217 protein-coding genes, 1 tRNA gene, 4 pseudogenes and 1 riboswitch (2 of these 223 cut by a window edge) are annotated in these 230686 nt (G+C 59.8%); of the genes and pseudogenes, 79 read left to right on the top strand and 143 right to left on the bottom strand.

The genetic code is table 11. The annotated features are described in order from the left end of the window. Positions 1-55: the start of a 30S ribosomal protein S16 gene (gene rpsP, locus AC097N_RS06340; protein WP_479580042.1), read on the bottom strand. It extends 197 nt beyond the left edge of the window; 55 of the gene's 252 nt are visible here — the first part of the coding sequence; it begins with the start codon at positions 53-55; its stop codon lies off the left edge, out of view. Positions 56-188: 133 nt separating this feature from the next. Here rpsP and AC097N_RS06335 point away from each other — a divergent pair, with 133 nt between their 5' ends. Further along, positions 189-713, top strand: a complete 525-nt coding sequence (locus AC097N_RS06335; RefSeq protein ID WP_479580041.1) for an N-acetyltransferase family protein — start codon at positions 189-191, stop codon at positions 711-713. Between the two features lie 9 nt (positions 714-722). Further along, positions 723-1169, top strand: coding sequence for a TM2 domain-containing protein (locus AC097N_RS06330; protein WP_479580040.1), 447 nt, complete (start codon positions 723-725; stop codon positions 1167-1169). Between the two features lie 53 nt (positions 1170-1222). On the opposite strand, the gene AC097N_RS06325 is transcribed toward AC097N_RS06330, so the two are convergent. From AC097N_RS06325 to AC097N_RS06295, 7 genes and pseudogenes are all read right to left on the bottom strand, one after another. Further along, positions 1223-2233: an inorganic phosphate transporter gene (locus tag AC097N_RS06325; RefSeq protein WP_479580039.1), complete on the bottom strand. Its 1011-nt coding sequence runs from the start codon at positions 2231-2233 to the stop codon at positions 1223-1225. A 20-nt stretch (positions 2234-2253) separates the two neighbouring features. Continuing rightward, positions 2254-2901, bottom strand: coding sequence for a DUF47 domain-containing protein (locus AC097N_RS06320; protein ID WP_479580038.1), 648 nt, complete (start codon positions 2899-2901; stop codon positions 2254-2256). 148 nt (positions 2902-3049) lie between these two features. Further along, positions 3050-3157: pseudogene (locus tag AC097N_RS06315) on the bottom strand (DMT family protein); the annotation flags it as partial. A 90-nt stretch (positions 3158-3247) separates the two neighbouring features. Then, the gene (locus AC097N_RS06310) at positions 3248-5845 is read right to left on the bottom strand and encodes a bifunctional aconitate hydratase 2/2-methylisocitrate dehydratase (protein ID WP_479580037.1); all 2598 of its coding nucleotides are present in this window, start codon (positions 5843-5845) and stop codon (positions 3248-3250) included. A gap of 64 nt (positions 5846-5909) precedes the next feature. Then, positions 5910-6443, bottom strand: coding sequence for a hypothetical protein (locus tag AC097N_RS06305; RefSeq protein ID WP_479580036.1), 534 nt, complete (start codon positions 6441-6443; stop codon positions 5910-5912). A 35-nt stretch (positions 6444-6478) separates the two neighbouring features. Beyond that, entirely contained in the window at positions 6479-7531 is a 1053-nt protein-coding gene (locus AC097N_RS06300) for an HpcH/HpaI aldolase/citrate lyase family protein (protein ID WP_479580100.1), read from the bottom strand. An 81-nt stretch (positions 7532-7612) separates the two neighbouring features. Beyond that, positions 7613-8599, bottom strand: coding sequence for a malate dehydrogenase (locus AC097N_RS06295; RefSeq protein ID WP_479580035.1), 987 nt, complete (start codon positions 8597-8599; stop codon positions 7613-7615). A gap of 180 nt (positions 8600-8779) precedes the next feature. Between AC097N_RS06295 and AC097N_RS06290 the strand changes: the two genes are divergently transcribed. From AC097N_RS06290 to accD, 17 genes are all read left to right on the top strand, one after another. After that, complete coding sequence (locus AC097N_RS06290; RefSeq protein WP_479580034.1) at positions 8780-9583, top strand: GntR family transcriptional regulator; 804 nt, start codon at positions 8780-8782, stop codon at positions 9581-9583. Between the two features lie 322 nt (positions 9584-9905). Beyond that, positions 9906-10352: a succinate dehydrogenase, cytochrome b556 subunit gene (sdhC, locus tag AC097N_RS06285; protein ID WP_479580033.1), complete on the top strand. Its 447-nt coding sequence runs from the start codon at positions 9906-9908 to the stop codon at positions 10350-10352. Positions 10353-10368: 16 nt separating this feature from the next. Beyond that, positions 10369-10734, top strand: a complete 366-nt coding sequence (gene sdhD, locus AC097N_RS06280) for a succinate dehydrogenase, hydrophobic membrane anchor protein (protein WP_479580032.1) — start codon at positions 10369-10371, stop codon at positions 10732-10734. A gap of 79 nt (positions 10735-10813) precedes the next feature. After that, complete coding sequence (gene sdhA, locus AC097N_RS06275; protein ID WP_479580031.1) at positions 10814-12610, top strand: succinate dehydrogenase flavoprotein subunit; 1797 nt, start codon at positions 10814-10816, stop codon at positions 12608-12610. Positions 12611-12642: 32 nt separating this feature from the next. Continuing rightward, positions 12643-13347: a succinate dehydrogenase iron-sulfur subunit gene (locus AC097N_RS06270; RefSeq protein ID WP_479580030.1), complete on the top strand. Its 705-nt coding sequence runs from the start codon at positions 12643-12645 to the stop codon at positions 13345-13347. 20 nt (positions 13348-13367) lie between these two features. Further along, on the top strand, positions 13368-13652 hold the full coding sequence (locus AC097N_RS06265; protein WP_479580029.1) for an FAD assembly factor SdhE: 285 nt from the start codon (positions 13368-13370) through the stop codon (positions 13650-13652). A 10-nt stretch (positions 13653-13662) separates the two neighbouring features. After that, complete coding sequence (gene gltA, locus AC097N_RS06260) at positions 13663-14973, top strand: citrate synthase (protein WP_479580028.1); 1311 nt, start codon at positions 13663-13665, stop codon at positions 14971-14973. A gap of 114 nt (positions 14974-15087) precedes the next feature. Next, positions 15088-16560: a 3-isopropylmalate dehydratase large subunit gene (gene leuC / locus AC097N_RS06255; protein WP_479580027.1), complete on the top strand. Its 1473-nt coding sequence runs from the start codon at positions 15088-15090 to the stop codon at positions 16558-16560. A 24-nt stretch (positions 16561-16584) separates the two neighbouring features. Continuing rightward, positions 16585-17235 (top strand): 3-isopropylmalate dehydratase small subunit, encoded by a 651-nt coding sequence (gene leuD, locus AC097N_RS06250; protein ID WP_479580026.1) that lies wholly within the window; start codon positions 16585-16587, stop codon positions 17233-17235. 33 nt (positions 17236-17268) lie between these two features. Then, positions 17269-18336, top strand: coding sequence for a 3-isopropylmalate dehydrogenase (leuB, locus tag AC097N_RS06245; RefSeq protein WP_479580025.1), 1068 nt, complete (start codon positions 17269-17271; stop codon positions 18334-18336). A 49-nt stretch (positions 18337-18385) separates the two neighbouring features. Beyond that, complete coding sequence (gene asd / locus AC097N_RS06240; RefSeq protein ID WP_479580099.1) at positions 18386-19516, top strand: aspartate-semialdehyde dehydrogenase; 1131 nt, start codon at positions 18386-18388, stop codon at positions 19514-19516. 246 nt (positions 19517-19762) lie between these two features. Continuing rightward, entirely contained in the window at positions 19763-22339 is a 2577-nt protein-coding gene (locus AC097N_RS06235; protein WP_479580024.1) for a motility hub landmark protein FimV, read from the top strand. A gap of 21 nt (positions 22340-22360) precedes the next feature. Next, positions 22361-23143 carry a tRNA pseudouridine(38-40) synthase TruA gene (gene truA / locus AC097N_RS06230; protein ID WP_479580023.1) on the top strand — a complete coding sequence of 261 codons (783 nt, stop codon included), beginning with the start codon at positions 22361-22363 and terminating at the stop codon, positions 23141-23143. After that, positions 23143-23877, top strand: coding sequence for a phosphoribosylanthranilate isomerase (locus AC097N_RS06225; RefSeq protein ID WP_479580022.1), 735 nt, complete (start codon positions 23143-23145; stop codon positions 23875-23877). The genes truA and AC097N_RS06225 overlap by 1 nt, the downstream gene beginning before the upstream one ends. Next, positions 23855-25162, top strand: coding sequence for a tryptophan synthase subunit beta (gene trpB, locus AC097N_RS06220; protein ID WP_479580021.1), 1308 nt, complete (start codon positions 23855-23857; stop codon positions 25160-25162). Before AC097N_RS06225 ends, trpB begins: the two co-directional genes overlap by 23 nt. After that, positions 25159-25980 carry a tryptophan synthase subunit alpha gene (gene trpA / locus AC097N_RS06215; RefSeq protein WP_479580020.1) on the top strand — a complete coding sequence of 274 codons (822 nt, stop codon included), beginning with the start codon at positions 25159-25161 and terminating at the stop codon, positions 25978-25980. Before trpB ends, trpA begins: the two co-directional genes overlap by 4 nt. Positions 25981-26006: 26 nt before the next feature. Then, on the top strand, positions 26007-26879 hold the full coding sequence (gene accD, locus AC097N_RS06210) for an acetyl-CoA carboxylase, carboxyltransferase subunit beta (RefSeq protein WP_479580019.1): 873 nt from the start codon (positions 26007-26009) through the stop codon (positions 26877-26879). 15 nt (positions 26880-26894) lie between these two features. Here the strand turns inward: accD and AC097N_RS06205 are convergent, their stop codons facing one another. Further along, positions 26895-27461: a YggT family protein gene (locus AC097N_RS06205; RefSeq protein WP_479580017.1), complete on the bottom strand. Its 567-nt coding sequence runs from the start codon at positions 27459-27461 to the stop codon at positions 26895-26897. Positions 27462-27581: 120 nt separating this feature from the next. On the opposite strand from AC097N_RS06205, the gene lysS reads away from it, so the two are divergent. Both lysS and AC097N_RS06195 read left to right on the top strand, forming a co-directional pair. Then, positions 27582-29135, top strand: a complete 1554-nt coding sequence (gene lysS / locus AC097N_RS06200; protein WP_479580013.1) for a lysine--tRNA ligase — start codon at positions 27582-27584, stop codon at positions 29133-29135. Between the two features lie 43 nt (positions 29136-29178). Continuing rightward, a complete protein-coding gene (locus AC097N_RS06195) occupies positions 29179-29724 on the top strand; it encodes a YgjP-like metallopeptidase domain-containing protein (RefSeq protein ID WP_479580010.1) in 546 nt (181 codons plus the stop codon). 6 nt (positions 29725-29730) lie between these two features. On the opposite strand, the gene AC097N_RS06190 is transcribed toward AC097N_RS06195, so the two are convergent. Next, the gene (locus AC097N_RS06190) at positions 29731-32007 is read right to left on the bottom strand and encodes a sensor domain-containing protein (protein ID WP_479580006.1); all 2277 of its coding nucleotides are present in this window, start codon (positions 32005-32007) and stop codon (positions 29731-29733) included. 165 nt (positions 32008-32172) lie between these two features. Between AC097N_RS06190 and AC097N_RS06185 the strand changes: the two are divergent. Next, positions 32173-33385, top strand: a pseudogene (locus AC097N_RS06185) (MFS transporter). A 30-nt stretch (positions 33386-33415) separates the two neighbouring features. Here AC097N_RS06185 and AC097N_RS06180 read toward each other — a convergent pair. The 3 genes from AC097N_RS06180 to AC097N_RS06170 are packed head-to-tail and all read right to left on the bottom strand — an operon-like array spanning position 33416 to position 35206. After that, the gene (locus tag AC097N_RS06180; RefSeq protein WP_479580002.1) at positions 33416-33628 is read right to left on the bottom strand and encodes a DUF3820 family protein; all 213 of its coding nucleotides are present in this window, start codon (positions 33626-33628) and stop codon (positions 33416-33418) included. A gap of 2 nt (positions 33629-33630) precedes the next feature. After that, on the bottom strand, positions 33631-33993 hold the full coding sequence (locus AC097N_RS06175; protein ID WP_479579998.1) for a translation initiation factor Sui1: 363 nt from the start codon (positions 33991-33993) through the stop codon (positions 33631-33633). A 31-nt stretch (positions 33994-34024) separates the two neighbouring features. After that, a complete protein-coding gene (locus AC097N_RS06170; protein ID WP_479579994.1) occupies positions 34025-35206 on the bottom strand; it encodes a multidrug effflux MFS transporter in 1182 nt (393 codons plus the stop codon). 111 nt (positions 35207-35317) lie between these two features. On the opposite strand from AC097N_RS06170, the gene AC097N_RS06165 reads away from it, so the two are divergent. Then, positions 35318-35545, top strand: a complete 228-nt coding sequence (locus tag AC097N_RS06165) for a hypothetical protein (protein WP_479579991.1) — start codon at positions 35318-35320, stop codon at positions 35543-35545. Positions 35546-35573: 28 nt separating this feature from the next. Here the strand turns inward: AC097N_RS06165 and nagZ are convergent, their stop codons facing one another. The 22 genes from nagZ to AC097N_RS06055 form a co-directional block, all read right to left on the bottom strand. Then, the gene (gene nagZ / locus AC097N_RS06160; protein ID WP_479579986.1) at positions 35574-36656 is read right to left on the bottom strand and encodes a beta-N-acetylhexosaminidase; all 1083 of its coding nucleotides are present in this window, start codon (positions 36654-36656) and stop codon (positions 35574-35576) included. A 66-nt stretch (positions 36657-36722) separates the two neighbouring features. Then, the gene (gene acpS, locus AC097N_RS06155; protein ID WP_479579982.1) at positions 36723-37130 is read right to left on the bottom strand and encodes a holo-ACP synthase; all 408 of its coding nucleotides are present in this window, start codon (positions 37128-37130) and stop codon (positions 36723-36725) included. Positions 37131-37148: 18 nt separating this feature from the next. After that, entirely contained in the window at positions 37149-37886 is a 738-nt protein-coding gene (locus tag AC097N_RS06150; protein WP_479579979.1) for a pyridoxine 5'-phosphate synthase, read from the bottom strand. Continuing rightward, positions 37883-38632, bottom strand: coding sequence for a DNA repair protein RecO (gene recO / locus AC097N_RS06145; protein ID WP_479579975.1), 750 nt, complete (start codon positions 38630-38632; stop codon positions 37883-37885). The genes AC097N_RS06150 and recO overlap by 4 nt, the downstream gene beginning before the upstream one ends. Before the next feature lie 20 nt (positions 38633-38652). Continuing rightward, the gene (gene era, locus AC097N_RS06140; RefSeq protein WP_479580098.1) at positions 38653-39597 is read right to left on the bottom strand and encodes a GTPase Era; all 945 of its coding nucleotides are present in this window, start codon (positions 39595-39597) and stop codon (positions 38653-38655) included. Positions 39598-39668: 71 nt separating this feature from the next. Further along, on the bottom strand, positions 39669-40352 hold the full coding sequence (gene rnc / locus AC097N_RS06135; protein ID WP_479579972.1) for a ribonuclease III: 684 nt from the start codon (positions 40350-40352) through the stop codon (positions 39669-39671). 43 nt (positions 40353-40395) lie between these two features. Then, a complete protein-coding gene (locus tag AC097N_RS06130) occupies positions 40396-40749 on the bottom strand; it encodes a DUF4845 domain-containing protein (protein WP_479579970.1) in 354 nt (117 codons plus the stop codon). 28 nt (positions 40750-40777) lie between these two features. Further along, entirely contained in the window at positions 40778-41743 is a 966-nt protein-coding gene (gene lepB / locus AC097N_RS06125) for a signal peptidase I (RefSeq protein ID WP_479579968.1), read from the bottom strand. Continuing rightward, positions 41743-43554 carry a translation elongation factor 4 gene (lepA, locus tag AC097N_RS06120; RefSeq protein WP_479579966.1) on the bottom strand — a complete coding sequence of 604 codons (1812 nt, stop codon included), beginning with the start codon at positions 43552-43554 and terminating at the stop codon, positions 41743-41745. Before lepA ends, lepB begins: the two co-directional genes overlap by 1 nt. A 505-nt stretch (positions 43555-44059) precedes the next feature. Further along, complete coding sequence (locus AC097N_RS06115) at positions 44060-45526, bottom strand: Do family serine endopeptidase (protein ID WP_479579964.1); 1467 nt, start codon at positions 45524-45526, stop codon at positions 44060-44062. Positions 45527-45576: 50 nt separating this feature from the next. After that, entirely contained in the window at positions 45577-46602 is a 1026-nt protein-coding gene (locus AC097N_RS06110; RefSeq protein WP_479579962.1) for a MucB/RseB C-terminal domain-containing protein, read from the bottom strand. Beyond that, positions 46602-47261, bottom strand: coding sequence for a sigma-E factor negative regulatory protein (locus tag AC097N_RS06105; RefSeq protein ID WP_479579960.1), 660 nt, complete (start codon positions 47259-47261; stop codon positions 46602-46604). The genes AC097N_RS06110 and AC097N_RS06105 overlap by 1 nt, the downstream gene beginning before the upstream one ends. A 19-nt stretch (positions 47262-47280) precedes the next feature. Next, positions 47281-47931, bottom strand: a complete 651-nt coding sequence (gene rpoE, locus AC097N_RS06100) for an RNA polymerase sigma factor RpoE (protein ID WP_479579957.1) — start codon at positions 47929-47931, stop codon at positions 47281-47283. Beyond that, positions 47928-48155 (bottom strand): hypothetical protein, encoded by a 228-nt coding sequence (locus AC097N_RS06095; RefSeq protein ID WP_479579955.1) that lies wholly within the window; start codon positions 48153-48155, stop codon positions 47928-47930. Before AC097N_RS06095 ends, rpoE begins: the two co-directional genes overlap by 4 nt. A 300-nt stretch (positions 48156-48455) precedes the next feature. Beyond that, positions 48456-49703: a beta-ketoacyl-ACP synthase II gene (fabF, locus tag AC097N_RS06090; RefSeq protein ID WP_479579952.1), complete on the bottom strand. Its 1248-nt coding sequence runs from the start codon at positions 49701-49703 to the stop codon at positions 48456-48458. 148 nt (positions 49704-49851) lie between these two features. Beyond that, positions 49852-50091, bottom strand: coding sequence for an acyl carrier protein (gene acpP, locus AC097N_RS06085; RefSeq protein WP_114973157.1), 240 nt, complete (start codon positions 50089-50091; stop codon positions 49852-49854). A gap of 112 nt (positions 50092-50203) precedes the next feature. Then, positions 50204-50950 carry a 3-oxoacyl-ACP reductase FabG gene (gene fabG / locus AC097N_RS06080; RefSeq protein ID WP_479579944.1) on the bottom strand — a complete coding sequence of 249 codons (747 nt, stop codon included), beginning with the start codon at positions 50948-50950 and terminating at the stop codon, positions 50204-50206. After that, entirely contained in the window at positions 50943-51908 is a 966-nt protein-coding gene (fabD, locus tag AC097N_RS06075; protein WP_479579941.1) for an ACP S-malonyltransferase, read from the bottom strand. The genes fabG and fabD overlap by 8 nt, the downstream gene beginning before the upstream one ends. A gap of 63 nt (positions 51909-51971) precedes the next feature. Further along, entirely contained in the window at positions 51972-52949 is a 978-nt protein-coding gene (locus AC097N_RS06070) for a beta-ketoacyl-ACP synthase III (protein WP_479579937.1), read from the bottom strand. Positions 52950-52952: 3 nt separating this feature from the next. Next, on the bottom strand, positions 52953-54002 hold the full coding sequence (gene plsX / locus AC097N_RS06065) for a phosphate acyltransferase PlsX (RefSeq protein ID WP_479579933.1): 1050 nt from the start codon (positions 54000-54002) through the stop codon (positions 52953-52955). 107 nt (positions 54003-54109) lie between these two features. Further along, positions 54110-54292 carry a 50S ribosomal protein L32 gene (gene rpmF / locus AC097N_RS06060; RefSeq protein ID WP_479579930.1) on the bottom strand — a complete coding sequence of 61 codons (183 nt, stop codon included), beginning with the start codon at positions 54290-54292 and terminating at the stop codon, positions 54110-54112. Between the two features lie 108 nt (positions 54293-54400). Further along, positions 54401-54949: a YceD family protein gene (locus tag AC097N_RS06055; RefSeq protein WP_479579926.1), complete on the bottom strand. Its 549-nt coding sequence runs from the start codon at positions 54947-54949 to the stop codon at positions 54401-54403. Positions 54950-54974: 25 nt separating this feature from the next. Between AC097N_RS06055 and AC097N_RS06050 the strand changes: the two genes are divergently transcribed. Together AC097N_RS06050 and AC097N_RS06045 are read left to right on the top strand one after the other, a co-directional pair. After that, positions 54975-55568, top strand: coding sequence for a Maf family nucleotide pyrophosphatase (locus AC097N_RS06050; RefSeq protein WP_479579923.1), 594 nt, complete (start codon positions 54975-54977; stop codon positions 55566-55568). Positions 55569-55570: 2 nt separating this feature from the next. Continuing rightward, positions 55571-56359 carry an SAM-dependent methyltransferase gene (locus tag AC097N_RS06045; protein WP_479579920.1) on the top strand — a complete coding sequence of 263 codons (789 nt, stop codon included), beginning with the start codon at positions 55571-55573 and terminating at the stop codon, positions 56357-56359. Between the two features lie 7 nt (positions 56360-56366). Here AC097N_RS06045 and AC097N_RS06040 read toward each other — a convergent pair whose 3' ends face one another. The 4 genes from AC097N_RS06040 to AC097N_RS06025 are packed head-to-tail and all read right to left on the bottom strand — an operon-like array spanning position 56367 to position 59489. Then, complete coding sequence (locus tag AC097N_RS06040; protein ID WP_479579917.1) at positions 56367-57425, bottom strand: S49 family peptidase; 1059 nt, start codon at positions 57423-57425, stop codon at positions 56367-56369. Then, on the bottom strand, positions 57426-57791 hold the full coding sequence (locus tag AC097N_RS06035) for a Rieske (2Fe-2S) protein (protein ID WP_479579913.1): 366 nt from the start codon (positions 57789-57791) through the stop codon (positions 57426-57428). A 17-nt stretch (positions 57792-57808) separates the two neighbouring features. Continuing rightward, positions 57809-58495, bottom strand: a complete 687-nt coding sequence (locus AC097N_RS06030) for an HAD family hydrolase (RefSeq protein WP_479579910.1) — start codon at positions 58493-58495, stop codon at positions 57809-57811. Then, positions 58473-59489: an RluA family pseudouridine synthase gene (locus AC097N_RS06025; protein ID WP_479579907.1), complete on the bottom strand. Its 1017-nt coding sequence runs from the start codon at positions 59487-59489 to the stop codon at positions 58473-58475. The genes AC097N_RS06030 and AC097N_RS06025 overlap by 23 nt, the downstream gene beginning before the upstream one ends. A gap of 520 nt (positions 59490-60009) precedes the next feature. On the opposite strand from AC097N_RS06025, the gene AC097N_RS06020 reads away from it, so the two are divergent. Next, entirely contained in the window at positions 60010-63069 is a 3060-nt protein-coding gene (locus AC097N_RS06020) for an Rne/Rng family ribonuclease (RefSeq protein WP_479579903.1), read from the top strand. A 77-nt stretch (positions 63070-63146) separates the two neighbouring features. Here the strand turns inward: AC097N_RS06020 and AC097N_RS06015 are convergent, their stop codons facing one another. From AC097N_RS06015 to hemC, 5 genes are read right to left on the bottom strand one after another with little or no spacing between them, the layout of a single operon-like run. Further along, positions 63147-64220 carry a GGDEF domain-containing protein gene (locus AC097N_RS06015; RefSeq protein WP_479579899.1) on the bottom strand — a complete coding sequence of 358 codons (1074 nt, stop codon included), beginning with the start codon at positions 64218-64220 and terminating at the stop codon, positions 63147-63149. A gap of 34 nt (positions 64221-64254) precedes the next feature. Then, entirely contained in the window at positions 64255-65532 is a 1278-nt protein-coding gene (locus AC097N_RS06010) for a heme biosynthesis HemY N-terminal domain-containing protein (RefSeq protein ID WP_479579895.1), read from the bottom strand. Positions 65533-65534: 2 nt separating this feature from the next. After that, a complete protein-coding gene (locus AC097N_RS06005; protein WP_479579891.1) occupies positions 65535-66629 on the bottom strand; it encodes a uroporphyrinogen-III C-methyltransferase in 1095 nt (364 codons plus the stop codon). Continuing rightward, positions 66626-67423 carry a uroporphyrinogen-III synthase gene (locus tag AC097N_RS06000; RefSeq protein WP_479579887.1) on the bottom strand — a complete coding sequence of 266 codons (798 nt, stop codon included), beginning with the start codon at positions 67421-67423 and terminating at the stop codon, positions 66626-66628. The genes AC097N_RS06005 and AC097N_RS06000 overlap by 4 nt, the downstream gene beginning before the upstream one ends. Positions 67424-67425: 2 nt before the next feature. Further along, on the bottom strand, positions 67426-68379 hold the full coding sequence (gene hemC / locus AC097N_RS05995; RefSeq protein WP_479579883.1) for a hydroxymethylbilane synthase: 954 nt from the start codon (positions 68377-68379) through the stop codon (positions 67426-67428). A gap of 101 nt (positions 68380-68480) precedes the next feature. Between hemC and ppc the strand changes: the two genes are divergently transcribed. After that, positions 68481-71351, top strand: a complete 2871-nt coding sequence (ppc, locus tag AC097N_RS05990; RefSeq protein WP_479579881.1) for a phosphoenolpyruvate carboxylase — start codon at positions 68481-68483, stop codon at positions 71349-71351. A gap of 9 nt (positions 71352-71360) precedes the next feature. Here the strand turns inward: ppc and speD are convergent, their stop codons facing one another. The 3 genes from speD to AC097N_RS05975 are packed head-to-tail and all read right to left on the bottom strand — an operon-like array spanning position 71361 to position 73553. Beyond that, entirely contained in the window at positions 71361-71759 is a 399-nt protein-coding gene (speD, locus tag AC097N_RS05985) for an adenosylmethionine decarboxylase (RefSeq protein ID WP_479579878.1), read from the bottom strand. Then, entirely contained in the window at positions 71756-72496 is a 741-nt protein-coding gene (locus AC097N_RS05980) for a LytR/AlgR family response regulator transcription factor (RefSeq protein ID WP_479579874.1), read from the bottom strand. Before AC097N_RS05980 ends, speD begins: the two co-directional genes overlap by 4 nt. Before the next feature lie 19 nt (positions 72497-72515). Beyond that, positions 72516-73553, bottom strand: coding sequence for a sensor histidine kinase (locus tag AC097N_RS05975; RefSeq protein ID WP_479579870.1), 1038 nt, complete (start codon positions 73551-73553; stop codon positions 72516-72518). A 124-nt stretch (positions 73554-73677) separates the two neighbouring features. Here AC097N_RS05975 and argH point away from each other — a divergent pair, with 124 nt between their 5' ends. From argH to AC097N_RS05955, 4 genes are all read left to right on the top strand, one after another. Then, complete coding sequence (gene argH, locus AC097N_RS05970; RefSeq protein ID WP_479579865.1) at positions 73678-75129, top strand: argininosuccinate lyase; 1452 nt, start codon at positions 73678-73680, stop codon at positions 75127-75129. Between the two features lie 149 nt (positions 75130-75278). Then, positions 75279-75992 (top strand): homing endonuclease associated repeat-containing protein, encoded by a 714-nt coding sequence (locus tag AC097N_RS05965; RefSeq protein ID WP_479579861.1) that lies wholly within the window; start codon positions 75279-75281, stop codon positions 75990-75992. 25 nt (positions 75993-76017) lie between these two features. Next, the gene (locus AC097N_RS05960) at positions 76018-76575 is read left to right on the top strand and encodes a DUF1697 domain-containing protein (RefSeq protein ID WP_479579859.1); all 558 of its coding nucleotides are present in this window, start codon (positions 76018-76020) and stop codon (positions 76573-76575) included. 109 nt (positions 76576-76684) lie between these two features. Next, positions 76685-78376 (top strand): rhomboid family intramembrane serine protease, encoded by a 1692-nt coding sequence (locus tag AC097N_RS05955; RefSeq protein ID WP_479579855.1) that lies wholly within the window; start codon positions 76685-76687, stop codon positions 78374-78376. Positions 78377-78438: 62 nt separating this feature from the next. On the opposite strand, the gene AC097N_RS05950 is transcribed toward AC097N_RS05955, so the two are convergent. Both AC097N_RS05950 and AC097N_RS05945 read right to left on the bottom strand, forming a co-directional pair. Next, positions 78439-78846, bottom strand: a complete 408-nt coding sequence (locus tag AC097N_RS05950) for a type II toxin-antitoxin system VapC family toxin (RefSeq protein ID WP_479579853.1) — start codon at positions 78844-78846, stop codon at positions 78439-78441. A gap of 5 nt (positions 78847-78851) precedes the next feature. Continuing rightward, positions 78852-79106 carry an antitoxin gene (locus AC097N_RS05945; protein WP_479579850.1) on the bottom strand — a complete coding sequence of 85 codons (255 nt, stop codon included), beginning with the start codon at positions 79104-79106 and terminating at the stop codon, positions 78852-78854. Between the two features lie 232 nt (positions 79107-79338). Here AC097N_RS05945 and aat point away from each other — a divergent pair, with 232 nt between their 5' ends. Next, positions 79339-80124, top strand: coding sequence for a leucyl/phenylalanyl-tRNA--protein transferase (aat, locus tag AC097N_RS05940; protein ID WP_479579847.1), 786 nt, complete (start codon positions 79339-79341; stop codon positions 80122-80124). A gap of 113 nt (positions 80125-80237) precedes the next feature. Beyond that, positions 80238-81893 carry a hypothetical protein gene (locus AC097N_RS05935; protein ID WP_479579844.1) on the top strand — a complete coding sequence of 552 codons (1656 nt, stop codon included), beginning with the start codon at positions 80238-80240 and terminating at the stop codon, positions 81891-81893. A 15-nt stretch (positions 81894-81908) separates the two neighbouring features. On the opposite strand, the gene thiC is transcribed toward AC097N_RS05935, so the two are convergent. From thiC to AC097N_RS05895, 8 genes are all read right to left on the bottom strand, one after another. After that, on the bottom strand, positions 81909-83786 hold the full coding sequence (thiC, locus tag AC097N_RS05930) for a phosphomethylpyrimidine synthase ThiC (protein WP_479579840.1): 1878 nt from the start codon (positions 83784-83786) through the stop codon (positions 81909-81911). 121 nt (positions 83787-83907) lie between these two features. Continuing rightward, a riboswitch (TPP riboswitch) is annotated at positions 83908-84010 on the bottom strand. Positions 84011-84045: 35 nt separating this feature from the next. Then, a complete protein-coding gene (locus AC097N_RS05925) occupies positions 84046-85239 on the bottom strand; it encodes a HupE/UreJ family protein (protein ID WP_479579837.1) in 1194 nt (397 codons plus the stop codon). Further along, complete coding sequence (locus AC097N_RS05920; RefSeq protein WP_479579833.1) at positions 85236-86411, bottom strand: hypothetical protein; 1176 nt, start codon at positions 86409-86411, stop codon at positions 85236-85238. Before AC097N_RS05920 ends, AC097N_RS05925 begins: the two co-directional genes overlap by 4 nt. Before the next feature lie 66 nt (positions 86412-86477). Beyond that, the gene (locus tag AC097N_RS05915; RefSeq protein WP_479579831.1) at positions 86478-86729 is read right to left on the bottom strand and encodes a hypothetical protein; all 252 of its coding nucleotides are present in this window, start codon (positions 86727-86729) and stop codon (positions 86478-86480) included. Positions 86730-86751: 22 nt separating this feature from the next. Continuing rightward, positions 86752-88335, bottom strand: a complete 1584-nt coding sequence (locus AC097N_RS05910) for a DUF4331 domain-containing protein (RefSeq protein WP_479579829.1) — start codon at positions 88333-88335, stop codon at positions 86752-86754. 73 nt (positions 88336-88408) lie between these two features. Continuing rightward, positions 88409-88954: a DUF3455 domain-containing protein gene (locus AC097N_RS05905; RefSeq protein WP_479579827.1), complete on the bottom strand. Its 546-nt coding sequence runs from the start codon at positions 88952-88954 to the stop codon at positions 88409-88411. 69 nt (positions 88955-89023) lie between these two features. Next, on the bottom strand, positions 89024-89395 hold the full coding sequence (locus AC097N_RS05900; RefSeq protein ID WP_479579824.1) for a c-type cytochrome: 372 nt from the start codon (positions 89393-89395) through the stop codon (positions 89024-89026). Next, positions 89395-89991, bottom strand: a complete 597-nt coding sequence (locus tag AC097N_RS05895; protein WP_479579822.1) for a ferritin-like domain-containing protein — start codon at positions 89989-89991, stop codon at positions 89395-89397. The genes AC097N_RS05900 and AC097N_RS05895 overlap by 1 nt, the downstream gene beginning before the upstream one ends. Positions 89992-90222: 231 nt before the next feature. Here AC097N_RS05895 and AC097N_RS05890 point away from each other — a divergent pair, with 231 nt between their 5' ends. From AC097N_RS05890 to AC097N_RS05880, 3 genes are all read left to right on the top strand, one after another. Then, on the top strand, positions 90223-90798 hold the full coding sequence (locus AC097N_RS05890; RefSeq protein WP_479579820.1) for an RNA polymerase sigma factor: 576 nt from the start codon (positions 90223-90225) through the stop codon (positions 90796-90798). Positions 90799-90807: 9 nt separating this feature from the next. After that, positions 90808-91602 (top strand): anti-sigma factor, encoded by a 795-nt coding sequence (locus tag AC097N_RS05885; RefSeq protein WP_479579818.1) that lies wholly within the window; start codon positions 90808-90810, stop codon positions 91600-91602. Between the two features lie 173 nt (positions 91603-91775). Further along, a complete protein-coding gene (locus AC097N_RS05880) occupies positions 91776-92489 on the top strand; it encodes a YebC/PmpR family DNA-binding transcriptional regulator (RefSeq protein ID WP_479579816.1) in 714 nt (237 codons plus the stop codon). A gap of 26 nt (positions 92490-92515) precedes the next feature. Here AC097N_RS05880 and AC097N_RS05875 read toward each other — a convergent pair whose 3' ends face one another. From AC097N_RS05875 to AC097N_RS05830, 10 genes are all read right to left on the bottom strand, one after another. After that, a complete protein-coding gene (locus tag AC097N_RS05875; protein WP_479579814.1) occupies positions 92516-93532 on the bottom strand; it encodes a class I SAM-dependent rRNA methyltransferase in 1017 nt (338 codons plus the stop codon). 73 nt (positions 93533-93605) lie between these two features. After that, on the bottom strand, positions 93606-93935 hold the full coding sequence (locus tag AC097N_RS05870) for an L-rhamnose mutarotase (protein WP_479579813.1): 330 nt from the start codon (positions 93933-93935) through the stop codon (positions 93606-93608). Further along, positions 93935-94711 carry an SDR family oxidoreductase gene (locus tag AC097N_RS05865; RefSeq protein ID WP_479579811.1) on the bottom strand — a complete coding sequence of 259 codons (777 nt, stop codon included), beginning with the start codon at positions 94709-94711 and terminating at the stop codon, positions 93935-93937. Before AC097N_RS05865 ends, AC097N_RS05870 begins: the two co-directional genes overlap by 1 nt. A 19-nt stretch (positions 94712-94730) precedes the next feature. Next, a complete protein-coding gene (locus AC097N_RS05860; RefSeq protein WP_479579810.1) occupies positions 94731-95618 on the bottom strand; it encodes an L-fucono-1,5-lactonase in 888 nt (295 codons plus the stop codon). A gap of 14 nt (positions 95619-95632) precedes the next feature. Next, positions 95633-97159, bottom strand: coding sequence for a UxaA family hydrolase (locus tag AC097N_RS05855; protein WP_479579808.1), 1527 nt, complete (start codon positions 97157-97159; stop codon positions 95633-95635). A gap of 3 nt (positions 97160-97162) precedes the next feature. After that, entirely contained in the window at positions 97163-98020 is an 858-nt protein-coding gene (locus AC097N_RS05850; protein ID WP_479579807.1) for a fumarylacetoacetate hydrolase family protein, read from the bottom strand. A 36-nt stretch (positions 98021-98056) separates the two neighbouring features. Then, positions 98057-99001, bottom strand: a complete 945-nt coding sequence (locus AC097N_RS05845) for a substrate-binding domain-containing protein (RefSeq protein WP_479579806.1) — start codon at positions 98999-99001, stop codon at positions 98057-98059. A gap of 92 nt (positions 99002-99093) precedes the next feature. Continuing rightward, a complete protein-coding gene (locus AC097N_RS05840; RefSeq protein WP_479579804.1) occupies positions 99094-100095 on the bottom strand; it encodes an ABC transporter permease in 1002 nt (333 codons plus the stop codon). A 25-nt stretch (positions 100096-100120) separates the two neighbouring features. Further along, positions 100121-101638: a sugar ABC transporter ATP-binding protein gene (locus tag AC097N_RS05835; RefSeq protein WP_479579803.1), complete on the bottom strand. Its 1518-nt coding sequence runs from the start codon at positions 101636-101638 to the stop codon at positions 100121-100123. Between the two features lie 28 nt (positions 101639-101666). Next, positions 101667-102428 carry an SDR family oxidoreductase gene (locus tag AC097N_RS05830; protein ID WP_479579802.1) on the bottom strand — a complete coding sequence of 254 codons (762 nt, stop codon included), beginning with the start codon at positions 102426-102428 and terminating at the stop codon, positions 101667-101669. A 151-nt stretch (positions 102429-102579) separates the two neighbouring features. On the opposite strand from AC097N_RS05830, the gene AC097N_RS05825 reads away from it, so the two are divergent. The 5 genes and pseudogenes from AC097N_RS05825 (at position 102580) to AC097N_RS05805 (ending at position 106376) form a co-directional block, all read left to right on the top strand. After that, on the top strand, positions 102580-103428 hold the full coding sequence (locus AC097N_RS05825; protein WP_479579801.1) for an IclR family transcriptional regulator: 849 nt from the start codon (positions 102580-102582) through the stop codon (positions 103426-103428). A gap of 188 nt (positions 103429-103616) precedes the next feature. After that, complete coding sequence (locus AC097N_RS05820; protein ID WP_479579799.1) at positions 103617-103901, top strand: hypothetical protein; 285 nt, start codon at positions 103617-103619, stop codon at positions 103899-103901. A gap of 197 nt (positions 103902-104098) precedes the next feature. Further along, positions 104099-104947, top strand: a pseudogene (locus AC097N_RS05815) (SdiA-regulated domain-containing protein); the annotation flags it as partial. A gap of 63 nt (positions 104948-105010) precedes the next feature. Then, positions 105011-105118, top strand: a pseudogene (locus AC097N_RS05810) (FxDxF family PEP-CTERM protein); the annotation flags it as partial. Between the two features lie 106 nt (positions 105119-105224). Further along, positions 105225-106376, top strand: a complete 1152-nt coding sequence (locus AC097N_RS05805) for an alpha-hydroxy acid oxidase (protein ID WP_479579797.1) — start codon at positions 105225-105227, stop codon at positions 106374-106376. 31 nt (positions 106377-106407) lie between these two features. On the opposite strand, the gene AC097N_RS05800 is transcribed toward AC097N_RS05805, so the two are convergent. Next, entirely contained in the window at positions 106408-109086 is a 2679-nt protein-coding gene (locus AC097N_RS05800) for a bifunctional acetate--CoA ligase family protein/GNAT family N-acetyltransferase (RefSeq protein ID WP_479579796.1), read from the bottom strand. A gap of 168 nt (positions 109087-109254) precedes the next feature. Here AC097N_RS05800 and dinB point away from each other — a divergent pair, with 168 nt between their 5' ends. From dinB to AC097N_RS05785, 3 genes are all read left to right on the top strand, one after another. Next, positions 109255-110487, top strand: coding sequence for a DNA polymerase IV (dinB, locus tag AC097N_RS05795; protein WP_479579795.1), 1233 nt, complete (start codon positions 109255-109257; stop codon positions 110485-110487). A 160-nt stretch (positions 110488-110647) separates the two neighbouring features. After that, positions 110648-112252, top strand: coding sequence for a methyl-accepting chemotaxis protein (locus AC097N_RS05790; RefSeq protein WP_479579794.1), 1605 nt, complete (start codon positions 110648-110650; stop codon positions 112250-112252). Positions 112253-112342: 90 nt separating this feature from the next. After that, complete coding sequence (locus tag AC097N_RS05785) at positions 112343-116611, top strand: bifunctional diguanylate cyclase/phosphodiesterase (protein WP_479579793.1); 4269 nt, start codon at positions 112343-112345, stop codon at positions 116609-116611. Positions 116612-116665: 54 nt separating this feature from the next. On the opposite strand, the gene queF is transcribed toward AC097N_RS05785, so the two are convergent. Genes queF through AC097N_RS05755 form a run of 6 tightly spaced genes read right to left on the bottom strand, consistent with a single transcriptional unit; the run spans position 116666 to position 121715 of the window. Continuing rightward, positions 116666-117544 (bottom strand): NADPH-dependent 7-cyano-7-deazaguanine reductase QueF, encoded by an 879-nt coding sequence (gene queF / locus AC097N_RS05780; protein ID WP_479579792.1) that lies wholly within the window; start codon positions 117542-117544, stop codon positions 116666-116668. Beyond that, positions 117541-118434 (bottom strand): alpha/beta fold hydrolase, encoded by an 894-nt coding sequence (locus tag AC097N_RS05775; protein WP_479579791.1) that lies wholly within the window; start codon positions 118432-118434, stop codon positions 117541-117543. Before AC097N_RS05775 ends, queF begins: the two co-directional genes overlap by 4 nt. A gap of 50 nt (positions 118435-118484) precedes the next feature. Next, positions 118485-119264, bottom strand: a complete 780-nt coding sequence (gene yaaA / locus AC097N_RS05770; protein ID WP_479579790.1) for a peroxide stress protein YaaA — start codon at positions 119262-119264, stop codon at positions 118485-118487. A 56-nt stretch (positions 119265-119320) separates the two neighbouring features. Next, entirely contained in the window at positions 119321-119911 is a 591-nt protein-coding gene (locus AC097N_RS05765; protein WP_479579789.1) for a DUF3501 family protein, read from the bottom strand. 8 nt (positions 119912-119919) lie between these two features. Next, positions 119920-121269: a heterodisulfide reductase-related iron-sulfur binding cluster gene (locus AC097N_RS05760; RefSeq protein WP_479579788.1), complete on the bottom strand. Its 1350-nt coding sequence runs from the start codon at positions 121267-121269 to the stop codon at positions 119920-119922. A 23-nt stretch (positions 121270-121292) separates the two neighbouring features. Then, positions 121293-121715 carry a rubrerythrin family protein gene (locus AC097N_RS05755; protein WP_479579787.1) on the bottom strand — a complete coding sequence of 141 codons (423 nt, stop codon included), beginning with the start codon at positions 121713-121715 and terminating at the stop codon, positions 121293-121295. Positions 121716-122063: 348 nt separating this feature from the next. Here AC097N_RS05755 and AC097N_RS05750 point away from each other — a divergent pair, with 348 nt between their 5' ends. Next, positions 122064-124967 carry a valine--tRNA ligase gene (locus AC097N_RS05750; protein ID WP_479579786.1) on the top strand — a complete coding sequence of 968 codons (2904 nt, stop codon included), beginning with the start codon at positions 122064-122066 and terminating at the stop codon, positions 124965-124967. A gap of 54 nt (positions 124968-125021) precedes the next feature. Here the strand turns inward: AC097N_RS05750 and AC097N_RS05745 are convergent, their stop codons facing one another. The 3 genes from AC097N_RS05745 to cysM form a co-directional block, all read right to left on the bottom strand. Next, positions 125022-125249 carry a sulfurtransferase TusA family protein gene (locus AC097N_RS05745; RefSeq protein WP_479579785.1) on the bottom strand — a complete coding sequence of 76 codons (228 nt, stop codon included), beginning with the start codon at positions 125247-125249 and terminating at the stop codon, positions 125022-125024. A gap of 46 nt (positions 125250-125295) precedes the next feature. Beyond that, positions 125296-125826, bottom strand: a complete 531-nt coding sequence (locus tag AC097N_RS05740; RefSeq protein WP_479579784.1) for an NUDIX hydrolase — start codon at positions 125824-125826, stop codon at positions 125296-125298. A 76-nt stretch (positions 125827-125902) separates the two neighbouring features. Then, a complete protein-coding gene (gene cysM, locus AC097N_RS05735) occupies positions 125903-126805 on the bottom strand; it encodes a cysteine synthase CysM (protein WP_479579783.1) in 903 nt (300 codons plus the stop codon). Between the two features lie 40 nt (positions 126806-126845). Here cysM and AC097N_RS05730 point away from each other — a divergent pair. Next, positions 126846-126930: transfer RNA gene (locus AC097N_RS05730), tRNA-Leu, on the top strand. A 1005-nt stretch (positions 126931-127935) separates the two neighbouring features. Here AC097N_RS05730 and AC097N_RS05725 read toward each other — a convergent pair. From AC097N_RS05725 to AC097N_RS05665, 13 genes are all read right to left on the bottom strand, one after another. Continuing rightward, positions 127936-130836, bottom strand: coding sequence for a DUF927 domain-containing protein (locus AC097N_RS05725; protein ID WP_479579782.1), 2901 nt, complete (start codon positions 130834-130836; stop codon positions 127936-127938). Beyond that, entirely contained in the window at positions 130833-131114 is a 282-nt protein-coding gene (locus AC097N_RS05720) for a hypothetical protein (RefSeq protein ID WP_479579781.1), read from the bottom strand. Before AC097N_RS05720 ends, AC097N_RS05725 begins: the two co-directional genes overlap by 4 nt. Next, positions 131089-131424: a hypothetical protein gene (locus AC097N_RS05715; protein WP_479579780.1), complete on the bottom strand. Its 336-nt coding sequence runs from the start codon at positions 131422-131424 to the stop codon at positions 131089-131091. Before AC097N_RS05715 ends, AC097N_RS05720 begins: the two co-directional genes overlap by 26 nt. Further along, complete coding sequence (locus AC097N_RS05710) at positions 131421-131645, bottom strand: helix-turn-helix transcriptional regulator (RefSeq protein ID WP_479579779.1); 225 nt, start codon at positions 131643-131645, stop codon at positions 131421-131423. Before AC097N_RS05710 ends, AC097N_RS05715 begins: the two co-directional genes overlap by 4 nt. A 76-nt stretch (positions 131646-131721) precedes the next feature. Then, positions 131722-132459: a hypothetical protein gene (locus tag AC097N_RS05705; RefSeq protein ID WP_479579778.1), complete on the bottom strand. Its 738-nt coding sequence runs from the start codon at positions 132457-132459 to the stop codon at positions 131722-131724. A gap of 109 nt (positions 132460-132568) precedes the next feature. Beyond that, a complete protein-coding gene (locus AC097N_RS05700) occupies positions 132569-132826 on the bottom strand; it encodes a hypothetical protein (protein WP_479579777.1) in 258 nt (85 codons plus the stop codon). Then, the gene (locus AC097N_RS05695; RefSeq protein WP_479579776.1) at positions 132819-133076 is read right to left on the bottom strand and encodes a hypothetical protein; all 258 of its coding nucleotides are present in this window, start codon (positions 133074-133076) and stop codon (positions 132819-132821) included. Before AC097N_RS05695 ends, AC097N_RS05700 begins: the two co-directional genes overlap by 8 nt. A 100-nt stretch (positions 133077-133176) precedes the next feature. After that, complete coding sequence (locus AC097N_RS05690) at positions 133177-133395, bottom strand: hypothetical protein (RefSeq protein WP_479579775.1); 219 nt, start codon at positions 133393-133395, stop codon at positions 133177-133179. A 431-nt stretch (positions 133396-133826) separates the two neighbouring features. After that, on the bottom strand, positions 133827-134123 hold the full coding sequence (locus AC097N_RS05685; protein ID WP_479579774.1) for a BrnA antitoxin family protein: 297 nt from the start codon (positions 134121-134123) through the stop codon (positions 133827-133829). Continuing rightward, positions 134107-134388: a BrnT family toxin gene (locus AC097N_RS05680; RefSeq protein ID WP_479579773.1), complete on the bottom strand. Its 282-nt coding sequence runs from the start codon at positions 134386-134388 to the stop codon at positions 134107-134109. The genes AC097N_RS05685 and AC097N_RS05680 overlap by 17 nt, the downstream gene beginning before the upstream one ends. A gap of 445 nt (positions 134389-134833) precedes the next feature. Continuing rightward, positions 134834-136039: a tyrosine-type recombinase/integrase gene (locus AC097N_RS05675; RefSeq protein ID WP_479579772.1), complete on the bottom strand. Its 1206-nt coding sequence runs from the start codon at positions 136037-136039 to the stop codon at positions 134834-134836. Between the two features lie 179 nt (positions 136040-136218). After that, positions 136219-136560 (bottom strand): c-type cytochrome, encoded by a 342-nt coding sequence (locus AC097N_RS05670; RefSeq protein WP_479579771.1) that lies wholly within the window; start codon positions 136558-136560, stop codon positions 136219-136221. 23 nt (positions 136561-136583) lie between these two features. After that, on the bottom strand, positions 136584-137858 hold the full coding sequence (locus tag AC097N_RS05665) for a PQQ-dependent sugar dehydrogenase (protein ID WP_479579770.1): 1275 nt from the start codon (positions 137856-137858) through the stop codon (positions 136584-136586). Positions 137859-138132: 274 nt separating this feature from the next. Here AC097N_RS05665 and AC097N_RS05660 point away from each other — a divergent pair, with 274 nt between their 5' ends. Beyond that, entirely contained in the window at positions 138133-140232 is a 2100-nt protein-coding gene (locus AC097N_RS05660) for a TonB-dependent receptor family protein (RefSeq protein WP_479579769.1), read from the top strand. Positions 140233-140234: 2 nt separating this feature from the next. On the opposite strand, the gene AC097N_RS05655 is transcribed toward AC097N_RS05660, so the two are convergent. From AC097N_RS05655 to chvE, 5 genes are all read right to left on the bottom strand, one after another. Next, the gene (locus AC097N_RS05655) at positions 140235-141404 is read right to left on the bottom strand and encodes a Gfo/Idh/MocA family protein (RefSeq protein ID WP_479579768.1); all 1170 of its coding nucleotides are present in this window, start codon (positions 141402-141404) and stop codon (positions 140235-140237) included. A gap of 22 nt (positions 141405-141426) precedes the next feature. Continuing rightward, positions 141427-142356 (bottom strand): dihydrodipicolinate synthase family protein, encoded by a 930-nt coding sequence (locus AC097N_RS05650; protein ID WP_479579767.1) that lies wholly within the window; start codon positions 142354-142356, stop codon positions 141427-141429. A gap of 12 nt (positions 142357-142368) precedes the next feature. Continuing rightward, a complete protein-coding gene (gene mmsB, locus AC097N_RS05645) occupies positions 142369-143562 on the bottom strand; it encodes a multiple monosaccharide ABC transporter permease (RefSeq protein ID WP_479579766.1) in 1194 nt (397 codons plus the stop codon). Position 143563: 1 nt separating this feature from the next. Further along, positions 143564-145123, bottom strand: a complete 1560-nt coding sequence (gene mmsA / locus AC097N_RS05640; RefSeq protein ID WP_479579765.1) for a multiple monosaccharide ABC transporter ATP-binding protein — start codon at positions 145121-145123, stop codon at positions 143564-143566. 73 nt (positions 145124-145196) lie between these two features. Beyond that, on the bottom strand, positions 145197-146273 hold the full coding sequence (chvE, locus tag AC097N_RS05635; RefSeq protein ID WP_479579764.1) for a multiple monosaccharide ABC transporter substrate-binding protein: 1077 nt from the start codon (positions 146271-146273) through the stop codon (positions 145197-145199). Positions 146274-146421: 148 nt separating this feature from the next. On the opposite strand from chvE, the gene AC097N_RS05630 reads away from it, so the two are divergent. Next, positions 146422-147399, top strand: coding sequence for a LysR substrate-binding domain-containing protein (locus tag AC097N_RS05630; RefSeq protein ID WP_479579763.1), 978 nt, complete (start codon positions 146422-146424; stop codon positions 147397-147399). A 9-nt stretch (positions 147400-147408) separates the two neighbouring features. Here the strand turns inward: AC097N_RS05630 and AC097N_RS05625 are convergent, their stop codons facing one another. Continuing rightward, positions 147409-148185, bottom strand: coding sequence for an SDR family NAD(P)-dependent oxidoreductase (locus AC097N_RS05625; protein ID WP_479579762.1), 777 nt, complete (start codon positions 148183-148185; stop codon positions 147409-147411). Positions 148186-148317: 132 nt separating this feature from the next. Here AC097N_RS05625 and AC097N_RS05620 point away from each other — a divergent pair, with 132 nt between their 5' ends. After that, on the top strand, positions 148318-150042 hold the full coding sequence (locus tag AC097N_RS05620) for an IlvD/Edd family dehydratase (RefSeq protein WP_479579761.1): 1725 nt from the start codon (positions 148318-148320) through the stop codon (positions 150040-150042). A 17-nt stretch (positions 150043-150059) separates the two neighbouring features. After that, a complete protein-coding gene (locus AC097N_RS05615) occupies positions 150060-150983 on the top strand; it encodes an SMP-30/gluconolactonase/LRE family protein (protein ID WP_479580097.1) in 924 nt (307 codons plus the stop codon). A gap of 48 nt (positions 150984-151031) precedes the next feature. Here AC097N_RS05615 and AC097N_RS05610 read toward each other — a convergent pair whose 3' ends face one another. From AC097N_RS05610 to AC097N_RS05555, 12 genes are all read right to left on the bottom strand, one after another. Beyond that, complete coding sequence (locus AC097N_RS05610; RefSeq protein WP_479579760.1) at positions 151032-151865, bottom strand: SDR family NAD(P)-dependent oxidoreductase; 834 nt, start codon at positions 151863-151865, stop codon at positions 151032-151034. 15 nt (positions 151866-151880) lie between these two features. Then, positions 151881-152789, bottom strand: coding sequence for an NAD-dependent epimerase/dehydratase family protein (locus AC097N_RS05605; RefSeq protein ID WP_479579759.1), 909 nt, complete (start codon positions 152787-152789; stop codon positions 151881-151883). Between the two features lie 19 nt (positions 152790-152808). Next, positions 152809-153219, bottom strand: coding sequence for a 5-carboxymethyl-2-hydroxymuconate Delta-isomerase (locus AC097N_RS05600; protein ID WP_479579758.1), 411 nt, complete (start codon positions 153217-153219; stop codon positions 152809-152811). 7 nt (positions 153220-153226) lie between these two features. Beyond that, the gene (locus tag AC097N_RS05595) at positions 153227-154417 is read right to left on the bottom strand and encodes an ABC transporter substrate-binding protein (RefSeq protein ID WP_479579757.1); all 1191 of its coding nucleotides are present in this window, start codon (positions 154415-154417) and stop codon (positions 153227-153229) included. 73 nt (positions 154418-154490) lie between these two features. Further along, complete coding sequence (locus AC097N_RS05590) at positions 154491-155195, bottom strand: ABC transporter ATP-binding protein (protein ID WP_479579756.1); 705 nt, start codon at positions 155193-155195, stop codon at positions 154491-154493. Continuing rightward, positions 155192-155911, bottom strand: a complete 720-nt coding sequence (locus AC097N_RS05585; protein WP_479579755.1) for an ABC transporter ATP-binding protein — start codon at positions 155909-155911, stop codon at positions 155192-155194. Before AC097N_RS05585 ends, AC097N_RS05590 begins: the two co-directional genes overlap by 4 nt. A gap of 13 nt (positions 155912-155924) precedes the next feature. Beyond that, positions 155925-156905, bottom strand: a complete 981-nt coding sequence (locus AC097N_RS05580) for a branched-chain amino acid ABC transporter permease (RefSeq protein ID WP_479579754.1) — start codon at positions 156903-156905, stop codon at positions 155925-155927. A 14-nt stretch (positions 156906-156919) separates the two neighbouring features. Beyond that, complete coding sequence (locus AC097N_RS05575) at positions 156920-157771, bottom strand: branched-chain amino acid ABC transporter permease (RefSeq protein ID WP_479579753.1); 852 nt, start codon at positions 157769-157771, stop codon at positions 156920-156922. Between the two features lie 31 nt (positions 157772-157802). Continuing rightward, positions 157803-158618, bottom strand: a complete 816-nt coding sequence (locus AC097N_RS05570; protein ID WP_479579752.1) for an SDR family NAD(P)-dependent oxidoreductase — start codon at positions 158616-158618, stop codon at positions 157803-157805. A gap of 105 nt (positions 158619-158723) precedes the next feature. After that, positions 158724-159866 (bottom strand): ABC transporter substrate-binding protein, encoded by a 1143-nt coding sequence (locus tag AC097N_RS05565; RefSeq protein ID WP_479579751.1) that lies wholly within the window; start codon positions 159864-159866, stop codon positions 158724-158726. A 155-nt stretch (positions 159867-160021) separates the two neighbouring features. Then, positions 160022-161761: an FAD-dependent oxidoreductase gene (locus tag AC097N_RS05560; protein WP_479579750.1), complete on the bottom strand. Its 1740-nt coding sequence runs from the start codon at positions 161759-161761 to the stop codon at positions 160022-160024. 1 nt (position 161762) lies between these two features. Next, positions 161763-162557 (bottom strand): shikimate dehydrogenase family protein, encoded by a 795-nt coding sequence (locus AC097N_RS05555; RefSeq protein ID WP_479579749.1) that lies wholly within the window; start codon positions 162555-162557, stop codon positions 161763-161765. A gap of 127 nt (positions 162558-162684) precedes the next feature. On the opposite strand from AC097N_RS05555, the gene AC097N_RS05550 reads away from it, so the two are divergent. The 7 genes from AC097N_RS05550 to AC097N_RS05520 are packed head-to-tail and all read left to right on the top strand — an operon-like array spanning position 162685 to position 170625. Continuing rightward, positions 162685-163722 (top strand): Gfo/Idh/MocA family protein, encoded by a 1038-nt coding sequence (locus tag AC097N_RS05550; RefSeq protein WP_479579748.1) that lies wholly within the window; start codon positions 162685-162687, stop codon positions 163720-163722. Between the two features lie 26 nt (positions 163723-163748). Beyond that, the gene (locus AC097N_RS05545; RefSeq protein ID WP_479579747.1) at positions 163749-164576 is read left to right on the top strand and encodes an IclR family transcriptional regulator; all 828 of its coding nucleotides are present in this window, start codon (positions 163749-163751) and stop codon (positions 164574-164576) included. Beyond that, entirely contained in the window at positions 164573-166396 is a 1824-nt protein-coding gene (locus tag AC097N_RS05540) for an FAD-dependent oxidoreductase (protein ID WP_479579746.1), read from the top strand. The genes AC097N_RS05545 and AC097N_RS05540 overlap by 4 nt, the downstream gene beginning before the upstream one ends. Beyond that, positions 166372-166998, top strand: a complete 627-nt coding sequence (locus tag AC097N_RS05535; RefSeq protein ID WP_479579745.1) for an NIPSNAP family protein — start codon at positions 166372-166374, stop codon at positions 166996-166998. Before AC097N_RS05540 ends, AC097N_RS05535 begins: the two co-directional genes overlap by 25 nt. A gap of 12 nt (positions 166999-167010) precedes the next feature. Next, entirely contained in the window at positions 167011-167838 is an 828-nt protein-coding gene (locus AC097N_RS05530; protein ID WP_479579744.1) for a sugar phosphate isomerase/epimerase family protein, read from the top strand. 29 nt (positions 167839-167867) lie between these two features. Then, a complete protein-coding gene (locus tag AC097N_RS05525) occupies positions 167868-169028 on the top strand; it encodes an acyl-CoA dehydrogenase family protein (RefSeq protein WP_479579743.1) in 1161 nt (386 codons plus the stop codon). Between the two features lie 28 nt (positions 169029-169056). Then, on the top strand, positions 169057-170625 hold the full coding sequence (locus AC097N_RS05520) for an acyl CoA:acetate/3-ketoacid CoA transferase (RefSeq protein WP_479580096.1): 1569 nt from the start codon (positions 169057-169059) through the stop codon (positions 170623-170625). A gap of 48 nt (positions 170626-170673) precedes the next feature. Here the strand turns inward: AC097N_RS05520 and AC097N_RS05515 are convergent, their stop codons facing one another. From AC097N_RS05515 to AC097N_RS05480, 8 genes are all read right to left on the bottom strand, one after another. Beyond that, positions 170674-172191 (bottom strand): cryptochrome/photolyase family protein, encoded by a 1518-nt coding sequence (locus tag AC097N_RS05515; RefSeq protein WP_479580095.1) that lies wholly within the window; start codon positions 172189-172191, stop codon positions 170674-170676. Between the two features lie 67 nt (positions 172192-172258). After that, positions 172259-172426 (bottom strand): DUF2256 domain-containing protein, encoded by a 168-nt coding sequence (locus AC097N_RS05510; protein ID WP_479579742.1) that lies wholly within the window; start codon positions 172424-172426, stop codon positions 172259-172261. A gap of 8 nt (positions 172427-172434) precedes the next feature. Further along, complete coding sequence (locus AC097N_RS05505; RefSeq protein ID WP_479579741.1) at positions 172435-173994, bottom strand: cryptochrome/deoxyribodipyrimidine photo-lyase family protein; 1560 nt, start codon at positions 173992-173994, stop codon at positions 172435-172437. An 11-nt stretch (positions 173995-174005) separates the two neighbouring features. After that, positions 174006-174263: a TIGR03643 family protein gene (locus tag AC097N_RS05500; protein WP_479579740.1), complete on the bottom strand. Its 258-nt coding sequence runs from the start codon at positions 174261-174263 to the stop codon at positions 174006-174008. Continuing rightward, positions 174256-174414, bottom strand: a complete 159-nt coding sequence (locus AC097N_RS05495; protein ID WP_479579739.1) for a hypothetical protein — start codon at positions 174412-174414, stop codon at positions 174256-174258. The genes AC097N_RS05500 and AC097N_RS05495 overlap by 8 nt, the downstream gene beginning before the upstream one ends. Positions 174415-174615: 201 nt before the next feature. Continuing rightward, positions 174616-174951 (bottom strand): NIPSNAP family protein, encoded by a 336-nt coding sequence (locus AC097N_RS05490; RefSeq protein ID WP_479579738.1) that lies wholly within the window; start codon positions 174949-174951, stop codon positions 174616-174618. Then, the gene (locus AC097N_RS05485) at positions 174948-176666 is read right to left on the bottom strand and encodes an FAD-dependent oxidoreductase (RefSeq protein WP_479579737.1); all 1719 of its coding nucleotides are present in this window, start codon (positions 176664-176666) and stop codon (positions 174948-174950) included. The genes AC097N_RS05490 and AC097N_RS05485 overlap by 4 nt, the downstream gene beginning before the upstream one ends. Positions 176667-176691: 25 nt before the next feature. Further along, entirely contained in the window at positions 176692-177507 is an 816-nt protein-coding gene (locus AC097N_RS05480; protein WP_479579736.1) for an SDR family NAD(P)-dependent oxidoreductase, read from the bottom strand. 107 nt (positions 177508-177614) lie between these two features. Here AC097N_RS05480 and AC097N_RS05475 point away from each other — a divergent pair, with 107 nt between their 5' ends. After that, on the top strand, positions 177615-178523 hold the full coding sequence (locus AC097N_RS05475; RefSeq protein WP_479579735.1) for a helix-turn-helix domain-containing protein: 909 nt from the start codon (positions 177615-177617) through the stop codon (positions 178521-178523). Positions 178524-178543: 20 nt separating this feature from the next. Here the strand turns inward: AC097N_RS05475 and AC097N_RS05470 are convergent, their stop codons facing one another. From AC097N_RS05470 to AC097N_RS05445, 6 genes are all read right to left on the bottom strand, one after another. After that, a complete protein-coding gene (locus AC097N_RS05470; RefSeq protein ID WP_479579734.1) occupies positions 178544-179842 on the bottom strand; it encodes a TRAP transporter large permease in 1299 nt (432 codons plus the stop codon). Positions 179843-179866: 24 nt separating this feature from the next. After that, positions 179867-180346, bottom strand: coding sequence for a TRAP transporter small permease (locus AC097N_RS05465; protein WP_479579733.1), 480 nt, complete (start codon positions 180344-180346; stop codon positions 179867-179869). Positions 180347-180348: 2 nt separating this feature from the next. Continuing rightward, on the bottom strand, positions 180349-181353 hold the full coding sequence (locus tag AC097N_RS05460) for a sialic acid TRAP transporter substrate-binding protein SiaP (RefSeq protein WP_479579732.1): 1005 nt from the start codon (positions 181351-181353) through the stop codon (positions 180349-180351). 21 nt (positions 181354-181374) lie between these two features. Beyond that, a complete protein-coding gene (locus AC097N_RS05455; protein WP_479579731.1) occupies positions 181375-182289 on the bottom strand; it encodes a dihydrodipicolinate synthase family protein in 915 nt (304 codons plus the stop codon). An 11-nt stretch (positions 182290-182300) separates the two neighbouring features. After that, positions 182301-183062: a GntR family transcriptional regulator gene (locus AC097N_RS05450; protein ID WP_479579730.1), complete on the bottom strand. Its 762-nt coding sequence runs from the start codon at positions 183060-183062 to the stop codon at positions 182301-182303. 89 nt (positions 183063-183151) lie between these two features. Beyond that, a complete protein-coding gene (locus AC097N_RS05445) occupies positions 183152-184117 on the bottom strand; it encodes an SDR family oxidoreductase (RefSeq protein ID WP_479579729.1) in 966 nt (321 codons plus the stop codon). 47 nt (positions 184118-184164) lie between these two features. Here AC097N_RS05445 and AC097N_RS05440 point away from each other — a divergent pair, with 47 nt between their 5' ends. The 3 genes from AC097N_RS05440 (at position 184165) to AC097N_RS05430 (ending at position 186713) form a co-directional block, all read left to right on the top strand. Next, entirely contained in the window at positions 184165-185229 is a 1065-nt protein-coding gene (locus AC097N_RS05440; RefSeq protein WP_479579728.1) for a CDP-6-deoxy-delta-3,4-glucoseen reductase, read from the top strand. Between the two features lie 228 nt (positions 185230-185457). Next, the gene (locus tag AC097N_RS05435) at positions 185458-186003 is read left to right on the top strand and encodes a phasin family protein (RefSeq protein ID WP_479579727.1); all 546 of its coding nucleotides are present in this window, start codon (positions 185458-185460) and stop codon (positions 186001-186003) included. 230 nt (positions 186004-186233) lie between these two features. Next, entirely contained in the window at positions 186234-186713 is a 480-nt protein-coding gene (locus AC097N_RS05430; RefSeq protein ID WP_479579726.1) for a phasin family protein, read from the top strand. 22 nt (positions 186714-186735) lie between these two features. On the opposite strand, the gene AC097N_RS05425 is transcribed toward AC097N_RS05430, so the two are convergent. Continuing rightward, the gene (locus tag AC097N_RS05425; RefSeq protein WP_479579725.1) at positions 186736-187977 is read right to left on the bottom strand and encodes a urate hydroxylase PuuD; all 1242 of its coding nucleotides are present in this window, start codon (positions 187975-187977) and stop codon (positions 186736-186738) included. A gap of 22 nt (positions 187978-187999) precedes the next feature. After that, entirely contained in the window at positions 188000-188815 is an 816-nt protein-coding gene (xdhC, locus tag AC097N_RS05420) for a xanthine dehydrogenase accessory protein XdhC (protein WP_479579724.1), read from the bottom strand. A gap of 138 nt (positions 188816-188953) precedes the next feature. Here xdhC and AC097N_RS05415 point away from each other — a divergent pair, with 138 nt between their 5' ends. After that, the gene (locus AC097N_RS05415) at positions 188954-189487 is read left to right on the top strand and encodes a hypothetical protein (protein WP_479579723.1); all 534 of its coding nucleotides are present in this window, start codon (positions 188954-188956) and stop codon (positions 189485-189487) included. A 16-nt stretch (positions 189488-189503) separates the two neighbouring features. On the opposite strand, the gene uraH is transcribed toward AC097N_RS05415, so the two are convergent. Beyond that, positions 189504-189857: a hydroxyisourate hydrolase gene (uraH, locus tag AC097N_RS05410; protein WP_479579722.1), complete on the bottom strand. Its 354-nt coding sequence runs from the start codon at positions 189855-189857 to the stop codon at positions 189504-189506. A 94-nt stretch (positions 189858-189951) separates the two neighbouring features. Between uraH and AC097N_RS05405 the strand changes: the two genes are divergently transcribed. The 10 genes from AC097N_RS05405 (at position 189952) to AC097N_RS05360 (ending at position 202377) form a co-directional block, all read left to right on the top strand. Further along, positions 189952-190575, top strand: coding sequence for a GntR family transcriptional regulator (locus AC097N_RS05405; protein WP_479579721.1), 624 nt, complete (start codon positions 189952-189954; stop codon positions 190573-190575). Next, positions 190572-191510, top strand: coding sequence for an allantoinase PuuE (gene puuE / locus AC097N_RS05400; protein ID WP_479579720.1), 939 nt, complete (start codon positions 190572-190574; stop codon positions 191508-191510). The genes AC097N_RS05405 and puuE overlap by 4 nt, the downstream gene beginning before the upstream one ends. 12 nt (positions 191511-191522) lie before the next feature. Next, entirely contained in the window at positions 191523-193307 is a 1785-nt protein-coding gene (gene uraD / locus AC097N_RS05395) for a 2-oxo-4-hydroxy-4-carboxy-5-ureidoimidazoline decarboxylase (protein ID WP_479579719.1), read from the top strand. A gap of 12 nt (positions 193308-193319) precedes the next feature. Beyond that, positions 193320-194570, top strand: a complete 1251-nt coding sequence (locus AC097N_RS05390) for a M20 family metallopeptidase (protein WP_479579718.1) — start codon at positions 193320-193322, stop codon at positions 194568-194570. 77 nt (positions 194571-194647) lie between these two features. Beyond that, entirely contained in the window at positions 194648-196963 is a 2316-nt protein-coding gene (locus AC097N_RS05385; protein WP_479579717.1) for an NADP-dependent malic enzyme, read from the top strand. 69 nt (positions 196964-197032) lie between these two features. Next, complete coding sequence (locus tag AC097N_RS05380) at positions 197033-198061, top strand: ABC transporter substrate-binding protein (protein ID WP_479579716.1); 1029 nt, start codon at positions 197033-197035, stop codon at positions 198059-198061. Between the two features lie 74 nt (positions 198062-198135). Then, positions 198136-198963: an ABC transporter ATP-binding protein gene (locus tag AC097N_RS05375; protein WP_479579715.1), complete on the top strand. Its 828-nt coding sequence runs from the start codon at positions 198136-198138 to the stop codon at positions 198961-198963. Positions 198964-199001: 38 nt separating this feature from the next. Then, on the top strand, positions 199002-199754 hold the full coding sequence (locus AC097N_RS05370; RefSeq protein ID WP_479580094.1) for an ABC transporter permease: 753 nt from the start codon (positions 199002-199004) through the stop codon (positions 199752-199754). A gap of 44 nt (positions 199755-199798) precedes the next feature. Beyond that, positions 199799-200629: an urease accessory protein UreD gene (locus AC097N_RS05365; RefSeq protein WP_479579714.1), complete on the top strand. Its 831-nt coding sequence runs from the start codon at positions 199799-199801 to the stop codon at positions 200627-200629. An 89-nt stretch (positions 200630-200718) separates the two neighbouring features. After that, positions 200719-202377 carry a response regulator gene (locus AC097N_RS05360; RefSeq protein WP_479579713.1) on the top strand — a complete coding sequence of 553 codons (1659 nt, stop codon included), beginning with the start codon at positions 200719-200721 and terminating at the stop codon, positions 202375-202377. Here AC097N_RS05360 and urtE read toward each other — a convergent pair. The 5 genes from urtE to urtA form a co-directional block, all read right to left on the bottom strand. Continuing rightward, on the bottom strand, positions 202363-203055 hold the full coding sequence (urtE, locus tag AC097N_RS05355; RefSeq protein ID WP_479579712.1) for an urea ABC transporter ATP-binding subunit UrtE: 693 nt from the start codon (positions 203053-203055) through the stop codon (positions 202363-202365). The two genes, AC097N_RS05360 and urtE, sit on opposite strands and share 15 nt — an antisense overlap. 9 nt (positions 203056-203064) lie before the next feature. Then, positions 203065-203940 (bottom strand): urea ABC transporter ATP-binding protein UrtD, encoded by an 876-nt coding sequence (gene urtD / locus AC097N_RS05350; protein WP_479579711.1) that lies wholly within the window; start codon positions 203938-203940, stop codon positions 203065-203067. After that, entirely contained in the window at positions 203937-205040 is a 1104-nt protein-coding gene (gene urtC / locus AC097N_RS05345; RefSeq protein ID WP_479579710.1) for an urea ABC transporter permease subunit UrtC, read from the bottom strand. The genes urtD and urtC overlap by 4 nt, the downstream gene beginning before the upstream one ends. Further along, on the bottom strand, positions 205037-206611 hold the full coding sequence (gene urtB / locus AC097N_RS05340; RefSeq protein WP_479580093.1) for an urea ABC transporter permease subunit UrtB: 1575 nt from the start codon (positions 206609-206611) through the stop codon (positions 205037-205039). The genes urtC and urtB overlap by 4 nt, the downstream gene beginning before the upstream one ends. Before the next feature lie 184 nt (positions 206612-206795). Then, positions 206796-208070 (bottom strand): urea ABC transporter substrate-binding protein, encoded by a 1275-nt coding sequence (urtA, locus tag AC097N_RS05335; protein WP_479579709.1) that lies wholly within the window; start codon positions 208068-208070, stop codon positions 206796-206798. Positions 208071-208264: 194 nt separating this feature from the next. Here urtA and AC097N_RS05330 point away from each other — a divergent pair, with 194 nt between their 5' ends. Next, positions 208265-208807, top strand: a complete 543-nt coding sequence (locus tag AC097N_RS05330; protein ID WP_479579708.1) for a flavin reductase family protein — start codon at positions 208265-208267, stop codon at positions 208805-208807. 36 nt (positions 208808-208843) lie between these two features. Here AC097N_RS05330 and AC097N_RS05325 read toward each other — a convergent pair whose 3' ends face one another. The 6 genes from AC097N_RS05325 to AC097N_RS05300 all read right to left on the bottom strand — a co-directional run bounded on the left by AC097N_RS05325 (position 208844) and on the right by AC097N_RS05300 (position 213166). Further along, the gene (locus AC097N_RS05325) at positions 208844-209164 is read right to left on the bottom strand and encodes a hypothetical protein (protein WP_479579707.1); all 321 of its coding nucleotides are present in this window, start codon (positions 209162-209164) and stop codon (positions 208844-208846) included. Between the two features lie 192 nt (positions 209165-209356). Further along, positions 209357-209695: a nucleotidyltransferase family protein gene (locus AC097N_RS05320; protein WP_479579706.1), complete on the bottom strand. Its 339-nt coding sequence runs from the start codon at positions 209693-209695 to the stop codon at positions 209357-209359. A 7-nt stretch (positions 209696-209702) separates the two neighbouring features. Continuing rightward, positions 209703-210131, bottom strand: coding sequence for an HI0074 family nucleotidyltransferase substrate-binding subunit (locus AC097N_RS05315; protein WP_479579705.1), 429 nt, complete (start codon positions 210129-210131; stop codon positions 209703-209705). 157 nt (positions 210132-210288) lie between these two features. After that, positions 210289-211086 (bottom strand): hypothetical protein, encoded by a 798-nt coding sequence (locus AC097N_RS05310; protein WP_479579704.1) that lies wholly within the window; start codon positions 211084-211086, stop codon positions 210289-210291. A gap of 14 nt (positions 211087-211100) precedes the next feature. Then, a complete protein-coding gene (locus AC097N_RS05305; protein ID WP_479579703.1) occupies positions 211101-212165 on the bottom strand; it encodes a Fic family protein in 1065 nt (354 codons plus the stop codon). A gap of 194 nt (positions 212166-212359) precedes the next feature. Further along, positions 212360-213166, bottom strand: a complete 807-nt coding sequence (locus tag AC097N_RS05300) for a DODA-type extradiol aromatic ring-opening family dioxygenase (RefSeq protein WP_479579702.1) — start codon at positions 213164-213166, stop codon at positions 212360-212362. Between the two features lie 118 nt (positions 213167-213284). Here AC097N_RS05300 and AC097N_RS05295 point away from each other — a divergent pair, with 118 nt between their 5' ends. Further along, on the top strand, positions 213285-214205 hold the full coding sequence (locus tag AC097N_RS05295) for a LysR family transcriptional regulator (protein ID WP_479579701.1): 921 nt from the start codon (positions 213285-213287) through the stop codon (positions 214203-214205). A 137-nt stretch (positions 214206-214342) separates the two neighbouring features. On the opposite strand, the gene AC097N_RS05290 is transcribed toward AC097N_RS05295, so the two are convergent. The 3 genes from AC097N_RS05290 to AC097N_RS05280 are packed head-to-tail and all read right to left on the bottom strand — an operon-like array spanning position 214343 to position 217156. Next, complete coding sequence (locus tag AC097N_RS05290; RefSeq protein ID WP_479579700.1) at positions 214343-215173, bottom strand: hypothetical protein; 831 nt, start codon at positions 215171-215173, stop codon at positions 214343-214345. Further along, positions 215067-216611 carry a C1 family peptidase gene (locus tag AC097N_RS05285; protein ID WP_479579699.1) on the bottom strand — a complete coding sequence of 515 codons (1545 nt, stop codon included), beginning with the start codon at positions 216609-216611 and terminating at the stop codon, positions 215067-215069. Before AC097N_RS05285 ends, AC097N_RS05290 begins: the two co-directional genes overlap by 107 nt. Next, on the bottom strand, positions 216551-217156 hold the full coding sequence (locus AC097N_RS05280; RefSeq protein WP_479579698.1) for a hypothetical protein: 606 nt from the start codon (positions 217154-217156) through the stop codon (positions 216551-216553). The genes AC097N_RS05285 and AC097N_RS05280 overlap by 61 nt, the downstream gene beginning before the upstream one ends. A gap of 327 nt (positions 217157-217483) precedes the next feature. Between AC097N_RS05280 and AC097N_RS05275 the strand changes: the two genes are divergently transcribed. The 4 genes from AC097N_RS05275 (at position 217484) to AC097N_RS05260 (ending at position 223271) form a co-directional block, all read left to right on the top strand. Continuing rightward, the gene (locus AC097N_RS05275) at positions 217484-217948 is read left to right on the top strand and encodes a hypothetical protein (RefSeq protein ID WP_479579697.1); all 465 of its coding nucleotides are present in this window, start codon (positions 217484-217486) and stop codon (positions 217946-217948) included. 81 nt (positions 217949-218029) lie between these two features. Continuing rightward, positions 218030-221224, top strand: a complete 3195-nt coding sequence (locus tag AC097N_RS05270; RefSeq protein ID WP_479579696.1) for a BTAD domain-containing putative transcriptional regulator — start codon at positions 218030-218032, stop codon at positions 221222-221224. A gap of 77 nt (positions 221225-221301) precedes the next feature. After that, positions 221302-222366: a tripartite tricarboxylate transporter substrate-binding protein gene (locus AC097N_RS05265; RefSeq protein ID WP_479579695.1), complete on the top strand. Its 1065-nt coding sequence runs from the start codon at positions 221302-221304 to the stop codon at positions 222364-222366. Beyond that, positions 222366-223271 carry a class I SAM-dependent methyltransferase gene (locus AC097N_RS05260; protein ID WP_479579694.1) on the top strand — a complete coding sequence of 302 codons (906 nt, stop codon included), beginning with the start codon at positions 222366-222368 and terminating at the stop codon, positions 223269-223271. The genes AC097N_RS05265 and AC097N_RS05260 overlap by 1 nt, the downstream gene beginning before the upstream one ends. Here the strand turns inward: AC097N_RS05260 and AC097N_RS05255 are convergent. Next, positions 223239-224324, bottom strand: coding sequence for a patatin-like phospholipase family protein (locus tag AC097N_RS05255; RefSeq protein ID WP_479579693.1), 1086 nt, complete (start codon positions 224322-224324; stop codon positions 223239-223241). The genes AC097N_RS05260 and AC097N_RS05255 overlap by 33 nt on opposite strands. Before the next feature lie 320 nt (positions 224325-224644). On the opposite strand from AC097N_RS05255, the gene AC097N_RS05250 reads away from it, so the two are divergent. Next, positions 224645-226519, top strand: coding sequence for a putative bifunctional diguanylate cyclase/phosphodiesterase (locus tag AC097N_RS05250; protein ID WP_479579692.1), 1875 nt, complete (start codon positions 224645-224647; stop codon positions 226517-226519). A 5-nt stretch (positions 226520-226524) separates the two neighbouring features. Here AC097N_RS05250 and AC097N_RS05245 read toward each other — a convergent pair whose 3' ends face one another. From AC097N_RS05245 to AC097N_RS05235, 3 genes are all read right to left on the bottom strand, one after another. After that, positions 226525-227997, bottom strand: coding sequence for an RNB domain-containing ribonuclease (locus AC097N_RS05245; RefSeq protein ID WP_479579691.1), 1473 nt, complete (start codon positions 227995-227997; stop codon positions 226525-226527). A gap of 258 nt (positions 227998-228255) precedes the next feature. Continuing rightward, positions 228256-230442, bottom strand: a complete 2187-nt coding sequence (locus AC097N_RS05240) for a GGDEF/EAL domain-containing response regulator (protein ID WP_479579690.1) — start codon at positions 230440-230442, stop codon at positions 228256-228258. An 11-nt stretch (positions 230443-230453) separates the two neighbouring features. Beyond that, positions 230454-230686 carry the final stretch of an HDOD domain-containing protein gene (locus AC097N_RS05235; RefSeq protein ID WP_479579689.1) on the bottom strand. It continues 1903 nt past the right edge of the window, so only the last 233 of its 2136 coding nucleotides appear in the window; its start codon lies off the right edge, out of view; it ends in the stop codon at positions 230454-230456.

The raw sequence follows: 230686 nt of genomic DNA, 5'->3' as shown, positions 1-230686 counted from the left end.
TATTGAAAAACGGGCGTGCTTTTGCACCGCCACGGGCGAGTCGAATGACGACCATGATTTATCCTTTGGGTGGCGGAGTTTTATTTCCACCAATTATTCTGCACTTAATCCAGCGTTTGAGACACGCGACATGGCCACCCGGCCAGCGACACACTGGATAGCCTTCTATTATAACGTTTCCTATATTTATGCCTATCATTCGCCCCAGCCTGCCCCAAGATATTCCCGCTATCACAGCCATTTATGCGCATCATGTGCTTCATGGCACCGGCACTTTCGAGATCGACCCCCCCTCTCAAAGTGACATGTCAAACCGCCGTGACGACGTCCTGTCCAAAGGACTGCCGTACCTGGTCGCCGTGGACGGCGAAACAGTTCTGGGCTTCGCCTATTGCAACTGGTTCAAACCCCGCCCGGCCTACCGATTCTCCGCCGAGGACTCTATTTATCTGGCGCCTGGGGCCCAAGGCAAGGGGCTTGGACGTGCATTACTGACCGAACTCATGGCGCAGGCAGAAAAAGCCGGTGTGAGGAAGCTGATTGCCGTGATTGGCGACTCTGCCAACACCGGCTCCATTGGCGTTCACGAATCCGTAGGGTTTACCTTGGTCGGCGTGCTCAGATCTTGCGGCTGGAAATTTGATCAATGGCGCGATGTGGTCATGATGGACAAAGCCCTGGGCTTGGGTGACACCACAGCCCCTCAACCATAATCAGGAGTCATGAAAAACAAAACATTTGCCGCTTGGCTGACTTTCATCGGCGGGCCATTGGGGCTGCACCGTTTTTATTTGCGGGGCATGGGTGACACCCTCGGCTGGCTGTTGCCACTGCCCACGGCCCTCGGGCTTTACGGCATCGAACGGGTCCAACTGAATGGTCTGGATGACCAGTGGAGCTGGTTGTTGATTCCCCTGCTGGGCTTCACCATGGCGGGTTGCGCTCTGACGGCCATCGTCTACGGGTTAATGACGCCAGAAAAATGGAATGCGCGTTTCAATCCATCCGCATCGCCCGATGCAACGCCTGGCCGCACCAACTGGTTCACCATCGGCGCGATTGCACTGGCTCTGCTGGTTGGCACCACGGTGCTGATGAGCAGCATTGTGTTCAGCTTTCAACGCTACTTTGAGTACCAAGTTGAAGAAGCCCGCAAGATTTCACAATAAAAAAGCCTGCAGCCCTTGCTGAATGGGCGCAGGCAGCTCTATTTTTTATAGCATCAGAAAAGCTGGAGGCTGACCCAGTAGGCGATGGCCGCCACAAAGGCACTGGCGGGAATGGTAAATATCCAGGCCCAGATGATGTTGCCAGCAACCCCCCAACGCACAGCACTGGCCCGCTGAACCGAGCCCACGCCCACGATTGCCCCGGTGATGGTATGGGTCGTTGAGACAGGCACGCCCAAGGCGGTGGCAGTGAACAAAGTGATCGCGCCGCCAGTCTCCGCACAAAAACCGCCAACCGGCTTGAGTTTGGTGATTTTCTGGCCCATGGTTCTGACGATGCGCCAACCGCCGAACATCGTACCGGCACCAATCGCCACGTAACAACTAATGACCGCCCACAGAGGGGGCGCCGCATCGGCAGCGCTGGCATAACCGGTCGCGATCAACAGCATCCAGATGATGCCGATGGTTTTTTGCGCATCATTGCCCCCATGCCCCAGGCTGTAGGCGCCTGCGGAAACCAGTTGAAGACGGCGAAACCATTTGTCAACTTTCAGTGGGCGGGTGCGGCGAAAGACCCAGGCTACCAACACCATCATCATGGAGCCCAACAAAAAACCCAACAAGGGTGAAATGAAGATGAAGGCCACCGTTTTCAGGATACCCGCCGAAATCAGGACACCCGCGCCAGCCTTGGCAATCACCGCCCCCACAATGCCGCCAATCAAGGCATGCGATGAACTGCTCGGAATGCCGTAGTACCAGGTGATGAAATTCCAGGTGATAGCACCCAGCAAGGCACCAAACACCACATGGGTGTCAACGACCCCGGGTTGCACAATGCCTTTGCCCACCGTGGCAGCCACACTGTAGTGAAAGATGAAAATAGCTACGACGTTAAAGAAGGCGGCAAACAACACAGCCTGACCGGGCTTTAAAACGCCGGTTGACACCACCGTCGCAATCGAATTCGCAGCATCATGAAACCCGTTCATGAAGTCAAACAGGATGGCGAGCACCACCAGCAACACCACCACCCACAGGGCTGTTTGTACGCTTTGCATTATTCAGAGTCTCCCGAAAATCAGGAGTTTTCGAGGATGATGCCCTCGATCAGGTTGGCCACGTCCTCGCACTTGTCTGTGATGGTTTCGAGCAACTCATAAATGGCCTTGAGCTTGATGACTTCTCGCACATCGGGCTCTTCGCGAAACAACTTGCTCATGGCGCCACGCATCACGCGGTCAGCGTCACTCTCCAGCCGATCGATTTCCTCACAGGTCTTGAGAGCGGCCTCGGCCGTGCTGGGATCGGCAATCTTGTCCAGAAGCTTGACCGCATCGCGCAAGCGTTCACAGCACTTCACACTCAAGTCCGTGAGGCGGACGATGTCTTCTGTCATGTGGCGCACGTCGTACAGCGCCATGGTCTCCGCCGAATCCTGAATCAGATCGGCCACATCGTCCATGGTGTTGATCAAGCCGTGGATTTGCTCCCGGTCAATGGGCGTGATGAAGGTCTTGTGAATGGCTTTGTTGACCTCGTGCGTCACGCGGTCCGCGGCGCGTTCGGCATTGTCCACGTCCTGGTTGTATTTTTCCCGCAATTGCACATCGCTGTAATTGGCAACGAGTTTGGAAAACGCGTGGGCTGCTTCAACAATACGCTCGGCGTGCTGGTTGAACATTTCAAAAAAATTGCCTTCGCGCGGCAACAACTTGCCAAAGAACATGGCGGACTCCTACGGGTGGGGGAACAAGTCAAGTATTTGACGAATTTGTGACTGCGCAAAGTTTAACCGCCTCTACCACGACTAAAAAACCGACGATTCAGGCGCTGCGGAATATAAAGTACACCGCACCCACCATGCAAAGGGCGGCTCACAGGTAGTCAAGCTTCAGTGGATCATTCATGTAGCCGACGGCGAAGGGAACGAAAACCGAGAGCGTGATCACCTCTTGCATGATCTTGAGCTGACCGGCGCTGAAGCCCGCCGGAAATGAAAACGCCCTGCAACACAGGGCTGCAGGGCGCCAGGAAAAGGCGCAACCCGAAGGCCGGCCTACCCGTCAGTCCAATCAGGCGGCAACACCGTCCGTCACCGTCGCGGCCGCATCGGTGTAGTCCTGGACCTTGTCAAAGTTCAGATACTGGTACACCTTGTCGCTGGCTGCAGTCAGAACGACCATGTCGGCCATGTACTCTTCCTTGGTAGGGATGCGTCCCAGTTTGGAGCAGATGGCGGCGAGTTCGGCGCTGCCCAGGTACACATTGCTGTTCTTGCCCAGACGGTTGGGAAAGTTACGTGTAGACGTAGAGAACACAGTCGCGCCCTCCTTCACTTGCGCCTGGTTACCCATGCACAAGCTGCAACCCGGCATTTCCATGCGCGCACCGGCAGAACCCAGCACACCGTAATGGCCTTCGTCAGACAGTTGTTTGGCATCCATTTTGGTGGGTGGAGCCATCCACAGTTTGACGGGAATATCACGCTTGTTTTCCAAGAGTTTGGAAGCCGCGCGGAAGTGACCGATGTTGGTCATGCACGAACCGATGAAAACTTCATCAATCTTCGAGCCCGCCACTTCAGCCAGTGTCTTCACATCATCCGGATCGTTCGGGCAGGCCACGATAGGCTCATGGATGTCGGCCAGGTCGATCTCAATGACCGCTGCGTATTCGGCATCGGCATCGCCCTTGAGCAACTGCGGATCGGCCAACCAGGCTTCCATGGCGGCAATACGGCGCTTGATGGTACGAACATCAGAGTAACCCTCGGCAATCATCCACTTCAACATGGTGATGTTGCTGGTGATGTACTCAATGATCGGCTCTTTGTTCAAGTGCACGGTGCAACCACCGGCGCTGCGCTCGGCGGAGGCGTCGCTCAACTCAAACGCTTGCTCAACCTTGAGGTCTGGCAAGCCTTCAATCTCCAGAATACGACCTGAAAAGATGTTCTTCTTACCCTGCTTGGCCACGGTCAACAGACCGGCCTTGATGGCATACAACGGAATGGCATTGACCAGGTCACGCAAGGTGATACCGGACTGCATCTTGCCTTTGAAACGCACCAACACGCTCTCAGGCATGTCCAGCGGCATCACACCGGTCGCGGCACCAAAAGCCACCAGGCCGGAACCGGCGGGGAAGCTGATACCGATCGGGAAACGGGTGTGGCTGTCGCCGCCCGTCCCCACGGTGTCGGGCAACAACATGCGGTTGAGCCAGCTGTGGATGATGCCGTCACCCGGACGCAATGGAACACCGCCACGGGTGCTCATGAAATCGGGCAACTCGTGGTGCATTTTCACGTCCACGGGCTTGGGGTAGGCCGCGGTGTGGCAAAACGATTGCATCACCAGGTCAGCGCTGAAGCCCAGGCAGGCCAGGTCTTTCAGCTCGTCGCGGGTCATCGGGCCGGTGGTGTCTTGCGAACCCACGCTGGTCATCTTGGGCTCGCAATACGTACTGGGGCGAACACCCTGGCCTTCTGGCAAGCCACATGCACGGCCCACCATTTTTTGCGCCAGTGTGAAACCTTTGTGGGTGTCAGCCGGGTTGTGCGGCAAACGGAACAAGGTGCTAACGGGTAAACCCAGCGCCTCGCGCGCCTTGGCGGTCAGACCACGGCCAATGATCAGCGGAATACGGCCCCCGGCGCGCACTTCGTCAAACAGCACGTCGCTCTTGACCTTGAACTCGGCAATGACCTTGCCGTCTTTGAGCGCCTGACCGTCATAAGGACGCAGCTCCACCACGTCGCCCATGTTCATCTGGTCCACGTCCAGTTCGATGGGCAATGCACCGGAGTCTTCCATGGTGTTGTAGAAAATCGGGGCAATCTTGCTGCCCAGACAGACACCACCAAAACGCTTGTTCGGCACGAAAGGAATGTCCTCACCGGTGAACCACAGCACCGAGTTGGTGGCGGACTTGCGAGATGAACCCGTGCCCACCACGTCACCCACGTAGGCGACCAAATTGCCCTTGGCCTTGAGTTCATCAAAGAATTTGACCGGACCACGCTTGCCGTCTTCTTCAGGAACGATGCCAGGGCGCGCATTTTTGTGCATGGCCAGCGCGTGCATTGGAATGTCGGGACGACTGAAGGCGTCAGGCGCCGGGGAGAGGTCATCGGTGTTGATCTCACCCGCGACTTTGAACACCGTCAGCTTGATGCTTTGGGCCACTTCAGGGCGCGAGGTAAACCACTCGGCGTCGGCCCAGCTTTGCAACACAGCCTTGGCTTGCAGATTGCCTTTGTCAGCCTTTTCCTTGACGTCATGGAATTGGTCAAACATCAACAGGGTTTTCTTGAGGCCGTTGGCGGCTTCCTGGGCAACGGCGGCGTCGTCCAGCAAATCAACCATCGGGCTGATGTTGTAGCCACCGAGCATGGTGCCCAGCAATTCAGTGGCTTTTTGGCGGGAAATCAAGGCGCATTTTTCAGTGCCATGCGCCACGGCGGCCAGGTAGCTGGCTTTTACTTTGGCAGCGTCATCCACACCGGCGGGCACGCGGTGCGTGATGAGGTCGACCAGGGTGGCTTCTTCACCTTGGGGAGGGTTCTTGAGCAACTCGATGACTTCACCCGTCTGCTTGGCAGACAAAGGCAACGGGGGAATGCCGAGGGCGGCGCGTTCAGCGACGTGGGCACGGTAGGCTTGCAACATGATTTACTCCTTTTAACAAACGAAATAAGGCTCCAGCCCTTACAGGACGGGCGGAAGCAGCTCTTTATTTAATAGCAATGGCGGCTGGCGCATCCAGCACGCTGGGCGGCGGGTTCTTGATGAGGTGCTCCGCCATGACCACCTGGTCGGGGCTCATGCAGACATCAGCCAGCCGCTGGCCCAGCTTCTGGTTCATCAACATGGACTTGTTGGCCAACTGCAGCCACACGGCACCCGCCTTCTGGTCTTCCAGGCGAATGGCCCCCGTGGTGGTTTCCACCGGGAACATGCGGAACTTCAGGTTCTTGATCTGCACGTTGAAATAACCGGGTGCCTTGTCGTCGGCCGTCAGAGTCACAAAAGCGCCCAGCTCGCAAGGCAATTTTCCTTGGTACACGCGCTCGGCAATGGCCAACTCAGCGGGGGTCAGGGCGGCTTCAGCGGCCATGATGCCCGACGCCATTTGGGTGGCCATGGTTTTAGCTTCAAGCCTGCTGGGGCTCACCACCTTGGTTTTTTTGCCCGCCTTTTCTGACGCATTGGCCAGTACGGCGATCGGCAGGGCGAGCAGCAGGAGGGAAGCTAGTAATTTTTTCATGATCAGCAATCTCAGTTGATGGCACACGGCCGATGTCAGGCCGAAAAATAGCTGAGCGCTTCATCAGGAATCGCTCTTCCCGTCTGATTCGCCCGCTCCAGAATTTGCCAGAAGAAGCGGTAGCTCGCCCGGTCATGCAATTTTCCGCCAAAAGAGATGGGCGCCCAGTCTGCAGCACCCGCCGCCGCCAAAATTTGGGCAGCCAATTCAATCTCATGGGCCGGCGGCGCGAACGCCTCCAAAATGGGTCGGATCTGATCCGGGTGAATGCTCCACATGCGGGTGTAGCCCAAAGCCCGCGAAGCCCGTTGGGCCGCAGCCAGCACGGCGCCCCTGTCCTTGAACTCGGTCACCACACAATGGGCGGGCACCTTGCCATGGGCATGGCAGGCCGATGCAATTTCAAGCTTGGCCCGCACCACCAAGGGATGGGAAAACTGGTCCAGGGAGTCCGTCGCCGCGCCTGAATGAAGGGCCATGGCGCTGGAAGGAATGGCCCCGCCGTGACTGGACACAAAGTCCATCAAGCCAAAGCTGATGGACTGGACACGCGGGTGCGCTGCAATGTCAAAAGCACGGTGAACGGCACCGGGGGATTCGATCAAGACATGCAGGGGCAAAGCGTCTTGTCGGCCCGATCGGGCTGCAACCTGGTCGATCAGTTTGACGGCCTGTTCGACGTCAGCCACGGTTTCCACCTTGGGAATCATCAGGTGACACAAAGCGGCTGCCGCACCACCCACGATGATGTCCACGTCTTGCTCAAACGCAGGATGATCAACCGGATGCACCCGAACCGCCACGCGTGGCGCCAGAGAGAATGCTATATTTTTAGTAGCTGCTTGCGCTTGATTGGCGAGGGCTACAACCATATTTGCCTGGTCTTTTTCACTCCCCACCGACGCACCGTCCTCGCAGTCGAGTGTCACGTCAAAAACGCAGGCACCAAACTCTTGTGTCATTTCAGCCTGCAGAGCCAGGCTTTTGCGCATGCGCATCTCGACGCCACTGTAGTGGTCACACACCGGCAAGGGTGCTGCGACCTTGGCGCCGAGAAGCACATCACGCGGATGCCGACGTGTCCCCATGAGGGTCACAGGCACCGGGCCGTCCCCCGCAAGGGGTTTGGCACCCAGTGATGACCCGTCGGCTCTCATTCGCGCTACGCCTTACAGCAGGTGAGCGACGCCAGCTTGCTCTTCCTGGAGCTCTTTCAATGTCTTGTTGATGCATTCCTGGCTGAACGCGTCCACCGGCAAGTCCTGAACCACGGTGTACTCGCCACCTTCGCAGGTCACGGCGAAACCGAACATGGTGTCTTTGGGGATGCCGTACTGGCCATCGGATGGAATACCCATCGTGACCCACTTGCCATTGGTGCCCAAGGCCCAATCGCGCATGTGGTCAATGGCGGCATTCGCTGCGGACGCTGCCGACGACACGCCGCGCGCTGCAATGATGGCCGCGCCACGCTTGCCAACGGTGGGCAGGAAGGTGTTGGCATTCCAGTCCTGGTCGTTGATCATGTCCTTGACGCTGGCACCGTTGATGGTGGCAAAACGGTAGTCAGCGTACATGGTCGGCGAGTGGTTGCCCCACACGGTCAATTTCTCGATATCGGCCACAGCCTTGCCGGTCTTGGCAGCGATCTGGCTCAAGGCGCGGTTGTGGTCCAGGCGCAGCATGGCGGTGAAGTTCTTGCGTGGCAGGTCTGGCGCGCTCTTCATAGCGATGTAGGCGTTGGTGTTGGCAGGGTTGCCGACCACCAGGACCTTGACATTGCGGCTGGCGACAGCGTTGAGTGCCTTGCCCTGGGCCGTGAAGATTTCAGCATTGACCGCGAGCAACTCGGCGCGCTCCATGCCAGGACCGCGAGGACGTGAACCAATCAGCAAGGCGTAGTCAACATCCTTGAACGCGGTCATGGGGTCGCCATGGGCTTCCATACCGACCAACAAGGGGAACGCACAGTCTTGCAACTCCATCATCACACCCTGCAGCGCTTGCTGGGGCTTCTCCATGGGAACCTCCAACAATTGCAGGATCACGGGCTGGTCTTTGCCCAGCATTTCGCCGGAGGCGATGCGGAACAGGATTGCGTAACCAATTTGACCTGCTGCGCCAGTGACGGCAACGCGGACGGGTTTTTTGCTCATGGTGAGAACTCCAGAAGTGTTGTAAAACGGGTGCTGGTGGTTGCTCAAACGGGTCGCCTGAGCCCCACATAAATGCGCCGCAAGTTTACTCTGGAAAACCCTGAGCCGTCAACTTGTCTTATGTCTTATATAAGAGATATGATTGGCATCGCCTCAACCCTTGCGTGAGGCTGACGATCCATGTCCCAAACACCTACCCCTTTTGCTGACAACACACCTTCGGCTACGCCCGGCGCGTCGCTTGCCGGCGCACCTGCAACCCCAGCGTTCAGCCCGCTTTACCAGCAAATCAAGAGCTTGATTCTGAACAGCCTGCGCCTGGGCGAATGGAAACCCGGCGAAGCCATCCCCAGCGAGATGGACCTTGCCACACGCTTCCGTGTCAGCCAGGGCACGGTACGCAAGGCGATCGATGAACTCGCACTCGAGAACCTGCTGGTCCGCCGACAAGGTAAAGGCACTTTTGTCGCCACCCACGCCGAGCAGCATGTGCAGTTTCGTTTCCTGAAGCTGGTCCCAGACAACGGACCACCCGGCAGCGAAGGGCCGGCCGAACGCGAGATTGTGGAGTGCCGCCGCACCCGTGCCAGCGCAGACGTGGCCCGGGCGCTGGCCCTGCGCACAGGCGACGCGGTCTTGCAGGCGCGCCGAGTCCTGAGTTTTGCAGGAACCCCCACAATTCTGGAAGACATCTGGTTACCAGCGGCTCCGTTCAAAGGCCTGACCGCTGAACGACTGACCAACTACCACGGCCCCATGTACGCCCTCTTCGAGACCGAATTCAACATGCGCATGGTTCGGGCTGAAGAAAAAATACGCGCAGAACCCGCAACTGACGGGCGGGAGTTGCTATTAAAAGTAGAGCAAGGAACCCCCTTATTGAGCGTGGAGCGGATCTCCTTCACTTATAAGGATGTGCCCATGGAACTGCGTCGCGGCTACTACCGAACGGACACCCATCACTACCACAACACCTTGAGTTGATCATGATCTGGCGCCACTCCGGCTATCTGCTCTTGATTTCCGGCGACCAACCTGAAGACGATGCTTCCGCCTTCGAATGTACCGAGTCGCGAACGGACAAGTAACAACAAGGCCCATTTGGAAAGCCTGTAATGCCCGCGTCAGACTACGGCCGCCAACACACTTCAATCGAACCACTACGGAAATTAAATGTCATTTTTTTGACTAAAACGCGCAGCCTTTTCCCGGCCAAGCCCGGATTGATGCTGCATTGCAATAGAATTTCAGGGTAACCAGTTTTAGCAAGTTACCACGCAGTTACTTAAAACTTAGAAAGCACAGCATGTCTGAATCAGCGACCACCGCGGCGAAAAAGCGGCCCGAATTCCGCAACATCAACGCCTTCACCGACCTCCCCAGCTACCGCTTGCCTCTCGCAGGCATTGTGTCCATTTTGCACCGCGTCAGTGGCGCCATCATGTTCCTGTTGATGCCTTTCATCATCTGGATGTTTGACACCTCAATCTCTTCCGAAATTTCGTTCGCCAAATTCACATCCGCGTTCAACGTCGGCATGTTGGGCTTGCCAGGCTTCATCTGGAAGTTGGTGGCACTGGCGCTGATCTGGGCCTACCTGCACCACTTCATCGCAGGCCTGCGCCATCTTTGGATGGACACACACCATGATGCGGTAAGCAAGGAATTTGGGAAATCGTCAGCGGCCTTCACATTGGCATCGAGCGTCGGCCTCACCGTGATCCTTGGCGCCAAGCTGTTTGGCCTTTACTAATTCGAAAGAGCACATCATGTCTGTAAATTACGGTTCCAAACGTATCGTTGTCGGCGCTCACTACGGCTTGCGCGACTGGCTAGCCCAACGCGTGACGGCGGCCCTGATGGCCCTCTTCACCGTGCTGTTGCTGGCTCAAGTCATCTTCAGTAAAGGCCCTATCGGCTACGACCAGTGGGCAGGCATCTTCTCCGCCCAGTGGATGAAGGTCTTGACGTTCACCGTCATCATCGCCCTGCTCTACCACGTGTGGGTTGGCATGCGCGACATCTGGATGGACTACATCAAGCCCGTCGGGCTGCGTCTGGCCTTGCAAGTATTCACCATGGTCTGGCTGATCGCCTGCGCTGGCTGGGGCATTCAAGTCCTCTGGCGCGTTTAAGACGTTTCTTCAAAACGCTTTCCTGCCAGCTTCGGCCTCTCTCCCATTGAGCCACGATTACCGAGATTCAATAAAAATCATGACCGCTACTTCCAAACTCCCCAAGCGCAAATTTGACGTCGTCATCGTTGGTGCCGGCGGCTCCGGCATGCGCGCTTCGCTGCAATTGGCCCGCGCCGGCCTGAACGTTGCCGTTCTCTCCAAAGTGTTCCCAACACGTTCACACACCGTCGCCGCACAAGGCGGCATTGGCGCCTCATTGGGCAACATGTCCGAGGACAACTGGCACTACCACTTTTATGACACCGTCAAGGGCTCTGACTGGCTCGGTGATCAGGACGCCATTGAATTCATGTGCCGCGAAGCCCCCAAGGTCGTGTATGACCTGGAGCACATGGGCATGCCTTTTGACCGCAACCCGGACGGCACAATTTACCAGCGTCCGTTTGGCGGCCACACCGCCAACTACGGCGAAAAACCTGTGCAACGCGCTTGCGCTGCCGCTGACCGTACCGGCCATGCCATGCTGCACACCCTGTATCAGCAAAACGTCAAGGAAAAAACGAGCTTTTTCGTGGAGTGGCTGGCCATGGACCTGATCCGCGACGAGGCGGGTGATGTCGTCGGCGTGACCGCGCTGGAAATGGAAACCGGTGACGTGCATATTTTTGAAGCCAAGACCACCCTGCTGGCCACGGGCGGTGCCGGACGCATTTTTGCCGCCTCGACCAACGCCTTCATCAATACCGGCGACGGACTGGGCATGGCAGCGCGGGCTGGCATTCCTCTTGAAGATATGGAGTTCTGGCAGTTCCACCCCACCGGCGTGCACGGTGCTGGCGTGTTGCTGACAGAGGGTTGCCGCGGTGAAGGCGCCATTTTGCGCAACAGCAACGGTGAGCGCTTCATGGAGCGTTACGCCCCGGCCTACAAAGACTTGGCCCCGCGTGACTATGTCTCTCGCTGTATGGACCAGGAAATCAAGGAAGGCCGCGGCTGTGGTCCCAACAAGGACTACATCAACCTCGACATGACCCACCTGGGTGCCGAGACCATCATGAAGCGCCTGCCGTCGGTGTTCGAAATTGGCCATAACTTTGCCAACGTCGACATCACCAAAGAGTCGATCCCCGTGGTCCCCACCATCCACTACCAGATGGGCGGCATTCCAACCAACATCCACGGCCAGGTCGTGACACAAAACGCAGACAACAAGAGCGAAGTTGTCAATGGCTTGTATGCTGTCGGCGAATGCTCCTGCGTCAGCGTGCACGGCGCCAACCGCCTGGGCACCAACTCCTTGTTGGACTTGTTGGTATTTGGCCGCGCTGCGGGCAACCACATTGTTGAATTTAACAAAGCCAACAAGACCCACAAAGAGCTGCCAGCCAATGCGGCTGACGCCACACTCGCCCGCATCGCCCGCCTGGACAACGCCACTGGGGGCGAATACGCGCAAGATGTGGCCGATGACATTCGCTCCACCATGCAACAACACGCCGGCGTGTTCCGCACCCAGGCCAGCATGGACGAAGGCGTCGTCAAGGTCGCAGCCCTGCGTGAACGAGTGGCTACCATCGGACTCAAGGACAAATCAAAAATTTTCAACACCGCGCGCATTGAAGCGCTTGAAGTTGAAAACCTGATTGAGGCGGCACAAGCCACCATCGTATCTGCAGCGGCTCGCCGTGAAAGTCGTGGCGCTCATTCTGTCAACGACTATGGCGACAGCGCAGCCCATCCCAATGGTCGCAACGATACCGATTGGCACAAGCACACCCTGTGGCACAGCGCGAACAACTCGCTGACCTACAAGCCCGTGCAAATGAAGCCACTGACGGTCGACTCCATACCACTCACCGTGCGCAGCTTCTAAGACCAAGCCCCAAAGATCAGCGAGAACACACCATGTCCAAACGTACATTCCAGATTTACCGCTACGACCCGGATACCGACGCCAAGCCCTACATGCAAACCATCGAGGTAGAACTTGATGGCAGCGAACGCATGCTGCTGGATGCGCTGATGAAGCTCAAGGCACAGGACCCCACGATCACATTTCGGCGTTCGTGCCGCGAAGGTGTGTGCGGCTCTGACGCCATGAACATCAACGGCAAGAACGGCCTGGCCTGCCTGACCAACATGCTGACACTGCCGGGCACCATTGTCCTGAAGCCCCTGCCCGGCCTGCCGGTCGTGCGCGACCTGATCGTCGACATGACACAGTTCTTCAAACAGTACAACTCGATCAAGCCCTATTTGATCAACGACAACGTACCGCCTGAAAAAGAGCGACTGCAAAGCCCGGAAGAGCGTGATGAGCTCAATGGTCTTTACGAATGCATCTTGTGCGCCAGTTGCTCCACGTCTTGCCCCAGCTTCTGGTGGAACCCCGACAAGTTTGTCGGTCCCGCAGGTTTGCTTCAGGCCTACCGTTTCATCGCCGACAGCCGCGACGAAGCCACTGGCGAGCGCCTGGACAACCTGGAAGACCCTTACCGCCTGTTCCGCTGCCACACCATCATGAATTGCGTCGACGTTTGCCCCAAGGGACTCAACCCGACCAAGGCCATCGGCAAGATCAAGGAAATGATGGTTCTGCGCACGGTTTAACCGGCGAGAAATGCTTTGCCATGAACCCTTCTGAAGAGTTAATCGATGAAAGAGCCCTCAGCAAACTGATATGGCGTTGTCGCCGCGGTTTGCTGGAGAACGATATTTTTATCGAACGCTTCTTCAAACGCTTCGGTGCCACATTGACCGTCAAGCAGGCGCAAGGTATGGGCGTTTTAATGGATTTGAGTGACAACGATCTGCTGGATCTGCATCTGGCACGCAAATCGCTTGCTCAAGTTGACCCCGCTCTTGTTCGAGACGATGTCTCCGAAGTATTAAGTATGTTGAGAGAAACCCGTTGAAAGGTCGAAAATGAAGTTAGCTGACAACAAAGCCACCCTGTCGTTCAGTAACGGCAGCCCCAGTGTCGATTTGCCCGTTTACAACGGCAGTGTCGGCCCGGACGTCATTGACATCCGCAAGCTGTACGCACAAACGGGCATGTTTACCTATGATCCGGGCTTTTTGTCCACCGCGTCGTGCCAGTCCGCCATCACCTACATCGATGGCGACAAAGGCGAGTTGCTGTACCGTGGTTATCCCATTGAGCAGTTGGCCACCAGCTGCGACTTCATGGAAACCTGCCACTTGCTGCTGTACGGCAATCTGCCTGACGTGGCGGCCAAATCAGCCTTTACCAAACGCGTGACCAACCACACCATGGTCAATGAGCAGATGCAGTTTTTCCTGCGTGGTTTCCGTCGCGATGCACATCCCATGGCCATCATGACCGGCTTGGTGGGTGCCTTGTCCGCCTTCTACCATGACAGCACCGACATCAACAATCCGGAGCACCGTGAGATCTCGGCCATCCGCCTGATTGCCAAGATGCCAACCCTGGTTGCCATGGCTTACAAGTACAGCGCTGGCCAGCCTTACATGTACCCCAAGAACAACCTGAGCTACGCAGGCAACTTCCTGCACATGATGTTCGCCACACCTTGCGAGGAGTATGTGGTCAACCCCGTGATCGAACGCGCCCTCGACCGCATCTTCGTGTTGCATGCTGACCACGAACAAAACGCGTCCACATCAACCGTTCGACTGTGCGGCAGCTCCGGCACCAATCCGTTTGCAGCCATCGCAGCTGGCGTTGCCTGCCTGTGGGGTCCCGCGCACGGTGGTGCCAACGAAGCCTGCCTGAACATGCTTGAAGACATCCAGAAAATGGGTGGCATCTCCAAGGTGGGCCAGTTCATGGAGCAGGTCAAGGACAAAAACTCCGGCGTCAAGCTCATGGGCTTTGGTCACCGTGTGTACAAGAACTACGATCCGCGTGCCAAGCTCATGCAGGAAACCTGCAAAGAAGTTTTGGCTTCGCTAGGCCTGGAAAACGATCCCCTGTTCAAGTTGGCCATGGCGCTGGAAAAAATTGCCCTGGAAGACGAATACTTCGTGTCCCGCAAGCTCTACCCCAACGTGGACTTCTACTCCGGCATCGTGCAGCGCGCCATCGGCATACCGGTCGGTTTGTTCACCGCGGTCTTCGCGTTGGCACGTACCGTGGGCTGGATTGCTCAACTGAACGAGATGATTGGCGACCCCGAATACAAAATTGGACGCCCACGCCAGCTGTTCACTGGGTCTGTGCGTCGCGACGTACTGCCTATTAACCAGCGTTAATAGCAAGTCCATTCGAAAAGCCCGCCGGATGGCAACACCGGCGGGCTTTTTCTTGTCTGGACGGCGCGGCGTTCACCACGCCGCATAAAATCGGGGATTGCCAAGGAAAAATTTATGGTCAGCACCAACATCGAGACGCACGGTCGTACGCTGTACGACAAACTCTGGGACGAGCACGTTGTTCATACCGAGGAGGACGGCACGGCCATCCTTTACATCGACCGCCATCTGGTTCATGAAGTAACCAGCCCCCAGGCATTTGAGGGCTTGCGTCAGGCGGGCCGCAAGGTTTGGCGTGTCAGTTCGATTGTTGCCACGGCAGACCACAACACACCCACGACAGGCTGGGAGCGTGGCTATGACGGGATCACCGACCCAACCAGCAAAGAACAGATCATGACGCTGGACACGAACATGCAGGAATTTGGGTCGGCAGCCTACTTCCCGTTCCTTTCCAAGCGCCAGGGCATTGTCCACGTCATCGGACCTGAGAATGGTGCCACCCTGCCCGGCATGACCGTGGTATGCGGCGACTCCCACACATCCACCCACGGTGCTTTTGGCGCCTTGGCGCATGGCATTGGCACCAGTGAAGTCGAACACGTGATGGCCACGCAAACCCTGCTGGCCAAAAAAGCCAAAAACATGCTGGTACGGGTGGATGGCACGCTCCCGCGCGGGTGCAGTGGCAAAGACATCGTCCTGGCCATCATCGGAAGAATCGGCACAGCAGGCGGCACGGGTTACACCATCGAGTTCGGTGGTTCAGCCATTCGTGCGCTGAGCATGGAAGGTCGCATGACCGTGTGCAACATGGCGATCGAAGCAGGCGCCCGCGCTGGCTTGGTCGCCGTGGACGAAAAAACCATTGACTACGTCAAAGGTCGTCCGTTGGCGCCCGGGCACAGCGCTGCCAATGAATCCGCGGCAGCCGTCGAATGGGATCAGGCCGTTGCGTACTGGAAAACACTTCATTCGGACGCCAATGCCAAGTTTGACACGGTGGTGGAACTGGATGCCAGCCAGATCATTCCGCAAGTGACCTGGGGCACATCGCCCGAGATGGTACTGGGCATTGACAGCCGCGTGCCTGACCCCGACAAGGAAAAAGATGCCAACAAGCGTGGCGCCATTGAGCGGGCGCTGGTCTACATGGGCCTGGAGCCCGGCAAGGCACTGGACGACCTTTATGTGGACAAGGTGTTCATCGGTTCCTGTACCAACAGCCGCATTGAAGACATGCGTGAAGCAGCTGCGTTGGTCAAGAAGCTCGGTCAAAAAGTCGCGAAAAACATCAAGCTGGCCATGGTCGTGCCAGGCTCAGGCTTGGTCAAAGAGCAGGCAGAGCGCGAAGGCCTGCACGAGATCTTCATCGCCGCCGGCTTTGAATGGCGCGAACCTGGGTGTTCCATGTGCCTGGCCATGAACGCCGACCGACTGGAACCTGGTGAACGCTGTGCCTCCACTAGCAACCGCAATTTTGAAGGTCGCCAGGGTGCCGGTGGGCGCACCCACTTGGTGAGCCCCGCCATGGCGGCGGCGGCGGCCATCCACGGCCACTTTGTCGACGTCCGAAAATTCGTCTGAGTTGGCCCTTACGACAAGATCATCATGCAAAAATTTACATTGCTCAAAGGCTTGGTAGCCCCTATGGACCGGGAAAACGTCGACACCGACGCGATCATTCCCAAACAGTTCCTCAAGTCCATTCGCAAGACTGGATTTGGTCAAAACCTGTTCGACGAGTGGCGGTATCTGGACGCGGGGTTTCCGGGTCAAGACCCCACCAGTCGCAAACCCAATCCGGACTTTGTGCTGAACCAGGCCCGGTATGAGGGCGCATCCATTCTCCTGGCCCGTAAAAACTTCGGTTGTGGTTCCTCGCGTGAACATGCACCGTGGGCGCTCGACCAATACGGTTTTCGAGCGATCATTGCCCCCAGTTACGCTGATATTTTCTTCAACAACAGCTTCAAAAACGGTTTGCTCCCGATTGTGCTGAGTGAAGCTCAGGTTAGCCAACTGTTTGATGAAGCCGCAGCCTTCCCCGGTTACGCGCTGACGATCGACCTTGAACGACAACTGGTCATCAAACCGGGCGGCGAAGAGCTGCCATTCGAAGTGCAGGCATTTCGCAAATACTGTTTGCTCAACGGATTTGATGACATTGGGTTGACCTTGCGCCAAGCCGACAAGATCAAAGCCTTTGAAGCCGAGCGTTTGGCACAAAAACCATGGCTAGCCCGCACCCTGATTGCGTAGATAGCTACAAATTTAATAGCGAACAACCTCATCATGAAAATTGCAGTTTTGCCAGGCGATGGCATTGGTACCGAAATCGTGGCACAAGCCGTCCAAGTCTTGAACTCCCTCGACCTGAAGTTCGAGATGGAAACGGCGCTGGTAGGTGGTGCGGCTTATGAGGCGTACGGGCATCCCCTGCCTGAAGCCACCCTCAAACTGGCCAAGGAAGCGGATGCCATTCTGTTTGGTGCCGTGGGCGACTGGAAATACGACAAGCTCGACCGTCCGCTTCGCCCCGAACAGGCGATTCTGGGCCTGCGCAAGAACCTCGGTTTGTTTGCCAATTTCCGTCCGGCCATCTGCTACGAGCAGCTGGTTGACGCCTCCAGCCTGAAACCCGAGCTAATCGCCGGTCTCGATATCCTGATCATTCGCGAACTGACAGGTGACATCTACTTTGGCCAACCCCGTGGCCGGCGTATTGCCACCGACGGTCATTTCCCTGGTGCCGAGGAAGCGTTCGACACCATGCGCTACTCGCGTCCCGAAATCGAGCGTATTGCCCACGTGGCGTTCCAGGCCGCCCGCAAACGCAGCAAGCGTGTGACCAGCGTCGACAAGGCCAACGTGCTGGAAACCTTCCAATTCTGGAAGGACGTGGTCACCGAGGTCGGCAAGGAATACCCGGATGTTGAGCTCGACCACATGTACGTGGACAACGCAGCCATGCAACTGGTGCGCGCGCCCAAAAAGTTCGACGTGGTCGTGACCGGCAATATGTTCGGCGACATTCTGAGCGACGAGGCTGCCATGCTCACCGGCTCTATCGGCATGCTGCCCTCGGCCTCCTTAAACGCCAGCAACCAAGGCCTGTACGAACCCAGCCACGGCAGCGCGCCTGATATTGCGGGCAAAGGCATCGCCAACCCCCTGGCAACCATTCTGAGTGCAGCCATGATGCTGCGCTTCAGCCTGAACCAGGAAGCAGCCGCCCAGCGCATTGAGGCAGCGGTGAAATCAGTGCTGGCACAAGGCCTGCGTACAGCAGATATTTATAGCGAAGGTACCACCCGCGTCACCACCATGGAAATGGGCGCTGCAGTGGTCAAGGCCTTGTAAGCGCCATCTGAAACAGTATTTCAAAATCCAAGAGGACATCACAATGAAAATCGGCAATCTGGTAGGTTTGGTAGGCTGGCGCGGCATGGTGGGTTCGGTCTTGATGGACCGCATGCAGACCGAGGGCGATTTTGACTTGATCGAACCGGTTTTTTTCTCCACATCCAATGCGGGAGGTAAAGCGCCCGTCCAGGCCAAAAACGAAACTACGCTGAAAGATGCTTTTGACATCAATGCGCTAAAAAAATGCGACATCATCATCAGCGCGCAAGGGGGTGACTACACGAGTGAAGTGTTCCCGAAACTGCGCGCCGCCGGCTGGAATGGTCACTGGATTGATGCCGCCTCGACTCTGCGCATGGAAGAGAATGCCGTGATTGTTCTGGACCCGGTCAATCTTTCCGTCATCAAGGATGCCCTGGCCAAAGGCGGCAACAACTGGGTAGGCGGCAACTGTACGGTGAGTTGCATGTTGATGGGTGTTGGCGCCTTGTACAAGGCCGGGCTCGTGGAGTGGATGAGCACCCAAACCTACCAGGCTGCGTCCGGTGGCGGCGCACAGCACATGCGCGAACTACTGACGCAATACGGCACGCTGAACGCGGAAGTGAAGTCCATGCTGGACGATCCCAAAAGTGCCATACTGGAAATCGACCGCAAGGTCATCGCCAAACAACGCGCCCTGACCGCGGCCGAAACCGCCAACTTTGGCGTGCCATTGGGCGGCTCTCTGATTCCCTGGATTGACAAAGACCTGGGCAATGGGATGAGCAAGGAAGAGTGGAAAGGCATGGCCGAGACCAACAAGATTCTCGGCCAGGGTGAGGGTTTTGGCTCTCCTGCAATTCCCGTCGACGGTTTTTGTGTGCGCGTGGGCGCCATGCGTTGCCACAGCCAGGCGTTGACCTTCAAACTCAACAAAGACGTGCCCCTGGCCGATATTGAAGCCATGATCGCTGCTGACAATGAATGGGTCAAAGTCGTCCCCAACAACCGTGAAGCAACGATTCGTGATCTCACCCCTGTGGCAGTCACCGGCACGATGTCCATCCCGGTGGGTCGTATTCGCAAGTTGGCGATGGGGTCAGACTATGTTGGTGCGTTCACCATCGGCGACCAACTTCTGTGGGGTGCTGCTGAACCCCTGCGACGCATGCTGCGCATTCTGATCGCATCCTGATTCGTTTCTGAGCCTTTTGCCACGGCCCGTCATGCCTTGTTTCACAAGCATGACGGGCCGTTGTCGCGTGGCAACATAGAATTGTGCCCAAATGATGCCCAGCCAAGCTGACAAAGTTAAAAGCTTTGTCAGCTTGTCAGCCTAAGGCATTGATGTTAAGGTACTTTTTCAAGTTTCAAGCACCGAGGCACATGTGCGCATAATGAGACATATTTTTCCAGCCGCCCGAACACCGGAGTCCACAAATTGATTGCTAAGTCACATCGCTGGCAAAAAACCGCATTGGCAGTCGCTGCAGCGACCCTGCTCGGCCTATGGGGGTCGAACGCGGCGGCGCTGTCGCTTGGTCGCCTCACGGTACTGTCTGCTCTGGGTGAGCCTTTGCGCGCGGAAATCGATGTGCCGGACATCAACAGTGACGAAGCGGCCTCCTTGAAGGCGACAGTCGGTTCTCCGGAATCCTTCCGGGCGGCCGGGCTCGATTACAACCCGGCCATGTCGGGGCTGCAGGCAACACTGCAAAGGCGCGCTGACGGCCGCGCCTATATAAGATTGAGCAGCGACCGGGCCATCAATGACCCGTTTGTGGACATGATTCTGGAGGCCAGTTGGGCATCGGGTCGCATTGTTCGCGACTACACCATGCTGTTTGACCCGCCCAGTCTGAAACAGGCGGCACCTGCAGCACCAACGCAGGCACAAGTGCCATCACAAGCCCCAACGGCCAGCCCTGCTGCACCGAGGTCGGTTGCGGCACAACCATCAGTCCCCGCGACCACATCACCCCCTGAAAGAAGGAAACCCGCGCCGCCACCGCCTGCAACACCTGCAGCGGTGAAGGTTCCAGACCCGACGTCAGGGCAAGTTACCGTGAGATCAGGGGATACGGCCAGCAAAATCGCAGCAGCCACCAAGCCCGGCAATATTTCGCTCGACCAGATGCTGGTGGCTTTGTTGCGCGCCAATCCCGACGCCTTCCTGAATGGCAATGTCAATCGCGTCAAGGCCGGGGCCATATTGAATGTGCCGTCGACTGACCAAGCCGGGGCAACGCCGGCTGGCGAAGCCAGCCAGATCATCGTGGCCCAAAGCAAAGACTTCAATGACTTCCGCCGCAAACTCGCGAGCAACGCACCCAGCACGCCTGTAGCCGCGGCAGACCGACAAGCCAGCGGATCCCTGCAGACTAAGGTTGAAGACAAAAAACCCGCTACGGCCGCGCCCGACAAACTAACCCTGTCCAAAGGCACGACCCAAGGCAAAACGGCCGAGGACCAGCTTGCCCAGGACCGCAGCGCCAAAGAGTCGACAGCACGTGCCGCCGAAATAGCCAAGAACATCAGCGACCTGAGCAAGCTCGGAGCCGCTTCCAGCGCGGTAGCCGCCAGCCTGCCCAAGGCCGCTGTAACGGTTATTGCCGCCGCCTCGGCTCCTGCAACGATGGTCCCGGTGATTGCTGATGCTGCACCGGCACAGCCTGCCAGTGCAGCCGCGCCTGCCCCCATCGAGTCGCCCGCGGTAGCCGCTGCATCGGTGGCATCGGCGCCGAAGCGCGTCGCACCTGTTGTCGCTCCGCAAGCTGAACCCAGCTTGATCGACGGCCTGATCGAAGACCCTTTGGTGCCTGCTGGTGCGGCAGGATTGATTGCACTGCTGGCGGGGTTTGGGATATACCGGTACCGCCAACGCAAAAAGGAAAATTCACAAGTTGACAGCTCCTTTCTTGAAAGTCGGCTGCAACCTGAGTCTTTTTTTGGTGCCAGTGGAGGGCAAAGTGTTGATACCAGCGACGGTTCTACCAGCAGTTCTTCCCTGGCCTACACACCGAGCCAGCTTGATGCGGTCGATGACGTTGACCCGGTCGCAGAGGCCGATGTCTATTTGGCTTATGGTCGCGACCTGCAGGCCGAGGAAATTCTCAAAGCCGCATTGCGCACCAGCCCAGGACGTTTGGCCATCCATCAAAAACTGCTTGAGATTTTTGCCAAGCGCCGGGATGCCAAAGCCTTTGAGAGTACGGCGGCTGAAGTATTCAAATTTACCAGCGGTGAAGGCTCCGACTGGGAACGTGTCTGTGAACTCGGCCTGAGCATCGACCCCGACAACACCTTATACCAACCCGGTGGACAGCCCGGCAACAGCGGTGAAACGCCGTCACAACCGGCCGCGCTTGACTTCACAAGCCAGGCAGACGTCTCTGGCACGCCCACGGTCATTCAAGCCACCGAACCGCAGCTTGCAGGATCGATTGATCTCGATCTGGATCTGGATTTCTCTCTTGACGACGTGCCCGCCACTTCAATCAGCGAGACGACGACCAGTTACGAGCAGGCCACGCCGCCAGCAAACAGCCTGGAATTCGAGATGCCGACCCAAGAGATAGGACCGTTTGGCACCCTGCAAGCAGAAACCAAAACCGAAGAAGTCGCACCGTCGCTGCCCGATCTCGATTTGGACATGGACGACCTGCCTGCGATATCGGGCGACCTCGAAGAATTCAAGGTGCAGGCGGCTAACAGCTTTGGCGCCACGGCGCCAGCACCGTTGCCCGGCCTGGAACCAGACGAGGCTCCCACGACCGATTTGGGCATGTTGGAATTCGACCTTGGCGACCTGTCGCTGGAACTCGAAGACAAACCGGAAACCGACCGCGTGACCGAGCCCGGTTTGATAGAAGATCCACTGGCGACCAAGCTGGCCCTGGCCGAAGAATTCAGTGCCATTGGTGACGACGACGGCGCGCGCGCCTTGATCGAAGAGGTGATCTCGGAGGCCTCCGGCGAGATGAAAGCCAAGGCACAACGAGCCCTGAGCAAGCTATGACGTCGACGTCCTGAATTCGCCGTGAGGTTGGCACTTGGCATCAGTTACAACGGACAAGCCTACCAGGGCTGGCAAAGCCAGCTTTCCGGCCTGACTGTTCAGGACAAACTCGAAGCGGCATTGGGTAAATTCACGCTGCACCGGGTGTCCACCTTGTGCGCCGGGCGTACCGATGCAGGCGTTCATGGCTTGATGCAAGTGGTCCATTTTGATACCCCGCTTGAACGTGCCGCATCATCATGGGTACGGGGTACCAATGCTTTTTTACCACGGGATATTGCCGTGGAATGGGCACATGCGGTGCCCGATGCGTTTCATTGCCGGGCCAGCGCACTGTCTCGCCGGTATGCCTATATATTGGTTGAGTCGGCCGTGAGACCCAGTGTGGACGATGGCCGTGTTGGCTGGGTATACCGCCCCCTGGATCTGGATTTGATGCTGCAAGCTGCGTCGCATCTGATTGGTGAACATGACTTCACCTCATTTCGGGCTTCGGCTTGTCAGGCCTTGTCACCCGTCAAGACACTGGAGCGCATCGAAGTCAGCCGCCGTGGTGCCTATTGGCGGTTTGAGTTTGAAGCCAGCGCTTTTTTGCACCACATGATTCGCAACATCATGGGCTGCCTGATCGTCGTGGGTCAAGGCAAAAAGCCGCCGGATTGGGTGCGGGAGGTGATGCTGGAACGTGACCGTGATGCCGCAGCGCCTACTTTTTCGCCCGATGGACTGTATTTTCTTGGACCCCGCTATGCCGCCCACTGGGGCCTGCCCGACCGCACACCCGCTTTTGATGGACTGCCATGATGTCTGAAACCCATTTTGCCCAACGAACCCGGATCAAGATTTGCGGCCTGACGCGGGAGTCCGACGTCGACGCCGCCGTGGCCGCTGGTGCGGACGCTATTGGTTTTGTGCTGTATGCCCAAAGCCCGCGCTACGTCTCGCCTCAGCGGGCTGCCGAATTGGCACGCCGACTGCCGCCCTTTGTGACACCGGTCTTGTTGTTTGTCAATGACAGTGCTACGAATATCATAGCTGCCTGCGCTCATATTCAGGGGGCTAGCGTTCAGTTTCATGGTGATGAAAGTCCCGTGGAGTGCCTGGCAGCCACGCACCAGGGCGCCAGGCCTTACCTGCGGGCCGCGCGCATTCCGCTGGGAAATGCGGGTGGACAGTTCGATCTCGTAAAATATGCCCAAGATTATTCACAAGCCCAGGCCATCCTGCTCGACGCCCACGTCGACGGGTATGGTGGCGGTGGGCAAACATTCAATTGGTCACTTCTGCCTCAAAACGTCAACGCTCACCTCGTCTTGAGTGGTGGGCTGAATGCTGCAAACGTGGCCGACGGCATCTTGCAGGTACGGCCACGGTGTCAATCACTGGCCGTTGATGTGAGCTCGGGGGTGGAGATGTCCGGACCAGGCAACAAAGGCATCAAGGACCCCGAAAAAATCAATCAGTTTGTCGCCGCTGTTCGAGCCGCAGACAGGCAACTTGTAGAGATCAACAAACATGTTCCAGTATCAACAACCTGACGCCCGTGGTCATTTCGGCATTTATGGCGGCAGCTTTGTCTCCGAAACACTGACGCACGCCATCAACGAACTCAAGGATGCTTACGCCAAGTACCAGTTTGATCCAGCCTTTGTCGCTGAATTCAACTACGAACTGGCGCACTTCGTTGGCCGACCGTCTCCCATTTACCATGCCGACCGCATGAGCCGTGAACAGGGCGGTGCACAGATTTTCCTCAAACGCGAGGATTTGAACCACACCGGCGCGCACAAGATCAACAACACCATTGGCCAGGCCATGTTGGCCAAACGCATGGGCAAACCCCGCGTGATTGCCGAAACCGGAGCGGGCCAGCACGGTGTCGCCACCGCCACCATCTGCGCCCGCTACGGCCTGGAATGTGTGGTGTACATGGGCAGCGAAGACGTCAAGCGCCAAAGCCCCAACGTCTACCGCATGAAGCTGCTCGGTGCCACGGTCGTGCCCGTCGAGAGCGGCAGCAAAACGCTCAAAGACGCATTGAACGAAGCCATGCGCGACTGGGTCGCCAACGTTGACAACACGTTCTACATCATCGGCACCGTGGCCGGTCCGCACCCCTACCCCATGATGGTGCGTGACTTCCAGAGCGTGATCGGAACCGAATGCCTCGTTCAAATGCCCGAGATGCTCGCGCGGCAAGGCTGTAAAACCTCACAACCTGACGCGGTTGTGGCCTGTGTCGGTGGCGGCAGCAACGCCATGGGCATCTTCCACCCCTACATCCAGCATGAGAACACGCGTCTGATTGGCGTGGAAGCGGCGGGTGAAGGCATGGACACCCACCGCCACTCCGCGTCCTTGCAACTGGGCAGTCCGGGTGTGTTGCACGGCAATCGCACTTATGTGCTGCAGGACGACAACGGTCAGGTCACCGAGACACACAGCATCAGCGCCGGACTGGACTACCCGGGCGTAGGCCCCGAGCATGCCTTCCTCAAAGACATTGGCCGTGCCGAATACGTGGGCATCACCGACAAGGAGGCACTGGAAGCCTTCCACTACTTGTGCCGCACCGAAGGCATCATTCCGGCGCTCGAATCAAGCCATGCCGTGGCCCATGCCATGAAGCTGGCCAAAACCATGCGCCCGGACCAGTCTATTTTGGTGAACCTGTCAGGCCGCGGCGACAAGGACATTGGCACGGTGGCGGACCTGAGCAACGCCGATTTTTACTGCCGCCCCAGTTGCAAGGGGCAGTCCGTCAAAGGGGGCGAAACCGCCGCCTTGAACACAACACCGCACATCATAAAGGTCGTGAAATGAGCCGCATCGAAAGCACTTTCGCCAACCTGAAGTCACAAGGTCGCAAGGCCCTCATTCCTTATGTGACCGCGGGTTTCCCCTTCGCAGATGTCACACCTGAATTGATGCACGCCATGGTGGCAGGCGGCGCCGATGTGATCGAACTGGGCGTCCCCTTCTCGGACCCCAGTGCGGACGGCCCCGTTATTCAGAAGGCCGGTGACAAAGCGCTTGCCCAGGGCATTGGTACGGTCCAGGTGCTGGACATGGTGCGTGCATTTCGGGCACAAAACTCAAGCACACCCGTGGTGCTGATGGGTTATGCCAACCCGGTGGAACGCTACAACCAGAAACATGACCGTCACGACGGCAAAAGCGCCTTTGTGGTGGATGCCGCAGCCGCTGGCGTGGACGGCGTGCTGATCGTCGACTACCCACCCGAAGAGTGCGAGGACTTTGCCGCCGAACTCAGAAGCCATGGCCTGGACCTGATCTTTTTGCTGGCCCCAACCAGCACCGACGAACGCATGCAGCAAGTGGCCCGGGTGGCCAGTGGCTATGTGTATTACGTCTCGCTCAAGGGCGTCACTGGCTCGGGGGCACTGGACACCGGCGCGGTGCAAGCCATGCTGCCGCGCATTCACCAGCATGTGAGTGTGCCGGTGGGCGTCGGCTTCGGCATCCGTGACGCGGCCACAGCGCGTGTTATTGGCCAGGTGGCCGATGCAGTGGTGATTGGCAGCAAGATCATTCAGCTGATTGATGAACAACCCCGAGAACAAGTTGCCCCGGTGGCCCAGAATTTTCTGCGCGAAATCCGCACGGCACTGGATTCATAATTCATATTCACTAGCGGAGTACGCCCATGAGCTGGCTTGAAAAACTATTACCCCCCAAGATCCAACACACTGACCCGGCTGACCGGCGCAGTGTGCCGGAAGGTCTCTGGATCAAATGCCCGAGTTGCGAGACCGTGCTCTACAAGACCGACCTGGAACAAAACCAGAACGTTTGCCCGACCTGCAGTCACCACCACCGCATCGGTGCCCGCGCGCGGCTTAACGTGTTTCTGGACAACGAAGGCCGGTTCGAGATCGGGCAGGAAGTGTTGCCCGTGGATGCGCTCAAGTTCAAGGACAGCCGCAAGTACCCCGAGCGTCTGAAAGAAGCGCTGGAAAACACCGGAGAAACCGATGCCCTGGTGGTCATGGGCGGCGCAGTGCATGGCATCAGCGTCGTGGTGGCCTGCTTTGAATTTGAATTCATGGGCGGCAGCATGGGCTCGGTGGTGGGTGAGCGTTTTGTCCGCGGCGTGCATGCGGCCATCGAACAAAAAGTACCGTTTATCTGCTTCACCTCGACCGGTGGCGCCCGCATGCAGGAGGGTCTTTTGAGCCTGATGCAGATGGCCAAAACCAATGCTTCGCTCACACGACTGGCGAAAAAGGGCCTGCCCTACATCAGCGTCCTGACCGACCCCACCATGGGCGGCGTCAGTGCCGGGTTTGCGTTTCTGGGCGATGTGGTGATTGCCGAGCCCAAAGCGTTGATTGGCTTTGCCGGCCCCCGCGTCATTGAATCCACGGTGCGGGTGACGCTGCCTGAAGGTTTTCAGCGTGCCGAATTTTTACAGACCAAAGGGGCGATCGACTTCATTAGCGACCGCCGCGAACTGCGCAAAACGGTGGCCAACACCTTGGCCATGCTGCAACGCCAGCCCGCTGACGCGGTCATCTGACCGGTTGCAGCCGGGTCAGGCTGACAGCAGCGTCAATCCCTGCAGGTGGCCCAGCACGATGGACACCACCTGCAGCAACACCAACAACACCAGAGGCGACAGGTCAATGCCACCCACCAGCGGCAGCAAACGGCGGATGGGCGTGAGGGGTGGTGCACACAGCCGCTCAATCACATCCGACATCGGTGAACGGTTCGGCACCCAGGACAACACGGCGTAAACGATGACCAGGCCAGTCATGCCGGAAATCGCCAGTCGCACCAGGCCAAAGGCCGCCAGAATAGGCACGGCGAACAGGCCCTCGCCCGCCCCGGCCAGCAACCACAACAGCATAAACTGCCCCAGTTCCAGCACGTAGGCCGCCACCAGGCTGGCCAGGTCCCAGCGCCCCACCGCAGGCACGACCCGCCGCAAGGGCAACACGAGCCAATCCGTCAATGCGAACACAAAGCGCCCCAGTGGATTGCCCGAACGCGCTGACATGGGAATGCGTTGGTACTGCATGTAGAGGCGCAGCAAACAGGCTCCGCCCAGCACACCGGCAACAACCTCAAGCAACAGGAAAATGATTTGGTAAAGCATAGGTTTCGGGTGTAAATCTCAACGCATCATAGCGACCGGTCTACGGCCATTTAAAATCACTGTTTTCGGCCAGAAAAGGCCGCTCAATGATTCCCCCGCTTCCCTTACTATCGCGCCCTCATGTCTGACCAAAACACCCCCCAAGCTCCCCAGGACGAAAACCAGCTGATTCTTGAGCGCCGCGAAAAACTCAAGGCCATCCGCCAGAACCAGGCCGAGGGCAAAGGCATTGCGTTCCCCAACGATTTCAAACCCTCAGACCACGCCGCCGAACTGTTTGCAGCCCACGCGGGCCAGACGCCTGAAGGCCTGCTGGAGCAAGGCGCTGTGGCCAAAGTCGCCGGCCGCATGATGCTCAAACGTGTCATGGGCAAGGCCAGCTTTGCCACGCTGCAAGACAGCACCGGGCGCATCCAGATCTACATCAAGGGTGAAGACGTTGGCGCCGAGCTGTACGCCAGCTTCAAACATTGGGACCTGGGTGACATCGTCGCCGCCGAAGGCAAGGTCTTCAAAACCAAAACCGGCGAACTCTCCATCCATGCCACCAGCGTGCGCCTGCTGACCAAGAGCCTGCGCCCCATGCCCGACAAGTTCCACGGCATGAACGACCAGGAGGTCAAGTACCGCCAGCGGTATGTCGATCTGATGACTGACGAAAATGCCCGCAAGCGCTTTACCGCCCGCTCCAAAGCGGTCAGCGGCATTCGCGAATTCATGGTGGCGCACAACTTTCTGGAAGTCGAAACGCCCATGCTGCACCCCATCCCCGGTGGTGCCAACGCCAAGCCGTTTACCACGCACCACAACGCGCTGGACCAGCAGATGTTCCTGCGCATTGCGCCAGAGTTGTACCTGAAGCGCCTGATCGTGGGTGGGTTTGACCGCGTATTTGAGATCAACCGCAGCTTCCGCAACGAAGGCATCTCGGTGCGCCACAACCCCGAGTTCACCATGATGGAGTTCTACGCAGCGTACTGGGATTACCAGGACCTGATGACCTTCACCGAGGCCCTGATTCGTGACGCGGCCCAAAAAGCCGTCGGCACCCTGGAACTGACCTACGGTGGCAAGGCGGTGGACCTGACCCAGCCGTTCGAGCGCCTGACGATTCATGAAGCCATCTGCAAGTACACCGAAGCCGCTGAAGCGCTGGAGGACGGCAGCGGGTTGAAAGTGGACAACGCCGCCTGGCTCATCAACGCCCTGCGCAAACTCGGCCTGTCGGAAGGTAAAAACAAGCTCTCCACCCGCTCGCTGGCCAGCTTGCAGGTGATGTATTTTGAAGAAACCGTGGAAGAAAAGCTGTGGCAACCCACCTTCATCTGCGAGCATCCGGTGGAGATTTCCCCGCTGGCGCGCGCCAGCGACCACAAGCCCGGCGTGACCGAGCGCTTTGAGCTCTACATCACCGGCCGCGAGTTCGGCAATGGATTCTCTGAGCTGAACGATGCCGAAGAACAGGCCGCCCGCTTCCACGCCCAGGTGGCCGCCAAGGACGACGGCGACGACGAAGCCATGTACTACGACCACGACTTCATCCGCGCGCTGGAATACGGCATGCCCCCCACCGGTGGCTGCGGCGTCGGCCTGGACCGGTTGATGATGTTGTTGACCGACAGCAGCAGCATCCGTGACGTGATCCTGTTCCCGGCCCTGCGCCGGGAATCTTAAGGAAAATAGGGCTGCAGCCCCCGTGTACCGTGCGCGAGCAGCTATGAATTCAGTAGCAACAAAAACACTGAAGTACTTGCAGGGCTATTCCCCTGACACGCTCGCGCAGGTTGAAAAACTGGTGGCTGACAAGCGCTTGGGCGAGTGGCTGCAGAATAAGTACCCCAGCGGCCACGGGGTGCGCACCGACAAGGCTTTGTACGACTATGTGCAGGACCTCAAGCAGGCCTACCTGCGCGGTGCGGAGCCTTTGTCGAAGGTGGCTTTTGACAGCAAACTGCACGTGGTGCAGCACGCGCTGGGCACCCACACCACGATCTCGCGGGTGCAGGGCAACAAGCTCAAATCAAAACGTGAAATCCGCATCGCCACCTTGTTCAAGGAGGCGCCCGCCGAGTTCCTGAAAATGATCACGGTGCACGAACTGGCCCATATGAAGGAGCGGGCCCACGACAAGGCCTTCTACAAGCTCTGCACCTACATGGAACCCAGCTACCACCAGCTGGAGTTCGAGGTGCGCATGTACCTGACGCATCTGGAGGTGTCTGGCACGCGGCTGTGGGGGTTGGCCGCGCTAGATGCGGCCTGAGGACGCCTAAAACCGGACCAGGTTGCCGCCATCGATCTTGGCTTTGTACATCGCGGTATCGGCCCATTTGAGGATGTCGTCCTGACTTCCCTGCTCACTGTTGAAGACCACCACGCCCACACTGGCACTGCAAAGATGCCGGATCTGGTACTCCGAGAGATGCACATCGGTGACCGTCAGCGCATAAAACTCGGACAGGGTGGCCCGGATGATTTCTGCAATGACGGCGGCCTGCGCAGTGGACTCCGCCTTGTCCACATTCAACTCATTGAGCATCACCACAAACTCGTCGCCGCCAAGGCGTGCCACGGTGTCCATTTCCCGCACACAGTTTTTCAGGCGAACTGCAGCCTCGATCAGGAGTAAATCACCGACGCCATGGCCATGGGTGTCGTTCAAGGCCTTGAAGTTATCGAGGTCCAGGAACAGCAGGGCGCCATGGCAGCCGCTTCGTTTGTTGGCAGCCAGGGTCTGCTTCAGACGGTCATTGAGGAGACGACGGTTGGGAAGCCGGGTCAGCGGGTCATAAAAGGCGAGCTGGCGAACCTGGTCTTCCATCGCCTTGCGCTCGGTGATGTCATGAATCGACACATGCAGGGCCGGCCCGCCGTCATAAACAATGGACGTGCCCTGCACCTGCACGTCAATGGCGCTGCCGTCCAGCCGGAGGAAACGCGACTCCACGATCGGAGGAATGGCGATGTTCTCGATCAGGCTCTTCATCCGCGACACCTGTCCTTCCAGGAAGTCAGGGTGAATCAGCTCGTGGGTCATTTTGCCGATCAGGTCCTGCGCGTCCCTGGCGCCAAACAATTTGACCGCGGCGGGGTTGACATACAGGATGTGCCCCACGCGGTGCACGATGATGGCCTCGGGTGACCACTCGATCATGGCCCGGTAGCGCTCTTCGCTCTCCCGCATGGCCAACTCGGCCCGCTTGCGCTGCGTGATGTCCCGCGCCAGACCAATGAAGCGGGGGGTTTCGCCCTCCGGCCCCGCCTTGCGGGCCACTGAAAAGTCAAAATAAATGGCACCGGAGGGCAACGCCAACGAAAACTCCATGCCACGCGCATGCCCACTGACATCGGCCTGCTGAAGGGCCGCCATCACAACCGCCGAGGCCTCGGCAGGCCATACGTCGGAGACCAGCGCGCCAAGCAGGCATTGGGGTGCGAGCGCCAAAGCACTGACCCGCGGCGCATGGTACTTGTGGCAGCGCCCCTCCAGGTCAAACTCGAATAAATAGTCAGGAACGGCATCCAGTGTGGCCTGCAACTCGGCCTGGCTCTGGCTGAGTGCGGCCTCGGTTTGCTTGCGCGCCGTGATGTCCTGGGCAATGCCCACCGCTCGGACCGGTGTGCCATCGGCACCACACTCCAGCTCAGCCCGCATGCGAACCCACCGAGTGGCATGGCCCACCTGGATACGGTGCTCCTGGTCAAAAACACCGCTTTCGAGAGCACTCCGCCAGGCAGCCATGACCGCGTCCAGATCTTGCGCATGCGTGCGCGCGAGGTAGGCGGCCCGGTTGGCAGCGCTCCCCTCAGGCAACGCGAAGATGCGGCAGGTCTCGACCGACAGGCGGGCCGAGTCGGTGGTAATGTCATAAAACCAACTGCCGACATGGCCCACCGCCTGCGCCTGATGTAACTCTTCCTTGCGCGCTTCCAGATCCAGGGTGCGTTGGACGAGATCCTGGCCAATGGCGCTCAATTCCCGAAGCCGACTTTTATAGGCCCGCACCAAAATGGCGATCAGCATAGCGGACAGGACGTAGACGATGGTTTGATCGATGCCGTGCATCGCAGACGGCGTGAACACGGGATCGGGCAAAAAACCATGGGTCTTGGCATACATCATGCCAAAAGTCAGTGCCACCGTCAGTCCGGCCACCCTGGCAGCCGCACGTGGACTGATCAGCCACCCGATCATCAGAATGATCAACGGGTAGGCAATGATCACCGGCGCATGAACCCCATCGGTGAACAAGGCGATGCCGGTCACCACGGTCCAAATGCCGTAGGCCATCACGATGATGGTGGTTTGCGTCTTGCCACGCGACAGAAAATACCACCCGACCACCGCCACCAGCGACACCATCACCGGGCCGATGGCACGCGAGGTTTGCTGTGGCGCCACGAAAAACAAACCGATCAGGGAGGCCAATGCCCCCACCAGCAAGGCTGCAATGGTGGCCTTCAGAAATGCCAGCGACGGTGCCCATGACGCCGGGTTGTCAATCTCGTCCGTGGTTTGCGCAAGAATTTCGTAATCGTTTTTCAAATGCAATCCCTTGCCCCTGCCGATGGCCCTGCCACCCGCAGTCGCGGTTGTTATTTCGCCCTGATATTACTCTGGCGACCGGATGATTTTTTGCCACAGCCACAGCTACCGCCCACGGGCCATGCACCAGCAAAAAATGCCGCCCCCCGTTGCTAAGATGACCCCATGCCCCACACCCGTCTTTCAGCCCTGTTCTCCCAACGCCAATTCGTCAAATTCCTGCTGGCCCGCCTGGCCGGGGTGACCGCCAACCAGATGCTCATGGTGGCGGTCGCGTGGCACATGTACGACATCACCTCCAGCGCTTGGGACCTGGGGCTGGTGGGCCTGTTCCAGTTCGTGCCTGCGCTCTTGATGACGCTCCCTGCGGGCCACGCCGCCGACCGCCTGCACCGGGGGCGCATCTTCGCGGCCTGCATGTTTTTGCAGGCCGGCGTCGCGGTGCTGCTGGTGGCCGCTACCCAGGGGCACTTTGCCACCCGCGAATTGATTTTGGGTGTGTCGGTGTTGCTGGGCCTGGCGCGGGCCTTCCAGATGCCGGCGCAACAGGCGCTGACGCCCCTGCTGGTGCCGCAAGACCTGCTGCAGCGGGCCATCGCGCTGAGCTCCAGCGGCATGCAGGCCGCCATCATCTGCGGACCTGCGCTGGGGGGGGGTGCTTTACACCACCGGGGCCACCACGGTGTATGTCACGTGCATGGTTTTATTGATGCTGGCAGGCGCACTCACCCTGTCCGTGCGCTACCCGCATCGCCCCTCCACGCTCGCAGCGACCTGGAGCACAGTATTTGCCGGGGTGGCTTTTGTCTGGCATCGCAAGGTGTTGCTGGGCGCGACCTCGCTGGACCTGTTTGCGGTGTTGCTGGGTGGCGCCACCGCGTTGCTGCCGATTTATGCGCGCGACATCCTGCACACCGGGCCTGTGGGGCTGGGGCTGCTGCGGGCGGCACCCGCCATCGGGGCGCTGGTCATGTCACTGGTCCTCATGCGCTGGCCGCTGAAACGCCAGGTCGGCCACCGCCTGTTGGCGGCCGTGGCAATGTTCGGACTGGCCACGGTGGTGTTTGGCCTGTCCACGCATTTCGGCCTCTCGCTGCTGGCCCTGGTGATCACGGGCGCAACGGACACCGTCAGCGTGGTGACACGCCTGACGCTGGTGCAGCTGGAAACACCGGACGAGATGCGGGGCCGGGTGTCGGCCGTAAACTCCATTTTTATCGGCGCCTCGAACCAGTTGGGTGAGTTTGAGTCCGGCGCCACCGCCGCCCTGTTTGGCCCGGTGGCGTCCGTGGTGGCCGGAGGCATCGGCACGATGCTGGTGGCCGCCGCCTGGCTGCGCCTGTTTCCCGCTCTGGCGCGACGTGACCGCCTGGTTTGAACGCATGAGGCGGTGCGCCCGGCCTGCGCCTCAACGCTGGCGCAGCGGTTTGAGCAGATCCGACAGGCCGTTGTGGTCAATTTCGTGCATCAGCGCCAGCAAGCGCCCAATCTCGCCCTTGGGAACGCCGCCGCGCACAAACCACAGCAAGTAATCGGCCGGCAGGTCGGCAATGAGACGCCCCTTGTATTTGCCAAAAGGCATGGTGCGCGTCACCAGCAGTTGCAAGTCTTCGGGGTTCACGGCTAGCCGCCCGCCCGCTTGACGGTGAAGCCCTGGGCTTTGAGCACTTCGATGACCCGGTCGCAGTGGTCGCCTTGCACTTCAATCACACCGTCCTTGACAGTACCGCCCGAGCCGCAAGCCGTTTTGAGTTGCTTGCCCAGGACTGCCAGCGCCAGCGCATCCAGCGGTACGCCACGCACCAGGGTCACGCCCTTGCCCGCGCGGCCTTTGGTTTCACGCGAGACGCGTACGATGCCGTCACCTGTCGGGCGCGCCGCCAGTGCCGCACAGCGGCAATCGGCCTTGGCCTGGCGGCAATGGGGGCACATGCGCCCGCTGTCGGTGGAGTAAACCAAGCCACCGCTGGTTGATCTGGATTTCATGGAGAACCTGTATGTGCGAAGTCGGGCGTGATTATCGGGATTTTGCCGCCCGGATGGCTACCACCCACAACACGATGCCGATCAGCACCGCCACGGCATGGCCCATGGCCAGCTTGTGGGCGCTGTCAAACAACAGCGGTGACACCAGGCCCGACACCAGGGCAAACAAAAACATCTGGATGAAGCCCTGCATGGAGGCGGCCAGGCCGCTCATGTCAGGGAACAGGTTCAGGGTGCGCACCGACATGCCGGGCATGGCCAGCGCCAGGCCAAAGGTGTAGATGAAGATGGGGGCCACGGCATACGGCACCTTTGCCACAAAGTAACCGGTGTAGCCCACGGAGAGCGCGACCGCCGCCACCATGATGGCAAAGCCCGCCGCAATCAAGCGCCCCGGCGCCACCTGGGCCCCCAGGCGGCTGGCAGCCGCCGAGCCCAGCACCATGCCGCCAATCATGGGAATGAAAAGCCAGGCAAACGCAGTTTCCGGCTGGTGCAGGATGCCCATCACAAACGCCGCTGCCGACCCGATGTACAAGGCCACACCGGCAAAGATAAAGGCAATGCTCAAGGACATAAGGACAAACTGCGGATGGCTGACGCAACGCAGGTAATTGCGGGCGATGGGAGCGAGCGCAAAGGGGGCGCGCTTGTTCGTGGGCAATGTTTCAGGCAGATAGCGGTAGCAAATGACCAGCATCAGCACACCAAATCCGCCCAAAAACACAAACACCGACCGCCAGCCCAGCATGGTCTCCAGCCAGCCGCCCACCACCGGCGCAATGGCAGGGGCCAGGCCAAACACCATCATCATGATGGCCGTGGCGCGCTGCGCATCGTGCCCCTTGAAATGGTCTTGCACCACGGCACGGCCGACCACGCCGCCCGCCCCCGCGGCCAGGCCCTGGAGTGCCCGCAAAAAAATCAGGACACCGGCACTGGGGGCAAAGGCGGCTGCAAACGACGTCACCGAGAACAGGACCAGCGACACCAGCAACACCGAACGCCGGCCAAACGAATCCGACAACGTTCCATAAAACAGCATCATGCTGGCCATGCACAACAGGTAAACACTGAGGGTTTGCTGCACCACCACGGGGGACACGCCAAACGAACTGGCAATGGCGGGAAACGAGGGCAAATAGGTATCAATGCCCAGCGGTCCGACCATGGACAACATGGCCAGCACCACGATCAAAAATGAGTCACGCATTGCAAATTTTCCGGAAATTGATTGAATGCTATAAAAAGAATAGCTGCTTGCGCAGGATAGACGGGGGCTGTATGCCAAAATGGCTTATAGATTTATTTCAGGAGTTCCGCCATGTCACGTCACAGCCTGTGGGCCACCAAAGTGGCCGCCCTGATTCAAGGTGGCAACAGCGAGGCGGCCCTGGCCCAGATCAAGGTTGCCCCCACCGTCAAAGACCTCAAAGACCTGCGCACACTGCTGTCGGCGGGCAAGTTGCTGGCCAAGCACCCCAACATCGACGCAGCCACCAGCGACATGATCGTAGCCCTGTCGTCGCCCCGCTTGCATCGCTCGCCCTAACGCGACCGGACCGCCACCCAGTCACCGCTCAAGGCAGCAGCCCCATGGCGTGCATGTACGCGGGCTGGACCATCAGGTCATCCCATGGTGTGGCAGGTGTGCGGGGCAACAGCGCCAGGCGACGGTCTTCGCTGGCGTCCAGCGGCTCCCAGTCACCTTTGACTTGGGCTTCTGTCAGGCCGTTGATCAATTCGTCCACCGCCGCCCCACCGTCCAGGGACTGGTTGCACAGCAGCACCATGTCGCAACCGGCATTCAGCGCCGCCACGGCAGCTTGGGTGTAACTCACCTCCTGGCCATCCAGCAGGCGGGCACCGGCCATGGACAGGTCATCACTGAAGATGGCGCCGGTGAAGCCCAGATCACCGCGCAAGATGTAGTTGAGCCATTTGTCTGAAAAGCCGGCCGGGCGGGCATCCACCTTGGGGTAAATCACGTGCGCCGGCATGACGCTGGAGAGCGTGCTGTTGAGCCACTCGTAGGGGGCGGCGTCGTCGGCCAGAATGGCTTTGAGGCTGCGCTTGTCCACGGGAATCTCGGTGTGCGAATCGGCCTTGACGAAGCCGTGACCGGGAAAATGTTTGCCGCAATTGGCCATGCCGCTTTGCAGCAAGCCTTGCATCAGGCTCTTGGCCAGCAAACTGACCACCCGCGGGTCACGCGCAAAAGCCCGGTCACCAATGACACCACTCTCGCCAAAGTCCAGGTCCAGCACCGGCGTGAAGCTGAAGTCCACCCCGCAGGCGCGCAACTCGGCCCCCAGCACGTAGCCGCACGCCGTGGCCGCGTTGGTGGCCTTCATGGCACCCGCGCCCTCGCCCGCCTTGCCGTCCTGGAGCCACATCTCGCCCAGGGCGCGCATGGGCGGCAGGTGGGTAAAACCATCGGTCTTGAAGCGCTGCACGCGACCGCCTTCGTGGTCCACGCAAATCAGCAGGTCGCGCCGGATTTTCTTGATATCGGCGCACAGCTTGCCCAGTTGCGCCCGGTCTTCCCAGTTGCGCGCGAACAAAATGAGGCCACCCACCAGCGGGTGTTTGAGGCGCTGGCGGTCCACCTTGGTCAGGCTCAGGCCGGCGATGTCGATGATGAGGGGGGCATGCTGGATCATGAAGGTACTTTCAAAGAATTCTTTTTGCTATCGATTCAGTAGCTGCTTGCGCATATTTTACGTGGGCTACAGGCCTTTTTTATCCAAAACCTCAACCACACAGAAGCTTGCGGCGTAGTCGGTTTCGTCGGTCACGGTGATGTGGGCGCTCAAGGACCGGGCGTCAAACCAGTCTTTGAGGGCGCCATGCAGCACGATGGTGGGCTTGCCGCTGGGCAGCTTGCCGATCTCGCACGCGCGCCAGGTCATGGGCATGGTCATGCCCAAGCCAATCGCCTTGCTGAAGGCCTCCTTGGCACTGAAGCGGGTAGCCAGGTATTGGATGCCGCGCTCGGGCCAACGGGCACCACGGGCTTTCCAGGTGTCGAACTCCGCGTCGCTCAGGATCTTGCGTGCGAAGCGATCACCATGACGCGCAACGCTGGCGCGGATGCGGCGCACATCACAAATGTCGGTGCCAATACCGTAAATCACACCCAGAGGCCCAGCGGTTCAGTCGGAGAGGCAGGCCAGATAGGCGAGCACGGTGGCGCCGTAGCCCATCTCCAGCGCGTCGGCAATCAGGGCGTGGCCGATGGACACTTCGCTCACACCCGGCACTTGGCCCACAAAGGCGGCCAGGTTGTCGCGGTTCAGGTCGTGGCCGGCGTTGACCCCCAGACCGGTATCCAGCGCCGCCTGGGCCGCTTGGGCAAAGCGCTCGAGTTGGGCCGCCTGCGCTGGCGCTCCCCAGGCGGCCGCATAGGGCTCGGTGTACAGTTCCACGCGGTCGGCGCCCACGGCTTTGGCCACCGCCATCACCTCAGGATCAGCGTCCATGAACAGGCTGACGCGCACGCCCAGACTCTGGGCCTCGGCAATAAGGGGACGCAGTCGGTCGGCATCGTGCACCAGGTTCCAGCCGTGGTCGCTGGTGAATTGCCCTTCAGAGTCGGGCACAAAGGTGCACTGATGCGGGCGGAAATTGCGCACAAAGTCCATCAGGTTCTGAAACGGATTGCCTTCGATGTTGAACTCGCGGTCCGGCCAGGCTTGCATCAATGCAGCCAGGTCGCCCACGTCACTGGCGCGAATATGGCGCTCGTCGGGGCGTGGATGCACGGTGATGCCGTTGGCCCCGGCCTCCAGGCACAAGGTCGCCGCCCGCGTCACGCTGGGAATGCCCAGATGACGGGTGTTGCGCACCAGCGCCACTTTGTTCAGGTTGACGGAAAGCAAGGTCTTGTTCATAAGGATTGCAGGTCGATCATCATTTGCCGCGTACGCAGGGTACGCACGCCGCAATGGTAATTCAGCAGCGTGCGAAGCTGGGGTTTGAGCTCGGCCATCACCTCCGAGCAGGCCCGCAAGGTGGCAGTAAATGGTGCACCATCACGCAAAGAGCGTTGCAGACCGATCCATTGCGCACCGCTCAGGCTGGCCCGGTCCGCGGCATTGGTCTGGCGCAGACCACCTTCCGGCACCAGGCTGTAGCGGGCTTCCCGGTCCAGCTCCGCCATGGTCATGGTCTGGGCGTCTAACATGGGCAGCAGGCCAATCTCGCGCAAGAGCAGCAACTCAAAGGCCCGCAGGGCAGACTGCAGGGCCTCGCCATGTTCGGAGGCAATCACCTGCACCACGTTGGCGTACACATCGAACAGACCGGGGTGCGGATCATCCCGTGCCAGCAGGTTCAGAAGCAATTCGTTGAGGTAGTAGCCCGACATCAGGGCGTCACCCGTGGGCATCACATGGCCCCCCATCCACTCCGCCGCTTTGAGGGCGCGAATTTCGGCGTCGCCGCCAAACGACACATGCAGAGGCTGCAAGGGCAGCAGGATCGGGCGAAAACTGGAACTGGGACGCTTCACGCCCTTGGCCACCAGCGCAATGCGGCCGTAGTGGCGGGTGAAGACTTCCAGAATCAGGCTCGACTCGCTCCAGTCGTAGCGGTGAAGAACGTAAGCAGGTTCGTCAGAAATGCGCTTGGTGGCCACGCGAGATCAGGCCAACAATTTCACTGGTAGCCGAAGGAGCGGACGCGTGCTTCGTCATCAGCCCAGCCAGAGCGCACCTTCACCCACATCTCGATGAATACCTTGCAGTCCAGCGCTTTTTCCAACTCGACGCGGGTCTCCATGCCGATGCGCTTGATACGCTCGCCCTTGTCGCCAATCACCATCGCCTTGTGCGTATCGCGCTCCACCACGATGGTCGCGGCAATGCGCAGCAAGCGCTTTTGCTTGCCACGGCCGGCTTCTTCCTCGAACTTGTCGATGACAACCGTCGAGGTGTAGGGCAACTCGTCGCCCGTCAGGCGAAACAGCTTTTCGCGTACGGTCTCGCTGGCCAAAAACTTTTCGCTGCGGTCCGTCAACTCGTCCTCGGCGTACCACCAAGCTTGCTCGGGCAGGTATTTTTCGCAAATGCCCAGCATGCGCTCAATGTCCTTGGCGTTCTTGGCCGACATCGGCACGAACTCGGCAAAGGAGTGGCGTTGTTGCATTTCCTGCAGCCACGGCGCAATGTCGGCACGGCGCGTGACCTGGTCCAGCTTGTTGGCCACCAGCAAGGTAGGAATGTCTTTGCTGAGCAGCGCCAAAACTTTGGCGTCGGCCTGGTTGAACATGCCGGCTTCGACCACAAACAAGATCAAGTCCACATCGCCCACGGCGCCCTGCACCGTTTTATTGAGTGAGCGGTTCAGCGCGTTGTTGTGTCGTGTCTGGAAACCCGGCGTGTCGACGAACACAAACTGGGTGAGGCCCTGGCTGTGGATACCGGTGATGCGGTGGCGCGTGGTTTGCGCCTTGCGTGAGGTGATGCTGACTTTTTGACCGACCAGCGCGTTCATCAGGGTGGACTTGCCCACATTGGGCTTGCCCACGATGGCGATCAGGCCGCAACGCTGACCTTCAACCGGCGCACTTGCAGGCGCGGCCGTGCGCATGCCTTTGAGCATGCTTTCAAGATCATTTTGGCCTTCAGGCGCCGTGGAATCTGCGGGAGTAGCTATTATTTTAGGAGCAGTCATTACTTGGCCTTTGCCTTGAGGGTTTGCAGCATCGCGGCAGCTGCGGCCTGTTCTCCGGCACGGCGCGAACCGCCAATGCCGCGTTCTGAAAAATTGAGCTCGATGATTTCACATTCAACATCAAACGTCTGTTTATGGGCAGCCCCCAGCGTTGCCACCACCCGGTACAAGGGTAATTTCATTTTGCGCCCCTGGAGCCACTCCTGCAACTCGGTTTTGGGGTCTTTGCCGATGGCTTCCATCTCGGCATTGATCTCCACCGCCTTGAACAGACGATGCACCAGGTTTTGCGCGGCGATGAAGCCGGCATCCAGATAAACAGCCCCAATCACCGCTTCCAGCGCATCGGCGAGTATCGACGGCCGCTTCTGCCCACCCGAGCGGGACTCCCCCTCGCCCAGGCGAATCACATCAGGCAAGCCGAGTTCAACGGACAACTGGTGCAAGGTATCCTGCTTGACCAGATTGGCCCGCACGCGGGACAAGTCACCCTCGGGCAGTGCGCTCAGACGGGAATACAACAGGTCCGAAACCGCCAGGTTCAGGACGGAGTCACCCAAAAACTCCAGCCGTTCGTTGTGATCCAGCGAAAAACTGCGGTGTGTGACGGCCTGGGTTAAAAGAGCGGGTTTCGAAAATTCATGCTGCAGACGTCGCTGCAACGCTATCAAGCCATCATTCACGCGTGGGGTTCTCTCATATCTCTTGAATCTCGGTCCAGACGCATTATTTCGAACGTCCCTTGTATTTGAGGGTCAGGTAGGCCGGACCCGTCAGGTGAATCTCGCGCTCGTAGGCAAAGCTAACGACGATCTTGTCGCCCTCTTTGGTCACTTCAAGGTCTTTGCCCGAGATCGAATTGATCGCGTCGATCTGCGCGGCCTTGTCAAAAATGCTGCGCACCTCGGCAACGGAGTTGCCTTCGCGTGCCTTGTTCACCGCCTTGTCAACCGCCTGGTACTCGATGGCTGTGGGCACGATCTGTGCCGCAATGACACCGAGCACGGCCAGCAGACCACCAAAAAACAGCAACCCGAAAAATGACATGCCGCGCTGCCGGGACTTGAGCTGAACCTTCATCTTTTTTCCTTCGGAGGTCAAAGCCATATCAATTGAACGAGCCGATGCGCTTGAGACTGCTGAAATTCATCCAGACAAAGAACGCCTTGCCCACAATGTTTTTGTCAGGCACAAAACCCCAGTAACGAGAATCCAGGGAGTTGTCGCGGTTATCCCCCATCATGAAATAGTGGCCTTCCGGCACTTTGCACACCACGCCTTCGACGCTGTAAGTGCAGTTTTGCTTGAATGCAAACTCGTCAGTGCCCGGCACGAACGCAGGACGGTCATCGTCATTGAGCAACTTGTGCTTGTGCGTACCCAGCGATTCTTCATATTGCTTGAAGTAGCGCATCACGTCTTCGTCAAAGAACTCCGGCAATACGACCGTGTTAACTGCCTTGCCGTTGATGGTCAAACGCTTGTTCAGGTAGGCCACTTCGTCACCTGGCACACCCACCACCCGCTTGATGTAATCCAGGCTAGGCTTGGGGGGATAGCGAAACACCATCACGTCACCACGCTCGGGCTTGCTGCCCTCGGTGACTTTGGTATTGATCACCGGCAGACGAATGCCGTAGTGAAACTTGTTCACCAGGATCAGATCCCCAACCAGCAACGTCGGGATCATTGAGCCCGAGGGTATCTTGAACGGTTCAAACAGGAAGGAACGCAAAAAAAACACGGCAATGATGACTGGGAACAAGCCCGCAGTCCAATCCAGCCACCAAGGCTGTGCCAGGATGCGACCCCGGGCTTCAGACACGTTCACATCGACCTGGCTGATACCTTGCCGGGCCAGTTCTTCGCGACGCTGAACCGACTCGGCCTCAAGCCGTGCGGCTGCTTTTTGGCGCTGTGGGAGAAAATAAAAACGCTCTGCCAACCAGTAAAGGCCGGTCACCACGGTGGCCAAAAACAGCAGCAGCGCGAAGTTGCCTTCGACCATGCCGAAATACCAGGCACCGGCATAACCAACGAACGCGACCAGAATGAGGGAGGTCAGGAATTGCATCAACCGTCCACCTGCAAAATTGCCAGGAATGCTTCCTGCGGCACTTCAACCGAGCCAATTTGTTTCATTCGTTTTTTGCCTTCTTTTTGCCTGTCAAGGAGCTTGCGTTTACGCGAAATATCGCCGCCGTAACACTTGGCGATCACGTTCTTGCGCAGCGCTTTAATTGTCTCACGCGCAATGATGTTGGCTCCAATGGCCGCCTGGATCGCCACGTCGAACATCTGCCTCGAAATAACTTCGCGCATCTTGGCCACCACGGCCCGGCCGCGGTATTGCGACTGCGAACGGTGCACGATGATGGACAGGGCATCCACCTTCTCTCCATTGAGCAAGATGTCCACCTTCACCACATCGGCGGCCCGATACTCCTTGAACTCATAGTCCATGGAGGCATACCCGCGTGACACGGATTTGAGCTTGTCAAAAAAGTCCAGCACAATCTCGGCCAGCGGCATCTCGTACGTGAGCATCACCTGGCGACCGTGGTAGGCCATGTTCATCTGAACGCCACGCTTCTGGTTGGCCAGTGTCATCACCGCGCCCACATACTCCTGCGGCATGTACAGGTGCACGGTGACAATCGGCTCACGGACCTCGTCCAAACGGCCCTGGTCGGGCATCTTGGAGGGGTTTTCAACCATCTTCACCGTGCCGTCGACCGCCACCACCTGGTACACCACGCTGGGGGCGGTGGTAATCAGGTCCTGGTCGAACTCACGTTCCAACCGCTCCTGCACGATCTCCATGTGCAGAAGGCCTAAAAAACCGCAGCGAAAACCAAAGCCCAGCGCTTGCGAAACCTCTGGCTCATAGTGCAAGGAAGCGTCGTTCAGCTTGAGTTTTTCAAGACTGTCACGCAACCCTTCATATTGATTGGCCTCGGTTGGATACAGGCCGGCAAACACCTGCGGCTGTATTTCCTTGAATCCTGGCAATGCTTCGGTCGCAGTTAACGCCGCACCACCCGTACCGGGCTTGATCAGCGTGATGGTGTCACCCACCTTGGCCGCCTGCAGTTCGCGAATACCCGCAATGATGTAGCCCACTTCACCGGCTTCCAGCGAATCACGCGACTCATTGGCGGGCGTGAAGACTCCGAGGTTGTCAGCGTTGTAGGTTGTGCCCGTGGCCATCATCTTGATACGCTCACCCTTGCCCAGGCGACCATCGACCACACGCACCAGCATCACGACACCGACATAACTGTCAAACCAGCTGTCGATGATCATGGCGCGCAGCGGCCCGTTGGGGTTGCCCTTAGGGGCCGGAATCCGAGCCACGACGGCCTCCAGAATCTCGTCGATGCCCAGACCAGTTTTCGCGGAACACGGAATCGCATCCGCGGCATCAATACCGATCACATCTTCAATTTCAGCTTTGGCATTGTCAGGATCGGCATTGGGCAAATCCATCTTGTTGAGCACCGGCACCACCTCTACGCCCAACTCAAGAGCCGTGTAGCAATTGGCCACCGTTTGAGCCTCAACCCCCTGGCTTGCATCCACCACCAGTAACGCGCCTTCGCACGCAGAAAGCGATCGACTCACCTCATACGAGAAGTCCACGTGCCCCGGCGTGTCGATCAAATTCAGGTTGTAAACCTGGCCGTCAAGTGCTTTGTATTTGAGTGCGGCCGTCTGGGCCTTGATGGTTATCCCACGCTCTTTTTCGATGTCCATCGAGTCAAGCACTTGCGCTTCCATCTCCCGCGCCTGCAAGCCACCGCAACGCTGGATCAAACGATCCGCAAGAGTGGATTTGCCATGATCAATGTGCGCAATGATCGAAAAATTTCTGATGTGATTCATCAACGGGAACACTTAAGTGATTGAATTAAAACGAGGGAACAAGAAAAAAGGGCGCGTCAAATTCTGACGCGCCCTGAACCAACAATCATTGGCAACTGCGAAGGTTGGAACTTCATTGTAGGCAAAAAGCCCAAAACGTACAGCCCAACAAACAGTCACCATGAGTCGTTGCGGTGCAGCAACAAGAACTTTATACACAACTTATTCACAATTTTATGGATCAACATCTGGACAACTTGTGGGTGAACTGTGGACCGCCTGTGGGGTTTTCCAATTCATCCCGTATCGTGGACTGCAACACTTTCTATATGCCGCGAATCGCTGCTGATCAGAGCCCATTCTAACCAAAACAGCAATTACGAATATTTAAAGTTAGTAGTCACAAACATCTATTCAAAATAAAGCAAGTTCAAAAAATATTTCTGGACCTGCTTATTCGATGGATTTCGATCCAAAAGACCTTAAACCTGAGTCTGCTTAAGGGCCTTTTGATGGGTAAAAGCGTCTATTTGAGCGGCCTGATCAGCGCATATTGCGCCCATTCACCCCGGCGAAACAGAATGTTGACAGGCTTGTTCTTGTCAATTTTTGCCAAGGCAGCCTCAAACGCGCGAACGTTGGCCACCTCCACATTGGCGATCTGGATGATCACGTCGCCCTCCTGGATACCCGCACGCGCGGCAGCGTCAGTGGCGGCGTCCACTTTCACACCCCCTTTGATCTTGAGTTCTTTCTTTTGCGTTTCGGTCAACTCGCTGACGGCCAACCCAAGCACCTGTCCCACCGCGGAGGCTTTGGGCTTCTCTTCTTTGTCCGATGCCTTTTTAACTGGCTTGTCCGCCTCGATTTCCGCAATCGTGACCATCAACTCCTTGAAAGCCCCGCGACGATATACGGTCAACGCGCTACGGGTGCCCGGCTTGGTTCCACCGACCATGCGTGGCAGGTCACTGGACTTTTCCACCACTCTGCCCTCGAACTTGGTGATGATGTCACCCGCTTCCACGCCAGCCTTTTCTGCAGGTGACCCAGACTCAATGCCACGCACCAGCGCGCCCATGGGTTTACCCAAGCCAATAGATTCAGCAATATCTTTGGTGACTTGGTCGATTTGAACCCCGATGCGTCCCCGCGTGACGCGCCCGGACACACGCAACTGTTCACTGACACGAACCGCCTCGTCCATCGGAATCGCAAATGAAATACCCATGGAACCACCAGAGCGTGAATAAATCTGGCTGTTGATGCCCACCACTTCCCCACGCATATTGATCAAGGGCCCACCTGAGTTCCCCGGATTGATAGCCACGTCCGTCTGGATGAAGGGAAGGTAATCGCCCGTATCACGCTGCTTGGCACTCACGATGCCCGCAGTCACTGTGTTGTCGAGTCCAAATGGGGAACCAATAGCCATGACCCATTCACCCACCTTCAGACGACTGACGTCACCCACCTTCACAGCAGGCAAACCAGTCGCCTCAATTTTGACAACCGCCACGTCGCTGCGTTTGTCAGCCCCGATGATTTTCGCCTTGAACTCTCGCTTGTCGGTCAGCGTCACCACCACTTCGTCAGCACCTTCAACCACATGGGCGTTGGTCATGATCAACCCATCCGCCGAGAGAATGAATCCCGAACCCACACCCCGGGGCTGCTCGTCGTCTTGAGGCTGCGGTCGGTTCTGACGCGGCGCCTGGCGCGGAATATTGGGCATCGGCAAACCAAACCGCTTGAAAAACTCAAGCATTTCTTCTTCGCCAGGGCCGCTCGCACCGTTCTTTGCGGTCACTTTCTCAAGCGTGCGGATGTTAACCACAGAGGGCCCCACCTGGTCCACCAAGTCTGTAAAGTCTGGCAACGTGCGCACTTGCGCCATGGCAGGAGACACCGGCACCAGGGCAACCAAGGTTGCCACTGCCAATGTGCCCGTCAGGACAAAAGAATGCAACTTCTTCCAATCGACTTGAATCATCATCGACCTTTCTTTGAAAAACAAATTGAGATGCGTTGAAACATGGGGCTTTATTTTCTCCGCTCAAGCCCCTGGGCAAATACCTGCAGCGTCTGTGCCGGCACCTCACCAACAGCCGTAAGCCACCAGTCGCCAATTCGCCGTGTGAGTGTGTGCGTTGCGCCAAAGGCCAAGCTCCCCGGCTTGCCATGCCGCCCCGCATCAAAAGCTTCAACGAAAAGCGATACCGATGCCAAACCATCCGAAAACACCCACTGCAAGGTGTTCTCGTGGTTCGGCGCCGTGGCGACGCCCACCAGCCGCTTGTAGAAACTCATGGGTTTGAATCCCGGAACATCAGTCTTCAAAACCCAGCCCTCGACCGCCGCAGTTGTCTTCACCATCTCCGGTCGTGCAACTTGGTAACCTTCGGTGTTACCCATCATCTGGTTCAGTTTGGGCATACTGACCGGAGCATCCAGTTGCAACTCGAAAAATGCGGCCTGTTCTAGTACCAAGCCATTGCCGTCAAGTGTCTGCAACTTCACCACCAGTCCACTTTTTTTCTCGGTCCAGACCCGGTATCCAAAACGCAAGCTATCCTCCGCGCGCAGTTGAACCACATCGGCGTCATAACCGGCAACACGCTCACTCCCTGTTACCTTGACCTGGTAGAACTGACCGATAGACGCATCAATAGATTGAAACAAATTGGGAAACAAGCCCAATGACTCACGCTTCTCCACCACGGCCACATGGCTCTCGGGCAGAAAAGTAACAACTTGGTCATTGCGTCGAAATGTAGACCTTGGCGTACCGGTCAGTGACTCGACACGCTCCATCTGCTGATCACCATCACAAACGTGCCAAATACGGGCACTGGACATGCTTCCACCCACAGAGACCACAAAAGTGCCAATGTAAGCACGTTTGCGGGAAGCTTCATGCATACGCATTAGCCAATCAATGACACTGCGTTCGCTCACACGGCTGTCAACGATGGCTGGAGGGGCCGCAGGTGGTCTTGATTGAGCAACTCCCATGGCACTGGCGGCAATCAACAGCGCTGCCACAGCACGTTTCTTGAACGTATGCATCAACGCACATCTCCCTCAAATGTGGCATTGCGAAGAAAACCTGCCGGCATTTGAAGCGCGGATGTGCCACCGAACTGCTTGTGCGCCGCCAGCAAGGCATCGAGTTGCGGGTCACGAATCATGACTTGTGCCTGATCGCTGGGCGCAATGGGCAAAGGCAGCGTTGTCACATCCACTGCTGCGACCGGGCTGGCCGTCAATGCATTCATGCCAGCAAGTTGGGGCATCTGTAAGCCAGCGCCACCTATTGCCTGCCAGGCAATCATTGACACGGCAGCTACAGATGCCACGCCCGCCAGCAGTTTCCAACGAAACAGGCCATCGTTAGCGCTTTCCTGCATCGCTGTGACCCAACTGGATTTTTCATCCCGAACTGCATGCACAGCGGGCAACCCTGATAATTGTTGGTCAAGTCGTAGCGGTGCCTCTTGTTTTAACGAAACCCGCAACCGGGCCATGAACTCCGAGTCGACCCGAACAGTCATTGACTCACCCGCACGCATGACATCTCCTACGAGATGGTAGGTTTGCCACGCCAAGCGCGCTTCTTCAGACGCTCCGACATAGTCGACAGTATTGGCAAATTCGTCTCCCCGCAATTGCCCATCGGCGAGTGCCGAGACAAGCTCAGGATCAATTACAGCTTCTTGCGTCTTCATTTCCTAGTTTCACCAAGTACTACCAGCGCTTGCCAGTCTGCTTTTCCAACATGGGCTTCACTTTGGCAGATATCGCCTCCCTAGCCCGAAATATCCGGGAACGCACCGTTCCAATAGGACAACTCATAAACGCAGCGATGTCTTCATAGCTCAAACCCTCGATCTCCCGCAACGTCAAGGCCTGTCGCAAATCCTCAGGCAACGCTTCCAGTGCTGCATTCACGGTCATGGCAACCTCTTTGGCCGCCAGTACCGTTTCAGGCGTTTCGCTCATGGTTGGTTCACTTCCAGCCCAAGAAGTTTCATCACTGCCATCATCTGATTTAAAGGCGTTTTCCGAAATGGTGGGATCGCGTTTGAGTTCAAGCAAAAACTTCTTGGCCGTGTTGATGGCGATACGGTACAGCCAGGTGTAAAACTGGGCATCTCCGCGAAACTGGTGAAGCGCCCGATAGGCCCGGATGAATGTTTCCTGGGCTATATCTTCCACCAGATCCACGTCACGCACCATGCGGCCGATCAGCCGCTGTATCCGTCGCTGATATTTAATGACGAGTAATTCAAACGCGTGTTGATCTCCCGACACAGCGCGCTCCACCAGCATCGTGTCGCTGGTATCAGCCACCGCTGACTCTGGTGACAACGGCGTTCCAGTTGGCCCCTCGCTCATGCTTTGTCGGCCAAAGAAGCTTGCTGAACGCCAAATTGGACGCGCGGAGAGTCGGGCTGACTTGGCTGAGAGAACACCGCACGGCGCAGATCACGCCAAAGCACATCCCGTGCATGGCGTTCCGGTACAAGCCACACCTTTGCACCATCGTCAGCCTGGATACAAAGCAACAAGCAAAACTGTACATCCAGATGAACGGTTACAGCACCATTGACCGCACCCATTGAGGTAGTCCAAGCCCAAGTTAGCCCACTCCATCGCAGTACTCCCGAAGGCGTTCGCCACCATACGACAGCGGCATACAGGCATGCGCTCGACAAAACCAAGACGAACAACACTTGCATCCAGACCGGCGGACTGCCTTGAAATATCCAAAGCCCACCAGCCACCGAGCCGCACAAAAGGGCAGAAACAATCAGCGCCACCTGAAATGACGAACGCCCCACCGGGTAACTGACCGCTGGGGCGCTATGCATACTGGAATAACTCAGTTTTCGAGTGTCTGATGGAAGGACGAGGAATACCTATGGCGCACGCTTGAAAACTAGCGAACCATTGGTGCCACCAAACCCAAAATTATTTTTCAAAGCTACGTCTATTTTCATATCGCGCGCCGTATTGGCACAATAGTCCAGATCGCATTCTGGATCCTGGTTGAAAATATTGATGGTGGGTGGGCTCTTTTGGTGATGGAGTGCAAGCACAGTAAATACCGACTCGATACCCCCAGCACCGCCCAATAAGTGACCGGTCATGGATTTGGTCGAATTCACCACTGTCTTCTTCGCGTGATCACCCAATGCCGCCTTGATCGCATTGGTTTCATTCAAATCACCCAAAGGCGTTGATGTGCCATGTGCATTCAAATAATCAATTTGATCGGCATTGACACCGGCGTTGCGCATAGCGCTCAGCATGGCACGGCGAGGCCCGTCCATATTGGGAGCGGTCATATGACCTGCATCCCCGCTCATACCAAAACCGGCCAACTCAGCATAAATGGTTGCGCCACGGGCTTTGGCATGCTCGTATTCTTCCAGCACCATGGCCCCAGCCCCCTCGCCGAGCACGAATCCATCACGATCCTTGTCCCAAGGACGAGAGGCCGTTTGCGGATCATCATTACGGGTGCTCAATGCGCGCATCGCCGCGAAGCCCCCCACACCAAGGGGCGAAACGGTTGCTTCTGAACCGCCAGCCACCATGACATCGGCATCACCATATTCGATCATGCGCCCTGCTTCACCGATGCAATGCAAGCCAGTGGTGCAAGCCGTCACGATCGCTATGTTGGGCCCTTTGAACCCAAAACGGATCGAGACGTGACCGGCAATCATATTGACAATTGTCGACGGCACAAAAAATGGGGAAATCCGGCGGGCACCCCGTTGCATATATTCAGTGTGAACGTTCTCGATCATTGGCAATCCACCAATACCCGAGCCCATCACGCAACCGATACGAGTCGCCAAATCGTCATCCAAGGCATCGCCTGTGGGTAGATTGGCATCAGCAACGGCCTGGCTGGCAGCTGCGATGCCGTAATGGATAAAGGAGTCCATCGTCCGCGCCTCTTTGGCACTGATGTATGACTCCAGATCGAAATTCTTGACTTCACCCGCAATTTTGCAGGCAAAACTTGAGGCATCAAATTTGGTAATTTGAGCAATGCCAGACTGGCCAGCAAGCAGATTGGTCCATGCGTCAGCAACCGTATTGCCCACGGGACTGATACAACCCAAACCAGTTACAACAACACGACGACGGGACATAGGAATTTGCAGTCAGTAGTTCGTCTTAAAAAGCCACTTCAGAGTGACATGAAGCCCGGTTTGCGGACTGGGCCGAGACATTGTGTATGCCAGCACAGCCCGCATCACAGCAAATGCATCGGCACCTGCGCGCCGAGCAAAGCCAACGTTACGCTTTTTTGTGTGTATTGGCGTAGTCGATAGCGTTTTGCACTGTCGTGATTTTTTCTGCGTCTTCGTCTGGAATCTCAATGCCAAACTCATCTTCGAGAGCCATGACCAGTTCCACTGTATCGAGAGAGTCAGCGCCCAGATCGGCCACGAAGGCTTTTTCGCTGGTAACTTGTGACTCTTCCACACCGAGTTGTTCGGCAATAATTTTTTTAACGCGTGCTTCGATATCGCTCATGGGTTCCCTCAGAGGGTTGTGAATGAATCCGCAATTTTAGCCGGGGTTCGGAGCTATTCCCCAATCCGGCTGCCGAGCGGACCAATCGGCTTGATTTAATGCTTCGACAAGCTTACATGAACATGCCGCCGTTGACGTGCAACTCCTGTCCCGTCACATAGGCGGCCTGCGGTGAGGCCAGATAAGACACGGCATGAGCGATGTCTGAAGGACTACCAAGATGACCCAAGGGAATTTGGGTCAACAAGGCCTTGTGCTGTTCTTCCGGCAAGTTTGCGGTCATATCGGTGTCAATAAAACCCGGTGCGACGCAGTTGACCGTGATATTTCGCGATCCCAACTCACGTGCGAGTGCACGGGTCATGCCTGCCACGCCCGCCTTGGCCGCAGCATAGTTGGCCTGCCCTGCATTGCCTGAGGCGCCGACAACAGACGTGATACTGATGATGCGCCCATACCGTTGTTTCATCATGGTGCGCATTACCGCACGACTCATGCGAAATACAGCTTTGAGGTTTGTGTCCAGCACGGCATCCCACTCGTCATCCTTCATGCGCATGGCGAGGTTGTCCCTCGTAATGCCTGCATTGTTCACCAACACCTGCAACCCCCCATGCTCTTTGACAATGTCGCCAATCAGCGCTTCTGCTGATGAAGCATCATTGACGTTCAACATCTTGCCCGCGCAGCCAGGATAGACCGACAAGGTTTGTCCAATTTTTTCTGCCCCGTCCAAGGAAGTTGCAGTGCCAATCACCTTCAATCCTTGCTTGGCCAAAGCCAGCGCAATGGCTGCGCCAATGCCACGGGATGCACCCGTGACCAACGCAACCTGACCTTCAAACTTCACTTCACTCATCTTTGGCACCCAAAAGGACGGTTTTTACATCGGCCAGACTGCTTGGATCAAACAGTGCCGTGCCACTTAATTCCGGATCAATGCGCTTCACCATACCGGCCAAGACTTTGCCGGGGCCGCATTCGACCACGGCCGTGATTCCCCTTACCTTGATAGCCTTCACGCATTCCACCCAGCGAACAGGCCCGAATGCCTGACGGTAAAGTGCATCGCGAATACGATCGGCATCGACTTCGACCGTAACATCAATGTTGTTGATCAACACGATTTGAGGAGATGAAAAAGAAACCACCTCCAACTGCTCGCGCAACTTGTCGGCTGCCGGCTTCATCAAAATTGAATGAAATGGCGCAGAGACCGGAAGAGGCAAGGCCCGTTTGGCGCCGTTGGCTTTGAGTACTTCGCAGGCCTTCTCAACAGCCGCTTTACTCCCGGCAATGACCGTTTGTCCAGGATCATTGAAATTGACAGCTTCCACGACCTCAAGAGAGTCCGGACCAAAACCTGCGGTGACTTCAGCGCATCCGGCAATCACGCGAGAAGCTTCCATACCAAGGATTGCGGCCATGGCCCCGACCCCCACGGGCACAGCATCCTGCATGGCCTTGGCCCTGAAGCGAACCAAAGGGGTTGCTTGGGCAAGGGTCAAGACACCCGCGGCCACCATGGCGGAGTATTCACCCAGAGAATGCCCGGCGACCGCCGCTGGCGCGATACCCGTTTCAGCCATCCAGACACGGTACGCTGCAACGGCGGCGACCAGCATCACCGGTTGGGTATTGGTTGTCAATGACAGCGCCTCCTTGGGCCCTTCCTTGATGAGTTGACCCAAATCCTCGCCCAATGCATCTGAAGCTTCTTTGAGGGTTTCAAGCACGACAGGGTGATCACCCCAGGCATCGAGCATCCCAACAGACTGGGAGCCTTGCCCAGGAAAAACAAAAGCGAAAGGTTTCATGCTGATAGCGTCAGAGTTATGGTTTAAATATGGCTACAGCGCAAGCTGAGCAACTACTTAAAGCTACAGTTCCAGTAGCACCGCGCCCCAGGTGAAGCCACCACCCACACCTTCTAGCATGAGCACCTCCCCGGGTTTGACTTTGCCACTGCGGACAGCACTGTCCAGCGCCAAAGGAATCGAGGCAGCCGATGTGTTGCCATGCTGATCCACGGTCACAATGACCTTGTCCATTGACATCTTCAGCTTCTTGGCCGTGCTCTGCATGATCCGGATATTGGCTTGGTGAGGAATCAACCAGTCAATGTCAGAAGCGGTCTTTCCCGCTTTGGTCAGCGTTGCCCGAGCCGCGCCGTCGAGCAAACCCACAGCAAGCTTGAACACCGCTTGCCCATCCATTTTCAACAATGGATCACCCAACACATGCCCACCCGAGACATGGCCGGGAACGCACAGGATTCCGACATGTTTGCCATCCGCATGAATATCGCAGGCCAGAATTCCGGGCTTTTCAGACGCCTCCAGAACGACCGCCCCAGCGCCATCTCCAAACAGAACGCAGGTGGTTCTGTCCGTGAAATCAAGAATGCGTGAAAAAACTTCCGCACCAATCACCAGAGCCTTGCTGGCAACACCGGTCTTGATCATCGCATCAGCAACCGTCAATGCGTAAACAAAACCACTGCAAACGGCTTGCACATCAAAAGCGGCACAGCCATTGGCACCCAGTTTGTTCTGCAAAATGCACGCCGTCGACGGGAACACCATATCAGGCGTGGAAGTGGCAACAATGATCAGATCAATATCAGAAGCTTGGAGCCCAGCTGCCTGCAATGCATTTTTCGCAGCCTCAAGCCCCAGATCACTGCTGCAAACTTCAGCAGCAGCAAAGTGGCGAGCCCGGATTCCGGTACGTTCGACAATCCACTCATCAGAAGTCTCAACCCCTTTGGCGGCGAGTTCGGCAGCCAGATCAGCATTTGTCAGTCGACGGGGTGGAAGATAGCTACCGGTACCCGTGATTCGAGAATAAAGTTTCATTAATCAGGCAAGTGCGACCGCGTCAGGCTGGACGAATGAACCGCCAGCGACCAACAGTGGCGCAGCATGAGCAATTCGAACTTGAACGCGGTCTAGCAAGTTATTTCTGGCAGCATCATACGCCCGCGCCAGGGCGTACTCAAACGCCAACTCATCGGCGGATCCATGGCTCTTGAAAACCAGACCGCGCAAACCCAACAGTGCACCACCGTTGTAGCGACGGTGATCCATCCGATTTTTGAGCGCCGATATGATGGGATAAGCAGCAATTGCTGCCAATTTCGTGAAGATATTGCGCGAAAACTCAACCTTCAGGAAGTTGACAATCATCGTCGCCAAACCCTCGCTGGCCTTCAGGGCCACATTGCCAACAAATCCATCACACACCACGATGTCCGCAGTGCCCTTGAAAATATCGTTTCCTTCGACATTTCCGTAAAAATTCAAATCACCCGCTTTAGAGGCAGATCGGAGCAATTCACCTGCTTTTTTAATAACCTCATTACCCTTTATTGCTTCTTCACCAATATTGAGCAAACCCACTGTTGGATTGTCATTGCCATTGAGCACCGACACCAAAGCCGAACCCATGACCGCAAATTGCAACAAATGCTCGGCAGTGCAGTCAACATTGGCCCCCATATCCAACACCGTGGTAGCCTGACCTTTGGCATTGGGAATCTGACCGGCTATCGCAGGCCGGTCGATTCCATCAAGGGTTTTGAGCAGATAGCGCGATATGGCCATCAATGCGGCTGTGTTGCCGGCTGAAACGGCAGCCTGAGCAGAACCATCCTTGACCTGCTGAATGGCTACGCGCATTGAAGAATCCTTTTTGCGCCTAAGGGCCACCTCCAGCGGGTCATCCATACCCACCACTTCACTGGCCACAATCGCAGTGGCACGAGGATGGGAAAACGCACTCAGGCTTTCGGGCAAACCCACCATCAGCAATTGCGCGCCAGGATGCCGATCCAGAAAATTTCGACAGGCAGGCAAAGTGACGATCGGACCATGATCACCCCCCATGCAGTCAACAGCGATTGTGATCATGAAAAACCAGTGAACTCAGACAAAATGCAAGCAAAAACCAGACGCACAAAAACAAAAGCCCGACGCTACGGACATGGTAGCTTCGGGCCTTGGCCTAAACGAAACGATCAGGCTTCAGATTTATTCTTCAACACTTGGCGACCACGGTAAAAACCGTTGGGACTGATGTGGTGACGCAAATGAGTCTCACCCGTGGTGGACTCAACCGCGATACCGGGCACCACCAAAGCGTTGTGCGAACGGTGCATACCGCGCTTGGAAGGTGATTTCTTGTTTTGTTGGACAGCCATGATCTGCTCCTTGACGTGTATGTCGCGAAGACCGCAACATCTTGGGTTAGTGGAACGCGCAGAGTTCAATCCACGCGAAGCCTATGATTATAGCGCACCTCAACAAGGCTAGCTGGATTTTCCGCCCTGCAGCTTGGAAAGAACCGCAAAAGGGTTGCGCTTCTCTGCTGAAGCCTTCTCAAAACCGGCATCCGCCACTGCAAGCTTGATGCTGCCCGGGCACTCTTCATGCCGTGGAACGACGGGCAACTCCATCAGCACCTCGTCTTCGATCAAAGCGGAAAGGTTGAAATCCCGACTTAACACCAAGACATCTTCCTCGGACTCGTCATCCTGTGCCTCTGCCGCCTCTTCACTGGCCACAAAACGAAATGACCGATGCACATGCACAGCCACATCAACAGGGCCTAGACAACGTTGACACGTCAACGGCAAACTCACCTCGGTATCCAGATGCAACCAAACCTGCTCCGCGCCGGCCTCGTCGGCTCGAAACTCGCCGCGAACCGACCAATCAAGAACTCGCTCAGCTCCAAGCCCTTGGGTTTCCTGCATCAAGCGCTCATATTTAGATAGCAAATCGCCACCGGAAAGTTCACTTGATGACTGCGCGAACGCCTTGACGTCCATGTGGGTGGGGGGAGACTCTTGTTTCATGCACGCAGTGTAAGAGAATCACGGCATGTCTGAATCTACCAACCGAATTCTCATCCTGGGCTCTACCTCCCCCTACCGCCGCGAACTCCTCACGAGATTGCGAATTCCATTTCAGGTTATTTCGCCGGCCGTGGACGAAACACCTCAAGCCAACGAGACCCCCATGCAGCTGGCTTGTCGACTTGCGATGGCCAAAGCACGTGCCGTGGCCTCGCAGTTTCCAGCCGCCGTGGTCATTGGCTCCGACCAGGTTGCAGACCTGGATGGCCAAGCCCTTGGCAAACCAGGCGACCACGCCCGCGCCGTGCTGCAGTTGCAGCAAATGCGTGGAAAAACGGTTGTCTTCCAAACAGCCGTCGCCGTGGTGTGCCAGGAAAGCCGGTTTGCGCAAATGGACCTGGCGCAAGTCAAAGTGAAATTCCGCGATCTTTCTGACGATGAAATTCACCATTACCTGCTGGCGGAGACGCCATATGACTGTGCTGGCAGCGCCAAAAGCGAAGGCTTGGGTATCGTTTTGCTGGAGTCTATTGACAACGACGACCCGACCGCCTTGGTGGGTCTGCCATTGATTCGCACCTTTCGCATGATCCAGGCCGCGGGCATTCAGGTGTTATGAATATGACTCACACCACCACACCCACAGCGCAAGATGTCACCGGCAGGCTCTATCTGGTGCCTGCCCCACTGGACTTTGGCTGCGACGGCGACGTCAATCTGCAAAACACCATGCCGTGGGGCACGCTAACAGTCGCCGCACAACTGCAATACTGGGTGTGCGAAAACGCCAAATCGGCTCGCGCCTATTTGAAACGCGTGAATGAGCTCATTCCGCTGAGCAGTCCGGTGCAGGCCCTGCACATTCAGGAATTGCCGCGTGAAGTACATAAAAAAGGGGATCACACCGGCAACTTCGACGCACGCCACCTGCTGGACGCCGCGTTGCAAGGACATGACATCGGTTTGGTCAGTGAAGCCGGTATGCCGGCTGTAGCGGACCCCGGATCCTCGGTGGTCCGGGCGGCGCATGACCTGGGCATTGAAGTCATCCCGTTGACAGGCCCCGTCTCGCTCTTGCTGGCGCTCGCTGCCAGCGGGCTGAATGGACAAAATTTTGCCTTTGTCGGCTACTTGCCACAAGACCCGACAGAGCGCAGCCAGCGGATCAGGGACTTGGAATCCCTGGCATTGAAGACAGGACAAACACAACTCTTCATAGAGACACCCTACCGCAATGCGGCCATGATGCAATCGCTACTGAAAATAATGCAGCCGAACACCAGGCTGGCTGTCTGCAGTGGACTGACACTCACCCGCGGAGTGTGTCGGAGCGAAACCATCAAAGCCTGGCGACAAAAGGCGTCAACACTGGACAATTCGACCCCGGCCGTGTTTGCCCTGGGCCGATAACGAATACTTACCGCAGTGCCGGGATCGCCTTCATGGCATGGATGGCGCCTTCGCCAATGGAGGCGCCAAAACGCTTGACCAGTCGCTCGGCCACGTTTTCGCGGCGGGTGTAGTCAATGATGTCTTCCGCCTTGACCACTTCACGGGCCACGTAGTCCAAATTACCCAGTTGATCCGCCAGACCCAGCTCAATAGCCTGCTGACCACTCCAGAAGAGACCACTGAAAGTTTCAGGCGTTTCTTTCAAACGCGCTCCACGCCCCGCTTTGACCGCGTCGATAAACTGCTTGTGGATTTGGTCCAGCATGGTTTGTGCAAAAGCACGCTGTTTTTCGGTCTGTGGACTGAATGGGTCGAGAAACCCCTTGTTTTCACCTGCTGTCATCAGACGGCGTTCAACGCCCAGCTTCTCCATCAAGCCGGTGAAACCAAAGCCATCCATCAGCACCCCGATGCTGCCCACAATGCTGGCTTTGTCGACGAATATCTTGTCCGCAGCGACCGCGATGTAGTACGCCGCCGACGCACATGACTCCTCAACGACCGCATAAACCGGTTTTTTATATTTGAGTTTGAGCCGCGTGATTTCATCGTTGATGATGCCTGCCTGCACTGGACTGCCACCGGGCGAATTGATCAGGAGCACCACCGCCTGTGAGCCTGCGTCCTCAAAGGCGCCGCGCATGGCTGCCACGATCAGTTCGGCGCTTGCGTCAGCGCCTGACGCAATTTCGCCCTTGATCTCTACAACAGCCGTGTGGGGCAGCAAGCCATCTTTGGGCACGCCGTTATGGCTGACTCCAAACCAAACCATGAAGATAAAGAACGCCAACCAGGCGAGCCGGACGAAGTTTCGCCAGCGACGTGCCGTCCGTTGTTCATTCAGGGCCGCAAAAGCCAGTTTTTCAAGCGTGGCACGCTCCCAACCAGCACCATCAAAAGACCCATGGCTTGCTTCACTATTTATAGCACCCTCCGCACGTTCGACGGGGGCCTTGGCCTGATTTGGCATAAAAACCGGATCAGGGGAATTGTCCGATGATTCGGACTTAAAAGGTTCGGTCATTTAAAACTCTACGGGTTTCAGGTTGAAGGCAGTATGCCAGTGCACGACGCCATCCATTTCGGAAAGGCCTATCTTGACCAGACCACCCCGGCACGGGCCGCCACGGCAAGCACCGGTTTGTGGGTGATAGATGGCGCCATGGGTGGCACACATCAACCAATGGCCGGTGCTGTCGAAAAACCGGTTGGGCTGGTAATCCATTTCCATGGGCACATGCGCGCAACGATTCAGGTACGCATGAACCTGCCCCTGGTAGCGAACCGCAAATGCCGTACAGGTTTGCCCGCCATACATCACGTCAAACGGAACTGCGTCGCCGCTGTTAACCAATTCAACCGAGTTGCAAAGTGGAATCATCTGGGTCATGGCCGGGTTGCAATGACTCAAGCGTGCACGCGAAGCCAGTCATCCAACTCGCGAACCGAATGCGCGACAAAGCGGGGATTGAGCGCCTGAAATGCGCCAGGATCGTGGGCACCATAGCTCACACCGACGCTCGAACAGCCCGCGTTGAGGGCCATTTGCAGGTCGTGCGTGGTGTCCCCGATCATCAAGGTGCGCTCAGGCTCGGCACCAAATTCGCGCATAAGTTCATGCAGCATGCGCGGGTGGGGCTTGCCCGCTGTTTCATCAGCCGTACGGGAACCATCAAAAAGGCCTTGCAACTCGACCGCCTCCAAAGCCTCATCCAGGCCATGGCGGCTCTTGCCGGTCGCCACAGTCACGCAGTGCTGGCGGGATTTCAAATCAACCAGCATATCCAGGACACCGTCAAACAAGCTGATGTCGTTCTGGTGAATCGTGTAATGGTGGCGGTAGCGGGCACCCAACTCGGGGTAACGATCTTCCGGCACGTCGGGGGCCGCATGGGCCAAGGCCTGCATCAGACTCATTCCAATCACGTAAGACGCGTCTTGGTCGCTTGGAACCGCCCCGCCCACATCGCGCACGGCATGTTGAATGCAGCGGGTGATGATGGCCGTGGAGTCAAACAGGGTTCCATCCCAGTCGAACGCGATCAGATCAAACTGCCGGGGCATGGATGCATCAAGTTGGCGTGGGAGCAGCATGTTTGGCAAACACCTCAAGTTCAGCAGGTAAATGGGCTTGCAACTCCACGCGCTCGCCTGTGGCGGGGTGGTTGAATTGCAGGCACCAGGCATGAAGAAACATTCTTTTCAGGGACGGCAGTTTTCCGGGGCGAAGCAGCGTCTTGTTCAGGTCAAAGTCGCCATATTTATCGTCCCCCACGATCGGAAAACCCTCGCTGGCCAGATGGACCCTGATTTGGTGGGTACGGCCAGTCTTGATGGTCACTTCCAGCAAGGTGTAGGCGGCGGCGGTTGATTCGCGGACCTTGACCAGGGTCACGGAAGGCATGCCGTCGGGATCCTCCCGAGACACGACCTTGACACGCCGCTCACCATCAGGTAACAAATACTTGTGCAACGGCTTGTCCAGTACTTTCTTGTTGGCAGGCCAACGGCCCGCCACCAGCGCCAGATAGGTTTTGCCCGTTTCGCGCTCTCGAAACTGGTCCTGCAGGTTCGTCAACGCGCTTCTTTTCTTGGCAATCAGCAAGATGCCGCTGGTTTCACGGTCGAGCCGGTGCACCAGTTCCAGAAATTTCGCTTGTGGCCTGGCCATGCGCAATTGCTCAATCACCCCAAAACTCACGCCCGAGCCGCCATGAACCGCCACACCGGAGGGCTTGTCAATGGCAATAAGGTGATCATCCTCGAACAAAATGACAAAGTCTCGCGCCGGGGCGCTTCGCATGCTGACCGCCATCGCCTCGGCTTTTTCAGCCACGCGCTCTGATATGCGTACCGGAGGCAAGCGCACTTGGTCACCCGCTTCGACCCGCGAATCGGCAGACGCCCGGCCTTTGTTCACCCGCACTTCGCCACTGCGGATGATGCGGTAGACGTGGGTTTTGGGCACCCCTTTGAGATGACGCATCAGGAAATTGTCCAGGCGCTGACCCGCAGAGTCTTCGTCAACGAGGACCGTTTTAACTTGAGGTACCGGTGGGGCTGGATTGACCCCTATAATGTGTTTCACTAGCGATGGGCTGTAAGTGGTTGATTTAACTGACAGTTAAATCGTAATTAGGGTTGAGTTTAGTTCACCCGCCATGACCAGCGTCGCCAGTAGGTCGATGCCGCCGGGCGCAATGTTCGCAAACCACAAGCCAGATGCTTGGGTGGCCTGCAAAACGAACGGTCAAGGCGACGCGTTGAAATACTGATACGGAATACCCAAAGTTCGCAGGCAGCCAGTCTGTGAACGGAATGAAGCGAGATGTTTGTGTTGATGAGTCTGATTCAAATATGCCAACGGTGCGTTTTCGCACCGTGTTTTGGCATGGATTGGCCATCAGCCTCCGCACGACGGGCGCAACCAGCTATTAGTTTTATAGCACTCCCACAACCCAACATCCTCGCTCCCCTCCACGCGCCTACGCCAAGACTTATCGTTTAAGTTCTGGTTCTCCGGCAATTCCTCCTCAATTCAAAGCGTCAGTTCTGGCATCAAAAGCTCGTCAAGAGCATGTTGGTTATTGAATTGAAGGATGCTACCCATGAAACGGATGCTGATTAACGCCACGCAGGCTGAAGAACGCCGCCTGGCCATTGTTGATGGACAAAAACTCCTCGACTACGAAATTGAAATTGAAGGGCGCGAGCAGCGCAAAGGCAACATCTACAAGGCTGTTGTGACACGGGTCGAGCCCTCGCTCGAAGCCTGTTTTGTGGACTACGGTGAAGACCGCCACGGCTTCTTGCCATTCAAGGAAATATCCCGCCAGTACTTCCAACAAGGTGTGGCCGTCGGCCAGGCCCGCATTCAGGATGCCATTCGGGAAGGCCAGGAACTGCTGGTTCAAGTTGAAAAAGAAGAGCGCGGCAACAAGGGCGCGGCCCTGACCACCTTCGTATCACTTGCTGGCCGTTACGTGGTGCTGATGCCCAACAACCCACGCGGCGGCGGTGTTTCGCGTCGTATTGAAGGCGAAGACCGGGCAGAACTCAAAGAAGCGCTGGACCAGCTCGAATACCCCAATGGCATGAGCATCATTGCCCGCACTGCCGGCATTGGCCGTAGCGCGCCTGAACTTCAGTGGGACTTGAACTACCTGCTCAAGCTCTGGACCGCAATTGACGGTGCGGCCAAAGGTGGCAAAGGCGCTTACCTGATTTATCAGGAATCGTCTTTGGTGATTCGTGCGATTCGCGATTACTTCAACAACGACATTGGCGACATCCTGATCGACACCGACGACGTGTATGAGCAGGCGCAGCAGTTCATGGCCCACGTCATGCCCGAACACGCCGCCCGCGTGAAGCGTTACCGTGACGACGCCCCACTGTTCAGCCGCTTCCAGATTGAGCACCAGATCGAGTCGGCCTACGCCCGTACCGTGCAGTTGCCCAGTGGCGGTGCGATCGTGATTGACCACACTGAAGCGCTGGTGTCGGTCGACGTGAACTCGGCCCGCGCCATCAAAGGCGGCGACATTGAGGAAACCGCGACCCGCACCAACCTGGAAGCTGCTGACGAAGTGGCGCGCCAGATGCGCCTGCGCGACTTGGGTGGCCTGATCGTGATCGACTTTATCGACATGGAAGAAAGCCGCAACCGCCGCGACGTCGAAAACCGCCTGCGTGATGCGCTGCGGCAAGACCGCGCTCGCGTGCAGTTCGGCACCATCAGCAAATTTGGTCTGATGGAAATGAGCCGCCAGCGCCTGCGCCCTGCCCTGTCTGAAGGCGCCTCCATTCCCTGCCCGCGCTGCGGCGGTTCGGGTCACATCCGTGACACCGAGTCCAGCGCCCTGCAAATTCTGCGCATCATCCAGGAAGAGTCCCTCAAAGACAACACCGCCTCGGTGCTGTGCCAGGTTCCGGTCGAAGTGGCGTCCTTCCTGCTGAACGAAAAACGTACGGAAATTGCCAAGATTGAGCTCAAGCAGCGCATCAACGTGCTGATGGTGCCAAACAAGACACTGGAAACGCCCAATTACAAGCTTGAGCGTCTGAAACACGACGACCCACGCTTGGACAATATTGAAGCCAGTTACAAGATGGCGGAGGAGATGGAAGACCCAACCTCGGTCACCCGTCGCTCGCAGGAGCCCACCAACAAGCAGACACCCATCATCAAGGGCGTGCTGCCGGATGCCCCTGCTCCTGCTGCTATTCCCAAGCCCGAGCAGATCAAGCCCACCGCGGCGGCAGCGCCGCGTCCCGTCGTCCAGGCCGTACCTGCGCCGGTCGCCCCTGCCGCCCAAGAGAAGGGCTTCTTCGGCTGGGTGAAAAAGCTGTTTGGCCCCGCGTCTGAGGCTGCACCAGCGGTCCCCGTCAAACCGGTGCCAGAAGTTGCCAAGGAAGACAAACGCGAGGGTCGTGGTGGCCGTGACGGAGCACGTCGCAACGAACCCCGTGGCGAAGCCCGCCCCGAAGGTCGCGACGATAGCCGTGGTGGACGTGGTGGGCGTGGCGACGGTCGCGGCGAAAGCCGTGGCGGTCGTGGCGGCCGAGGTGGTCGTGGCGACCGCCCCGCCCAAGGTCAGCGCGAACGATTCGATGCCGAAGGAAAACCGCTGATGGCAGAAGCCGGAGCCGGTTTGGCACCAGCTTCAGCCGACGGACAGGACGCACCGCGCAACGAGCAACGCCCAGAACGTGCGCCACGCAATCCAGAGCGTAGCGAAGGTCGCAACCGGGGTGAACGTGGAGAACGCAGCCGTGCAGAGCGCCCTGAAAACGGCGACCGAGCCGCTCCAGGCGAGCGCGGTGAGCCGCGCGCTGAAGGCCGAAACGAGCGTCGTCCTGAGCGCAATCGCCGTCCAGATGAAAATGTGCACGCCGACCAAGTGACAGGAAACACCTCAGCAACCCATGCTGACCTGCCAACAACGCCGGTTGACCGCACGTCACAGGAAGCGGTCCATGGCGCCGAGCAGGGCGCTGCAACGGGTGATGCCGCTGTCCGCACCGAAGGCTCGGAACCACGTGAAAAACGGTCTCGTGACCGTTATGGCCGTGACCGTGCACCCCGCGGTGAGCGCACCGAGCAAGGTGACCGGCAGGAACGCCCCGCGCGTGACAGTCAGGCTTTGCCTGTAGCGCAACAAGAAGATGCTGCTGCCGAGCCACGCAAGTCGTACTTCACGGCCAGCGCGGACACGCAGGCACCTGCACCGATACCCGCAGTAGCCGCGGTTGCGCCGGCTCCAACGGAAGCGCCAGTGACCGTTGTGGCCCCTGTAACCCAGGCCGCTCCAGTGCTGACAGCACCGGTTGTACCTGCACCGGTTGCCGTTGCGCCAAAGCCCGTGCAAGCGCCGGTCGCAGCTTCTGCCGCGCCAACATCGGGCATGCCCAAACTGCAGCCGTTTACTCTGCCTTTGGATGAACTGGCACAAGTGGCCCAGAGTTCAGGCCTGAGCTGGGTGAACTCCAACTCGGAAAAAATCGCCGCAGTTCAGGCCGCCATCGCGGCCGAACCCAAGGCGGTCCGCGTTCCTCGCGAGCGCCCGGCAGCAGTCAAGGTGGACGCCAGCCCGTTGGTCATGGTCGAGACGAAACGTGATTTGCGCAACGTAACACTGCCTTTTGAGGAAAAAGAGGCTCAGTAAGTCAGACAGATGCCCAATCAATTGGGCATGCATAAAAAAGGGCACCCAGGTGCCCTTTTTTTCGACCGTCAATGCGCTCAAAAAAGATCAACACCACCCACTTTGGGTACATCGCCAAAAAAGCCCCTGCGCACCAGTCCCAAATGACTGCACACCTTGTTGTGACCACTTCTCTGTGCAAAATCAACCGCCCGCTCCGTCTTCTCAAGCGCACTACTGGGAGAATCGTCCGCCATCACACTGGTGAAACCGCAACTCACCGTGACCTTGCCGACTTGGGGAAAATTGAATTTTTCAACATTGGCGCGAAACCGCTCGAAAGCGGCCAAGACCAGGGCCTCATCAGGGCAATGCATCAGGACCCCAAAGTACTCGCCACCAAACCGGTAGATCCGGTCGTAAGTACGAAACGTGTTGTTCATCACGCGAGCAACCAGCAACAGCACTTCTTCCGCGATCAAGTGCCCGTGCTGATCGTTGATCAGCCCAAAGTTGTCAATGGTTGCCGAACCCAGCCAGTAATTGGCGGGCACACGGTGGCGACGCTCCTGCTCAAGCCCTTTAGGCATACCTGTCGTCTTGGGCTCACCTGTCACGCCGTCAAGCTCTTCCAGAACGGCGCTATAAAAGGCATCATCCAATGATTTGCGATTGAGCAAGCCTGTGAGCGCATCGCGGTCGCTGTATTCCAGCAGGGAATACATGTTGCGGTAGATGCGGCGCAATTGCTCGATGATCAACAGTTCGTCAACGCTTAACACGCCTTCCGAATGCACCTCGATCACGCCTTCATCGTCTTTACGCGAATCCGAAAACAAAGGCAGCATGTTGATCCGTGGACCATCGGGTCCGGCCCACGCGATTTCGACGATGTCACGGCGCTGCAAACACTTCAGACGGTCGGAGGCATCCTCCATCCGGGGCAACGTCTGAAAGTCCACACGCATGGGATCGATCAATTTTCCGCCTCCTTTTGAATCGAGGCGGGCCACTTCCAGCCACCGTTGCTCGCCCTCCTCACTCATGACGCGCGCAATCACGATACGCTGAACGGGAAGAAGGTCAATCAACGCCTTGGACAGCGTTAACTCCAGCAAATCCCGATCGCGGTGATCGGTCAGTTTCAGGATATGTTCGATCAAGGTACTCATAGTGGCACCATAATAGTTTCGAAACCCGAACGTGTCACGCCTTGGCGGCGTTTTTCCAGGCTTGAATCGAGGCGCCTGCGTCACCGCGCTGCTCGGCCAACTCGGCCAGTGCGTTCCAGGCATTGCGCTCCAGCCCTGTGTTCTGCAACCTGGGCAAGGCCTGTTTAAGCAACTGTTGTGCCTTGCCCCAGAGCTGAAGACGCATGCAGGTGATACCGGCAAGGTATTGCATGGGCGCATCACCCGGGTTGGCCAGTTGGGCGTTCTCGATACGGGTCAACCAAGCGGCTTCCGGTGCACCGGAAGCCAGCGCAAAACCACTCTCCAGCGCCTGGATGAGGTCAATGCGTTGACTTTCGGTCAAAGCACCGGGTTGGGTCACCATGCGCTCCCAGACCGGCAGCAACCAGTTCCGAGCCACCTCGACACTGCCTCCGAGCGTCATCAAACGCTGAGCCGCTTCAATCGCAACCTCGGGCATCAGGCGTTCAGCCGCATCAAGTTGATTCCACACGTTTTGCGACTGATCGGGGTCATGGGCCGTCAGGACCAGCTCCAGCGCCAGTCCGCGCAACAGCCCCTGGGCAGCCACCTCTGAAAAAGCACGATGCTTCGCAAGCAAGCGCGCCGTCTCCATGGCCAGCCGCGTCTGGCGGGCCATGCGTGAAGCCTTCAGGCGCAGGCGCAAGGCGATGGTTCTGCGGGAAGCGCCTTGCGCAAGTTCATCCAGCCATTGAAGCGAGGCTTGCGCATCCCGATCCTCGATCGCCCAGCGGGCGGCGCGCAACTGAACACCTTCTCGGGTACCTTGGGCATCCCGCCGGGAAGCGTGTTCGAGCGCCTGACGAAAATGATCTTCGCGGGCACTTTTGTCCTGGAGTGCCTGTGCGCTTTCAGCGGCCAGCAAATGGGCTAATGAACGCAAATGTCCGGAATAGGCCAAGGTCTCGCCACTGCGCGTCAAGGCCGTCTCGCGGGCCAAAACCACCTCGGCCGCTTTTCTTGCGCGAATAAACCGACCGGCCACCAAATGCGACAAGGCATCGAGCAAGGCCACATGCATGGCTCGTTCCTGATGCTGAATGCGCCAGGACCGCGCATGACCGGGAATGGCAAAAAGTGCGGCCAGGGCGCGCAGGGCTACATGCAGCGTCAGGAACAAGAGCGCCAGCAACAACAGGACCAGATTGAGAGACAAGTCCACCCGGTGCGGGGGCCAGAACACGGTGATCGTGCCCTGGTTGTTACCTGCAAACAGGGCAATGGCCACCGCCATGCCGAACAGGCCCAGAAACCACAAAGCGGCCCGCATGACTAGCGTCCCGCCGCAGCTGTGGTGAGCGCCGCCAGCGTTTCGTCCACGCGGGGCAACTGAAGCGTCTTCAGCTGCGATTGCACTTGCTCCAGCAAGACGGCCATCGCCTGCGTTTTGCGCGAAGCCGGATCGAAATACTTGCTCAACGAAAGCGAGGCAGCCACCAGATCCGCACGCGACGACTCCAGCTGTCGTGCCAGCAAGCCCAGGCGGGCATTGAGGAGCTTGAGTTTCAGATTTTCCCGCAGGAAGAACGACTGCTCTGGTGACAGCAGCGCCGCTTCCGGCTGCGCAATGCGACTGACCCGCACCAGACCGCGTGCTTCGTCACGAACCACTTGCAGACCACGTTGCCACCAGGTAGGCATGGACGCCGCGTTGGGGCGCTTCAAGGCATCGATGGTACTGGCCGCCGCAACGTCATTCGCTACAGAAAGCTCATCAGCGAGACGAACCAACTCATCAAGCTTGACCAGCAGGCCGGGCGTGTCACTGACCGTGGCCGTCTTGATGCGGTCAATGTCGCGCGCTATGGCACGCTGCAGCGGTGTCAGACGGGGTTGGGCCGCGCGGATCACGCGTTGATCGGCGCTTTGAAGTGCGGCCAGCAAGGGCTCCACACTGCCGGTCAGTTGCGCCTGCTGCTGTGCCAGACGGATGGCTGATTCGATGTCTACCACCAGATTTTCATCGCGTGAACGGGACAGGCTTTGCATCAGCTCTTCCAGCTGTGTGCGCTGCAGGGACACCTCGCTCAAACGGGCTTCAAAAACGGCGACGCGGGCCGCGGTCTCACGGGCTAACTCCTGAGACTCTTTGGCCATCGTGCGCGCTTCCACCGACTTGGCCGTGGCATCACCACTCTGGCGCGCGAGTTGCTCCTGAATGGTCGACAGTTTTTGCCAAAGCAGGCCGCTGGCCAGCAGGGCGGCCACTGACGCCACACCCAAGCCCCAAAACAGCCCTCGGCGCGCGACCGCAGGAGCGGCTGGCTCGACAGGCCTGACGCCCACAGGCTCAGCCTTCTTGGGCTCTGGCAAGGAAACACCTGCGCCAGTGGCAGCGGGCAGGTCAGTGCTGGGGTCGGAGTTCATCCCAGTGATTCTATCGAGGCCAGTACATCGGGCAGCGTCGGACGTGACTCACAAACAACACCAAAACCGGCTTTCTCCGCGGCCAGCGCAATGCGTGGGTGGGTGGCCACCGCGCGCGCCAGGTACCACTTCTGCGCGGGCAACAGGGTGGTGAGGTTGGCCACAGCCTCCGTGCTGCTGAACAGCCAGACCGAGCCGTCAACGGCCGCGCGCCGCGCCAGCTCCCGTGACGCCTGGCCGAGCTCTGGTGCGCGACGCTGATACGCCATGACGAAGTCAGCCTGCGCTCCGGCCTGGCGAACGCGGTTGGCAAACCACTCCCGCCCCGAACCGTGGCCCGCGCCGGTCATCCCGGCACTGTCGCCGCCGCGCACAATCAGCACGCGGTCGCCCGGCTTGACCTGGTCACCGACCACCCGCCACAGCGCTTCAGAATCGAACTGTCCGGCATCCTGTGCCGGTACATCCAGGCGGTCGGGCGAAACACCCGCACGCAGCAAGGCCTTGGCGGTTCCTGGTCCGGTCGCCCATGCTCTATTTTTGATAGCATTATCCGCACGGTAATCGGGGGCTACAGCCGGTTTTGATTCAAAAAAATAATCGACAGCATTACCACTGACAAACATGACCCCGGCATAGGCGTCAATATGCTGCCAAGCCTGATCCATGTCTGCCGGGCTGGCGGCCGGCCCGACCTCGATCAAGGGCAAGGCCACGGCATCGTGGCCCAGGCTGACGAGGTCATTCACCCAGCGTTGAGCCTCGCGCTCGGGGCGGGTGACGATGACCCGCATGGTCAGGTGTTGCCTTGAGGCTCACCCGGCGGCGCGAGGGAACCGCCTTTGGCAACCACACCGGCACGGAGATCGGTCGCGACCAGAGTTCCAAGCGCGGTGGCGCTGGCGATATCGGTCACCGGCGCAGTCATCCGGACGCAGACGAATTCCAGCACTCCGTCAGGATCGCCCCAAGCGGCGTCAATGGTCAGCAAGTCGCCTGAGAGCGTGGCAAAAGCGGCCAGGGGCATGGAACAGCTGCCCCCCATCGCCCGACTCACGGCCCGCTCAGCCGCAACAGCCAGCCAGCTGGTGGCATGCGCCAGGGGTGCGAGTGCATCGATCACATCCTGGCGGGCGCTGCGAACTTCAATACCGAGCGCGCCTTGTCCGGCAGCAGGCAGCATGACGCTGGGTTCAAACGTGTCACGAATGCGCTCGCCCAGACCCAGACGCTTCAAACCGGCTGCGGCCAGCACAATGGCGTCATACAGCCCGTCGTCGAGTTTGCGCAAACGCGTGTCCAGGTTGCCACGCAGGGGGTCAATTTTGAGATCAGGTCGCAAGGCACGCAACAGGGCCATGCGGCGCAGGCTTGATGTGCCCACCACGGCACCTTGCGGCAGACTGGCCAGATTCGCGTAGCGGTTGGAGACAAACGCGTCGCGCGGGTCCTCGCGTTCCATCACACAGGCCAGACAGAAACCTTCAGGCAGTTCCATCGGCACGTCCTTGAGCGAGTGCACGGCCAGGTCCGCACGGCCTTCTTCGAGCGCAACTTCCAGTTCCTTCACAAAAAGACCCTTGCCACCGACCTTGCTCAACGAGCGGTCCAGAATCTGGTCGCCCTTGGTGGTCATGCCCAGCAGACTGACCTGGTGTCCGCGCTGCTCCAGCAGAGCCTTGACGTGCTCGGCCTGCCACAGGGCCAGGCGACTCTCTCGGGTTGCTATTGTGATTGTCAAATTGCTCATGCGCAGGCGCTCAAATACGTAACCGGTTAGTAATCTTGGAGGACGGAGAATGCTAGCATGGCTGGGGCCGCCGCCTTAAGCCACCCTCCATCCAAACCACCATGATCACCCCTCCAAAATCCGAGTCCGCCAAACGCACCAAAGACAACGAACGCCCGCTGGTAGAAGACATCCGTCTTCTGGGGCGCATTCTGGGTGATGTCATCCGCGAGCAGGAGGGCGTTGCCGCTTACGAATTGATCGAACAGATCCGCAAGCTGTCGGTCGCCTTTCGCCGTGATGCCGACCATGAGGCCGACAAAGCGCTCAAAAAGCTGCTCAAGGGATTGACGGGGGAGCAGACCGTCAGCGTGATTCGTGCCTTCACCTATTTCAGTCACCTGGCCAATCTGGCCGAAGACCGCCACCACATTCGCCGTCGCGCCATTCACGAGCGCGCGGGTGACACCCAGGAAGGCAGCATTGAGGTGGCCTTGTCGCGCTTGCGCTGGGCCGGCATTTCGCCCAAGACCATTTCAGACACGCTAGCCACCAGTTTTGTCTCCCCGGTACTCACAGCCCACCCGACCGAAGTACAACGCAAGAGCATTCTGGACGCCGAGCGCGACATTGCCCAACTGCTCACCGTGCGTGACGACATCAAGGTGAAGGCAGCTTCCGTCAACGCCAACAAAGACGCGCTGACTCCGCGCGAACTGGCCGCCAACGAAGAACAAATGCGCGCGCGTGTGCTGCAACTCTGGCAGACCCGCCTCTTGCGCTTCACCAAACTCACGGTGGCCGACGAGGTCGAGAACGCGCTGAGTTACTACGAATCAACCTTCCTGCGCGAAATTCCCAAGCTCTATGCCGACCTGGAGCGCGAACTGGGCCAGCACCCGGTGCACAGCTTTTTGCGCATGGGCCAGTGGATTGGTGGCGACCGTGACGGCAACCCCAACGTCAACGCCCAGACGCTGACCCACGCCCTGCGCCGCCAGGCCGACGTGGCACTGCGCCACTACCTGACCGAGGTGCACTACCTGGGCGGAGAGCTGTCACTCTCTGCGATGCTGGTGGAATTTTTGCCCGAGATGCAGGCCCTGGCCGCGCGCTCACCAGACACCAACGAGCATCGCAAGGACGAGCCCTACCGGCGCGCCCTGATTGGGATGTACGCCCGACTTGCGGCCGCCCTCCACGACTTGACCGGCGGCGAAGCCGCGCGTCATGCCGTAGTGCCCCAAAACGCCTACAAAAGTGCAGCAGAGTTTCTGGCTGATTTGCGCGTCATTGAGGCCTCCCTGCTGGCCCATCACGGCGCTGCATTGGTCGCGCAACGCCTGCATCCGCTGATTCGGGCGGTGGAAGTGTTTGGCTTTCACCTGGCCACGGTAGACCTGCGCCAAAGCTCGGACAAGCATGAAGCCGTGGTGGCCGAGTTGCTGTCGGTGGCGCGCATTACATCAGGCTATGAACAGCTTGATGAACTGGCCAAGCGCGAGTTGCTGATGAAGCTGCTCAATGACGCACGCCCCCTGCGCGTGATGGGTACGGTGTACTCGGATCACGCGCAAAGTGAAATCGCCATTTTCGAGGCCGCCAAAGACATGCGTGAGCGCTTTGGTGCCGAGGCCATTCGCCACTACATCATCAGCCACACGGAAACCGTGAGCGACTTGCTGGAAGTGCTGCTGCTACAAAAAGAAGTGGGCCTGATGCGCGGCACCCTGGATACGCAGGCCGTGTGCGACCTGATTGTGGTGCCGCTGTTCGAGACCATTGAAGACCTGCGCAACGCGGCGCCCATTATGGGAGACTTTTACGCCCTGCCCGGCATCAAGGAACTGGTCACACGCAGCACCAATCACCAGTACAGCGAACAAGACATCATGCTGGGCTACTCGGACAGCAACAAGGACGGCGGCATTTTCACCAGCAACTGGGAGTTGTACCGCGCCGAGATTGCGCTGGTGGCGTTGTTTGACCAGCTCGCACTGGACACCAAAGGCACGCGCGCCATCCAGTTGCGCATGTTCCATGGCCGGGGCGGCACGGTGGGACGCGGCGGCGGCCCCAGCTACCAGGCCATCCTGGCGCAACCCCCGGGCACGGTGCGCGGGCAGATTCGCCTGACCGAGCAAGGTGAGGTCATTGGCTCCAAATACGCCAACCCGGAGATTGGCCGGCGCAACCTCGAAACCCTGGTGGCCGCCACACTGGAAGCCACCTTGTTGCAGCCCACCAAATCAGCCACCAAACCCTTCCTGGCCGCGGCAGCCGAACTGTCCCAAAGCAGCATGGCGGCTTACCGCAAGCTGGTGTACGAGACCCCGGGCTTCACCGAGTACTTTTTTGACTCGACGCCCATCCGTGAAATTGCCGAACTCAACATTGGCTCCCGCCCGGCCTCCCGCAAGGCATCACAAAAGATTGAAGACTTGCGCGCCATTCCCTGGGGCTTCAGCTGGGGTCAATGCCGTTTGACCTTGCCAGGCTGGTACGGTTTTGGCTCTGCAGTAGCGCAGTTCCTGAGCCAGGATGAGACCGGCTCGAACAAAGTGGCCGGCAAAGACGCCCACAAGCAAAAACTGGCCATGCTGCAACAGATGTACAAGCAGTGGCCGTTCTTCAAAACGCTGCTCTCCAACATGGACATGGTGATGGCCAAGAGCGATCTGGCGCTGGCGTCCCGCTACGCCGAGCTGGTGAGTGATGCCCGCCTGCGCAAGAAAATCTTCACGGCCATCGAGGCCGAATGGCACCGCACCGCAGACGCCCTGGGCATGATCACCGGGGACAAACAGCGCCTGGCCAACAACGCAGCCTTGCAGCGCTCTATCCGCCACCGCTTTCCGTACATCGACCCCCTGCACCACCTGCAGGTGGAGCTGGTCCGCCGTTACCGGGCGGGCAAGGCTGATGAGCGCGTGCAGCGTGGCATTCACATCTCGATCAACGGAATTGCGGCCGGTCTGCGCAACACGGGTTAACGCGTCAGGTCAAGTGACACCCCGCCGGTGCGGGTTCAACGTCATTCGCGCTGGCTTGAACGCGGCCTGAAGGGCCGGAACCGCCTGGTGCGGGTTGCAGTTGCCACACATGAAAATATCGATGGCCGCGTAGCCGCGTTCCGGCCAGGTGTGGATAGAGATATGCGACTCTGCCAGCAGCAACACACCGGAGACCCCCCCGGACGACGAAAACCGGTGAAAGCTGGTGTTCAGCACCGTCGCCCGCGCGTCCTGCGCAGCCTGTGTCAAGGCCCGCTCGATGGCCAGCGGATCGTCCAGCAACTCACAGTCCCACAAATCCACCAGCAGGTGGATACCGGCAAAACGCACGCCCTCCTGCTCGGTGAAATAGTCGTTGGCCAGCAGCGCCGTGTCATCTGTCGTCATGCGGCCACCAGCTCTCGGACCGCAGCCAGCTGCCGACGCGAGACAAACAGCAGCTCCTCCACCCCGTCCAGCCGCACCGCCCAGCCCTCGCCCTCCTCCGGGTCGCGGTGCTTCTCCAGGGCCCGCACGGCACGCCGGGCAATCAGTGCATTGCGGTGAATGCGCATGAAACGGGCCGGGTATTTGTCCTCCAGCTCGTTCAGGGAGCCTTCCAAAATATAGCTTTTGGCCCGGGTACGCACGGTGATGTACTTGAGTTCGGCCTTGAGGTAAACCACCTGGGCCAGGGGCACCCGTTCGGTCCGGCCCCGATCCTGAATAATCAAGACCTCTTCAGGTAAATCGGGCTCTAGCGCACGGTTTACCTGCAGGAGGCGCTCTACTTTTTGTAGCGCGGCTTGCAAGCGTTCCAACCGGACGGGCTTGGTCAAATAGTCCACGGCTTCCAGCTCAAATGCTTGCACGGCGTGCTCGGCATGGGCGGTGACAAACACCACCGCTGGCGGATTGGGCAAGGTTTGCAGAGTGCGGGCCAGCGCCAAACCATCCGCACCCGGCATATGGATGTCGACCAGCGCCACATCCACCGTTTGGCGTTGCAGCCACTCGATGGCCTGGGTGGCATTGGCGGCCTCGGCCTCGACACGAGCCGTGGGTGCCGTGCAATCGCCCAGCAAGGTACGCAGGCGCATGCGGGCCAGCGCTTCATCGTCCACGATCAGTACGCTCAAACCCATGCGGTCTCCTTTGTCATGCTCATGCCGGCACCTCAATGCGCACATGAAAAATTCCGTCTTTGCAGGCGTACTGGAACTGCCCTTGTACGTCATGCAGCAGGTTCAAGCGGTCACGCACGTTGGCCAGGGCCAGGCCGTGCCCCGGCTCGCCCTGCCCCGCAGGCACCGTGTTGGTGACCTTGATGACCACCACCGAGCCACGGCGCTGGGTGGAAATCTTGATCTGTGCGCCTTCGGCACTGGGCTCCACACCGTGCTTGACGGCGTTTTCCACCAGCGGCTGCAGCAACAACGGGGGCAATTTGGCCTCTGAGGCGCGGGGGTCCAGCACCCATTCCACCTGAATCCGCTCACCAAACCGCACCTGCTCAATGGCCAGATAGCGCTGTGCCAGCATGATTTCATCCGCCAGCGTGACGAATTCGCCTTGCTCCATGAGGGCATGGCGAAACAGGTCACTCAAGTCTTCCAGCAAGGCCTCGGCCTTGGCGGGCTCGGCGCGCACCAGGGCAATCGCGCTGTTGAGCGTGTTGAACAAAAAATGCGGCCGAATGCGCGCCTGCAGCTCACTCAAGCGCGCGGCGGTCGCCGCTGGCGTGGTGCCCCTGGCCCGTAACACCAGGGCGGCCACCAGGGCAGCCGACAACAAAGCCCCGCCAAACGCACATGCGAACCAGGGCGCCGTCTCCAGCAAACCGACCATGTACAAAACCCCACAGCCATAGAGGCCTGCGACTGCCCCCAGCGCCATACCCGCGACCTGTTGGGCCGTCGAATTCAGGCGCGCCAGTGCCTTCTTGAGGCTGCAGGCCGAAATCAGCCACACCAGCGTGGCCGGCAAGGCGCCCCCGGTCAGGACCGACAGGCGGGTGAGCCAGTCAAAGAAAGTGCCAGCCCCAAACATCGCCCCCACGGCCACCACCGACTCGACAAACAGCACCGCCCGCAGCACCACCCCCACATGGCAGGCGTCGAAGACGAGCACCCGCGTCGGCGCGGCTGCCGCAGGCTCGGGCGCCAGTTCCTGGAAGGCCGATAAAATTTGGGTGTCTTTCATTAATTCAATAAGAGGTTCACAGTCGACCGAAGCCCGGTCCCTGCCCGATTATTGATGATCTTGTTGCCGCCCCTCCAACCCTAACTCCCGCTCCGGCACGCCACGTGTGCGGACATCCATTGACATGTCACAAAACCAATTCGACAAGAAATCAGAAGCCTGGTCCGCCCTCTTCTCGGAGCCCATGAGCGATCTGGTCAAACGCTACACCTCCAGCGTGTTTTTTGACAAACGCCTGTGGCAGGCTGACATCGCCGGCTCATTGGCCCACGCCGAGATGCTGTCGGCACAAAGCATCATCACGGCAGAAGACCACAGCGCCATTCAAAGCGGCATGGCGACGATCACCGCCGAGATCGAATCCGGCGCGTTTGAGTGGAAGCTCGATCTGGAAGACGTGCACCTGAACATCGAGGCGCGCCTGACCCAGCTGGTGGGCATTGCCGGCAAACGCCTGCACACCGGCCGCTCGCGCAACGACCAGGTTGCCACCGACGTGCGGCTATGGCTGCGCGGCGAGATCGACCTGATTGGCGGCCTGCTGACCGACCTGCAAAAAGCGCTGATCGAGGTGGCCGAGAAAAATGTGGACGTCATTCTGCCCGGCTTCACGCACCTGCAAGTGGCACAACCCATCAGCTTTGGCCACCACATGCTGGCCTATGTCGAGATGTTCAGCCGCGATGCCGAGCGCATGAACGATGTGCGCCGCCGCACCAACCGCCTGCCGCTGGGCGCCGCCGCGCTGGCGGGCACCAGCTACCCGCTGGACCGCGAACGCGTGGCCACCACCCTGGGCATGGTTGATGAAAAAGGCCTGCCGCAGGTCTGCCAGAACAGCCTGGACGCCGTGAGCGACCGTGACTTTGCCATTGAATTCACCGCCGCCGCCTCCCTGTGCATGGTGCATATCAGCCGCTTCAGCGAAGAACTGATTTTGTGGATGAGCCAGAACTTCGGCTTCATCCAGATTGCCGACCGTTTCACCACCGGCAGTTCCATCATGCCGCAGAAGAAAAACCCCGATGTGCCCGAGCTGGCACGCGGCAAGACCGGCCGCGTGGTCGGCCACCTGATGGGCCTGATCACCCTGATGAAGGGCCAGCCGCTGGCCTACAACAAGGACAACCAGGAAGACAAGGAGCCGCTGTTTGACACCGTGGACACGCTGAAAGACACTCTGCGCATCTTTGCCGAGATGGTCGGCGGACAGCTCAACGCCGCCACCGGCGTCAAGGAAGGCGGTATCACCGTCAAGCCCGAAGCCATGGAGCGCGCCGCCCTCAAAGGCTACGCCACAGCGACTGATCTGGCCGACTACCTGGTCAAAAAAGGCCTGCCCTTCCGCGATGCGCACGAGACCGTGGCGCACGCCGTGAAAGCCGCCATCTCGCATCAGGTGGATTTGTCGGAGCTGCCACTGGCGGTGCTGCAAGAATTCAACCCCTCCATCGAGAAAGATGTGTACGAGGTGCTGTCCTTGCGCGGCTCGCTCAATGCGCGGGACATTCTGGGTGGCACGGCACCGAATCAGGTGCGGCTGCAGATTGCACGGCATTTGAAGCGGCTGGGCTGAAGGGCTTCTATTTCCTGCATGGCGGCCGGTTTGAATTGCTCTTAATTAAATAGCTGGATGTGCAGTTGATACGGGGGCTACAGGCCAGAATGGCTAGTAAACCACCGCAAACCATACAGTCAACATTTCGTTGGTCAGGCCGGGTCAACATGAAGTTTGAATTAGAAGAAACCCTCCGAGGCGCGCCCGACGAAGATCTGTTGGAAGACATGCGTCGTAGCGCCAAAACGCTTGGCAAAGAGACGATCACAATGGCCGAATACGAAGAGAGAGGAAGAGCCTATCCGAGCACTATTCAGCGGAGATTTGGATCGTGGCCTAAGGCGTTGAAACTGGCGAACCTGCAACCGAGCAGATCAAAAATTGGAATTACCGAAGATGAACTCTTCGAAAACATCAAGTCACTTTGGATCGCATTGGGACGACAACCCAGATACGACGAGGTTAAAGCGCCTGGCTCCCGGTTCTCCGCTGGAACATATGAAAACCGATTTGGTTCATGGTCAAAAGCACTTGGCAAGTTTGTAACTTGGGTAAATACAGACGTCCCAGAACAAACTCAACAAGAGCAAGGTACAGCAAGTTCGCCCGTAGAAAATACCGCGACAAAGCGCCGAACTCGGCGAGAAATAACAGACCGTCAAAGGTTCCGAATCTTTGTCAGGGATGGCTTTCGGTGCAAGGCTTGCGGTGCTAGTCCATTAGTGAAGCCTGGTGTTGAACTGCACGTTGATCATATTTTGCCTTGGTCAAAAGGCGGAGAAACAACCGATGACAACCTCGAAGCCAAATGCAAACAGTGCAACCTTGGCAAGGGAAACGCATTTGATGTCCAACAATTCACTCACAGGACTGACCGATAGATATTAAGTTCAGACTCCAGTTCCGATGAACATAACAACCTACGTCGCACTGTTGCGCGGCATCAATGTCTCGGGGAAGAACCCCATCCGCATGTCTGCCTTGCGAGACAGCGTTTCAGGCCTGGGCTTTCGGGACGTTCAAACCTATTTGCAAAGCGGGAATATCGTTTTCCGTACTGATCAGAGCGATGTGGCCACGCTGACCACCAAAATCAAAACAAGCATCACGCAAGATTTCGGACACGATGTTTCGGTTCTGGTGTTCTCGGCAAAAGACCTGGCGCTCATCGCCAACTCGAATCCCTTGTGGCCGAAGTCCGGCGGTGAAGAGACGCTGTTTCATAGCACCCTCCTGTTTGAACCGGTCTCACAGGCGGCCTTCAAGGCGCTCAAGCTGCCTGCGGCCGAGGGTAAGCGTGCGGTCCTCGTGGAAAATACCGTCCTGTTGCACTGTCCGCACGGCTATGGCAAGACAAAATTGAACAACGGCTTTTTCGAGCGGGCACTCGGCGTCCCTGCCACCACCAGAAACTGGCGCACGGTGCTCGCGCTACAAGCGCTTTGCACAACACCGTTCGCATAGGCAATCAATCCGGTCGCTGTAAATCAAGTAGCAAACTGCGCGGAACAAGCGGGAGCCACATTCCAAAAAATCCAAAGTCAGTAAAAAATTTATACAGGGGAATAGAAAAATGAACGATTTCATGCCGACTCAGCACGTGGTTGAGTCATTTCAGCCGACGCAGAAAAGTCCATGGTTCAGGGCAAGAATATGGCTTTGGGTCTTGGCTTTGGTCATTGTCGTTTTCGTGGCGATCACCAGCGATACGCTGGGCAGCCGAGGATGGTTGGTCATAGGCCTCGCGCTCGCAGGAGCCCTGGACTACGCATTTCGCCGCCAACTCAAGCGTGACCGCTCCCCGGTGCTGCTGAGCTCGCAGGGCATCGAATCCTTTAACTTCTGGGGCAAACAGAAAAGCTACCACTGGAGGGATGTGGCTAATGCCTGGGTGGAGCCTATCGGAAATGGCAACGCGCTCCATCTGGGATTGCTTGCTGGCAAGAACTCCACTGCTGGCTCCTGGCTCAGTCGTCGCCGCGGACCCTTCATTCCGCTGGTGCGCTATTCAGCGCCCGAACAAGAGCGACTTCTTGAAATGGTGGTTCAACATTTGCGCAAGACCCACACGGGCGTCATCGTGACGAATACATTGACCCAAGAGCGGGAATTCAGGGAAAAACTCGTTGCCCTGGCGCCACGAACTTGGGTAACTTATGCCCTGGTAGGTACCAATGTGGCGTTATGGCTGCTCATGGTGATCCAGGGTGCCGATATCACCACACCTTCAGCCGCATTGCTGCTTCATTGGGGCGGCAACGCGGCGTCCGAAGTGCAAAGGGATCAATGGTGGCGCATGGTCTCTGCGACCTTTCTGCACAGTGGCCTCATGCACTTGGCCATGAACATGCTTGGCTTGTGGAGTATTGGGCAAACGGTGGAGCGCATCTACGGACATCGACCCTATCTAATGATCTACCTGGGGTCAGCCATCGCTGGAAGCGCATTGAGTCTGCATTTTTCCGCGCAGAAAGCTGTCTCCGTGGGCGCCTCCGGCGCAGTGTTCGGAATTGCCGGGGCATTGCTGATTGCGGTTTATCAGCACCGTGACACCTTACCCAAAGTTTTCGGCAAGCAAAACCTCACTGGCATGGGATTCTTTGTCTTCTATTCGCTGGCGCAAGGCTTCACCCACACTGGAATTGACAACGGTGCCCATATTGGAGGACTGCTTGCAGGCTGCGTAATGGCTTACATCTTGCCGAAACGTTTTGATATACAGCACTATGCCGCAACTATCAAGCGACGCAGTGTTGTAGCCCTGGCCGCGGCGATAGGCCTGTCAGCCACCATCGCGCTGTCTGCTCCTCCGGCCCATATCGACATGCAACGCCTCTTTGCTGGTGCCGTGGCATTTGACAGAGGCGTCAAGCGCTTTGAGGAGGCCTCCAAACTCATGCAACAGTTTCAGGAACAAGTCAAAAGCGGTCGCATGACGGAACTGGACCTTGACTCAAAAACCCGCACCGTATTGGCTCCTGCCTACCGCAAGGTATTGGCGGACCTCTCCCATGCATGGTTTTCCGCTGAGGATCCCCGCAATGAATTCCTCCAGGAACTCAGGCGTCTGACAGAGTTTCTTATTGAAGCGCTGGCCATGGAGTCAGTGGTGCAGGAGGGCACATCCAAAATTTCACCGGCCGACCCAGCTCGCGCAGAAATATTGAATGCAGAGACACTGAAATCAGCTGAACGTTTGAACGCACTCGGGGAGAAACTCAACAAGGCAACCCAAAATTCAAAAAATAGCTCCCCAGGAAAATAAGACCCGGATTTCAATCACGATCTATCCCTTTCATGCGTCAAAAATAATTTTGCGACGCTTCATCATCCCGCGTTTTCCACCCAATTCTCCAGCGTTAACCCTGCCACACGCTCAAATTCACGGGTGTTGTTGGTCACCAGTGTGCAGTTATCGGCCAGCGCATGACAGGCGATCCAAAGGTCATTGGCGCCGATGGGCGTGCCAGCCGCGCGCAGTTGCGTGAACTGCACCGCGTAATGTTCACAAACAGCTCGATTAACACCGTAATGCACCGGCACCACTCGGGTGAGCGCGTCTAAACGGCGCAGCACGTCCGGTTTGCGGGTACTGCGCTCGGCGCCCATGAGCAACTCGGAAAAGGTAAAAAACGACATACACAACTCGGCGCTACTACCTAGCGCATTCACGCGGTCGGCAACGGCGGGCGGCTTGTTCTTGATCAGATAAATCAGGATATTGGTGTCGAGCATGTATTTCACAGCGACTCCCGGTCCTGCATGAGTGGTGGCTCGTTTTTTCCGGCATCCAGCAAAGCCACGAACTCATCATCAAATGCGCTTAGCGCATCCAGCAAGGCAGCGCCTCGCTCAGTGGGTACGGGATGAAGTACCAAGTCGCCATCCGAATTGCGAAAAATCTCAACCCGACTGGTGTCAAACCTGAACTCCAGGGGAATGCGGACAGCCTGACTGTTGCCATTCATAAACACACGACTGATTGCAGTTTGCATAAAAACCTCTTGTACACACTTTTATGTGTGTATTTTGCATCACTGATGAGTTGCTTGTCAAAACATTCATTACTCAAAGCATCAGACTTCTGTTGACCTGATTCGCTACCCCACACCCAAAAAACGGACTGCGGCTATGAAAATCCATGTAAATCAATCACCACATGATAGATTTGCAATGATTTTTGCCAGAAAAACGCCAGGGAAACGCGAATCAAACCAACACACCGACATGCCCACTCCACAACCGCCCTTGCCCTGGCTTGAGCCCCATCAGACCTTCCCTCCGGTCTGTCTGGCCTGGGGGCAGGACACACCCGCCCCCGGCTTGCTGGCCGCGGGCGGGGTGTTGAATGTGGACACCTTGCGCCAGGCCTACCGCCACGGCATTTTCCCGTGGTTCAGCGAAGGGCAACCCACGCTGTGGTGGAGCCCTGACCCGCGCATGGTGCTGGATGTGGCCACATTCCGGCTGCATCCCTCTCTGAAGAAAACACTCAAAAAATTCCGGCAATCTGCGCAATGCGAAATCCGGATCGACTCCTGCTTCAAGGAAGTCATCACAGCGTGCTCCAGCAGTCCGCGTGAGGGGCAAGGTGGCACATGGATCGTGCCGGACATGATTGACGCCTATGTGAAGCTCCACCAAAGCGGCTTTGCGCACAGCATCGAAACCTGGGTGAATGGGGAGTTGGTGGGCGGCCTGTATTGCGTGGCGCTGGGCAAGGCCGTGTTTGGCGAATCCATGTTCAGCCGGGCCACCGATGCCTCCAAAATCGCGCTGGCGGCACTGGTGTGTTTTTGTCGCCACCATGGCATTGCGCAGATTGACTGCCAACAAAAAACACAGCATTTGGCCTCCATGGGCGCGCGAGAAATGCCCCGTGCGCTGTTTTTAACCCGGGTTGCCGCAGGCTTGGATCACGCAGCGCCACCCTGGCTATTTGAGGCACGCTTCTGGGACGAGTTGATACCGGCGACGTCCGCGTCCATACCCACGCCGAACACTATTATTTAGATAGCTAACTATCTATGTTCTATGTGGGCTAGAGGCCTATTTCATCAACTATTTCTCAATATTTTCAGGACTCCCGTACACTCTCGCCACTTTGTGCTGAGAGGCTAGTTTTGATGTCCATTGAGTCCACTCCCCCCTGCGTGCGGCAGTTTCGTCAAGTCTTGTTATGGCCCTTGCGCCTGATGCCCGTGCGGGGGTCCGAGGGTAAACACGCCAAGCCGTGGCAGATGCTGGCGGACATGGGCGATACCTCCCCCTGGCGTGAGGTGGTGGACGAGTACACCGGCGACACCGGTCGTTTTCATGAGCGCCATTACAACGAGTTTGTGACCTTCCTGCCCTATGTGCAGCGGTTTTTATACGGCGAAGGGCGCAGCCCCAAAGGCAGCGGTGCAGCCGCAGGCTCACCCATGCGGGTCTTTCGTCGCAGTGATGTGAGCGCGGTGCGTGCGGTACTGCGCCCGGGCGAGCCCCCCATCACGCTCGACATCGTCCATGTGGACCTTTACTTCTTCCTTGACCTGGACCTGGTGCTGCTCAACGTCGAAGTCAGCGCCAACGACCTGACCTTGCCTCAGGCGCAAGAGCTGTTGTACCGCTTTGGCCGGGGCTACCCCGCCAGCTGGGACGCTGACGGTAACGCCCAGCACTGCCTGTTCAGCGCCGAGTGGCTGGGCGCCGGGGGCCAGGTTTTGGCCCGCTCTGACGCCAACCAGCGCGACCTCTTCATGGCCCACGTCAGCCGCCACCGTGCGCCGCGCATTGCCGCGCATTGGGCGTGGCTGCTCGAACCCCTGGTGAGCGACCACTCCGACCAGCCAGGAAAACTGCGCTACCGCCAGATTGAGTACTACCGAATGCCACAACTGGCTTTTCTGGCCCTGGACAAGCCGCAAGCGCTGAGCCGCCATGATTTCATTCGCCTCGGGCTGGTCACGGGGCCGGCCATGTCCAGCAATGACACTGGCCTGCCCTATGCCGACACCCACCTCGCAGATTTCGAAAAACGCTTTTGTTATGACCGTTTTTGGGCCGCAGGCGGCACGGCGCCCCACACGCGGTATTTATGCAGCGGACACTCGCTGCTGGTGGTGGGCGATGCGAACAGTCCGTTTTTTGTGTGCAGGGACCGGGGCGTGCTGGCCCAGTTCCGGCATCAGCACTTCTTGCTGTTCCTGATTGCACATTTCCAAAAAGCGGCGTTGCTGATGTTTTCGGACCGGCTGGCCGAAGCCCTGAAAAACCTTGACATTGCCGACGCTGCCAGCGTGCGCCGCTTCAAACGAACCATACGCGACAGCTTTGCCGGCTTTTTGCGCTTCACCCACCGTTACTGGTTCCATGAGGTGTCTGAACAGGCGCAGGTACGCGCCCTGTTTCGCATATGCGCCAACCACCTTGAAATCGATGTGCTGTACACCGAGGTCAAACAACGCATTGCCGAAATGAACCAGTATCTGGAAGCCGACAGTCTGCGCCGCCAGGCCAACACCGTGGTGCGGCTCACCGTGGTCACCATCTTTGGCCTGATCGGCACGGTCACCACGGGCTTTCTGGGCATGAACTTGCTGGCCGAGGCCGAGGCGCCCGCGAGCCGCAAGCTGCTTATTTTTGCCATCGTCTTTGTACTGACCACAGCGCTGACGGTCTATACGATGGCCAAATCAAAACGCTTGTCGGATTTTCTGGATGTACTCTCCGACGAACACGTCAGTGTCTGGCAAAAATGCAAGGCACTGGCGCTCGTATGGCGCCGCGAGGGGGACTGAGGTGCCCCCAGCTGATCACTGCGCCTTGTTGATGGGAATGTAAATCTCCCCGCCTGCTTTTTTGAACTCTTCCGACATGGTTTCCATACCCGACTGCAGCGCCTGCTCGTCGCTCACGCCCTTGATCTTGGCGTAGTCGCGCACCTCTTGCGAGATCTTCATGGAGCAGAACTTGGGACCGCACATGGAGCAGAAATGCGCCACCTTGGAGGAGTCCTTCGGCAAGGTTTCGTCGTGGAAGTTGCGCGCCGTGTCGGGGTCGAGTGACAGGTTGAACTGGTCCATCCAGCGGAACTCGAAGCGCGCCTTGGACAGCGCGTCATCGCGCGCCCGCACGCCGGGGTGGCCCTTGGCCACATCGGCCACGTGAGCGGCAATCTTGTAGGTGATGATGCCCACTTTGACGTCGTCGCGATCCGGCAATCCCAGGTGTTCCTTCGGCGTAACGTAGCACAGCATGGCGGTGCCAAACCAACCAATCATGGCGGCACCAATGCCGCTGGTGATGTGGTCGTAGCCGGGCGCGATGTCGGTGGTCAGCGGTCCGAGGGTGTAGAACGGCGCTTCGTGGCAGTGCTTGAGCTGCTCGGTCATGTTGGCCTGCACCATGTGCATGGGCACGTGGCCGGGGCCTTCGATCATCACCTGCACGTCTTGCTGCCAGGCTTGCTGGGTGAGTTCACCCAGGGTTCGCAACTCGGCAAACTGGGCTTCGTCGTTGGCATCTGCACCCGAGCCGGGGCGCAGGCCGTCGCCCAGCGAGTAACTCACGTCATAAGCCTTCAGGATTTCGGTCATTTCATCAAAGTGGGTGTAGATGAAATTCTCTTTGTGGTGCGCAATACACCACTTGGCCATGATCGAGCCGCCGCGCGACACAATGCCGGTCATGCGGTTGGCGGTGAGGTGGATGAAGGCTAGGCGCACGCCCGCGTGAACCGTGAAATAGTCCACGCCCTGCTCGGCTTGCTCGATTAGCGTGTCGCGGAAGATTTCCCAGGTCAGGTCTTCGGCGACGCCGCCCACTTTTTCCAGCGCCTGGTAAATCGGCACGGTGCCAATGGGCACCGGCGAGTTGCGCAGAATCCAGTCGCGCGTGGTGTGGATGTTGCGGCCAGTGGACAAGTCCATCACGGTATCGGCGCCCCAGCGCATGGACCACACCAGTTTTTCGACCTCTTCTTCAATGCTCGACGTGACAGCCGAGTTGCCGATGTTGGCGTTGATCTTGACCAGGAAGTTACGGCCAATCGCCATCGGCTCCACTTCGGGGTGGTTGATGTTGGCGGGGATGATGGCGCGGCCCCGGGCCACTTCATCGCGCACAAACTCGGGCGTCATGATTTTCGGGATGCTGGCGCCAAAGCTGTTGCCTGCCAGGCGTTTTTCACGCTCGGCGTTGCCCAGGTACTGCTCCATCCATGCGAGTTTCTGGTTCTCGCGAATGGCCACGTATTCCATCTCGAGGGTGATGATGCCGCGGCGGGCATAGTGCATTTGCGAGACGTTGGCCCCAGCTTTGGCACGGCGTGGCGTGCGCTGCAGGCCAGCCGCCTGGGCGCGCAGGGAAGCCAGCGTCTCGGTCTCGCCGTTTTTCAGGCCATCATCCAGCGCAAAAGGCGTGCGACCGGTGTAGGACTCGGTGTCACCACGCGCCTCAACCCAGCTGCTGCGCACGGAAGGCAGGCCCTGGCGCACGTCGATGGTGGCGTTGGGGTCGGTGTAGGGACCGGAGGTGTCGTACACGACCACAGCCTCGCCATTGCTTTGCATGATTTCACGCATCGGCACTTGGATATCGGCTTGCGAGCCGGGCACGTAAATCTTGCGTGAAGCCGGTAAAGGCTCACGCGTGAGGCTCATCAACTGGCTGAATTTGTCGGGTGCATTCATCGCTTTGTCTCCTGATGGTGTGGCTGATTGCACCGGGGAACAATCAGCCAATCACGCGAACAGGGAGGACTGCACAAGACCCGGAGAAAACATACCCGGCATGAGGCGGGTAATGGGGCAATGACACTGCAGTCTGGCTCTTCTTACGCCGGTATGAACCGGATCAAGTTCGCGGGTTTGGTTGACCATCTCAGCGCATCCATAGCGCACCCCGGGCAGGGAGCAGTGTAAGCGATGTGATTGCTCTGTCAGCCCCCTCTCAGCTCACCCGCTGCCAAAACCACCAGGCTGCCAGCAACATCAGCAGCACCGAGCCGCCGCGCACGACCACACGGGTGTACCAAATCTTGTCCACCAGCGCTTGCGAGAGCAGCACCCAAAGACCCACGGCCAGCAATTGCCCCGCCTCAATGCCTATATTGAAACCCGCCAATGCCCAAGGCAACAAACCATCAGGTGCAGCCGCCTCCAGCAGCAAGCCGGCAAATCCGAATCCGTGCACCAGTCCGAATGCAAGGGCCAGTACATCGGTGCGCAGCCAGGGCACCGGGCGCAAATTCAGCAAGGCGGTGACCGCAATGGACAAGGCAATCACAGGCTCAACCCACGCGGGGGACGCTTGCGTCCAGCCCAGCGTGGCCAGCATCAACGTGATGGAATGGCCGATCGTGAAGGCGGTTACGGTCCGCAACAACGACACCCAGACACCGCTGCTGGCCGATCGTCCAAGCCGCAGGCGCAAGGGCAGTACCAGTGCGAGTAGAAAGGCAAGATGGTCATACCCTTCCAGCAAATGGTGCGTGCCCATGGCCGCGTAGTCCCGCAGGGCCGCCCACCGGTTCGATGATGGCGGGAGCACGGCGCTGACCGCGCCACTGCGCCCTGGTGTCAACACCAGACTGGCGGCGTCTTGTGGCCTGGCCGTGGTCAAGAGGTCTTTACCCGCAAGGCGACCGGCCACCAGCAAGCGGTGGGTGGCGTCCTGCTCCCTGAACAAGGTGTATCGGAAGGCGAGTGGGGTCATTGCGGCGCATTGGGTTTGCGCAGCCAGTCGCAGGTAAGCCCCGTCACCGCGACGCTCGGCACCATGGAACGTCCAATCCAAGTGGCAGGCTGTCGTCGCAGCCTTGCCGCTTGCCGATGGCTCCACAGGCAGGGCAAGTTGGGCCGACTCATTCAAAAGCGACAACACCTGCGGCATGACCGCCCGGGCTTCACCCCAGGTCACCCGTCCGTCAGCGTTGGCATCCAGGGGCAGCACTTGGTCCAGGTCTTTGATGGCAACGGCCAGCGTGAATCGATAGGCGCTTGTCGCCGGTTCAGCCACACTGGCAGGCGGTGCACTGTCGTTCACTTGCTGAACATCCAGGTAGGCGTCGCTGCCCTTGTGGGCCTGCGCCGTGCCTGCACTGAAAAAGACAACGGACATGAGGAAGATCAGGGCACGCATCATTTCGTCACCTTGTTGTCTTTGGAGGCCGGACTTTGCAGCACGGCAGTCAAGCGCAGGTCGTTCAATCCGACGACCTGAATCGCAGCGGTGATCTCCGCCAGTGCCACCGCATCGCTGGCCAGGCGGGCACTCTGGATCGCTACCCACCAGTCCAGCGGCTCACGCTGCAACCGCAGGTTGCTGCGCGCCAGAACCAGCGCACGGTTTGGGTTGTCATCCAGCCAAAGGGCCGTCAGGGCGAGTTCACGACCGTGCAACGCAGGATCGTCGCCCCGGCGAATGAGCTCCGCGGTTCGATCCTGTAACGCCGTGCGTGCGGCAATCCACTGCACGTCACCCAACCGGCGCCAGGCGGTGGCCCGGCGCAGCAGCACCGCGTCCGTTTCAGGCAATTTGGACAAGACCTGAAGCGCCTGGGTAGGCTGCCCGGTACGAAGCAACAAGTCGCTGTAGGCAATGGCGGTGTACAAGTCTGCTTGCAGCTTGAGACTTTTTTGGTAGGCCTGCACCGCGAGGCCATCATGCCCGGCCCGCTCTTGGCTTTCGGCCAACAACGACAAAAACCAGCTGCGCTGCTCTGCCGTCAGGGGCTGGGAGAGCAGGTTATGCAGTCCTTGCAAGGCCAGTTGATGTTCACCCAACAAAGATTGGGTTTCCAGGCGACAGGCGCTGGCATACAAGCCCTGCCCGGCACGCGCTACGGCGACGCAGGCCTCCAGGGCCGGTGTATAGCGGGCCGACAGGCGCTCCAGCGCGGCCAGGTTGAGCCAGCCCTGGGCATGGCCGGGCGCACGCGACAACGCGGCAACAAGAATTTGTCGGGCGGCATCAAACTCGTGCCGACCTTGCTGGACCGTGGCCTGCAAGACGGCCAACTCCGTCTGGGCCGTGGCCTGATCCCACCAGGGGGCCAAAACCGCCTGAGCCCGGCCCCAATAGCGGGTTTCCCCCGTCTGACGGGCCATGGCAATGTCCTGGTGTGCCGCCAGCGCCGCCGCAGCAGGGTCGGCCGTCTTGCGGCTTACCGGGATACGGGCAGGTCGGCTACGTGTGATGGCAGGCAGTACGTCCAGCACATCCTCATCGCGCGCGGGCTCCATGGCGGTCACCGACCATGCGCTGCAATGCAGAAGGAACAGTGCGGCTGCCAGACATTTTGAAATATTTTGCATTTTTTCTCCCGGTGAAACAGCCCGGTCGCCAGTGCTTTACTGATGGCCGGGCCGCACCCAAGGTCTTCAGTCAACAACGACAGCGATCGGATCATCGGCATCGTTTTCTGCCAGCGTCAGCAAATTGACATCGATCTGGTCACCGTTTTCAGACGTGCCTGCAATCAGTTTGCTGATATAGCTGGTCACCGCCGTCACGTTTTGGACCACGCCCGGGATCACAGCATCAGCAGCGCTACCGCCACCGCCCCCACAACCCGCCAGAAGCACCGTGCTGCCCACGGCAGCAAGCACCATTTTCGAAATGCACTTGTTCATGATTTCTCCTTTGGGACGTGGATCAGGAACCCGCGTTGGGCGTGTTCAGGTACGGGAAGGTCGACATGAAAGGCACGGTGGCCTGGTCGACGGCATCATGGATGTTGGCGGAGCTGGCGCCCAAGGGCACGCTCGACGGCTTGCAGGCAGACGTCACGCCAGCTACACCGGGCACGCTATTGAGCTTGAGGGCATCGTTATCGCCATTGATCACACACAAACCGCCCACCATGGCCACCAGTGCGATGTCCACCACGTCATCTTTGGGTCGGCGACCGTTGGGAAAGCCGGCATTGTCGGTACCGCCCGCCAGGGCATTGCCCGCCACACCCAAACGGTTCTGACCCGCAAACGGCACCGGTACCACCGCCGTGTTCAGACGCAGCATTTCAGAGGGCTTGGGATTGACCGCGGGTTTGTTGACACCCGTGATCCCCGTCAGGAACGTGGTCGCCAGGTCCGTGCGCGGCAGGTTGGTCGGGGCCACTGTGGCGCCCAAAACAACGCCCAGCAAAGCGGGCAACGTCGGGTTGGTGACATAGGTCAGAAACTGGGCGTCATCCTTCGGGCTCGATGCATTGAATTTGTCTTTGTCAGGCAGGCCTATGACCACCTCATTGACCAGCGGGTTGCCCAGGCGTGACACCTGCGCCCAGGCCCCACCAGCTTTCTCGGCCTTGTCGTTACCCGCGGTCGGGCTGCCGTTGAGCAGACGACCCTGGCGCAGGCTGGCCGTCGTCCAACCACCGATCACGGGCTCGCCAGAGGCGATCAGGCAGTCTTTGTGAACCTCAAGGGCCAGCGTCGTGATATTGGTCTTTTGGACCGCATGCTTGCCGCCCATGCCAGCCGCATCCTTGTTGGCTGGATCGAGTAAGACCGCAGCCGGTGCATTCACCAAATCAAAAATGGCGCCCAGGTTGACGGCAAAGCCTTCCTGGCGTTGACCCACAAAAACCTTACCCTGGTCTTTGCCAGCCGGGCAGCCGGGGATGGTGACGGTATGAATATGTTGGCCGGCGTAGGTAGCGTAATCGGCAATCGTTTTCATGCCGATGTTGTCCACCGGCTTCTCGAAGGTGGCTCCACCACCCGTTTTGGTCACGGCACTGCTCGTGCCTTTGCGGCGGTCACCACGCACCATGTTGACGGTGTAGGTTTCATTCACGTTCAAATTGGCGTCGTTCAGGGCGCTGACAGCGCCCACCTGAATCAAGGGAATCGGGACACTGGCCGACCCGATGGTCAACGGAATCGACTTGAGTGCATTCTTGAAGCGAAACTGGAAGGTCAGGTCCTCCTTGGCGTCGCCGTTGTTGTCGATGTGAATCTCGTACAGGGCGTTGGGGTCCATCGAGAAGTAGTTGGGACCGCCGTAGGCCGCCTGCAGAGGCTGGTAGTTGGCAAGCAGCGTCACGTAGTCGGAACGACCACCCGTGCCGTTGGACGCAATGCCTTCGTAGCTGCGAAACATATAAAAATCGGTACCGTCAACTTTGGGGCTGGTCGTGATGAAAGGTGCCTCGCGGTGGCTTGACGCCATGGCGCTGCCTGTTGCGACGACCAAAAGGCAAGCCTTGGCCAATTGAGTAAATTTCCTGTTCATGATGCATCTCCGGGTTGGGTTACAGCGAGTGCTGTATGACTGATACGCGGTCAGTTTTGAAATGGATTCAAAATCACACCGCGCGCCAGAAGATGTAGTCAGCCGTGTACTTCACGATCTGTTTCTGATCCAGTGTGGCCGCGCCACACATTGCAGCGGGCGCCACACCGCCTTGCGTGTTCACGCGCTGGATGTAACTCACACCCTGCATCGCGCCCATGCCCATCGCCGGGTTGGCCTTGACCAACTGCAAAGGAATGTTGCCAGCGCCCGCCGGGGCCACAGCCACCTGAGCGCCTGTGACCTTGGAGCCGTCCATGCTTTCCCAAGTCGCAGGGGGACCGTAATACTTGCCCACGCCTTTGCCGTTGCGGTCTTTCAGACCGGCATCGGGCCCGACAAACACCCATTCAAACTGGCCCGCCATGTCTTTTTTGACCCGGCATTGGTAAGTGATATCGCCCGCCGCCATGGTCTCCATCGCCACCACGTGGCCCATGGGAACCTTGACAGCATCCGGCAGCGCAGCTTGAGAAAAAGGCGTCATCATGGAGCCCTTGGTTGCGCAGGCAGACAGAGCGGCGACGGTGACAAGCGCCAAAGTGCTACGAATTTTCATGATCAAGTACTCCTGGATAAACAATAAAAAAAGAAATAAAACGCAAAGTGCGACAAGGCATGAATCCTTTTATTTCGCACCATCCTTCACCGACAGTGACGCCAGATAGGCCACCACATCCAACCGGTCGACCGGCAGTTCGACCCGGTAGCCCATGCCCTGGCCAGGCACCACCGCTTCGGGGTCTTCCAGCCAGGCAAGCAACTTTTCCTGACGCCACACATGGGTGGCTGAAGCCAGTGCGCCGGAGTAGTCGAAACCGGATGCCTTGCCGGCGACCCGCCCGAACACCGTCCCCAATGCCGGGCCGACCCGGTGGCTCTCCAGGCTATGGCAGGCCACGCAGCGCGACTCGAAAATGGCCTGGCCATTGGCCACAGAACCGGTCTGTGCACCCGCGGACATGGCCAACACGAGCAGCAGACCACCCACGGCTCTCATCAGGCACCAAACGACAGTGCGTTGGCAGGCAAGGGGCGGCCCAGCGCATTGATCAAAACGGTGAAGTGCATGGTTTCGTCAGCCGCCAGACGACCTGCGACCTTGGCCAGGTCTTTGTTGCCAAACGCGGGAATGACGCCCAGGTACGCATTGATGGCGCCCAGCTCCAGACGAGCGGCCAAGTCCAGCACATCGCCCTGGTTGCGCAGGGTGTCGGCCTTCAAGGCTTTGGCGTACTCGTCGAGCTTCTTTTCCATCACGGGTGTGCCGCCCAGCTTCTGGATGGTGGCGATCAATGCGTCACGGTGGGCCTTGTGGTCGGCCTGAAAACGCACCGCCACATCCAGCACCCCCTTTTGCAGCAGGCCGCTGCCAGCACCCAGTTGGTAAGCGTTGATGGCTTCATGCTCCAGACCCAATGCCACGTTCAAAATACTCACATCTTTGGACATGTCTCCGCCCATGCCTTGCGCCAGAGCACTTTTGCCAGCCAGCAACGCCACCGCTACGGCAGACAGCGTGCCCGTGCGGCCCATGAAAACACGGCGTGATGAAGCGATGGTGGGCGTGGAGATGATTTGAACAACAGATTTCATGATGATTTCCTTGAAGGTGGTTAACGACTTGAAGCCGTAATCAGAAGAAAAATTCGTCCGACGTTTTGAATACGCAACCAGGGCTGCAACTGGATTCAACTTGACCCTCAAACTTAGTCAGGTACTCAGGGAAAAATCCACTTCGCTTCTCACCGCGTATTCACAGCATCCCAACCCTCCGGCTGTTGTCCCCCAAAAATGATGCTTTTCCTGTTCGCAGACAATATCGTCATGAACTCAGAAACCCCTGACACCGAGCTGATCCTGTTGCTGGATCGCGTGGCCCTGCATGACCCCGCGGCACTCAAAGCCTTGTATGACCGCTGCTCATCCAAACTTTTTGGTCTAGCCATTCGCGTGGTCACCAACCGCGAATGGGCGGAAGACGTGTTGCAGGAAGCTTTTCTCAACATCTGGCGTGCCGCCGGTGACTACCGCGCGTCGCTGAGCCCTCCCATGGCCTGGATGGGCCTGATCGTGCGCAGCCGCGGGCTGGACTTTTTACGCCGCCGCGCCGCAGAACGCACCCACGTCACCCAGGAAATAGACGAAGTTCTGGCCGACACCCTGGAAGGCGACTCGCCTTGCCCCATGGACACCGCCCAGGCCAGCGAGCAGGCGTGGGCTCTGCACCAGTGTTTAGGCCAGCTTGAAAACCGCCAGCGTGAGGTGGTGAGCCTGGCTTATGTGCGCGACCTCAGCCACAGCGAGCTGGCGCAGCAACTCAAGCTACCGCTGGGCACCGTCAAAACGTGGATCCGGCGCGGGCTGGACCAGCTGCGCATGTGCATGGCGCGATTTGCGTAGGCCTGACCCATGAACCTGATCAACAACCCCGACCTGCTCGACCACCTGGCCAGCAGCTATGCCCTGGGCACCTTACGCGGTGGTGCACGCCGCCGTTTCGAAACCCTGGCACGTGAACAGGCGCCGGTGCGGGCAGCCGCCCTCATCTGGCAAACGCGCATGGCCAGCATGAACGAGCTGCAGCCCCAGTCAGCGCCCGCCCCGGCCGTGTGGACCCGCATTGACAATTTGCTTCAAGGTGAACTGGAGGCCCAAACCACGCAGGCCACGCGGCAGGCCGCAGTACTGGCGGCCACCACCAAAACGGGCCTGGGTAGTTGGCTACGCAGCCTCTCCCTGTGGCGCGGAGCCACCGCTGCTGGCGCCCTGGCCACCGTGGTGGCGGTCGTCACGGGCCTGAACCTGCGCACGCAACTGGGAGGCGAAATTGCGCAATTGCAAGCCAAGCTGCTGACCACACCGCAAATTGAATACGTGGCCGTGCTGGCGGACGACAAATCTGCCGCCTCCATGCTGGTCACGTTTGACGCCAAAAGCAAAAAGCTGACCCTGCAGCGCGTCGGCGGTTTCCAGGAAGCCGGGGACCGGTCATTGCAACTATGGGCCTTGCCTCCCGCCGGAGGACCCCGCTCGCTGGGCGTGCTCGGCAGCGACAAACTGTTGCGCCTGACGGCTGCGGAAAGCGATGTGCGTGAAATCCCCACCCTCGCCATCAGCCTGGAGCCCAAAGGCGGCGTCCCGAGCGCGGGCGGCCCCACCGGGCCTGTGCTCTTCAAGGGCGCGTTGATCCAGAAAATGCTGTGATGGAAGGCTGACCTGCAACAAACACGCCTGCCGCGCGAGTACAGGAGGCGTGTGGGTGTATAACCTAGGCCCCTCAGGTCGCAGGCCGCGTTGTCTTCAATGCCGCTTTTGACTCCACCACACCAATCATATGCAGGCGCCACGGGGCGCTACAACATCAAGGAAATTCAGACATGGGCGCGCAATGGAAAGCTAAAGGCAAGGAACTGGCAGCCAATGCCAAGGGCAAACTCTTTGGACGATTGGCCAAAGACATCATGATCGCGGCCCGCAGTGGGGCCGACCCGGCCTCCAATTCGCGCCTGCGCCTGGTGGTTGAGCAGGCCCGCAAGGTCTCCATGCCCAAGGAAACGCTGGACCGTGCCATCAAAAAGGGCGCCGGTCTGACCGGGGAATCCGTCAATTTCGAACACGTGATTTACGAAGGCTTTGCGCCGCACCGTGTGCCTTTGATGGTCGAATGCCTGACCGACAACGTGAACCGCACGGCGCCTGAGATGCGTGTGTTGTTCCGCAAGGGCCAACTCGGCACCTCAGGCTCCGTGTCATGGGACTTCAACCATGTGGGCATGATCGAAGCAGAGCCAGCTGCGGCTGGCGCTGACGCGGAACTGGCGGCTATCGAGGCCGGCGCACAAGACTTTGAACCCGGGGAAGAAGAAGGCACGACCACGTTTCTGACTGACCCGACCGATCTCGACCTGGTGAGCCGCGCGCTGCCCGCCCAAGGCTTCACCGTCCTGTCTGCGAAGCTGGGCTACAAAGCGAAGAACCCGGTGGACCCGGCAAACCTGACACCCGAACAACTGGAAGAAGTGGAAGCTTTCCTCGCGGCCATCGACGGCAACGATGACGTGCAAAACGTATTTGCAGGACTGGCGGGCTAAACCGCCTGTCCACACACGCAGACGGATCAGAACTGCAGGATCAGCGTCTTCAACGGTGGTTGTCCGTCGGTCGAGGGGAAGTCTGCGCCCGGTGCCAGTAGCTGGCAGTCGCGCACAGGCCGCCCCAGCTTGTCAGCGCAGCGCAGCACCTGCTCGCGCCAGTCGGCCATGGCAACCTTGGCCAGGTTGTTGCAGCAGATCAAGACACCCTCGTCGGCCGTCGCGAGAATCGCGGGTTTGAGCAAACTCTGGTAGTCACGCAGCAAATCAACCGTACCGAACGCGCTTTTCGCCCAGGCAGGGGGATCAAGAAACACCAGGTCAAACTGGCGCTGCTGCAGCCGCGGATAGTTCGGAAGTTGGTGGCCGCGACGGCCACCAACCGGCAGGCCGGCCAGTTGGCGGATGGCCGGAAAATAATCAGACTGAATAAACTGCATGACAGGCAGCGTCGGGTTCAGCGCCCCGTTTTCGCGACCTACCGCCAGATTGCCCTCGGCAAAATCCAGATTAACGACCTCGCTTGCGCCACCAGCCGCCGCACTCAAACCGACGCCACAGGTATAGGCAAAGAGATTGAGTACCGACTTCCCGGCACTGTGTTGCTTGACCCAGCCGCGAGCGTTGCGCAAATCGAGAAAAAGCAGCGGGTCTTGTCCTGCATGGCGGCCACGTATGCGGTAGTTAAGCCCCCATTCATGGCCCATCAAATCGGCCAGAGCAGCTGGTTCGGCCTGGTAGACCGGATCGCTTCGATCAACCCGAGAGTTGCCCCGCGAACGGTCGTTGTAGACGAGAAGCAGATCTACATCAAGGGTACGGCCACACTGATCCGCCAATGGCTGCAACTGGTCGGGGGGCAGGCTCTGATGAAAACTCTGCACCAGCAACTGCGGGCCATAACGATCAATGGTCAAGCCCCCTGCACCTTCCTGGCTACCCTGGAACAGGCGATAGCAGTCGGTGCCTTGCTGATGCAAGTCGGACAGCAATGTCCGGCGGTTTTCAAGGGCGGCGCTCAGCGCATGGTCGAAAGAAGTCATGCGCAATGGCTCGTGAAAGGGAAGGCGCGAAGTCTACCAAGGAAACGCAGGCGTCATCCGGCGCTCATCAAGCCTACAGCCTGAAAATGCGCTGCATCGGCATCCATTTTTCGCCAGCAGGTGTCCAGGGCGTAGGGACTTGATAGGTCCACATCAAGGTCTCCCAGCGCACGATGGCCGGACTGGAGCGGGTGGCCTGCGCCATCGCAGTCGCGTCATAGATGGCATCGTCCACATCCATCACCATGAACATCCGCGTGCCCAGGCGGTAGATTTCCATGCCCAGAACACCATTTGACTTGAGGTGCTCGCGCACCTCCGGCCAAATGCTCTCATGCGCTTTTTCATACTCGGCAATGCGCTGGGCATCGTCCACCAAATCCAGTGCGAGTGCGTAACGCATCAGGACAATGCCCGGTCGAGGTGGGTATAGCCACCGTCCACAAACACCCATTGGCCCGTGGTGTGTGACGACGCATCGGATAGCAGAAACACGCACATGCGCGCTATTTCATCTGATGTGGTCATGCGATGGCCCAAAGGGATTTTGGCCGTAATGGCTTTGAGCTTTTCATCGGCGTTGTCAAAGCTGTTGATCCAGCGCTCATACAGCGGCGTCATGACTTCAGCCGGAATCACGGCGTTCACGCGAACACCGTCATTGAGCAAGGCCGCAGCCCACTCCCGGGTCAGAGACAACTGTGCGCCTTTGGAGGCGCAGTAGCCGCTGGTATTGCCCTGCCCGGTGAGGGCGGTCTTGGAAGAAACGTTCACGATCGCCCCTTGGCTCGCTTTGAGATGAGGCACGCAGTAATGGGCCATCACATAGTAGTGAATGAGGTTGCGCTCCAGTGATCCCACGAACGCGTCGCGTCCTGCGTCCAGGCCAACGTTGTCGTTGATGCCTGCGTTGTTCACGAGCCCGTCAATGCGTCCAAACTGATCCATGACTTGCTGCACGGCCACGCCGCACGCCGCCTCATCTGACAATTCGACCTGAACAAAAAGATGCTGTGCAGTCGCGGCTTTGAGTTGCCCGGCAAACTCGGCCGTCATCGCACTTTTGCCGAAAATCACAGGGATCGCACCCTCCTTCGCAAGCGACAGGGAAATGGCGGCCCCGATGCCGCTGGCGCCCCCGGTCACGATGACGACTTTGTCCTTGAGATGCAAATCCATAAAAATTCCTGGTTGGCGTTCAATCGGCCGTGAGCGAAGGGCTCAGGCCATAACAGCGGATGGCATTGCCACTCCAAAAGGCGGACTGCTCCGCCAGCGTCAATGTGGCCTTGGCCCAGGTTTGCGCCAACTCATGCACGGCACCGTAAGTTGCAGCGATTTGACACACCGGCCAGTCTGAGCCAAACATCAAGCGGTCTGGCCCAAATACCGACAACGCATAGTCGAAACAGCCCCATATATTGACTTCATCGGCCGGTGCCAGACCCTGACCTGAAAACCATTGGGTCTCGGTCACCAACCCTGACAGCTTGCACATGACATGGGGCAAGCGGGCAAACCGGCTCATATTGTGGCGCCACTGGAAGGCCACATCGCTGTCCCTCGCCCAGTCTCGAAGTGATGGCTTGCCTGCATGGTCCAGCACCAGCCAATGGGCCGAGTGCCGGGCACACAAATCAATGACCAACGGGAGTTGGTGGTCAAACACCAGCACGTCATAGACCAAACCACGTTTTTGCAAAGCCGCCAATCCCATGTGAACTTCTGGTGCAGCCACCCAGGCAGCCACATCAGGCTCGTCTTGCAAAATATGCCGAAAACCCTTGAGCGTGGCGTCAGTACACCAGGCGTCAAGCTGGCTTTCCAACTCCGGGGAAAGCAGATTGGCCCAGCCGACGACACCCAACACGTGGGGATGTTGCTGCGCAACCAGGAGCAAAAAATCAGTCTCCTGCGCCACACAGCGCGCCTGAACAGCCACCACGCCGTGCACCCCTGCCTCACGCAGTGCATCTTCGCAGTCAACCGGCATGCAGTCGCGCTGCAAAGCAGGCATGCCGTCCGTGATCCAGGGGAACGCTTCGGGACGGTACTGCCAGTAATGCTGATGGGTGTCGATCTTCATGGCGCCATGGCAAGCTACATCACCGCACCGACGGACCAGGGCACAAATTCATTTTGGCCATAGCCGTGAAGCTCACTCTTGCTTTTCCGGCCCGAGGCGGTGGCCAGCACCTGGTCAAAAATACGCTGTCCCATCTCGGCAATCGAACACGTGCCATCAATGATCTCGCCGCAATTGATGTCCATGTCCTCCTCCTGGCGTTGCCACAACGCACTGTTGGTGGCCAGCTTGAGTGATGGCGATGGTGCGCACCCATAGGCGCTGCCGCGTCCGGTCGTGAAACAGATCACATTGGCACCACCGGCCACCTGACCGGTGGCACTGACCGGGTCATAACCCGGGGTATCCATGAAGGTCAAGCCATGGGCCGTCACCTGCTCGGCGTATTCATACACCGCTTCGAGGTTCGTGCTACCGCCTTTGGCCACCGCCCCCAGCGACTTCTCCAAAATGGTCGTCAGCCCACCGGCCTTGTTGCCAGGCGACGGGTTGTTGTTCATTTCGCCATCGTTGATCTGGGTGTAGTGTTCCCACCACTTGATTCGGGCAATGAGTTTTTCACCGACCTCGCGGCTCACCGCACGCCGAGTCAGCAAGTGTTCCGCGCCATAGATCTCCGATGTCTCGCTCAGAATGGCCGTGCCACCGTGGGCCACGAGCAAGTCAACCGCAACGCCCAGCGCCGGGTTGGCACTGATGCCGGAGTACCCGTCCGAGCCACCGCATTGCAGGCCAATGGTGATGTGGGCCGCGCTGCAGGGCACACGTGTCACCGCATTGGCACCTGGGAGCATGGCCCTGATGTGCGCAACGCCTTGTTCAACCGCCTTGCGTGTACCGCCAGCGTCCTGAATATTGAACACGCGCAGGTTTTCACCAGAACTCAGACCTCCGCTGGCCAACAGGGCGCTAATCTGGTTCGCCTCACAGCCCAGCCCAACGACCAGGATGGCCGCGAAGTTGGGATGCGCCGCGTAGCCAGCCAGGGTGCGCTGCAGGATCTGCATGCCCAGGCCGTGACTGTCCATGCCGCATCCGGCGCCATGCGTGAGTGCGACCACGCCATCCACATTGGGAAAGTCAGCCAGCGCGTCAGGGTGGTTTTCCCGGGAAAACTTGTCGGCCATGGCGCGTGCTGCAGTGGCAGAGCAGTTGACACTGGTGAGAATACCGATGTAGTTGCGTGTTGCCACCCGGCCGTCCGGGCGCTTGATGCCCATGAAGGTGGCCTCAACCCGGGCGGCGGCTGGCTTGGCATCTGAGCCGAAGGCATAGTCGCGCGAAAAATCTCCTTTGTCTGGCCCCATGTCCAGGTTATGGGTGTGAACATGTTCACCGGCGGCAATCGGCTTGCTCGCGAACCCGATGATCTGGTTGTAGCGCCGCACCGGCTCGCCCGCAGCCATGTCGCGTGTAGCAACCTTGTGCCCGGCAGGAATCAGGCCCCGGACCTTGACTCCCTCAATCAGGGCGCCGCCCAGCAACTGGGCACGGGCGATCAACACATCGTCGCTAGGATGAAGGCGGATGAAGGGCGTCATGGTTTACCTGGCCGCTATGCAGGTTTGCGTCTGCGTTCCAAGCCCCTCAATACCCAGATGCATTTTTTGCCCGGCACGCAGGTACACCGACGGCTTTTGCCCCATGCCAACACCGGGGGGGGTGCCGGTGGAGATCACATCGCCGGGTTGCAGGCTCATGAAACGGCTCAGGTAGCTGACCAAAAACGCCACCTTGTAGACCATCGTGGCGGTGCTGCCGTTTTGAAAACGCTTGCCATCCACCTCCAACCACATCTTCAGGGCCTGCGGGTCGGGCACTTCATCGGCGGTCACCAGCCAGGGGCCTGTCGGACCGAAGGTGTCGCAACCTTTGCCTTTGTCCCAGGTGCCGCTGCGGTCCAACTGGTATTCACGCTCGGACACGTCATTGACAACACAGTAACCCGCCACGTGCGAAAGCGCATCGGCTTCTTCAATGTAACGCCCGCCCTGGCCAATGACCACGCCCAGCTCCACTTCCCAATCGGTCTTGACCGAACCACGGGGAATTTCCACGTTGTCATCCGGGCCGACGATGGCGCTCGTCCACTTGTTAAACACCACCGGTTCCGGCGGCACCTGCATGCCACTCTCTGCCGCGTGGTCCGAGTAATTCAGGCCAATGCAAATGAACTTGCCCACGCTGCCAACGCAGGGGCCAAGACGCAAATCCTGCTGAGGCACGCCAGCCACCAGAGGCAGGCTGCTCACATCCAGGCCACGCAACGTTGCCAGGCTTGCGGGCAGCAAGGCTGCGCCAGCCACATCGGAAATCACGCCCGACAAATCCCGCACCCGACCTTGGGCATCCAGCACCCCGGGTTTCTCCTGACCTGGCAATCCATAACGTAAAAGTTTCACAGTCTTTTCCTCAAAATTAAAAAAAAAAGGGGCACATCAATCGTAAAGAACCGCCGCGATCTTGGCGTCCTTCATGTTGGACTTGTCATAGTAGTAAAAGCCGGTGTCAATGATCTTGGGCAGCTTCTCGCCCTTGAGCGCTTTCACCGCGGCTTCCACGGTTTTGTAGCCGATGCCCACCGGGTTTTGGGTGATGGCGCCTGCGATGGTGCCATCGTTGATCATGTCCTTCTGGGCCTTGCCGGAGTCAAAACCAATGATGATGACACCGGTCTTTTTGGCTTCCTTCAACCCCTTGCCCGCCCCAATGGCCGACCCTTCGTTGGTGCCAAAGATACCTTTGAGCTTGGGGTGGGCTTGCATGAGGGTCTTGGCAATCTCAGCCGACTTCAGGTGGTCACCGCCGCCGTACTGCACATCAACCACCTTGATCTTGGGGTGCTTGGCCTTCATCTGGTTCAAAAACCCATCACGCCGGTCGGTGCCGGTAGTACTGGTCTGGTCGTGTCCGATGACGGCCACTTCGCCCTCACCGCCCATTTTTTCGGCCATCTTGTCGGCGGCCAGGGCGGCAGCCGCCTTGCTATCGGTCTGCGCGGTGGTCAGGACAATATCGCTGTCTACCCCGGAGTCAAAAGCGATCACGGGAATCTTCGCTGCCTGGGCCTTTTTGAGCAATGGAATGGCCGCCTTGCTGTCCAATGCGGCCAGGCCAATGGCCGCTGGCTTTTTGGCCATGGCGGCAGACAGCATGTCAATCTGCTTGTCCACCTGCTGCTCGGTCTCGGGGCCATCAAACGTGACCTTCACTTTGTAATCTTTGCCAGCCTGTTCAGCCCCCTGCTTCACGGCTTGCCAGAACTGGTGCTGAAAGCCTTTGGAGATCAAGGGGATGTAGATCTCTTGTGCCGAAGCGATGCTGGAAAAACCTGTCAGGGCGAGGCTGGCGGTGAGCACCAGTAGTTTTCTTTTTGCGTTCATGGATTTGTCTCCTGTTGAAAATGAGTCGTCGTCAATGCGACATCAGGCAATACGTCAGTGCAAGTCGTTGGCTTGTGGGTCAGGCAGTCTCCTTACTTGTTTCGGCGCCGCAGGTTGTCGGTGTAGACAGCCAGAATAATGATCAACCCGGTGAGCACCATCTGCCATTCCTGGGCGACCGACATGATGCGCAGGCCGTTGATCAACACACTCATGATGAAAGCCCCAATGATGGTGCCCATGATCGTGCCCACGCCTCCGCTGAGCGAGGTGCCGCCAATGACCACTGCCGCAATGGCGTCCAGCTCGTAACCCTGCCCCAAAGCAGGCTGGGCCGAGTTCAGCCGCGAGGCAATCAACAAGCCCGCAATGCCGCAAATGCCACCGCTGAACGAATAGATGATGACTTTCCAGCGGTCTACATTCACACCCGACAGGCGCACGGCTTCTTCATTGCTGCCCAGGGCAAAGGTGTATCGGCCCAGCGCCGTTTTATTCAGGATCACGGCGCACACCACCGCCACCAGAAACATGATGAGGACGCCGTTGGGAATCGGCAAGGCAGGGATGAGATCACCCATGACGGAGCCCAGCGCAATCTGGTCGAACCCCTCAATGTCGTTGAAGTAGATGGGCCGGGTGCTGGTGATGATGAGCGACAGGCCTTTGAGCAGCATCATCATGCCCAGCGTCGCAATGAAGGGCGGCACCTTGAGCTTGGTGATCGCCAGGCCGGACAGGCACCCCGTCAACGCCCCCATGGCCAGGGCACACAAAATCCCCAAAGGCAGCGGCATGCCCATTTTTACCAAAAACACGCCTGCCATCACCGCGCAAAACGTCATCAGCACGCCCACCGACAAATCAATCCCCGAGGTAATGATGATGAAGGTGCTGGCAATGGCCAGCACGCCAATCACCGTGGTGGACTGCAGGATGCCGATGATGTTGTCCTGCGTCATGAAGGCGTCCGGCTTGAGTGCCGTGAAGATCATGATCAAGACAATCAGGCTGGCGAATGCCAGCAGCTTTTGCCTGGCCTGCCCGCCGGTCAGACGCGCCAGCCAGGACGGGGAAGAAGTGGATTGGGACATGGGGATACCTTGGTTTTTTTGGAATTCAGCACGCCACCGGGGCGGGCTCGCCTTCGCGACGGGTGGCAAGCGCCATCAGGCTTTCCTGCGTGGCGCGGTCACCCCGCACTTCACCCGTGATGCGGCCTTCGCACATCACCAGAATGCGGTGGCTCAGTAACAACACCTCGGGCAGCTCGGACGAAATCACCACAATCGCACGGCCCTGTGCGGCCAGGTCATTGAGCAGCTTGTAAATCTCGCTCTTGGCGCCCACATCGATGCCCCGCGTGGGTTCGTCAAAAATCAACACTTCGCAGTCTTGCACCAGCCATTTGGCGATCACCACCTTTTGCTGGTTGCCCCCTGACAGCAGCCGCGCCGTCTGCGTGAGCGATGGAGTTTTGATGCGCAGTTTGTCCACCATCTGCCGCGACACCTCGCGGATGGCGGCCTGATTCAGGAAGACACCCCACTTCAGCCAACGCTTGAGGCTGGGCAAGGTGATGTTGGACGCCACATCCATGCCCGTGGCAAGGCCAAAATGCTTGCGGTCTTCCGACAAATAGCCAATGCCCGCTTGGACGGCGTCCTGTGGGGAGGTAAGCCGGATGGTCTTGCCGCGCACACGCACCTCACCGGACTCGATCGGGTCAGCGCCGAAGACGGCGCGTGCCACCTCCGTACGCCCCGCGCCCATCAAGCCGGCAAAGCCAACGATCTCGCCACTGCGCACGGTGAAGCTCACGTCCCGAATGGTTCGGCCGCGGTTCAAGCCACGCACATCCAGCAGCACCTCGTTGGCAGCGGTGTCGGGAATTCTTTTTTCAGTCGGATCCAGATTGCGCCCCACCATCATGGCAATCACCCGCTGCATGGGGGTGTTGGCCGGCACGGTATCAATCGTACTGCCGTCGCGCATGATGGTGATCCGGTCAGCGATGCGCTGAATCTCGTCCATCTTGTGGGAGATGTAAACGATACCTACTCCTTCGCTTTTGAGCTGGCGGATGATGCGAAACAACTCGTCAATCTCGGCATTGTTCAGCGCAGCCGTCGGCTCATCCATGATCAACACGCGCGACTTGAAGGACAAGGCCTTGGCAATTTCAACCATCTGCTGGCGCGCCACCGTCAGCGCGCCAATGGCCGTGGCGGGGTCCAGCACCAGGTTCATGCGGTCAAACAACACCTGCGTGTCCCGGTTGAGGCGATCTTCATCCAGAAATAGGCCCCAACGGTCCCGCGGTTCGCGGCCCAGGAAAATATTTTGCGCAGCGGTCAGGTGATTCATCAGGTTGAGTTCCTGATGGATGATGCCAATGGCCAGGCTTTGGGCATGGGCCGGGCTGTCAATCTCCACCACCTGGCCATCCAGCTTGACCTCGCCTTCGTCCTTGCGGTAGACCCCCGCCAGAATTTTCATCAACGTGGACTTGCCTGCCCCGTTCTCCCCCATCAGGGCGTGTACCTCGCCCGCGCGCAGGTCAAAGCGCACCTTGTCCAGCGCACGCACGCCGGGAAACGACTTGCTGAGGTTGTGGATGGAAACGAGTGATGCCACGGTCATGCCCTGAGTAAAAGCTGTCGACTCAAATGGTGACGCCACCGTCCACCAGCAGCGTCTGGCCGGTGACGAAGCGGGACTCATCGCTGGCCAGAAACACCACCATGGGCGTGATGTCATCCACCACCGCCAGGCGCCCCATGGGCTGGCGGGCGATGAAGTCTTTTTCGGCCTGTACCGGATTCGGGTCGCTGATAATCCGCCCGCGCAGGGACGGCGTGTCCACGGTCCCCGGACACAAGGCATTGGCTCGCAAGCCAGCCTTGACGTAGTCCGCCGCCAAGGATTTGGTCAGGCCGATGACTGCCGCCTTGGTCGCCCCATAGGCGCAGCGGTTGGCAAACCCCTTGATGCTCGACGCCATGGACGCCATGTTGATCACGGACACCGACGCGCCCTGTGTCTGCGCTTTCGCCAGCATGGCGGGCAGAAAGGCGCGCGTCATGCGGAACATGCTTTTCACATTCAACTCAAAGCTGTTGTCCCAATCGGCCTCGCTGCCATCCAGCACACTGCCACTGGACACCATGCCCGCGCAGTTGAACAACACATCCAACGCGGGCAAACTCGCGGCGAGTTGCTGCACTGCCGCGTCATCACGCACATCCAGCAACGCCACTTGAATGCTTGAAGACTCTGCAGCCAGAGTGTCCAGGAGCGACTGCTGAATGTCCGTGGCAATGACGCGGGCGCCTTCTGCGGCGCAGGCCAATGCGCTGGCGCGGCCAATGCCCTGGCCCGCCGCGGTGATGAGCATTGTTTTACCTTCCAGACGACCTTGACGCATGTTCTGCACTCCCATCAATTAATTCACAAATGAATAAGTTATTCATATATGGTTTAAATATACGAGTGTTTGTACAATGTGAACCTAGTGCTTTCCCTAGGATGAGACCGCTCTGTTATAAAAAGCTCAACCCCTGCCCACGACCCGCCCCATGCAAGACACAGCTCCCAAACCCCGCGGCCGTCGCCCCAAAAGCAGCGACACCCCCGACGCATTGACCGCCACCGACGACCGTTACCGCGCACCCGCGCTGGACAAGGGTCTGGACATCCTGGAACTGCTGGCCGCCCAGCCACAAGGACTCACCCGCGCGGAGATCGTGAAAGAAATGGACCGCAGCGCCAATGAGATCTACCGCATGCTCGAGCGCCTGGTCGCACGGCAATACGTGATGCGCAATGCCTCGGGCGACCGCTACGCGCTGAGCCTGAAGCTGTTTGCCCTGGCGCACATGCACCCGCCCTTGAGCCGCCTGATCAACCAGGCCCTGCCCATCATGGATGACTTCGCGCGCAAAGCCGAACAAGCCTGCCACATGGGGGTTTATGACCGTGGCAATGTCCTGATCAGCGCCCAGGTCAACGCCCCGCGCGGATGGAGCTTTTCATTGCAGCGCGGTGCCCGCGTGGGGCTGCTGGACACCGCCTCCGGCCATGTCTTGCTCGCGTTTTGTGATGAAGGAAGCCTGCAACGCATGCGTGCAGAACACATACCGCTCGATGGCGAGGTGCCCATCACCGAAGACGCCCTGGCCCAGACGCTGGCCGACATCCGCACCCGCGGCTACCTGGAGCGCGACAGCGCGCAGACGTTTGGCGTGGTAGACATCTCCTTCCCGATTTTGGGGCCCGACGACACCGCGTTGGCGGTCCTCACGTGTCCGTATATGCGGCGCATCGACCGGCACGCTGTACCTGAATTGGGCCGTGTGCGCGATTTTCTGCAACACGCAGCACAAGCGCTGTCGCTCACGCAAGGCACGCAGCGCCATCGCACCTGAGTCGCGCTGCTTCAATCAACTGAGTAATGAGTAGCGTGAGGCACGCTCCTGCTGCGTGAAATTGCTACTTATTTAATAGCTACTACCGCACGCTCAACAAGGGCTACAGGCCAAAAACACCTAAAAATGTTCAGCGAGAAACCGTTGGTCAGCCATACAGAACCAAACCTGCAGCAGGTTCAACCACGATGACAAACACCCCAGCCTACGCCCTCTTCGCCACGCCCATCGGTCATTGCGGCATCGCCTGGGGCGAACGCGGGGTGACCGGCGTACAGCTGCCCGAGCAGAACGAGGCGGCTACACGTGAGCGCATGGCGCGCAGGTTTCCACGGTGTAGCGAAAGCATTGCGCCATTCCCGGTGCAAAACGCCATCCGCGCGGTTGTGGCTTTGCTGAGTGGTGCGCCCACGGACGCGCGGGCGGATTCTCGGCCAATGGCGGCGTTTCGACCAAGCTGCGTTTGCTGCTGATTGAACGCGCACACTTTAACGGACCGGGGCTGTTTGATGATATTGACAGCTGAGACGGTGTCACTTAAATAGCGCGGACTCGCTCCTGCATGTCACGGTGCTGACACAGGAGGCCACTATCGTTGTCGCAGCCACGGGGCCTGACCCAGTCGTCCCTCTGCTTTCAACGTCGGCCTCAACACAGAAAATTTCTCATCGTGAAAATCAAACATCTCATTCTCGCCGTCGCTGCAACCTGCTGCGTCTCCGCGCAAGCGGCCTCCCCCTTCAGCCTGAGCAACTATTCAGTTGCGGCCACTTACTCGCTCGACCTACTCGGCGGCACCACAGGCGGAATTTCAGGCCTGGAAGCCTCGGCGGTGACCTACGCCAAAGATCGCATGGACCCGCTTACCGGAAAGCTCGGAACGCTGTTCTTTGTGGGCGATGAAGGCACGGGCGTAGTGGAGATTTCACGTACTGGTCAGACACTTGGCACCATGAGCTTCAACTGGGCCAGCACCGGCAGTACCAAACACGACACAGAAGGATTGACCTACCTCGGCGGTGGTGTGCTGGTTGTTGGTGAAGAGCGGTTGCAAGATGCCTACAGCTTCAACTATGTGGCCGGTGGCACGGCCAACCTGGCAAACAAGGCCGTGTCAATCAGCAATACCAATGTCGGTAACAGCGGCATGGAAGGCATCAGCTATGACCCACGCAATGGCGGCAGCTTCGTGACCGTCAAGCAAGAAAATCCGCAAAACATCCTGGCTGGTACGCTCAGCTTCGCCGCCGGAACGAGCGGCGTGGCTACCATGGCGGCCTTGTTCGACCCCAATGTGAAATTGGGCCTGACCACTCTCTCTGACGTGCAGACCCTGTCGCCGGTTGACGCCTTGTCGGGAACGTCCGCCGCGGACAATTTGCTGGTGTTGAGCCTGGGCTCACGCCAACTGCTGGAAGTCGATCGCCTTGGCAACATCAAGAGCAGCTTTGACCTGGCCAGCGTCATGCCTGCCAACGGCATCGAAGGCGTGACCATCGACGAAAAAGGCACCATCTACATCGTCGCCGAGCAATACCAGCCCGCAAATGGCACGGTTGATGTCACGGCCCGCTCACAGCTCATTGTCCTGACTGCGCCCGTGCCGGAACCAGAAACCTACGCCATGCTGTTGGCCGGTCTTGGCCTGGTGGGCGCCATCGCACGTCGACGCAAAGCACAACAAACCTGAACGCCTAAGCCCCATACCCGCAATTAATTTCAACGGCTCACCACCAGATTTCAAACTGCGCACGCCAGGCTGCCCGTAACATGCAGGCTCCAACAAGGAGACCTGCGTGCCTGTAATCACCAACATTGAAGACCTGCGCGTTCTGGCGCAAAAGCGTGTGCCCCGCATGTTCTACGACTACGCCGATTCCGGCTCGTGGACCGAAGGCACCTACCGCGCCAACGCCGAGGATTTCCAGAAAATCAAGCTGCGCCAGCGCGTGGCGGTGAACATGGACAATCGCAGCACAGCCACCCAAATGGTGGGCATTGACGTGAAAATGCCCCTGGCCATTGCCCCGGTCGGCCTGACCGGCATGCAGCATGCCGATGGCGAAATCCACGCGGCCAGGGCGGCTGAAAAATTCGGCATTCCCTTCACCCTGTCCACCATGAGCATCTGCTCGATTGAGGACATCGCCGCCAACACCAGCGCGCCGTTCTGGTTCCAGCTCTACATGATGCGCGACCGCGAGGCCATGGCCGCCATGATCGAACGGGCCCGCGTGGCGCGCTGCAGTGCACTGGTGCTCACGCTCGACTTGCAGGTGATTGGCCAGCGCCACAAGGACCTGAAAAACGGCCTGACGGCCCCGCCCAAACCCACCCTCGCCAACATCATCAACCTGATGACCAAACCACGCTGGTGCCTGGGCATGCTGGGCACACGCCGGCACACCTTTGGCAACCTGGTCGGGCATGTCAAGGAGGTCAGCGACATGAACTCACTTGCAGCCTGGACCAACGAACAGTTCGATCCCCGCCTCACCTGGCCCGACGTGGAATGGGTCAAGCAACAATGGGGGGGCAAGTTGATCCTCAAGGGTATTCAGGACGTGGAAGACGCGAAGCTGGCCGTGGCCAGCGGCGCGGATGCCATCGTCGTCAGCAACCACGGCGGGCGCCAGCTTGACGGGGCACAAAGCAGCATCGGGGCCTTGCCCGCTATTGTGGACGCCGTCGGCGGCCAGATTGAAATCCACATGGACGGCGGCATCCGCAGCGGGCAGGATGTTCTCAAGGCCCGCGCCCTGGGCGCCACCGGCTGCTACATTGGCCGCGCCATGATCTACGGCCTGGGCGCCATGGGCGAGGCAGGCGTGACCAAAGCACTGCAGATCATCCACAAGGAGCTGGACATCACCATGGCTTTTTGCGGCCACACCAACATCAACACCGTGGACAAAAGCATTTTGCTGCCGGGCACCTACCCGGTGTGAGCAGGGCCGGTGTCCGCGGCTGCCGGGCCCCTTACAGCAGCTGCGTGCACAGCTTGAAGTCAGCGTCTTCCGCGAACGACTTGACCGTAAAGCCCAGGCCGCGCATCAGCTTGAGCATGTTGGGGTTGTTGGCCAGTACCAGGCCCTCAATCTCGGTCAGGCCTTTCTCGCGGGCAAAGTCCATGATGGACAACATCAGGCGCGAGCCCAGGCCCTGGCCCCCAAAGTCGTCCGCCACCACCAGAGAGAACTCGCAGCTGGTGCGGTCCGGGTTGGTGATGTAGCGCGACACACCCACCACGCGCGCCACCTCGGTGGTGTTACCGTCAGCACCCACACATTTTTCACGGACGATAGCCACCAGGGCCATCTCGCGGTCATAGTCAATCAGTGTGAAGCGCGACAGCATGGTGGCGGGCAACTCCTGCATGCTGGAGACGAAACGGAAGTAGCGGCTCTCGGTCGAGAGCTGACGCACAAACTCCTGCAGCATGCTGGCGTCATCCGGGTGGATGGGACGCACCGTGTATTCGCCACCACCCCGCAAGGGCCACTGCTGTTCATGCTGCGAGGGATAGGGCAGGATGGCCAGGTGGTTGTAATTGCGCGCTGAAGGCGGTGCGTTTTCAACCACGATGCGCGCATCCACGGCCAGCGCACCTGACTCGTCCACGATGATGGGGTTGATGTCCATCTCGCGCAACTGGGGCAGCTCGCACACCATCTCGGACACCCGCAGCAGCACCTGCTCCAGCGAGGCCATGTCCACCGGCGCCGCGCCGCGCCACGCACCCAGCGTTTCGGCCACGCGGGAGCGCTCAATCAGGCGCCGCGCCAGAAACTGGTTCAAGGGCGGCAACTCCATGGCACGGTCGTTGATGAGTTCAATCATCGTGCCACCCGCACCAAAAGCAATGACGGGCCCGAACGGGTCATCGGTCACCAGGCCGATGTAGATTTCGCGTCCGCGCTTCTGGCTCGACATGTTCTGGACGGTCACGCCATTGATGCGCGCGCCGGGCTGCAGCCTGGCCACCGCCTGCATCATGTCCAGGTAGGTATCACGCACGCCCACGGCATTGAGAATGTTCAGCGCCACGCCCTGCACGTCAGACTTGTGGCTGATGTCGGGCGAGTCAATCTTGAGCGCCACCGGAAACCCGAGCTGGGTCGCAATCATGATGGCTTCATTCACGTTGCGCGCCAGGATGGTCTTGGTCACGGGAATGTGAAACGCGGCCAGCAGCGCTTTGGACTCCATCTCGGTCAGCACCTTGCGGCGCTCGGCCAGCACGCTCTCAATCAGCATGCGTGCCCCTTCCACGTCGGGCTTGGCCAGGTCCGACAACGGCGGGGGCGTTTGCTGCAGCAACTGCTGGTTTTGGTAGAAGGAGGCAATGTTGCCAAACGCACCCACGGCCGCCTCGGGCGTGCGAAAGGTGGGAATGGCGGCCTCGTTCAACAGCAGCCGCGCCTCGCCCACCGTGGCATCACCCATCAGGCAGGTCAGCAAGGGCTTGCCCAGCTGCTTGTTGCACGCCACCAGCGCGGCAGCAATGGTGGCACTGTCCACCCCGATCTTGGGGGAGTGAATGACCAACACGCCATCGACCTGGCGCGCCTTGCCGGCGGCTTCCACGGCTGCCTTGAAGTGCTCGGGACCCGCGTCTTCGGACACATCAATCAAATCCACCAGCGAGGCCAAAGGCGGCAACAGGGGTTTGAGTGCCTTCATCTGATCGGGATCCAGGCACGCCAGCTGCAAATTGATTTCACTCACCCAGTCCGCCGCCAGCACACCCGGGCCACCGCCGTTGGTCACAATCGCCAGGCGGCGCCCCACCGGCCGGTAGCGCGAGGCCAGGCATTTGGCCGCTGAGAACAGTTGCACAAACGAGCGCACCCGCACCGCACCGGCGCGGCGCAAGGCGGCGTCAAACACATCGTCGCTGCCGACAATGGCACCGGAATGCGTCAGCGCCGCCCGGTTGCCTGCTGTTTTGCGCCCGGCCTTGAGCACCACCACCGGCTTGGCGTTGGCCGCGGCGCGCAGCGCGCTCATGAAACGGCGCGCGCTGCTGATGCCTTCCAGATACACCACGATGCTGTGGGTTTGCGCGTCCGACGCCAGAAAATCCAGCACCTGGGCCATGTCCACTGCGGTATTGGGGCCCAGCGACACGACAGTCGAAAAGCCCACACCATTCTTTTGTGCCCAATCCAGAATGGACGCGGTCAGCGCGCCCGACTGGGAGACCAATGCCAGCGGACCCGGTGCACACATGGTGCCTGCCACACTGGCGTTGAGCTGCAAAAAAGGGCGCTGAAAGCCCAGGCAATTGGGGCCCAGCAGATGAATGCCATCGCGCCGCGCAATCTTGTGCAACTCGGCCGCGTGGCTGGCATCGATGCCGCTGGAAATCACCAGCGCCGCCCGGCACTTGATGCGCCCCGCAATCTCCAGTGCGGTGGCCACTTCGGCCGCCGGTACCGCGATGATGGCGAGGTCGGCCTGCGCCTGGGCCAGGTCGGCCAGCGTGCCCATGGTGTGGATGTCCAGAAAAGCCAGGGTGCCGGCAAAACGCTGCTCCACCAGGGAGCGGTGCAAGGCCTGGGCCTGCGGTGTCTGCGTGGCCGGGTCGTCCGCCTTGCCCGCGAACACCACGATCGACTGGGGTGAAAACAAGGGCGTCAGAAAGTGCTTGTCCATGGGGCATCCAATGGGAAAAATGTTGCTGCAAAGCAGCATAACCAGTTTGAGTCGGTCGAGGCTTGACCTGGATCATGACGGGTTCGGGCTATCCTTGCCTCATGCAAACAAAATTCGTTGGCTGAATGCCGCCAACCCGCCGATGACGTGAAACCCCAGCCCCCCGGCATGCTACGTCGCATTGCCCATCTGGACATGGACGCGTTTTATGCGTCGGTTGAACTGCTGCGCTACCCGCAACTCAAGGGCTTGCCGGTCGTGATTGGCGGCGGACGGCGCGCGCAGGACGAAACCTTGCGCCAGACCTATGAAGGCCATACGCTGGCCGACATTGCCGTGGACGACTTTCCCAGGCTCAAGGACTACACCGGCCGCGGCGTCATCACCACCGCCACCTACGCCGCGCGCCAGTTTGGCGTCGGCTCGGCACTGGGCCTGATGAAGGCCGCCAAGCTCTGCCCGCAGGCCATCCTGCTGCCGGTGGATTTCAATGAATACCGCAAATACTCGCGCGCCTTCAAGGCCATCATCACCGACATTGCCCCCCTCATGGAAGACCGCGGTGTGGACGAGGTCTACATCGACTTCACCGATGTGCCCGGCGGCCAGCGCGAGGGCGGGCGGGTGCTGGCGCGCCTCATCCAGAAAACAATTTTTCAGGAGACCGGACTCACCTGCTCGGTGGGTGTGGCCCCCAACAAGCTGCTGGCCAAGATGGCCAGCGAATTCAACAAGCCCAACGGCATCTCCATCGTCCATGAAGACGATGTCGAAAGCCGGATCTGGCCCCTGGCCTGCCGCAAAATCAATGGCATTGGCCCCAAGGCCGACGAGAAGCTCAAACAACTGGGCATTGAGACCATCGGGCAACTGGCGCAACGAGACCAGCAATGGCTGATCGACCACTTTGGCCAGAAAACCGGCACCTGGATGTTCGAGGCCGCGCGGGGCCGCGATACCCGGCCCATCGTGCTGGAGAGCGAGCCCGTGTCCATGAGCCGTGAAACCACGTTCGACCGCGACCTGCATGCGGTGCGTGACAAAGCCGAGTTGGGCGCCATCTTCACCCGCTTGTGCGAGCAGGTGGCCGACGACCTGCAGCGCAAAGGCTATGTGGGCAAGACCATTGGCATCAAGCTGCGTTTTGACGACTTCAAAAGCGCCACCCGGGACCTGACCCTGGACACCCACACAGCGGATGCCCCCACCATCCGCCGCACCGCCGGGCTGTGCCTCAAACGCGTGCCGCTGAACAAGCGCCTGCGTTTGCTGGGTGTGCGCGTGGGCTCGCTCGTGAAAGCCGACACTCTGGTCAATTTAGAAACAAATCAGCCTCTAGCCCAGGAACTACCTGCACAAGTAGCTACTAATTCAATAGCAATCACCCGACAGCTTTTTTAGCCAATCCCGTTGAGAAGCACATGCGGCGGCTCGCACATTAGCCAAAGTTGGGGGAGGTAACAGATTCAAATGGAACGCCCACGGTCCACATCAATCCTTCACTTGCCTCAGGCTTTGCCGATAACAAGCTCATCACCACTGAGCCAACTGTTGAAAAAAAATGCAAACAAGCACCTTGATGCGCCACTTCACCATCCGGTTTCGCATGCTGGGCGCCATTGTTGTGGTCGTTCTGGCCCTCGGGACCATCGGCGTCATCGGCGTACTCGCCCAGCTGTATGCGAACAACATCACCACCCGGCTGGTGACGCAGGACATGGCCTCCATGGCAGAGCTCGGGCGGTTGCAGCAGGCCATGGCCAGCCTGCGCGCCAATGAGAAGGACATGGTCATCCAGTACGAGAACAGCGTGGAGGCATCCGCCTTCAAGGAGGCCTGGACCCAGTCCTATCTGCGCGTGGACACCGCCGCCAAAGCGCTCGCGCCTCTCTTGCCGCTGGACACCCAGCGGGCGCAGCTCGCCACCGCCCTCACTGACCTGCACGAATTCCGCCGCCAGTTCAGCCCCATGGCCACCAAGCTGGAAACCATGGCCTTCCCCTCTGCGCAGGTTGCGGCGGCCACCATCGGGCGCATCGAACCCCTCTTCCAGCGTGCCAACGAAGGGGTGAAAGCACTCGACAAAGACCTGCAGGCCGTCATCCTGGACAACAAGGACAAACTTCAGGTGACCGTCAAACAGGTCATCTGGCTCATCGTGGGCGCCACGTTGCTGCTGCTGGCAGTCATCGTGCCCCTGACGCTGCTGAACATGAGCTCCATCTGCCAGCCCATCACCCGGGCCGAGCAAATCGCCAAGGCCATTGCCCAGGGCGATTTGACCGACCAGAACATTGACGCCAGCGGCAATGATGAAACCGCCCGGCTTCTGCGCTCACTGGCCGACATGCAACATGCCTTGGGGCACCTGGTCGGCCAGGTGCGCACGTCGACCGACAGCATGTCAACCGCCAGCGCCGAAATTGCCTCCGGCAACCAGGACTTGAGCGTTCGCACCGAACAAACCGCCAGCAATTTGCAGCGGGCGGCCTCCAGCATGGACGAACTGACCAACACCGTGCGCCAAACCGCCGAGGCCTCGCACCAGGCCAATCAACTGGCATCCTCCGCTGGCGAGGTCGCTGCCCGCGGCGGCGCGGTGGTCTCGCAAGTGGTGCACACCATGAGCGACATCAACGCCAGCTCCAAAAAGATCAGCGACATCATCAGCGTAATCGATGGCATTGCGTTTCAAACCAATATCCTGGCCCTGAACGCCGCCGTCGAGGCCGCCCGGGCCGGTGAGCAGGGTCGCGGCTTTGCCGTGGTGGCCAGTGAGGTCCGCAGCCTGGCGGGCCGTTCGGCCGAAGCCGCCAAGGAAATCAAACATCTCATTGGCGACAGCGTCGCACGGATCGAGGCGGGCTCACGCCTGGTCACCGATGCCGGTCAGACCATGGCCGAAATTGTGTCCTCGGTGCAGCGGGTGTCGGACATCATTGGTGAAATCACCTCGGCCACCGCCGACCAGAGCCACGGTATCGGTGAGGTCAACCGTTCCGTGGTCGAGCTCGACCAGATGACCCAGCAAAACGCGGCCCTGGTCGAACAATCCGCCGCAGCGGCGGAAAGCCTGCGCGAGCAGGCGGAGCGGCTTGCCCAGCTGGTGGGCACCTTCAAACTCAATGCGTCGGGCGCTGACGGCCCACGCGCTTTGTCATTTTGACAACGCGAAACCAGGCACCTCTGTGCACTCCGTTGTTGCGTTACGGGAAGTCCATTAGACTGCACCTAAACCGACCAGAGTGACCCGCTCATGCCCCAGCAGATGCCCCCAGCACCCGCAGCCTCTACACCATTGGCCCTGACCTCGTCGTCTGAACGGCATATGGTGCAGCGTCAGCTGTTCTGGCTGGCCTCGGGATTCATCATTGTCTCCGGCTGCCTGGTGCTTTTGGCACTGTCCTACATGCGCACGCAGGCGATTCGGGCCGGCGAGCGCCTGACCGAATCGTTTGCCCACGTGATCGAAGAGCAAACCACCCGCACCTTCCAGGCCGTCGATCAACGATTGCAAATGACGGCCAGCAGCCTGGCACAGCTGGAAACAGTGGGCGGGCTCAACCAGCAATCGGCCCGAACACTATTGGCCGAACAACTCAAGGAGTTGCCTTTTGCCCGCTCCATCTGGGTGATGGACAAACAAGGCATCGTCCAGTACGACTCGGACACAGGGAATATCGGCATCAGTCTTGCCAATCACTCATACTTCCAGAAATACCTGACCCAACCCAAAACCGGTTTTTATGTGGGTGAACCGGTACTCAGCCGTTCCTCGGGCACCTGGTTCATCAGTGCGTCCCGGCCCCTGTACTCACCTGACGGCACCTTCGCCGGGGTGATTGTTGCCGCCCTGGAGCCCCCGTATTTCGACCAACTGTGGCGCGCAATTGACTTGGGACCGGGTGGCTCGATTGCCCTCTTCAGCCGCGACGGTGTCTTGATGATGCGAAGCCCTTTTGACCCGGCCATCATCGGGAAAAGCTTCCAGCAGCGCCCCATCTTCAAGGACTATGTCCCTAAAAACCCCATCGGCAACTACCTGGACGCCAGCGCCATCGACGGGACCATGCGTCAACTCTCCTACCGGGTCCTGCCCAATCAACCGGACCTGTTGGTGCTGGTGGGTCAGTCCTACGAACTCGTGCTGGCGCCCTGGCGCAGCATGGCCATGCTGGCCTTGTTCATCTGGCTGGTGGCCGCGGCGGCCATCACCGGGTTGTGTATTCTGCTGGGTCAAACATGGCAGAAAAGAATTCGGGCTGAAGAGCAATCCAGGCAGCTGGCCCAGCGCCTGACCCTGGCCACCGACTCGGCGCATATCTCCGTCTGGGAATGGGACCACAAAGCAGACCACTGGGAAGCCACTCCCACCTATTTCAGAATGCTGGGCCAAGAACCCGAAGAAGGATTTGTCAGCAACGCAGTTTGGATCGGACGCATTCATCCGGACGACCGGACCACGATATCCGAGGCCACCCAGAAGGCGCTGGACGGCCATGATGTGGCGTACACCTACGAGGCGCGCCTGCGCCATGTCGATGGCTCCTTTCGCTGGGTCCATGTGGTGGGGCGGGTCATTGCCCATGACGCACAGGGCAAGGCGGCCCGGTCGCTGGGCGTCACCACAGACATCACTGAACGCAAGCAAGCTGAAGAAGCCCTGCGCATCAGCGAGGCTCGTTATCGCGAACTCTTTGAGAGCAACCCTCACCCGATGTGGGTGTATGACCTGGAAACTTTGGGCTTTCTTGCAGTCAATGACTCGGCGATCCAACAATACGGCTACAGCCGGGAAGAATTCCTGGCCATGTCCATCCGGGACATTCGGCCGCCCGAAGATGTTTCAGCCCTGGTGGAGAACGTCCGCAGTGCCCGCGCCGGTCTGAGTCAGGCCGAGTTGTGGCGCCATCGCCGCAAGGACGGCAGCATCATCCTGGTTGAAATCACGGCGCACTCGCTGGTATTTGGCAACCGGGTCTCCAGACTGGTTTTTTCGCATGACGTGACCGAACGCCACCACGCGCTGGAAAAACTGCGCCTGAGCGAAGAGAACCTGTCCATCACCTTGCAATCGATTGGCGACGCGGTGATCGCCACGGACGCGGCGGGTTTGATCACCCGCATGAACCCCACGGCAGAACGTCTCACGGGTTGGCCCCTGGCCGATGCGGCCGGGCTGCCTTTGAACAAGGTGTTTCACATCATCAACGCCCAGACCCGCGCGCTGGCGGTCAACCCTGTCGAACTCGTGATGGCGCGCGGCGACGTGGTGGGCCTGGCCAACCACACCGCCCTGCTCGCCCGGGACGGCAGTGAATACCAGATCTTTGACAGCGCCGCGCCCATCCGCAGCCCGGCTGGCGAAATCGTCGGGGTGGTGCTGGTGTTCAGTGACGTGACCGAGGCCTACCAAGTGCGGGAAGACCTTGCCAGAACCGCTGAGTTGCTGGAGCGTACCGGCGAACTGGCCCATGTGGGGGGCTGGGAGTTGGACCTGCGAACCCAGCACTTCAGCATGTCCAGGGAAGCGCTGCGCATCAATGACATTGACCCCTCGGAGACGCCCGTTTTCAAGGAAGGGTTCAGCCTGTATGAAGACGACGTCCGCCCTGTCATCCAGGCCGCCGTTCAGAAGGCGATCAACGACGGAACTTCGTTTGATCTGGAACTGCCGCGGGTCACCGCCAAGGGGCGTTCTATCTGGGTCCGCACGCAAGGCAGGGCCGTATTTGAAGACGGCAAGGCCATCAAGCTGCAGGGCGCCTTTCAGGACATCACTGCGCGCAAGCTGGCCGAACAGCAGTTGGCCGTCAGCCAGGAGGCCCTGCGCGAGTCGGCCTTGCACACACAAACCATTCTCGACAACCTGATGGACGGTGTGATCACCATCGACACGCGCGGACGGATGGAAACCTTCAACAAGGCGGCCAGCCACATTTTTGGTTATGAAGTGGACGAGGTGATCGGACACAACGTGTCGATGTTGATGCCCGAGCCGCGTCGCAGCCAGCACGACGGTTTTTTGATGACCTTCCAGACCACGGGACAGGAACGCGCGATCGGCAAACTGCTCGAACTGGAAGGCCAGCGCAAGGACGGCAGCCTGTTCCACATGAGCCTGCAGGTGACGCAAATGTCAAATGCCGGCACCACCACGTTCATCGGCATCGTGCGGGACATCACCCAGAACCGCAAGGACGTGGAGGAAATCCGCCGCCTCGCCTTTTACGATCCCCTCACCGGCCTGCCCAACCGGCGCCTGCTGATGGACCGGCTCAAGCAGGCGATGATCACCTCGGCGCGCACCGTCCAGCATGGCGCCCTGATGTTTCTGGACCTGGACCACTTCAAACAGCTCAACGACACGCTCGGCCACGATGTGGGGGACGTGCTGCTGCAGCAGGTGAGCGTGCGGCTGCAGACCTGCGTGCGCGAGGGCGACAGCGTGGCCCGCCTGGGCGGAGACGAATTTGTGATCCTGCTGGAGGCACTGAGCCCGATGGACCGTGAAGCGGCGACGCAGGCCGAGGTCATTGCCTCCAAGGTGCTGGACGCATTCGGGCATTCGTTCAGCCTGCGCGGTCACGCCTACGACAGCACGCCCAGCATTGGCATTGTGGTGTTCATGGGGGAGCACGATGCCATTGACAACCTGCTGAAAAAGGCCGACGTGGCCATGTACCAGGCCAAGGCGGCCGGACGCAATGCCGCGCGCTTTTTCGACCCTGCCATGCAGGCCGTGGTGGCGGCTCATGATGCGTTGGAGAAAGACCTGCGCCATGCCCTGGCCGCGCAGGAATTCATCTTGCACTACCAGATCCAGGTCGACAAAGCAGGGAACCCCATTGGTGCCGAGGCGCTGGTGCGCTGGCGTCACCCCCGGCGCGGCATGGTCACGCCCGCCCAATTCATTCCCATGGCGGAAGAAACCGGCATGATCCTGCCGCTGGGCCAGTGGGTGCTGGAGACCGCTTGCGAGCAGCTCGTCCACTGGGCCGAGCAACTGGCCACCGCGCACTGGACCATGGCCGTGAATGTGAGCGCCTTCCAGTTTACCCAGGATGACTATGTGGCCACCGTGGCGGCGTCGCTGGAAAAAACCGGCGCCAACGCGCTGCTTCTCAAGCTGGAACTCACCGAGAGCATGCTGGTGAACGACGTGGAAGACGTCATTGCCAAGATGAATGCCATCAAGGCCTTTGGCGTGGGCTTCTCGCTGGATGACTTTGGCACGGGATATTCATCGCTGTCGCACCTCAAGCGGCTCTCGCTGGACCAGCTCAAGATCGACCAGACTTTTGTGCGCGACATCCTGACCGACAGCAGCGATGCCGTCATTGCCCGCACCATCGTGGCGCTGGGCCACAGCCTGGGCCTGAAGGTGATTGCCGAGGGCGTGGAAACTGCCGCCCAACGCGACTTTCTGGCCAGCATGGGCTGCGACGCCTTCCAGGGCTACTACTTCGGGCGCCCGGTGCCGGCCAGGGAGTTGAGCCGGTTTGAGAGCAATTACCCCTTCTAGCCCAGGTCGAACCTGCGCAGTCAGCTACAAAATATATAGCAGGCTGCCCCGCTTCTATTGGCGTGCCGTGCGCGTGTTGCCGGGCAGCGCCTGCGGATAGCTGGTGCGAAACGGGTTGATGTCCAGCCCGCCGCGGCGGGTGTAGCGGGCATAGACACTGAGCTTCAGCGGCTTGCAACGGGTCCAGATGTCCATGAAGATGCGCTCCACACACTGCTCGTGAAACTCGTTGTGGTTGCGAAAACTCACGATGTACTGCAGCAGGCCTTCCTGGTTGATGGCCGCGCCGGTGTAACTGATCTGCACGCTGCCCCAATCGGGCTGCCCGGTCACCAGGCAGTTGCTCTTGAGCAGGTTGCTCACCAACACCTCGGTCACCGGCCCCTCCCCTGTGGCCACCTGCAGCAACTCAGGCGCGGGTGTGTAGCGGGTGCACTCCACTTCCAGCCGGTCCAGGCTCAGGCCGTCGAGTTCATAGACAGGCTCACGGTCAAACAACTCGGGCAGCAAGATTCTCACCCCGATGGATGACAGCGCGGCTTTGTCGCTTGCCACGGCGCCTGCGCTGACCGACGTATCCCGCCACGCGGCCTCGCTCAGGTCGGCCCGCAGCACCGCCTTCACCGCGTCCACATCGGCAAAGCGGGTGTTGTTGAAGCTGTTGAGGTAGAGCTTGAAGGACTTGCTCTCAATGATGTTGAGGGTGTCAGACGGCACGGTGAAATGCGCCAGCGCCACCTGCGGCTTGCCGCGCAGATTGAGCCAGCTCAGCTCGAACGCGGTCCACATGTCGGCGCCAAAAAAAGGCGCGGACGCCCCGATACCGATCTCGGCCCGTTTGCCCGCGCGGGCGATGGGAAACAGCAACGCGCTGTCGTACTGGTCGATGTAGGCACTGGACTTGCCCAGCTGGGAATTCTCTAATGTGTTCATGCAGCTCTCAAATGGGGAATCAGGTGATCCAGAATGTGGTCGACCACAGCGGGCGGCAGGTCATGGCCCATGCCGTCAATGGCCACCAGCCGGGCGCCCGGAATGCGCCGGGCCGTGTCTTCACCACAGGCAAAAGGCACCAGCGGATCGGCCTTGCCGTGGATGACCAGGGTGGGCGTGCGCACCTGGGCCAATTGGGCGGCACGGGTCATGTCGGCCATGACGGCCATCATTTGACGCAGCGTGCCTACGGGATAAAACCCCCGCGTCACGCCCTGATGAATGCGCTCACGCACCTCGGACTCCGGCGTCGGGAAGGCCGGGCTGCCAATGACCTTGAACAGCCTGACATAGTGGTCCGCCACGGCCTGCGTGCTTTTGCCAGCCGGGCGCTTGAGCAAGGCGCGCACCACCTCGGGCCGCGGCGGCGGCAGGCCCCGGGCGCCGCTGGTGCTCATGATGCTGGTCAGGCTGAGCACCCGGGCCGGGGCCATCAGGGCCAGGCGCTGCGCAATCATGCCGCCCATGCTCACGCCCACCACATGGGCTTTTTCAATACCCAGGCCGTCAAGCACGCCCAGGGAGTCAGCAGCCATGTCGGTCAGGCTGTAGGACGCGGTCGGGGTCAGGCCGAGCTTGTACTTGATGCTCTGCCAGATCAGGTTGGGCGAGCCCAGGGCTTCAAACCGGTGGCTCAAGCCCACGTCCCGGTTGTCGTGGCAAATCACCCGGTAGCCCGCCTTCACCAACGCGTTGATGAAGGCGGGTGGCCAGGCCACGAGTTGCATGCCCAGCCCCATGATCAACAGGACCACCGGGCGGTTCTCGCCCGGGGCGCCAGCGCCCGTGTCTTCGACCTCGATTTCAATGTTGTTTGCTCTTATTTTCATAGCTAATCCCGAAGGTAGAACAAGGGCTACAGCCTGGTTTTATATAAATTTCAAACCATTTGGCGGCGCCGAAACACCAGCCGTTCGGGCGTGGATACCGCCACCTCAAACGCGTAACCTTCGGTATCAAAGCCCTGCAGCTGCTGGGGCGTGACCAGCCGGTGTGTGGCGGCATAACGCGCCATCAAACCCCGGGCCCGCTTGGCCATGAAGCTGATGATCTTGTACTGGCCACCATCCCGCTCTTCTTCAAACACACATTCCACCACGCGGGCCTTCAGGGCCTTGAGGTCCACCGCCTTGAAGTACTCCTGCGAAGCCAGGTTCACCACCACGGGCGACACGTCGCGCTGCAGACGCCCGTTCAGGTAGGCGGACAACTGCGAACCCCAAAACTTGTACAAATTGCTGCCCTGCGGGTTGGCCAGGCGGGTGCCCATCTCCAGCCGGTAGGGTTGCATGTAGTCCAGCGGGCGCAGCACGCCGTACAGGCCACTCAGAATGCACACATGGTCTTGCGCCCAGGCCAGGTCATCGGCACCCAGGGTTTTGGCGTCCAGCCCCTCATACACATCGCCATTGAAGGCCAGCACCGCCTGTTTCGCATTTTTGGCGGTGAATTTGGGTCGCCACGCCTGGTAGCGCGCCACGTTCAGGCCCGACAGGGTGTCGCTCAGGCTCATCAGCTGGGCAATTTGCTGCGGCGACTGCACTTTGAGCAGTTCGATCAACTCGGCCGATTGCTTCACAAACAGGGGCTGCGTGTGGGGTACGTCACCGGCCGGGGTCTCAAAGTCCAGCGATTTGGCCGGGGAAAGAAGAAATAGCATGATAAAAAAGGCTTCCTGACGAAGCCCTGATTATCGTGACAGCGCCACGACCCTGCCTAACGAAGGTCACCTGCCAGCGAGGCCAGCGTTTCCGGCGCGATGCCGACATGCGCCGGGTAGTGCGTGTGGTCACACCCCAGCTTGACCCCGGCCCCGGCCTTGACCGCCGCCACCATGGGCGGCGTCAACTCAAAGCGCACAAAATGCACGGCCGAGGTTTTCTCCTCGTTCTCGCGGTCCATGTCTTCGTCGGCAATCGCGTAGACCCGGGCCTGCCCTTCCACCTCGACAAACAGGCGGTCCTCCACCCCGATCAGGCGGGCCAGCTCGCGCTTGCGCTCGTTCACGTCGGGGTACTCGATCATCATGGTGGCTTTCCAGTTGCTGCCGTCGGGCGCCAGCGGCGCGTAGGCGTCGATCTCCTGCAGGATGCCCTCTTCTTCAAACACTTTCTCGATGCGCAGCATCTCCTGGATCTGGTAGCGAACCGTGGTCTCCGACTCAAACTGCAGGTTGATGTGCTCACCCAGCCGCACGCTGCGCAGCTTGCGGTGCGCCATGATAGCGGGCTTGTGGGCCTTGCGGTACCTGGCGTAGGCCTCAAGCGTCATGAGGCTCTCGGGGGTGATGTGGCCCGTCAATTGCATGGTTTTTCTCACTTCAATCCGTAGGCTTTGGCGACCAGGCTCAGCGGGTGCAGCAAGGCCGGGGCGCCCAGCCCGTTCACCTCAAAGCCTTGGGCAATGTGGTTCCCACCCAGCGGGCAGTCGGAACTGATGAAGTCGGGCTTGCTGCCGTCCTTCATGTGGGCCATGGCCTTGAACAGGGGCTTGCCGATCTTCATGGCCTGCGGGTGCGTGGCCTTTTTCACACCAAAGGTGCCGGCATGGCCGGAGCAACGCTCGTGGGTGTTGACCGTGGTGCCCGGAATCATCTTGAGCATCTCTTCGGTCTTCTTGCCGATGTTCTGCACCCGGCCATGGCAGGGCATCTGGTAACTCACGTTGCCCAGCGGCACCGGGAACTCGGTCTTGAGCAAGCCATCGCGCTTGCGCTGCATCAGGTACTCAAACGGGTCCCACATCGCCTCCTTGACCCGCTGCACCTCGGCGTCCTGCGGGTACATCAGCGGGATTTCCTGCTTGAACATCAGCGCGCAACTCGGTACCGCGGCCAGAATGGCAAAACCGTCCTTGGCGTAGCGGGCCAGCACCGGGATGTTGGCCTCCTTGCTGGCGTTGAGCGATTCCAGGTCACCCAGCTCCAGCTTGGGCATGCCGCAGCATTTTTCTTTTTCAACCACCACGTAGGGCACGTCGTTGTGGTCCAGTATCTTCAACAAATCCAGCCCAATGCCGGGCTCGTTGTAGTTGATGTAGCAGGTGGCAAAGATCGCCACCTTGCCAGGCGTCTTGGCGCCATCGGTCACCGTGGTGGCCTGGGCCGGCGGCGGGTTGGAGCGGAACTTGCGGGTGGCCAGCGACGGCAACCAGGCGTCCTTGTCCACCCCCAGCGTGGACTCCATGACGCTGCGAGCCACCTTGGTTTTGTTCACGGCATTGACCACCTGCACCACGATGGGAATGCCCGCCAGCGACCCGTGCACGTCCGTCGAGGCCAGCAACTTTTCACCCAGGCCGACGTCGCCCTTTTTGAACTTGATGGCCTTGGCCCGCAGCATGGTGTGCGGAAAGTCCAGGTTGAACGCGTGCGGCGGCACATACGGGCATTTGGTCATGTAGCACAGGTCACACAGGTAACACTGGTCGACGACCTTCCCGTAGTCTTTTTTATCAACGCCATCGACTTCCTGCGTCGTGCTCCCGTCCACCAGGTCAAACAGCGTGGGGAAGGCACCGCACAGGCTCACACAGCGGCGGCAACCGTGGCAAATATCAAAGATGCGCTCCAATTCATGGACGGTGGCTTCTTCGTTGTAGTAGTCAGGCCCCTTCCAGTCGACGGGATGGCGGGTGGGCGCTGACAGGTTGCCTTCGGTTGCCATGGGGTATCTCCTGGTTTCAGGCCTCAATCCACCAGTTCGGCCAGTGCTTTCGTGTAGCGGTTGGCATGTGAACGCTCGGCCTTGGCCAGGGTCTCAAACCAGTCAGCTACTTCGTCATGCCCTTCGTCACGGGCCGTCCTGGCCATGCCGGGGTACATGTCGGTGTACTCGTGGGTCTCGCCCGCCACGGCAGAGGCCAGGTTGTCACGGGTGGCACCAAACGGCATGCCGGTGGCGGGGTCACCGCACTGCTCCAGCCATTCCAGGTGGCCGTGCGCGTGGCCGGTCTCCCCTTCCGCTGTCGAGCGGAACAGGGCAGCCACGTCGGGTTGCCCTTCCACGTCGGCCTTGTTCGCAAAATACAAGTAACGGCGGTTGGCCTGTGACTCGCCTGCGAAGGCGGCTTTCAGGTTGTCTTCTGTCTTCGAACCTTTGAGTGCTGCCATGGAAATCTCCTCATAGTTAAAAAGAAAACGCGCTCGCTTTGGACAAAAAGTGGGACACCGCTTTGCCAAAGACCCGTTCAGGTTAGACCCGATCAACGACGGCGTCTAATTGGCTGCGTCAATGCCATCCATTACCTTTCGCTATAAAAAACCACATTTGATAAAAATCAATACGGCTCTTGATGGGAATGCCATGGACGGCAATGCCCCGCCTGCGGCCGCTGGGCCCGCGTCGAATAAAATGGCGTTCTCCTCGCTTTACCTCCACAGCGGCATCTCCTTATCAGGATGCCTCTTTTGCTTCCCGCGGGCCCTATCGGCCGCTGGGGCGCCCTAGCCAAAGACACCATGACCGACGCACTGCAACAACCCGGCCTGAACAGCCTGTCCAAATCCTTTGAGCCTGCCGCCATCGAAGCCCAGTGGGGACCGGAGTGGGAACGCCGCAACTACGCGCACGCCGGCCACCGTGGCACGGGGGTGCCCCAAGACGGCGCCGAGTCGTTCGCCATCCAGCTGCCGCCGCCCAACGTCACCGGCACGCTGCACATGGGGCACGCCTTCAACCAGACCATCATGGACTCGCTCACCCGCTACCACCGCATGCGCGGCGACAACACGGTGTGGATTCCGGGCACCGACCACGCCGGCATTGCCACCCAAATCGTGGTGGAGCGCCAGTTGCAGGAGCAAAAGATCAGCCGCCACGACGTGGGCCGCAAGAACTTTGTGAGCAAGGTGTGGGAGTGGAAAGAAAAGAGCGGCAACACCATCACCACCCAGATGCGCCGCATGGGCGACAGTGTGGACTGGAGCCGCGAGTACTTCACCATGGACCCGAAACTGTCCAAAACCGTGACCGAAACCTTTGTGCAACTCTACGAGCAGGGACTGATCTACCGTGGCAAACGCCTGGTGAACTGGGACCCGATTTTGCAAAGCGCGGTGAGCGACCTGGAAGTGGAAAGCGAAGAGGAAGACGGCTCGCTGTGGCACATCCTGTATCCGTTTGCCGACGGCCCACAGCTGGTCAACGGCGAAATGGCGCCCGGTCTGGTGGTGGCCACCACCCGGCCTGAAACCTTGCTGGGTGACGTAGCCGCCATGGTGCACCCCGAAGACGAGCGTTACCAGCACCTGATTGGCAAACAGGTCACCCTGCCCCTGTGCGACCGCACCATTCCCATCATTGCCGACGACTACGTCGACAAAGCCTTCGGCACCGGCGTGGTGAAAGTCACGCCCGCGCATGACCAGAACGACTACGCAGTCGGCCAGCGCCACAAGCTGCCCATGATTTGCGTGCTGACGCTGGACGCCAAAATCAACGACCAGGCTCCCCTCGCCTACCAGGGACTGGACCGCTTTGTGGCCCGTAAAAAAGTGGTGGCTGACCTGCAAGCGTTGGAGTTGCTGGTTGAGATCAAGAAACACAAACTCATGGTGCCGCGCTGCGCCCGCACCGGTCAGGTGATCGAGCCCATGCTGACCGACCAGTGGTTTGTGGCCATGAGCAAGGTCAGCCCACAAGACCCGACCGGCAAATCCATCGCCCAAAAAGCCATTGACGCGGTGCAAAGCGGCGACGTGAAGTTTGTGCCCGAGAACTGGGTCAACACCTACAACCAGTGGATGAACAACATTCAGGACTGGTGTATTTCCCGCCAACTCTGGTGGGGCCACCAGATTCCGGCGTGGTACGACGAAGACGGCAAGGTCTATGTCGCACGCAACGAGGCCGAGGCACAAGCCCAGGCCCCCGGCAAAACCCTCAAGCGCGACGAAGACGTGCTGGACACCTGGTACTCCTCGGCGCTGGTGCCCTTCAGCACCATGGGCTGGCCCGAGAAAACGCAAGACTTCGACCTGTACCTGCCCTCCTCCGTGCTGGTCACCGGCTACGACATCATCTTCTTCTGGGTCGCCCGGATGATCATGATGACGACCCACTTCACCGGCCAGGTACCGTTCAAGCACGTCTACATCCACGGCCTGGTGCGCGATGCCCAAGGCAAGAAGATGAGCAAGTCCGAGGGCAATGTGCTTGACCCTGTGGATTTGATCGACGGCATTGCCCTGCCCGAGTTGCTGGTCAAGCGTTCCGAAGGCCTGCGCAAGCCCGAAACGGCCCCCCAAGTGCGCAAAAACACCGAGAAGGAATTCCCCACCGGCATTCCCGCCTTTGGCGCCGATGCACTGCGTTTCACCTTTGCGTCACTGGCCTCGCTGGGCCGCAGCATCAACTTTGATTCCAAGCGCTGCGAGGGCTACCGCAACTTCTGCAACAAGCTCTGGAACGCCAGCCGCTTTGTGCTGATGAACTGCGAAGGCCAGGACTGCGGCCTGAACGAACACACCCAAGAAGAATGCGCTGTGGGCGGCCCGGCAGCGGGCTACCTGGAGTTCAGCGCATCTGACCGCTGGATTGTCTCGCTGCTGCAACGCACCGAAGCGGACGTCGCCAAGGGCTTTGAAGAGTACCGCCTGGACAATGTGGCCAGCACCCTCTATGACTTCGTCTGGAACGAGTTCTGCGACTGGTACCTGGAGATCGCCAAGGTTCAAATCCAGACCGGCACCGATGCCCAAAAGCGCGCCACCCGCCGCACGCTGATTCGCACACTCGAGACCATCTTGCGCCTGGCCCACCCCGTCATCCCCTTCGTGACCGAAGAACTGTGGCAAAAAGTGGCCCCGGTAGCCGGGCGTGCAGGTGAATCCGTGTCGATTGCAGCTTACCCGGTGAGCCAGCCTGAGCGCATTGACGAGGCGGCTATCGCCTATGTCGGCAAACTCAAGCTGCTGGTGGACGCCTGCCGCAACCTACGTGGCGAGATGAACGTGTCGCCGTCAACCCGCCTCCCCCTGTTTGTGATCGCCACCCAGGCGGATGAAGCGGCCTTTTTGAAGCAATCCGCTGCCGTGCTGCAAGCCCTGGCCAAACTCAACGAAGTGCGCGTGTTTGACGACGAGGCCGCCTGGGCCGCCGCCGCTCAAGCCGCCCCTGTGGCGGTGGTGGGCGACGCGCGCATCTGCCTGCACATGGAAATTGACGTGGGTGCCGAGAAGATTCGTCTGGGCAAAGAACTGGCGCGCCTGGAAGGCGAGATCACCAAAACAGAAGGCAAGCTGAGTAACGAGGCCTTTGTGGCCCGGGCCCCTGCCGCCGTGATTGAGCTGGAGCGCAAACGCATGGCTGACTTTGGCGCCACGGTGGCCAAGCTCAAAGACCAGCTAGCCCGACTGGGCTGACGCGCAAGTCAAACAGGCCGGGGGCGGGCCGCTGCACCCGGCCTGCTGGCGGTTTTACCGCCGGCGCATGACGTGAATGAAGTCGCTGCCCAGCGTTTGCTGGTCCAGCAATTCATTGCCCGTCTGCTTGGCAAACGCCTGAAAGTCGCGCACGGAACCGGCATCGGTGGACACCACGCGCAGCGTCTGACCGCTGACCATGTGGGTCAGCGCCTTTTTGGCTTTCAGAATCGGCAGCGGGCAGTTCAGACCGCGGGTATCGATCTCTTTGTCAATTTGCATCAAAATTTTCCTGGAGTTGCACCGATTTTAGTGACCTGGGCCGCGCTCAGGCCCGCTTGGGAAACTCAATGAACTGCGGCTCGTACCCACGGGTGCGAAGCCAGTCGGCCAGCGCATAACCGGTACCCGCCGGCCAGCATTTGACCTCGTCAAATTCAAACAGCCGGTAGTCCACCAGTTCCGGCGACAACTTGACCTCCCCGTGGCATACCGCGTGGTAGGCAATGATGATCTGGTTCATGCGCTGAAAATCGTACACACCAATCAGGTTCAACTCACTTGTCTCCAGGCTGGTTTCCTCCTTAATCTCGCGCGCAATGCCGCCCTGGGGTGTTTCGCCCGCCTCCATGAACCCGGTAATCAGCGCAAACATCTTGCCCGACCAGGCTACGTTTTGCGCCAGCAGGATCCGGCCTTCGTACTCAATCACCGCCGCCAGAACGGGCGTGGGATTGTTCCAATGCGTGTAATCACAGGCCGGACAACGCAGGCGCTCTTTGTCACCCCCGTCTTCGGCCTGCGTGATGAGGGCCAGCGGTGTGGCACATTGCGGACAAAACTTGAAAACAGGATTCATGGGACACCTTTTTGCTATTAAATGAATAGCTACTTGCGCACGTTCTATATGGGCTAGAGGCTATTTTTATCAAAAATCAAGCCGAAAACACACCAGTGGAGAGATAACGGTCCCCCCGGTCGCACACGATGAACACAATGGTGGCATGGGTTTCGCTCTTTGCAATATCTTGCGCGACCGCGCAGGCACCAGCGGCCGAAATACCGGCAAAAATACCTTCTTCCCGCGCCAACCGGCGGCACATGTCTTCGGCTCTTTCCTGGCTGACGTACACCAGCTCATCGACATGGGCCGGATCGTAAATCTTGGGCAAATACTCTTGGGGCCACTTGCGGATACCGGGAATACGTGAACCTTCATTGGGCTGCACGCCAATGATCTTGATGGCCGGGTTCTTCTCCTTCAGAAACCGGGACACCCCGGTGATGGTGCCCGTGGTGCCCATGGCGCTCACAAAATGGGTGATCTGCCCTTCGGTGTCGGCCCAGATTTCGGGACCGGTGGTCTCGTAGTGGATGCGCGGGTTGTCCGCATTGGCAAACTGGTCCAGCACCAGCCCTTTGCCTTCGCGCTGCATTTGCTCCGCCAAATCGCGTGAATACTCCATGCCGCCGCTCTTGGGCGTGAGAATCAATTCCGCACCGAAGGCCTTCATGGTCTGAACACGCTCAATCGACAAGTCCTCCGGCATGATCAAAATCATGCGGTAACCCTTGATGGCCGCCGCCATGGCCAGGGCAATACCGGTGTTGCCCGAGGTGGCCTCGATCAACGTGTCGCCGGGTTTGATCTGGCCGCGTTCCTGTGCCCGCTGGATCATGGACAGCGCCGGGCGGTCTTTGACCGACCCGGCCGGGTTGTTGCCCTCCAATTTGCCCAAAATCACGTTGCCGCGGGTGGAATTCTCCTCTGCGCCGATGCGTTGAAGCATCACCAAAGGTGTTTTCCCGATCGAATCTTCAATTGTTTTGTATTTCATAGCCCACACTGTGCCATAATTCTCGGCTGTGCAAGGCGTCGCCCGGGTGGTGGAATTGGTAGACGCACGGGACTCAAAATCCCGCGCCGAAAGGCGTGCCGGTTCGATTCCGGCCCCGGGCACCAAAGATAAAGCCGCATTGCTGCAAAGCAGTGCGGCATTTTTCTTTCCCCCTCTGAAAACATACTTTGCGTCGTGCAATAGAGTGCGCCGAAGTGTGGCATGTTCCGGGGATACATGGGGGCACATTTGGGGGCATGAAATCGAAAAATGGGGGCACAAGGCTCCACCGGGGGCAAATATTGGGTTTGCTCTTGGTATGCCCCCAGATTCGCCAGTGAAACCCGAATGAACCCGGTCATGACACCACACATCCCCTTGCCGCGCCCTAACCCCCAGGGGGTAGTTTCTGTTTCCCATAAAAGCACACATGGAAGATCGGTTTCCGGCGCGGGGAATGCCAGACTTTTGACCCGCCCCCACCCAGTCGATACGCATCAAAGTCCATAGGCCGCGCCTATCAAAGAACCCACGATCACGGCTTAACCTTCACCGTTCACCTTTTCCAAACGCTGGGGGCTGGCGTTTTCTCGTGGTTCAAATGGCCCGTACCATCGAAAGCCGTGGGAGTACCTTGAAGGGGGGTGGGGGCCAGTCCAAGGCAGACAGGCATTCACCCGCTCAACTCGATCAACACAACCACCAACAAAACAACCCCCCTTAGGCGCACCATGAAACAGTGAATTCTCGCGCTCATTTTGACCCGTAAGGACAAAGGCTGCGGGAGTACCTTTGAGGGGGGAACCAGTGAAAACAATCAGGGCCGCAGTGTTGGCCACGGCCCACCAGTTCAGCAACCTAGTCGCCGGGCAGGCAAGCGGGCATTGATGTGTCGAGGTGCCGTGTTTTTGACTGAGGACAGTGAGGACACTGGGGACACGTTGATTTCATTGGGGTTTTTTGTCCCCAGTCTGTCCTCAGTGGCTGGCATGAGTGAGGACAAATCTTTCCGGGTTAGGCCGGGGACGTGCGGCCTTGCTTTGCCATGGTGTCCGGTGCCGTAAATGCGGGGTTTTGCAGCGCGGGTAAAGCTCTTGCGCCCCACCGCCCACCGGCGGCCCGGCAAGGGCTCACAAATCAATATCAAATATCTGGGCGGTGACGTGATAACAGGTCGCCTTACCAATGCCAGGCAGGCGCGGCCTACAGTCGAACGGGCGGCCACTGTCAGGGGTTAGACAGCCGTGCTCCAGTAACACCCGGCACACAGCCTGATAGTCGAAGCCTTGACAGACTTCAGCCCTGAACGTTTCAGCCAGGATGAAGTAATCAAAGCTGACGCCTTCACCCAGAGCCGCTGGCATCCGTTCTCCGTACTCTCGCTGGTGTGCTGAATCCGTCTTTATGGGTTCACCGTCAGAGTTCAACATGCGCCGCACGCCTGCCCGTTGCAAGGTCTTGGGGGCGTGGTCATCCGCACTTCGGTGCCACATCGCAAAGCGGCCCTCCCCGTGGGTTTCCAGAAAGCGCCGCACCGCCCGCAGCATAGCCACCACTTCGCCGTTGCCGTTGCCGCCACGGGCCGCCAGCCAGGCATTGAAACAAGCAGCGGCCGCCCGCTCACTCTCACCCGCTGGCCAGCCGGTCAGGCCCGCCGCCGTGGCCAGCTCACCGGCTGCACCCACCAGGGCAAAGCGAGCGCCTACCCGTTCAACTTGCCCGCTTGAATCCTTGGGGATCAACTGCACCGCCAGGGCGTTAGAGCTGGCGCGAATGCTGGCCTTGAGCGTGCCCGCGTTGGTGGTCAACCATTCCAGCCAGGCGCGGCCCGGGGCGCCGTAAACAGTTTGGGCATGGCCCGTGATGTGTTTGGCAAACGCAGCGCCACCGTCGAGGCCGTGCAAATTTTCAAAAGCCCCCATGCCTGCGCCCGCATCGGCCGGAATGTCGGCCATGCGCACCTCTTGCCCGGTGCGGGTGCGCTTTTGTCCTTCGGCCATGTGATCTGCCAGGCCCAGCTCGCCCGCACTCAGGAACAACAAGCGCCAGACTTGCCGCGGGCGCGGTGTGCCGCCTCGGGTGGCGCGGGCTTTGCCTTGTTCGTTGGCCAGCATGTAGGCACATTCGCCGGCCGTCTTGGGGTCGATTTGTGCCAGTTCATCCAGGATCAGCAGGCAGTCGCTGTGCTGGGCCGCCGTGGCTTCCAGGGCGTTGTCGGTGCTTCGCCACCGCTGCAGGTAGCTGGCACCGCCCCACACGCTGGCCGCCAGCTTCAAGGCCGTGGTCTTGCCGCTGGATGAATCGCCCCGGTAGTGAAAGCCGCCCGACTCCATGCCCATCGGGCGCAACAAGGGTCCAGCGAAGGCACAGGCCACCGCAAAGGCCATGCGTGAATTGCCAATGCACAAGGCCCCCACACGGTCGCGCCATTGCTCAGGGGTTCCCTTGATGCGAAATGTGTTTTCCATGGCGTTGTCACTCTGAAAAACAATGCGTTCGGCATCGTCGCCAATGGTTTCACGCGGCAAAACAAATGCCGTGTTGTGCCAGCCCACGCGGTCGGTGCAGCTGGCGAACTCATCGGGGTCCCGGGTCTGGATGTACTGGGTCAGCAGGTTGCGGGCGCGGGGTGTGGTGGAGATGCGCAGGCCCATGTTCAACAGCGTGGCGCGGTACTCGCCACCATCGGCCGACAACATGCGGGCAGGCATGGGCCAGTGCTTTTTATTGCCTAACGGATCGGCAAAGGCTACGTAATAACCCCAGCCGCCGCCGTCCTGGTCACGCGTCCGGGCTTCCACATCCAGACGGCTGCAAATCCATTCAGGGGGTTTGCGTTTACCGTCTTGGTCCGCACCCGTGAACCAAACGCCGGAATCGTCAACGGCAAAGGGGTCGTAAGCGCGGTCACTGTCCGCACCATCGGACCCGCTGGGCTTGCGCCGCTTGTTCTGGCTGGTCTTGCCTGCCTTGTCGGTCTGTGCCGCGTGGGCGGCCGTTTGGCTGGCCTGGTGCGCCTCAATGGCGGCCTCTACGAGGCTGCGCACCGCGTCAAGGCCTTGTGCCTGGTGCAGGTCGTTGAAGTCGCTGCAACCGTCGGGCAGGCCCACCGGGAACACGGCCAGGCCCTGCACCGCACGGGCGGCCGCTGTGGCTTTGTCGCGGCCGGGGTTGTTGCCTTTGGCTGCAAACGTCTGCACGTCATCATCACCACACAGCACCAGTAAAGCGGCTGGGTATTGGGCGTGCAGCGCTTTGGCCACGTGTACCAGGTTGCCCGCGTCAAAGGCACACGCCACCGGGCGATGCGTGGCCTCATGCAGGCTTGCGCAAGTGGCGTAACCCTCACCGATCAGCAGCACCGCAGGCCCGACGGCATCGCTGCCAACATCGCCCAACACATGCCATAGGCCCGACTTGCGCCCACCCTTCAGAAATAGTTTGTCGGTGCCCCCATGGGTGGGCTTTTCGGGGGCGATGCGTTGACGATTCCACAGCACGCCCGCAGCGTCACGCATGGGCACCAGCAACCCACCGTCAGCACCAAAGCGCAGGCCGTGGGACTGCACACCCTTTCGGGTCAGGTAGGCGCTGGCGCCGGTGTCGCTGGCCAAAGACCACAGCAAGGCCGCTTCACTGGCGGCACGGGCGTGGGCGGCCTGTTGCTGGTCACGTGCAGTCTGTTCGCGTGCAACCCGTTCACGGGCAAGGCGGGCCGTTGTCTCCGGGTCTGGTGCAGTGGCCACCTGGTCAGACTTGGGCAAGGTGAAGCCGTTTTCTTTTGCCAGGTGAAGCAAGGTACCAATGCCCACACCGCCACCGGCTTTGATGCTTTGCCAGGTGCTGCGCGTGGCCTTGAGGTCGTAGCCTTCAGCCGTTGCGCTCCACTCGGTGAACAGGTCGCAACCGGTACTGTCGGGAAACTCCGACTTGATCGCCATGCCCACGCGAGCCCATTCATCACGGGACAGGTTGGCGGGGACATATTGCAGGGCCGAACGGATCAGATCTTGAGTGATGGTGGTTTTCATTGATTGGCGAACAAATCGGGCTGGGTTGTTGGGCGGTATGTCAGTGCGTACGTGCGCACGTCTCGCGTTCGGTTGCCACCGGCACACGTCACGCTGCGCCAGGCCTTGCGCAGTCCATAGCCCATGCGGGGCATGTCTGAAAGCACCTTTGAAATACATCCCACATCACACGCCGAGTCGATCTCTTTTGCGGTGGTGTCGGGGTGTTGTTCCAGATAGCCAGCAACGCGGGCAGCTTGGGCCGGGCGGTTGTCAGTTTGTGGCGTGTTGGTGCCCATTGCGGCCGCCTTGCAAACTACCAGGACGCACAGCACCGGCCAGAGCGGGCAAAGGGGGCACAAAGCCAGCTTGCAAAACATCAGGCCGCCCGTGTTCTGACACCGCCAACAGTTCGCCCGTGTCGGGGTCAAGCACGGACAGTACACCGGGCCATTCAAAACGCACCAGCACCGATGCAGCGCCCTTGCCCATGCGCTTTTGAAACACCGGGTTTTTGATGTTCAGGGCTGTGAAGGTTGCCGCTTTTCGTAGGCGAAGCGCGGCCGCCTTCACTGCTTGCTCCTGCACGTATTGCACGCCGTGATTCATGATTGAGCCCCTGCTTTGATGCGCTCTTGAATCCAATCATCGATGGAAGACGAGTTCCAACAGACCGCTCTGCGGGATAACTTCAGGGGGCGGGGAAATGCGGGCGGGGTACGGCCCATCATCTCGTAAATGCTAGATTTTTGAAGTCCTACTCTTGCGACTACAGCGGGCAAGCGCAAAAGAGATTCAGGGGCGGGCGTTATTGGATTTACTTGGTTCATGTTGGGTCCTTAGTGGTTGAACATGACCGATTGAATCCATCGATGCGTGTTGGGTGAACGTCGCCCAACAGTTAATTTATGTGTTGCTTTTCATTCCCTTTAAAAGTTTCAACCGATTTCCGAGATAGACCTGTACTTCGTGAGAACTTATTTCACCGTCGCGCTGATTTGAAAAATTAGTCGCAACAGTGCGCACAGATAGGTTTGGTTTTTTGGAAATCTTGTCGGCGTAATAGCTCCACGCGGCACGCTTCCAGGAACGTGCCGTTTTGGCTTTTTTTTCCAAGGAATTAAATTGCGAAGGTGTGAACCCAATAAAAATACGCTGCCACGCCCTGAAAAATCTAGTAAACCAATACAAACGCCGCCATATTTCATGCGTGTTACAGGTTTCGTTTTGTGCCTCAAGTTGCAGTAGTTCACCTTCGTAGGTGGCAAGTTGCGCAGTGATGAGCAATGCCGTCTTGCGGTGATCAACAGGACTCATATCTGCCCAGGAGTCATAACCTTTAGCAAGGGCCAATTTTGTCCAAAATTCAAACTTGCTTGCTTCAAAATCACACATTTCATACTGTAGCCAAACACCCGACAAATTGCCGCCACTGATTAATGCGCGGGTGCCCGGGTCATATCGTCCATCAGGGTGGAAGCCTGCCACAGCCGTTAAAACATCGTTGTCGTTGAGTGGCGAACTATTTGATTGGTTTGCCCATTCGTGAAGGCTTTTTAGTTGCTTGAGCGCTAGATTTACTGGCTCTATATGTTCCGCTGATTTACAGATCAGGTGAAGCGTTTTAATCTTCGAATCGGTCACAGAACACCCCTTCAGGTGTGGCCTTCATTGGGTGCCACGCCAGGCCGGTGAAGGTGTCCGACTTTTCCCGCTTGCGGATCAGGCACGGGGTAGGCGTGGCAAAACTTTCTCAAGCGTTCAACGACGCTTGATCTTTTGATCTGATGTAAGGATTGAAGCAATTCTGCATTTCACTCACCTTCATGGATGCCATCTTTATCAGCGTCTGAAGTTCCGTGATGCCTTCATCGTCTTGAATTTTTTCAGCAATCAGTTCAGCGGCATGAAGTAGAGAGTGGGCCTCCCAATAAAAACCGTTGGCATCGTGCGCAACCTGCTGCAATGTGTCTGGTCGCGAGGCGTCGAGGGCGGGGGCTGGCTTACGCATGCGCCACCTCAATTGAGGAGGCGTGTTCGGCTTTGCTGCCCAAGCTTTCAAACAGCCGATACATATTTTCCGCGTCGACGCTCAGAATTTCTTGCACCCCGTTGAGCAGTGCCAGCGGCACATCACTGTCGGTGCTGCATGGCAATGACTCGATAGCCAGGCGCGTTAGTTCTTTCATCATCATCAGACGCTCAGCCTGTCGGTTTACTTTGTCTGCAATGTGGGTCAGGGTTAAAGTGCTGGTAGTCATGTTGCAAGGATCCTTTGCGGTGTGGTCAGGCGGGGCTAGTGGTTGTAACACTGGCCCCGCCGCCTTTTTGCCCTGGTAAACGCGCCAGGGCTTCGCGGGGTCATTCGCTGGTGCTGGCCTTGCCGGTCGAAAGATACTTGCTGTGCAACGCTGCAAGGTCTTGCATAGCCCCAAGGTACGCGTCAACCCACAACGGGATGGGCGTGCGCTCCGTCATCCAGTTCGAGGGCGTGGACTTATTCACCCCTGTCTTTCGGCAAAAGTCTGATTGCTTCCAATGCAATGCGTCGAGGGCGGTTGAGAACTGTTCGGGGGTCATTGATACACCTCATTTTTGAATGAGTTTATTGTGGCACAAATTCTACTTATTCGTACAATTATGATTAAAACATACGATCTAGTTAACATAACGCCCGTCGTATAAAGTAGATGAAATGAATAACTTTGTACGAATTAGCGGATATATTCAATGAATTCAACGAGTTACGCACCTTGTCAACACTGCCTATTTTTTGGGCATCCATACGTAACCCGGTTTCTTCCTATCGTCTGAAAAGTTATCCACAGTGCGCCCACGGTTTGCCACCGCACAAGGGCGTGCCCACGGTTTGCAGTCGCCTGAGCTGGTGCCCGCCAATCACAACAGCGCAAGGCCGGTGAAGGAACCGACTTTTCCCCCTTGCGGATCAGGCGCAGGGTAGGCATGGCAAAGCGCTTATGTGGCTGGCTCTGTCAGTTCACAGCGCAACTTCATGCGTGGCTTTGAACCCAGCTTTTCAAGGCCTCATTGATGCGGGTTTGCCAGCCATCCCCAGATGCTTTGAATTTATCCACCACGTCCACGTCAAGGCGCAGCGTGATTTGCGTCTTGGTGCCACTGCCCAGCGGGCGGCCACGGCGTACCAGTGGCTTGGCCTGCGCCCATTCAGCATCCGTGAGCGGCATGGCGTCCGGGTCGGACATTGCGGCGGCCGTGATAGCGGCATCCTCGGCAGGCGTTGGCATGGTGAGCACACGCCCACTGCGGGTTTTAATCGTTGTTTGCATATCGTTTCACCTCTCGACTGTTGGCTTTTCTCAGACTGATGATGCGGCGCTCGGTTGGTTGCTCTGGCGGCCGGTCAACAAACACCACGCAAAACAACCTGTCATTGACTGGAACCAGCCCAACCATGCGGGCCTCGTCATAGTCGCGGCGCTTGTCCGGCCACACCAAAGCAGCATCCCATTCAAAGCCAGCGGCATCCAGCAATGAAAAGCCATGCTTTGCCAGATTCAAGGCGTCTTTGGTCGGGTCAAACGTCACATTCATATTTTATTGTAGTTACGATTAATAGGAATGCAATGATTATTTGTAGTTGCATTATTTCAGCGACTGAAAAGTTATCCGCAGTGCCCCGCCGGGAGGATGGCTCCAAGGGGAAGCCCCTTCGCGCCGCTTTCCGGCAAAGTGCAAGGCAAACCGCGAGGGTTCACAGCGGGCCGGGGCTGCATCGAACAAAGGGCGAAGAACTGGATATAGGAGATTGAATAATTTTCATCATATAAAAGTGTCCTCACTTTGTTCTCAGTTTGCCCTCACTTTGTCCTCAGTCCCCAATCGGCTTGAAACCCGCATGGTTGCTTGGTTTCGCTGGTTTGTCCTCAGTGTCTCAGTGTTTTTGAGAATCAGCAGGTGGCGGCAATCGAAAAAATCGTGAAAAAGCCGCCCGGCACGTGATGCGGGGCGGCTTTTCTGGTGCTGTCAGGTGGGCGATTCAAGCGGCCCGCTTGGGCATCTTCACCACGTTGCCAGCCTTGCGGCCGTCCAGGTAGTCGCCCCACCACTGCATCAAGCGCTCGCGGTCTTCGAGGTAGGCCGAACGGTGGTAAGCGGCCCGGACCTCGTTCGCTTCCTTGTGTGCCAATTGCCGCTCGATCACGTCAGGATTCCACCCGCATTCGTTGGCCACCGTGGAAAACAGCGCCCGAAAACCGTGGGCGGTTGCCGTGTTTTTGTAGCCCATGCGGGCCAGGGCTGAATTGAAGGTGTTTTCGCTCAGGGGCTTGCTGGGGTAGTACGGGCTGGGGAACACCAACTCACGCCCGCCGCTCAGGGTCTGCATGGTGCGCAACACCGCCACGGCCTGACTGGACAGGGGCACGCGGTGTTCAGTACGCATCTTCATGCGTTCGGCCGGGATGATCCACAGCGCCGCGTCCAGGTCGAACTCTGACCACAGGGCCCCGCGTGTTTCGCCAGGGCGGGTGGCGGTCAGGATCAGCAGGCGCATGGCGTGCACGGTGTGGGGGTCGCCGTCATAGGCGGCCAGCTTTGGCAAGAACTCGGGCAGCTCTTTGTCTGACATCGCGGCGCGGTGCTTCACCTCGCGGGGCTTGAGGATTTCAGAGGGCACCAGATCAAGCATGGGGTTTGAGTCGATCCGCTCGTGGATCATGGCCCACCGGTAAACGGCCTTCACCCGCTGCAGCACCCTGCCCGCCTGGTCACTTGCGCCGCGTGCCTCGATCTTCTTGACCGCCGCCATGATTTCGCCAGGCTTGATGGAGGCCAGCGGTCGGGAGCCCAAGGGTTTGAAAATGTCTGCAACAAGGGATGCACGGATGCGGCCCGCCGTTTCATCATCCCAGCGGCTCGCCTGGTGCGCCATCCAGTCGCACGCCACGGCCTCCAAGGTGTTGACGGCTTCGTGTGCGGTCTTGGCTTTATCGGCCCGGCGCAGTTCGCCCGGGTCGCCGCCATCGGCCAGCACCTTGCGGGCCTCGTTGGTCAGGTCACGGGCTTGCTTGAGGCCCACGGCTGGGTAAACGCCAAAGGCCAGCCGCTTTTCTTTGCCGCCAAAGCGGTATTTGAGGCGCCAGTAGCGCCCGCCCGCCTTGGTCAGCTCCAGATAAAGCCCGTTGCCGTCGAAGTGTTTGCCGGGCTCGGTCAGGTTGCGCAACTGGGCGTCTGTCAATTTCATGGGGGTATCCTTCGCAGTCTGGGGGCACAAATGGGGGCACATTTCTCCATTCCACGATGGTAGCCTAGTATTCATGCGGGTTAGCGGACAGACTGCGGGTGCGGCCCCGGCACCAGACGCTGCTTTTGTACCGTCAAATTAAATGAAAACCCGCTCTCCGTCATTGGAGAGCGGGTTTTTTATTGCTGCGTCGCAGAGATCTGGATGGAGGCAAACCATGCGGCCAGGTCGTCAATGTCCTGATCCGTCAGAGGCTTGGCCATGACGTTCATCACCTCGTTCTGACGTTTGCCACTGCGAAAATTTTTCAACTGCTCCACGACATACATCGCAGGTTGCCCTGCCAAATGCGGCGCATTGGGAATCTGGCTCAGGCCCAGTGGACCGTGGCAGGTGACGCACATGCCCGCACGGGCCTTTCCCGCCATCACATCACCCGCTTGGGCAGCCCCCATGTTCAGCATGAGCAGCGCCCAGCTGAACATCGCCAAGGCGGAAGTGCTTGTTAGTCTTTGACTCATCTCGGGCTGCATGCGGTCCCGCCCTATTCCGTGTACGAGATTCGATAAATCGCACCGGCAAAGTCGTCTGACACCAAGATCGAGCCATCTGGCAGGTTGGCCACATCGACAGGACGACCCCGGTACTGGCGCGTTTGCGGGTCAAGCCAGCCATCGGCAAAGACCTCGGTCTTGTCGGCTGAGCCGTCAGCCTTCAAACTGGTGAACATGATGCGCGCGCCAATGGGGTCAGTGCGGTTCCATGAGCCATGCTGTGCCGAGAAGATGCCGCCCTGGTACTTGGCCGGAAATTTCTTGCCGGTGTAGAAGGTCATGCCCAAGTCCGCGGCATGGGCTTCCATGTAGACCTCGGGGTTGGTCACATTGGCGGGCAGCGGATCCTTGTCATAGCCGTTGTCAGTGATGCGGGTTTTGCCCTGAATCCACGGGTAGCCGAAGAACTGGCCCAGCTTGGTGGCCCGGTTGATTTCCCCGGCCGGAATCAGGTCGCCCATGCCATCTGTCTGGTTGTCGGTAAACCACAGGTCGCTGTTCTTGGGGTTGAAGTCCATGCCCACCGAATTGCGGATGCCGCGTGCATACACTTCGCGCTTGCTGCCATCAAACGCGTTCATGCGAACGATGCCTCCAATTCCCCACTCGTCATAAAGTTTCAGCTTGTCGCGGGGCGGCACATTGTGCGGCTGTCCCATCGTGATATACAGCATGCCATCCTTGCCGATGCGGCAGGTGCGCGCACCGTGGTTATAGCTTTCCTCCTCGGTTGGAATCAGCTTGCCTTGAGGCACCACTTCAATCACCGCCACGTCCGGGCCTTCATAGAAAAACTCGGCAGCAGGAAAGTTCAAGACGCGGTTGTGTTCGGTCACCACCAGAAAGCCGTCCTTGGTCCAGCACACGCCATTGGGGTTGCTGAACTTGAGAGATGGTGCAAAGGACTTCACCTCGGTCGCCGCTTCACCGCTGTTGCGGTTGGTCACCGCCCAGACGCTGGTTTTTCGGGTGCCGACAAACAGCATGTTGGTGGACGGCGCAACCGCCATATGGCGGGCATCAGGCACCACGGCATACAGGCCAATCTTGAACCCGGGCGGCAGCTTGACGCGTTTCAGGTTCTCCCTGATCGCGTCCGCATTGGCGCCGGTTTGGGGCACGAGCGGAATATTCAAATCCGTCGTTGCCACTTTCATCTGCTTCAATTTCTCGATGTTGACGGGTGGTGCCGCCTGAGCCATCACCAAGCCTCCGATCCCCGCACTGATCGCAGCCACAACCAGGTTCCTTTTAAAGATACTCATCGTTGTCTCCTCTAATTGAAATACCGGCATTGATGTGCCGCCAACAATATTGCTGCCGCAATGCCTTTTTTTAATCTAGCGTTTTTCCAAACTGACGTGTTGACGGTTACGTCATATCGGGAATGCAATTAATTTCGATGCACCATGAAATAATTTCACAATCCAACCTGCACACTAAAAACCAACAGACTCCTATAAAGGGGGTCGGCGGGTCACGCCACACGCCTCCGAATCGCTTGGAAAATGTGCATTCAACCGTCAATGAAGGAACGTTATGCGGCAACACAAGTTGAAAAGCCGGTTCTCCCTGATAGGCAAAACATCGGTGGCATTGGCGGTGATCAACCTGAGCCACACGGCCCTCAATGCCCAGACGCTGGACGAGGTGGTGATATCGGCATCCCGTTCCGAGCAACGAAGCTTCGATGCACCCGCAGCGATTCAGTCGATTGACCGCAACACGCTGTTGAACGCAGGCCCCCAAGTCAACCTGTCCGAATCCTTGAACCGGGTACCCGGTCTGACGATTCTGAATCGTCAAAACTACGCGCAGGACTTGCAGGTCTCCATTCGGGGGTTTGGTGCCCGTTCCGCTTTTGGCATCCGGGGCATCCGTTTGCTGGTGGATGGCATTCCCGCCACCACGCCGGACGGTCAGGGTCAGGGGTCATCCATCAGCCTGACGTCCACCGACCGCATTGAGGTTCTGCGCGGCCCACTGGCCCAGATGTACGGCAATTCGGCCGGTGGCGTCATCCAGGCCTTCACCCGGAACGCGCCTGAACAGCCGGAGTTCGGGGCGCAGTATTACGCTGGCTCCTACGACATGCGTCGCTCCGACTGGCAATACGCCGGACGCATCCATGACTACGGACTGGTGGCGGACTACAGCACGTTTGACACCACCGGCTACCGGGACAACAGCCAGACCGAACGCAAGCAATTCAACGGCAAATTGAGTTTTGGCCCCAGTGACAAGACCCGGGTGAATGTGGTGTTTAACCAGTTCGACATGCCACTGGCCCAGGACCCATTGGGACTGACCGCCGCCCAGATGGCCGCCAATCCGGCGCAAGCAGGCAGCAATGCCCTGAGCGCACGGGTCCGAAAAATCACGAGCCAGAAGCAGCTGGGGACCTCGCTGACCCATGCACTTGACGCCAACAATTCAGTCACGGCACGGGCTTACTACGGCAACCGGGAGAACACCCAATACCAGGCCAACAGCTTCTGGGTGGGGTTGAGCCGAACCTACTACGGTGCCGGCCTGCAATACAACCAGCAAACCCGGATGGCAGGGACACCGGTCTCCTGGACGGCGGGTTATGAATTTGATCAGTCAGTAGAACGACGCCAGGGCGGCGCATCACCAGCAGGAGAAAAATCACCCGGATCGCTGAACCGTGATGAAGACAACACCGCCAGGAACAGTGATTTCTTTGTGCAGGCCACGGCGCTCGTGAGTGAAAAAATATCAGCCATCGCAGGACTGCGCTCCAGCACCGTGCGCTTCAACAGTGAAGACTACTTTCTGAGTAATGGCAATGGCTCGGGCGAGGTCACTTATCGGGCCACCAGCCCTGTTCTGGGGCTGACCTACCATGCCAGAGAAGACCTCAACCTGTATGCCAATTACGGCAAGGGCTTTGAAACGCCCACGCTGGCCGAAGTCGCCTACACAGGGGCTGGCGCACCCGCATTCAATACGGCCATCCATGCGTCGACCAGCCGTCAATTTGAACTGGGGGCCAAGTGGGTTCCCGGTTCTGGTTCGCGCGTGGATGTGACGCTGTTTCAAATTGACGCCCAGAATGAAGTCGTCGTCGCCATCAGCAGTGGTGGCAGCACCGCCTACAAAAACGCGCCCGGAACAAAGCGCACCGGATGGGAACTCTCGGGCAGCACCGAGCTGACGCCGCATGTTCGCGCGACCTTGGCGGCTTCCCGGATCAACGCGGTGTTTTCGCAGGCATTCAACAGTGGCACATCCAGTGTGGCCGAAGGCAACAAGATGCCCGGTATCCCCCAGAGCATTCTTTTTTCAGAACTGCTGTGGACCAGCCAGACTATCGCCGGCATGAAAAAAGGAACTGCGATGGGCAGCCAGGCGGGCATCGAGTTCACCCAGGCAGGCAGGCTGTATGCCAACGACACCAACACGGCGTCCGCCGACGGCTACGCCACCTTGAATGTGAAAGCCAGCCATCGCTGGGCCGTGGGCACGGGCAGTCTGACGGCCTACGCCCGCATCGACAACCTGACGGACGAGCGCTATGTGGGATCAGTGATCGTCAACCAGGCCGCATCGCAGTTCTATGAACCAGCCCTTGGAAGAAACTGGACCCTCGGCCTGCGTTGGGTCCTGCCCTTGTGAATTCAGTTTCCAACACACGGGGACCAGACCCCGTTCTGGTTGCTGGACCGAATCACACTGTCCACAAATTGAACACCCAGCAAGCCATCCCATGAGTTGGGGAAATAAAGGCTGAGCGGGTCTGGGGCCTGGCCGGATCGACGGGCCGCGATGGCCTCGGCAGCATCCGAATAAATATTGGCAAAACTCTCGTGGAAACCTTCAGGATGGCCCGCCACAATGCGTGACGACCGGGCGGCCAGTGGCAGAGTACCGGGCCCATTGGGCGTGCGATTCTGGGACGGCGCATCCAGCGGCTTGAAGGTCAACGCCTGCGGGCATTCCTGCATCCACTCCAGACTGCCCGCAGAACCACTCACTCGAATCCGCAAGCCGTTTTCCACCCCGGCTGCCGCCTGAGTCACCCAGAAACTGCCACGAGCCCCGCTGCTCAGGCGCAGCATGGCGCCCGCATAGTCATGCGTCACCCGCCCGGGAACGATACAGCCCACCTCAGCGGCCACTTGCTCCACCTCCAGCCCGGTGATGAAACGCAGCAGATTGTGCGCATGGGTTCCAATGTCGCCCATGACCAAAGACGGCCCGCCACGCACCGGGTCTTCCTTCCAGGCTTTGCGCCCCGGCCCCTCCTTGGCGCGGCCACCCTGCACGTACTCCACCTGCACCAGACGCACCGTTCCCAACTGCCCTTGTTCAATCATTGCTTTGGCCTGGCGGACCATGGGGTAGCCCGTGTAGTTGTGGGTCAGGCAGAAAACCAGCCCGGAGTCCAACACCGCTTGATGCAGGTGCTGCGCCTCTTCCAGCGTGTTGGTCATGGGCTTGTCGCAAATCACATCGAAACCCCTGGCCAGTGCCGCCACAGAAAATTCAAAGTGGCTGTCGTTGGGGGTCATGATGGCAACCACATCAGCGCCATCTCCACGGGCGGCCTCAGCGTCCATCAACGCGGTCCCGCTGGCATAACACCGCTCGGGGCTCAGACCCATCTCCCGTCCGGCCTGGACAGATCTTTGAGGATCAGACGACAGTGACGCAGCGACCAGTTCGTAACGGTCATCCAGCCGGGCGGCTTGACGATGCATGGCGCCAATGAATGAGCCCGGGCCTCCGCCAATGACGGCCAGGCGCAATCTGCGCCCCAGCATTGAAATTACAGGATTTAAAGACATGGAACCTACTTTTAAAAATGGACTACTTGCCCCAGCGCAGCACCATCGGATCGAGACGACGCGCCGTCTCAATCAAGCCCGCACGCGTCGCAGGGTGCATGGCGGGGAACGGGTGGCGGGGCGCCTCGCAATCTATCACGCCACCTTCCTTCATCAGGGATTTGGCGGCGAGCAAGCCACTTTGCCGATTCTCATAATTGATCAGGGGAAGCCATTGCTGGTACAGGCTCGCAGCCTCTTCACGCTGACCTGACGCGTAGGCGTCCACGATCAGGCGGATGCCATCCGGGTAGGCACCACCGGTCATGGCGCCGGTTGCACCAGCGTCCAGGTCCGGCATGAGAGTGATGGCTTCCTCACCATCCCATGGGCCCTCAATGGCATCACCACCCAGGTGAATCAATTCACGCAGCTTGGAGGCCGCACCAGGCGTCTCGATCTTGAAATAGCACACCTGTTTGATCTCTTTCGCCATTCGGGCCAGAAAGGCGGCTGACAGGGCGGTTCCGCTCACCGGGGCATCCTGGATCATGATGGGAATATCAATCGCATCCGACAGGCGGGCAAAGAACTCATATGTCTTCTCTTCCGGAACGCGGATGGTCGCCCCGTGGTAGGGCGGCATGACCATCACCATGGCCGCACCGGCCTGCTGAGCCTGCACGCTACGCTGGGCGCAGATTTGGGTACTGAAGTGTGTGGTGGTCACGATGACGGGCACCCTGCCCTTGACGTGCGCCAGAATGGTGTGGGTCAGCACCTCCCGCTCGGCATCCGAGAGAACAAATTGTTCAGAGAAATTGGCCAGAATGCACAGCCCATCGGAGCCTGCATCCATCATGAAATCAACACAGCGCCTTTGACTTTCCAGGTCAAGCTCGCCAGACTCCGTGAAGGTGGTCGGCACCACGGGAAAGACACCTTTGAAGCGCGCCATTTTTGTTTCGTTCATTTGAAATTCTCTTTATTTTTTCTTGTTGTACACGTCAATACACACTGCGGCCAGCAACACAAGGCCTTTGATCACCTGCTGGTAATCGATGCCGATGCCCATGATGGACATGCCGTTGTTCATCACACCCATGATGAAGGCGCCAATGACCGCGCCCAGGACTTTGCCCACACCGCCAGACGCAGATGCACCACCAATGAAGCAGGCCGCAATCACATCGAGTTCAAAACCCAGACCCGCTTTGGGCGTCGCCGTGTTCAGGCGCGCGGCAAAGATAAGGCCCGCCAGAGCAGCCAGTACACCCATGTTGATGAACGTGTAGAACGTCAACCGTTCGGTTTTGATACCGGACAAGCGCGCCGCCTTCTCATTGCCACCCAACGCGTAGATACGCCGACCAATCGTCGTACGCGAGGTGACAAAGTCATACACCAGCATCAACAGCAGCATCACGATCAACACATTGGGCAAGCCCTTGTAAGAGGCCAGAAGGTAGCTGAAGGCGGCGATCATTGCGGCGAAAACCAGGTTTTTCACGATGAAAAACACATAGGGCTCGTTGTCCATGCCATGTTTGACACGCTCCGCCCGACCCCGCACCTTGGTGATCAGCAGCACCAGTGCCATGAGCAGACCAGCCATTAGCGAGGTGATGCGCAGTGTTTCTCCGCCAAAGGGGTCTGGAATAAAACCGGTGCTCAGTAGCTGAAACACCTCCGGGAATGGGCCCACGGACGAACCGCCCAACACGGCCAGCGCCAGACCCTTGAAGACCAGCATGCCTGCCAGCGTCACGATGAAGGACGGTATTTTGTAGAACGCAACCCAGTAGCCTTGCGCAGCGCCGATCACTCCCCCCAGGATCAGGCAAAGGATGGCGGCAGGTACAAAGTGCATCTTGTACTCCACCATCAACACCGCCGCCACCGCGCCGACGAAGCCGCTCACCGACCCCACCGAGAGGTCAATGTGACCGGCCACAATGACCAGCAACATGCCCAACGCCATGACGATGATGTAACTGTTTTGCAGAATCAGGTTGGTCAGGTTCAGGGGCTGGAACAGGGTCCCGTCCGTCATCACCTGAAAGAAGACCATGATCGCAACGAGTGAGATCAGGAGACCGTATTCCCGCAAATTATTTTTGAGGAAACCGGCGCTGGATTGGGATTTCACGGGCTGAGCTCCGGAGCTTAAAGTTGCCATGTCAGTTCACTCCTGATGTCACGATGGATCGCATAATTTTTTCCTGGGTCGCCTCGGCGGCTGAAAATTCGGCCACGAAGGTGCCTTCGTTCAACACACAAATCCGGTCACACATGCCCAGCAGTTCAGGCATTTCAGACGAGATCATCAAGACGCATTTGCCCTCGCTGGCGAGCTGCGCAATGATGGTGTAAATCTCGTACTTGGCCCCCACGTCAATGCCGCGCGTGGGTTCATCCAGGATCAGCACCTCGGGATTCGAGAACAGCCACTTGCTCAACACCACTTTTTGTTGATTGCCACCAGACAAATTGACGGTCCGTGCAAACACGTCCGGGCTGCGGATATTGAGCTTGCGCCGATATTCCTCCGCGACGCCAAATTCACGCCCCTCATCAATCACCGTGTTGCGGGACACCGCGTTCAGGTTGGCCAGCGTGGTGTTCCATGCAATGGTTTCGTCCAGCACCAGGCCATACCCCTTGCGATCTTCGGTGACATAGGCAATGCCGTGGTCAATGGCTTTTTGCACCGTACGGGTGTCAATTTCCTTGCCATGCAAAAATACCTGTCCGCTGATACCCTGACCGTAAGTGCGACCAAAAATGCTCATGGCCAGTTCGGTACGGCCAGCCCCCATGAGGCCGGCAATACCCACAATCTCGCCACGTTTGACATGCAAGTCAACGCCCTTGATCACCTGACGTTCGGGATGCACATCATGATGGACTTGCCAGTTTTTGACTTCAAAAACCTTGTCACCGGTGTTGGGCGTTCGTTTGGGATAACGGTCCGCCATTTCGCGCCCCACCATGTGCTTGATGACCCGGTCTTCACTGATAGGCTCCTGGGTACAGTCCAGCGTGGCAACGGTGGCCCCATCGCGCAGCACGGTAATGGCGTCAGCCACCTTGGAAATTTCGTTGAGCTTGTGCGAAATCAGGATGCAGGCAATGCCCTGACGTTTGAGTTCCAGCAGCAATTCCAGCAGCGCATCACTGTCAGTCTCGTTCAGACTGGCCGTCGGCTCGTCCAGAATCAGAAGTTTGACCTCTTTGGACAAGGCCTTGGCGATCTCAATGAGTTGCTGTTTACCCACACCCAGATTGGTGATGAGCGTGCTGGGAGACTCCTTCAAGCCCACCTTTTTCAGCAAGGCTTGCGTCTTCAAGAACGACGCCGTCCAGTCGATCACGCCGTAGTGTGCCTGCTCGTTGCCCAGAAAAATGTTTTCCGCAATGGACAACAGGGGCACCAACGCCAACTCCTGGTGAATGATGATGATGCCTTTCTCTTCGCTGTCAGAGATGTCCTTGAAACGGCACTCCTGACCGAGAAATAGAATCTCCCCCCCATACTCTCCATAAGGGTAGACACCGCTGAGAACCTTCATCAAGGTGGACTTTCCTGCGCCGTTTTCACCCACGATGGCGTGAATCTGCCCGGGGTAGACGGTGAGGTTCACATCGCTGAGTGCCCTCACGCCGTGGAATGATTTTTTCATGCCACGCATTTCAAGAATGGGTTTCTCCATGTTGGCCTGCGTTTCTTTTTTGATCATGTCAGCAATTTAAAAATGTAAAAAGGCCCTGCGCGTGTCGGCACAGAGCCTTTTTGAAAATGGCGCAATACCCTTATTTCAACTGCTCTTCCTTGATGTAGCCACTGCCAACAAGCACCTGCTTGTAATTGGACAGGTCGACGCTCACCGGTTTCAACAAGTAGGACGGAACAATCTTGACCTTGTTGTTATAGGTCTTGGTGTCGTTGATCTCCACGGCTTTCCCGCTCATCATGGAATCCACCATCCCCGCAGTCACTTTGGCCAACTCACGGGTGTCCTTGAAGACGGTGGAATACTGCTCCTTGCGGATGATGGACTTGACGGAAGGCACTTCAGCATCCTGACCACTCACGTAGGGGTAAGGTTGTCCGGCGCTGCCGTAACCCACGCCTTTGAGTGAAGACAAGATGCCAATGCTCAAACCATCATACGGTGACAAAACGGCATTCACACGGGCTTTGCCGTAGTAGGCGCTCAACAAGTTGTCCATGCGCGACTGGGCCACTGCACCGTCCCAACGCAAGGTGGAAACCTTGTTCATGCCAATCTGCTTGCTCAGCACCACCAGCTTGCCCTTGTCGATATAAGGCTGCAGCACGGACATGGCGCCGTCATAGAAGAAGAAGGCATTGTTGTCATCCGCCGAGCCACCAAAAAGCTCAATATTGAACGGGCCTTTGCCGTCTTTGAGGCCCAGGGCTTTTTCGAGGGATTGCGCCTGCAACACGCCCACCTGAAAATTGTCAAACGTGGCGTAATAATCCACATTTTTGCTGCCCACAATCAGGCGGTCATAGGCCACGACCTTGATGCCTTTGTCAGCGGCTTTTTGAAGCGCATTGGACAAGGTGGAGCCATCAATGGCGGCGATCACAAGCACCTTGACGCCCTTGGTGATCATGTTTTCGATTTGGGCCAGCTGATTTGGAATGTCGTCATCCGCGTATTGCAAATCAGTTTTATAGCCCTTGGCAGCCAGGGCCGTGACCATGCTGTTGCCATCACTCACCCAGCGGGTTGACGTTTTGGTGGGCATGGCCACACCCACAGTCCCTTTGTCTTGCGCATTGGCTTGCGGCGCCCCCAAGGCAAAGCCAAGCGTCAAGCCAGCGGCCAGCGCCTTGAGTGTTGTTCTACGAGATTTCATTATTTGTCTCCTGATGGATGTTTGAATTGCCTTCAGCGGGCTTTGCATTTTTGTCGCTGAGCCACAATGATACGGATTTGATTGATAATTTTCTAATACTGTTTGATCTACTTGTGATGTCAATACTAAGATTGGTACAAACCCTGAAATGACTAACTACATGCATTGGTTCCTGCGTGCGAGGCTGAAGACACGACAGCTGCTGCTGCTGGTCGCGCTGGCCGAAGAGGGCAACATTCACCGCGCGGCCCAAGTCCTCAACATGACGCAGCCAGCGGCATCCAAACTGCTCAAGGACCTGGAAGACGCCCTGGAGGTGTCGCTCTTTGACCGCCTGCCCCGCGGCATGCGCCCCACCTGGTACGGGGAAACCATGATCCGGCATGCCCGCGTTGCCCTGACCAGCCTCAACCAGGCGCATGAGGAACTTCAGGCCGCCAAGAACGGCCAGTTTGGACAGGTCAATGTGGGCGCCATCACCGCGCCAGGACTTGCGCTGCTGCCGCCCACGGTCAAACTGGTGAAGCAGGACCATCCCAACCTGCAGATTGCACTGCAAATTGAACCCAGCGATGTGTTGATTGAACGCTTGAATCAGGGCAAGCTCGACATCCTCGTCGCGCGCCTGTTCGCCCAACATGACAAGACCGAACTGCGCTACGAAATGCTCACCGACGAGCCTGTGTGTGCCGTGGCGCGGCCAGGCCACCCCTTGCTCAACGTCGCCACCCTGGGCTTGCGGGATGTCGTTGATTCAGGCTGGATCGTCTCGCCCAGCGGCAGTGTGTTGCGCCACCGCTTTGATTTGATGTTTCAGGAAGAGGGTTTGCAGGCCCCCAGCAACGTCATTGAGACCGCCTCCCTGATGTTCACCACCAAGATGCTGCAGCAAAGCGACATGCTCAGCGTTGTGGCCACCGACGTGGCCCGCTATTACGCGGACCACGGCTTGCTGGCGATACTGCCCATGTCGCTGCCCTGCCAAATGGATGCGTTTGGCATCATCACCCGGCGCGACCGCCTGTTGTCGCCGGCCGCCAAGGTCATGCTGCGTGCACTGAAAGTCTCGGCCATGACGGTCTACGGAAAGCAACTGGATGTGGAGCCGGAAGACCCGGCCCGTTGAGCACCGGACTCAATTCCAGCCCGCGTCCACCTTGAACTCCTGGGCGGTGCACATGGCACCGTCATCGGACGCGAGAAACAGCACCATGCGGGCGACATCGGACGGCTTCAGCTTGTCGGGCAGACACTGGTTGCGTTTGATGTTTTCTTCGCCGTCGGCATTCAACCACATCTTGATCTGTCGCTCGGTCATTACCCAACCCGGGGACACGGTGTTGACCCGGATACGGTCCGCACCCAGGCTGCCGGCTAGACCACGGGTTAGACCATTCACGGATGATTTGGCGATGGCGTAACACGGGTATTCACTGCCTTTGGTCTGCCAGCCCGTTGAGCCGAGGTTGATGATGGCGCCACCGCCCAGGCGGCGCATGCCAGGCACGATGGCCTGAATGGCAAAAAAACCGGGCCGCTGGTTAACGGCCATGCGCTCGTCCCAGTACTCGGGCGTGACGGATTCAATGGTGTGCCGATCATCACGCGCCACGTTGTTCACCAGCGTCGAAAAATCACCAAGCTCACGCGTGGCCTCTTCGATGGCGCCCTGTAGCGCTGCGACGTCGCGAACGTCACAGGTACGCCACCATGGCGCAGGGTGACCGTCGTCGACCAGTCGTTGTGCCAGTGCTGCGCTTTCAGCTTCCGCCACGTCAATGAAGGCGACCTGGGCCCCCTGCTCAGCGAACGCGGAGACGATGGCAGCGCCAATGCCCGTTCCACCGCCAGTGACAAAGACGCGCTGCCCGAGCAGGCTGGGATAAATGGCCAAAGTTTGAGATGTCGTCACAGGGTATTCCTTAGGTATTGCAATTTGAATATGTCATTAATTAATTTATCTATTTTCCATTATCACTTTGCCTTGCTACGATGCGATCTGTCAAGCCCTCGCGCCAAACCCATAACGAAAGACAACTGAGACATGGATTCCAAAAAACACCCCTTTCGCCGCAGCCAGGCCTGGTTTGGAAAAGATGACCGGGATGGCTTCGTGCACCGCAGCTGGCTCAAAAATCAAGGCTACCCGCATGACGAACTGGATGGCCGCCCGGTCATCGGCATCTGCAACACCTGGAGCGAATTGACTCCCTGTAACGGGCACTTCCGCGAACTGGCCGAGTTCGTCAAACGCGGCGTTTATGAGGCCGGTGGCTTTCCGCTTGAATTTCCGGTGATGTCACTGGGCGAAACCCAGCTGCGCCCCACCGCGATGCTGTTTCGCAACCTCGCCAGCATGGACGTGGAGGAGTCGATTCGTGGCAATCCAATCGATGGTGTCGTGCTGCTGATGGGCTGCGACAAGACCACGCCGTCGCTGATGATGGGTGCGGCCAGTTGCGATCTGCCCACCATTGGCGTGTCCGGCGGCCCCATGCTCAACGGCAAGTTCCGTGGCACCGACATTGGCTCAGGCACCGGCGTGTGGCAAATGAGCGAGATGGTGCGTGCGGGTGAAATGACGCAGGAGGACTTTACGGCGGCCGAGTCGTGCATGCACCGCTCCAAAGGCAGTTGCATGACCATGGGCACGGCCAGCACCATGGCCAGCATGGTCGAGGCACTGGGCATGTCCCTGCCTGAAAATGCGGCCATTCCCGCCGCCGATACCCGGCGTAACCGGCTGGCACAAATGAGTGGCCGACGCATTGTGGAAATGGTCAAGGAAGACATGCGCATGTCCCAGATCCTGACCCGCGAGGCATTTGAGAACGCCATTCGCACCAATGCCGCCATTGGCGGCTCGACCAACGCGGTGATTCACCTGATTGCGATTGCCGGACGCATGGGCATCAAGCTGGATCTGGACGACTGGGACCGCCTGGGCGCTGAGGTGCCCTGCCTGCTCAACCTGCAGCCTTCAGGCAAATACCTGATGGAAGATTTTTACTACGCCGGTGGGCTGCCCGCCGTGCTGCGCGAAATCAAACCCATCCTGCACCTGGACGCCATCACGGCCAACGGAAAAACGCTGGGGGAAAACATTGAAAAAGCCCCCTGCTACAACCGCGACGTCATCAAGACACCGGACGAACCTTTCATGAAAGATGCCGGCATCGCCGTGCTGCGTGGCAACCTGGCACCGGATGGCGCGGTGATCAAACCCTCAGCGGCATCAGCGCACCTGCTGCAGCACCGCGGTCGTGCTGTGGTGTTTGAGGATATTGAAGATTTCCATGCCCGCATTGACGGCGATGAACTCGACATTGATGAGCACTGCGTGATGGTGCTCAAAAATTGCGGCCCCAAGGGCTACCCCGGCATGGCCGAGGTCGGCAACATGCCGCTGCCACCCAAGATTTTGCAAAAAGGCATCACCGACATGGTGCGCATCAGTGATGGCCGCATGAGCGGCACGGCCTACGGGACCGTGGTCTTGCACACCAGTCCGGAAGCCGCTGCGGGCGGCCCGCTGGCACTGGTACAAAACGGCGACATGATTGAACTCGATGTCGCGGGCAGGCGCCTGCACCTGGAAGTGACCGACGACGAACTGGCACGGCGGCGCCTGAGCTGGAAACCCCCGGTCCACCCGAACCGCGGTTACCAAAAGCTGTACGTGGACCATGTGCAGCAAGCCCACCTGGGCGCTGACCTGGACTTTCTGGTGGGTGGCAGCGGCGCCCTGGTGCCGCGCGAGTCGCATTAAATAGACGATTGAAAATGATGCCTTCTGCCATTGAAGTGTCGGAACGCCCGGCACCTCTTATTCTGGGCGAGCCACGTTGTGTCTGGGCCGCAGACGCGATGCTGGGCGAAGGAACTTTGTGGTCTGTTCGGCACCAGGCGCTGTATTGGGTGGACATCCTGGGCCATCAGCTGCACCGTTACCACCCGGCCACGCAAGCGCGGGACAGCTGGGCCTTTGAAGAAGAAATATCGGCCGTGGCCGAGCGTGCATCGGCATCCGGGCTGCTGGTCACACTGCGCCGGGGTTTTGCATTTTTTAACCCGGAAACCGGCGCGCTGCAGCGCCTGCACCAGCCTGAACCCGAGCGCACAGGCAACCGGTTCAACGACGGAAAATGCGATGCGCAGGGACGCTTCTGGGGCGGCACCATGGACTTTGCCTGCCAGCAGCCCACAGGTGCCTTGTACCGCTATACACCGGACGGCCAGTGCAGTCGCATGGCCGACGGCTATGCGGTAACGAACGGCCCCACGTGGTCGCTGAACGGACGCACGATGTATTTCAATGACACCGTGCAGGCGGCGACCTACGCATTTGATTTCAATCCTGAAGACGGCGCATTGAGCGGGCGCCGCCTGTGGCGCCAATGGGGCGCCCAGGACGGGTTCCCCGACGGCATGACCACCGACGCCGCGGGGCGTCTGTGGATGGCCCACTGGGGTGCCGGCTGCGTGACATGCAACGACCCCGCCACAGGCACCGAGTTGGCCCGCGTGACCTTGCCCACCCGTCACATCACCAACTGTGCTTTTGGGGGGGCCGACCTCAAGACCCTGTTCATCAGCAGTGCCTGCTCCGGCTTGGACACCGTGCAATTGGCGGCTGAGCCGCTGGCGGGCGGGCTGTTTTGCGTGGATATGAATGATGCGGGATTACCGGCACCGTTTTTTGCAGGATGAGTGCCGGAGTCTTGCAGCCTGTCTTCCCGATTTCAGAGGCTCACACAATCAAATTGAGACGGGAGCGTCAGCCGTCGCAGTCTTGCCGGGCCGCCCGGGAATCATGCTGAGCATATGGTCGGAAATGCCACCGTCCACCACCAGGTTTTGTCCCGTTACATAAGACGCCGCGCTGCTGGTGAGGTAAGCCACCGCAGCGCCAACGTCCTCGGCACGGCCAATGCGCGCCAGGGGGACGAGCGCCTCGCGCTGCTGCAGGGTGACGGCGTCCTGGTACACCGATTCGGTCAGTGGCGTGCGGATCATGCCGGGGCAGACCGTATTGACGCGAATCCCCTCGTCCGCCCACTCCTGGGCGAGTTGACGGCACAACATGATGAGCGCGGCCTTGGCCGCCGAATAGGCGCCATAGCCCGGGTGCGGCGTCAGGCCCGACATCGAAGCCACGGCGGTGATGCTGCCGCGCGTACGCGCCAATTGTTCGCGCGCCGCCTGCGCCAGCAACAAGGTTGAACGGGTATTGAGGTTGAAAGTGCGGTCCCACTGCGCCGCCGTCAGGTCCGCCAGACGGCTAGGACCTGAGGCACCGGCATTACAAATGAGCGCCGTCACATCGCTGCCTTGGGCTCGCGCCTGCGCCACCAGGGCCGTGCACTCTGCCGGGTCGGTGATGTCGCCGGCCACCCCAGTGGCCGTGGCGCCAGCGGCACGCAATTCGTCGACCAGCTGGTCCAGCCGCTCACCGGGCGTTGAGGCGGCCGCGCTGATGTGGATGCGCGCACCGCCTTGGCGGGCCTGCTCGATCAAGGCGAAACAGATGCCACGGCCAATGCCACCGGTGGCGCCGGTCACCAGGGCGTGAATGGGAGAGGAGGTGTTCATGGAATGCCTTTCAGGTCAGGACTGCAGCGCCGTCTGTGCCCGGTAGAACTGCAGGGTGGCCGCAATGCCTTGCACCAGGCCGGTCTGCTGGCGCTGGGGCAACAGCGCGTCCAGCCCATCTTCGGTGATGCCGGGTGCAATCGTCAGCGGCGGGCCGTCGGCGCTCAGTTGGGCGCCGGGCACCTGGCGCCGGATTTCCGTTATGACCTCGTCCACGGTAGCGACCTGGCCCACCAGGTTGTAAGCACTGGCACCTTGCGCTGGCGTCAGCAGGGCCGCCTCGAAAGCCTGCGCCACGTCGTCCGCATAAATCAGGCCGGAGGCACCGCTGTAGCCGATGGTGTAGGGCTCGCTTCGCATAGCCGCGCGGCAGGCCAGGCTGGGGCCGGCACTCACGCCCGTCTCCCGTCCCGGGCCGTACACCACAAAGGGCCGAAAACCAATACTGGCCAGTTGGCGATCATGCCAATAAGCCCGCGCCGAACCTTCGACCGCCAGCTTGAAGGCGCCATAGTGGGTGGCAGGTTGCGGGTGTTGCGCATCCTGCGGACCAAAAACACCGGCCGAGCTGGCGTACACCACCTGGCCCAGGCCCTGCGCCTGCGCAGCGTCAAACACATGCAGCGCACCGATCAGGTTGATTTCGGCGCCGCGCACCGGCTGGGCACTGCAGTCGGGCGTCAGCACACCGGCCAGGTGGACTACGCCGTCACAGTCCTGCATCGCCTGCTGCACAGCCTCGGCATGGCGGATATCGCCCACACGCCAGTCCAACTGGTGGACCACGTCGCCGGCAATCGCCGCCACCGTTTGCCGGTTCGCGTGGATGTCAAACACCCGCACCTCCACACCCCGGGCAATCAGCCGGCGGATGATCCAGGCGCCCAGAAATCCGCTGCCGCCCGTCACCAGTACACGTTTCATCAATCATTCTCCAGAGTCGTCACGTTGTCCGGCACACTAGCGCCTCTGCGGGGTCGTCGGTAGCGGCAAGGTTGTTTTTGTAAATGCTCACAGCGGCATCAAACTCGGTCACCTCCAGCTGGCAACCCAGCCGCTGCGTCTTGAACAGTCCGTCCATGGTTTTCAGCACGGCGCCGAACAGCTCCCGGCTGATGCGTTGGCGCAAGGCGAGGTTGCGGCCCGGCGCGATACGCACGGTGACGTTGACAAAGCCGTTGTCGGCCTCGCCATTGCCAACCCGGTATTGCGTCAGCACCCGGGCAAAGGTGCGGATGCCCCACACCGGGAAGATGCCCGATTCGACAGCCGCCTGGTGGATGGCGCCCACCAAGCGTGCGTCGGTCACGGCCGTTTCCAGGTTTGCACTGTAGTCAATCTGGATGTGCGGCATGGCGCTCCTACATTTTGCAAAGCAGCGAGGGAGCGGGCGTCAGCGACGGTGGGAAGGTCTGTTCGATCACCGGGCGCAAGGCGCCATCCACTACTTTGGCGCGTCCCACGAAGTTGGGCAGCAGCAGCTGGTTGTCGGCGGCGCGCATGGTGACCGTGCCATAAATCGTGTCCAGGGAGGCGCCACGCAGCGCTTTGCTGACATCCGCCGGTTTCACACTGCCTGCCTTCTTGATGCCGTCGAACATCACTTGCGTGCCGTTGTAGGCCTGGCCTTCGTTGTCGGTCGGCAGGCGATTGAACTTGGCCTTCCAGGCCGCCACAAACACCTTGTTGCGCGGATTGTCGATATCCGCTGTGTAGGCTGTAGTGCCCGGCGTCCCGTCCAGGGCCTTGCCGGTCGCGTTGATCATAAAGTTCTGGATCAGTGAATGGCCGATCAGGCGCGTCTTGGGGATCAGTCCGAATTCCTCTGCCTGCTTGACAAAGGCGATGGCGTCACGGCCGGTCTCGGCCACCCAGATGGCATCTACATTGGCGGCCTTGAGTTGCGCAATGTAGGGCGAGAAGTCCTTGGTGCCCATCGGTACAAACAGGCTCAGGGGCACGCTTTTGCCGGAGGCCTCGGCCGCCTTCTTGAACGATTCACCCGAATCACGGCCCCACACATAGTCGGCAGCGAGCACGGCGAAGCTCTTTTCTTTCAATCCTTTGGCCCATTCATTGATCATGGCGATGTCCATCGCGTCCGAATGGTTGGTGCGGAAGCTGCGCGGCTTGCAGGTGTCGCCGGTGAGTTTGTCGGACTTGCTCGCGACAATAAAGTATGCGGCGTCCCAGCGGTCCAGGTTCTGCGCCAGCGCCAGCGAGATGGATGAGGGGATGGCGCCAATCAATAGGTTGTAACCGTCCCGTGCCAATTTTTCAGCAACGCGGCGGCCGGCGTCGGGGGTGCCCTCATCGTCAGCAATCTGCACCTCGACCTTGCGGCCATCGACACCGCCCTTAGCATTGGCTTCGTCAATGGCGAACTGAATCGCACGGATGACCTCTTCACCTTGCTGGGCAAACACGCCGGATTTGGAAGAAACCAGCCCGACCTTGACCGGCTCCTTGCCCTGGGCCAGCACGGTCACAGGAAGTGTTGCCACCAAAGCCAGCGTGGCGAGCGTGCGCGGCAGGGTTTTCATCTTGAACATGGGGTTGTCTCCTCAATCAAACAGCCGGAATCGGTCCGGCGACCGGTATTTACAAAAAAGTTGGGGCGATGGCCTAAACCATCACATGGGTTTCCAGGTCCAGCAGGCTCTCACGCGTGTTCTGCACGGCCCCCTGGGCCACCACCGCACCCTTGGCCATGGCGCAGTAACGCTGGGCCACCCGCACCACCAGGCTCATGTTCTGTTCGATCAACAGCAAGGCCGTGCCCTGCTCGGCCACCTGGTTGAAGATGCGCGCCAACAGGTCCACGATCACCGGCGCCAGGCCTTCAGTGGGCTCGTCCAGCAGGATCAGGCTGGGGTTGGCCATGAGGGCCCGCCCGACCGCCAGCATCTGCTGCTGGCCACCCGAGAGCGCGGTGCCCGGCGTGTGGGCGCGCTCCTGCAATATGGGAAACAGCTTGTAGACCTCGGGCACGTTCCAGGGCCCTTTGCGCCCGACGGCGGCACCCAGGATCAGGTTCTCTTGCACCGTCAGGTTGGCCACGATTCGCCGACCCTGCGGCACCACCACCACGCCATGCTGGGCCGCCAGGTAGGGGCGTGGCTTTTGCAGCGCGTAGTCGCCCAGGTGAATCTGCCCGCCTTTGAGGGACGCCAGGCCCAGAATGGTGTTGACCACCGTGGTCTTGCCCACGCCGTTGCGCCCGACCAGCGCCACGCGCTCGCCCGGGTTCACCGTCAGGTTCAGGTTATGCAGGATGTGGGCCGCGCCGTAAAAGGCGTTGACGTTCTCCAGTTTCAACAAAGCGCTCATGCTGCGCTCCCAAGATAGGCTTCCCGCACACGCGGATCGGCGCGCACGCTGGTCGGCTCGCCACTGGCGATGACACGGCCGAGTTCAAAAACAGTGACAACATCGGAGATGCCGAACACCACGTCCATGTCATGCTCCACCAGCAACACCGAAACATCCCAGCGCGAGGTCAGAGCCTTGAGGTGTTTGGCCAGGTCCATCGACTCCTTGACCGAGAGCCCGGCCATCGGTTCGTCCAGCAGCAAGACGCTGGGGCGCCCCACCAGGGCGAGGGCCAGGTCCAGGCGGCGTTGTTCGCCGTAGCCCAGGTCTTCGGCCATCACGTCCGCCATCGGCAGCAGGTCGAGTTCCTGAAGCACGGCATCGGCATCGGCGGCCGAATCGGCCACGCCCATCTTGTAGGAGGCCAGTTCGACCTGTTTTCGCACCGGCATCTGGCCAAAGATGCTGGTGCGCTGGAAACTGCGTGACAGGCCTTTCATGCGCCGCTGCGTCGGCCCCAGGGCAGTGACGTCCTGCTCGCCGAGAAACACCTGGCCACGGGTCAGACGCACGCGTCCGGTGATGGCGTCAATCACGGTGGACTTGCCGGCGCCGTTGGGCCCGATCAGGCCACGGATCTGGCCGCGCTTCAGGGTGATGGCCACGCCATCCACCGCCTTGACGCCGCCATAGTGGATGGCCACGTCTTCTGCGCGCAATACATATTCAGTCATCTTGTTTCTCCCCTCAGTGCCCGGCCGCGCGGGGGGCGGCGGGGGCGGCTTTGTTGCTTTGGATCAGGCGTTGCAGTGCACCGGCAATGCCGGTGGGCGAGAACACGATCACGGTGATCAGGGCGATGCCAAAGATCGCCATCCAGTGGTTGGCGTAGTCGCCCAGGATGTCTTTGGCCAGGAAATACACCACAGCCCCCAGTGCCGGGCCCCACAAGGCCTTGAAGCCCCCGACCACCACCATCATCAGCGCCACCCCGGAGAGGCTCCAGTGCAGGTTCTCGGGTGAGACAAAGCCGGTGTTCAGGGCCGAGAGCAAACCCGCCAGGCCAGTGACGGTGGCCGACAGGGCATAGACCGTGGCGCGCGGCAGCAGGGTCTGGATGCCAATGAAGCGGGCGCGTTCTTCGTTGTCACGCACGGCTTCGGTGATGGCGCCAAAGCGGCTGCGCAGCAACAGGGTCAGCAACAGCATCACCACCACCAGGGTTGTCCAGCACAGCAAAAAGAGGCTGGCGGGCTGGAGCAACTGGGCCGTGGGCACGCCAAACAGCGCGGCGGGCCACTCGATGTTCATGCCGTCGGCGCCACCCGTGATGCCGCGGGAACGCGAGGCCGTGAGGTAGAACATCTGGCCGATGGCCAGGGTCAGCATGCCAAAGGCAACCCCCGGCACGCGCACGATCACCAGGCCCATGACGAAGGCGACCCCCGCCAGGCCTGCCAGGGTGACGGCGATGGCGGCCTCGGCCGGCATCCACTTGAGCTGCAGGATCAGGCCCACGGCATAGCCGGAGGCGCCAAAGAACAGCGCATGGCCGAAGCTGACCATGCCGTTTTGGCGCAGCAGCAGGCCCACCCCAATGGCAAACACGGCATATATGATGGCCTGCGTCAGCAGGGACAAGACCGTGCCCGAGCTCACCCCCATCGCCACCGCGGCGCCTACCGCCAGGGCCAGGACGGTGCCCAGGCCAATTCGTTTGATCGTCATGTGAGTCTCTCTCTTCAAGTACGGCTGCCGGCAAAGCCAGCGGGTTTCCAGATCAGGATGGCGACCATGATCACGAAGGGCAGCACGGCGGAGAGGTCGGGCAGGTAGACCGCACCGAGCGCCTGGATCATTCCCAGCGCCATCGCGGCGATGAAGGCACCTGCCAGGGAGCCCAGGCCGCCGACCACCACCACCACAAAGGAGTCGATGATCACGTCGCTGCTCATGGAAGGGGACAGGGACAGAAAGGGCGCGGCCACGACGCCGGCCAGACCGGCCAGCGCCGTGCCCAGGCCCACTACTCCGGCGCTCAGGGCATCGGTGTTGACGCCTTGCATGGCGGTGGTGGTGGGGTCGGTACTGGCGGCGCGCACAAAGAGGCCGACTTTGGAGAAGCGCAGCCACAGGCTCAGACCCAGCGCTACCAGGGCCCCGACGCCAATCACGGCAATGCGGTAGGCCGGCACCGGGGTGCCGAACAGGTCGACCGCCACATTGAGCGCGGCGGGCACCGGCATGGAGAGGTTGCTCTTGCCCCAGAAGGATTGCACGAAGTCTTCAATCACCAGCAGGAGACCGAAGGTGACCAGCACCACGCTCAAGGGGTCGCGGTCTTGCAGCAGGCGAAAGCCGTAGCGGTCCAGCAAGACGCCCAGCACGGCCATGATGGCCGGAGCAACAATGAGCGCGACCCAGAAGTTGCTGTGGCTGGCCACTGAGTAGCCGAGGTAGGCGCCCAGCATGTAGAGCGAGCCATGGGCGAAGTTGACCACGCGGCGCAGGCCGTAGATCAGGGCCAGGCCCGAGCACATCACGATCAGCAACGCTCCATACACCAGACCGTTGAACAGGTTGATCGTCAACATTTTTTTGTCTCCTGAAAATTAAATAAGCCGTTCATGCCACCGCCTGTGCATCGAGTTCCGGCAAGGCCGATTCCGGTGCCCCAAAAGCGGTCCAGCCCCCATCCACCGGCAATACCGCACCGGTGATGTAGCTGGCCTTGGGCGACACCAGAAATGCAATCGCCTGCGCAATCTCGGCGGGCTCGGCCATGCGTCCCAAAGGCGTGCGGTGCGCGATGCCCTTGACATCCAGCGCACCCTGGCGCGCCAGTTCGGCCACCATGGCCGTGCGCACATAACCCGGTGCCACGGCGTTGACACGAATGCCAGCGCGCGCCCACTCGCAGGCCATGGCACGCGTCATACCCAGCACGCCGGCTTTTGCCGCGCTGTAGGCATTGCGTGTGGGCAGGCCAATGGTGCTGGCAATAGAGCCCAGGTTGACGATGGCGCCACACGCCATGCCCTGCGCAGGCCCGGCCTGCAGCATCACCCGCGCCACGGCCTGGCTCATCAAAAAGGTACCGCGCAAATGCACGGCCAGCACGCGGTCAAAGGCCTCGACGTTTTGGGACACGGAGGGGCCGGTCTGGTCGCCGATACCGGCGTTGTTGACCAACCCATCGACGCGTCCAAATCGGGCCACCACCGACGCAACCACCGCCGCCACACTGACCTCGGAGGTCACGTCGCAGGCCAGGCCTAGGTGCTGGGCGCCCAACTCGGTGGCGCGGGCCTGGGCCGCGTCGGCGCGCACATCCAGCAACGCGACGCAGCAACCGTCTGCGGCCAGCTGTTGCGCGGTGGCCCAGCCGATGCCATCGGCAGCACCCGTCACGATGACGACCATCTCACTCTGTTTTGTCATGGTTGTTTTCTCAAAAAGGTTGAAGGCAGGCAGGGCTCCGCGCACCAGCGCCGGTAGCGCTGGATTTTTTTCACCCAAGAGCGCGGTGGCGCCTGCGGTGTCGTCTTACTTTTTGTTCAGCGGGGGCAAGGTGGCGACCACCACCTGGCGGCCGTTGCGGACTTCGACCAGAAAGCTCTCGCGGTCCAGGTCGCCCTTGTCGTCAAAGGTCACGTCCATGATGATGCCGGGGTACTTTTTGGCGCTGATGTGCAGCCCCTTCATAGCCTGCGCCACGGCCTTGCGGTCCAGCTTGCCGGCCTTGTCGATCGCGGCCTTCAGGGTGTACACGCCCATGTAGCCCTTGATGCCGTTGTGGTCCGGGAGGTATTTGTAGGCCTGGTAGAACTTGCCCTTGAACGCCAGCATTTCAGGAATCGGCGCGTCCACCGTCAGCCCCACATGGCCCATGGCGCCGTTGGCGGCCTCACCGGCCAGTTCAATCACTTTTTGGCCCGTCAACGTCGTCTCGCCAATGACGGGTTTGGTCCAGCCTTGCTTGCGCAGCTCGCGCAGGATGCGGGCCGACTCCTCTTCGGTCACGTACACAAACAGCGCGTCGGCATTGCTCTGCTTGGCCTTGATCACGGCCGCCGAGAAGTCCACTTGCTGTGGATCGGTGGCAATGTCCGCCACGATCTTGGTGGACGAGCCTTCCAGATTTTTGAAGATGGCGTCACGCCCGCCCTTGCCGAAATCGTTGTTCTGGTAGATCACCGCCAGAGTCTTGGCCTTGGTGTTGATGTAGCGCGCCACCTTGGGGAACGAGAACGATTGGCCAAACGCAGTGCGAAATACGTAGGGGTTGCCTTGCTGCGTGATGGCTGCGGCTTCGCCGCCGGTCCAGTTGGGGATCTCGGCCCGGCGGCTCTCGTTCATGCTGACCATGATGGAGCCGGAATAGACGGGGCCAAAGATGGCGAACACGTCATCGTCCACCGCCTTTTGGGTCAAGCCTTTGGCCACGCTGGGGTTGGTCTGGGTGTCGGCTGTGGTGGTCACAATTTTTTTGCCGAGAATGCCGCCTGCCGCGTTGATTTCCTTCACGGCCAGCTCGATGCCGTCGCGGAAATACGTGCCGGGGCTGGCACCGCCACCCGACAGTTCCACGATGTTGGCGATCTTGATGACGTTTTCAGAAAAACTGGCTGTAGCCAGCGTAAACAGTGCGCAAGCAGCTGCTATTTTGATAGCAATTCGTTTTTGCATGAGTGTGTCTCCTCAATCTATTTAAAAGCACATGCCCCGTTGACCCCGGCATCAAAGGGTTGCTGAATTCTGATTTGTGAAGCACCAGAATCCAGCGACGATTCGGGCCGAAAACAGGACATTTCCTGCGCGGCCAACTCAGTGTTTTCCCTAGGTCAACACCCCTTCCTGACCTTGGCGCGCGCCACCGCGTGCCGCGCCGCCAGGTAGCCAAACACCAGGCCCGGCCCAATGGTGATGCCGGGGCCGGTGTACACCCCGCCCATGATCGAGTGCATGTCGTTGCCCACGGCGTACAGACCGCCGATGGCCTGTTCGTGCTCGCCCAAAACACGCGCGTCGGCATCGGTGGCCAGACCGGTGGAGGCACCGATGTCGCCGGGGTACAGGCGCACCGCGTAAAAGGGCGCTTGCATCAGGGCGCCGAGGTTCGGGTTCTTGCCGGTCCACGCGGGGTCGCCGATGTTTTGCTGGTAAGCCGTGACGCCACGCTGGAAGTCTGGGTCCACCCCGGTCGCGGCATAGGCGTTGATCTGCTGGACGCTGGCCTGCAAGCCTTGGGCGTCCATGCCCAACTGGTGCGCCAGCTCGGCCAATGTGTTCGCCTCGGTCAGGTAGCCGTCGGCCAGAAAGGGCGCCAGCCCCTTGCCGCCGGGGCGCACCATGCCCATGCCGTATTTGCGCAAGGCCCGGGCATCGCAAATCAGGTAGGCGGGCACGGCCGGACGGGTCGGGTTGGCCCGCTGCATGGCAAGGGCAAACAGGTGGTAGGAGGTGCTCTCGTTCACGAAGCGCTCACCGGCCTGGTTGACGGTCAGCATGCCGGGCTTGGCGCGGTCCATCACAAAGTGCGGGAACACGGCCTGGCTGCCATCGGGGCGCTTGCGCAAGGACACCGGCGCCCAGAAGGCATCGGTGTCGCCGCCCGTGCCGTAGTGCGCCCCCAGGCCCCGCGCCAGATCGTGAGCGGCGCCGGTGTGCCCCGGCGCCGCCGGGCACCAGGCGGCGTCCACGCCTGCCAGCATGGCTTGGCGCAAGGCCGGATGGCGGTTGAAGCCGCCGCTGGCCATAATCACGCCACCGGTGACCCGCACCGTGCGGCGCTCGCCATGGTTCGACAAGGTGACGGCTTCAACACCGTGCTCGCCGCGCTGGATGTCCTGGACCGAGGTGCTCAGGGCCAGCGACACGCGGGCGTGTTGGGACAAGGAATACAGCAAGCGCCCGACCAGCGCATTGCCCATCACCAGCCGTGTGCCACGCGGGTGGCCGAGCCGGTCAACCGCGTGCCGCAGAACAATTTTCACCGCGTGCTTGAGCGACGCCAACGACTGGGTCATGCCCAGCAGGTGGTTGATGTCCGTGCGGTCCACCATCATGCCGCCCAGCACGGTGAACTCGGGGATGGGCGGGCGCACCAGCTTGAACAGGTCGCCCAGCAAGCGGCCGTCAAACGGCAGAGGCTCCAGCGCCCGGCCCGCAAGTGTCGAGCCGCCCAGGTCCGAGATGTAGTCGGGGTGCCTGGCGCAGGGCCGGTAGTGAACCTGCGAGTTCGCCTCGATGTGCTGGACGGCGGCCGGTCCGTTGTCCAGAAAGGCCTGGCGCAAGGACGCCGGGGTGCGTTCGCCCACGGCGTTGGTGAGGTAGCGCGCGGCCTCCGCCAGCGTGTCCGTGGGGTTGACTGCCGCCGCATGGTGCGTGCCCGGCACCCAGGTGGTCCCGGCGGACCAGGCGGTGGTGCCGCCGACCCACGCCGTGTGCTCCACCAGCAGCACCCTGGCGCCGTCAATCGCGGCGAACAAGGCCGCTGACAGGCCGGCGCCACCGGCGCCGATCACCACCACGTCGTAGGTGTCGGCTTCGGGAAGGGCTGTGAGATGGGTGAGCACCTGCATGTCAGGCGCCCAGCAAAAAATCAACCATCAGGTCGCGCACACGGCCAAACATGTGGGCACCGGTGAGGTGGCCGCAGCCCTGGGCACGTGCGGCCGCAATCAGCGGCGTAACGGCTGGCGCGGTGATGACGCAACCCACAAACATGGTGCCGGTGATCTGGCTTACGTCCAGCGGATACGGGTCAGACGCTTTCATGCCCACCGGGGTGGCGTTGACCACCACGTCGAACCCGCTGGGGTCGGCCGAGCCCTGCGTCACCGGGCACTGACCCAGGCTGGCCAGCCGGTCCACCAGGGCCGTGCGGCGCTGGACGTCTTCGTCATGAATCGCCAGGCCGCTCACACCCGCCATGACCAGCGCATGGGCAATGGCCGAGCCGGCACCGCCCGCCCCCACCAGCAAGGCCTTTTTGCCTGCGGGCTGGCAACCGTTGTCCTGCAGGGCCGCCACAAAACCCAGGCCGTCAAACATGTCGCCGTGCCAGCTGCCGTCGGGGTTGCGGCGCATCACGTTCACGGTGTGCAAAAAGGCGGCACGCTCCGAGGTGGTGAAGCACAGGTCAAAGCAGGCGAACTTGTGCGGCACGGTGACGATGATGCCGTCCACGTTTTGCGTCAGTGACACACCCCCCAGCCACGCCGCCAGTTGGGCAGGCGCCACATGGGCCGGCATGACATAGGCGCTATGACCGCGCTCAAAAAAAGCCTGGGTCACCCCCGCCGGGGATTTGACCTGGGCAATGGGGTCGCCCACGATGAAATGAACGCGTGTGGCACCGCTTAAGAGTTCTGACATGGCTGCGCTCCGTTGGGTTATTTCTAAGCTGGCCGAATAATACATAAAACTGGAATACTATTCAACTATTGAATTAAATTCTGTTTTTGTGTACTATCCAGTCACCCACAAAAAAACCGAGGCATCCATGTCCAAGACCCACATTGCCCTGATTGGTGCCGGCGCCATTGGCCGCACGCACATTGACCGCATTCAGCGCAGCGACAACCTGGCGTTGGCCGCCATTGCCGACCCCACCGAAGCGGGCCGCGCCCTGGCGGAGTCGCTGGGCGTGCGCTGGTTTGCCGACCACGTCAACATGCTCGACCGCGTGAAACCGCAGGGCGCTGTGGTGGCCACACCCAATTTCACACACATCCCCGTGGCGCTGGACTGCCTGGAACGCGGCGTGGCCGCTTTGGTGGAAAAACCGGTGGCCGACACCGTGGCAGAAGCGCAGTTGCTGGTCGATGCCCAGGCCAAAACCGGTGTGCCGGTGCTGGTGGGCCACCACCGCCGCTACAACCCCATCAACCGCCGCGCCCGTGACATCCTGCAGGCCGGCCACCTGGGCCAGTTGGTCACCGCCAATGTGATGGCCACCTTCCTGAAACCCGAACCCTACTTTGAAGCTGCCTGGCGACGGCAAAAGGGCGGTGGCCCGATCCTGATCAACCTGATCCACGAGATCGACATGCTGCGTTTTCTATGCGGCGAAATCACCTCGGTGCAGGCGCTCACCAGCAACAAGGTGCGCGGCTTCGAGGTCGAAGACACCGCCGCCGCCGTGCTGCGTTTCGAGAACGGCGCCCTGGGCACCGTGGTGCTGTCCGACACTGCCACCTCGCCCTGGAACTGGGACTTTTGCGCCGGGGAACAAGACCAGTACCCACGCCAGAACGTGCAGTCGCACTTCATCAGCGGCACGCACGGCTCGCTCTCCCTGCCCGATCTGGCACTGTGGAACTACCGGGGCGAACGCAGCTGGCATGCCGAGATGACGCGGGAGCAAACCATGGTGCACCAAGCCGACCCCTACACCCGCCAGTTGCAACACTTCAAGGCCGTGATTGACGGCACCGAGGCACCGCTGTGCAGCGCGCTCGACGGTTTGCGCACCTTGCAGGCCACGCTGGCTGTGAGCGAAGCCGCGGCCAGCGGTCAAGCCGTGTCCTGTACGCTTTGAGCCTTCTTTGAACGGAGTAATCCTGCATGAATGGCGTACTTGACCGAACCCTGGGCATTCTGGAGCTACTGGCCCAGCACGGCCACGGCATGGAACTGGCGGCAATTGCCGACCAGCTCAACATCCCGCGCAGTGGCGCCCACCGCCTGCTGACCGACTTGGTGCGCTGCGGCTATGTGCGTCAGACGCGTGACCATGGCGACTACGTGCTCACCACCAAACTGGTGTCGATGGGCCTGAGTTACCTGAGCAACACCGGCATTGTGGACATTGCCCAGCCGCTGCTCGACCGGCTGGCCGAGATTTCCGGCGAACTGGTGCGCCTGTCCGTGATTGACGGCACCCGCCTGACCTGGGTCGCGCGTGCCCAGGGCGCGCGCCAGGGCTTGCGCTACGACCCCGACATGGGCAGCGATGCCCAGCTGAGCTGCTCTGCCGCCGGTCTGGCGTGGATGTCCACCATGCATGATGAGCAGGCGCTGGCCCTGGTGGCCCAGCAAGGGCTGGGACAGTCCACCGAGTTCGGCCCGAACGCCCCCGCCACGCTGCAAGCCATGCTGGCCTGCGTGCAAGAAACCCGCCAGCGCGGTTACAGCCTGACGGTGGAGACCTACACCCCGGGACTCAACGCCATGGGCGCCCCGGTGCAGTTGAACGGGCAGCCCCCCCTGGGCGTGATCACCATCGCCGGCCCCACCGTGCGGTTTACCGAAGAAAAAATGCGTGCCCTGGTGCCCGAACTGCTGTCCATGGCCGCGCAGATGGCGGCCGCCAGCGGGGCCTCGCCCTTCTTCAACAAGCGCCTGCCCGACGTGGGTCGCCAGGCACTGGCACAGCCTATTTACGCCCCATGATTCAAACAGACCTGCTCGTGATCGGTTCCGGCGCGGGCGGTCTGTCAGCGGCGGTCACCGCCGCCCACCTGGGTTTGAAGGTGCTGGTGGTCGAAAAAGACCCGCAGTACGGCGGCACCACCGCGTGGTCGGGTGGCTGGATGTGGGTGCCGCGTAACCCGCTGGCGGTGGAGGCCGGTCTCCATGAAGACATCGAGAGCCCCCTGTCCTATCTGCGCCATGAACTCGGTGCCCGGTTTGACGAAGCCCGGGCTCGCGCGTTTCTGGACAACGGCCCGCGCATGGTCGAGTTTTTCCGCACCCACACCGCGCTGCAGTTCGTTGACGGCAACAGCATTCCCGACTTCCATGGCCGCACGCCGCACGCCGCTCTGGGTGGCCGCTCCCTGTGCGCCGCGCCTTTTGACGGACGCCGGCTGGGCGCCAACATCGCCTTCCTCAAACCCCCTTTGCCCGAGACCACGCTGTGGGGCATGGGCATTGCCTCGGGTGCGGAGCTGCGGCACTTTCTGAACGCGATGCGCAAGCCCGCCTCGTTCTGGTATGTGACGAAGCGGGTACTCCACCACTGGCGCGATCTGCTGGTGCACCGGCGTGGCATGCGGCTGGTGAACGGCAGTGCGCTGGTGGCCGGTTTGGCCGCCTCGGCTTTCGAAGCCGGCGTCAACATTCGCACCAGCAGCCCGGCGCGGCGCTTGCTCACCGAACAGGGTCGCGTGGTGGGCGCCGTCATCGGCAGCGCGCAGGGGGACATCCAGGTCCGCGCACGCTGTGGTGTCGTGCTGGCCTGTGGTGGTTTTCCGCATGATGTGGCGCGCAAGAAGGAACTCTTGCCACACGCCCCCAGCGGGCACGAACACTGGTCGGCCGCCTCCCGCGGCAACACCGGCGACGGCCTGCGCCTGGGCGAAACCGCAGGTGGCGTGGTGGCCAACGACCTGGTGCAGGCCGCCGCGCTGGCCCCGGTGTCGCTGGTGCCTCGCAAAGACGGCAGCGTGGCGCATTTTCCGCACCTGATTGAACGCGCCAAGCCGGGCCTGATCGCCGTGACGGTGAAGGGTGAACGTTTCACCAACGAGGCCGACTCTTACTACGACTTCATGCGCGATCTGCTCCAGGTCACACCCGCCGGGGACCCGGTGCAGGCGTGGCTGGTGTGCGACCACACGTTCATTCGCCACTACGGGCTGGGTGCGGTCAAACCGGCGCCCCTGCCTTTGCGCGGGATGCTGAACACGGGCTACCTGAAAAAAGGCCGCACCCTGGCCGACTTGGCCCAGGCCTGCGGCATCCAGGCCCAAGGTCTGCAGGCTGCGGTGCTGCGCTACAACCAGCAAGCGCGCCAAGGCAAGGATGCCGATTTCGCCAAAGGCGAAACGCCCTACAACCGCCTCCAGGGTGACGCCGCCAAAACCCACACCCTGGGCCTGCCCAACCCCTGCATGGCGCCCCTCATGCGCGGTCCGTTCTACGCCGTGAAAGTGGTGCCCGGCAGCTTGGGCACCTTTGCAGGGCTCAAGGTCAACACCAGCGCACAGGTGCTGGACGCGCAAGGGCAGCCCATCGCCGGCCTGTACGCCGGGGGCAACGACATGAACGGCCTGATGGGCGGCCACTACCCGTCCGGCGGCATCACGCTGGGGCCTGCCATGACCTTCGGCTTCCTGGCGGCACACCATGCCGCAACAGGCTTCAACCACTCTAAATTTATAAGAAACAGGGCTCTAGCCCAGATGCAACGTGCGCAAGAAGCTATCAATTTAATAGCAAATAAATCACCCACAAAGGACACCCCATGTACTACGAACTCGCCACCTTGACCCTTCCCTTCGGCACCGCCGGGACCGCCGCCGCCCACGTGCAGGCTTACAGCACCAGCACCGAGGCGCAAGGTGAACTGCTGGGCTGCTGGTTCACCGACATCGGCACCCTGAACCAGATGATCGTGCTGCGCGGCTTTGCCGACCTGGCCGCCTTGCAGGCCGAGCGCGAGCGCACCCAGCAGAGCGCCAGCCCGTTTGGCTGCGGCGAGATATTCCAGACGCTGGAGCAGCACAGCTACAGGGGGTTCCCGTGGATGAAACCGGTGCGCCCCAGCGCCGAGTCCGGCGTCCAAGGCCCGGTGTATGAAATCCGCACCTATGGCATCAAAACCGGTGGTGTGCAGGCCACGATTGATTTGTGGGAACAGTACGTGCCGCCGCGCGAAGCCCTGTCCCCCTGCGTGGTGGCCATGGTGGCACTGGACGGCCCGCTGCGTTTCACCAACATCTGGAGCTACCCCACGCTGGATGCGCGCAGCAAGGCGCGCGCCGATGCGGTGGCCCAAGGCATCTGGCCCCCCAAGGGCGGCCCGGCCCACCTCACCACCAGCATGACGTCCACCATCGCCCTGCCCACCGCGGTGTCACCGCTGAAGTAAAGGAGAAGCGACATGTCGCGCCTCTATTCCCTGGCCTACCTCACCAGCCACACACTCAAGCCACCGCAAGCCGTGCGCCTGGCGGGGGAACTGGGTTACGCCTGTGTGGGCTTGCGCCTGCTACCCAATGCGGCCGGCGCGCCGCAGCAGTTTTTGATCGGCCAGCCCGAGGTGCTGCGCGAAACCGTGGCCGCGCAAAAAGACACCGGCTTGGGCGTGTTTGATCTGGAAATCATCCGCATTGGCGCGCACTTTGATGCGCGCACCTACCTGCCCTTGCTCGAAGCCGGTGCCGCCCTCCAGGCCAAGGCCGTGCTGGTGGCGGGCGACGACACCGATGAGGCCCGCCTGACCGAGGGCTACGCCCGCCTGTGCGAACTCATGCAGCCTTTTGGGATGACCGCCGACCTGGAGTTCATGCCGTGGACGGCTGTGCCGGACGCGAATTCCGCGCTGCGCATCATCAACGCCGCCGGTCGCCCCAGTAACGCCGGCATTCTGGTGGACGCGCTGCACTTTGGCCGTTCCCACACCACGCTGGACGACATCCGCGCCCTGCCGCGCGAGCTGCTGCACTACGCGCAGATTTGCGACGCCAGCACCGTGGCGCAAATAGGCCGGCCGTTCACGGTGGAGGAAATGATCCACACCGCCCGCTGCGAACGTCTGCTGCCCGGTGAAGGCGGCATTGATGTCAAAGGCCTGTTCGACGCCCTGCCCGCTGATTTGCCGGTGAGCGTGGAAGTGGTGCACGTCGACCGCATGACGCAGATGGGCCAGACGGCGTGGGCACGCCACTGCCTGGCCATGAGCCGCGAATTTCTTGAACCCCAACACTGACGATTCATTTCAGAACAAAGAGACACCCCATGGACTTCTCCCTCAACGACGAACAAAAAATGATGATCGACACCGTGCGTCGCTTCATCGCCGAAGAACTCAAGCCCCTCGAAGACGAGATCGAAGACCAAGGCTTTCTCGACAACACCAAAGCCCAGGCCATTCATGAAAAAGCCAAGGCCCTGGGCCTGTATGGCATGAACATGCCGGCCGAACTGGGCGGTGGCGGCTTGTCCAACATGGACCGCATTTTGTGTGAGGAGCAGTTTGGCCACACCACCGACATCCTGATTCGCCGCGCCTTTGGCAACGTGTACGAGCCGCTGCTGCACTGCAAAGGCGAGCAGGTGGCGCGCTGGCTGAAACCCGCCATTGAAGGCAAGCGCACCTGCGCCATCACCATCACCGAGTCCGGCGCGGGCTCGGACGCCGCGGGCATCAAAACCCACGCCAAGAAGACGGAGACCGGCTGGGTGCTCAACGGCAGCAAGCACTTCATCAGCGACGGTGAGTGGAGCGACTTCTTTCTGGTGTCGGCCAAAACCGGTGAGAAGGAAATCAGCATGTTCATGGTGGACAAGGGCTTGCCCGGCTTCACCGTGGGCAAAGACCAGAAGATGATGGGCCTGCGCGGCACGCCCCACCTGGAACTGTTTTTTGACAACGTGCCGCTGGAAGCCGCCACGCTGCTGGGCGCCGAGGGCCAGGGCTTCAAGCTGGCCATGGGCGCGCTCAACGTGGTGCGCCTGGCGCAAGTGGGCGCCCGCGCCGTGGGCAAGGCCAGCCACGTGTGCGAGCTGATGCTGAACTACGCCAACGACCGCAAACAGTTCAACACCAAAATTGGCGACTTCCAGATGGTGCAGCAAATGCTGGCCGACAGCGTGATCGAGATCAACGCTGCCCGCTGGATGGTCTACCACGCCGCCTGGATGCTGGACCAGGGCCATGACGCGCGCGAACAAATCACCATGGTCAAGGTCCACGCTGCCGAGACCCTGGGTCGCGTGGTGGACCGCGCGGTTCAGGTGTTTGGTGGCATGGGCTTTTGCAAGGAGCTGCCGATTGAGCGCTACTACCGCGATGCGCGCATTTACCGCATTTTTGATGGCACCAGCGAAATCCACCGCGGCGTGATCGCCAAGAGCGCCCTGAAAAAAGGCGCGTCGCTGTTTGACGTGAACCGCTAAGGAGCGCCTGGTGAACAAGCACAAATTCATGAGCGCGGCACAAGCCGCAGCCCTCATTCAAGAGGGTGACACCGTGGGCCTGATGGGTGGCGGCGGCGGCCTGATGGAAGCCACCTGCCTGTTCGAGGCGGTGCAGGCGCGCTTTCTGGCCACCCAAACCCCGCGCAACCTGACCCTGGTCCACGCGCTGGGCATTGGCGACAAAAAAACCAAGGGCATGAACTGCTTTGCCCATGAAGGCCTGGTGCGTAAAGTCATCGGCGGCCATTGGGTGTGGTCACCCGCCATGCAGCAACTGGCGCTGGACGAAAAAATAGAGGCCTACATCCTGCCCGGCGGCGTCTCCAGCCAGCTCATGCGCGAAATTGGCGCCGGTCGCCCCGGCCTTTTCACCCATGTGGGCCTGGGCACCGTGTGCGACCCGCGTCAGGGTGGCGGCCGCATGAATACGTCCGCCCGGGACGAGCTGGCCGAGGTGGTGCAGATGGACGGGCGCGAGTACCTGCGCTACAAACCCTTTCCCATCCATGTGGCACTGGTGCGTGCCAGCAGCGCGGATGAAGACGGCAACATCAGCTTTGAGCACGAGGCCGCCAACCTGGATGCGCAGTCGCTCGCCCTGGCCGCCCGCAACAGCGGTGGCAAGGTCATCGTGCAAGTGAAAGAGCGCCTGCCGCACGGCGCATTGAAAGCGCGTGAGGTGCGCATTCCGGCGGCCTGGGTGGATGCCATCGTGGTCGACCCCGACCAGAAAGCCAGCTACGACATTCCCTTTGATTCGGCCTTGAGCGGAGAGCTGACGGGCGAAGCACGCTATCAATCCGAGAGCGCCGACCAGGAAGCCGAAAAAGCCTTTGCGGCTGAATCGTTCAGCGAGCGCCAGGCCGTGGCCCGCCGCGCCAGCATCGAGTTGTTCAACACCGACAAGGCCCGCCCGGTGGTCAACTACGGCGTGGGCGTGCCCGACGCCGTGGCCAAGCTGATTGCCGCACGCGGCGAGCAGCACCGCCTCTACCAGACCATCGAGCACGGCACCTACGGCGGCACGCTGATGGACGGCGTGTTGTTTGGCTACGCCCGCAATGCCTCGGCCATGCTGGACGCCGCCACGCAGTTCGACTTCTACGCCGGTGGCGGGCTGGACATTGCGTTCCTCGGTTTTGGTGAATTTGACGAGCAAGGCAGCGTGAACGTGTCGCGCCTGGGTGGCCTCACCGTGGGCCCCGGCGGCTTCATCGACATTGCACAAAACGCGAAGAAGGTGGTGTTTTGCGGCACGCTGGCCGCCAAGGGCGTCAAACTGAAAACCGGCGATGGGCAGATGCGCGTGCTGGCGCAAGGGGCGGTGAAAAAGCTGGTCAAAGCGGTGGACCAAATCACCTTCAGCGGGCCGCAAAGCCTGGTGCGCGGACAGACCGTGCTGTTTCTCACCGAGCGGGCGAGCTTTCGCCTGACCGCGCAGGGTGTGGAACTGTTCGAAATTGCGCCCGGCATTGACCTGCAGCGCGACGTGTTGGAGCAGATGGACTTTGCGCCCTTGCTGGCCTCATCGATCGCAATCATGAGTGCGCAACACTTTCTGGTGTCGGAAAGCTGAATGGGCTACACATAGGCAGGCATACCAGGCGAGTCTCCAGAATGACGGCTACATCGTCGTCCACCCTGCCTGGCGCTGGGCAAGGCGGTGTGCGTTGGCTTGCGTGATGAGGGCGTCACGCGCAGGCGCATCCAGCCGGGCCAGGTTTTTGAGCTGCATGGCCATGCGTGGGTTCTTCTTGAGCAACGCCTCGTGGCGAATCAAAAAGTCCCAGTAGAGCGTGGTGTAAGGGCAGGCATCCGGGCCGGTCGACTGCGCAGGGTCGTACTTGCAGCCTTTGCAATGGTTGCTCATGCGCTGGATGTATTTGCCGCTGGCCACATAGGGCTTGCTCGCCATCAGCCCACCGTCGCCAAACTGGCCCATCCCCAGCGTATTGGGCAACTCCACCCATTCCACGGCGTCCACATACACGCTGAGGTACCAGGTGTGCACCGCTTGCGGCCTCACGCCCAGCAGCAGAACATACAAGCCGGTCACCATCAGACGCTGGATGTGGTGTGCATAGCCGTGCTCCAGGGTTTGGGCCAGAGCGTCTTTCAGGCAGGCCATGTCGGTGTCCCCCGTCCAATACCACGCGGGCAGGGCCGCTTGTGCATTCAGCGCGTTGCGCTCCAGGTACTCAGGCATCTGCGTCCAGTAAATACCGCGCACATATTCACGCCAGCCCAGGATTTGGCGGACAAAGCCCTCCACCGCGGCCAGCGGTGCGTGGCCCGCCCGGTAGGCATTTTCAGCAGCTTGCACGACCTCGCGGGGGTCAAGCAGTTTCAGGTTGAGCGCGCAGCTGAGGTGCGAGTGGTAAAGCCACACTTCACCCGACCACATGGCATCTTCATACAACCCAAACAGGGGCAGGCGTTGCACCATGAACGCCTGCATGGCCAGCAACGCCTGGGGGCGCGTCACCGGCCAGCCAAAATGCGCCAGCTTGCCGGGGTGGTCGGCAAAGCGGGTATCGACCAGCGTGATGACTTCTTGCGTGATGGCATCCGGCGCAAAACGCGTGGGCAGCGGCACATTCTGCGGGCTGGCCTTGCCAAAGGATTCGCGGTTGTCGGCATCAAAGTTCCACTGGCCGCCCACCGGGTCTTTACCGTCCATCAGGATGTTGTGCTTCTGACGCAGTTCGCGGTACCAGTACTCCAGGCGCAGTTGTTTGCGGCCTTTGGCGTGTGCAGAAAATTCGCGCACAGTGCTGAAAAAATGCATGTCATCGCGCAGCGCCAGCGGCACCCGGTGCCGTGCTGCCACAGCCCTCAGGCTCTGCAGCACGCGCCAATCGCCAGGCGCGCTCAGGACCAATGCGGCGGGCTGCAGCTGGTCGATGGCCTGGCTGAGTTCCACATCGAGCGCACCCAGGTTGCCGACGTCCTCCAGGTGCGTATAGCGCAACGGCAGACCCTGGGTGCGCAGGTGCTGGGCAAAGTGACGCATGGCGCTCAAAAACACCGCAATGCGCTGCTTGGCCGACCAGACGTGGGTGGACTCCCCTGCCACTTCAGCCATCCACACCACGTCTTGCTTGGGGTCAAAGCCTTGCAAGGCCGAGGACTGCGCGTCCAGCTAGTCGCCCAGCACGATGACGAGATGACGCACCTGGGCCGGCAATAAAGTAGGGGTTGAAGGGGCTTCAGCCATGTTTTTTCTTTTCATTTTTTTTTGCACGGCAGGCATCGGAGCAGTACAGCACCGACGCCCAGTTCTTGGCCCAGGCCTTGCGCCAGGTCATGGTGCGGCCACACACGGCACAAGGTTTGTCGGGCAGGAATTGTTTATTGCCTTTGAAAGTGCTTTTCATCTTGGGCCTCAGGCGAACAGATCGCCTTGGGGCGACGGCCCGGCAGGTGCTTTCTCAGTGCGCCGGGACGGGGCGGTTCGCTGCGATCCGGAGGGTGGCAAGCCGATTTTGCGCGAACCATGACGAGCTTGCACCTCACCAGCTTCCGCCCGTGCATCCGCTGAATTGCGCAAACCGTACATGCGGTCTTTGGCCGCCTTCATGGCGACCTTGTCATCGACGATTGGTACGGGGTAGTCCACCCCGATCACGCACCCTGCCATGCGTTGCACGCTGATGTCCATCGTCCAGGGCTCGGCCAGATACGGCAGCGGCACACGCCCCAGTTCGGGCACCCAGCGGCGAATGAACAGGCCCTCCGGGTCCTGGTCTTGCGCCTGCTTGGTGGGCGAATACATGCGTAATGTGTTGATGCCCGTGGTGCCGCTTTGCATCTGCATCTGGCTCCAGTGGATACCGGGCTCAAAGTCCAGAAACTGGCGTGCCAAAAACAGACCCGGCTCACGCCAATGCAACCAGAGGTGGTAGCTGGCAAAGCTCACCAGCATGGCCCGCATGCGGAAATTGAGCCACCCAGTGGCTCTGAGCGAGCGCATGCAGGCGTCCACCATGGGGTAGCCGGTGCGGCCTTCGCACCAGGCGGCAAAGTAGTGCTCATTGAAGTCATCCTCACGCAGGCCGTCGCACACGCGTGCAAAGTTGCGGTGTTCAATGTTGGGCTCGTCTTCGAGCTTTTGCATGAAGTGGCAATGCCAGCGCAGCCGTCCCGCAAAGCCGCGCAGCGCATAGGCCATGGCCCGGTCGGGTGTGCTGGCAATCGCCACCTCAGTGGCCTGGTGCACGGTGCGCATCGACAACGTGCCAAAAGCCAGGTGCGGGCTCAGGCGACTGCAACCGTCTTCGGCGGTGAGCGGGCTCGACAGGGCCTTGCGGTAGTCGTAACCGCGCGTTTGTAAAAAACTCGTCAGGGTGCGCCGTGCGGCTTTCTCGCCCGCCGCTTGCAAGGCTTTTCCATGCGGCGCCAAGCCCAGGCTGACGAGTGTAGGCAGGTCGGGTTGCGCCAACGGTGCAGCGGCGTTAAACCCATGCACCAGCAGTTGCAAAGGCGCATCCATGCGCGCCTGCCAGCGCCCGGCCCAGCCGGAACGGCTGCGCAGACGACGCACCACGCCGGTCTGGGTGAACTCTTGCCACGCGACTGGGTGCGATCTGCACCAGGCGGCTACCTGGACATCGCGTGTGTATGACCACCCGGGGCCGGTCTCTTCGTGACTGAACAGATGCGTGAAGGCGAACTCAGCGTGCAATTGCGCCAGCACCGCCACCGCAGAGCCCACCCGCACCAGCAGCGGTATCCCCCTCAGCGCCAAGGCAGCGCGTAATTCGGCCAGACAATCCAATGCAAAATCCACATGGCTGGCGTCACACTCCGGGCTTTGCAGCCACTCGGGTTCGATCACGAACAGGGCAAGTGCATCGGGATGGGCTTGTGCGGCCACCAGAGGCGCGTGATCGTGCACGCGCAAGTCGCGCTTGAACCAGACCAGGGCACGCCGCGGCAACAGCATCACCAGGCGGGCTACTGCCGCGTATGGGTGGCGCGATGGCGCAGCACCCCGGCACCGCGCAACGCAGCATGCTTGGTCACACGGCCCGCCATTCGTTTGCGCCACATCCTAAACGAAGAGGGTTTCATCTGAAGCCGCATCAACGAGACCACCGCGGACTCGTTCAACCCAAATTGCAATTCAATCGCCTCGAACGTGGTGCGATCTTCCCAGGCCATCTCCACGATGCGAGAGACATCCGAATCAGCAATCAACGGCAGGTTATTCATCGCATAACTCCTTGCCCGGCACCAAAGGCCTGGTGCCCTCCTGGGCGGGACCGCACATCTTTTCACCATCCCACTGTTGGCCACACCAGCAGCGCCCCTGGACATCCAGGATGCAATGGCCGCTGCCGCAGCCACGGTCATCTTCACTCATCAAAGACCTCCAATTGTTCAAAACAGCAAGCGTGCACGGCCTGCGAATCTCTCAGTGACGTTGTTGCGCCGACGCCATGAAACTAGGTTCGATTTTGGCCCGTTCCACAAAACGCAGCGCAGCTGGAGGGTATTGATGTACTGAACGAGCCGGATCACGGCACGCGTGCGCTCTGACAAGGTCTTTTTGGCAAGGGTGACGCTAGGTGTGCAGACCCGGCATCACCGCGGCCTTGATCAACCGCGTTTCCTGCGCGGTGATCAAGTGACCCGACGCGGCCAGGTAGGCGTCGAAATCCGGGTGCGTGTCACGCGCCTTGCAGCGGCGCTCAAAGTCGGCCAGGTCGTCGTAGCCCCACAGATGCACAAACTGGTTTTGCGGGCCAACCAGGCTGGTGTAGAAGCCCACCGGGTGGCCCAGGGTCTCCATCAAAACAGGCATGGCCAGGCGGTTGAACACCTCCAGAAACTCGGGCATCTTGCGCAGGGCAATGGTGTAGATGCGATGGTCCACCAAAGGCTTGCTCATGTAGCTCATGCGTTTACTCCTGAGTTGACGCCTGCCTGGTCGGCAATGTGATGCGCAGTGACAAAACCAAAGGTCATGTTGGGCCCGTGGGTGATGCCGGCGCCGGGGTAGTTGCCGCCCATCACGCTGGCGCGGTCGTTACCAACGGCGTACAAACCTTCGATGACGGTGCCGTCGCGCTTGAGCACTTCGCCCACCACGCTGGTCTGGATGCCGTCAAAGGTGCCGAGGTCACCCATGATGACCTTGACCGCGTAGAACGGGCCTTTGAGCACCGGCGCCACACAGGGGTTGGGCGTGTTTTCGGGGTCGGCCAGATAGCGATTGAAGGCGGTGCGACCGCGGCCGAACGCCGGGTCTTCGCCTTTGACAGCACCCACGTTGTAGTCGCGCACCGCCTGCTCCAGCCCGGTGGGGTCGATGCCCGCATTCGTGGCCAGTTCGGCCAGTGTGTCGCCTTTCAGCAGGTAACCGTTGCGCACGAATTTGCCGATGGGCATGGGCGCGGGTTTGACAAAGCCGATGCCGTATTTGCCCAGCGTAGTCTTGTCGCAGACCAGCCACATCGCCGTTTCTTTCTGGCCTTCGCAGGCGCGGATCATGGCGGTGCCCACGTCGTGGTACGAGTTGGACTCGTTGGTAAAACGCTTGCCGTTTTTCAGCACGCCAATGATGCCGGGCTTGTAGCGGTCCAGCAGGTGCGGGAACACGCCAAACTCGCCGTTGCTGTACGGCACGCGGGACACCGGCATCCAGGCTGCGCTGTCGTTGAAACGGATATCGACCACGCCGCCCACGGCCTCGGCCATGTGGGTGCCGTCACCGGTGTTGGCGGTGGGTGTGGGTGACAAATGCTCGCCGCCACGGGCCAGATGCGGGTAGGCCTTGGCGATGCGTTGGATATCGTGCGGAAAGCCGCCGCAGGCCAGCACCACGCCGTGCCGGGCGGTGATGCGGTATTCGCCGCCCTCGCCCGCCACGCGCACGCCAATGGCCTTGTCGTTCTTCATCAATACTTCTTTGGCCGGGCTGTTGGTCAGAATCGGAATGTTCAGGTCCAGTGCTGATTTGGCGAGGCGCGCCGCCAGCGCATTGCCGCTGGTCACGTTGATGCCGCGCTGGTACAGCGCCAGTTCCTTGAGGTGGGTGACCAGGCGCTTGGCCACATAGATGAACGAGGTCAGCGACTTGGTGGCCTGAAAAAAGTGTTTGAGGTCGGCATTGGACGAGTTGAACATCATGCCGATGAAGGTGATGGTCTTGAGCGGCGGCTTCAGGCGCGCCATGTCTTTGCCCAAACCGCGAATGTCAAACGGCGCGGCCAGGATGGAACGGCCAATGGCCACGCCGCCGGGCACATCAGGGTGGTAATCGGGGTACAGCGTGGGGACGAATTTCATCGCCGTTTCGCGCTCGAAGAACTCGACCATTTTGGGGCCGTTGTCCAGAAACGCATCCACAGCGGCGGCGTCATAAAACGTGCCGGTCTCCTGCATCATGTAGGTGCGTACCGCCTCCCGCGTGTCGGCCGGGTTCTGCTTGCGGCCATGCGGACCCATCGGGATCCACAGCACGCCGCCCGAGAGCGCGGTGGTGCCGCCAAAGACCGGTTCTTTTTCCAGCACCACCACATCCAGACCGCGCTTTTTGGCGGTGATGGCAGTGGCCAGGCCGGCGGCGCCGGAGCCGATGACGATCAGGTCACATTCAAAGTTTTTAGACATAGCGTTCTCGTTGAAGTCTTCGGGTTCAGGCCGTTTTATTGAAGCCGGGGCGCGGCACCATGTCCATCAACATGGACGACATGCCGCCATCCACCGACACTTCAGCCCCATTCACGTAAGCGGCACGCGGGCTGGCCAGAAACAACGCCACATCGGCAATGTCTTGTGGCTCACCCACGCGGCGGCTGGCCGTGACCAGGGCGCGTTTGGCTTCCAGGCCGGGCTCCTCATAGAACTTGGCAGACAGCGCGGTCCGAATCATGCCGGGACAAATGGCATTGCTGCGAATGCCTTGTGGCCCCCATTCCACGGCCATTTGGCGTGACAACTGCAGCACACCGGCCTTGCTGGCGCTGTAGGCCCCGCTGTTGGTTTGCGGTGTGAGCGCCGAAATCGAAGCCACATGCACGATGCTGCCGCGCCCCATCTCGCGCATCTGCGCGCCAAACGCGCGAGCGCACAACAGGTAGCCGGTCAGGTTGACCGCCAGTACGGCATTCCAGTCGTCCAGGCTGACGTCAGCCAGACCACCCGGACGCAGCATGCCGGCGTTGTTGATCAGGGCGTAACACGGCCCCAGCTCCTCCAGCACATGCTGGGCGGCCGCGTTGACGCTGGCTTCGGAGGAGGTATCGCAGGGCACTGCGATAGCGGTGGCGCCACTGGCCACGAGTTCGGCGGCAACTTTTTGGCAACCGGCTACATCGCGGTCAAGCAAAACGACCTTGGCACCCGCTTGCGCCAGACTGTGTGCGATGGCCGCACCAATGCCGCTGGCGGCGCCGGTCACGGCACAAACCTGACCGTCTAACTGGAGCCAATGACGGTGTGTATCAGTCATGAACATTCCTTGAAATTCGATGCCTGATTGTTCGCGGCCAGAGGTTCGGCCAGTTTGACAATTCAAGCCGAAATCAAGACAATTCGTGCATCTTTAAAAGGTTCAATGTGACCACAAGGGTTATCCCTAACTACGCGCTCTACGGTGTTCAGGCCCAGCCAAGCTGGGAAAACTCGTTCGATTTTGAGTGGATTCCGCAACGCTCACGCCCCTACAACTGGGTCATACGGCCACACAAGCACGATGGTTTTTTTCAGATTCTGTACCTGACTCACGGCTCAGGCGAGGTGCTGATGGACAACGCCAAGGTGCGGGTCAAGGCGCCGTGCTTGCTGCTTATTCCTGCACAAACCGTGCATGGCTTCCACTTTTCCGAGGATGTGAATGGCCCCGTCGTGACGGCAGCACAGCGGCCCCTGGAGTCTCTGGTAGGCGTAGGCCTGCCAGAGCTGCTGGCAGTCATCCGCAAACCAGCCGTTATTTCGCTGGAAGAGTCCAGCCACCACAATGACTATCTGATGCCGCTGTTCCTTGCAATCGAGCGCGAGGCACATGTTTATTCAGTGGGCCGGGTGAGTGCGGGCATTGCCTTGCTGGCAGCACTTTGCGTGCAGGTGGCGCGACTGAGCGATGTGGCCTCCGGGCCCACGGGGGCGAGCTCGCGCAAGACGATGCAGATCGAGAAATTCAGGGCACTGGTCAATGAAGACTACAAAAAGCATTTACCCATCACGGCCTACGCGGAGCAACTGGGTATCACACCCGGGCAGCTTTCGCGCCTGTGCCGCGAGGTGCTGGGTATCTCCAGCCTGGATGTCATCAACGCGCGCGTCATTCATGAAGCCCAGCGTGAATTGATTTACACCACCAGCAGTATCAAGCAACTTGCCGATAGTCTGGGTTTTGCCGACGAGACTTACTTTGGCCGTTTCTTTCGCAAGCACACGGGCTTGAGCCCGCGCGAATTCAGGGCGAAATCGCTGGAGGCGATGCTCGAACCGCAACCCGCTCAGTGACGCTGGCCCTGGCACACTCGTCAATGGGTGACGTAACCCATGGTCTGCGGCAACCACAACACAATTTGCGGGAACACCGTCATGGCCACCAGCAGCAGAAGCAGCATGACGAGAAACGGCCAGCCCTCCTGCATCATTTCACCAATGGGAATGCCGGTGAGCGCTTTGGTCACAAACAACAGCATGCCAAACGGCGGGTGGATCAGGCCGATCATCATATTGAGCACCACGAGCACCCCAAAGTGGACCAGATCAACGCCCAGCAATTTGGCGGCCGGCAACAGCATGGGCACAAACACCAGCAACAGCACCGACACATCCAGAAAACAGCCCAGCACCAGAAACATCACGTTCACCAGCAACAGAAACTTGAGTTGGGACAGGTGCATGCTGTCCACCCACAGGGCCATGGCCTGGGGCACCCCCTCTGCCGTAAAGGCATAGTTGAGCATGAAGGAGCCCGCCAGGATCATGGTGATCACGGCGCTGCCGCGGGTGGACTCCATCACCACCCCCCAGAAGGTGCGCCAGGTCAGTGCGCGGTAGACGACGCCCGCCAGAATAAGGGCGTGAAACGCCGCCACGGCAGCCGCCTCCGTCGGCGTGAAGGCCCCGGAGTAAATCCCGCCAAGCAACACAATCGGCATGGACAGCGGCAAGGCACCCCGAAACAAAATGGCAGGCCATTCATGCAGCGGAATCTTGGCCTCGCGCGGCATGTTGCGCTTGGTTGCAATGACGTGCACGACGATCATCATCAGGATGGCCATCAGGAAACCGGGCACTACACCGCCCAAAAACAAAGCCCCGACTGACGCACCCGAGACCAGGGCGTAGATCACCATCGGGATGGACGGCGGAATGATCGGGCCTAGCGTGGCGCTGGCGACCACCACCGCACCAGCAAAACCACGGGAGTATTCCGGCTTCTTGAGCATCTGGCGAATGGTGACCAGACCGGGGCCTGCCGCATCGGCGATGGCGCTGCCACTCATGCCCGAGAAAATGACACTGACCAGAATATCAACCTGTGCCAATCCACCGCGCATGCGACCCACCAGAATGCGGCAAAAATCAAAAATACGTTCACTGACCGTCCCGGCATTCATGATGTTGGCGGCAAATACAAACAGCGGTACCGCAAGCAGCACATAGCTGTTGTAGAGCCCGTTGCACACCTGCTCTGCCACCAACCCAATGTCCTGGTGCTTTGTCACGAGATAAGCGATGCCAGCGGCCAGCATGGAGAAGCCAATCGGCATGCGAAGCAGCATGCCGGTGACCAGCACGAGCGCAAGGACGGAAATTCCTGAATTCATTTGCAATGCCTTTGGGTGAAAAATTCAGAGACGCAATTCGGTCTCAAGACCCCGGCCACGCACGGCGTTCCAGATGGCCCAGGCACTGCGCACTACCAGGGCGGCCAGCAGCAGCACAAAGGGCAGGTAGACCCACATGAACGACAGGTTCAGCACGGGAGTGCCCTCACGCGCCATGAAATGCACATAGTCCCAACTGGCTGGCAAAGCCACCAGCGCCAATCCGCCAATCAGCAGGTTGCCCGTGATCTGCATGACCTGGCGGGCACGCCGGCCCAAGCTGTTCCAGACCAGATCGAACACCACATGCTCGCGCTCCGGCACGACCACTGCAGCGGCCCACAGAATGACCCACACGTAGAGAATCACCGCAGCTTCATCGGTCCACGGCAGGGGCTTGTTAAAGCCAAACCGCGCCGTGATCTGGACGATGAAGACGATGAACAGGGTCAGGAACAAGCCGCCGCCAATGGCATTGGCGGCTTTTTTGAGCAAGCTGCCCATGCTTACCGGGTCGCGTTGATGTTGTCCAGCAGGCCTTTGGGCCAGACCTTGGCGTAGTCAGAGTTCTGGTACGTTGCCTGCACCGACTTGCGGAAAGCCTCGACATCAGGCGTGGTGACCTGCAGACCTTCCTTTTTAAAGAACTCGACCAACTGCGATTCTTCCTTGATGCGGTTGTCGTTGTTGTAAGCCGCAGCGGCCTGCGCGGCAGCCGTGACCTTCACTTTTTGCGCCGCGGTCAGGGCACTGAAACTCTTGTTGGAGATGGCAATGAAAATGCCATCCACCAGATGGCTGGTCATCACGATCTGTTTGGTGACCTCATAGAACTTGGCCGCACGCACCGATGGCAATGGATTGTCCTGGCCGTCGATCGTGCCGGTTTTGAGACCCAGGTACACCTCGCCAAAAGCCAGTGGCGTGGCGGTGGCGCCCAAGGCTTCCCCCAGAAACAGCCACTCCCTGGAGCCCGGCATGCGCAGCTTGATGCCCTTGAGATCGGCCGGCGTCTTGACGTTGCGCACTTCACGCAAATTGACTTGACGTGTCCCCAGGTAAACGGTTGCCAGCGGGGTCACGTCCATTTTTTCAGACACGGTCTTGAACAACTCAGCGCCGATCGGGCCATTGAAAACTTTCTGTTGCTGCGCTGGATCGCGAATGACATAGCCAGCCGTGAACACCGAAAACTCCGGCACCAGCTTGGCAATATCAAAGGCTGAAATGGAGGTGAGTTCCAGATTGCCGCGTGCCATGGCCGCGGGCTCGGTGCCCTGCTTGAACAGCGAGGCATTCAGATTGATTTGCACATCAAACTCGCCCGGCGCGCTTTTCTCCAGCGAGTCCTTGAAAACGGTCCACATCTTGGCATGCCAGTCATCCGGCACGGCCGGAGTCGAAATGCGGAGCACCGTTTTGTTCTGGGCCAGGGCCGGTAGGCCCACGGCACCCAGGGCGGCGGCTGCGCCCAACAGGGTGCGTCGGCTCAGGGAATTTGTGTGTGTCATGGTGTTGTCTCCTGTCGTTTTTTAAATAGCGTTCAGCAATGCGCCAATCGCACGATAACCCGAGCGCACCGTCTGCGCCTCGGTGTTATCCAGCGGACTGAGTGGCGCCCGCACAGGCAGCCAGGCATCCTCTCCCGTCTGTTCCGCCAGCATGGTCTTGTAGACACCCACAAACGGCATGCCGGGCCGGATGCTCAGCAGCGCCAGCAAATCAGTCATCAATTTCTCGTCCGCCGCCGAGACGCTGGCACGCGAGTCCATCACACGGCGCATCAACCCGGGTGCAATGTTCGCCAGTCCGTTGATGGAGCCAGAACCGCCCTTCAGCATGACCGGCGCCACATGGGGCTCGGCGCCCACCAGGATGGAGAGCGACGGAAACGCAGCCACCAGCGCCAGCGAGTGCGCGAGATCGCCACTGCTGTCTTTGACGCCAACCACCTGCCCCGGGTGCCTGCGCACCAGCTCCACCAGGGCCGCGTGTGAAAAGCCGTAGGTGCTCATGGCGGGGAAGTGGTACATCAACAACTTCAAGCCATCACTGCCAATGCCGCTCACCACCTGTGAGACCGCCTCGACAACGCCGGCATCGCGCGGCTGGTTGAAGAAGAACGGAGGCATGAACATTTGCCGGTACACCCCCAGGTGCACGGCATGCCGGCCCAGTTCAATCGCGTCCCCCAAAGCCAGCGCGGTGATGGTCACGATCACCTGATCGGGTCGAATACCGCTGGCCAGCAGGGCATCCAGCAGGCCCTTGCGCTCATTGACCGTGAAGGCCGGGCCCTCCCCGGTCGTGCCAAACAGGGTCACGCCATCGCAGCCAGCGGCCAGCATTTTTTGGGCATGTGCGAGGGCTCGTGGCGTGTCCAGCGCGCCATCGGCGTCGACCGGCATCAACAGGGCTGGCCAGAGGCCATGAATAGCTGTGTTCAAGGGTACATCCTTCAGGTGGAGTGCGGGTTGGGGTTGGGAAGCCATTCGGTGCGGATCTGCTCCAGGGGCGCATTCAGCACCCGGTTTCGGGCACTGTTGATGTGCTGGTCCAGCAGGTTGACCGCGGCTTGCGCGTCGCGCTGGCGCAAGGCGGCAATGAAAAGCAGGTGCTCCTGCATGGCGGGAATCAGGCGGGCTGGCGTGATCACGCTTTGCTCCAGCTTGATCAGGCGCACCCGCAGGCTGTTGACACGGTAAATCTCTGACACGATGTCGTTGCCCAGCGCATCCACCATGCGGTCATGCAGCCCCCAGTCCACGGCTTGCGCATCGTCGAGCAAAGGGGTATCGGTGGCCAAATCAGCCTTTAGGGCGCTGGCCCGGACCAGAATGTGCTGGTGGGCGGCCACGATGGCATCCAGTTCGGCGTCACTGGCCACATGCACAAAATTCAGCACCGCTTCGCGCTCGATCATGGAGCGCACCTGAAACGCGTTGCGGATGAGTTTGAGATCCACATGGGCGATCTGCAAGCCCCGCTGGGGCACGGTTTTGATCAGGCCACCGGCCTCCAGGCGCGGAATCATCTCCCGCACCGCGCCCAGGGGCATGTCCAGCAACGTCATCAGCTCTCGTTGGGAAATGAATTGCCCCGCACGAATAGCGCCGTTGAGAATCTGCTGCGTGAAGCCCTGGTAGGCGCGCACCCGCTGGCTCACCGCCGGGCCATGGGCGGGTGCGTCGGAGCGCTTGCCAACGGGCAGGGTTGACATGGTTACGACCTGGGAAAAATGGAGTTGCACACTGACATGTCAGTCATGCTATCCGTGTCAATTCACGCCGTCATCCGGGTTTTCCCGCGTTATTTGATAAAGAGAGTGCGGGGGTTGGCGGGCAACAAACCGGTCGCCACCGTCGGGTAGCGCAAACGCAGCCCCAATTCGCATTTCAGGCGGGTGTTGTCCATGCGGCGCGACTCGCTCATGAAGCTCAGGAGCATCAAGGAGAGCTGCTCTTTGGCCGAGTCGCGCGCCACGCGGGGCGGACGCGGCAGGCCGTACAGGTCGGCAGCCAGATCAAAGTAATCGCCCATCTTCAGGCAGGTGTCGTCATTGACGTTGTAGAGACGCTGTGGTTTGGCATGCCACAAGGCTGCCACGCAGGCACGTGCCAGGTCGTCGGCATGAATGTGGTTGGTGTAGACGTCATCCGCTGGCGTCAGCACGGGTGTACGTTTGAGCAGGCGGGCATGCGGCGTGCCGCCTTCACGGTCTGGCGCGTAGATACCCGGAATGCGCAGGATGCTGCTGCGGACCTGCGCCGAGCGACCAAAGAAGCGGATGCTTGTTTCAGCATCAATTCGCCTTCTAGCCCTTGGTGTGTCTGCATGAGTAGCTCTTGTTTCAATAGCAATATCACCCTGGCAATCACCATACACACCGCTGGTGGAGCCATACACCAGGGCCAGGGGGTGGCTGCGCAGGCGCAGCGCCCGGGTCAGCGCACGCGTACGGGGATCACCCCAGCCTTCGCCCGGCGGCGGCGCGAGGTGCACCACACGGTGGCACAAGCCAGCCAGACGGCGCAACGAGGCCGGCTCGTCCAGATTGCCCCGCAATGGCGTGATGCCTCGCGCCCTGAGTTCGTCGGTGCGGCTGGCGGTTGAGGTCAAGGCCATCAGGCGCACCCGCCCCGAGAGCGCTTGCGCCACGCGCAGGCCCACTTCACCACAACCCACGATCAAGACACGCCCGCGCCGAAACCGTGCGGGCAATGCGCCGGGACGTGCGGCGTACAAGTGGGGATGGGGGCTTTGAATTGAAGGCAAAATCGGAGACCATTAAAAACGCAACAACGCCCAAGGATACAGACATCATGACCAGCAGCGACAACCCCGGCCAGGGGTTTCAGATCACCGTCACACCCAGCAACCGGGTCTTCACCAGCACACCGGGGGAAACCATTCTTGCCGCGGGCATTCGCCAGGGCGTCGGCATGCCTTATGGCTGCAAAGACGGCGCCTGCGGGTCCTGCAAATGCAAAAAGCTGGAGGGCACAGTGGTTCACGGGCCACACCAGAGCAAGGCCTTGAGCGTGGAAGAAGAAGCCAACGGCTTTGTGCTGACCTGCTGCGGCGTGGCGCACAGCGACGTGGTGCTGGAGTCGCGCCAGGTGACGCAGGCGGGCGCGTTTCCGATCAAGAAGATGCCGATCCGCATTGCCCTCATCGAGAAAAAGTCCCATGACGTCGTCATGGTCAAGCTGCAACTCCCGGCCAATGACGGCTTTGCCTACCATGCCGGGCAGTACGTGGAGTTCATCCTGCGCGACGGCGCACGGCGCAGCTATTCCATGGCCAACGCGCCTCACACGCTGGCCGCCTTTGGCGGTCTCGAGCTTCATATTCGCCACATGCCGGGCGGCAAGTTCACCGACCATGTGTTCAACGTGATGAAGGAAAAAGAGATCTTGCGCGTGGAAGGCCCGTACGGCAGCTTTTACCTGCGTGAAGACAGCGACAAGCCCATCATCCTGCTGGCCTCGGGCACGGGTTTTGCCCCCATCAAGGCGGTGATTGAGCACATGCAATTCAAGGGCATCACACGCCCGGCCACGCTGTACTGGGGAGGGCGTCGCCCGGCCGATTTGTACATGGACGCCTGGGTCAAGGCCAAGCTGACCGAGATGCCCAACCTGCGCTATGTGCCCGTGGTGTCAGACGCCTTGCCCGAAGACGCCTGGACGGGACGCACCGGCTTTGTGCACCAAGCCGTGCTGCAGGACCACGCCGACCTGTCGGGCTTTCAGGTCTATGCCTGTGGCGCGCCGATTGTGGTGGACTCGGCCCAGGCCGACTACACCGCCGCGGGCCTGCCTGCAGACGAGTTTTACGCCGACTCCTTCATCACCGAAGCCGACAAGGCGCACAGCGAAGTCTGAGCCAGCCCACTGCCCGCGCCTGCCTGACCTTTATTGGCGGCGGGGGCAACTTGACTTCAGACGTGAGCGGGCCTGGATAGAGCGTCGACTCTAATCAATGCTGCACCGCAGCAAATGGACTTGTATTCAATGTCCGGATTCCTATAATTTGAATCATGCTGCACTGCAACATAATCTTCCGGGAACGGCAGGTGTCAGGCAGCTGTTCATTTAACTCAGGAGCTTGAAATGACTTACACCGCTGAACAATTTGTCGCCACCCAAAAAACCAACGTCGAAGCACTGGAAGACTTGGCCGCCCGGGTTTTTTCCGGTTTCGAGAAACTGGTGGAACTTAACCTGGCCGCCGCCAAATCGACTGTGGAGGAATCATTTGGCCAGCTACAGGCCGCGCTGGACGCCAAAGACCCGCAGGAACTGACGGCTCTGCAAGCCGGCCTGCTCAAGCCACTGGCCGAAAAATCGGTGGCCTACGGCAAGCAGGTCTACGCGGTAGTGACCGACACCAGCGCCGAGTTGACCAAGGCTTTTGAAGCCAAGGCTGGCGAAGCAAAAGCCGCATTCAGTACCGCCGTGGAAAATCTGACCAAGAGTGCGCCCGCCGGTTCGGAAACTGCCGTGGCCGCTTTCAAGAGCGCAGTAGCGGCCGGTCAGAACATCATTGAAACGGCCCAGGGTACCGCGAAGAAGGCCGTGGAAATGGCCGAGGCGAACCTGGCCACCGCTTCTGACAACGTCGTGGACGTGACTGCAAAAGTGTCCAAAAAACGCTGATCGTCTTGTGCCGCACAGGATGGCGGAAAGAGCGGCACCTTCGGGTGCCTTTTTTATGCGCATCCAGGATGCCCGCCTGTCACGGAAAGTTCATGTTCGGTCGTTAAGCTGGTTCAACTCAAATTTATGCTGCCCTGCAACATGAATAGCCCCCTGCGGCTTGTATTGAGCAGGCCCGTGATTCGCATTAACCAGCAATTGACCAGCAATTGACCATCAAGGAAACTGACATGAACAACGCCATCGAACAATTCATCGCCACCAGCAAAGCCAGCCTCCAGGCCATTGAGGGCATGACAAACAACGCACACACCGGTATTGAAAAACTGGTCGAACTCAACATGACGGCTGGCAAGGCCGCCCTGGGCGAGTCCTTCAGCCACGTCCAGTCCGTTCTGGGCGCCAAAGACGCGCAGGAAATCATGTCCCTGCAATCGGGCCTGACCCAGCCTCTGGTCGAAAAATCAGCGGCCTATGTGCAACAGGTTCAAGCCATTGCCACCGGTGCGGGTACAGAATTTGCCAAGGCCGTGGAAGCCAACATGGCCGACGCGCAAAAGGCGTTCAGCGGTCTGGTTGAAACGTTTGCCAAAAACGCACCCGCAGGCGCCGAGTCCGCCATGGCCGCTTTCAAGAATGCGTTGACTTTGGGTCAAACCGCTGTCGAATCGGCCCAGACATCGGCCAAAAAAGCGACCAAAGCCGCCTGAAGCGGGAGTGAGTCAGGGCGCGTTACTCGGTCTTCGCCCCCGCCTCAAACCATTGCCCAATGAGCAGCCGTTCGGCATCGGTGATGCCGGTGGCGTTGTTCATGGGCATCACCTTGGTCACCACCACCTGCTGGTAAATATTTTGTGCGTGGGTCTTGACGCTTTGGGCCGAATCCAGGCGCACGTTCTTCATCTGCACTTGCTCGCCATGGCACAGGTAACAGCGCTGGGCCAGCACGGTTTGAACCGATTTATAGTCATTTTGGCCTGTAGCCCCCGCTGGCTGTTCGGGAGCAGCTATTGAATTAATAGCATCCACAGGGGTATTCACAGGCGTCTGTGGCTTGAGCCAGACAATCACCGCCACGATCACCAGCAGACCCGCCAACGCGTAGGGCAGCGGGTTGCCATTGCGACCCAGTTTGTAGCCATGGCGCATCACAAAAAACTGGCGAATCGACGCCCCGGCGAACATCATCAAAATCAACACCAGCCAGTTTTGCGGGTGGGTATAGGTGAAGCTGTAGTGCCCGCTGAGCATGGCAAACAGCACCGGCAGGGTGAAATAGGTGTTGTGCACGCTGCGTTGCTTGCCGCGCTTGCCGTGAATCGAGTCCACCGGTGTCCCCGCCTTGATGGAAGCCACGACCTTTTTCTGCCCCGGGATGATCCAGAAGAACACACTGGCACTCATGGTGGTGGCCAACATGGCGCCCACCAGCAAAAACGCCGCACGCCCGGCAAACCAGTGACACGCCAGCCACGAGGCCACACACACCAGCACCAGCACCAAGGCGCCCACGATCGCATCACCGTGCTTGCGCTGACCGAATACACGGCAAACCACGTCATACAAAATCCAGAACGCCACCAGAAATGACAGCGCCACCGCAATGGCCGTCGCGGGCGCCCAGTCCATGCGGGACTTGTCAATCAGGTAGGTACTGGCACTCCACAGGTAAGACACGGTGAACAGCGAAAAGCCCGACAGCCAGGTGCTATAGCTCTCCCAGTAAAACCAATGCAAATGCGAGGGCAAGCGGGGCGGCGACACCGCAAATTTCACCGGATGGTAGAAGCCACCGCCATGCACCGCCCACAGTTCCCCGCTAACGCCCTGTTGCTTCAGGTCGTCGTCCACAGGCGGTGTCAGGCTGCTGTCCAGAAACACAAAATAGAACGACGAGCCAATCCAGGCAATCGCGGTGATGACATGGACCCAGCGCAACAACAGGTTGGCCCAATCGAGGTAATAGCTTTCCATCCGTCTTGTCCTTTTTTAACCGTCAAGGCACTGGGGGTGCCGACAGTATTTGCAATAACTGTGCCGCCACGGCCACCGCAATCACCTCGGGCTCCTTGCCCGTGATCCCTGGCACGCCGACAGGACAGGTGACATGGGACAGTTCGTCGCCCGTGAAGCCGCGCGCTTCAAGTTGGTGGCGGAACGTGGCCCACTTGGTCTTGCTGCCGATCAGCCCCACGTAAGGCAAATCCCCCCGCAGACGCTGGCGCATGAGGCAGGCGATCACCACATCCAGATCTTCGGCATGGCTGAAGCTCATGATCAGCACCAGGGAGCCGCCCGCCAGGGTGTTGACCGCCGCCTGCACCGGGTCCGAGTGCTCGCAGACCACATTGGCGGGCAAGTCCGCCGGAAAAACCTCGTCACGGCTGTCAATCCAGGTCACCTGCAGCGGCAGGCGCGCCAAAACCTGCACCAACGCATGGCCGACATGGCCGCCCCCAAAAATCGCCACCGAATGCCCGCGGCGGGCCAGCCGAACGCGCAAGGAATCCCTGTCAACCGCACCAACGGGTTCGAATTTCAGCTGCACCTCGCCACCACAACACTGACCCAGGTTGGGCCCCAGGGCGTAGCGAAGCACGGGCCCACCCTGGCGACCCGACAACCTCTGCCGGGCTTCGGCCATGGACTGAAACTCAATGTGCCCGCCCCCCACCGTGCCAACGGCACCTTTGGCAAAAACAGCCATCCAGGCGCCTTTTTCGCGCGGCACAGACCCACGCGACGCATGGACCGTGACCAAAACCGCGTTTTCAGAGAGCAAACGTGCCAAAAAATTGTCAATTGAACTCACAAACCATTACCTCTTTCGGTCCAAATCAGGCCCACAAGGCCGAAAATATCGGGCACAGTACGGCCCTGAGTTTTTATTCACGTCCGCAGATCGCTGCAGCTCACTTGTCCAACGATACCCGCTCACCCCCTACGTGCCATGAACCAAGCCCCCTCCATTCGCCAAAAGCTGCTCACTGCAGCCACCGCCAGCGTCGCCGCGCTCATTGCGGGCTGCTCGTCCACCCCCCTGTCGCAGTCCCCGGCCGCGACACCGGAAGCCGCGGCGCCTGCGGATGCGCCAACACCCTATGCAGCAGCTCGCGTGCTGACACCTGATACGGTGAGCCCGGCTTCACGAGCCACCACGCCCAGGGACTACCGGCGCGATGCAGCCACCCACCTTTACGGAAAAAACAGCAACCGGATTTACCAAGGCAAGATGCCCCCGCTGCTTTATGCCATTGGCGTCCTGCAGGTGGACGTGGACAGCAAGGGCCGGGTCACCGGCACCAGTTGGATGCGCGCGCCGACCCATGCGCCTGAAGTAGTGGCCGAGATTGAACGCACGGTTCGCCAGGCCGCCCCATTTCCGGTTCCGGCCCGGCTTGGCAAGGTCACCTACACCGACACCTGGTTGTGGCATAAAAGCGGCCTGTTCCAACTCGACACACTGACCGAAGGTCAACTTTAGGCACATCGGCCGTGGCTCAGGAGCCGCGGTAAGTCGAATAGCTCCAGGGACTGACCAGCAGCGGCACGTGGTAATGCTGCTCAGGGTGGGCAATACCAAAATCAATGCTCACCCGGCCCAGAAAATTCGGCTCAGGCAGCACCACACCGCGCGCACCAAAATAGCGCGCCACGTCAAATACCAGCCGGTAGGTACCTGCTTGCAGGCTGTTGCTATCAAGCAAGAGCCCATCCGGATTGCGGCCGTCCTCATTGAGCACCAATTGTTTGATCAAGGTGGCGACCTCTCCCGCCGTGGCGTACAACGCCACCGGCATACCTGCCGCAGGTGTACCGTGCATGGTGTCCAAAACGTGTGTGCTCAAGCCCATGGCAGGTTCCTCAATTCAATAGCGGGTTGCATGATGGTACCGACGTGTTGCGCAAAGTGTATACACTTTTTGAGATTGCAGCTATCATGCCCGCATGGAGCCCTCTGCCACCAGTTTCATTGTTGACGCCCTGACCAACGCCATCGTGGCGCACCACCTGGCGCCTGGCACCAAGCTGTCGGAACAAAAACTGGCTGACCAGTTTGGGGTGTCGCGCACGCTGGTGCGCCAGGCTCTTTTCCAACTGTCTCAAAATCGCCTGATCCGTCTGGAGCCGGCCCGGGGGGCCTTCGTGTCCGCGCCCTCGGTGGACGAGGCGCGGCAGGTGTTTGCCGTGCGCCGCATGCTGGAGGCCGAAATGACGCGGGCCTTCACCAGGCAAGTCACACCGGCCATGGTCAAGGCGCTCAAAAGCCATGTCGCACAGGAAAAACGGGCGGTGCTGCGCGAAGACGTGCCCGGCCGGACCGAACTGCTGGGTGACTTTCATGTGCGCATGGCCCAACTCATGGGCAACGACGTGCTGGCACAAATGCTGCTGGACCTGATTTCACGCTGCTCACTCATTACCCTGATGTACCAAACGACCACGGCCGCAGCGCACTCCAATGAAGACCACGCCGCCATTGTGAAAGCACTGGCCGCGCGGGACGAAGAATTGGCCGTGAACCTGATGGACCAACACCTGCGCCAGGTCGAAGCCAACCTGAACCTATGAAAAACTACGACAGCACCCGCTCCTACCCTCGTGACCTGGTGGGCTACGGCCGCCAGCCACCGCATGCCCAATGGCCTTCGCAGGCGCGTGTGGCCGTGCAGTTTGTCCTGAACTACGAAGAAGGCGGTGAAAACAGCATCTTGCACGGCGACGCAGGCTCCGAGCAGTTTTTGTCCGAAATGTTCAACCCGCCCAGCTACCCCGAACGCCACCTGAGCATGGAGGGCATTTACGAATACGGCTCCCGCACGGGCGTCTGGCGCATTCTTCGGGAGTTTGAAAAACGGCAACTGCCCCTCACGGTCTTTGGTGTCAGCATGGCACTGGAGCGTCACCCCGACCTGACCCACGCTTTCAAAGACCTGGGCCACGAAATTGCCTGCCACGGCTGGCGCTGGCTGAACTACCAAAACGTGGACGAAGCCACCGAGCGGGCGCACATGGCCCGCGGCATGGACATCATCACCCGCATGACCGGTGAGCGCCCGCTGGGCTGGTACACCGGGCGGGACAGCCCCAACACGCGCCGGTTGGTGGCTGACTACGGCGGTTTTGAGTACGACAGCGACTATTACGGCGACGACCTGCCTTTCTGGATGAAGGTCAAAAAAACCGATGGACAGGTCGTACCGCAGTTGGTCGTTCCCTACACGCTGGATTGCAACGACATGCGCTTTGCCCTGCCACAAGGTTATTCACACGCCGACCCGTTTTTCCAATACCTCAAAGACACGTTTGACGTGCTGTACGCCGAAGGCAAGGACACCCCCGGCATGATGAGCATCGGCATGCACTGCCGATTGCTGGGCCGCCCAGGGCGCATCGCGGCACTGCAGCGTTTTCTGGACTACATCGAAAAACATGACCGGGTGTGGGTGTGCCGTCGTGTGGATATTGCACGGCACTGGAAGGCCACGCACCCCTACCAGGACTAGGCGACACATCACATGAGCATGACACTCGACCAACTCAACACAGCGCCGGCACAAGAAGTCCTGCAGCTGCTCGACGGCCTGTACGAACACTCCCCCTGGATTGCCCAGCAGGCATTGAGCGCCCGCCCTTTCCGCTCGCTGGCACACATGAAACATGCCATGGCGCGCATCGTCGCGGGTGCGGGCATGGACGCACAACTGGCACTGATCCGAGCCCACCCCGAGCTGGCGGGCAAAGCCATGGTCAGCCAGTCACTCACCGCCGAGTCCACCGGAGAACAAGGCAAAGCGGGGCTCACCCAGTGCAGCCCCGAGGAGTTCGCCCACCTCCAGCAGCTGAACACGGCCTACAACGAAAAGTTTGGTTTTCCGTTCATCCTGGCCGTGCGGGGGCCACGCGGCACCGGCTTGAGCCGGCAGGAGATCATTGACACCTTTGAGCGCCGACTGCAGGGTCACCCCGACTTTGAACGGGCCGAGTGCCTGCGCAACATTCACCGCATTGCCGAGATTCGCCTCAACGACAAATTTGGCACTGCGCCGACCTTGGGCAACGAGGTGTGGGACTGGCATGAAGACCTGGCCCAATTCAACGACGCGGGCTACCAGGAGCAGGGTCAACTCACGGTGACTTACCTCACAGACGCCCACCGCGCCTGCGCCGCGCATCTGCAGGCGCAGATGCTGTCCATCGGCTTTGATGAAGTGAAGATCGACGCTGTGGGCAATGTGGTGGGGCGTTACCTGTCTGACAAGGTGGAGGCCCGGACATTGATGACCGGCTCCCACTATGACACCGTGCGCAATGGCGGCAAGTACGACGGGCGCCTCGGAATTTTCGTGCCCATGGCCTGCGTGCGCGAATTGAAGCGCGAGGGCACACGCCTGCCTTTTCACCTCGAAGTTATCGGCTTTGCGGAGGAAGAAGGCCAGCGTTACAAGGCCACCTTTCTGGGCTCGGGCGCACTCATCGGGCAATTTAATCCCGCCTGGCTGGATCAGCTGGATGCCGACGGCATTTCCATGCGCGACGCCATGCAGCAGGCCGGGCTGAAGGTGGACGACATTCCCCAACTGCTGCGCCACCCCGACCAGTACCTGGGCTTTTTGGAAGTGCACATTGAACAGGGCCCCGTGCTCAATGAGCTGGATTTGCCGCTGGGTGTGGTGACCTCCATCAACGGCAGCGCCCGCTACCTGGGCCAGGTCATGGGGACCGCCTGCCACGCCGGCACCACCCCGATGAACCAGCGCAGCGATGCTGCCACCGCGGTGGCCGAACTGATCCTCGCCGTGGAAAAGCGCGCCATGCAGGATGGCAACTCGGTCGCCACGGTGGGCCAACTGCAGGTGCCCCATGGCTCCATCAACGTGGTGCCGGGGTGCTGCCAGTTCTCGCTCGACATGCGCGCGCCCACCGACGCCCAGCGCGACGCGATGGTGCGCGATGTGCTGGACGCGTTGACCGAGATTTGTGATCGCCGCCACATGCACTGCATGCTGGAAGAGACCATGCGCGCCGCTGCCGCCCCCAGTGCGCTGGCCTGGCAGCAGCGCTGGGAACAGGCCGTGACCGACCTTGGTGTGCCGCTGCACCGCATGCCTAGCGGCGCCGGACACGACGCCATGAAACTGCATGAAGTGATGCCGCAGGCCATGCTGTTTGTGCGCGGCCAAAACGCAGGCATCAGCCACAACCCGCTGGAGAGCACCACCAGTGACGACATGCAACTGGCCGTTGACGCCTTCATGAACCTGGTGAATCAACTCGCCACCGATTACCAATACCTGTCCTGAAAGCGCCACCCCATGACCCCCTACGAACAACTCGACGCCTGGATTGACGCGCATTTTGATGAACAAGTCCAGTTCTTGCAGGCGCTGATCCGCGTCCCCACCGACACACCGCCCGGCAACAACGCGCCGCACGCCGAACGCACCGCAGCGCTGTTGCACGGGCTCGGACTGGATGCCGAAAAGTATCCTGTGCCTGAGGCAGAGGTCCGCGCGGCAGGTCTGGAAAGCATCACCAACCTGCTGGTGCGTCGCTCCTACGGGCCGGGCAAAACGATTCTTCTCAATGCCCATGGCGATGTGGTGCCCCCGGGTGACGGCTGGACCCACAACCCCTATGGCGGCGACATTGAAGATGGGAAAATTTACGGCCGAGCCTCCGCCGTGAGCAAATGCGATTTCTCTACCTACGCCTTTGCGGTCCGGGCCCTTGAAGCCGTGGTAAAACCCATCACAGGCAGCGTGGAGTTGCTCTTCACCTACGACGAAGAATTTGGCGGTGAGGTCGGCCCGGCCTGGTTACTGAAACACAAGATCATCAAGCCCGACCTCATGATTGCCGCCGGCTTCAGCTACCAGGTCATCACCGCGCACAACGGCTGCCTGCAAATGGAGGTTACCGTGCACGGCAAGATGGCCCATGCGGCCATCCCCGACTCGGGGGTCGACGCGATGCAGGCGGCAGTCAGCATCCTGAACGAGCTGTACCAGCAAAACACCCTCTACCAACAGATCACCTCCAAGGTGCTGGGCATCACCCATCCTTATCTCAACGTCGGCATGATCGAAGGCGGCACCAACACCAATGTGATTCCGGGGCGCGTCACCTTCAAGCTCGACCGCCGCATGATTCCCGAGGAAAACCCGGCCGAGGTGGAAGCCACCCTGCGCCAGATCATTGCCGAGGCGGCCGCCCTCAAACCGGGCATCACGGTGGACGTCAAACGCATTCTGCTGGCCAACGCCATGCAACCCCTGCCCGGCAACAAGCCGCTGGTGGATGCCATTCAAAAGCATGGCGAGGCCATTTTTGGTGAACCCATTCCGGCACTCGGCACACCGTTGTACACCGACGTGCGTTTGTTTTGCGAGGCCGGTATTCCCGGCGTGATTTACGGCGCCGGACCGCGTACCGTGCTGGAGTCCAATGCCAAACGTGCCGACGAACACCTTGACCTGGAAGACCTGCGCCGCGCCACCAAAGTCATGGCCAGAACCTTGACTGATTTGTTATCAGAACCGGTCATGACAACCATCAAAAACTAAACACCACGCCGCAGTCTATTCATTCACCAAAAAGGAGTAGTCTGGCGATTTGAGACAACCAAGCTGGAGACAAAAAAATGAACAAAGAACTTTCCCCTGCAGAAAACGCATTGCGTGAGGCCGCCCGCGAATACCACCGCACCCCGACCCGCGGCAAAATTTCTGTCAACGCGACCAAGCCGCTGTCCAACCAGCGCGACTTGTCCCTGGCTTACTCTCCCGGCGTCGCGTACCCCTGCCTGGACATTGAGGCGGATCCGTCCCTCGCGGCGGAGTTCACGTCGCGTGGCAACCTGGTCGGCGTCATCACCAATGGCACGGCGGTGCTGGGTCTGGGCAACATCGGCCCGCTGGCCGCCAAACCCGTGATGGAAGGCAAGGGCTGCCTGTTCAAGAAATTTGCCGGCATTGATGTGTTTGACATCGAACTGGCCGAGAACGACCCCGACAAGCTGGTGGACATCATCGCGGCCATGGAGCCCACGCTGGGCGGTATCAACCTCGAAGACATCAAGGCGCCCGAGTGCTTCTACATCGAGCAAAAACTGCGCGAACGCATGAACATTCCGGTCTTTCACGACGACCAGCACGGCACGGCCATCATCTCCAGCGCCGCCCTGCTCAATGGCCTGGAACTGGTGGGCAAACGCATTGACGAGGTCAAAATAGCCGTCTCTGGCGCAGGCGCCGCCGCGCTGGCCTGCCTGGACGTGATGGTAGGGCTGGGCGTGCTTCGCAAAAACATTTATGTCTGCGACTCCAAAGGCGTCATTTATGACGGACGCCCCGGCGGTTTTGACGAGTCCAAGACCCGTTTCGCGCAGACCACCGAGCTGCGTACCCTGGCCGATGTGGTCAACGGCGCGGACGTTTTTTTGGGTTGCTCGGCACCCGGCGTGCTGACGCAAGACATGGTCATTACCATGGCCCGGGCGCCCATCATCCTGGCCCTGGCCAACCCGGAGCCCGAGATCCGCCCGGAACTGGCCAAAGCCGTGCGGCCGGACTGCATCATCGCCACGGGCAGGTCGGACTACCCGAACCAGGTGAACAACGTCCTGTGTTTCCCCTACATCTTCCGTGGCGCGCTGGACTGCGGTGCCACCAAGATCACCGAAGCCATGAAGCTGGCCTGCGTGCGACAGATTGCCGACCTGGCCAAGGCCGACATCAGCGAAGAAGTGGCCACCGCCTACGCCGGCAAAGAGTTGACCTTTGGCCCCGATTACCTGATTCCCACGCCATTTGATTCCCGCCTGATCCTGCGCATCGCGCCGGCCGTGGCCAAGGCAGCCGAAGAATCGGGCGTGGCCGTGCGCCCCATCAAGGACATGGAGGCTTACCGGCAACAGTTGTCCCGCTTTGTGTACCAAACCGGCATGTTCATGCGGCCCGTGTTTTCAGCAGCCAAATCCGTTCCCAAGGGAAACAAACGCGTGGCCTATGCCGAAGGTGAAGACGAGCGGGTGCTGCGTGCGGCACAACTCGCGGTGGACGAAGGCATGGCGCATCCGATCCTGATCGGGCGCCCTGCCGTCATTGAAGCGCGCATCCTCAAAGCCGGGCTGCGCATCCGGCTGGGCAAGGATGTGGAGTGCGTCAACCCGGAGGACGACGCCCGTTTTCGCCAGTACTGGGAAACCTACCACCACCTGATGGGCCGGCGTGGCGTGTCCATCGATGCGGCCAAGGCCGCGGTGCGCCGCTCCAACACCACCATTGCCTCGCTGATGCTCAAGCTGGGCGATGCCGATGCCATGCTGTGCGGACTGGTGGGCCGGTTTGACACGCACCTGGACCATATTCGCGATGTCATCGGCGTCAAGCGGGGGGCTACCGGCTATGCAACCCTGAACGCCCTCATGCTCGAACAACGCACCCTGTTCATTGCCGACACCTTCGTCAATGAAGACCCCGATGCCGCCCAGTTGGCCAGCATCGCCATGATGGCGATTGACGAAGTCAGGCGCTTTGGTCTGCCGCCCAAGGTCGCATTCCTGTCGCACTCGATGTACGGCTCTTCCAACCGCAAGTCAGCCGTCAAGATGCGTCTGGCCCATGAGATTTTTTCCCAAATGGCGCCCGATGTGGAGTGCGATGGCGAGCTGCATGGTGATGCCGCCTTGTCTCAAGACATGCGCGATGCCGCGCTGATGGACAACAAACTTCAGGGCGAAGCCAATATCCTGATCTGCCCGAATCTGGATGCAGCCAACATTCTTTTCAACGTGCTGAAGGTCACGGGGGGGCATGGCGTCACCGTGGGTCCGATCCTGCTGGGGGCAGCCGCCTCCGCTCATGTTCTGACGCCCTCCTCCACGGTACGGCGTGTGGTGAACATGACCGCACTGGCCGTGGCCAACGCGGCGCATGTAGCGCCAGACCAGCGCTGAAGCGGCTGGCACTTAAATTGCATGCTGCCAACGCAATTAAATTTCATTTTTCTTCACTGGAGTTTCCCGATGAGCAAGCGCATGTTCTTGAAGTTGGCCACCGCACTGGCCGCAACCTGCACTTTAGGCACAGCCCATGCACAAAGCACGCCCATCAAATTCCAGCTCGACTGGCGTTTTGAGGGACCAGCAGCCCTGTTTTTGACACCGGCAGCCAAAGGCTATTTCAAGGATGCCAAGCTGGACGTGACCATTGACGCCGGCAATGGCTCCGGCGGTGCGGTCACACGTGTGGCCTCGGGGGCCTACGACATGGGCTTTGCCGACCTCGCAGCGCTCATGGAGTTCCATGCCAACAACCCCGATGCGCCCAACGCGCCCGTCGCGGTGATGATGGTCTACAACGACACACCGGCGTCGGTCATGGCCCTGAAAAAATCCGGCATCAAAACGCCAGCAGACCTGAGCGGAAAAAAACTCGGCGCACCGGTGTTCGACGCCGGCCGCCGTGCCTTCCCGATCTTTGCCAAGGCCAACGCGGTCACGGGCGTGCAATGGACCGCCATGGACCCGCCACTGCGAGAAACCATGCTGGTGCGCGGTGACGTGGATGCCATCACCGGCTTCACCTTCACTTCGCTGCTGAACCTGGAAGCTCGTGGCGTCAAGGCAGAAGACGTGGTGGTGCTGCCCTACCCCAGCTACGGGGTCAAGCTGTATGGCAACGCCATCATTGCATCGCCCAAACTGATCAAGGAGAACCCGGGCGCCGTCAAGGCGTTTCTGGCCGCCTTTGCCAAAGGGGCCAAGGACGTGATGAGTAACCCGGCGGCCGCCATTGCGGACGTCAAAGCGCGCGACGGCATTGTGAACGTGCCGCTGGAAACGCGCCGCCTGCAGCTGGCCATTGATACCGTCATCAACAGCCCCAACGCCCGCGCTGAAGGGTTTGGCCAGGTCAACGGCCCGCGCCTGTCGCTCATGGCCAGCCAGGTGTCCGATGTCTTCAACACCAAAACCCGGATCAATCCGGCGTCCGTGTGGAACGGCAGTTTCCTGCCAGCCAAAGCGGTCCTGGATGTGCTGCCCAAGAAGTGAACCTTGCATGCTATATTTTTAATAGCTGCTTGCGCACGTTCCACCTGGGCTAGCGCCCTATTTCTCTTATAAAAATGCAACACAACCCTGCGCCGTGGTTTGTCGATTTCTCGGATGTCTGGCTGGCCTACAACGACGAGTTGCTCAAGCAAAACCAATTTGCGGTGGAAGCCATTGACCTGAAGGTGCGTCAGGGCGAGTTCATCGCCATCGTCGGCCCCTCGGGTTGCGGCAAGTCCACCTTCATGAAGCTGGCCACCGGCCTCAGGATGCCCTCGACAGGCAAGATCCTGATTGACCAGCAGCCCGTGACCGGGCCGCTGAAGATCTCCGGCATGGCGTTTCAGGCGTCGTCGTTGTTGCCATGGCGCACGACGGTGGACAACGTGCTGCTGCCCCTGGAAATCGTGGAGCCCTACCGCAGCAATTTCAAAACCAAACGCAAGGAATACGAGGAGCGTGCACGCAAGCTACTTCAAAAAGTGGGCCTGGGGGGTTATGAAGACCAATTCCCGTGGCAGCTCTCGGGCGGTATGCAGCAACGCGCCAGCATCTGCCGTGCACTCATTCACGAACCCAAGATGCTGCTGCTGGACGAGCCCTTTGGCGCGCTGGATGCCTTCACCCGTGAAGAACTCTGGTGCATCCTGCGCGACCTGTGGACCGAGCAGCAGTTCAATGTCATTCTGGTGACGCACGATCTGCGCGAGTCGGTTTTTCTGGCCGACACGGTGTACGTGATGAGCAAGAGCCCCGGCCGCTTTGTGGTCAAGCGCGAGATCGATTTACCGCGCCCGCGTGACCTGGAAATCACCTACACCAAGGAATTCACCGACATCGTGCACGAGCTGCGCGGCCACATCGGCGCCATGCGCAAAACTGGCGCGGCCATTCACCAGTAAGTGCACACAATAAGGGTTTTGCCGTGAACAAGAAACAAATGGAAATCTGGTCACCCTGGCTGCTGCTCATCGCGGTGCTGGTGTTGTGGCAAGTCGTGTGCTCTGCGTTCAACGTGTCGGAGTTCATCTTTCCCAGCCCGTGGCGCATCTGGACGCAGTTTTGGGAGTTCCGGGACACCATTGCCGGCCACGCCTGGCGAACCTTCTGGGTCACCATGGTGGGGTTTGGGTTGGCAATTGTGGTGGGCGTGTTGTTGGGGTTTGTCATTGGCAGCTCGCGCCTGGCCTATGCCGCGGTGTACCCGCTGATGACGGCCTTCAATGCCCTCCCCAAAGCCGCCTTTGTGCCGATTCTCGTGGTGTGGTTTGGCATTGGTGTGGGACCCGCCATCCTCACCGCATTTTTGATCAGTTTTTTTCCCATCATGGTGAACATGGCTACCGGTCTGGCGACCTTGGAGCCGGAGCTGGAAGACGTGTTGCGCGTGCTGGGGGCCAAACGCTGGGACGTACTGGTCAAGGTGGGCCTGCCGCGCTCCATGCCGTATTTCTACGGTTCACTCAAGGTGGCCATCACCCTCGCCTTTGTCGGCACCACGGTCAGTGAGATGACGGCGGCCAACGAAGGCATTGGCTACCTGCTGATCTCAGCCGGCTCCTCCATGCAAATGGGTCTGGCCTTTGCCGGGCTGCTGGTGGTGGGTGCGATGGCGATGGTGATGTACGAACTGTTCAGCGCCCTTGAAAAGCACACCACCGGCTGGGCACACCGGGGTTCACAGGCCCATTGAGGACGGGCGTCCTGACAGGCTGCGCCTACCTATACTGACGATCTATGACCTGGCATGCCCAACTTGAAATTGACTACCGTGTCGAATCAGCCCGAACGGTGGCTCGCCACCAACACACCGGCCCCTTGCGGGTATTGCAAAGCCTCTACCCCGAGGGCGATGCGGTGTGCCACAACGTGCTGGTGCACCCTCCCGGCGGGCTGGTCGGGGGCGATACCCTGGACCTTCGCATCACCGCCAGCGGTACGGCCCACGGCCTGATCACCACGCCCGGTGCCACGCGGTTTTACCGCTCCAACGGCGAGTTGGCGGTGCAGCGCACCCACATCACCCTGGCGGATGAGGCGCGGCTGGAGTGGCTGCCACTGGAGGCTATTTGCTACAGCCACTGCCTGGCCGAAAACCACCTGACACTTGATCTGGCGCCGCAAGCCGAGTTCATGGGCTGGGACGTGACGGCCCTGGGCCTGCCCAACGCCAACCAGCCTTATGAGCAGGGGAGCTTTCTCCAGCACATCGAAGTCCCGGGTGTGTGGCTGGAGCGTGGCCGCCTCCAGGCCAATGACCACCGCCTGATGCACAGTCCGCTGGGGTTGGCAGGTCACCGGTGCCTGGCCTCCTTCTTTTTTGTGACGGGCAGCAAGCTGACCCGTGACCGGCGACAACTTGCGCTGGATGTGGCCCGTGAGGTGATCGACACCCACGAACTGCACCACACCGCAGGCGCCACCAGCCCGGACGGCCAGGTGGTGGTGGTGCGGGTGCTGGCGCCCATGGTGGAGCCCGCCATGGACCTGTTGCGCCGGGTGTGGCTACAGTGGCGTCAGCATTTATGGACGCTGCCGGGCGTTAGCCCCCGTATCTGGTCGACCTAGTGCTATTATTTTGAGATCACTCCAGACATGAGGCAATCCCATGGCATCTTCAGCGCAGGCTGCTGCCTCACACAGACGGGGGGCGTCTGATGGCGCTGCTTGAAGACGATCTGTCTTCATCTGCTGCGCTCGTCATTGACAGCAACCCCACTTCCCGCTCGGTCCTGGTATCGCAGTTGCGGGACTTCGGGGTGGGCCGTGTGGTGCCCTGTGCCAGACTGGCGGACGCACGGCGCCAACTCGAGTACCGCACATTTGACGTGGTCTTGTGCGAGCATCACTTTGCCAATGAATCCTCCTCGGGCCAGGACCTGCTGGATGACCTGCGTCGCAACCAGCTTCTGCCATTTTCAACCGTTTTCATCATGGTGACGGGGGAGGCCACTTACGCCAAAGTGGCTGAAGCGGCCGAGTCCGCGCTGGATGGTTACCTGCTCAAACCCCACAAGGCCAACCAGTTGGGGGAGCGCTTGCGCCAAGCCCGTATCCGCAAGGTGTCGTTGCAAGACATATTTGCCGCGATCGACGCCGAAGACTACGAACAGGCGGCCAGGCTGTGCCTGCACCGGTTTGAAACCAAGGGCCTGTTTTGGCTGTACGCCGCCCGGGTGGGCGCCGAATTGCTGTTGCGCATCGGCCAGTGCGCCAAGGCACAGAGGCTGTACGAAGCGGTCGTGGCAGCCAAAACCCTGCCATGGGCCAAACTGGGGATTGCTCGCTCGCTGCTGGACGACGGTCAGGTTGCCAAGGCGGCCAGCACACTGGAGAACATGATCAACGAGGACCCCAGCTACACCGACGCCTACGACGTGATGGCCCGCGCCCAGTTTGAGCAAGGCAAGTTTGAGCAGGCGCTGGCCACCTACAAAATGGCCGCTGAACTCACCCCCGCCTCCATCAGCCGTTTACAGAATCTGGGCATGATGAGCTACTTTGCGGGCGACCGGCAAGAGGCCGAGAAGGTACTCGACCGCACCACCCGGCTCGGGCTGGACTCCAAGATGTTTGACTGCCAGACCCTGGTGCTGCTGGCCTTCGCCCGGCTGGAGAATGGCGACCGCAAGGGACTCCAGCGCTGTCGCGACGACTTTCTTCGCCTGATTGAGCGCAACCCGGACAGCAAACGCCATCAGCGCCTGGCCAACATTGTGGAGGCCCTCTATTACATCCAGCAGAGCCAGTTTGCCATGGCCCTGAGCGCCGTGCGTGCCCTGATCAGCACCGTCAACCAGCCGGAGTTTGACTTTGAGTCCGCGTCCAACCTGTTGACGCTGCTGGCCCAACTGGCCAACAAGGCCATTCAGTTGGACGAGGTGGAGTCTGTCATCGACAAGATCGGCATGCGGTATTGCACGGGGCGCTCGCTCACTGAACTGCTCGCCGGTGCGGCGACCGTTCACTCACCCTACGCCGCACGGGTGCGCGCCGCCCACACCCAGATACTGAAGCTCACCGAATATGCCATGTCGCTGAGCATGGGCGGTGACCCCAAGGCGGCCGTCAAAAACCTGATCTTTCACGGGGGCACCACGCTCAACGGCAAACTGATTGAAACCGCCTACCTGGTACTCAACCGCTACACCGCCAAAATTGACGAAGCGCCCCTGCTGCTGGAGATGGTGCAGGACCTGCGCACCCGCTACAACACCAACAGCAACCGACCTGCCCTCGGTGAACAAAAACGCCAGGCCGGTGGCCTGACGTTGCGCACCGGCGGTGCGCCCAATAAGCTCTCAAATCGCGACTAACTGGCGCACACCATCAATCTCCATGTTGGGGCCTTTGCCGCGCGCCAGCACCGCACCGCGCTCCATCACCACATAGTCATCGGCCAGTTCCTGCGCAAAGTCGTAGTACTGCTCCACCAGCACAATGGCCATGTCACCCCGGTCAGCCAGCATGCGGATCACGCGGCCAATGTCCTTGATGATGCTGGGCTGAATGCCCTCGGTGGGCTCGTCCAGAATCAGGAGTTTGGGACCGGCCGCCAGCGCACGGGCAATGGCCAGCTGCTGCTGCTGCCCGCCTGACAGGTCACCGCCCCGGCGGTGCAGCATCTGCTTCAAGACCGGGAACAAGTCATACAACTCAGCCGGTATCGGGGTACTGGCGCTTTTGTAGGCCAGTCCCATGCGCAGGTTTTCTTCCACCGTGAGCCGGGCAAAAATCTCGCGCCCCTGCGGCACAAAGCCCATACCGGCACGGGCGCGCTCGTAAGGCGTTGCATTTTGAATCGGCTTGCCATCCAGCTCGATGCTGCCGGTCTTGATGGGCACCAGGCCCATCAAGCTCTTGAGCAGCGTGGTCTTGCCCACCCCATTGCGCCCCAGAATGACGGTGACCTGCCCCAGCGTGGCCTGCAGGCTCACATCACGCAGGATGTGCGAGCCGCCATAGTATTGATTGATGTTTTTAACGTTCAGCATGTGCTTTGCCTAGCGGCCCAAATAAACTTCAATCACGCGCTCATCGGCCTGCACTTGCGCCAGCGTGCCTTGTGCCAGCACCGAGCCATCGCACAGCACGGTAACAATGTCGGAGATGGTGTTGATGAAGCTCATGTCGTGCTCCACCACCATCAGCGAGTGCTTGCCCTTGAGCGTCAAAAACAACTCGGCAGTGCGCTCGGTTTCTTCGTCCGTCATGCCCGCCACCGGCTCGTCCAGCAACAGCAATTTCGGGTCTTGCATGAGCAGCATCCCAATCTCCAGCCACTGCTTTTGGCCATGGCTCAAGTTGCCCGCCTGGCGCGTCACGCTGTCCGCCAGGTGAATGGTGTGCAGCACGTCTGCCAATCGATCACTTTGTGTGGAGTCCAGGCGGAAGAACATGGACGCCTGCACCGCCTTGTTGGTTTTCAGCGCCAGCTCCAGGTTTTCAAACACCGAGAGCTGCTCGAACACGGTGGGTTTTTGAAACTTGCGGCCAATGCCCATCTGTGCGATCTCAGACTCTTTGTAACGCAGCAGGTCAATGGTGCTGCCAAAGAAAACAGTGCCTGAATCGGGTCGCGTCTTGCCGGTGATGATGTCCATCATCGTGGTCTTGCCCGCGCCGTTGGGGCCGATGATGCAGCGCAACTCGCCGGGGGCAATGTCCAGCGAAAGATTGTTGATGGCCTTGAAGCCGTCAAAACTCACGCACACATCTTCCAGATACAAAATGCGGCCATGGGTCACGTCCACCTCGCCCGGCGTGTGCAAGCGGGAGAAACCCGCAGCGCGCCCACCCGACTCGGTGTGGCCTGAGTCGGCCTTGACCGCGTGCACCTCCACCCGGCGCGCGCCTTCTTCAAACAGATCGGGCGTCATGCTTTGTCTCCCCGCAACTTCCTGACCAAGCCAACGATCCCGTCCGGCAAAAACAGGGTCACACCAATGAACAGGGCACCCAAAAAGTACAACCAGTATTCCGGATAGGCCACCGTCAACCAGCTCTTGGCGCCGTTGACCGCAAAGGCGCCAATGATGGGACCCAGCAAGGTGGCACGCCCGCCCACCGCGGCCCAAATGGCAATCTCGATCGAGTTGGCCGGACTCATTTCACTGGGGTTGATGATGCCCACCTGCGGCACATACAAGGCACCGGCCACGCCGCACATCATGGCCGAAATGGTCCAGATGGTGAGCTTGTAGCCCAGCGGGTTGTAGCCCGAAAACATGACACGGGTTTCCGCATCACGCACGGCCTGCAGCACACGGCCAAACTTGGCGCTGACCAGCCAGCGGGCAAACAAAAAGAAGCCCAGCAAGGTCAGGCCGGTCATGACAAACAAGGTCATGCGCATGCTGGGTGTCGCAATCGGGATACCCAAAATCCGCTTGAAATCGGTGAAACCATTGTTGCCCCCAAAGCCCGTCTCGTTGCGAAAGAACAGCAACATCGCCGCAAACGTCATGGCCTGGGTGATGATGGAGAAATACACACCCTTGATGCGCGAGCGAAAGGCAAAGTAGCCAAACACAAAGGCCACCAGGCCCGGCACCGCCACAATCAGGAACAGCGTCGCGATGAAGCTGTCGCTGAACGTCCAGTGCCAGGGCAGCGTCTTCCAGTCCAGAAACACCATGAAGTCCGGCAAGTTACTTTTGTAGTTGCCATCCGTGCCAATCTGGCGCATGAGGTACATGCCCATGACGTAACCGCCCAGTGCAAAAAATACACCGTGGCCCAGACTCAGGATGCCGGTGTAGCCCCAGATCAGGTCCATGGCAAGCGCACAAATGGCGTAGCACATGATCTTGCCCACCAGGCCGACGGCGTAGTCACTCATGTGAAACACGCTGTCTGCGGGCACCCACAGGTTGAGTGCCGGGGCCACCCCACACACCAGGATCAGCGCCACCACAAAGGCAGTCCAGCCCTTGCCGCTCAACACCGGGCTTTTTGAAGGAAGAACCAAGGTACTCATGCTTCTGCGCTCCGGCCCTTCATGGCAAAAATGCCTTGGGGACGTTTTTGAATAAAGATGATGATGAACACCAGCACCGCAATCTTGGCCAGCACCGCACCGGCCCAGCCCTCCAGAAACTTGTTCAGAATGCCCAGCCCCATGGCCGCATACACCGTGCCGGCCAACTGGCCCACACCGCCCAACACCACCACCATGAACGAGTCCACGATGTAGCCCTGCCCCAGGTCAGGCCCGACATTGCCCACCTGGCTCAAGGCGCAGCCTGCCAGCCCGGCAATGCCGGAACCCAGGGCAAAGGCGTAGGTATCAATACGGGCGGTATTCACCCCCATACAGGACGCAATGGCACGGTTTTGCGTGACACCGCGCACGAACAAGCCCAGGCGTGTCTGGCTGATCAGCCACGACACGGCACCCAGCACAAAAATGGCAAAGCCGATGATCACCAGCCGGTTGTAGGGCAGCGACAGGTTGCCCAGCACCTGCACCCCGCCACTCATCCAGGACGGGTTTTCCACCCCCACGTTTTGGGCGCCAAACAGGGTGCGCACCAATTGCATCAACATCAGGCTGATACCCCAGGTCGCCAGCAATGTTTCCAGCGGGCGACCATACAGAAAGCGGATCACCGTGCGCTCCAGCGCGGCCCCCATCAGCGCCGACGCCATGAAGGCCACCGGCACCGAGGCCAGCAAATACCAGTCAAAAGCGCCCGGCAGGTACTTCTGAAACAGGCCCTGCACCACGTAGGTGGCGTAGGCACCGATCATCATCAGCTCGCCGTGCGCCATGTTGATGACGCCCATCAGCCCGTAGGTAATGGCCAGACCCAGCGCCACCAGCAGCAAGATACTGCCCAGGCTGATGCCACTGAACATCGCACCCAGCCGGTCGCCCCAGGCCAGCGCGGCTTCAACCTCGCGCAGTGTGTTTTGCAGGGCGGATTTGACATCCGGTTCGGTCTCTTGCGCCAGCCGGGCCAGCAACACGGTTTTGGTGCTGGCCTGCGTGCTGGTGCTCAGCAACCTGGCGGCTTCCAGGCGTTTGGTCTTGTCACTGCTGTTGAGCAGGGCAGCGGCCCGCACCATGCCCAACTGGGCCTTGATCTGCGCATTTTGCTCGGCGGCAAACGCTTTTTCAATCAGGGGCAGCTTGGTTTCGTCCGCATCACTTTGCAACTGTTTGATGGCAGCAATGCGGATATTTTCGTCTTTGGAAAACAGCTTGAGCGTGGCCAACGCCGAATCCAGCTCGCCGCGCATGCGGTTGTTGTTCATCACGTCTTCGGCGTCAGCGGGCAGTGCGAACTCGGCACCGGTCACGGGGTCAAACCCCTTGTCGTCCCTGACGATGATGGCCTTGCTGCCGGCCAGCTTGACGGCGTCGTCAGACAGGGCCTGCAGAAACGCCGCGGTCTTGTCATCGGCCGTGGCCACGGCTTTGTTGAGCGCCGCAATGCGCGCATCGGCCTCGCCGGAAGCCATGGTATTTGCCTCGTCAGCCGTGAGGGAATGGGCGTGGCTAGCTATAAAAATAGTAGCAAATAAGAATAGTCTTTTGAGCAGCATAAAAAGAACCTGTAGGGTGGGCATGGTGGTGGATGTCCACACTGCAACTCCTTGACGACCAGACATGACAGTTAGGTGATGGCCGTAGCGAGCGACCCGAGGTGAGGAGTGAGGAGCGGACGCGTACTTCAGGTACGCAGAGCACCGCAGCCCCTCAGATCGGGACGCGCAGTAGGCTAGCGCCTTACTTCTTCACGGGTTCGTCGGGCTTGGCGGCATTGCCTTCGATGTAGGGCGACCATGGCTTGGCCTTGACCGGACCGGGGGTCTTCCACACCACGTTGAACTGGCCGTCGGCCTTGATCTCGCCAATGAACACCGACTTGTGCAGGTGGTGGTTCTTCTCATCCATCTTGCTCACGATGCCGCTCGGTGCCTTGAAGGTCTGGCCGGCCATGGCGGCGATGACTTTGTCCGTGTCGGTGGACTTGGCTTTTTCAACCGCCTGTTTCCACATGTTGATGCCGATGTACGTGGCTTCCATCGGGTCGTTGGTCAAAGGCTTGTCTTTGTGACCGGCAATGTTCTTGGCCTTGGCGTAGGCGGACCACTTCTTGATGAACTCGGTGTTGGTCGGATTCTTGATCGACATGAAGTAATTCCAGGCCGCCAGGTGGCCCACCAGCGGCTTGGTGTCCACACCGCGCAACTCTTCTTCACCCACCGAGAACGCCACCACCGGCACGTCTTTGGCCTTCAGGCCGGCGTTGCCCAGTTCTTTATAGAAAGGCACGTTGGAGTCACCGTTGATGGTGGACACCACGGCGGTCTTGCCACCGGCAGAAAACTTCTTGATGTCAGCGACGATGGTCTGGTAATCGGAGTGGCCAAACGGGGTGTACTTCTCATCAATGTCGGTGTCTTTCACGCCCTTGCTCTTCAGGTAGGCGCGCAGAATCTTGTTGGTGGTGCGGGGGTACACGTAGTCGGTGCCCAGCAGCACCCAGCGCTTGGCTGCGCCGCCGTCTTTGCTCATCAAATAGTCGACCGCAGGAATCGCCTGCTGGTTGGGCGCAGCACCGGTGTAAAACACGTTTTTGGAGAGTTCTTCACCCTCGTATTGCACGGGGTAGAACAGCAGGCCGTTGAGTTCTTCAACGACGGGCAACACCGACTTGCGGGAGACCGAAGTCCAGCAGCCGAAGATCACATCCACCTTGTCCTGGGTGAGCAGCTGCTTGGTTTTTTCGGCAAACAGCGGCCAGTTGCTTGCGGGGTCCACCACCACGGGCTCCAGCTTCTTGCCCAACAAACCGCCCTTGGCATTGATCTCGTCAATGGCCATGAGCACGGTGTCTTTCAACACGGTCTCCGAGATGGCCATGGTGCCCGACAGGCTGTGCAGAATGCCGACCTTGATGGTGTCAGCAGCCAACGCGGGCAGGGCCGTCAGGCCCGACAGGGCGACGGCGGCGGTGAGTGCCTTGAGTGTGAAACGACGTGAATTGACGTGTTGCATGTGTGACCTTCCAAAGTTGATAAAACCATCTCGCTGCGCTTGGCCTGTTGTTGGGACAGGCTTTTGCATCACGATGGGTTGACTTTAGGGAGGCACGGAGGAATGGGGAATACGCCTTGTGGCGTATGGGGTGGTAGTCTCTGTGGAACGGCTGTTTCCGTTCATCGGTCAGTGCAATATCAAGAGGTGCTCTCATGCAGGAATTGGAATTGAACAAGGCCTTTACCCTGATGGAATCAGGGCCTGTGGTTCTGGTGACCACCCATGATGGACATCAAGCCAACATCATGACGATTTCCTGGACCATGGTGATGGATTTCAAGCCAGTGTTTGCCATCGCCACGGGTGAATGGAATCACTCCTACGCGGCATTGCGAAAAAGCAGGGAGTGCGTCATTGCCATTCCCACCGTTGATATGCTGGACAAGGTGGTCGGTATCGGGACGTGCTCCGGGAAAGATACAGATAAATTTGCCAGGTTCAAGCTCACGCCCGTGCAGGGCAAAGTGGTCAAGTCGCCCTTGATCAAGGAGTGCCTCGCCAACCTGGAGTGCAAGGTCATCGACATCGTTCAAAAGCACAACATTGTTGTCCTGGAGGCCGTTGCTGCTTACATCGATGCCACGCGCAAAGAGAAGCGCATGGTGCATGCCGTTGGCGACGGAACGTTCATTGTTGACGGGCGCAAGATAGACCGCAGGAAGATGATGCAATCCAAACTCCCGTACGGTGTTTAGCGTTTTTTCGGTCAGCGTTGGTCCAGCCCGTATCGCTTAATCGCCATGCTCATCCACGATGCGCTCACTGAGCGAGGCCACACGGCCGTCCGCACCAAGATCTACGTCAAACAATGCTGTCTCGCGGGCGCCACCCATCACGTTGTAGCTCAGTGTGGGGCCGGGTTCATTGCGAAACTTCTCGGTCAACGCCGGTCGCCCAAGAAATTGTTTCACCTCGCTTGCCGTCATGCCCACAGCCACTAATTTCTCCTGAGCTGGCGTGACGGTAAACCCGCCAGCGGCATGGGCCGCAGCGAAGCTCAGAAGCAGTGAGCTGGCAATAATCAGGCGAGGGGATTTTGCAGGGGTTTTCATGATGTTTCCTTCGATTCAAAATTGCTGGTCTCTGAACCTTGCACAGTGCAAAGAGCTTTGCCAGCAACCCGAGGGTCACGCCCGTCCATGGCCCCGATGTTGCAAAAATCAGCGCTTGGATTTCAATTGAAACAATGTCATTGTTCGGCGACTCGTTCAATGACGGAAAGCCACTCGCAGCGAACCGCTTCGTCACACTGCCGCGGCGTTCTGAACGACCACCCTGTCCCGCTCAATGATTTTTCGGAAGGCTTCGCTGGTCGATGCCCAGTCCACCACGTCCACCTGAATCGACAGGTCTGATGTGGCGAAAGCGTCTGTGATGGCGGCCAATTGCTCAAGCGACAAGGGCTGGCTGGTGATGAGGGCCAGGTCCAGGTCTGAATAAGGTTTGGCCGTACGCTTGGCCCGCGAGCCGAACGCCCACACTTCGAGGGTGGGGACTTGTTCGTGCAGGATGCGCACGACATCGGCCCAATCTCGAGGGGCGATATCGATGGGAGGCTCGCCAGGGAATGCCACAGAGTTCATGACTCGTTCACGTCTGGGCGCTGCGGCGCGTCAGTTCACCCAACAGGGCTCGGGCTTCAGCCAGAAAATCAGGAGCCACAGCAAACACCGCCTCGGCTTTGGCGGCATCGTAGGTGTGGCTGCTGTCGGTGCGGGCCTGACGGTAGACTTTCCATTGGCGCCAATCTGAGCGCAGCAAGGCGCGCTCGTTGCCCAAGCGGATCAGGTTTTGAAAAGTGCTGACATCAATGTCCGCAGGGCTGGCCTCGGTTTCCTCCAGATAACGCTTGAGCATTTTCCAGCTGAGCTCATAGGTGAACTCAAAGCACTGGATTACAGAGTTGCGCAGTTGCTCACGCAAACCGGGGTCTGCCAGTGCAGCGGCCGAGTGGGCATAAGAGAGGCTTTTTTCAAGCTGCGCAATGGCGTTGCCCAAAGGGGTGTAGTCGAGGCTCATGGCGGGTTTTTCTGGAGAAGTTGGATGAATTGTGCAACAGCCGACGGCAAGTCAAAAGCCAACGGGAAGTACACGCCAGAATGCTACCAAATTAATAGCTACTCCCGCACGTGCCACCTGCGTTACAGCCCTGAAACGTTTAAATTTCAAACACCTTTCACGCCCGATGTATCAAAGCCTTCAGCGCTTGCGGCAAAGACTGCGCCGCAGGAATGAAATAGTCAATCGTCGCCCCGAGCATGACCGCGCACACCACGGCGCCAGCCAGGGGTTTCCAGGTCAGGCGCACGGCGGCCGACGCCCAGCCTTCTCGGTTGACGCGTATGGCGGTACGGGCCGTGGCGTAGGAAAACGCCAGTTCCACGGCAACTGCCAGCAACACCTCCCAACCAAAATACAGCAGCACCAGCGCGCCGGCCCCTAAAAAGATTGAACATCCGATCAAGAACACGACCACCACTGGCACCACCACAATGGCAGCCTCGTCACTACCGGCAGCCACTTCAATAGCGCCACCCGTCAACTCGCCCAGGCCGTTTGCTGCACCAACGGCACCATCGGAAAAGTCTCCCGACGCACCGCCGCCACCAAAGTCCCCGCCTCCACCGCTGTGCATAGACGGCTGGCTGGGTATTTCGCAGCCGCCTCGCGAACCGGGCAAATCAAGACCCGACACATCGGGCACTTCAGCATGGCTGCGCCGGATCAGGGCCTCAGCCCACACGCGCACCAAGAACAGGTAGCTGAGGTAACCCACACCCAGAGAGACCAGATAACGCAGCGCCAGGGATTCGCCCCCCAAGTGCATCTGCACGGCCGACGCGCCCCAAGTCACAGCCAGGGTTATCAGGCCAATGCACAGCCCGTGCAGCCAAAGCAGGCGCCGCTGACGCAAATCGCGCGTCACCCGCGACTCCCACATGCGCACAGAACGCCAGTTTGAAAATGTATTCACTGAGTTTTCCACCCTTACCCCTGCAGAATCGCTTTCAACCCCAAATTCACATAGTAGTTCCCACGACCCAACTTCTGCTTCTGCACAAAGCCGCCCGCCACCAGTGCCTCCAGATACTTGGTGGCCGTGATGCGTGACACTTGCAGGTCGCGCATCACAAACTCGATCTTGGTGTACGGGTGTGTAAACAGGTTGTTGATCAAGTCCTGGCTGTAGAACTTGTAGTCGGCACGAATGCGGTGTTTGTAGTCAAACAGTGCCGCTTTAATGGACTGAATGGTGGCAATGGTTTGCCCGGCGGTTTGCTCCACCGCCGTCAGCAGATACAGCACCCAGTCTTCCCACGTGTCGTGGTCGCGCACGGTTTGCAGCAAGCGATAGTAGTCAGCCTTGTTGCGAACAATATGGTTGCTGAGGTACAGCACGGGAATGTCCAGCAGACCTTCTTTGACAAGATACAACACATTCAAAATGCGCCCGGTGCGGCCATTGCCGTCGTAAAACGGGTGGATGCTTTCAAACTGGTGGTGGATCAAGGCCATTTTGATCAACGGGTCGACATCGAATAGCGCAGAGTCATTGATGAAGCGCTCCAGAGCACCCATAAGCGCCACGATCTCGGCCGGGTCTTGGGGCGGGGTGTAAACCGTTTGCCCGCTGCCGTCTTTGAGCGCAGTGCCAGGCAGTTTGCGGAAACCAGCGTTGTTGCGCTCCAGTTCGCCTTGGATCTGAATGATATGGTTGGTGGTTAGCAAGCCGCTGGCGCGCACCTGCTCATAGCCCACACGCAGAGCCTGCCGGTAGCGCAGTACTTCTTTGGCGGCTGGGTTGGCAAACGCCTCAGGCAGCACATCGTCTTTGAACAGTTCGTCGTGGGTAGTGACGATGTTTTCAATCTCGGAACTGTCCTTGGCCTCCTGCAAACCCAATGTGTTGATGAGGATGCCCTGGTTGGGAATGGACCCGGCAATACCCTTTAACTCCGCCAGCTTGCGGCTGCTGCTGGCCAGTTTTTTGAGGATGGACGGCGTTTCAAAGCGGGCAGGATTCAGGTGGTCGAGCGGAGCAAGCTGGGGCATGGCTAACCTTTTTGCAATCTACATGTATAGAAAGTTTGAATTTTTATGTATGTTAGACGGTATTTATCTAAAAAACACTGACTTCTATACAAGTCGCTGCCACGCGACAGCCTAAGAATTGAAGCTAAAACGCTACCAAATTAATAGCTACTTCCGCACGCCCCACCTGCGCTACAGCCCTGAATCATATAAATTCAAACCGCATCAAACCGGAAACTCGACACCACCACGCCCCCAAACACACCCTCCTCGTGGTACACGCAGGTGGCCGGATCGAACTCGGAGGCGCCCACGGCAACCATCAGGGGGATGAGGTGGTCTTCGCGCGGGTGGGCGGTGCGGGCGGACGGGGCACTGGCCCACTGCAGCAGGCGCGCCTCGCGCTCGGCGGGGGTGCTGGTGACCAATGTGTCTTGCAGCCAGGTGTCAAACGCCTGCGACGGTGCTTTGGCTTGCGGGCCGAACATGCGCAGGTTGTGGTAGCTCAAACCGCTGCCAACGATCAGGATGCCTTCGTCGCGCAAGGGCGCCAGCGCGCGGCCCAGGGCCAGGTGTTCGGCGGGGTCCAGGCCGGTTTTCATCGACACCTGAATAACGGGCACATCCGCCTGCGGGTACATCACCACCAGGGGCGCAAAAGTGCCGTGGTCAAAACCGCGCTCAGGGTCCAGCCGGGCGGGCAAACCGGCGCCGGTGATGAGCGCTTGCACGCGTGCGGCCAGCGCGGGCGCGCCGGGTGCGGGATAGACCACCTCGTAGGTATGCGCCGGAAAGCCGGAGTAGTCGTAGACCATGGGCGGGCGGGCGCTGGCCATGACGGTGAAGGCGCTTTCTTCCCAGTGGCCGGAGATGACCAGCACGGCCTTTGGCGTGACACCGATCTGGCGCGGCATGTCCTGCAGGGACACCTCCAGCCCATGCAGCATCTGGCGCATGTCGTCCATGTAAGGCCAGGGGCCGCCGCCGTGGGAGATGAAATAAGTGGGTAGACGGGTTGACATGGTGAGCTCCTTGGCAAATGAGAGTTGAGGCCGCTGGGCCATGAGCTGCAGTTTATGATTTCCTCATCGGAATAGCGATAGTCAAAAACTCAATGGTGAGTTTCCTGAAAGGAAAGCAATGATTGGACTCACGGGCATTCGGGTGCTGCGGGAGATTGTGGAATCCGGCAGCTTTGCAGCCGCGGCGGAGCGGCTGTCGATGTCGGCGCCCATGGTGAGCAAGCATCTGGCCCGTCTGGAGCAGGCGTTGGGGGCGCGCCTGCTGCACCGAAGCAGCCGGCAGTTGAGCCTGACCGAAGCGGGCACGCTGTACTACGCGCAATGCCGCCAGGCGCTGGATATTCTGGACGCGGCCGAGGCCGCCGTGAGCCAGACCACCACGCTGCCACGGGGCGAGCTCAAGATCAGTGCGCCGGTGTGGTGTGCCAATGGGTTATTTGCCCGCGTGCTGGCCGACTACCGCCAGCACTACCCGGAGGTGCGGCTGAACATGCATCTGGACAACCACATGGTGGACCTCGTGTCCGAGGGGTTTGACGTGGCGCTGCGGGTCACCGTGGAGCCCTCCCCCGCCCTGATTGCGCGGCGCCTGTGCGCGGTGGCCTTCCATCTGGTGGCCACTCCCGCGTATTTGCACAGCATGCCCGCGGTGGGCCCATCTGGCGAGCCACTGGCTGCGCGGTCGCTGCAGGTCATCATGCCCAACTACCTGCCCACGGATCGCGTCGATCTGGCTGGAAAAATAGAGGGCAGCGGCCTGCGCCTGAATGCAGTGATGAGCTCCAGCGATACCACGCTGACGTACCACGCGGTGCTTGCAGGCATGGGCGCTGCGGCCCTGCCGGGCTGGCTGGTCGATGACGATGTGGCAGCCGGGCGGCTGGTCCTGGTGGGTCAGCAACCCACTTTTGCCAGCCACCTGTTTGCGGTGTACACCAGCCGCAGCTACATGCCGCCCAAGCTGCGCAGCTTTATTGACTTTGTCAGCCTGCGGCTGGGCGACGACCCCGTGACAGGCAACCGCCTTCAGACCGGGTAAATCCTGACCGGACGGGACTGGTGCTGTGGGCCGGGCGTATGAGCCGCTGTTTGTGCGGGTGAAAAACTGACGCGCCATTTGCTATTATTTTTATAGCTACATCCGAACGTTCTACCTGGGCTACAGCCCTATTTTGCTTAAAAACCTCTTAAATCATCCACCGGACTCAGCAGCGGCCCGCCCCGGATCACTTCCAACGTTTTGCTGATCACATCCACATCGTTGTCAAACGCGCCATGCCCGGCGTCGATCTGGCGGCTGGGTGTGGCCACGGTCACCTTGTCCTGGTCGACCACGGTGCAGCGCCCCGGCTTGTTCAGACCGGCGCTGGCGGCGGCCTGGCGCCAGGCCTTGAGGGACTCGCCCGTGCTGGACGTGCCGTCCCAGCCGCTGTAGTCCTGGTTGAACACGTTTTCCAACCCCAGAATGGGCGTGCGCAAGTCCACCTCCAGCGAGTTGGACACAAAGTACAGCAGCGACTTGCGGTAGAGGGTGATCACGTTGTCGTTGCGCTCCACACGGTCGGACAGGACCTGCAGGTACAGGCGCTTCATCAGTTCGACATGGGGCGTGTAATGGCGGTTGGCAAACTGCACGGTGCAGGCCGGGGCATACAGGTGGATGGACTTCATCTTGTCCTCCACGCGGCGCGCGGCCAGCGCCGTGAGCAGATGACCCAGAATGATGGAGCCAGCCGAGTGGCCCACCAGATGCACCTCCAGTTCGTCGCCCCAGGTGTCCACCAGTTTTTGCAGCGCGGTGATCAGCAGGTCGCCGCCGCGTCCCGAACCGAAAGTCAGTTCGGCGTTTTCCTTCATCTCGCTCCAGATCGGGCGGGCCAGCGGACGGCCAATGGCTTTTTCAAGCATCAGGTCCGTCTTCTCGGCCACCCACTCGCCCACGCCCCCGGCCAGCACCGGCTGCTTGCGAAACGCATCGCTGACGATGCTGCCTATCGATTCCAGCAAGCCCGTTTTCCAGACCAGAAACAGCGGGTAACAGCCATTGCCCAAAAAGTGCCGGCCCATGGCGCGGGCACGCTGAATGGCCGCGGCTTCGCTGTTGAGGCCGCCATGCGCGTAAATGAGCAGGCGCTTCGGGCCTGCCGCCGCCTGCGTGCGAAACCACTGGTCCGGCAAACCGGCCACCTGGTGCAGCAGCGTGCGGCTGAGTTCGTCTTCGGTCAGGTAGCGTTTCATGCGGCCATCGTTGCCCAGCACCACGCTGTGCTGATAGGCCCGGTCTTCGCTCCACCACAGGCTTTGGTCCACGCCACCGGCAAGGCCGCTGGCGCCTTCGCTGTAGGTACTGACGCGGCCCACCACCACTCCGGGCACGCCCATGGCCACCACCCAGGCATCCATGCCATTGGCCAGCCAAGTCGGCATAGGTCAGCACGGCAAAGCCGCCCGCCCCCCACTTGGGACCCCAGGAGTTCTGCAGCACGAAGCCCTTGGCGTTGAAGCCCACCAGCGCAAACGCATGGCCATCCGTTTGCGACGGCCGCCCATCAAAAGGAATCACCGGCAGGGCCTGGTGTCCTGTGGGCGGCTTGAACTGCTCAGGCACGGCAAACCAGCCGGCATGGGTAAAGGCCGACACATAGACCGCCCCCACCGCCTGAATGGCGGCATGCATGTCGGTGATGGATTTGAGGTCGATGCGGTAGTACACACCCAGCGTATGGCTGGCGGCGCGCCGGGCATAACCATACCGGGGCTGCTGCTGGCCGGACTCGTGGTAAGGCCAATCGTCTTCCAGACACACACCGTGGTTGAACCAGCCTTTGATCGCACCGCGACAACTGGAGCCGTCATAGTCGTCACCGTCGTATTCGTCGTACCGCCGTGCAAAGTTGTAAAACATGCGGGGACTGACCGACGCCATCTTGGCCGGGTAACCCGCCTTGCTCCAGCGCAGGTAGTTCACCACACACGCCAGGCCAAAGCCGGTGCAGGCACCCTCCTGGCCCTGGTTCAGTACCAGCCCGGCCTTGGCATAGGTGGGCAAGTACCGCTCAATGTGTGCATCGCTGGGAAAAGCCTCTTTCAAACCCACCGGCGGCGGCAGGTAAGGCCGGTCATTGAGGTCGCCCGGGTCCTTGCGAGCGGTCAGCAAGGGCCGGGCTTTGGCGGCCTCGCGGGCAGCAGGCCACACAGCATCCGCCAGGGTCAAGACATCCTTGAAGCGGTCCAGGCCATGCATCTCGCCGTTAACCAGTTTGCGTGCCACGGCATAAGCGCCTTTGGTCAGCGCGCTGCGGATGGCCTCGGCGTGCCCGGACAAAAAGTGGGCCAGCAGCAACGACGCCACCTCGGGGGCGTTGGCCAGATCGGGCTTGTCGATCAGGTCAACGCCCAGCGCGTCGCCGTATGTCTTGTACTGGAGCCGGCCGGTGAGTTGCACGAAACCCCGCCCCTTGAAACGGGCGCCATCACCGGGCTGGGTATTTCCCCACGGATTTTTTGGCGCCTCATAGGCACTGAAAGGAGCGCCCCGGGCACCGTATTGAATTGCGAAGGCAACTCGGCAATGGGCACAAAGCCTTCACTCTCGGCGCGGATGGTGCCCAAGGCAGCACAGAGCATGAGGCGGTCGGTCAGACCCATGACCTCCATGGCGGCCGCGACGTACGGCAGGTAGCGCGCGATGTTGGCAGGCTTGGTGGCGGGGAACAGGCGGCGCACCGAATCCAGCATCAGCGAGGCCGCCAGGGCGCCGGGCTTCTCTGCATTCAAAACGGCACGGCAATGCGGCCCGATGATGCCGTCGGCCACCAGGCCCACGCCCGCTTGCCAGCGGCGCACAGCCGCCTCGGCATCTGCGTCCAGCACCTGACCGGCGCCCAGCTTGCCAAACGCTTTGGCATCGTCTCCCAACTGACGGGCCAACTGCCGTAAAAGCTGGCGAACTTCAACGCCCTGGCTCCTCCTCAGCACAAGATTGGCCATGATGCCCCCGCTCGGATGTTGAACTTTTTCGTTAGCAAATGAGTGTGCGCCAAACCGCCCGTGCGGTAAAGATGGACCTGCTGGCGGATTTGATAAAACGCAACTCCGCCCACATCCAAAGGCCCTGGATGACTTGGGACACTCAAAGCTCGATCACACTGCAGGCGTCGTTCGGCCCCACGCCATTTACATTTAGACGCATTTCGACATCACGTTGAAACATGGGGACGGCACACTCTGGATTCGCCTTTCAGGTTCAAACACCACAAACTTCATTCGTTCTCGTCCACCGTGCGCGGTGAACTCACTATGCAGGAGAGAAATGCCATGAATCCGCCGAACCTACCCTACCTTCTTTCTGTTGAAACCCCTGCCGGCCAGGTCTCTGAAATATCGATTGCCCAACTGGTCGGTCAGGTTTACGAGACCGCTCCGGCGCTTGAGAAAAGTCGCCTGCTGGAGCATTTGCTCAAGCCGCTGGGTGTACTTTCACTGGTGGCCGTGGCCAATGGCATCTTCGCAAAAATCAGGTTTCGCAGCGGCTGGCCGGACATGCATGTCCCCCTGGAAGAAGCCCAAAATGTGCAGGCCAGTGACATCATCACGCTGGTCAACCATGTGCAACAAGTCAGTGGCCGTGCGGTGGACAGCCTGGCCGACATGATCGCCTCATCGCCCATGATGACGGGCTCGGCGGCGGCCGCGCTGCTGGTCACCGTGCTGGTGCAACGCGCCCGCAACCGCCACGCCACCGATGGCGACCTGGACGACTCAACGCCAGCGCCATCCTGAAAAAGGGACTGGCTTGTCACGGCGACAAGCCGTTCACGGGCTGATTCACCCTAGTCGGAGGATCAGTCCTAGAATTTGCCAATGATGATGTCGCCTCCCCGCCGACAGCCCACACTCGGCAAGCTGAGTTCGCCGCGGCTTGGCCGCGTCATTAAACGCAAGCGCCTGTTTACCGAGATCGATCAGTGCGTCAGCGCACCGGGCCTATGGATTGCGGGACCGCCCGGCATGGGCAAGACAACCCTGGTAGCCACGTACCTTGATGCGCGCGCCATCCCCTGCCTGTGGTTGCAGCTCGACGCGGGTGATGCAGACCCTGCCGCTTTCGTTCATTTTTTGCGCGGGGCGGTGAAGCAACACGCCGCACGACACGAGTTGCGCCTGCCGCAACCCAGCGCCGACGATCTGCGCGATGTGCCGCTCTTCATTCAATGCTGCTTTCGGCGCCTCACGGGCGCGCTTGAACTGCCCTGGGCGCTGGTGCTGGACAACACACAGGAACTGGGCCATGCGCCTTTGATTCATGCCGGCATTGCGGCGGCGCTGGCCGAGTTGCCCACAGAGGCGCGCTTGATCATCATCAGCCGTGAGCCCCCCGGCGTGCCCTACGCACGCGCGATTGCGGGCCAGCAACTGGCCCTCATTGAGGCAGAGTCCTTGCGCTTTGACGAATGGGAAACCCGGCAACTTGTGAATTTGCATGAGCGCGACTGGCAAGCCGCCGCGCTGTGCCAGGCCACCGATGGCTGGGCTGCGGCCATGATCCTGCTGCTTGCCGCGCGCAGCGAACTCGATCCCGATGCGGCGATGAGCCATGGCGCAGCGCGCGAACGCCTTTTCGATTTTTTTGCCGGTGAGGTGATGGAGAAGATGCCCCCCTCAGACGCACTGGCGCTGATGCGCATCGCCTTCCTGCCCAGTGCCACCACGGCGATGGCCATTGCCATCAGCCACGATGCACGGGCCGGCGAGTTGCTGGCCGACCTGGCCCGACGCAGCCTTTTTACCGACCGGCGCACGGGACTCCCACCGACCTACTCCTTCCATGCGCTGTTCAGCGATTTCCTTCGGGCGCAGGCAGCGGACCGGCTGGATGCGCAAGCACTGCGGTCACTGCGCGTGCAGGCCGCGCAGATGCTTGTCGACCATGGCCAGGCCGACGCGGCCATGGCCCATCTGATGGAAGCCGCCGCGTGGGACGACGCACTGGCGCTGCTGGTGGCAGAGGCGGGTCACCTGGTTACCCAAGGACGAACAGCCACGGTGCGTGGTTGGATCATGGCGCTTCCGGAGGCGGTGCGCGCCGGTGCGCAGGCATCGTATTGGCTGGGTTACTGCGCGTTGGCCACCCATCCGGCCGACGCGCTGCGTCATCTTGAGCGTGCGCATGCGGGCTTCACAATGCAAGCCGACAGGCGCGGTGCGTTCGAGGCTGCCGCTGCGGCCGCTGACGCCATCATTTTCCTCGGGGCCAACCTCGATGCGCTGGCGCCTTGGATGCCGCTGCTCGAGTCGTATGCGACGCATTACCTGGCCCATCGGGACCTGGCGTCTGACCTGCGCGTGCTGCCCGGTCTGCTGGGGGCCTTCGTCCATCGGGAAACGGCTCATCCCTTGACGGCTCAATTCGCCGATTTGGCCGAGAGCATGCTCGATCAGCCGCTGGCCGCCAGCCAGCGCATCCTGCTCGGCTCGCTGGCTTATTACCTTCTGTGGACGGGCCAGACCGTGCGGCTCGACCGCATCCTGATCAAGATTGACCGCATGTGCACCGGGCAGGACCTGGCGCCAGCAACCCTTTTTCGCTGGTACGGCGTAGGGGTGCTCATCCGGTCGCTGCTCGGGCGGGTTGACGAGGCCCTTGACCATGCCCGCCGCGCGCTGGCCCTCTCAAGCCAGACGCTGGCGCCAATGCGCGCCAAGGCCCACCTGCTGATGGTGCTGGCCGCCCTGGCGGCGCGCGATGCCGAACTGGCTCGTGCTCATCTCCATGAAGCCGCCAGCCTGCTCGACGCCGCCAACCCGATCGATACCACCACCTACGAGTTCCAGCGCGGCCTGCTCATGATGCTGGACCGCGACTGGCGCAGCGCCGCACAACTCATGCGCTCGGCGGTGAACAGTGGGCACATCAGCGGGTGGCCACTGCGCGAACACATTGCGCTGCTGGGCCGGACACTGGCCCTCACCCAGGTCGGCGCCTTCAACGAAGCCGAGGAAACCCTGCGGGCCGTGCTGGCGCACCGCTTCAACGCGGTATGCCGCTGGCATCAGTGGCTTGCGGCGCTGATAGAGGCGTACCTGGCCGAGTGTCAAAACGAACGGCCACGCGGCCTGGCGGCCTTGGCACGCGCCTTTGCCATCGGTCGGGAATGCGGCTACGACTTCGGGCCGATGCCCTACTGCTGCGGCGACATGATGCCCCGCCTGGTATCGCTCGCACTTGATCACGGTATCGACTGCCCTTTCGCGCTGCAGATCATCCAGCGCTATGCCCTGCCCGCACCCCAAGGCGCTGCCGTGCATTGGCCCTGGCCGGTTCGGATTCGAACGCTCGGGCATTTCAACATCGAGCGCCAAGGGGTGCCCTCGACGTCATCTCGCAAGGAAAGCCGCAAGCCACTGGATCTGTTGAAAATACTGATCTCCCTGGGCGGCCAGGGCGTGCCGGTGACTCGCCTGTGCGCCGCTCTCTGGCCCGAGGCGCAGGGTGATGCCGCGCGCAACTCGTTTGACAACGCCTTGCATCGACTGCGCAAGTTGCTCGGCGGTGACCACCGTGTGCAATTGCACTCTGGTGGTCTGAGCCTCGATGCCGCCACCTGCTGGACCGACGTCGCGGCACTGAAAACCTGTCTTGCTCAACTGGACGGGCTTGCCCATGACGGCGACTCGGCATCGCGTTTGGCGCTGCTGGAGCAGGCATTGGCGCTTTACCAGGGTGACTACCTGGCTGGCGAAGACGAGCTGCCTGATGTGCTGGTGGCGCGCGAACGCCTCCAGACCTGGTTCAGCCGGCAGGTAGGCGCGCAGGGTGCATGGCTGGAGGCAGATGGACAACTTGACGCGGCCGTGCGCCTGTACAGGCGTGTCATTGAGCAGCAACCCCTGGCTGAAGAGACGTGTCGCCGACTCATCAAGTGCCTGCTCAAACTCGGACAACGCGCCGAGGCGTACGAGGTCTATCGACATTGCCGTCAACAGTTGGCGGTGGTTTTGGGTATTCGCACTGCCCCTGAAACCGACGCCCTGGTCGCCTCGCTTCGCAATCTCTAAGTCATTTCTAGGATCAAGCTGTTTAACCTCTGTTTCAGGTGGCGATGCAATAGGCATCTGAAACAAAGGGGAAATTCATGCTGAATCTTTCAAAAATTCCTGACCCGATCAGGCTTGGCTCGGCACGAGTTCGGCCTCTGGCTCAGGCCTTTTCGGCATCACGTCGGGCGTTTCTTGGTGCCGCCGGGGCACTTGCCGCTGGGTTAACCCTGGGTAGGGTTGACGACGCCCAGGCCCAAGTACCGAGCAGTCAATTGCGTATTCTTTGCAGCGGACCGGCGGGCAGCATTCCCGACATCGTGGCGCGTCGCATCGCAGAGCAATTGACCTCTCACTACCCACGGGGCGTCGTGGTTGACAACCGGCCAGGTGCCGCCGGGCAGATTGCCATCAACGCCTTGAAGTCGGGCCCGGCAGACGGCTCGATGATGCTGCTGGCGCAAGGTGCGATTGCGACGGTCTACCCCTATCTTTACGCCAAGCTGGCGTATGACCCCGCAGTTGACCTGCAGCCGGTATCCCTGGCCGCGGAAATGACGCTCGGACTGGCCATAGGACCGGCGGTTCCCGACAGCATCACCACCGTACGCGAGCTGGTTCAATGGATGCGCCAACACCCGAAAGCCGCGAACGTGGGGTCACCAGGTACCGGCACCTTACCGAATCTTCTCGAGGTGATGTTGTTTCGTGAAGCGGATGTCACCTGGCAACATGTCGTCTATGCGGGCGGGCCGCCTGCCATGGTCGATTTGTTGAGCGGACAAATTGCTGCACTGGTGCTTCCGGAGGGTCTGTTGCGCCAGCATCGGGCATCGGGTGGGCTGCGGGTGTTGGCCACCTCAGGCGCCCAGCGCAGTGCCTATATGCCCGATGTCCCAACCCTCGTCGAGCAGGGGTATCGTGAACTGGTGGTGCGCGAGTGGTTCGGTTTCTTCATGTCGGGCAGAGTGCCCGCAGTGATGGCAGAGGGTGCGTCACAAGCCTTGCGGCTCGCGATCGCACGGCCGGAACTGGCTACGGCCTTCGCGGAGTCCGGCATGATTGCCGCATCGAGCACGCCAGCAGCGCTGGTCACGCGCATCGCCAGCGAGCAGCGCTATTGGGAACCGGTCATCCGCGCCGCCGGCGTTCGGAGCGAATGATGGCCACCACCGAAGCGGGGCATGTGCAAGGTTCGGGAGCAGTCATGCCCAGCCAACCCTGGGACAAGGCGGCAGCAGGCTGGAACCACCATTCAGCCTTGATTGGCACCTGGCTGCATGACGTGACAGAGGCGATGCTCGACGCTGCCGACATCATGCTGGGCTCGCGCGTGTTGGACATTGCCGCTGGCGCGGGCGGTCAAACCATAGCCGTTGCCCGGCGCGTGGGGCCGCAGGGGTACGTGTTGGCGACCGACATCTCGACAAGCATTCTCGCCCTGGCGCGAAACAATGCGCGCGCTGCCGGACTCCATCAGATCGACACGCAGCAGGCCGATGCGCAGACGCTGGGCCTCGCCGGTGCTGATTTCGATGCCGCTGTCTGCCGACTCGGGTTGATGTTCTGTCGGGCACCGTTTGACGCGCTGACCGAGGTACGAAAAGCACTGAAACCAAATGGGCGTTTCAGTGCCGTGGTGTTCTCACAGCCTCAAAGCAACCCCTGCCTCACGATCATGATGACCACCGCGCTCAAGCATGCGGGCATGCCTGCCAGGCCACCCTACGAACCGGGCACGCTCCTGAGCCTGGGCAAGCCGGGCTTGCTCCTGCAATTGCTGCAGGACGCGGGATTTATCAAGATCGAGGTACGGCCTGTGCCTGTCCCTTTTTGCGTGCCAACGAGCCAGCACTATGTGGACTTCGTGCGAACCTCCGGCTCGCCCATCATGGAAATTTTGGCGCCGCTGTCAGCAAAAGCACAGAACGACGCATGGAGCGACATGGCAGAGCGCTTGGACGCATTCACCACTCCCACAGGATGGGAAGGTCCCAACGAATTGCTTTTGTGTTCTGCTGCCTCTGCACAGCCGTCAAGTGAACCACTTGTTCACGTCAATGCTTGACTGCTGGCCAACGTCTCCTGAATGCTCGACCAGCCAGTGACTGGCACGGTCATGACCCTGCTCGAACAGCAGTTCCAGGAAAGGCGCATGGACCAACAGCTTGGTTTCACTGCGCTCCAGGCTGGGCAGCCGGCTGGAATCGATCATGTGAAATCGCATCTTCTGCAAACGGCGTTCAAGCCGTCCCCAGGTCATGAAGGTGGGGTTCGAAAACTCCTTCGCTTTCGCAAACATGCGCATCTCGCGCATGAAGTTGGCACTGAATGCCAGTTCCGCAATGCGCGTCTCGATTTCCTCCACCGTCTGCGGTGTACCTTCGCGCTGCAGCGGGTTGAGCAGCACCAGCAACACGTCGCGGGAATCACAGTCATAAAACAGTGGAAACACGGCGGGGTTGGCCGAGTACCCGCCGTCCCAATAAGGCTCCCCGTCAATTTCGATCGAGTGGTGAATCTTGGGCAGACAGGCTGAGGCGAGCAGAACATCCACGGTAAGTTCGGACTCCCGGAAAATCCGCAGCTTGCAGGTGTTGACCTGGGTGGCGCCCACAAACAGCTTGAACGGGCTGTGCTTGCGCAAGTGCTCAAAGTCTACCTGGCGGTTGAGCAGGTCGCGCAGCGGGTTCAACTCAAAGGGGTTGAGTTGCGCCGGGGAGAAGTAGGTAGCCCAATTCGCCAGCATTTTGCTGGCCGGGGACAGGCTGATGGCGTCTCCCTCGCCGCGGGTCATGTTGAGGGGCATCTGCTTGCCCACTTCGCTCCAGAAGCTGGCCAGTCCCTGGCGCGCACCTTCGCGTCCACCTTTCAGCCAGCCATCGGCAAAAACCACGGCATTCATGGCGCCCGCACTGCTGCCACTCAAGCCTTCAAATTCAACGGTCTTGTTGTCCAGCAGGGCATCCAGCACGCCCCAGGTAAAGGCGCCATGGGCGCCACCGCCTTGCAGCGCAAGATTGAGCCTGCGCGGTGCACTGCCACTCAGGCGTCTGAGCAGAGCGAAGGGCGACGGTGCCTTCTCGCGGGATCGGGAAAGTGTGACTGCGCTGTCGGTCATAGGACCTCCTTTGGGGCGTACAAGTACTTTACGAACTCGGTCAGTATAGGGTTTTCCCTAATTCCCTGACGACATGCCCTTGCCCGTTGCCCAGTTCAAGGACTTGGTGATCAAGTGGCAAAGGCGAGCCCCCGATGGAGGGTTCGGCACAGTTGAAGCGTTCAATGCTTCGCCCAATGGGGCCCGCCACGTGGGATACTGTGAAAAAAAGCTGGCGGTCTGACAGAATCGCAGGAGGGAAGACGCGTTTACCCCATGAATCGACACCCTACTTTTGACAATAGTTGATGCATTCCCTCTTCGAACGTTTGGGCATATCAATGCCTGGTGAACTGGCCGCCGTGAGTTGGTTGGCCCTGGTAGTTCTAGCCGTGGTCCTGTTTGCGAAAAACCGCTTGCTCGCGCGCCAAATCTTCCTTCGCAAGGCAGCCGAAACGTCTCTTCAGGACATTGAGAAGCGCCTCTCCCGTGTCATCGAGGGATCGGATCAGGGCTTCTGGGACTGGAACCTGAAAACCAACGCATTCACAGTGAGTGAACGCTTTGAAACCATGCTCGGTTATGCCCCGGGCGAGATGAATGTATCACCGGCAAGTTGGGCCGAACACGTGCAAGTGGATGACCTGGCTCGCGCCACGGCATCCATCCAGCAGCACATGGAGGGCAAGACAGCCCTGCACGAACTGGAAATCCGGTGCCGTGCCAAGTCAGGTGAATGGCGATGGATCCTGACCCGGGGTCGCATCGTTGAATGGGATGCCGAGGGACACCCCCTGAACATGGCTGGCACCCACACCGACGTGACGGACCGGAAGGCCGCCGCGCAAGAGATCGAGCAGCTGGCCTATTACGACCCCCTCACCCAACTGCCTAACCGGCGACTGATTCTTGATCGACTGCAGCAAGCACAGACGAACAGTGCACGGCATAGCCGACAAGGGGCCCTGATGCTGCTGGACCTGGACAACTTCAAGGTCTTGAACGACACGCTGGGCCACGATGCAGGCGATCAACTGCTGGTCGCAGTGGCCGCCCGTTTGAAGTCATGCATTCGCCACAGCGACACGGCTGCACGCCTGGGGGGTGATGAATTTATTGTGATTCTGGAGGACCTGGACAAGACCGAGGCGGCGGCCCTGCAGGCCGAACATGTGGTCGCCAAAATTCGTGCAGAACTGGGCAAAGCCTATGACCTTGTGATTCGGGAAAGCGGACAGGCTTCAAAAAACCTGATCTACCAATGTACCGCCAGCATGGGCATCACCTTGTTCAGCGACGAGTCCGTGCCGATTGATGAATTGATGCGCCGCGCAGATGCAGCGATGTACCAGGCCAAGTCAGCCGGGCGGGATGCGTGGCGCTTTTTTGACCCAAAGATTCAGGCCGTGGTCTCGGCGCGGGCGGCCTTGGAAATAGACTTGCGCAAAGCGGTTTTAGAGGAGCAGTTCATGGTTCACTACCAGGCACAGGTGGATTCCACCGGGCGCGTGGTGGGCACCGAAGTGCTTGTACGCTGGGCACATCCCGAGCGCGGCCTGATCTCGCCCGTCGAGTTCATCCCGTTGGCAGAGGAAACCGGCCTGATTCTGCCACTGGGCGATTGGGTATTGCAGACGGCCTGCAGACAACTCGTTGCCTGGGCCAAACACCCCATTGCAGCCAACCTCACCATGTCGGTGAACATCAGTGCCCGCCAGTTCAACCAGCCCAATCTGGTCGAACATCTGCTGACGCTGATCAACGCCACAGGCGCACCCCGCGACAAGCTGAAGCTGGAAATGACGGAAAGCCTGCTGCTGGAAAATGCGCAGGACATCATCGTCAAGATGAACGCCCTCAAGGACCACGGCGTGCATTTCGCGCTGGACGACTTTGGCACTGGCTATTCATCACTGTCCTACCTGCGTCGCCTGCCACTGGATCAGCTGAAAATCGATCAATCATTTGTACACCACGTACTGACGGACCCCAACGATGCCGTCATCGCGCGCACCATTGTTGCACTGGCTCAAAGTCTGGGCCTGGCGGTGATTGCGGAGGGTGTGGAAACGGTACAGCAACGGGACTTTCTGGCCCGCAGTGGCTGCCTGACCTACCAAGGCTCTCTTTTTGGACGTCCACTGCCGCTGCTTGAGTTTGAAGCGCTGCTCAACCAGGCTGACGGTCCGCCGCCGCAGTGGATTTATGGCAAGTAAGGCTCTTAATTTTCCAACGAAAAATCAATAAAACCACGTTCCACGTTGGTGGAAATGAGCTTGACCCGAACTGGGTCACCCACCTTCAACCGGCCAGAGTCAACCACCAGTTTCCCCTCCGACGGCGGCGTCAACACCCGTACCCACACGCCCTCCACCGACGCCCCCGTGACGATGGCATCAAAGCGTTGCCCGATGTGCGACTCCAGCAACAGGGCCGCCTCTGACTTGCGCATCTGGCGCTCCACCTTTTGTGCGGCATCTTCCTGTTGCGTGCAATGCTGAGCCAGCGCGCCCAACTCGGCGTTGGAGTAAGGTGACGGCTTGTTTCCCATGGCCGCTTTGAGCAACCGGGAAGTGATGAGGTCGGGGTAGCGGCGGTTGGGCGCCGTCGAATGGGTGTAGTCGCGCACCGCCAACCCAAAGTGCCCCACAGACAAACCGCCCGGCACCTCCACCACGTACTCGCCACGTCCCATGAGTTTGACGATGACCAGCGACAAGTCCGGAAATCGCACAGGATCAGCCTTGTGCCGCTTGGCCAGAAAGGCCTCCAGCGCTTTCGAATCCGGCTCGGCCGGAAGCGTCTCGCCGTACTCCCTGGCAACCCCAACGATACGCAACCAGCGCTCGGGTGAGCGAACCACCCGCCGAATGGAAGCACCGCCGCGGTCGGCCAGATAACGTGCAGTGCAGCCGTTGGTGGCGATCATTACTTCTTCAATCAACTGGCGCGCGCGGTTTTGCACCTGCTGACGAATGTCGACCACGTTCTCCCCCACGAACACCGCCCGCGGCTGGAAGGATTCAAACTCCAGTGAACCCTCCAGGTGCCGACGCCGACGCAGCTTTTGGGCTATCCCGTCCTGAATGCGCAACTGTGTGTCCATGCCAGGCACAACGGCAGCAGCTTCGGGCAATGGGCCTTCGCCCTCTATCCAGTCACTCACTGCGTCGTAGGCCAGCTTCGCCTTATTGCGAACCCGGGCCCGGTACACAGTGGTCTCCATCAATGCGGCTTCCGCGCTGAAAACCATCTCGGTCACCACCGCCAGCCGGTCTTCGTTCTCATTCAGTGAGGTCAGGTCTGTCGACAATCGCTCTGGCAACATGGGAAAGATGCGCGCCGAGGTGTACACGGATGTGGTGTTAATTCGGGCATGCTCATCAATGGCAGATCCCTTCTTGACCAGCGCATCCACATCGGCGATGGCCACCAGCATCTTGACTGCGCCCAGCGCCATCAATTCGCAGACCGTGAGTTGGTCCAGGTCCCGTGAGTCGTCATTGTCAAGCGAGCACCAGAGCAGCCCGGTGAGATCCTCAATGGCGACATCGTCGTCGTGTCCTGGGCCTGAGATGGACGCCAGCTGTTGGACAGCGGCAGCAGAAAATTCAGGCTGCAGGCCACGCTCTGACATCGCACGGGTGGCCAGACGGACCAAGTCTGATCGATGATGGGATTGTTTGGGATTCATGCAGCCAATATACAGCGGCATGGGGCACATCAAGAGACTCCTCAAAGCCATCACCTGGTCTGAAGCTATGCCGGGTTCACGACAGCCAGCCGCGGACCGCAAGTCGTTAATGTCCATTCCGACGGCAGGCCTTTGGGGAGCTTTCAGCGATCCATCGCAAAGACTCCCCTGGCAAGGATATGCACACCACTCTAAGCGAGGGTCACCGCTACATCTTGATATATCTCAAGAAAGCAGAACGCCAGGATTCCCTTGGGATCACGCCAAATGAAGGCGCTGCGGCGTTGGCACCTGCTGGCGCAAAATTTCGACCAGCGTGCTCTGAGACAAGGGTTTGTGATACAGAAAACCCTGCATGGTTCTGCATCCGGCCGCTTCCAGGTAACGCTCCTGGGCAGATGTTTCAACACCTTCGGCCACCAGGTTCAGGCCCAGACCGCGTGCAATCGAGATGATGGCCAGCACCACTGGGAACTGTGCGGTCTCGTCCTGGATTTCCATCACAAAAGAACGGTCAATCTTGATGGTGTGAATCGGGAAACGATGCAAATAAGACAAGGACGAATAACCCGTCCCAAAGTCATCAATGGCGACGCTGACGCCGAGCTGGCAGAGTTTGTCGAGTTGCTCAATCGCAATCTGCGGATTCCGGATGCAAATATTTTCCGTGACCTCGACCTCGATCTGGCGTGGGTCGATTCGGTGACGAACCAGCGCGTTTTTCAATTTCTCAAAAAAATCACCACGGTCGAGGTATTGTGGCGACAGGTTGAGCGACAGGCGTAGAGGCTGGCCTCCCACCTCGTTCCATTCCAGCAAGTCATGGCAGATGGCTTCCAACATCCAGTCGCTGATGGGCACCATCAATCCGTTTTCCTCGGCAAATGGCAAAAATTCGCCAGCACCAAGGAAACCACGCTTAGGATGATTCCACCGCATCAAGGCTTCCGCTCCAGTGATTTTTTTCGTCAAGACGTCGACTTGCGGCTGGTAATACATCTCCAACTCACCATGCTCCAGCGCGAGATGCAAACTGTGTTCGAGTTCAATTTTCTGGGAAGACGCATCAAGCATCGACACATCAAAAAAGGCGTGACCATTTTTGCCCAGCGCCTTCATGTGGTACATCGCCACATCCGAGTATTTGATCAACTCCTCCACTGACCTGCCGTCGGTCGGATATACCGCAATCCCGATACTGGCGGAAATATGTAATTGCTGGCCTGCCAGTTCAAAAGGCGCGCGCAAACACTCAATGAATTTGTCAGCAATCAGCGCGGCATCGCGCTGCTCAGTGAGCTCGGGCAGCACCACTGTGAACTCATCTCCACCCAGGCGAGACAGCGTGTCGCAACGCCGCAGGCACGCCTTGAGGCGTGTGGCAACCTGCTGCAGCAACTCGTCCCCCACGCCGTGGCCCAGTGTGTCGTTCACCAACTTGAACCGGTCCAGATCAATGAACATAACGGCAAGGCTGGACTCATTTCGCTTGGCCTGCAACAGGGCCAATCCCAGCCGGTCTTTGAACAGGGCACGGTTGGGCAGTTCAGTCAGGATGTCGTGGTACGCCTGGTACGCAATCAGCTCATCGGCGCGTTTGCGCTCGGTCACGTCACGCGCAATACCGTAAGTGCCAAACTCTTCACGTCGTTGCGGATCCGAGATGTGCAGCTTCTCATTCGCACCGAAGGAGATGGCCATCAAATCATTGCTGAAAGTACGCGGGGCGGCATCTGTGTGTCGTGAATTCAGTCGCAGCTCTACGTTACGGGACAAGCGGTAGTCGTTGCGCACGTCGTTGAAAACGTAATTCGCCCGCTCCATGTCGTCTTCATGGACGAGCACGGAATAATGTTGTCCGATCAGTTCAGCGCGGGTAAAGCCCAGCAACTGCTGAACGCGGTCATTCACAAAAGTAAAGCAGCCCGCTTGATTGAGCGTGTAGATAATGTCTGGCGAACTGTCCACCAGATAACGATACATGCGCTCGGAACTTTCGAGACGCGAGGCAATGTGCTGGTTTTCGGACTGCAGTCGACGCTGGCGCAACGCGTTGTCTACCGTCTTGAGTAACTCCTCCCGTGTGTAGGGCTTACGCAGGTAGTCATAGGCACCGCGCTTGAGAGCGCCAATCACGGCATCCACGCCCAACGCCCCGCTGGTCACAATCATGTTCGCACCGGTTTGCTGCGTGTTCATGAAATCCATGATTTCGTGGCCACCAATATCCGGCAGGTGCAGATCCAGAATCACCAGGTCAAAGGGGCCGGCCTCCAGATGCCGAATCGCCTCGTTGCCGCTGGCCGCGTTCGTCAATTGATAGCCCCTGCCTTTGAGCAGTGCACTCAGGCTGCTGAGAAGCCTGGGTTCATCGTCGACCAGCAAAACCTTGACAGCGGAGTTCACAGGAAATGGCACGGAAGACACAAAGGAGGCGGTAGACAAGGCGGGCGGATTCAAGATGCAGTCCGCAACTCGGCGGCGTCTCTTGGCCGAACGGGTGCCACACGCTGGCCAGCGGTCACGGGAGCGGGCAACAACATTTCAAACACCGTGCCAGCGTTCGTGCTGGCGCAGTCTATTGACCCATTGAGGGATTTGACCAGGCGGTGAACAATGCTCAGTCCAATGCCGCGGTTGTCACCAACCTTGGCGCTTTGCACCGGTGAAAATAGCTTGGCAAGCACAG

The organism is Rhodoferax sp. LS1R11, from assembly GCF_056521395.1.
This window is presented reverse-complemented; position numbering and strand designations above follow the sequence as displayed.

Bases quoted from the DNA above. Each gene is read 5' to 3' on its own strand.
- AC097N_RS06335 (WP_479580041.1), top strand. From the start codon at position 189: ATGCCTATCATTCGCCCCAGCCTGCCCCAAGATATTCCCGCTATCACA.
- AC097N_RS06330 (WP_479580040.1), top strand. From the start codon at position 723: ATGAAAAACAAAACATTTGCCGCTTGGCTGACTTTCATCGGCGGGCCA.
- AC097N_RS06325 (WP_479580039.1), bottom strand. From the start codon at position 2,233: ATGCAAAGCGTACAAACAGCCCTGTGGGTGGTGGTGTTGCTGGTGGTG.
- AC097N_RS06320 (WP_479580038.1), bottom strand. From the start codon at position 2,901: ATGTTCTTTGGCAAGTTGTTGCCGCGCGAAGGCAATTTTTTTGAAATG.
- AC097N_RS06310 (WP_479580037.1), bottom strand. From the start codon at position 5,845: ATGTTGCAAGCCTACCGTGCCCACGTCGCTGAACGCGCCGCCCTCGGC.
- AC097N_RS06305 (WP_479580036.1), bottom strand. From the start codon at position 6,443: ATGAAAAAATTACTAGCTTCCCTCCTGCTGCTCGCCCTGCCGATCGCC.
- AC097N_RS06300 (WP_479580100.1), bottom strand. From the start codon at position 7,531: ATGGGGACACGTCGGCATCCGCGTGATGTGCTTCTCGGCGCCAAGGTC.
- AC097N_RS06295 (WP_479580035.1), bottom strand. From the start codon at position 8,599: ATGAGCAAAAAACCCGTCCGCGTTGCCGTCACTGGCGCAGCAGGTCAA.
- AC097N_RS06290 (WP_479580034.1), top strand. From the start codon at position 8,780: ATGTCCCAAACACCTACCCCTTTTGCTGACAACACACCTTCGGCTACG.
- sdhC (WP_479580033.1), top strand. From the start codon at position 9,906: ATGTCTGAATCAGCGACCACCGCGGCGAAAAAGCGGCCCGAATTCCGC.
- sdhD (WP_479580032.1), top strand. From the start codon at position 10,369: ATGTCTGTAAATTACGGTTCCAAACGTATCGTTGTCGGCGCTCACTAC.
- sdhA (WP_479580031.1), top strand. From the start codon at position 10,814: ATGACCGCTACTTCCAAACTCCCCAAGCGCAAATTTGACGTCGTCATC.
- AC097N_RS06270 (WP_479580030.1), top strand. From the start codon at position 12,643: ATGTCCAAACGTACATTCCAGATTTACCGCTACGACCCGGATACCGAC.
- AC097N_RS06265 (WP_479580029.1), top strand. From the start codon at position 13,368: ATGAACCCTTCTGAAGAGTTAATCGATGAAAGAGCCCTCAGCAAACTG.
- gltA (WP_479580028.1), top strand. From the start codon at position 13,663: ATGAAGTTAGCTGACAACAAAGCCACCCTGTCGTTCAGTAACGGCAGC.
- leuC (WP_479580027.1), top strand. From the start codon at position 15,088: ATGGTCAGCACCAACATCGAGACGCACGGTCGTACGCTGTACGACAAA.
- leuD (WP_479580026.1), top strand. From the start codon at position 16,585: ATGCAAAAATTTACATTGCTCAAAGGCTTGGTAGCCCCTATGGACCGG.
- leuB (WP_479580025.1), top strand. From the start codon at position 17,269: ATGAAAATTGCAGTTTTGCCAGGCGATGGCATTGGTACCGAAATCGTG.
- AC097N_RS06225 (WP_479580022.1), top strand. From the start codon at position 23,143: ATGTCTGAAACCCATTTTGCCCAACGAACCCGGATCAAGATTTGCGGC.
- trpB (WP_479580021.1), top strand. From the start codon at position 23,855: ATGTTCCAGTATCAACAACCTGACGCCCGTGGTCATTTCGGCATTTAT.
- trpA (WP_479580020.1), top strand. From the start codon at position 25,159: ATGAGCCGCATCGAAAGCACTTTCGCCAACCTGAAGTCACAAGGTCGC.
- accD (WP_479580019.1), top strand. From the start codon at position 26,007: ATGAGCTGGCTTGAAAAACTATTACCCCCCAAGATCCAACACACTGAC.
- AC097N_RS06205 (WP_479580017.1), bottom strand. From the start codon at position 27,461: ATGCTTTACCAAATCATTTTCCTGTTGCTTGAGGTTGTTGCCGGTGTG.
- lysS (WP_479580013.1), top strand. From the start codon at position 27,582: ATGTCTGACCAAAACACCCCCCAAGCTCCCCAGGACGAAAACCAGCTG.
- AC097N_RS06195 (WP_479580010.1), top strand. From the start codon at position 29,179: ATGAATTCAGTAGCAACAAAAACACTGAAGTACTTGCAGGGCTATTCC.
- AC097N_RS06175 (WP_479579998.1), bottom strand. From the start codon at position 33,993: ATGAAATCCAGATCAACCAGCGGTGGCTTGGTTTACTCCACCGACAGC.
- AC097N_RS06170 (WP_479579994.1), bottom strand. From the start codon at position 35,206: ATGCGTGACTCATTTTTGATCGTGGTGCTGGCCATGTTGTCCATGGTC.
- AC097N_RS06165 (WP_479579991.1), top strand. From the start codon at position 35,318: ATGTCACGTCACAGCCTGTGGGCCACCAAAGTGGCCGCCCTGATTCAA.
- nagZ (WP_479579986.1), bottom strand. From the start codon at position 36,656: ATGATCCAGCATGCCCCCCTCATCATCGACATCGCCGGCCTGAGCCTG.
- AC097N_RS06150 (WP_479579979.1), bottom strand. From the start codon at position 37,886: ATGAACAAGACCTTGCTTTCCGTCAACCTGAACAAAGTGGCGCTGGTG.
- era (WP_479580098.1), bottom strand. From the start codon at position 39,597: ATGCTCAAAGGCATGCGCACGGCCGCGCCTGCAAGTGCGCCGGTTGAA.
- AC097N_RS06130 (WP_479579970.1), bottom strand. From the start codon at position 40,749: ATGAAGGTTCAGCTCAAGTCCCGGCAGCGCGGCATGTCATTTTTCGGG.
- lepB (WP_479579968.1), bottom strand. From the start codon at position 41,743: ATGCAATTCCTGACCTCCCTCATTCTGGTCGCGTTCGTTGGTTATGCC.
- lepA (WP_479579966.1), bottom strand. From the start codon at position 43,554: ATGAATCACATCAGAAATTTTTCGATCATTGCGCACATTGATCATGGC.
- AC097N_RS06115 (WP_479579964.1), bottom strand. From the start codon at position 45,526: ATGATTCAAGTCGATTGGAAGAAGTTGCATTCTTTTGTCCTGACGGGC.
- AC097N_RS06110 (WP_479579962.1), bottom strand. From the start codon at position 46,602: ATGCATACGTTCAAGAAACGTGCTGTGGCAGCGCTGTTGATTGCCGCC.
- AC097N_RS06105 (WP_479579960.1), bottom strand. From the start codon at position 47,261: ATGAAGACGCAAGAAGCTGTAATTGATCCTGAGCTTGTCTCGGCACTC.
- rpoE (WP_479579957.1), bottom strand. From the start codon at position 47,931: ATGAGCGAGGGGCCAACTGGAACGCCGTTGTCACCAGAGTCAGCGGTG.
- AC097N_RS06095 (WP_479579955.1), bottom strand. From the start codon at position 48,155: ATGGGTGCGGTCAATGGTGCTGTAACCGTTCATCTGGATGTACAGTTT.
- fabF (WP_479579952.1), bottom strand. From the start codon at position 49,703: ATGTCCCGTCGTCGTGTTGTTGTAACTGGTTTGGGTTGTATCAGTCCC.
- acpP (WP_114973157.1), bottom strand. From the start codon at position 50,091: ATGAGCGATATCGAAGCACGCGTTAAAAAAATTATTGCCGAACAACTC.
- fabG (WP_479579944.1), bottom strand. From the start codon at position 50,950: ATGAGTGAAGTGAAGTTTGAAGGTCAGGTTGCGTTGGTCACGGGTGCA.
- fabD (WP_479579941.1), bottom strand. From the start codon at position 51,908: ATGAAACCTTTCGCTTTTGTTTTTCCTGGGCAAGGCTCCCAGTCTGTT.
- AC097N_RS06070 (WP_479579937.1), bottom strand. From the start codon at position 52,949: ATGAAACTTTATTCTCGAATCACGGGTACCGGTAGCTATCTTCCACCC.
- plsX (WP_479579933.1), bottom strand. From the start codon at position 54,002: ATGATCACAATCGCTGTTGACTGCATGGGGGGTGATCATGGTCCGATC.
- rpmF (WP_479579930.1), bottom strand. From the start codon at position 54,292: ATGGCTGTCCAACAAAACAAGAAATCACCTTCCAAGCGCGGTATGCAC.
- AC097N_RS06055 (WP_479579926.1), bottom strand. From the start codon at position 54,949: ATGAAACAAGAGTCTCCCCCCACCCACATGGACGTCAAGGCGTTCGCG.
- AC097N_RS06050 (WP_479579923.1), top strand. From the start codon at position 54,975: ATGTCTGAATCTACCAACCGAATTCTCATCCTGGGCTCTACCTCCCCC.
- AC097N_RS06045 (WP_479579920.1), top strand. From the start codon at position 55,571: ATGACTCACACCACCACACCCACAGCGCAAGATGTCACCGGCAGGCTC.
- AC097N_RS06040 (WP_479579917.1), bottom strand. From the start codon at position 57,425: ATGACCGAACCTTTTAAGTCCGAATCATCGGACAATTCCCCTGATCCG.
- AC097N_RS06035 (WP_479579913.1), bottom strand. From the start codon at position 57,791: ATGACCCAGATGATTCCACTTTGCAACTCGGTTGAATTGGTTAACAGC.
- AC097N_RS06030 (WP_479579910.1), bottom strand. From the start codon at position 58,495: ATGCTGCTCCCACGCCAACTTGATGCATCCATGCCCCGGCAGTTTGAT.
- AC097N_RS06020 (WP_479579903.1), top strand. From the start codon at position 60,010: ATGAAACGGATGCTGATTAACGCCACGCAGGCTGAAGAACGCCGCCTG.
- AC097N_RS06015 (WP_479579899.1), bottom strand. From the start codon at position 64,220: ATGAGTACCTTGATCGAACATATCCTGAAACTGACCGATCACCGCGAT.
- AC097N_RS06010 (WP_479579895.1), bottom strand. From the start codon at position 65,532: ATGCGGGCCGCTTTGTGGTTTCTGGGCCTGTTCGGCATGGCGGTGGCC.
- AC097N_RS06005 (WP_479579891.1), bottom strand. From the start codon at position 66,629: ATGAACTCCGACCCCAGCACTGACCTGCCCGCTGCCACTGGCGCAGGT.
- AC097N_RS06000 (WP_479579887.1), bottom strand. From the start codon at position 67,423: ATGCGGGTCATCGTCACCCGCCCCGAGCGCGAGGCTCAACGCTGGGTG.
- hemC (WP_479579883.1), bottom strand. From the start codon at position 68,379: ATGAGCAATTTGACAATCACAATAGCAACCCGAGAGAGTCGCCTGGCC.
- ppc (WP_479579881.1), top strand. From the start codon at position 68,481: ATGATCACCCCTCCAAAATCCGAGTCCGCCAAACGCACCAAAGACAAC.
- speD (WP_479579878.1), bottom strand. From the start codon at position 71,759: ATGACGACAGATGACACGGCGCTGCTGGCCAACGACTATTTCACCGAG.
- AC097N_RS05980 (WP_479579874.1), bottom strand. From the start codon at position 72,496: ATGGGTTTGAGCGTACTGATCGTGGACGATGAAGCGCTGGCCCGCATG.
- AC097N_RS05975 (WP_479579870.1), bottom strand. From the start codon at position 73,553: ATGAAAGACACCCAAATTTTATCGGCCTTCCAGGAACTGGCGCCCGAG.
- argH (WP_479579865.1), top strand. From the start codon at position 73,678: ATGTCACAAAACCAATTCGACAAGAAATCAGAAGCCTGGTCCGCCCTC.
- AC097N_RS05965 (WP_479579861.1), top strand. From the start codon at position 75,279: ATGAAGTTTGAATTAGAAGAAACCCTCCGAGGCGCGCCCGACGAAGAT.
- AC097N_RS05960 (WP_479579859.1), top strand. From the start codon at position 76,018: ATGAACATAACAACCTACGTCGCACTGTTGCGCGGCATCAATGTCTCG.
- AC097N_RS05955 (WP_479579855.1), top strand. From the start codon at position 76,685: ATGAACGATTTCATGCCGACTCAGCACGTGGTTGAGTCATTTCAGCCG.
- AC097N_RS05950 (WP_479579853.1), bottom strand. From the start codon at position 78,846: ATGCTCGACACCAATATCCTGATTTATCTGATCAAGAACAAGCCGCCC.
- AC097N_RS05945 (WP_479579850.1), bottom strand. From the start codon at position 79,106: ATGCAAACTGCAATCAGTCGTGTGTTTATGAATGGCAACAGTCAGGCT.
- aat (WP_479579847.1), top strand. From the start codon at position 79,339: ATGCCCACTCCACAACCGCCCTTGCCCTGGCTTGAGCCCCATCAGACC.
- AC097N_RS05935 (WP_479579844.1), top strand. From the start codon at position 80,238: ATGTCCATTGAGTCCACTCCCCCCTGCGTGCGGCAGTTTCGTCAAGTC.
- thiC (WP_479579840.1), bottom strand. From the start codon at position 83,786: ATGAATGCACCCGACAAATTCAGCCAGTTGATGAGCCTCACGCGTGAG.
- AC097N_RS05925 (WP_479579837.1), bottom strand. From the start codon at position 85,239: ATGATGCGTGCCCTGATCTTCCTCATGTCCGTTGTCTTTTTCAGTGCA.
- AC097N_RS05920 (WP_479579833.1), bottom strand. From the start codon at position 86,411: ATGCAAAATATTTCAAAATGTCTGGCAGCCGCACTGTTCCTTCTGCAT.
- AC097N_RS05915 (WP_479579831.1), bottom strand. From the start codon at position 86,729: ATGAACAAGTGCATTTCGAAAATGGTGCTTGCTGCCGTGGGCAGCACG.
- AC097N_RS05910 (WP_479579829.1), bottom strand. From the start codon at position 88,335: ATGAACAGGAAATTTACTCAATTGGCCAAGGCTTGCCTTTTGGTCGTC.
- AC097N_RS05905 (WP_479579827.1), bottom strand. From the start codon at position 88,954: ATGAAAATTCGTAGCACTTTGGCGCTTGTCACCGTCGCCGCTCTGTCT.
- AC097N_RS05900 (WP_479579824.1), bottom strand. From the start codon at position 89,395: ATGAGAGCCGTGGGTGGTCTGCTGCTCGTGTTGGCCATGTCCGCGGGT.
- AC097N_RS05895 (WP_479579822.1), bottom strand. From the start codon at position 89,991: ATGAAATCTGTTGTTCAAATCATCTCCACGCCCACCATCGCTTCATCA.
- AC097N_RS05890 (WP_479579820.1), top strand. From the start codon at position 90,223: ATGAACTCAGAAACCCCTGACACCGAGCTGATCCTGTTGCTGGATCGC.
- AC097N_RS05885 (WP_479579818.1), top strand. From the start codon at position 90,808: ATGAACCTGATCAACAACCCCGACCTGCTCGACCACCTGGCCAGCAGC.
- AC097N_RS05880 (WP_479579816.1), top strand. From the start codon at position 91,776: ATGGGCGCGCAATGGAAAGCTAAAGGCAAGGAACTGGCAGCCAATGCC.
- AC097N_RS05875 (WP_479579814.1), bottom strand. From the start codon at position 93,532: ATGACTTCTTTCGACCATGCGCTGAGCGCCGCCCTTGAAAACCGCCGG.
- AC097N_RS05870 (WP_479579813.1), bottom strand. From the start codon at position 93,935: ATGCGTTACGCACTCGCACTGGATTTGGTGGACGATGCCCAGCGCATT.
- AC097N_RS05865 (WP_479579811.1), bottom strand. From the start codon at position 94,711: ATGGATTTGCATCTCAAGGACAAAGTCGTCATCGTGACCGGGGGCGCC.
- AC097N_RS05860 (WP_479579810.1), bottom strand. From the start codon at position 95,618: ATGAAGATCGACACCCATCAGCATTACTGGCAGTACCGTCCCGAAGCG.
- AC097N_RS05855 (WP_479579808.1), bottom strand. From the start codon at position 97,159: ATGACGCCCTTCATCCGCCTTCATCCTAGCGACGATGTGTTGATCGCC.
- AC097N_RS05845 (WP_479579806.1), bottom strand. From the start codon at position 99,001: ATGAACGCAAAAAGAAAACTACTGGTGCTCACCGCCAGCCTCGCCCTG.
- AC097N_RS05840 (WP_479579804.1), bottom strand. From the start codon at position 100,095: ATGTCCCAATCCACTTCTTCCCCGTCCTGGCTGGCGCGTCTGACCGGC.
- AC097N_RS05830 (WP_479579802.1), bottom strand. From the start codon at position 102,428: ATGCGTCAAGGTCGTCTGGAAGGTAAAACAATGCTCATCACCGCGGCG.
- AC097N_RS05825 (WP_479579801.1), top strand. From the start codon at position 102,580: ATGCAAGACACAGCTCCCAAACCCCGCGGCCGTCGCCCCAAAAGCAGC.
- AC097N_RS05820 (WP_479579799.1), top strand. From the start codon at position 103,617: ATGACAAACACCCCAGCCTACGCCCTCTTCGCCACGCCCATCGGTCAT.
- AC097N_RS05800 (WP_479579796.1), bottom strand. From the start codon at position 109,086: ATGGACAAGCACTTTCTGACGCCCTTGTTTTCACCCCAGTCGATCGTG.
- dinB (WP_479579795.1), top strand. From the start codon at position 109,255: ATGCTACGTCGCATTGCCCATCTGGACATGGACGCGTTTTATGCGTCG.
- AC097N_RS05790 (WP_479579794.1), top strand. From the start codon at position 110,648: ATGCAAACAAGCACCTTGATGCGCCACTTCACCATCCGGTTTCGCATG.
- AC097N_RS05785 (WP_479579793.1), top strand. From the start codon at position 112,343: ATGCCCCAGCAGATGCCCCCAGCACCCGCAGCCTCTACACCATTGGCC.
- queF (WP_479579792.1), bottom strand. From the start codon at position 117,544: ATGAACACATTAGAGAATTCCCAGCTGGGCAAGTCCAGTGCCTACATC.
- AC097N_RS05775 (WP_479579791.1), bottom strand. From the start codon at position 118,434: ATGAAAATAAGAGCAAACAACATTGAAATCGAGGTCGAAGACACGGGC.
- yaaA (WP_479579790.1), bottom strand. From the start codon at position 119,264: ATGCTATTTCTTCTTTCCCCGGCCAAATCGCTGGACTTTGAGACCCCG.
- AC097N_RS05765 (WP_479579789.1), bottom strand. From the start codon at position 119,911: ATGCAATTGACGGGCCACATCACCCCCGAGAGCCTCATGACGCTTGAG.
- AC097N_RS05760 (WP_479579788.1), bottom strand. From the start codon at position 121,269: ATGGCAACCGAAGGCAACCTGTCAGCGCCCACCCGCCATCCCGTCGAC.
- AC097N_RS05755 (WP_479579787.1), bottom strand. From the start codon at position 121,715: ATGGCAGCACTCAAAGGTTCGAAGACAGAAGACAACCTGAAAGCCGCC.
- AC097N_RS05750 (WP_479579786.1), top strand. From the start codon at position 122,064: ATGACCGACGCACTGCAACAACCCGGCCTGAACAGCCTGTCCAAATCC.
- AC097N_RS05745 (WP_479579785.1), bottom strand. From the start codon at position 125,249: ATGCAAATTGACAAAGAGATCGATACCCGCGGTCTGAACTGCCCGCTG.
- AC097N_RS05740 (WP_479579784.1), bottom strand. From the start codon at position 125,826: ATGAATCCTGTTTTCAAGTTTTGTCCGCAATGTGCCACACCGCTGGCC.
- cysM (WP_479579783.1), bottom strand. From the start codon at position 126,805: ATGAAATACAAAACAATTGAAGATTCGATCGGGAAAACACCTTTGGTG.
- AC097N_RS05725 (WP_479579782.1), bottom strand. From the start codon at position 130,836: ATGAAAACCACCATCACTCAAGATCTGATCCGTTCGGCCCTGCAATAT.
- AC097N_RS05720 (WP_479579781.1), bottom strand. From the start codon at position 131,114: ATGGGCACCAACACGCCACAAACTGACAACCGCCCGGCCCAAGCTGCC.
- AC097N_RS05715 (WP_479579780.1), bottom strand. From the start codon at position 131,424: ATGAATCACGGCGTGCAATACGTGCAGGAGCAAGCAGTGAAGGCGGCC.
- AC097N_RS05710 (WP_479579779.1), bottom strand. From the start codon at position 131,645: ATGAACCAAGTAAATCCAATAACGCCCGCCCCTGAATCTCTTTTGCGC.
- AC097N_RS05700 (WP_479579777.1), bottom strand. From the start codon at position 132,826: ATGCGTAAGCCAGCCCCCGCCCTCGACGCCTCGCGACCAGACACATTG.
- AC097N_RS05695 (WP_479579776.1), bottom strand. From the start codon at position 133,076: ATGACTACCAGCACTTTAACCCTGACCCACATTGCAGACAAAGTAAAC.
- AC097N_RS05690 (WP_479579775.1), bottom strand. From the start codon at position 133,395: ATGACCCCCGAACAGTTCTCAACCGCCCTCGACGCATTGCATTGGAAG.
- AC097N_RS05685 (WP_479579774.1), bottom strand. From the start codon at position 134,123: ATGCAAACAACGATTAAAACCCGCAGTGGGCGTGTGCTCACCATGCCA.
- AC097N_RS05680 (WP_479579773.1), bottom strand. From the start codon at position 134,388: ATGAATGTGACGTTTGACCCGACCAAAGACGCCTTGAATCTGGCAAAG.
- AC097N_RS05675 (WP_479579772.1), bottom strand. From the start codon at position 136,039: ATGAAATTGACAGACGCCCAGTTGCGCAACCTGACCGAGCCCGGCAAA.
- AC097N_RS05670 (WP_479579771.1), bottom strand. From the start codon at position 136,560: ATGAGTCAAAGACTAACAAGCACTTCCGCCTTGGCGATGTTCAGCTGG.
- AC097N_RS05665 (WP_479579770.1), bottom strand. From the start codon at position 137,858: ATGAGTATCTTTAAAAGGAACCTGGTTGTGGCTGCGATCAGTGCGGGG.
- AC097N_RS05660 (WP_479579769.1), top strand. From the start codon at position 138,133: ATGCGGCAACACAAGTTGAAAAGCCGGTTCTCCCTGATAGGCAAAACA.
- AC097N_RS05655 (WP_479579768.1), bottom strand. From the start codon at position 141,404: ATGTCTTTAAATCCTGTAATTTCAATGCTGGGGCGCAGATTGCGCCTG.
- AC097N_RS05650 (WP_479579767.1), bottom strand. From the start codon at position 142,356: ATGAACGAAACAAAAATGGCGCGCTTCAAAGGTGTCTTTCCCGTGGTG.
- mmsB (WP_479579766.1), bottom strand. From the start codon at position 143,562: ATGGCAACTTTAAGCTCCGGAGCTCAGCCCGTGAAATCCCAATCCAGC.
- mmsA (WP_479579765.1), bottom strand. From the start codon at position 145,123: ATGATCAAAAAAGAAACGCAGGCCAACATGGAGAAACCCATTCTTGAA.
- chvE (WP_479579764.1), bottom strand. From the start codon at position 146,273: ATGAAATCTCGTAGAACAACACTCAAGGCGCTGGCCGCTGGCTTGACG.
- AC097N_RS05630 (WP_479579763.1), top strand. From the start codon at position 146,422: ATGACTAACTACATGCATTGGTTCCTGCGTGCGAGGCTGAAGACACGA.
- AC097N_RS05620 (WP_479579761.1), top strand. From the start codon at position 148,318: ATGGATTCCAAAAAACACCCCTTTCGCCGCAGCCAGGCCTGGTTTGGA.
- AC097N_RS05615 (WP_479580097.1), top strand. From the start codon at position 150,060: ATGCCTTCTGCCATTGAAGTGTCGGAACGCCCGGCACCTCTTATTCTG.
- AC097N_RS05610 (WP_479579760.1), bottom strand. From the start codon at position 151,865: ATGAACACCTCCTCTCCCATTCACGCCCTGGTGACCGGCGCCACCGGT.
- AC097N_RS05605 (WP_479579759.1), bottom strand. From the start codon at position 152,789: ATGAAACGTGTACTGGTGACGGGCGGCAGCGGATTTCTGGGCGCCTGG.
- AC097N_RS05600 (WP_479579758.1), bottom strand. From the start codon at position 153,219: ATGCCGCACATCCAGATTGACTACAGTGCAAACCTGGAAACGGCCGTG.
- AC097N_RS05595 (WP_479579757.1), bottom strand. From the start codon at position 154,417: ATGTTCAAGATGAAAACCCTGCCGCGCACGCTCGCCACGCTGGCTTTG.
- AC097N_RS05590 (WP_479579756.1), bottom strand. From the start codon at position 155,195: ATGAGCGCTTTGTTGAAACTGGAGAACGTCAACGCCTTTTACGGCGCG.
- AC097N_RS05585 (WP_479579755.1), bottom strand. From the start codon at position 155,911: ATGACTGAATATGTATTGCGCGCAGAAGACGTGGCCATCCACTATGGC.
- AC097N_RS05580 (WP_479579754.1), bottom strand. From the start codon at position 156,905: ATGACGATCAAACGAATTGGCCTGGGCACCGTCCTGGCCCTGGCGGTA.
- AC097N_RS05575 (WP_479579753.1), bottom strand. From the start codon at position 157,771: ATGTTGACGATCAACCTGTTCAACGGTCTGGTGTATGGAGCGTTGCTG.
- AC097N_RS05570 (WP_479579752.1), bottom strand. From the start codon at position 158,618: ATGACAAAACAGAGTGAGATGGTCGTCATCGTGACGGGTGCTGCCGAT.
- AC097N_RS05565 (WP_479579751.1), bottom strand. From the start codon at position 159,866: ATGCAAAAACGAATTGCTATCAAAATAGCAGCTGCTTGCGCACTGTTT.
- AC097N_RS05560 (WP_479579750.1), bottom strand. From the start codon at position 161,761: ATGCAGGTGCTCACCCATCTCACAGCCCTTCCCGAAGCCGACACCTAC.
- AC097N_RS05555 (WP_479579749.1), bottom strand. From the start codon at position 162,557: ATGTCAGAACTCTTAAGCGGTGCCACACGCGTTCATTTCATCGTGGGC.
- AC097N_RS05550 (WP_479579748.1), top strand. From the start codon at position 162,685: ATGTCCAAGACCCACATTGCCCTGATTGGTGCCGGCGCCATTGGCCGC.
- AC097N_RS05545 (WP_479579747.1), top strand. From the start codon at position 163,749: ATGAATGGCGTACTTGACCGAACCCTGGGCATTCTGGAGCTACTGGCC.
- AC097N_RS05540 (WP_479579746.1), top strand. From the start codon at position 164,573: ATGATTCAAACAGACCTGCTCGTGATCGGTTCCGGCGCGGGCGGTCTG.
- AC097N_RS05535 (WP_479579745.1), top strand. From the start codon at position 166,372: ATGTACTACGAACTCGCCACCTTGACCCTTCCCTTCGGCACCGCCGGG.
- AC097N_RS05530 (WP_479579744.1), top strand. From the start codon at position 167,011: ATGTCGCGCCTCTATTCCCTGGCCTACCTCACCAGCCACACACTCAAG.
- AC097N_RS05525 (WP_479579743.1), top strand. From the start codon at position 167,868: ATGGACTTCTCCCTCAACGACGAACAAAAAATGATGATCGACACCGTG.
- AC097N_RS05520 (WP_479580096.1), top strand. From the start codon at position 169,057: ATGAGCGCGGCACAAGCCGCAGCCCTCATTCAAGAGGGTGACACCGTG.
- AC097N_RS05510 (WP_479579742.1), bottom strand. From the start codon at position 172,426: ATGAAAAGCACTTTCAAAGGCAATAAACAATTCCTGCCCGACAAACCT.
- AC097N_RS05505 (WP_479579741.1), bottom strand. From the start codon at position 173,994: ATGCTGTTGCCGCGGCGTGCCCTGGTCTGGTTCAAGCGCGACTTGCGC.
- AC097N_RS05500 (WP_479579740.1), bottom strand. From the start codon at position 174,263: ATGAATAACCTGCCGTTGATTGCTGATTCGGATGTCTCTCGCATCGTG.
- AC097N_RS05495 (WP_479579739.1), bottom strand. From the start codon at position 174,414: ATGAGTGAAGATGACCGTGGCTGCGGCAGCGGCCATTGCATCCTGGAT.
- AC097N_RS05490 (WP_479579738.1), bottom strand. From the start codon at position 174,951: ATGAGCTACATGAGCAAGCCTTTGGTGGACCATCGCATCTACACCATT.
- AC097N_RS05485 (WP_479579737.1), bottom strand. From the start codon at position 176,666: ATGTCTAAAAACTTTGAATGTGACCTGATCGTCATCGGCTCCGGCGCC.
- AC097N_RS05480 (WP_479579736.1), bottom strand. From the start codon at position 177,507: ATGACTGATACACACCGTCATTGGCTCCAGTTAGACGGTCAGGTTTGT.
- AC097N_RS05470 (WP_479579734.1), bottom strand. From the start codon at position 179,842: ATGAATTCAGGAATTTCCGTCCTTGCGCTCGTGCTGGTCACCGGCATG.
- AC097N_RS05465 (WP_479579733.1), bottom strand. From the start codon at position 180,346: ATGGGCAGCTTGCTCAAAAAAGCCGCCAATGCCATTGGCGGCGGCTTG.
- AC097N_RS05460 (WP_479579732.1), bottom strand. From the start codon at position 181,353: ATGACACACACAAATTCCCTGAGCCGACGCACCCTGTTGGGCGCAGCC.
- AC097N_RS05450 (WP_479579730.1), bottom strand. From the start codon at position 183,062: ATGTCAACCCTGCCCGTTGGCAAGCGCTCCGACGCACCCGCCCATGGC.
- AC097N_RS05440 (WP_479579728.1), top strand. From the start codon at position 184,165: ATGACCAGCAGCGACAACCCCGGCCAGGGGTTTCAGATCACCGTCACA.
- AC097N_RS05435 (WP_479579727.1), top strand. From the start codon at position 185,458: ATGACTTACACCGCTGAACAATTTGTCGCCACCCAAAAAACCAACGTC.
- AC097N_RS05430 (WP_479579726.1), top strand. From the start codon at position 186,234: ATGAACAACGCCATCGAACAATTCATCGCCACCAGCAAAGCCAGCCTC.
- AC097N_RS05425 (WP_479579725.1), bottom strand. From the start codon at position 187,977: ATGGAAAGCTATTACCTCGATTGGGCCAACCTGTTGTTGCGCTGGGTC.
- AC097N_RS05415 (WP_479579723.1), top strand. From the start codon at position 188,954: ATGAACCAAGCCCCCTCCATTCGCCAAAAGCTGCTCACTGCAGCCACC.
- uraH (WP_479579722.1), bottom strand. From the start codon at position 189,857: ATGGGCTTGAGCACACACGTTTTGGACACCATGCACGGTACACCTGCG.
- AC097N_RS05405 (WP_479579721.1), top strand. From the start codon at position 189,952: ATGGAGCCCTCTGCCACCAGTTTCATTGTTGACGCCCTGACCAACGCC.
- puuE (WP_479579720.1), top strand. From the start codon at position 190,572: ATGAAAAACTACGACAGCACCCGCTCCTACCCTCGTGACCTGGTGGGC.
- uraD (WP_479579719.1), top strand. From the start codon at position 191,523: ATGAGCATGACACTCGACCAACTCAACACAGCGCCGGCACAAGAAGTC.
- AC097N_RS05390 (WP_479579718.1), top strand. From the start codon at position 193,320: ATGACCCCCTACGAACAACTCGACGCCTGGATTGACGCGCATTTTGAT.
- AC097N_RS05385 (WP_479579717.1), top strand. From the start codon at position 194,648: ATGAACAAAGAACTTTCCCCTGCAGAAAACGCATTGCGTGAGGCCGCC.
- AC097N_RS05380 (WP_479579716.1), top strand. From the start codon at position 197,033: ATGAGCAAGCGCATGTTCTTGAAGTTGGCCACCGCACTGGCCGCAACC.
- AC097N_RS05375 (WP_479579715.1), top strand. From the start codon at position 198,136: ATGCAACACAACCCTGCGCCGTGGTTTGTCGATTTCTCGGATGTCTGG.
- AC097N_RS05370 (WP_479580094.1), top strand. From the start codon at position 199,002: ATGGAAATCTGGTCACCCTGGCTGCTGCTCATCGCGGTGCTGGTGTTG.
- AC097N_RS05365 (WP_479579714.1), top strand. From the start codon at position 199,799: ATGACCTGGCATGCCCAACTTGAAATTGACTACCGTGTCGAATCAGCC.
- AC097N_RS05360 (WP_479579713.1), top strand. From the start codon at position 200,719: ATGGCGCTGCTTGAAGACGATCTGTCTTCATCTGCTGCGCTCGTCATT.
- urtE (WP_479579712.1), bottom strand. From the start codon at position 203,055: ATGCTGAACGTTAAAAACATCAATCAATACTATGGCGGCTCGCACATC.
- urtD (WP_479579711.1), bottom strand. From the start codon at position 203,940: ATGACGCCCGATCTGTTTGAAGAAGGCGCGCGCCGGGTGGAGGTGCAC.
- urtC (WP_479579710.1), bottom strand. From the start codon at position 205,040: ATGAGTACCTTGGTTCTTCCTTCAAAAAGCCCGGTGTTGAGCGGCAAG.
- urtB (WP_479580093.1), bottom strand. From the start codon at position 206,611: ATGCTGCTCAAAAGACTATTCTTATTTGCTACTATTTTTATAGCTAGC.
- urtA (WP_479579709.1), bottom strand. From the start codon at position 208,070: ATGCAACACGTCAATTCACGTCGTTTCACACTCAAGGCACTCACCGCC.
- AC097N_RS05330 (WP_479579708.1), top strand. From the start codon at position 208,265: ATGCAGGAATTGGAATTGAACAAGGCCTTTACCCTGATGGAATCAGGG.
- AC097N_RS05325 (WP_479579707.1), bottom strand. From the start codon at position 209,164: ATGAAAACCCCTGCAAAATCCCCTCGCCTGATTATTGCCAGCTCACTG.
- AC097N_RS05320 (WP_479579706.1), bottom strand. From the start codon at position 209,695: ATGAACTCTGTGGCATTCCCTGGCGAGCCTCCCATCGATATCGCCCCT.
- AC097N_RS05315 (WP_479579705.1), bottom strand. From the start codon at position 210,131: ATGAGCCTCGACTACACCCCTTTGGGCAACGCCATTGCGCAGCTTGAA.
- AC097N_RS05305 (WP_479579703.1), bottom strand. From the start codon at position 212,165: ATGCCCCAGCTTGCTCCGCTCGACCACCTGAATCCTGCCCGCTTTGAA.
- AC097N_RS05300 (WP_479579702.1), bottom strand. From the start codon at position 213,166: ATGTCAACCCGTCTACCCACTTATTTCATCTCCCACGGCGGCGGCCCC.
- AC097N_RS05295 (WP_479579701.1), top strand. From the start codon at position 213,285: ATGATTGGACTCACGGGCATTCGGGTGCTGCGGGAGATTGTGGAATCC.
- AC097N_RS05280 (WP_479579698.1), bottom strand. From the start codon at position 217,156: ATGGCCAATCTTGTGCTGAGGAGGAGCCAGGGCGTTGAAGTTCGCCAG.
- AC097N_RS05275 (WP_479579697.1), top strand. From the start codon at position 217,484: ATGAATCCGCCGAACCTACCCTACCTTCTTTCTGTTGAAACCCCTGCC.
- AC097N_RS05270 (WP_479579696.1), top strand. From the start codon at position 218,030: ATGATGATGTCGCCTCCCCGCCGACAGCCCACACTCGGCAAGCTGAGT.
- AC097N_RS05265 (WP_479579695.1), top strand. From the start codon at position 221,302: ATGCTGAATCTTTCAAAAATTCCTGACCCGATCAGGCTTGGCTCGGCA.
- AC097N_RS05260 (WP_479579694.1), top strand. From the start codon at position 222,366: ATGGCCACCACCGAAGCGGGGCATGTGCAAGGTTCGGGAGCAGTCATG.
- AC097N_RS05255 (WP_479579693.1), bottom strand. From the start codon at position 224,324: ATGACCGACAGCGCAGTCACACTTTCCCGATCCCGCGAGAAGGCACCG.
- AC097N_RS05250 (WP_479579692.1), top strand. From the start codon at position 224,645: ATGCCTGGTGAACTGGCCGCCGTGAGTTGGTTGGCCCTGGTAGTTCTA.
- AC097N_RS05245 (WP_479579691.1), bottom strand. From the start codon at position 227,997: ATGAATCCCAAACAATCCCATCATCGATCAGACTTGGTCCGTCTGGCC.